Source organism: Arcobacter sp. L (assembly GCF_000284235.1).
Classification (GTDB): Bacteria; Campylobacterota; Campylobacteria; order Campylobacterales; family Arcobacteraceae; genus Aliarcobacter; species Aliarcobacter defluvii.
In genome coordinates this window covers 1903161-2133846 of record NC_017192.1, presented here as the reverse complement: position 1 = coordinate 2133846, position 230686 = coordinate 1903161, and the positions used below count along the sequence as shown (strand labels likewise).

Annotated in this window: 224 protein-coding genes, 4 tRNA genes and 1 CRISPR repeat array (2 of these 229 only partly in view); of the genes, 145 read left to right on the top strand and 83 right to left on the bottom strand. The window is 26.6% G+C overall.

Going from position 1 to position 230686, the window contains the following annotated elements:
* The 5 genes from rplU to fmt all read left to right on the top strand — a co-directional run.
* On the top strand, positions 1-245 hold the 3' portion of the coding sequence (gene rplU, locus ABLL_RS10560; protein ID WP_014474793.1) for a 50S ribosomal protein L21. 73 nt of this gene lie to the left of the window's left edge; only the last 245 of its 318 coding nucleotides appear in the window; its start codon lies beyond the left edge, outside the window; it ends in the stop codon at positions 243-245.
* Positions 246-272: 27 nt separating this feature from the next.
* Positions 273-530, top strand: a complete 258-nt coding sequence (gene rpmA / locus ABLL_RS10555; RefSeq protein WP_014474792.1) for a 50S ribosomal protein L27 — start codon at positions 273-275, stop codon at positions 528-530.
* A 147-nt stretch (positions 531-677) separates the two neighbouring features.
* Positions 678-1769, top strand: coding sequence for a GTPase ObgE (obgE, locus tag ABLL_RS10550; RefSeq protein ID WP_014474791.1), 1092 nt, complete (start codon positions 678-680; stop codon positions 1767-1769).
* The gene (gene proB, locus ABLL_RS10545) at positions 1766-2536 is read left to right on the top strand and encodes a glutamate 5-kinase (RefSeq protein WP_014474790.1); all 771 of its coding nucleotides are present in this window, start codon (positions 1766-1768) and stop codon (positions 2534-2536) included. The genes obgE and proB overlap by 4 nt, the downstream gene beginning before the upstream one ends.
* An 11-nt stretch (positions 2537-2547) precedes the next feature.
* Positions 2548-3468 (top strand): methionyl-tRNA formyltransferase, encoded by a 921-nt coding sequence (gene fmt, locus ABLL_RS10540; protein WP_014474789.1) that lies wholly within the window; start codon positions 2548-2550, stop codon positions 3466-3468.
* 14 nt (positions 3469-3482) lie between these two features.
* On the opposite strand, the gene ABLL_RS10535 is transcribed toward fmt, so the two are convergent.
* Complete coding sequence (locus ABLL_RS10535; protein ID WP_041654850.1) at positions 3483-4376, bottom strand: AEC family transporter; 894 nt, start codon at positions 4374-4376, stop codon at positions 3483-3485.
* A 65-nt stretch (positions 4377-4441) separates the two neighbouring features.
* Between ABLL_RS10535 and ABLL_RS10530 the strand changes: the two genes are divergently transcribed.
* The 14 genes from ABLL_RS10530 (at position 4442) to tolB (ending at position 15533) form a co-directional block, all read left to right on the top strand.
* Positions 4442-5077 carry a biotin--[acetyl-CoA-carboxylase] ligase gene (locus tag ABLL_RS10530; RefSeq protein ID WP_041655269.1) on the top strand — a complete coding sequence of 212 codons (636 nt, stop codon included), beginning with the start codon at positions 4442-4444 and terminating at the stop codon, positions 5075-5077.
* Entirely contained in the window at positions 5074-5850 is a 777-nt protein-coding gene (locus ABLL_RS10525) for a ParA family protein (protein ID WP_014474786.1), read from the top strand. The genes ABLL_RS10530 and ABLL_RS10525 overlap by 4 nt, the downstream gene beginning before the upstream one ends.
* 19 nt (positions 5851-5869) lie before the next feature.
* Complete coding sequence (locus ABLL_RS10520) at positions 5870-6727, top strand: ParB/RepB/Spo0J family partition protein (RefSeq protein ID WP_014474785.1); 858 nt, start codon at positions 5870-5872, stop codon at positions 6725-6727.
* Positions 6728-6840: 113 nt separating this feature from the next.
* Positions 6841-7263, top strand: a complete 423-nt coding sequence (locus tag ABLL_RS10515; protein ID WP_014474784.1) for an ATP synthase F0 subunit B' — start codon at positions 6841-6843, stop codon at positions 7261-7263.
* Positions 7264-7276: 13 nt separating this feature from the next.
* Positions 7277-7789 (top strand): F0F1 ATP synthase subunit B, encoded by a 513-nt coding sequence (locus tag ABLL_RS10510; protein WP_014474783.1) that lies wholly within the window; start codon positions 7277-7279, stop codon positions 7787-7789.
* Entirely contained in the window at positions 7789-8319 is a 531-nt protein-coding gene (locus tag ABLL_RS10505) for a F0F1 ATP synthase subunit delta (RefSeq protein ID WP_014474782.1), read from the top strand. Before ABLL_RS10510 ends, ABLL_RS10505 begins: the two co-directional genes overlap by 1 nt.
* A gap of 21 nt (positions 8320-8340) precedes the next feature.
* Entirely contained in the window at positions 8341-9858 is a 1518-nt protein-coding gene (gene atpA, locus ABLL_RS10500) for a F0F1 ATP synthase subunit alpha (RefSeq protein WP_014474781.1), read from the top strand.
* A gap of 10 nt (positions 9859-9868) precedes the next feature.
* Entirely contained in the window at positions 9869-10753 is an 885-nt protein-coding gene (atpG, locus tag ABLL_RS10495; protein ID WP_014474780.1) for an ATP synthase F1 subunit gamma, read from the top strand.
* 18 nt (positions 10754-10771) lie between these two features.
* Positions 10772-12166 carry a F0F1 ATP synthase subunit beta gene (atpD, locus tag ABLL_RS10490; RefSeq protein ID WP_014474779.1) on the top strand — a complete coding sequence of 465 codons (1395 nt, stop codon included), beginning with the start codon at positions 10772-10774 and terminating at the stop codon, positions 12164-12166.
* A gap of 22 nt (positions 12167-12188) precedes the next feature.
* Entirely contained in the window at positions 12189-12566 is a 378-nt protein-coding gene (gene atpC / locus ABLL_RS10485) for an ATP synthase F1 subunit epsilon (RefSeq protein ID WP_014474778.1), read from the top strand.
* Between the two features lie 6 nt (positions 12567-12572).
* Positions 12573-13133 (top strand): MotA/TolQ/ExbB proton channel family protein, encoded by a 561-nt coding sequence (locus ABLL_RS10480; RefSeq protein ID WP_014474777.1) that lies wholly within the window; start codon positions 12573-12575, stop codon positions 13131-13133.
* Between the two features lie 4 nt (positions 13134-13137).
* Complete coding sequence (locus tag ABLL_RS10475) at positions 13138-13527, top strand: biopolymer transporter ExbD (RefSeq protein WP_014474776.1); 390 nt, start codon at positions 13138-13140, stop codon at positions 13525-13527.
* A 3-nt stretch (positions 13528-13530) separates the two neighbouring features.
* Positions 13531-14256 carry a TonB C-terminal domain-containing protein gene (locus ABLL_RS10470; RefSeq protein WP_014474775.1) on the top strand — a complete coding sequence of 242 codons (726 nt, stop codon included), beginning with the start codon at positions 13531-13533 and terminating at the stop codon, positions 14254-14256.
* Between the two features lie 5 nt (positions 14257-14261).
* Positions 14262-15533, top strand: coding sequence for a Tol-Pal system protein TolB (tolB, locus tag ABLL_RS10465; RefSeq protein ID WP_014474774.1), 1272 nt, complete (start codon positions 14262-14264; stop codon positions 15531-15533).
* A gap of 37 nt (positions 15534-15570) precedes the next feature.
* On the opposite strand, the gene ABLL_RS10460 is transcribed toward tolB, so the two are convergent.
* Entirely contained in the window at positions 15571-16086 is a 516-nt protein-coding gene (locus tag ABLL_RS10460) for a ferritin-like domain-containing protein (protein ID WP_014474773.1), read from the bottom strand.
* 150 nt (positions 16087-16236) lie between these two features.
* On the opposite strand from ABLL_RS10460, the gene ABLL_RS10455 reads away from it, so the two are divergent.
* From ABLL_RS10455 to ABLL_RS10385, 15 genes are all read left to right on the top strand, one after another.
* On the top strand, positions 16237-16776 hold the full coding sequence (locus ABLL_RS10455; protein WP_014474772.1) for an OmpA family protein: 540 nt from the start codon (positions 16237-16239) through the stop codon (positions 16774-16776).
* 5 nt (positions 16777-16781) lie between these two features.
* Complete coding sequence (locus tag ABLL_RS10450; RefSeq protein WP_014474771.1) at positions 16782-17744, top strand: tol-pal system YbgF family protein; 963 nt, start codon at positions 16782-16784, stop codon at positions 17742-17744.
* Between the two features lie 28 nt (positions 17745-17772).
* Positions 17773-18342: a peptidylprolyl isomerase gene (locus ABLL_RS10445; RefSeq protein WP_014474770.1), complete on the top strand. Its 570-nt coding sequence runs from the start codon at positions 17773-17775 to the stop codon at positions 18340-18342.
* Positions 18343-18484: 142 nt separating this feature from the next.
* Positions 18485-19414 (top strand): ACP S-malonyltransferase, encoded by a 930-nt coding sequence (fabD, locus tag ABLL_RS10440; RefSeq protein ID WP_014474769.1) that lies wholly within the window; start codon positions 18485-18487, stop codon positions 19412-19414.
* A complete protein-coding gene (locus ABLL_RS10435) occupies positions 19407-20102 on the top strand; it encodes a 5'-methylthioadenosine/adenosylhomocysteine nucleosidase (RefSeq protein ID WP_014474768.1) in 696 nt (231 codons plus the stop codon). The genes fabD and ABLL_RS10435 overlap by 8 nt, the downstream gene beginning before the upstream one ends.
* Before the next feature lie 127 nt (positions 20103-20229).
* Positions 20230-21666 (top strand): sodium:alanine symporter family protein, encoded by a 1437-nt coding sequence (locus ABLL_RS10430; protein ID WP_014474767.1) that lies wholly within the window; start codon positions 20230-20232, stop codon positions 21664-21666.
* Between the two features lie 71 nt (positions 21667-21737).
* Positions 21738-22862 carry a sensor histidine kinase gene (locus ABLL_RS10425; protein ID WP_014474766.1) on the top strand — a complete coding sequence of 375 codons (1125 nt, stop codon included), beginning with the start codon at positions 21738-21740 and terminating at the stop codon, positions 22860-22862.
* 2 nt (positions 22863-22864) lie between these two features.
* The gene (locus ABLL_RS10420) at positions 22865-23545 is read left to right on the top strand and encodes a response regulator transcription factor (protein WP_014474765.1); all 681 of its coding nucleotides are present in this window, start codon (positions 22865-22867) and stop codon (positions 23543-23545) included.
* A 65-nt stretch (positions 23546-23610) separates the two neighbouring features.
* Positions 23611-25041 carry an aspartate ammonia-lyase gene (gene aspA / locus ABLL_RS10415; protein ID WP_014474764.1) on the top strand — a complete coding sequence of 477 codons (1431 nt, stop codon included), beginning with the start codon at positions 23611-23613 and terminating at the stop codon, positions 25039-25041.
* On the top strand, positions 25022-25510 hold the full coding sequence (locus ABLL_RS10410) for an asparaginase domain-containing protein (protein ID WP_014474763.1): 489 nt from the start codon (positions 25022-25024) through the stop codon (positions 25508-25510). Before aspA ends, ABLL_RS10410 begins: the two co-directional genes overlap by 20 nt.
* A gap of 9 nt (positions 25511-25519) precedes the next feature.
* Entirely contained in the window at positions 25520-26119 is a 600-nt protein-coding gene (locus ABLL_RS10405; RefSeq protein ID WP_014474762.1) for a lactate utilization protein, read from the top strand.
* A 79-nt stretch (positions 26120-26198) separates the two neighbouring features.
* On the top strand, positions 26199-27119 hold the full coding sequence (locus tag ABLL_RS10400; protein ID WP_014474761.1) for a manganese-dependent inorganic pyrophosphatase: 921 nt from the start codon (positions 26199-26201) through the stop codon (positions 27117-27119).
* A gap of 155 nt (positions 27120-27274) precedes the next feature.
* Positions 27275-27850, top strand: coding sequence for a superoxide dismutase (locus ABLL_RS10395; RefSeq protein WP_014474760.1), 576 nt, complete (start codon positions 27275-27277; stop codon positions 27848-27850).
* Positions 27851-27884: 34 nt separating this feature from the next.
* A complete protein-coding gene (locus ABLL_RS10390; protein WP_014474759.1) occupies positions 27885-28670 on the top strand; it encodes an AraC family transcriptional regulator in 786 nt (261 codons plus the stop codon).
* A 180-nt stretch (positions 28671-28850) separates the two neighbouring features.
* On the top strand, positions 28851-30152 hold the full coding sequence (locus tag ABLL_RS10385) for a 2-isopropylmalate synthase (RefSeq protein WP_014474758.1): 1302 nt from the start codon (positions 28851-28853) through the stop codon (positions 30150-30152).
* Between the two features lie 22 nt (positions 30153-30174).
* Here ABLL_RS10385 and ABLL_RS10380 read toward each other — a convergent pair whose 3' ends face one another.
* A complete protein-coding gene (locus tag ABLL_RS10380; protein WP_014474757.1) occupies positions 30175-31236 on the bottom strand; it encodes an agmatinase family protein in 1062 nt (353 codons plus the stop codon).
* 163 nt (positions 31237-31399) lie between these two features.
* On the opposite strand from ABLL_RS10380, the gene ABLL_RS10375 reads away from it, so the two are divergent.
* The 3 genes from ABLL_RS10375 (at position 31400) to ABLL_RS10365 (ending at position 35291) form a co-directional block, all read left to right on the top strand.
* Positions 31400-31873 carry an RNA polymerase sigma factor gene (locus tag ABLL_RS10375; protein ID WP_014474756.1) on the top strand — a complete coding sequence of 158 codons (474 nt, stop codon included), beginning with the start codon at positions 31400-31402 and terminating at the stop codon, positions 31871-31873.
* The gene (locus ABLL_RS10370; protein ID WP_014474755.1) at positions 31874-32851 is read left to right on the top strand and encodes a FecR family protein; all 978 of its coding nucleotides are present in this window, start codon (positions 31874-31876) and stop codon (positions 32849-32851) included.
* A 103-nt stretch (positions 32852-32954) separates the two neighbouring features.
* Entirely contained in the window at positions 32955-35291 is a 2337-nt protein-coding gene (locus ABLL_RS10365; protein ID WP_014474754.1) for a TonB-dependent siderophore receptor, read from the top strand.
* A 250-nt stretch (positions 35292-35541) separates the two neighbouring features.
* On the opposite strand, the gene ABLL_RS10360 is transcribed toward ABLL_RS10365, so the two are convergent.
* Positions 35542-36195 (bottom strand): methyltransferase, encoded by a 654-nt coding sequence (locus ABLL_RS10360; protein ID WP_014474753.1) that lies wholly within the window; start codon positions 36193-36195, stop codon positions 35542-35544.
* A 327-nt stretch (positions 36196-36522) separates the two neighbouring features.
* Here ABLL_RS10360 and ABLL_RS10355 point away from each other — a divergent pair, with 327 nt between their 5' ends.
* The 8 genes from ABLL_RS10355 to ABLL_RS10320 all read left to right on the top strand — a co-directional run bounded on the left by ABLL_RS10355 (position 36523) and on the right by ABLL_RS10320 (position 45214).
* A complete protein-coding gene (locus tag ABLL_RS10355) occupies positions 36523-37788 on the top strand; it encodes a hypothetical protein (protein WP_014474752.1) in 1266 nt (421 codons plus the stop codon).
* An 87-nt stretch (positions 37789-37875) separates the two neighbouring features.
* Positions 37876-38199 carry an antibiotic biosynthesis monooxygenase gene (locus ABLL_RS10350; RefSeq protein WP_014474751.1) on the top strand — a complete coding sequence of 108 codons (324 nt, stop codon included), beginning with the start codon at positions 37876-37878 and terminating at the stop codon, positions 38197-38199.
* A gap of 9 nt (positions 38200-38208) precedes the next feature.
* Positions 38209-39294 carry a DNA alkylation repair protein gene (locus ABLL_RS10345; protein ID WP_014474750.1) on the top strand — a complete coding sequence of 362 codons (1086 nt, stop codon included), beginning with the start codon at positions 38209-38211 and terminating at the stop codon, positions 39292-39294.
* The gene (gene ybaK / locus ABLL_RS10340; RefSeq protein ID WP_014474749.1) at positions 39278-39745 is read left to right on the top strand and encodes a Cys-tRNA(Pro) deacylase; all 468 of its coding nucleotides are present in this window, start codon (positions 39278-39280) and stop codon (positions 39743-39745) included. The genes ABLL_RS10345 and ybaK overlap by 17 nt, the downstream gene beginning before the upstream one ends.
* An 89-nt stretch (positions 39746-39834) precedes the next feature.
* Positions 39835-43020, top strand: a complete 3186-nt coding sequence (locus tag ABLL_RS10335) for an NAD-glutamate dehydrogenase domain-containing protein (protein WP_014474748.1) — start codon at positions 39835-39837, stop codon at positions 43018-43020.
* 70 nt (positions 43021-43090) lie between these two features.
* Positions 43091-43297: a hypothetical protein gene (locus ABLL_RS10330; RefSeq protein ID WP_014474747.1), complete on the top strand. Its 207-nt coding sequence runs from the start codon at positions 43091-43093 to the stop codon at positions 43295-43297.
* Between the two features lie 116 nt (positions 43298-43413).
* On the top strand, positions 43414-43896 hold the full coding sequence (locus ABLL_RS10325) for an outer membrane beta-barrel protein (protein WP_014474746.1): 483 nt from the start codon (positions 43414-43416) through the stop codon (positions 43894-43896).
* A 16-nt stretch (positions 43897-43912) separates the two neighbouring features.
* The gene (locus ABLL_RS10320; protein ID WP_014474745.1) at positions 43913-45214 is read left to right on the top strand and encodes a SagB family peptide dehydrogenase; all 1302 of its coding nucleotides are present in this window, start codon (positions 43913-43915) and stop codon (positions 45212-45214) included.
* 6 nt (positions 45215-45220) lie between these two features.
* On the opposite strand, the gene ABLL_RS10315 is transcribed toward ABLL_RS10320, so the two are convergent.
* Together ABLL_RS10315 and ABLL_RS10310 are read right to left on the bottom strand one after the other, a co-directional pair.
* On the bottom strand, positions 45221-47776 hold the full coding sequence (locus tag ABLL_RS10315) for a bifunctional diguanylate cyclase/phosphodiesterase (protein WP_014474744.1): 2556 nt from the start codon (positions 47774-47776) through the stop codon (positions 45221-45223).
* A gap of 153 nt (positions 47777-47929) precedes the next feature.
* The gene (locus ABLL_RS10310) at positions 47930-48367 is read right to left on the bottom strand and encodes a hypothetical protein (protein ID WP_014474743.1); all 438 of its coding nucleotides are present in this window, start codon (positions 48365-48367) and stop codon (positions 47930-47932) included.
* A 136-nt stretch (positions 48368-48503) separates the two neighbouring features.
* Here ABLL_RS10310 and ABLL_RS10305 point away from each other — a divergent pair, with 136 nt between their 5' ends.
* The 5 genes from ABLL_RS10305 to ABLL_RS10285 all read left to right on the top strand — a co-directional run bounded on the left by ABLL_RS10305 (position 48504) and on the right by ABLL_RS10285 (position 54344).
* Positions 48504-49100, top strand: coding sequence for a paraquat-inducible protein A (locus ABLL_RS10305; RefSeq protein WP_014474742.1), 597 nt, complete (start codon positions 48504-48506; stop codon positions 49098-49100).
* The gene (locus tag ABLL_RS10300; protein WP_014474741.1) at positions 49101-49682 is read left to right on the top strand and encodes a paraquat-inducible protein A; all 582 of its coding nucleotides are present in this window, start codon (positions 49101-49103) and stop codon (positions 49680-49682) included.
* The gene (locus ABLL_RS10295) at positions 49675-52341 is read left to right on the top strand and encodes an MlaD family protein (RefSeq protein ID WP_014474740.1); all 2667 of its coding nucleotides are present in this window, start codon (positions 49675-49677) and stop codon (positions 52339-52341) included. Before ABLL_RS10300 ends, ABLL_RS10295 begins: the two co-directional genes overlap by 8 nt.
* 97 nt (positions 52342-52438) lie before the next feature.
* Positions 52439-53866: a catalase gene (locus ABLL_RS10290; protein ID WP_014474739.1), complete on the top strand. Its 1428-nt coding sequence runs from the start codon at positions 52439-52441 to the stop codon at positions 53864-53866.
* Between the two features lies 1 nt (position 53867).
* Positions 53868-54344: an ankyrin repeat domain-containing protein gene (locus tag ABLL_RS10285; protein WP_014474738.1), complete on the top strand. Its 477-nt coding sequence runs from the start codon at positions 53868-53870 to the stop codon at positions 54342-54344.
* A gap of 4 nt (positions 54345-54348) precedes the next feature.
* Here the strand turns inward: ABLL_RS10285 and ABLL_RS10280 are convergent, their stop codons facing one another.
* The 4 genes from ABLL_RS10280 to aqpZ form a co-directional block, all read right to left on the bottom strand.
* On the bottom strand, positions 54349-54699 hold the full coding sequence (locus ABLL_RS10280; protein ID WP_014474737.1) for a hypothetical protein: 351 nt from the start codon (positions 54697-54699) through the stop codon (positions 54349-54351).
* Positions 54700-54759: 60 nt separating this feature from the next.
* Positions 54760-54984 (bottom strand): cysteine-rich CWC family protein, encoded by a 225-nt coding sequence (locus ABLL_RS10275; protein ID WP_014474736.1) that lies wholly within the window; start codon positions 54982-54984, stop codon positions 54760-54762.
* Complete coding sequence (ciaB, locus tag ABLL_RS10270) at positions 54981-56864, bottom strand: invasion protein CiaB (RefSeq protein ID WP_014474735.1); 1884 nt, start codon at positions 56862-56864, stop codon at positions 54981-54983. Before ciaB ends, ABLL_RS10275 begins: the two co-directional genes overlap by 4 nt.
* Positions 56865-56977: 113 nt before the next feature.
* A complete protein-coding gene (aqpZ, locus tag ABLL_RS10265; protein ID WP_014474734.1) occupies positions 56978-57676 on the bottom strand; it encodes an aquaporin Z in 699 nt (232 codons plus the stop codon).
* 174 nt (positions 57677-57850) lie between these two features.
* Between aqpZ and htpG the strand changes: the two genes are divergently transcribed.
* The 3 genes from htpG to ABLL_RS15090 all read left to right on the top strand — a co-directional run bounded on the left by htpG (position 57851) and on the right by ABLL_RS15090 (position 60812).
* On the top strand, positions 57851-59761 hold the full coding sequence (gene htpG / locus ABLL_RS10260) for a molecular chaperone HtpG (protein ID WP_014474733.1): 1911 nt from the start codon (positions 57851-57853) through the stop codon (positions 59759-59761).
* Positions 59762-59932: 171 nt separating this feature from the next.
* A complete protein-coding gene (locus ABLL_RS10255) occupies positions 59933-60550 on the top strand; it encodes a hypothetical protein (protein WP_014474732.1) in 618 nt (205 codons plus the stop codon).
* A 115-nt stretch (positions 60551-60665) separates the two neighbouring features.
* Positions 60666-60812: a hypothetical protein gene (locus tag ABLL_RS15090; RefSeq protein ID WP_014474731.1), complete on the top strand. Its 147-nt coding sequence runs from the start codon at positions 60666-60668 to the stop codon at positions 60810-60812.
* A 31-nt stretch (positions 60813-60843) separates the two neighbouring features.
* On the opposite strand, the gene ABLL_RS10250 is transcribed toward ABLL_RS15090, so the two are convergent.
* Positions 60844-62430, bottom strand: a complete 1587-nt coding sequence (locus ABLL_RS10250; RefSeq protein WP_014474730.1) for an inorganic phosphate transporter — start codon at positions 62428-62430, stop codon at positions 60844-60846.
* Between the two features lie 191 nt (positions 62431-62621).
* On the opposite strand from ABLL_RS10250, the gene ABLL_RS10245 reads away from it, so the two are divergent.
* From ABLL_RS10245 to ABLL_RS10225, 5 genes are all read left to right on the top strand, one after another.
* Entirely contained in the window at positions 62622-63221 is a 600-nt protein-coding gene (locus ABLL_RS10245) for a TetR/AcrR family transcriptional regulator (RefSeq protein ID WP_014474729.1), read from the top strand.
* Between the two features lie 9 nt (positions 63222-63230).
* Positions 63231-64217 carry an HlyD family secretion protein gene (locus tag ABLL_RS10240; RefSeq protein WP_014474728.1) on the top strand — a complete coding sequence of 329 codons (987 nt, stop codon included), beginning with the start codon at positions 63231-63233 and terminating at the stop codon, positions 64215-64217.
* A 1-nt stretch (position 64218) separates the two neighbouring features.
* Positions 64219-66939, top strand: a complete 2721-nt coding sequence (rbbA, locus tag ABLL_RS10235) for a ribosome-associated ATPase/putative transporter RbbA (RefSeq protein ID WP_014474727.1) — start codon at positions 64219-64221, stop codon at positions 66937-66939.
* Positions 66939-68063, top strand: coding sequence for an ABC transporter permease (locus ABLL_RS10230; RefSeq protein WP_014474726.1), 1125 nt, complete (start codon positions 66939-66941; stop codon positions 68061-68063). The genes rbbA and ABLL_RS10230 overlap by 1 nt, the downstream gene beginning before the upstream one ends.
* Before the next feature lie 105 nt (positions 68064-68168).
* The gene (locus ABLL_RS10225) at positions 68169-68744 is read left to right on the top strand and encodes a hypothetical protein (protein ID WP_014474725.1); all 576 of its coding nucleotides are present in this window, start codon (positions 68169-68171) and stop codon (positions 68742-68744) included.
* Positions 68745-68755: 11 nt separating this feature from the next.
* Here the strand turns inward: ABLL_RS10225 and ABLL_RS10220 are convergent, their stop codons facing one another.
* Positions 68756-69595 (bottom strand): DUF4197 domain-containing protein, encoded by an 840-nt coding sequence (locus ABLL_RS10220; RefSeq protein WP_014474724.1) that lies wholly within the window; start codon positions 69593-69595, stop codon positions 68756-68758.
* A gap of 335 nt (positions 69596-69930) precedes the next feature.
* On the opposite strand from ABLL_RS10220, the gene ABLL_RS10215 reads away from it, so the two are divergent.
* The 9 genes from ABLL_RS10215 (at position 69931) to ABLL_RS10175 (ending at position 77567) form a co-directional block, all read left to right on the top strand.
* Entirely contained in the window at positions 69931-70116 is a 186-nt protein-coding gene (locus ABLL_RS10215) for a hypothetical protein (RefSeq protein ID WP_014474723.1), read from the top strand.
* Positions 70117-70178: 62 nt separating this feature from the next.
* Entirely contained in the window at positions 70179-71699 is a 1521-nt protein-coding gene (locus tag ABLL_RS10210; protein WP_014474722.1) for a cache domain-containing protein, read from the top strand.
* Position 71700: 1 nt separating this feature from the next.
* Positions 71701-72378 carry a response regulator transcription factor gene (locus ABLL_RS10205; RefSeq protein ID WP_014474721.1) on the top strand — a complete coding sequence of 226 codons (678 nt, stop codon included), beginning with the start codon at positions 71701-71703 and terminating at the stop codon, positions 72376-72378.
* Positions 72379-72455: 77 nt separating this feature from the next.
* Positions 72456-73412 carry a TRAP transporter substrate-binding protein gene (locus tag ABLL_RS10200; RefSeq protein ID WP_014474720.1) on the top strand — a complete coding sequence of 319 codons (957 nt, stop codon included), beginning with the start codon at positions 72456-72458 and terminating at the stop codon, positions 73410-73412.
* A 3-nt stretch (positions 73413-73415) separates the two neighbouring features.
* On the top strand, positions 73416-73901 hold the full coding sequence (locus ABLL_RS10195; RefSeq protein ID WP_014474719.1) for a TRAP transporter small permease subunit: 486 nt from the start codon (positions 73416-73418) through the stop codon (positions 73899-73901).
* Entirely contained in the window at positions 73891-75225 is a 1335-nt protein-coding gene (locus ABLL_RS10190) for a TRAP transporter large permease (RefSeq protein WP_014474718.1), read from the top strand. Before ABLL_RS10195 ends, ABLL_RS10190 begins: the two co-directional genes overlap by 11 nt.
* Positions 75226-75235: 10 nt before the next feature.
* Positions 75236-75985, top strand: coding sequence for a 5-oxoprolinase subunit PxpA (locus ABLL_RS10185; RefSeq protein WP_014474717.1), 750 nt, complete (start codon positions 75236-75238; stop codon positions 75983-75985).
* Positions 75985-76659: a 5-oxoprolinase subunit PxpB gene (gene pxpB, locus ABLL_RS10180; protein WP_014474716.1), complete on the top strand. Its 675-nt coding sequence runs from the start codon at positions 75985-75987 to the stop codon at positions 76657-76659. The genes ABLL_RS10185 and pxpB overlap by 1 nt, the downstream gene beginning before the upstream one ends.
* On the top strand, positions 76656-77567 hold the full coding sequence (locus ABLL_RS10175; protein WP_014474715.1) for a biotin-dependent carboxyltransferase family protein: 912 nt from the start codon (positions 76656-76658) through the stop codon (positions 77565-77567). Before pxpB ends, ABLL_RS10175 begins: the two co-directional genes overlap by 4 nt.
* Here ABLL_RS10175 and ABLL_RS10170 read toward each other — a convergent pair.
* Together ABLL_RS10170 and ABLL_RS10165 are read right to left on the bottom strand one after the other, a co-directional pair.
* Entirely contained in the window at positions 77560-78345 is a 786-nt protein-coding gene (locus ABLL_RS10170; protein ID WP_014474714.1) for a diguanylate cyclase domain-containing protein, read from the bottom strand. The two genes, ABLL_RS10175 and ABLL_RS10170, sit on opposite strands and share 8 nt — an antisense overlap.
* Complete coding sequence (locus ABLL_RS10165; RefSeq protein WP_041654844.1) at positions 78329-79564, bottom strand: EAL domain-containing protein; 1236 nt, start codon at positions 79562-79564, stop codon at positions 78329-78331. Before ABLL_RS10165 ends, ABLL_RS10170 begins: the two co-directional genes overlap by 17 nt.
* Before the next feature lie 168 nt (positions 79565-79732).
* Between ABLL_RS10165 and ABLL_RS10160 the strand changes: the two genes are divergently transcribed.
* From ABLL_RS10160 to ABLL_RS10140, 5 genes are all read left to right on the top strand, one after another.
* Positions 79733-80365, top strand: coding sequence for a hypothetical protein (locus ABLL_RS10160; RefSeq protein WP_014474712.1), 633 nt, complete (start codon positions 79733-79735; stop codon positions 80363-80365).
* Positions 80366-80368: 3 nt separating this feature from the next.
* Positions 80369-80905 carry a DedA family protein gene (locus ABLL_RS10155; RefSeq protein ID WP_014474711.1) on the top strand — a complete coding sequence of 179 codons (537 nt, stop codon included), beginning with the start codon at positions 80369-80371 and terminating at the stop codon, positions 80903-80905.
* Between the two features lie 2 nt (positions 80906-80907).
* A complete protein-coding gene (gene dbpA, locus ABLL_RS10150; protein ID WP_014474710.1) occupies positions 80908-82275 on the top strand; it encodes an ATP-dependent RNA helicase DbpA in 1368 nt (455 codons plus the stop codon).
* 86 nt (positions 82276-82361) lie between these two features.
* Positions 82362-84764, top strand: a complete 2403-nt coding sequence (locus ABLL_RS10145; RefSeq protein ID WP_014474709.1) for a diguanylate cyclase domain-containing protein — start codon at positions 82362-82364, stop codon at positions 84762-84764.
* A 64-nt stretch (positions 84765-84828) separates the two neighbouring features.
* Positions 84829-85110: a peptidylprolyl isomerase gene (locus ABLL_RS10140; RefSeq protein ID WP_014474708.1), complete on the top strand. Its 282-nt coding sequence runs from the start codon at positions 84829-84831 to the stop codon at positions 85108-85110.
* Here the strand turns inward: ABLL_RS10140 and ABLL_RS10135 are convergent.
* From ABLL_RS10135 to ABLL_RS10125, 3 genes are all read right to left on the bottom strand, one after another.
* Positions 85096-85479 (bottom strand): hypothetical protein, encoded by a 384-nt coding sequence (locus ABLL_RS10135; RefSeq protein ID WP_014474707.1) that lies wholly within the window; start codon positions 85477-85479, stop codon positions 85096-85098. The two genes, ABLL_RS10140 and ABLL_RS10135, sit on opposite strands and share 15 nt — an antisense overlap.
* A 77-nt stretch (positions 85480-85556) precedes the next feature.
* Positions 85557-86195 (bottom strand): pyridoxamine 5'-phosphate oxidase, encoded by a 639-nt coding sequence (gene pdxH, locus ABLL_RS10130; protein WP_014474706.1) that lies wholly within the window; start codon positions 86193-86195, stop codon positions 85557-85559.
* A gap of 51 nt (positions 86196-86246) precedes the next feature.
* On the bottom strand, positions 86247-87836 hold the full coding sequence (locus ABLL_RS10125; protein WP_014474705.1) for a hypothetical protein: 1590 nt from the start codon (positions 87834-87836) through the stop codon (positions 86247-86249).
* A 190-nt stretch (positions 87837-88026) separates the two neighbouring features.
* Between ABLL_RS10125 and ABLL_RS15000 the strand changes: the two genes are divergently transcribed.
* A complete protein-coding gene (locus ABLL_RS15000) occupies positions 88027-88146 on the top strand; it encodes a FeoB-associated Cys-rich membrane protein (protein WP_102043410.1) in 120 nt (39 codons plus the stop codon).
* A 6-nt stretch (positions 88147-88152) separates the two neighbouring features.
* Here ABLL_RS15000 and ABLL_RS10120 read toward each other — a convergent pair whose 3' ends face one another.
* Positions 88153-89532 carry a PhoH family protein gene (locus ABLL_RS10120; protein WP_014474704.1) on the bottom strand — a complete coding sequence of 460 codons (1380 nt, stop codon included), beginning with the start codon at positions 89530-89532 and terminating at the stop codon, positions 88153-88155.
* 136 nt (positions 89533-89668) lie between these two features.
* Between ABLL_RS10120 and ABLL_RS10115 the strand changes: the two genes are divergently transcribed.
* Positions 89669-91345, top strand: a complete 1677-nt coding sequence (locus ABLL_RS10115; protein WP_014474703.1) for a GGDEF domain-containing phosphodiesterase — start codon at positions 89669-89671, stop codon at positions 91343-91345.
* An 18-nt stretch (positions 91346-91363) separates the two neighbouring features.
* Here the strand turns inward: ABLL_RS10115 and ABLL_RS10110 are convergent, their stop codons facing one another.
* Positions 91364-91873, bottom strand: coding sequence for an NADPH-dependent FMN reductase (locus tag ABLL_RS10110; protein WP_014474702.1), 510 nt, complete (start codon positions 91871-91873; stop codon positions 91364-91366).
* Positions 91874-92021: 148 nt separating this feature from the next.
* On the opposite strand from ABLL_RS10110, the gene ABLL_RS10105 reads away from it, so the two are divergent.
* Positions 92022-93929, top strand: a complete 1908-nt coding sequence (locus tag ABLL_RS10105) for a cache domain-containing protein (protein ID WP_014474701.1) — start codon at positions 92022-92024, stop codon at positions 93927-93929.
* 63 nt (positions 93930-93992) lie between these two features.
* Positions 93993-94322 carry a hypothetical protein gene (locus tag ABLL_RS10100; protein WP_014474700.1) on the top strand — a complete coding sequence of 110 codons (330 nt, stop codon included), beginning with the start codon at positions 93993-93995 and terminating at the stop codon, positions 94320-94322.
* A 273-nt stretch (positions 94323-94595) separates the two neighbouring features.
* On the opposite strand, the gene ABLL_RS10095 is transcribed toward ABLL_RS10100, so the two are convergent.
* From ABLL_RS10095 to ABLL_RS10065, 8 genes are all read right to left on the bottom strand, one after another.
* Positions 94596-95003, bottom strand: coding sequence for a hypothetical protein (locus ABLL_RS10095; RefSeq protein WP_014474699.1), 408 nt, complete (start codon positions 95001-95003; stop codon positions 94596-94598).
* A 511-nt stretch (positions 95004-95514) separates the two neighbouring features.
* Positions 95515-95655: a hypothetical protein gene (locus tag ABLL_RS15085; protein ID WP_158310011.1), complete on the bottom strand. Its 141-nt coding sequence runs from the start codon at positions 95653-95655 to the stop codon at positions 95515-95517.
* Entirely contained in the window at positions 95642-96373 is a 732-nt protein-coding gene (locus tag ABLL_RS10090) for a replication/maintenance protein RepL (RefSeq protein WP_014474698.1), read from the bottom strand. The genes ABLL_RS15085 and ABLL_RS10090 overlap by 14 nt, the downstream gene beginning before the upstream one ends.
* Before the next feature lie 436 nt (positions 96374-96809).
* Positions 96810-98417: a site-specific integrase gene (locus tag ABLL_RS14760; protein ID WP_014474697.1), complete on the bottom strand. Its 1608-nt coding sequence runs from the start codon at positions 98415-98417 to the stop codon at positions 96810-96812.
* Positions 98418-98697: 280 nt separating this feature from the next.
* A tRNA-Leu gene (locus tag ABLL_RS10080) sits at positions 98698-98784 on the bottom strand.
* A gap of 24 nt (positions 98785-98808) precedes the next feature.
* Positions 98809-98884, bottom strand: a tRNA-Phe gene (locus tag ABLL_RS10075).
* Positions 98885-98904: 20 nt separating this feature from the next.
* Positions 98905-98989, bottom strand: a tRNA-Tyr gene (locus tag ABLL_RS10070).
* Between the two features lie 22 nt (positions 98990-99011).
* A tRNA-Gln gene (locus ABLL_RS10065) sits at positions 99012-99086 on the bottom strand.
* Positions 99087-99258: 172 nt separating this feature from the next.
* Here ABLL_RS10065 and ABLL_RS10060 point away from each other — a divergent pair.
* Positions 99259-100872 carry a HAMP domain-containing sensor histidine kinase gene (locus ABLL_RS10060; protein WP_041654841.1) on the top strand — a complete coding sequence of 538 codons (1614 nt, stop codon included), beginning with the start codon at positions 99259-99261 and terminating at the stop codon, positions 100870-100872.
* Between the two features lies 1 nt (position 100873).
* Positions 100874-101989 carry a hybrid sensor histidine kinase/response regulator gene (locus tag ABLL_RS10055; RefSeq protein ID WP_014474695.1) on the top strand — a complete coding sequence of 372 codons (1116 nt, stop codon included), beginning with the start codon at positions 100874-100876 and terminating at the stop codon, positions 101987-101989.
* A gap of 5 nt (positions 101990-101994) precedes the next feature.
* On the opposite strand, the gene ABLL_RS14755 is transcribed toward ABLL_RS10055, so the two are convergent.
* From ABLL_RS14755 to ABLL_RS10030, 5 genes are read right to left on the bottom strand one after another with little or no spacing between them, the layout of a single operon-like run.
* A complete protein-coding gene (locus tag ABLL_RS14755) occupies positions 101995-103248 on the bottom strand; it encodes a response regulator (protein ID WP_014474694.1) in 1254 nt (417 codons plus the stop codon).
* A gap of 19 nt (positions 103249-103267) precedes the next feature.
* The gene (locus ABLL_RS10045) at positions 103268-104014 is read right to left on the bottom strand and encodes a hypothetical protein (RefSeq protein ID WP_014474693.1); all 747 of its coding nucleotides are present in this window, start codon (positions 104012-104014) and stop codon (positions 103268-103270) included.
* Between the two features lie 40 nt (positions 104015-104054).
* Positions 104055-106226, bottom strand: coding sequence for a hypothetical protein (locus tag ABLL_RS10040; protein ID WP_014474692.1), 2172 nt, complete (start codon positions 106224-106226; stop codon positions 104055-104057).
* A complete protein-coding gene (locus ABLL_RS10035) occupies positions 106223-107158 on the bottom strand; it encodes a hypothetical protein (protein WP_014474691.1) in 936 nt (311 codons plus the stop codon). The genes ABLL_RS10040 and ABLL_RS10035 overlap by 4 nt, the downstream gene beginning before the upstream one ends.
* 8 nt (positions 107159-107166) lie before the next feature.
* Positions 107167-108792, bottom strand: a complete 1626-nt coding sequence (locus ABLL_RS10030; protein WP_014474690.1) for a UvrD-helicase domain-containing protein — start codon at positions 108790-108792, stop codon at positions 107167-107169.
* 168 nt (positions 108793-108960) lie between these two features.
* On the opposite strand from ABLL_RS10030, the gene ABLL_RS10025 reads away from it, so the two are divergent.
* Entirely contained in the window at positions 108961-109383 is a 423-nt protein-coding gene (locus tag ABLL_RS10025) for a hypothetical protein (protein WP_014474689.1), read from the top strand.
* A gap of 30 nt (positions 109384-109413) precedes the next feature.
* Here ABLL_RS10025 and ABLL_RS10020 read toward each other — a convergent pair whose 3' ends face one another.
* Positions 109414-110691: an NAD(P)/FAD-dependent oxidoreductase gene (locus ABLL_RS10020; protein ID WP_014474688.1), complete on the bottom strand. Its 1278-nt coding sequence runs from the start codon at positions 110689-110691 to the stop codon at positions 109414-109416.
* A gap of 12 nt (positions 110692-110703) precedes the next feature.
* Positions 110704-111000: a c-type cytochrome gene (locus ABLL_RS10015; protein WP_014474687.1), complete on the bottom strand. Its 297-nt coding sequence runs from the start codon at positions 110998-111000 to the stop codon at positions 110704-110706.
* A gap of 141 nt (positions 111001-111141) precedes the next feature.
* Between ABLL_RS10015 and ABLL_RS10010 the strand changes: the two genes are divergently transcribed.
* The 3 genes from ABLL_RS10010 to ABLL_RS10000 all read left to right on the top strand — a co-directional run bounded on the left by ABLL_RS10010 (position 111142) and on the right by ABLL_RS10000 (position 113289).
* Positions 111142-112413 (top strand): DNA polymerase IV, encoded by a 1272-nt coding sequence (locus ABLL_RS10010; protein WP_014474686.1) that lies wholly within the window; start codon positions 111142-111144, stop codon positions 112411-112413.
* A 112-nt stretch (positions 112414-112525) separates the two neighbouring features.
* Positions 112526-112936: a DoxX family membrane protein gene (locus ABLL_RS10005; protein WP_014474685.1), complete on the top strand. Its 411-nt coding sequence runs from the start codon at positions 112526-112528 to the stop codon at positions 112934-112936.
* A 47-nt stretch (positions 112937-112983) separates the two neighbouring features.
* Entirely contained in the window at positions 112984-113289 is a 306-nt protein-coding gene (locus ABLL_RS10000) for a monooxygenase (RefSeq protein ID WP_014474684.1), read from the top strand.
* Positions 113290-113311: 22 nt separating this feature from the next.
* Here ABLL_RS10000 and ABLL_RS09995 read toward each other — a convergent pair whose 3' ends face one another.
* Together ABLL_RS09995 and ABLL_RS09990 are read right to left on the bottom strand one after the other, a co-directional pair.
* Positions 113312-114280 carry an aldolase catalytic domain-containing protein gene (locus tag ABLL_RS09995; RefSeq protein ID WP_014474683.1) on the bottom strand — a complete coding sequence of 323 codons (969 nt, stop codon included), beginning with the start codon at positions 114278-114280 and terminating at the stop codon, positions 113312-113314.
* A gap of 59 nt (positions 114281-114339) precedes the next feature.
* Positions 114340-115161, bottom strand: coding sequence for a ribonuclease HI (locus ABLL_RS09990; RefSeq protein WP_014474682.1), 822 nt, complete (start codon positions 115159-115161; stop codon positions 114340-114342).
* Between the two features lie 185 nt (positions 115162-115346).
* Here ABLL_RS09990 and ABLL_RS09985 point away from each other — a divergent pair, with 185 nt between their 5' ends.
* A complete protein-coding gene (locus ABLL_RS09985; RefSeq protein WP_014474681.1) occupies positions 115347-117584 on the top strand; it encodes a methyl-accepting chemotaxis protein in 2238 nt (745 codons plus the stop codon).
* Between the two features lie 186 nt (positions 117585-117770).
* A complete protein-coding gene (locus ABLL_RS15130; RefSeq protein WP_014474680.1) occupies positions 117771-117917 on the top strand; it encodes a hypothetical protein in 147 nt (48 codons plus the stop codon).
* Positions 117918-117958: 41 nt separating this feature from the next.
* Here ABLL_RS15130 and ABLL_RS09980 read toward each other — a convergent pair whose 3' ends face one another.
* The 3 genes from ABLL_RS09980 to ABLL_RS09970 form a co-directional block, all read right to left on the bottom strand.
* A complete protein-coding gene (locus tag ABLL_RS09980) occupies positions 117959-118435 on the bottom strand; it encodes a DUF2721 domain-containing protein (RefSeq protein WP_014474679.1) in 477 nt (158 codons plus the stop codon).
* 124 nt (positions 118436-118559) lie between these two features.
* On the bottom strand, positions 118560-118937 hold the full coding sequence (locus ABLL_RS09975; RefSeq protein WP_014474678.1) for a DUF302 domain-containing protein: 378 nt from the start codon (positions 118935-118937) through the stop codon (positions 118560-118562).
* A 42-nt stretch (positions 118938-118979) separates the two neighbouring features.
* Positions 118980-120605: a YcaO-like family protein gene (locus ABLL_RS09970; RefSeq protein WP_014474677.1), complete on the bottom strand. Its 1626-nt coding sequence runs from the start codon at positions 120603-120605 to the stop codon at positions 118980-118982.
* 139 nt (positions 120606-120744) lie between these two features.
* On the opposite strand from ABLL_RS09970, the gene ABLL_RS09965 reads away from it, so the two are divergent.
* From ABLL_RS09965 to ABLL_RS09955, 3 genes are all read left to right on the top strand, one after another.
* A complete protein-coding gene (locus tag ABLL_RS09965; protein WP_014474676.1) occupies positions 120745-121173 on the top strand; it encodes a hypothetical protein in 429 nt (142 codons plus the stop codon).
* 74 nt (positions 121174-121247) lie between these two features.
* Entirely contained in the window at positions 121248-121556 is a 309-nt protein-coding gene (locus ABLL_RS09960; protein WP_014474675.1) for a helix-turn-helix domain-containing protein, read from the top strand.
* Positions 121553-122776, top strand: a complete 1224-nt coding sequence (locus tag ABLL_RS09955) for a type II toxin-antitoxin system HipA family toxin (protein WP_014474674.1) — start codon at positions 121553-121555, stop codon at positions 122774-122776. The genes ABLL_RS09960 and ABLL_RS09955 overlap by 4 nt, the downstream gene beginning before the upstream one ends.
* Positions 122777-122790: 14 nt before the next feature.
* Here ABLL_RS09955 and ABLL_RS14750 read toward each other — a convergent pair whose 3' ends face one another.
* Together ABLL_RS14750 and ABLL_RS09945 are read right to left on the bottom strand one after the other, a co-directional pair.
* Positions 122791-123750 (bottom strand): HNH endonuclease, encoded by a 960-nt coding sequence (locus ABLL_RS14750; protein ID WP_014474673.1) that lies wholly within the window; start codon positions 123748-123750, stop codon positions 122791-122793.
* Positions 123747-125417: an AAA family ATPase gene (locus ABLL_RS09945; protein ID WP_014474672.1), complete on the bottom strand. Its 1671-nt coding sequence runs from the start codon at positions 125415-125417 to the stop codon at positions 123747-123749. Before ABLL_RS09945 ends, ABLL_RS14750 begins: the two co-directional genes overlap by 4 nt.
* 261 nt (positions 125418-125678) lie before the next feature.
* Here ABLL_RS09945 and ABLL_RS09940 point away from each other — a divergent pair, with 261 nt between their 5' ends.
* The 8 genes from ABLL_RS09940 (at position 125679) to ABLL_RS09905 (ending at position 133109) form a co-directional block, all read left to right on the top strand.
* Positions 125679-127025: a DEAD/DEAH box helicase gene (locus ABLL_RS09940; protein ID WP_014474671.1), complete on the top strand. Its 1347-nt coding sequence runs from the start codon at positions 125679-125681 to the stop codon at positions 127023-127025.
* Between the two features lie 83 nt (positions 127026-127108).
* The gene (gene blaOXA / locus ABLL_RS09935; protein WP_014474670.1) at positions 127109-127870 is read left to right on the top strand and encodes a class D beta-lactamase; all 762 of its coding nucleotides are present in this window, start codon (positions 127109-127111) and stop codon (positions 127868-127870) included.
* A complete protein-coding gene (locus ABLL_RS09930; protein ID WP_014474669.1) occupies positions 127867-128733 on the top strand; it encodes an aldose 1-epimerase family protein in 867 nt (288 codons plus the stop codon). The genes blaOXA and ABLL_RS09930 overlap by 4 nt, the downstream gene beginning before the upstream one ends.
* The gene (locus ABLL_RS09925; protein WP_014474668.1) at positions 128734-129372 is read left to right on the top strand and encodes a Crp/Fnr family transcriptional regulator; all 639 of its coding nucleotides are present in this window, start codon (positions 128734-128736) and stop codon (positions 129370-129372) included.
* A 117-nt stretch (positions 129373-129489) separates the two neighbouring features.
* Complete coding sequence (locus tag ABLL_RS09920; RefSeq protein WP_014474667.1) at positions 129490-130191, top strand: MOSC domain-containing protein; 702 nt, start codon at positions 129490-129492, stop codon at positions 130189-130191.
* Positions 130192-130200: 9 nt separating this feature from the next.
* The gene (locus ABLL_RS09915) at positions 130201-131391 is read left to right on the top strand and encodes an aspartate aminotransferase family protein (protein WP_014474666.1); all 1191 of its coding nucleotides are present in this window, start codon (positions 130201-130203) and stop codon (positions 131389-131391) included.
* Positions 131388-132623: a serine hydroxymethyltransferase gene (locus ABLL_RS09910; RefSeq protein WP_014474665.1), complete on the top strand. Its 1236-nt coding sequence runs from the start codon at positions 131388-131390 to the stop codon at positions 132621-132623. Before ABLL_RS09915 ends, ABLL_RS09910 begins: the two co-directional genes overlap by 4 nt.
* A 12-nt stretch (positions 132624-132635) precedes the next feature.
* The gene (locus ABLL_RS09905) at positions 132636-133109 is read left to right on the top strand and encodes a pyridoxamine 5'-phosphate oxidase family protein (RefSeq protein WP_014474664.1); all 474 of its coding nucleotides are present in this window, start codon (positions 132636-132638) and stop codon (positions 133107-133109) included.
* Between the two features lie 228 nt (positions 133110-133337).
* On the opposite strand, the gene ABLL_RS09900 is transcribed toward ABLL_RS09905, so the two are convergent.
* The 7 genes from ABLL_RS09900 to ABLL_RS09870 form a co-directional block, all read right to left on the bottom strand.
* Positions 133338-134165: a tetratricopeptide repeat protein gene (locus ABLL_RS09900; protein ID WP_014474663.1), complete on the bottom strand. Its 828-nt coding sequence runs from the start codon at positions 134163-134165 to the stop codon at positions 133338-133340.
* A complete protein-coding gene (locus tag ABLL_RS09895) occupies positions 134162-134821 on the bottom strand; it encodes a hypothetical protein (protein ID WP_014474662.1) in 660 nt (219 codons plus the stop codon). Before ABLL_RS09895 ends, ABLL_RS09900 begins: the two co-directional genes overlap by 4 nt.
* A gap of 6 nt (positions 134822-134827) precedes the next feature.
* Positions 134828-135658, bottom strand: a complete 831-nt coding sequence (locus ABLL_RS09890) for a tetratricopeptide repeat protein (protein ID WP_014474661.1) — start codon at positions 135656-135658, stop codon at positions 134828-134830.
* Positions 135639-139385, bottom strand: coding sequence for a hypothetical protein (locus ABLL_RS09885; RefSeq protein WP_014474660.1), 3747 nt, complete (start codon positions 139383-139385; stop codon positions 135639-135641). Before ABLL_RS09885 ends, ABLL_RS09890 begins: the two co-directional genes overlap by 20 nt.
* Before the next feature lie 305 nt (positions 139386-139690).
* On the bottom strand, positions 139691-140518 hold the full coding sequence (locus ABLL_RS09880; protein WP_014474659.1) for a methylated-DNA--[protein]-cysteine S-methyltransferase: 828 nt from the start codon (positions 140516-140518) through the stop codon (positions 139691-139693).
* A gap of 22 nt (positions 140519-140540) precedes the next feature.
* Positions 140541-141803 (bottom strand): serine hydroxymethyltransferase, encoded by a 1263-nt coding sequence (locus ABLL_RS09875; RefSeq protein WP_014473509.1) that lies wholly within the window; start codon positions 141801-141803, stop codon positions 140541-140543.
* A gap of 151 nt (positions 141804-141954) precedes the next feature.
* Positions 141955-142284 (bottom strand): DUF6172 family protein, encoded by a 330-nt coding sequence (locus ABLL_RS09870; protein ID WP_014474658.1) that lies wholly within the window; start codon positions 142282-142284, stop codon positions 141955-141957.
* A 129-nt stretch (positions 142285-142413) separates the two neighbouring features.
* Between ABLL_RS09870 and ABLL_RS09865 the strand changes: the two genes are divergently transcribed.
* Positions 142414-144024, top strand: a complete 1611-nt coding sequence (locus ABLL_RS09865) for a cation:proton antiporter (protein WP_014474657.1) — start codon at positions 142414-142416, stop codon at positions 144022-144024.
* A 4-nt stretch (positions 144025-144028) separates the two neighbouring features.
* Here ABLL_RS09865 and ABLL_RS09860 read toward each other — a convergent pair whose 3' ends face one another.
* Positions 144029-144316 carry a hypothetical protein gene (locus tag ABLL_RS09860; RefSeq protein WP_014474656.1) on the bottom strand — a complete coding sequence of 96 codons (288 nt, stop codon included), beginning with the start codon at positions 144314-144316 and terminating at the stop codon, positions 144029-144031.
* A 79-nt stretch (positions 144317-144395) separates the two neighbouring features.
* Between ABLL_RS09860 and ABLL_RS09855 the strand changes: the two genes are divergently transcribed.
* Positions 144396-145028 (top strand): peptidoglycan recognition family protein, encoded by a 633-nt coding sequence (locus tag ABLL_RS09855; protein WP_041654836.1) that lies wholly within the window; start codon positions 144396-144398, stop codon positions 145026-145028.
* A gap of 1 nt (position 145029) precedes the next feature.
* On the opposite strand, the gene ABLL_RS09850 is transcribed toward ABLL_RS09855, so the two are convergent.
* Complete coding sequence (locus ABLL_RS09850; RefSeq protein ID WP_014474654.1) at positions 145030-145806, bottom strand: RMD1 family protein; 777 nt, start codon at positions 145804-145806, stop codon at positions 145030-145032.
* A gap of 111 nt (positions 145807-145917) precedes the next feature.
* Between ABLL_RS09850 and ABLL_RS09845 the strand changes: the two genes are divergently transcribed.
* Positions 145918-147195 carry an MFS transporter gene (locus ABLL_RS09845; protein ID WP_014474653.1) on the top strand — a complete coding sequence of 426 codons (1278 nt, stop codon included), beginning with the start codon at positions 145918-145920 and terminating at the stop codon, positions 147193-147195.
* Positions 147185-149185 carry a BCCT family transporter gene (locus ABLL_RS09840; RefSeq protein ID WP_014474652.1) on the top strand — a complete coding sequence of 667 codons (2001 nt, stop codon included), beginning with the start codon at positions 147185-147187 and terminating at the stop codon, positions 149183-149185. The genes ABLL_RS09845 and ABLL_RS09840 overlap by 11 nt, the downstream gene beginning before the upstream one ends.
* 15 nt (positions 149186-149200) lie before the next feature.
* Here ABLL_RS09840 and ABLL_RS09835 read toward each other — a convergent pair whose 3' ends face one another.
* Together ABLL_RS09835 and rraA are read right to left on the bottom strand one after the other, a co-directional pair.
* A complete protein-coding gene (locus ABLL_RS09835; protein WP_014474651.1) occupies positions 149201-151729 on the bottom strand; it encodes a glycosyltransferase family 2 protein in 2529 nt (842 codons plus the stop codon).
* A gap of 110 nt (positions 151730-151839) precedes the next feature.
* On the bottom strand, positions 151840-152322 hold the full coding sequence (rraA, locus tag ABLL_RS09830) for a ribonuclease E activity regulator RraA (protein ID WP_014474650.1): 483 nt from the start codon (positions 152320-152322) through the stop codon (positions 151840-151842).
* Positions 152323-152500: 178 nt separating this feature from the next.
* On the opposite strand from rraA, the gene ABLL_RS09825 reads away from it, so the two are divergent.
* The 7 genes from ABLL_RS09825 to ABLL_RS09795 all read left to right on the top strand — a co-directional run bounded on the left by ABLL_RS09825 (position 152501) and on the right by ABLL_RS09795 (position 156936).
* Complete coding sequence (locus ABLL_RS09825; RefSeq protein ID WP_258239355.1) at positions 152501-153430, top strand: class I SAM-dependent methyltransferase; 930 nt, start codon at positions 152501-152503, stop codon at positions 153428-153430.
* A gap of 67 nt (positions 153431-153497) precedes the next feature.
* The gene (locus tag ABLL_RS09820) at positions 153498-153782 is read left to right on the top strand and encodes a hypothetical protein (protein ID WP_014474648.1); all 285 of its coding nucleotides are present in this window, start codon (positions 153498-153500) and stop codon (positions 153780-153782) included.
* A 5-nt stretch (positions 153783-153787) separates the two neighbouring features.
* Positions 153788-154237, top strand: coding sequence for a disulfide oxidoreductase (locus tag ABLL_RS09815; RefSeq protein WP_014474647.1), 450 nt, complete (start codon positions 153788-153790; stop codon positions 154235-154237).
* Positions 154227-154874 (top strand): thioredoxin domain-containing protein, encoded by a 648-nt coding sequence (locus ABLL_RS09810; RefSeq protein WP_014474646.1) that lies wholly within the window; start codon positions 154227-154229, stop codon positions 154872-154874. Before ABLL_RS09815 ends, ABLL_RS09810 begins: the two co-directional genes overlap by 11 nt.
* A 9-nt stretch (positions 154875-154883) precedes the next feature.
* Entirely contained in the window at positions 154884-156065 is a 1182-nt protein-coding gene (locus tag ABLL_RS09805; protein WP_014474645.1) for a hypothetical protein, read from the top strand.
* A 2-nt stretch (positions 156066-156067) separates the two neighbouring features.
* Positions 156068-156364, top strand: a complete 297-nt coding sequence (locus ABLL_RS09800) for a hypothetical protein (protein WP_014474644.1) — start codon at positions 156068-156070, stop codon at positions 156362-156364.
* Entirely contained in the window at positions 156364-156936 is a 573-nt protein-coding gene (locus ABLL_RS09795) for a TlpA disulfide reductase family protein (RefSeq protein WP_014474643.1), read from the top strand. Before ABLL_RS09800 ends, ABLL_RS09795 begins: the two co-directional genes overlap by 1 nt.
* Here ABLL_RS09795 and ABLL_RS09790 read toward each other — a convergent pair.
* The 5 genes from ABLL_RS09790 to ABLL_RS09770 all read right to left on the bottom strand — a co-directional run bounded on the left by ABLL_RS09790 (position 156933) and on the right by ABLL_RS09770 (position 162175).
* Positions 156933-157568, bottom strand: coding sequence for an HAD family phosphatase (locus ABLL_RS09790; RefSeq protein ID WP_014474642.1), 636 nt, complete (start codon positions 157566-157568; stop codon positions 156933-156935). The two genes, ABLL_RS09795 and ABLL_RS09790, sit on opposite strands and share 4 nt — an antisense overlap.
* Before the next feature lie 219 nt (positions 157569-157787).
* On the bottom strand, positions 157788-158351 hold the full coding sequence (locus ABLL_RS09785) for a TIGR00730 family Rossman fold protein (protein ID WP_014474641.1): 564 nt from the start codon (positions 158349-158351) through the stop codon (positions 157788-157790).
* Positions 158348-160837, bottom strand: a complete 2490-nt coding sequence (locus ABLL_RS09780) for an RND family transporter (protein WP_014474640.1) — start codon at positions 160835-160837, stop codon at positions 158348-158350. Before ABLL_RS09780 ends, ABLL_RS09785 begins: the two co-directional genes overlap by 4 nt.
* 1 nt (position 160838) lies before the next feature.
* Complete coding sequence (locus ABLL_RS09775) at positions 160839-161426, bottom strand: ABC transporter substrate-binding protein (RefSeq protein ID WP_014474639.1); 588 nt, start codon at positions 161424-161426, stop codon at positions 160839-160841.
* A gap of 5 nt (positions 161427-161431) precedes the next feature.
* Positions 161432-162175 carry a VacJ family lipoprotein gene (locus ABLL_RS09770; RefSeq protein WP_014474638.1) on the bottom strand — a complete coding sequence of 248 codons (744 nt, stop codon included), beginning with the start codon at positions 162173-162175 and terminating at the stop codon, positions 161432-161434.
* A gap of 165 nt (positions 162176-162340) precedes the next feature.
* Between ABLL_RS09770 and ABLL_RS09765 the strand changes: the two genes are divergently transcribed.
* Genes ABLL_RS09765 through ABLL_RS09745 form a run of 5 tightly spaced genes read left to right on the top strand, consistent with a single transcriptional unit; the run spans position 162341 to position 167210 of the window.
* Positions 162341-163051 (top strand): YebC/PmpR family DNA-binding transcriptional regulator, encoded by a 711-nt coding sequence (locus ABLL_RS09765; RefSeq protein ID WP_014474637.1) that lies wholly within the window; start codon positions 162341-162343, stop codon positions 163049-163051.
* A 45-nt stretch (positions 163052-163096) separates the two neighbouring features.
* Complete coding sequence (locus tag ABLL_RS09760) at positions 163097-163666, top strand: hypothetical protein (protein WP_014474636.1); 570 nt, start codon at positions 163097-163099, stop codon at positions 163664-163666.
* 20 nt (positions 163667-163686) lie between these two features.
* A complete protein-coding gene (locus ABLL_RS09755) occupies positions 163687-165450 on the top strand; it encodes an OmpA family protein (protein WP_014474635.1) in 1764 nt (587 codons plus the stop codon).
* A gap of 9 nt (positions 165451-165459) precedes the next feature.
* Positions 165460-165975: a Rab family GTPase gene (locus tag ABLL_RS09750; protein ID WP_014474634.1), complete on the top strand. Its 516-nt coding sequence runs from the start codon at positions 165460-165462 to the stop codon at positions 165973-165975.
* Positions 165972-167210, top strand: a complete 1239-nt coding sequence (locus ABLL_RS09745) for a sensor domain-containing diguanylate cyclase (RefSeq protein WP_014474633.1) — start codon at positions 165972-165974, stop codon at positions 167208-167210. The genes ABLL_RS09750 and ABLL_RS09745 overlap by 4 nt, the downstream gene beginning before the upstream one ends.
* A gap of 12 nt (positions 167211-167222) precedes the next feature.
* Here the strand turns inward: ABLL_RS09745 and ABLL_RS09740 are convergent, their stop codons facing one another.
* From ABLL_RS09740 to ABLL_RS09720, 5 genes are read right to left on the bottom strand one after another with little or no spacing between them, the layout of a single operon-like run.
* Positions 167223-169358, bottom strand: coding sequence for an alpha/beta fold hydrolase (locus ABLL_RS09740; protein WP_014474632.1), 2136 nt, complete (start codon positions 169356-169358; stop codon positions 167223-167225).
* Complete coding sequence (locus ABLL_RS09735; RefSeq protein ID WP_014474631.1) at positions 169355-171715, bottom strand: acyl-CoA dehydrogenase; 2361 nt, start codon at positions 171713-171715, stop codon at positions 169355-169357. The genes ABLL_RS09740 and ABLL_RS09735 overlap by 4 nt, the downstream gene beginning before the upstream one ends.
* Entirely contained in the window at positions 171703-173808 is a 2106-nt protein-coding gene (locus ABLL_RS09730) for a 3-hydroxyacyl-CoA dehydrogenase NAD-binding domain-containing protein (protein WP_014474630.1), read from the bottom strand. The genes ABLL_RS09735 and ABLL_RS09730 overlap by 13 nt, the downstream gene beginning before the upstream one ends.
* Position 173809: 1 nt before the next feature.
* Positions 173810-175084, bottom strand: a complete 1275-nt coding sequence (locus tag ABLL_RS09725) for a thiolase family protein (protein WP_014474629.1) — start codon at positions 175082-175084, stop codon at positions 173810-173812.
* The gene (locus tag ABLL_RS09720) at positions 175081-176823 is read right to left on the bottom strand and encodes a long-chain fatty acid--CoA ligase (RefSeq protein ID WP_014474628.1); all 1743 of its coding nucleotides are present in this window, start codon (positions 176821-176823) and stop codon (positions 175081-175083) included. Before ABLL_RS09720 ends, ABLL_RS09725 begins: the two co-directional genes overlap by 4 nt.
* A gap of 151 nt (positions 176824-176974) precedes the next feature.
* Between ABLL_RS09720 and ABLL_RS09715 the strand changes: the two genes are divergently transcribed.
* Complete coding sequence (locus tag ABLL_RS09715) at positions 176975-179530, top strand: NACHT domain-containing NTPase (RefSeq protein WP_014474627.1); 2556 nt, start codon at positions 176975-176977, stop codon at positions 179528-179530.
* A 57-nt stretch (positions 179531-179587) separates the two neighbouring features.
* Here the strand turns inward: ABLL_RS09715 and ABLL_RS09710 are convergent, their stop codons facing one another.
* On the bottom strand, positions 179588-179767 hold the full coding sequence (locus tag ABLL_RS09710; RefSeq protein WP_014474626.1) for a hypothetical protein: 180 nt from the start codon (positions 179765-179767) through the stop codon (positions 179588-179590).
* Between the two features lie 117 nt (positions 179768-179884).
* A complete protein-coding gene (gene def / locus ABLL_RS09705) occupies positions 179885-180418 on the bottom strand; it encodes a peptide deformylase (RefSeq protein ID WP_014474625.1) in 534 nt (177 codons plus the stop codon).
* 112 nt (positions 180419-180530) lie between these two features.
* Here def and ABLL_RS09700 point away from each other — a divergent pair, with 112 nt between their 5' ends.
* Complete coding sequence (locus ABLL_RS09700) at positions 180531-181022, top strand: PAS domain-containing protein (RefSeq protein WP_014474624.1); 492 nt, start codon at positions 180531-180533, stop codon at positions 181020-181022.
* A 35-nt stretch (positions 181023-181057) separates the two neighbouring features.
* Here the strand turns inward: ABLL_RS09700 and ABLL_RS09695 are convergent, their stop codons facing one another.
* Positions 181058-181498: a YiiD C-terminal domain-containing protein gene (locus ABLL_RS09695; RefSeq protein WP_014474623.1), complete on the bottom strand. Its 441-nt coding sequence runs from the start codon at positions 181496-181498 to the stop codon at positions 181058-181060.
* A 307-nt stretch (positions 181499-181805) separates the two neighbouring features.
* Here ABLL_RS09695 and ABLL_RS09690 point away from each other — a divergent pair, with 307 nt between their 5' ends.
* The 23 genes from ABLL_RS09690 (at position 181806) to cas2 (ending at position 208346) form a co-directional block, all read left to right on the top strand.
* Positions 181806-184382 carry a bifunctional aconitate hydratase 2/2-methylisocitrate dehydratase gene (locus ABLL_RS09690; protein WP_014474622.1) on the top strand — a complete coding sequence of 859 codons (2577 nt, stop codon included), beginning with the start codon at positions 181806-181808 and terminating at the stop codon, positions 184380-184382.
* Positions 184383-184467: 85 nt separating this feature from the next.
* Complete coding sequence (locus ABLL_RS09685) at positions 184468-185196, top strand: hypothetical protein (protein ID WP_014474621.1); 729 nt, start codon at positions 184468-184470, stop codon at positions 185194-185196.
* Positions 185197-185293: 97 nt separating this feature from the next.
* Entirely contained in the window at positions 185294-185884 is a 591-nt protein-coding gene (locus ABLL_RS09680; RefSeq protein ID WP_173363189.1) for a TetR/AcrR family transcriptional regulator, read from the top strand.
* Entirely contained in the window at positions 185874-186767 is an 894-nt protein-coding gene (locus tag ABLL_RS09675) for a Ni/Fe hydrogenase (protein WP_041654830.1), read from the top strand. The genes ABLL_RS09680 and ABLL_RS09675 overlap by 11 nt, the downstream gene beginning before the upstream one ends.
* Positions 186768-186769: 2 nt before the next feature.
* Positions 186770-188125 carry a nickel-dependent hydrogenase large subunit gene (locus ABLL_RS09670; protein WP_014474618.1) on the top strand — a complete coding sequence of 452 codons (1356 nt, stop codon included), beginning with the start codon at positions 186770-186772 and terminating at the stop codon, positions 188123-188125.
* Positions 188126-188382: 257 nt separating this feature from the next.
* Positions 188383-189618 carry a hydrogenase small subunit gene (locus tag ABLL_RS09665; RefSeq protein ID WP_014474617.1) on the top strand — a complete coding sequence of 412 codons (1236 nt, stop codon included), beginning with the start codon at positions 188383-188385 and terminating at the stop codon, positions 189616-189618.
* A complete protein-coding gene (locus ABLL_RS09660) occupies positions 189618-191360 on the top strand; it encodes a nickel-dependent hydrogenase large subunit (protein WP_014474616.1) in 1743 nt (580 codons plus the stop codon). Before ABLL_RS09665 ends, ABLL_RS09660 begins: the two co-directional genes overlap by 1 nt.
* Positions 191361-191379: 19 nt before the next feature.
* Complete coding sequence (locus ABLL_RS09655; RefSeq protein ID WP_041655243.1) at positions 191380-192057, top strand: cytochrome b/b6 domain-containing protein; 678 nt, start codon at positions 191380-191382, stop codon at positions 192055-192057.
* Positions 192058-192142: 85 nt separating this feature from the next.
* Positions 192143-192733: a hydrogenase maturation protease gene (locus ABLL_RS09650; protein WP_014474614.1), complete on the top strand. Its 591-nt coding sequence runs from the start codon at positions 192143-192145 to the stop codon at positions 192731-192733.
* Positions 192717-194249, top strand: a complete 1533-nt coding sequence (locus ABLL_RS09645) for a hypothetical protein (protein WP_014474613.1) — start codon at positions 192717-192719, stop codon at positions 194247-194249. The genes ABLL_RS09650 and ABLL_RS09645 overlap by 17 nt, the downstream gene beginning before the upstream one ends.
* 79 nt (positions 194250-194328) lie before the next feature.
* Entirely contained in the window at positions 194329-194805 is a 477-nt protein-coding gene (locus tag ABLL_RS09640; RefSeq protein WP_014474612.1) for an RNA polymerase sigma factor, read from the top strand.
* A 1-nt stretch (position 194806) separates the two neighbouring features.
* Positions 194807-195772, top strand: coding sequence for a FecR family protein (locus ABLL_RS09635; protein WP_014474611.1), 966 nt, complete (start codon positions 194807-194809; stop codon positions 195770-195772).
* 99 nt (positions 195773-195871) lie between these two features.
* Positions 195872-198244 carry a TonB-dependent receptor gene (locus tag ABLL_RS09630; RefSeq protein WP_014474610.1) on the top strand — a complete coding sequence of 791 codons (2373 nt, stop codon included), beginning with the start codon at positions 195872-195874 and terminating at the stop codon, positions 198242-198244.
* A gap of 149 nt (positions 198245-198393) precedes the next feature.
* Positions 198394-199275, top strand: coding sequence for a ferritin family protein (locus tag ABLL_RS09625; RefSeq protein WP_014474609.1), 882 nt, complete (start codon positions 198394-198396; stop codon positions 199273-199275).
* Positions 199276-199378: 103 nt separating this feature from the next.
* A complete protein-coding gene (locus tag ABLL_RS09620) occupies positions 199379-200125 on the top strand; it encodes a CRISPR-associated endoribonuclease Cas6 (protein ID WP_014474608.1) in 747 nt (248 codons plus the stop codon).
* 97 nt (positions 200126-200222) lie between these two features.
* A complete protein-coding gene (locus tag ABLL_RS09615; protein ID WP_014474607.1) occupies positions 200223-200741 on the top strand; it encodes a hypothetical protein in 519 nt (172 codons plus the stop codon).
* On the top strand, positions 200738-202168 hold the full coding sequence (gene cas8a1, locus ABLL_RS09610) for a type I-B CRISPR-associated protein Cas8b1/Cst1 (protein WP_014474606.1): 1431 nt from the start codon (positions 200738-200740) through the stop codon (positions 202166-202168). The genes ABLL_RS09615 and cas8a1 overlap by 4 nt, the downstream gene beginning before the upstream one ends.
* On the top strand, positions 202161-203474 hold the full coding sequence (gene cas7i, locus ABLL_RS09605) for a type I-B CRISPR-associated protein Cas7/Cst2/DevR (RefSeq protein WP_014474605.1): 1314 nt from the start codon (positions 202161-202163) through the stop codon (positions 203472-203474). Before cas8a1 ends, cas7i begins: the two co-directional genes overlap by 8 nt.
* A gap of 1 nt (position 203475) precedes the next feature.
* The gene (cas5b, locus tag ABLL_RS09600) at positions 203476-204198 is read left to right on the top strand and encodes a type I-B CRISPR-associated protein Cas5b (RefSeq protein ID WP_014474604.1); all 723 of its coding nucleotides are present in this window, start codon (positions 203476-203478) and stop codon (positions 204196-204198) included.
* Positions 204192-206372, top strand: coding sequence for a CRISPR-associated helicase/endonuclease Cas3 (locus tag ABLL_RS09595; protein WP_014474603.1), 2181 nt, complete (start codon positions 204192-204194; stop codon positions 206370-206372). The genes cas5b and ABLL_RS09595 overlap by 7 nt, the downstream gene beginning before the upstream one ends.
* A 163-nt stretch (positions 206373-206535) precedes the next feature.
* Positions 206536-207024, top strand: coding sequence for a CRISPR-associated protein Cas4 (cas4, locus tag ABLL_RS09590; RefSeq protein WP_014474602.1), 489 nt, complete (start codon positions 206536-206538; stop codon positions 207022-207024).
* A 9-nt stretch (positions 207025-207033) separates the two neighbouring features.
* Positions 207034-208038: a type I-B CRISPR-associated endonuclease Cas1b gene (gene cas1b / locus ABLL_RS09585; protein ID WP_014474601.1), complete on the top strand. Its 1005-nt coding sequence runs from the start codon at positions 207034-207036 to the stop codon at positions 208036-208038.
* Positions 208035-208346, top strand: a complete 312-nt coding sequence (gene cas2 / locus ABLL_RS09580; protein ID WP_014474600.1) for a CRISPR-associated endonuclease Cas2 — start codon at positions 208035-208037, stop codon at positions 208344-208346. Before cas1b ends, cas2 begins: the two co-directional genes overlap by 4 nt.
* 165 nt (positions 208347-208511) lie before the next feature.
* Positions 208512-210562: a CRISPR direct-repeat array (repeat unit 30 nt; unit sequence CTTGAACTTAAACATATAATGTATTGAAAC).
* Between the two features lie 111 nt (positions 210563-210673).
* Here cas2 and ABLL_RS09575 read toward each other — a convergent pair.
* A complete protein-coding gene (locus ABLL_RS09575; protein ID WP_014474599.1) occupies positions 210674-211204 on the bottom strand; it encodes a hypothetical protein in 531 nt (176 codons plus the stop codon).
* A complete protein-coding gene (locus tag ABLL_RS09570) occupies positions 211205-211852 on the bottom strand; it encodes a S24 family peptidase (protein WP_014474598.1) in 648 nt (215 codons plus the stop codon).
* A gap of 28 nt (positions 211853-211880) precedes the next feature.
* Here ABLL_RS09570 and ABLL_RS15215 point away from each other — a divergent pair, with 28 nt between their 5' ends.
* Positions 211881-212012, top strand: coding sequence for a hypothetical protein (locus ABLL_RS15215; RefSeq protein WP_258239354.1), 132 nt, complete (start codon positions 211881-211883; stop codon positions 212010-212012).
* Between the two features lie 21 nt (positions 212013-212033).
* On the opposite strand, the gene ABLL_RS09565 is transcribed toward ABLL_RS15215, so the two are convergent.
* From ABLL_RS09565 to ABLL_RS09490, 16 genes are all read right to left on the bottom strand, one after another.
* Positions 212034-212816, bottom strand: coding sequence for a DNA adenine methylase (locus ABLL_RS09565; protein WP_014474597.1), 783 nt, complete (start codon positions 212814-212816; stop codon positions 212034-212036).
* 109 nt (positions 212817-212925) lie between these two features.
* Complete coding sequence (locus tag ABLL_RS09560) at positions 212926-213870, bottom strand: phage late control D family protein (protein ID WP_014474596.1); 945 nt, start codon at positions 213868-213870, stop codon at positions 212926-212928.
* Positions 213864-214061 carry a hypothetical protein gene (locus tag ABLL_RS09555; protein ID WP_014474595.1) on the bottom strand — a complete coding sequence of 66 codons (198 nt, stop codon included), beginning with the start codon at positions 214059-214061 and terminating at the stop codon, positions 213864-213866. Before ABLL_RS09555 ends, ABLL_RS09560 begins: the two co-directional genes overlap by 7 nt.
* Complete coding sequence (locus ABLL_RS09550; RefSeq protein ID WP_014474594.1) at positions 214058-214426, bottom strand: phage tail protein; 369 nt, start codon at positions 214424-214426, stop codon at positions 214058-214060. Before ABLL_RS09550 ends, ABLL_RS09555 begins: the two co-directional genes overlap by 4 nt.
* Entirely contained in the window at positions 214426-216540 is a 2115-nt protein-coding gene (locus tag ABLL_RS09545; protein WP_014474593.1) for a phage tail tape measure protein, read from the bottom strand. The genes ABLL_RS09550 and ABLL_RS09545 overlap by 1 nt, the downstream gene beginning before the upstream one ends.
* A gap of 140 nt (positions 216541-216680) precedes the next feature.
* A complete protein-coding gene (locus tag ABLL_RS09540) occupies positions 216681-216893 on the bottom strand; it encodes a phage tail assembly protein (RefSeq protein ID WP_014474592.1) in 213 nt (70 codons plus the stop codon).
* Positions 216894-216903: 10 nt separating this feature from the next.
* The gene (locus ABLL_RS09535) at positions 216904-217401 is read right to left on the bottom strand and encodes a phage major tail tube protein (protein ID WP_014474591.1); all 498 of its coding nucleotides are present in this window, start codon (positions 217399-217401) and stop codon (positions 216904-216906) included.
* A 3-nt stretch (positions 217402-217404) separates the two neighbouring features.
* The gene (locus tag ABLL_RS09530; protein ID WP_014474590.1) at positions 217405-218529 is read right to left on the bottom strand and encodes a tail sheath protein; all 1125 of its coding nucleotides are present in this window, start codon (positions 218527-218529) and stop codon (positions 217405-217407) included.
* Positions 218530-218544: 15 nt separating this feature from the next.
* Positions 218545-218877, bottom strand: a complete 333-nt coding sequence (locus tag ABLL_RS09525; protein WP_014474589.1) for a hypothetical protein — start codon at positions 218875-218877, stop codon at positions 218545-218547.
* Positions 218878-218888: 11 nt separating this feature from the next.
* Complete coding sequence (locus ABLL_RS09520; RefSeq protein WP_014474588.1) at positions 218889-220424, bottom strand: phage tail protein; 1536 nt, start codon at positions 220422-220424, stop codon at positions 218889-218891.
* Positions 220421-220969: a phage tail protein I gene (locus tag ABLL_RS09515; RefSeq protein ID WP_014474587.1), complete on the bottom strand. Its 549-nt coding sequence runs from the start codon at positions 220967-220969 to the stop codon at positions 220421-220423. The genes ABLL_RS09520 and ABLL_RS09515 overlap by 4 nt, the downstream gene beginning before the upstream one ends.
* Positions 220938-222044 (bottom strand): baseplate J/gp47 family protein, encoded by a 1107-nt coding sequence (locus ABLL_RS09510; RefSeq protein ID WP_014474586.1) that lies wholly within the window; start codon positions 222042-222044, stop codon positions 220938-220940. The genes ABLL_RS09515 and ABLL_RS09510 overlap by 32 nt, the downstream gene beginning before the upstream one ends.
* Positions 222041-222325: a GPW/gp25 family protein gene (locus ABLL_RS09505; protein WP_041654826.1), complete on the bottom strand. Its 285-nt coding sequence runs from the start codon at positions 222323-222325 to the stop codon at positions 222041-222043. Before ABLL_RS09505 ends, ABLL_RS09510 begins: the two co-directional genes overlap by 4 nt.
* Position 222326: 1 nt before the next feature.
* Entirely contained in the window at positions 222327-222977 is a 651-nt protein-coding gene (locus ABLL_RS09500; protein WP_014474584.1) for a phage baseplate assembly protein V, read from the bottom strand.
* Positions 222977-223525 (bottom strand): hypothetical protein, encoded by a 549-nt coding sequence (locus ABLL_RS09495; protein ID WP_014474583.1) that lies wholly within the window; start codon positions 223523-223525, stop codon positions 222977-222979. Before ABLL_RS09495 ends, ABLL_RS09500 begins: the two co-directional genes overlap by 1 nt.
* Positions 223518-223859 carry a hypothetical protein gene (locus tag ABLL_RS09490; RefSeq protein ID WP_014474582.1) on the bottom strand — a complete coding sequence of 114 codons (342 nt, stop codon included), beginning with the start codon at positions 223857-223859 and terminating at the stop codon, positions 223518-223520. Before ABLL_RS09490 ends, ABLL_RS09495 begins: the two co-directional genes overlap by 8 nt.
* 153 nt (positions 223860-224012) lie before the next feature.
* Between ABLL_RS09490 and ABLL_RS09485 the strand changes: the two genes are divergently transcribed.
* The 8 genes from ABLL_RS09485 to ABLL_RS09450 form a co-directional block, all read left to right on the top strand.
* Positions 224013-224450 carry a hypothetical protein gene (locus ABLL_RS09485; protein WP_014474581.1) on the top strand — a complete coding sequence of 146 codons (438 nt, stop codon included), beginning with the start codon at positions 224013-224015 and terminating at the stop codon, positions 224448-224450.
* Positions 224443-225249, top strand: a complete 807-nt coding sequence (locus tag ABLL_RS09480; RefSeq protein WP_258239353.1) for a phage protease — start codon at positions 224443-224445, stop codon at positions 225247-225249. The genes ABLL_RS09485 and ABLL_RS09480 overlap by 8 nt, the downstream gene beginning before the upstream one ends.
* A complete protein-coding gene (locus ABLL_RS09475) occupies positions 225242-225712 on the top strand; it encodes a hypothetical protein (protein ID WP_014474579.1) in 471 nt (156 codons plus the stop codon). Before ABLL_RS09480 ends, ABLL_RS09475 begins: the two co-directional genes overlap by 8 nt.
* A 9-nt stretch (positions 225713-225721) precedes the next feature.
* Entirely contained in the window at positions 225722-226696 is a 975-nt protein-coding gene (locus tag ABLL_RS09470; RefSeq protein WP_014474578.1) for a major capsid protein, read from the top strand.
* A gap of 122 nt (positions 226697-226818) precedes the next feature.
* The gene (locus tag ABLL_RS09465) at positions 226819-227226 is read left to right on the top strand and encodes a phage protein Gp36 family protein (RefSeq protein ID WP_014474577.1); all 408 of its coding nucleotides are present in this window, start codon (positions 226819-226821) and stop codon (positions 227224-227226) included.
* Positions 227226-227732 carry a DUF1804 family protein gene (locus ABLL_RS09460; RefSeq protein WP_014474576.1) on the top strand — a complete coding sequence of 169 codons (507 nt, stop codon included), beginning with the start codon at positions 227226-227228 and terminating at the stop codon, positions 227730-227732. The genes ABLL_RS09465 and ABLL_RS09460 overlap by 1 nt, the downstream gene beginning before the upstream one ends.
* Positions 227719-229455: a hypothetical protein gene (locus ABLL_RS09455; protein WP_014474575.1), complete on the top strand. Its 1737-nt coding sequence runs from the start codon at positions 227719-227721 to the stop codon at positions 229453-229455. Before ABLL_RS09460 ends, ABLL_RS09455 begins: the two co-directional genes overlap by 14 nt.
* Positions 229455-230686, top strand: partial view of a DUF935 family protein gene (locus ABLL_RS09450; protein ID WP_014474574.1) — the 5' portion only. It continues 220 nt past the right edge of the window; 1232 of the gene's 1452 nt are visible here — the first part of the coding sequence; it begins with the start codon at positions 229455-229457; its stop codon lies beyond the right edge, outside the window. The genes ABLL_RS09455 and ABLL_RS09450 overlap by 1 nt, the downstream gene beginning before the upstream one ends.

Here is a 230686-nt window from a genome sequence, read left to right as displayed (position 1 = left end):
CTGGTAAAGCTGCAAAAGAAACTTTAGAAATTACTGATGTTTTAGCTGTAAACAACGGTGAATTAAAAACTGGTGAAGCAGTTGCAAATGCAAAAGTAGAAGCAGTTGTAGTATTAGATGGTACTGGTGTAAATAGAGCTAGAAAAGTAATCATTTACAAAAAAAGAAGAAGAAAAGATTCAAAATTAAAAAGAGGTTTTAGAAAAAGCTTCACAAAAATTAGAATTACAAAAATTGCTGCATAAGCATAATAAAAGTTAAGGAGAACAATCATGGCTCACAAAAAAGGTCAGGGAAGTACACAGAATAATAGAGATTCAGCTGGTAGAAGACTTGGTGTTAAAAAATTTGGTGGTGAAGTTGTAAGAGCTGGAAATATCATTATTAGACAAAGAGGTACTAAAGTACATTTAGGTCAAAATGTTGGTATGGGTAAAGATCATACTATTTATTCTTTAATTGACGGTGTTGTTAAATTTGAAATTAAAGATAAAAAAAGAAAAAAAGTTTCAGTTTACGCAGCATCGTAATTCTGAATCAAATTATTTTCTTTAAAGGGTGTATGGCTTTGCCTACACCCTTTTTTTATTTAAAAATTAACATAACTAATTAAAAGTTAACAGTGAAAATCACAATTTTACTTTTAGTTTTTAATTATTTATTAAAAGGAAAGTTATATGTTTATAGATAGCGCTAGATTTGCCGTTACATCTGGAAAAGGTGGACAAGGGTGCGCTTCGTTTAGAAGAGAAAAATTTGTTGTTAAAGGTGGACCAGATGGTGGAGATGGAGGAAAAGGTGGTGATGTTTACTTTTTAGTTGACAATAATACTGATACTCTATCAAGTTATAAAGGAAAAAAATTCTTTAAAGCTGATAATGGAAAGCAAGGTATGGGTGGAAATATGACAGGAAAATCTGGAGAAACACTTGTATTGGTTGTTCCTCCAGGAACTCAAATTATTGATGATGAAACAAATGAAATTATATTTGATTTATTAATTCCTGGAGAAAAAGTTTTATTTCTTGAAGGTGGAAAAGGTGGATTAGGAAATGTTCACTTTAAAAATTCAAGAAATCAAAGACCTACATATTTCCAACCAGGATTACCAGGAGTTACAAAAAACATTAGATTAGAGTTAAAACTAATTGCAGATGTTGGATTAGTAGGTTATCCAAATGTAGGGAAATCAACTCTAATTTCTGTTACATCAAATGCAACTCCTGAAATAGCAAATTATGAATTTACAACAATAACACCAAAACTTGGAGTTGTTAATGTTGGAGATTTTAACTCTTTTGTGATGGCTGATATTCCAGGAATTATAGATGGAGCTAGTGAAGGAAGAGGTTTAGGACTTGAATTTTTAAAACATATTGAAAGAACAAAAACTTTATTATTTGTAATTGATGTTGCAAATTATAGAACAATGATTGAACAATATAAAGTTTTAAAAGAAGAAGTTACAAAGTTCTCTACAGAATTATCAAAAAGAAATTTTGCAATTGTACTAAGTAAAGTTGATGGATATTTTGGTGAAGATTTAGAAAACGATATTAAAAATTTTATAAAAGAAATTGGTTTAGAACAGAGTAATTCAAATGAATTTAAATTTGAAGGTGATTACCCATATTTTATTCAAGATTTAATTTATTCAAGATTTGATAATAGTAAGCCATACTTTGTTTTACCAATTTCATCTTTAACAAAATTAAATATTAAACCATTAAGTTTTGCCTTATATAATTTATTGGAACAAGATAAATGAAAAGATTAGTTATAAAAGTTGGAACTGCAGTTTTAACTGAAGATAATAAAAAACTTGCATTAGAAAGAATTCAAAATTTAGTTAATTTAATAGCTAAATTAAAAAATGAAAAAAAATTAGAAGTTATTTTAGTTTCATCGGGTGCTGTTGGTGCTGGATATACAGTACTAAAACTTGATAAGAAAATTTTAGCTAATAAACAAACACTAGCAGCAATTGGTCAGCCAAAATTGATGAAAACATATCAAAATATGTTTGAAAAATATGAGATATCGTGTTCTCAACTTCTTTTTACAGCTGATGATTTTGATTCAAGAAAAAGATTACAAAATGCTAGAAATGTAATGGAAATTTTATTAGAAAACAAAGTACTTCCTATTATCAATGAAAATGATATTATCTCAACAGATGAATTAATTGGAGATAATGATCAATTAGCAGCTTTTGTAACTTATTATTTTAAAGCAGATATGTTGGCAATTTTAACAGATATTGATGGATATTATGACAAAAATCCAAGAGAATATGAAGATGCAAAATTACAAAAAAACATTTCTTTTATATCTTGCGAGGAACTTGAAAAAAAACCTAGTGCAAATTCACAATTTGCAACAGGTGGAATAGTAACAAAACTTAAAGCAGCAGATTTTTTAATGCAAAATAACATTCCTATGTATTTATCTTCTGGATTTGATCTAACAAATGCTTATGATTTTTTAGTTGAAGGAAATCATAAAAATGGAACAATTTTTCAATCAAAAAAATAAAAGGATAAATATTGAGTAAAAAAATTCTATTTATGGGAACTCCTGATTATGCAACAACAATTTTTAAAGAGTTGATAAATAGTAAATATGAAGTAGTAGGATTATTTACTCAACCTGATAAACCAGTTGGGCGAAAACAGATTTTAACTCCTCCTCATATAAAACAATATTGTTTAGATGAAAATTTAGATATTTCAATTTTTCAACCTATTAAATTGAGAGGGAATGAAGAAGCTAAAAAACAAATAGAAGAATTAAAACCAGATTTTATAATAGTTGCTGCTTATGGACAGATTCTACCAAAAGAGATTTTAGATATTGCTCCTTGCATAAATCTTCATGCTTCACTTTTACCAAAATATAGAGGTGCAAGTCCTATTCAAGAATCATTATTAAATGATGATTATTTTACAGGTGTTACATCTATGCTTATGGAAGAAGGTCTTGATAGTGGAGATATTTTAGGTTTACAATATCTAAAAATCAATTCAACTATGGAAGTATCTGAAGCCTTTGAAAAATTGTCAATTATTGCAGCAAATTTAACAATAACTACTTTAGATAATTTTGAAAATATTAAACCCCTTAAACAAAATGAATCAGAAGTTAGTTTTTGCAAAAAAATTAAAAAAGATGATGGTTTAGTAAATTTCTTAAATGCAAAAAAATTGTATTTGAAATATAAAGCTTACTCTTATTGGCCAGGAGTTTTTTTAGAGTCAGAGCTAAAATTAAAAGATATTGAATTATATGAAGAAGAATCAATAAATAAAGAGGGAGAAATTTTAGAAATCTCTAAAGATTTTATCGTTATTGGATGTAAAAAAGGAAGTCTAAAAGTAAAAACTTTACAAGCTCCTTCAAAAAAAGCTATTAGTTCAGTTGATTTTATAAGAGGTCAAAGACTTGAAGTAGGAGATATTTTAGTATAAATTTAGCGTAAACATTACGCTAAATATGTGGTATACATTGTTATTGTAAATAGACTCAATAAAACTCCTAATACAAGAGAATTGATTGCGATTTTTTCATCTAAACCACCTTTTATAGCTAAAACTGTTGCCATAGTCATTGGCGGCATTGCAACTTCGATAATAGTTACTTTTACCCAAGTTTGATCTATTCCATAGAAGTATTTAAATCCAATTAATATTATTATTGGTACAACAATCATTTTTAGAATCATTGCAACAGAAACAATATGTAATCTTGCAAAAATATTTTTCAATTCTAACTTCATACCAATAGCAATCATAGCAAGTGGCACTAATGTTGAACCAAGTGTTTGTGTAGTTAACAATATGAAGTTTGGTATTTCAAAATTCTTTGCAATTAATGTAACAAAAAACATAATTTGAGGTGGGAATAAAAAAATAGATTTTGAAATAGATTTTACACTATTTTTTTTACCATTTCCCCAAGTAATTATAAACATACCAACTGAAACTAAAAGTAAAAATGAACCAAAAATATCATATATCAAACCATACACAATGAAATCTTGCCCATAAAAAGCATCTATATATGAAAACCCTATAAATGAAGTATTTCCAAATGTTGCCATAATCATAAATGTAGCAAAGTATGTTCTATTTAATCTCATTAATTTTCCTACTAGATATGCTAGAGTAAGATTAAATAAAATGAAACATATAAACATTAAAATTAATCCAATGATTCTTTGATCAATAATCAAAGGATAAATTTTTGAAAAAACAATGGACGGAAGAGAAAAGTAGATGATAAATTCAATTAATTGCTTTGAATTATCATGAAAAAATACTTTAAATAAGTATCCCAAAGCTAAATAAATTGCAATCGGTAAAACAGGGTCTAACATACTAACCTTTTTTGCAAAGATTATAATTAATAATATCTTCTATTTTAATTATGTATAATCCAAAAATGAAAATTATAAGATTAGATGAAGTTGATTCAACTCATACGTATTTAAAAAAATATATAAGTTTAAATGGATTTAGTGAACCTTTATGTATAGTATCAGATTTTCAAACAAATGGAATTGGAAGTAGAGGAAATTCTTGGACAGGTAGAAAAGGAAATTTGTTTTTTTCTTTTGTTTTAAATATAAAAGATTTACCAAAAGATTTGCCTTTGCAAAGTATTTCAATCTATGTTTCATATATTTTGAAAAATATTTTGAAAAACTTAAAATCAAAAGTTTGGATAAAATGGCCAAATGATTTTTATATAGAAAATAAAAAAATTGGTGGAACTATTACAACTATGTCAAAAGATATAATCTATTGTGGGATAGGATTAAATCTTTTAGAAGTAGATGAAGAATTTGGTAAATTAGATATAAAAGTCGATATAAATAGTATATTAAAAGATTATTTTTCTGAAATAGAAAAAAAGATTTTATGGAAGCAAATATTTAGTGATTTTAAGATAGAATTTCAACTTAGCAAAAAGTTCCAAACGACCATAGATAATCAAAAAGTTTCACTCGAAAATGCGATATTAAACGAAGATGGTTCAATTCAAGTAAACAACAAAAAGGTATTTAGTTTAAGATGACAGAAATTATTTCAATAGCTAATCAAAAGGGTGGAGTAGGTAAAACTACTACAGCTGTAAATTTAAGTGCAGCACTTGCCTTAGAGGGAAAAAAAGTCTTATTAATAGATGCTGACCCTCAAGCAAATGCAACCACATCATTAGGTTTTCATAGAGATACTTATGAATATAACATTTATCATGTAATGTTAGGAACAAAAGAATTAAATGAAATTATTTTAGATTCAGAAATAGAGAATTTAAAAGTTGCACCTTCAAATATTGGACTTGTAGGAATAGAAAAAGAATTTTATAAAAATACAAAAGAAAGAGAATTGGTATTAAAAAGAAAAATTGATCCAGTTAAAAAAGATTTTGATTATATTATAATTGACTCGCCTCCTGCATTAGGACCAATAACTATTAATACACTAAGTGCTTCAACATCTGTATTAATACCAATTCAATGTGAATTTTTTGCATTGGAAGGTTTAGCACAATTACTAAATACTATAAAATTAGTTAAACAAACAATTAATCAATCTTTACAAATTAGAGGTTTTTTACCTACAATGTATAGTTCTCAAAATAATTTATCAAAACAAGTATTTGCAGATTTAGCACAACATTTTGAAAATAAGTTATTTAAAATAGATGATAACTCATATGTTGTTATACCAAGAAATATAAAATTAGCTGAGAGTCCAAGTTTTGGTAAACCAATCATGCTTTATGATACAAATTCAAGTGGAACAAAAGCATATACAAACTTAGCAAGAGCAATTGCAGGATAATTTATTTATAGGAAATAATATGGCACTAGGAAGAGGATTAGGAGAATTATTAGGTGAAGTTGAATCTGCTTATGTAAATTCAACAGGAAATAATACATCAGGTGTAAAAAAAATAGATGTTTCAATAATAAAAGCTAATCCAAATCAGCCAAGAAAAATTTTTGATGAAGATAAATTATTTGAACTAAGTGAATCAATAAAAGAGCATGGTTTATTACAACCAATAGTTGTTGTAGAAAATGATGATAATACATATACATTAATTGCAGGTGAGAGAAGATTAAGAGCTCATAAACTTGCAAAAATTGATAAAATAAAAGCTATTATTGTTGATGCTGATGTATTAAAATTAAGAGAATTAGCATTAATTGAAAATATTCAAAGAGATGATTTAAATATTATCGAATTGGCATATTGTTACGCACAGTTACTAAATGAACATAATATCACTCATGAAGAATTATCAAAAAAAGTATTTAAAAGTAGAACTTCTATTACAAATACATTAAGATTGTTACAATTAAACTCATATGTACAACAATTTTTAGCAACAGACAAAATTAGTGCAGGGCATGCAAAAGTTATGCTTGGATTATCTAATGATGAACAAAGAATGGTTTGTGATTCAATTATAGGACAAAAACTTTCAGTTAGAGAAACTGAAAAACTTGTAAAAGAATTAAAAGAAAGAAATACTGAAAAACCTAAAAAAGAAATAATTTCTACAAATTATAATATAGACCCATTGAAAAATTTAATGGCAAAACTTCAAGAAAATGATTTAAAAGTTAAAGTAGAAAAAAACTATTTTAAAATTGAATTTAATTCGCAAGAAGAGATAGACAAAATATCTAGTTACTTTAATTTACAATTGTAACAAAATCTAAAAATTTCCAAGCTAATTTTTTCTTTTAATATATTTTTATACTTTGTTTTGCTAAAATATTAGAGTTTTAGTTAAACTAAACTGTAAAAAATATGGAGGAATGAATGTTAGACATAAGTCCTGTATTATTGCTTAGCTCTGGTATCATCTTTCTTTTAGTTGTTGCTAGACTAAACAGTTGTCTTTTCAAACCATTATTAAAGCACATGGATGATAGAGCAGCTTCTATAAAAAAAGATTTAGAAGATGCAAAGTCAAATGGTGCAGATGTAGATGGTTTGTTAGCTGAAGCAAATGAAATTATTTCTAAAGCTAAAAAAGAAGCAGCTGCAATTAGAGAACAAGCTTATAAGGAAGCAAAGGATAGTGCTGATGCAAAACTTGCAAGTGCTAAATCTAATTTAGAAGCAAAATCTGTTGAATTTGCTAAAAACTTACAAGACGAGACTAAAGCTTTAAAAGATTCTTTAGTATCTTCTATGCCTCAATTTAATGAGAGCCTAAAAGCTAAGCTTAGCTCAATTTAAAAGGGAAGAGAATATGAAAAGAATGTTATTACTTGGGTTAGCTTTAGCTCCTGTTGCATTATTTGCAAACGAAGGCGCGGTTGAAACTGATATAGTACAAAGAACCGTTAACTTTATAATATTTGCTGGAATTTTATGGTATTTACTTGCTGATAAAATTAAAGCATTTTTTGCCAATAGAACTTTATCTATTCAAGCGGAACTTGACAAAGTTCAAGAGACTTTAAAAGCTTCTCAAGATAAAGTTTCAGATGCACAAAAAAAATTAGAAGAAGCAAAAAAAATTGCTGCTGATATTATTGAAGGTGCAAAAGCTGATATTGATTCAGTTAAACAAAAAGTCGCAACTGCTGTTGATGCGGATATCGCAAATCTAAATAAAAATTTAGATGAAATGATGAAAGTTGAAACATCAAAAGCTAAAAAACAAGTTGTTACAGAAGTTCTTGAAGAGCTATTAAATTCAGAAAATATTAAATTAACTCAAAATGAGTTAGCGAATATTGTTCTTAAAAAGGTAGCATAATGAAAGATTTAGTAGCAAAAAGATACGTAAAAGCTTTAATTGATGGTAGAGATAGTAACACTATAAATACTATTAGTAGTAAGTTAAATGAAATTTCTTCGGCATTTGCTGATGAAAAATTTAATTTTATTATATCTTCACCAGAAGTTGCAGATAATGCAAAAATTGATTTAATAATCTCTTTAGTTGATGGTATAGATTATACATTAAATAATTTTATTAAATTACTTGGTGAGAAAAGAAGATTAGCTTTATTACCATTTATTGCAGAAGAGTTAAATACACAAATTGCAAAAATGAATAATAGTTATGTAGGTGTTGTTTATACAAATCTTGAATTATCAAGTGATTATGTATCTTCAATTGAAGAACAATTTAGTAAAAAATTTGATGTTAAATTATCATTATCACAAAATGTTTGTGATTATGATGGTATTAAAGTAGATATTGACGGACTTGGGGTAGAAATCTCTTTTTCTAAAGAGAGATTAAGATCACAGTTAATTGATCATATTTTAAAAGCAGTTTAGAACTTATAAAGGAGAAATTGAATGGGTGCAAAAATTCAAGCTGATGAAATCAGTTCTATAATAAAAGAAAGAATTGATAACTTTGAATTAAATGTAGATGTAAATGAAACAGGTAAAATTATCTCTTATGCAGATGGTATTGCACAAGTTTACGGTCTAAAAAATGTTATGGCTGGGGAACTAGTTGAGTTTGAAAATGGTGAGAGAGGTCTTGCTTCAAATTTAGAAGAATCTTCTGTTGGTATCGTTGTTCTTGGAAAAGGAGAAGGTCTTAGAGAAGGTACTTCTTGTAGAAGACTTGGAAAACTTTTAGAAACACCAGTTGGTGATGCAATGGTTGGTAGAGTTGTAAATGCTCTTGGTGAAGCTATTGATGGTAAAGGTTCAATTGCAGCAGCTGAATATAGATTTGTAGAAGAAAAAGCTCCTGGAATTATGGCAAGAAAATCTGTACATGAACCATTACAAACTGGTATTAAAGCTATTGATGCATTAGTTCCAATTGGAAGAGGGCAAAGAGAGCTTATTATTGGTGATAGACAAACTGGTAAAACAACAGTTGCAATTGATACAATTCTTAACCAAAAAGGTGAAAATGTAATTTGTATTTATGTTGCAATTGGACAAAAATCATCTTCTGTTGCTTCTGTAGTTAGAACATTAGAAGAATCAGGTGCAATGGAATATACAATCGTTGTTAATGCATCTGCTGCTGATTCATCAGCTTTACAATTCTTAGCTCCATATACAGGTGTAACTATTGGTGAATATTTCAGAGATAATGGTAAGCATGCACTAATTATTTATGATGATTTATCTAAACATGCTGTTGCATATAGAGAAATGTCATTAATTTTAAGAAGACCTCCAGGAAGAGAAGCATATCCAGGGGATGTATTTTATCTACACTCAAGATTATTAGAAAGAGCTGCAAAAATGTCAGATGAAAAAGGTGCTGGTTCTATGACTGCGTTACCAATCATCGAAACACAAGCTGGAGATGTTGCTGCTTATATTCCAACAAACGTAATTTCTATTACTGATGGACAAATTTTCTTAGAAACTAACTTATTTAACTCAGGTATAAGACCTGCAATTAATGTAGGTTTATCTGTTTCTAGGGTTGGGGGAGCTGCTCAAATTAAAGCTACTAAACAAGTTGCAGGAACTTTAAAATTATCACTTGCTCAATATAGAGAACTTGAAGCATTTGCTCAATTTGCATCAGATTTAGATGAAGCTACTAGAAGAGAATTAGAACTTGGTCAAAGAATGGTTGAAGTTTTAAAACAAGGTGTTAATAAACCTCTAGTGATTGAAAAACAAATTGTAATTATTTATGCAGGTACTAAAGGGTACTTAAATGATATTGCAGTTAAAGATGTTGTTAGATTTGAAGCTGAATTACATTCATTCTTTGAACAAAAATATTCAAATATTTTAGAAGCAATTAAATCTAAACAAAAAATAGATGATGATACAGAAGCAGAATTAAAAGCTGCATTAGAAGAGTTTAAAACTGTATTTAGTGCAAACTAAGGATTAGTCAATGGCTAACTTAAAAGAAATAAAATTAAAAATAGGTAGTGTTAAAAATACTCAGAAAACAACGAAAGCTATGAAGCTTGTATCTTCTGCAAAACTAACTAGAACAAGACAATTGTCTGAACAAGCTAGAAGTTATGCTAGAAAGATAAATGATGTGCTTTCTGATATTGCTGCTAGAGTTAGCAAAGTTCAAGACGAAGGAAATATTGGTAGAGCATTTGTACAAAATGATACTCCAAAAACAGTTGATATTGTTTTTGTAACTGCTGATAAAGGACTTTGCGGTGGTTTTAATATGGCAACAATTAAAACTGTTAGTAAATTGATTTCAGAATATGAAGCAAAAGGTTCAAAAGTTAGATTAAGAGCTGCTGGAAGAAAAGGAGTAGATTTCTTCTCTTTCCAAGGTGTTGCGTTAGAGCAAAAAGCAAGCGATTTATCATCTGCACCTGAATATGATAGAGCTGCTGAGTTTATTCATAGTGTTGTTGAAGATTTTAAAAATGAAGTTACTGATAAAGTAATAGTTGTTTACAATGGTTTCTTAAATATGCTATCTCAAGAAATTAGAGTTAGAGAGTTATTACCAATTAGTTTAGATGCTGTTGAAATAGAAGATAACTCATCTATGTTAAATATTGAGCCAGATGATGATGAAGAAGTTTTAAACGAATTAACTGATAAATATATTGATTTCAATATGTATTATGCTTTGATTGATTCTTTAGCTGCTGAACACAGTGCAAGAATGCAAGCAATGGAAGCTGCAACTAAAAATGCAAAAGAAAAAGTTAATAGTTTAACAGTTGAATATAATAAAGCTAGACAAGCTGCAATTACAACAGAGCTGATAGAAATTATCAGTGGTGTTGAAGCATTAAAATAATTTAAAGGAGCTGCCCGTATGAAAGGTAAAATTATTCAGGTAATGGGTCCGGTTGTTGACGTAGAATTCGACGGATACTTACCAGAAATTAATGAAGCTATTGATGTAGTATTAGCAGATGCTAATAAAGACAGATTAGTATTAGAAGTTGCTGCGCATATTGGTGATGGTAGAGTTAGAACTATCGCTATGGATATGACAGAAGGTTTAACTAGAGGTCAAGAGTGTAATGCTACTGGTGGACCAATTAAAGTTCCAGTTGGTGAAGCAGTACTAGGAAGAATTTTTAATGTTATTGGTGATCCAGTTGATGAAGGTGCTGCAATTCCTGCAGAAACTGAAAGATGGTCAATTCATAGATCAGCACCAACTTTTGAAGAGCAATCAACAAAAACTGAAATGTTTGAAACAGGTATTAAAGTTGTTGACCTTTTAGCTCCCTATTCAAAAGGGGGAAAAGTTGGATTATTTGGTGGTGCTGGAGTTGGAAAAACAGTTATTATTATGGAATTAATCCATAACGTTGCTTTTAAACACTCTGGATACTCTGTATTTGCTGGTGTTGGTGAAAGAACAAGAGAAGGAAACGATCTTTATCATGAGATGAAAGACTCAAACGTTCTTGATAAAGTTGCATTATGCTATGGTCAAATGAGTGAGCCTCCAGGTGCAAGAAATAGAATTGCATTAACTGGTCTTACAATGGCTGAATACTTTAGAGATGAAAAAGGTCTAGATGTACTTATGTTTATTGATAATATCTTTAGATTTGCACAATCAGGATCTGAAATGTCAGCATTATTAGGAAGAATTCCTTCAGCTGTTGGATACCAACCAACACTTGCTTCAGAAATGGGTAAATTACAAGAAAGAATTACTTCTACTTCTAAAGGTTCTATTACTTCTGTTCAAGCAGTTTACGTTCCAGCGGATGACTTAACTGACCCAGCTCCAGCTTCTGTATTTGCTCACTTAGATGCAACTACAGTTTTAAATAGAAAAATTGCTGAAAAAGGTATTTATCCTGCAGTTGATCCACTTGATTCAACTTCAAGAATTTTAAATGCAGATATTATCGGATTAGAACACTATAATACAGCAAGAGGTGTTCAATCAGTATTACAAAAATATAAAGATTTACAAGATATTATTGCAATTCTTGGTATGGATGAGTTATCAGAAGCAGACAAACTTGTTGTTTCTAGAGCAAGAAAAATTGAAAGATTTTTATCTCAACCATTCTTCGTTGCAGAGGTATTTACAGGAAGCCCAGGTAAATATGTTGAATTAAAAGATACTATTGCTGGATTCCAAGGAATTTTAGATGGTAAATATGATAACATTCCTGAAATGGCATTCTATATGGTTGGTGGAATCGACGAGGTTCTAGCAAAAGCTGAGAAAATGAAATAACAAAAAACCATTAAGGCATAACATGGATACAATTAGATTATCAATCGTTACACCTAATGGAGAAATATTTAATGATGATGTGAAAACTGTTACTCTTCCTGGAAAAGAGGGAGAGTTCGGTGTTCTACCAGGACATTCATCTTTAATTTCTTCATTAACTGTTGGTGTTATCGTTATTGAAAAAGCAAATTCTACAGAAGCTGTTGCTATTAACTGGGGACATGTGAAAGTAGATGAAAAATCAGTTGATGTGCTAGCAGATGGAGCTATTGCATTAACAGCTGGAAAAGATTCAGAAATCGCTAAAAATATTGAAGCAGCAAAAGCATTAGTTAATTCTGTAAAAGATTCTAATATTTCTGTTGCTTCAGTTGAAGCAAAAATTAATTCATTTGCATAAAAGCACATGATTACTACATTACTAAATTATTTGGCAAATAGTAGTGCTATAACTTATATAGTTTTAGCACTATTGTCAACTTATCTAATCATTACATTCTGGGTTTTCTTTTACAGAAATAGCATTTTAAATTCACTTCTTAGTAATGAGAAGAAATCTTTAGAAGCTTTAACTTCAAGAGAAGCTAGATTTTCGCCGTTGTCAGCACTTAACAAGTGTTCAAATAATTCAACTTCAAAAGAGTTATTGCATGCATGTGAAATTAATATAGTTAAAGATGCAAGTAATGGTCTTTCTTGGTTAGCTATAATATCGTCAACTTCACCATTTATTGGTCTTTTTGGTACAGTTGTTGGTATACTAGAATCATTTGCAAAATTTGCAAATCAGTCAAAAGTTGCATTTTCAATAATTGCTCCTGCAATTAGTGAAGCATTAGTTGCGACAGCAGCAGGTATATTAGTGGCGATTTTTGCTTATACATTCCATCAAATACTTACAAGAAAAGTTTATGAACTTAATATTTTTCTTAAGGCACAATCGCAAATTTTAATTGCTAAAGGGTAAAATAGTGTATGATTTTAATCAAAAACCAGATTTAAATATTACTCCTTTAGTTGATATTATGCTAGTTTTATTAGCAATATTAATGGTAACAGCTCCTGTTATCGAATTTGAAGAACCAATTACACTTCCAACAGGAAGTAGATCACAACAAACACAAGATGTTCAAAAAATTGATATTATTATTACAAAAGATAGAATTGTAACATTAAATAAAAATAAGGTTGAAATATCAAACTTTGCAGATAGTTTTTTACAGTTCTCAAATGGAAAAGATCAAAATACACCAATTTATATCCGTGCAGATAAAAGTTTAAAATATGATGATATTATTTATGTTTTAAAATCAGTTAAAGAAGCTGGTTTTTTTAAAGTGGCATTAGTGACAGATGGATAATAAATGCAAAATAATCTTTCATTTACAGTTTCAGGTATAATTGCGATTTCTCTATATCTTCTTTTAGCTTTTTCGGTACTTTTTTATATAATGAGTCCAGTACCAAATACTATTAATATTACGCCAACTTCTACTTCAATAGAACTTGATATGATAGTTGAAAAAGCTGAAAAAAAGATGGTTGAAAGAAAAGTAGATAAAATAATTGAAAAAGAAGAGGTAAAAGAAAAATCAGCTTCTGCTTCAAATGAAAAGAGACCTGACTTAAAATCTTTATTTGCTAATGTTAAAGAAAAAGCACCTAAAGTTACAAAAGAAGAAGTTAATAATGTTCAAAAATCGATTGATCCTAAAAGATTTAAATCAAAATTTGAAAAAGAAAAGAAATCTTCAAATATTAAAATTGATAAATTATTAGAAGATGAAAAAACAGCAACTAATACAAAAAGTACAAATGCTGCAAAAGGTGTTGAAACAGATGAATATTTTGCTCAAATAAGTGATATGTTATCTGCTTGGGTACCTGTTGGTTCTGGACTTAAAGCTGTTGTATTAATTATGATTGATTTAGATGGTAAGTTTGATTATAGTTTTGTAAAAAAATCAGGTGATGAAACTTTTGATACTTCTTTAAAAGTTTTTTTAGAAGAACAAAAGAATATTGCTTATCCTAAGCCAACAAAAGGAAAGGCAGTTAAAATTAATGTTGATTTCAAATCAGAAGGATGAGAATTATGTTTAAAATATTTTTGTTAATATCATTGATATTTAGTTCAGTTTTTGCAGAAGTTGATGCAAATTTAGAAATAATTAAAAAAGCAAACTCTGTACCAAAAGTTTTAGTTTCAGTTGCTACAGATGCAATGGAAGTTGAAACTCTTAATAAAATAAAAAAGAGTTTATCTGATGACCTAAATGTAAGTGGTCATTTTGAAATAGCAAGTGTAAATAGCCAAACTGCTTATGATAGTTTACCTGATATTTTAGCTTTATCAAACCAAGGTATTGGATTATATTTAAATTTATCAGCTAAAAAAGAAGCATCAGGGGATTATACTTTGATGACAAAATTGTATGATATTAATGCAAGAGCTTTAATTTTAGAAAAAAACTTTACAACTTCACAAGAAGATAGATACGTTTTTTTAGCTCATAAAGCAGCAATATCAATAAATGATTTTTTTAAAGCTCCGAGTATTGCTTGGATGGATAAATTTGTTGTATTCTCAACATATCGTGGAGCTGGTAAAGCAGATATTATGATTGGTGATTATACTCTAACTTATAAAAAAACTGTTGTAACTGGTGGATTAAATATTTTCCCAAAATGGGCAGATAAAGAACAAAAAACTATATATTATACTACTTATAATTATAAAAAACCTACATTAGTTAAATTAAATATTTATAATAGAGGTAAAGAAATAATCATGGATTCTGATGGTATGATAGCTTGTTCTGATGTAAATAAAGATGGAACTAAACTTTTAATTACTGCATCACCTACAGGGCAACCTGATATTTTCTTATATGAAACTAGAACGAAAAAGAAAACTCAAATTAGCAGATTTAGTGGAATTGATGTAGGTGGACAATTTATTGAAAATGATTCAAGAATTGTTTTTGTATCAGATAGATTAGGAAATCCTAATATTTTTGCTCAAGGAATTAACTCAACTGCAGTTGAAAGATTAGTTTATCATAGCAATAATAATTCTTCAGCTACTGCACATGAAAATAATATTGTTTATAGTAGTAAAGATTCAGATAATGAATTAGGTGGAAAAAGTTTTAACTTATATTTAATTTCTACTAAAACTGATAGTTTAAAGAGACTTACATCTAGTGGAGTTAACCAATTTCCAAAATTTTCTAATGATGGTGAAACTTTACTTTTTATAAAAACTTTTGAAGGAGTGAGTTCTGTTGGTATAATTAGACTAGATTATAGTAAATCTTTTTTATTCCCTTTATCTACAGGACGAATTCAATCTATTGATTGGTAGGGTTTAATTAAAGTATGGATTTCCATACTTTAATTTTTTAATTTAGATTTTTCTTTAAATCGGCAATAAATTCTGTAATATCATCATGAAGTGTTTGCAAATCTTCTTCATGTTCTACTTCATCTGCTAATATTTGGCTTACAATATCATAAGTTACTATGTCTTTATTTCTTGTTATATCAACAATTTTAGAATAAGTATTTATGGCACATTGTTCACCTTTTATAGCATCTTTTAAAATAGCTACTACATCAAAGTTTCTTGGTGCATCATATCCACAATTTGTGTGTTTTATCCATTCATTAGGATCTAGAAGAGGAGTTCCTCCTAGTTGAAGAATTCTATCTGCAATCATATTTGCATGTCTTAATTCATCAGTTGCGTGTTGATTAAGTTCAACAATTGCAGCATCTTTCATAATACCTTTTACAACTTTACTTTCAATAAAGTATTGATAATATGCTAACCATTCATCTGCATAAGCTCTATTTAACAGATGAATAATTTCACTTATTTCAATATCTTTTATTATTGAATTTCCTACTCTTGCCATCTTTTTCTCCTTAAAATAGAATGTTATTTGATATTACATAAGTAATTCTTAATAAGCAATAAGAATCAATTAATTATTATTTAAAATCTAAACAATAATTAAGGTTCAATTTAATATCATTTCAGGAAATTTTATTTCAAGGAAAAAATTATGAAAAAGTTAGGTATTTACTCTGTATTAGTTGCAGCATTATTATTTACTACAGGTTGTAGTGAAAAAAATGTTGATATGAATGTTGATAATGGTGCTTCTCAACCAGAAGTTGTTAGTACACCAGATACAAATATTGCTGATGGAAGTTTCTCAGCTTTAGAAAAAGTTGGTAATGGAAATTACTATATGATTAATGGACAAAAAGTGTTAATTGAACATGTTTATTTTGGATTTGATAAATATGATTTAACTGCTGAAAATAAAGAAAAAGCAGTTTCTAATGCTTCTAAATTATCTCCATTAACTGCTGATACAACAGTTAAAGTTTTCGGTAACACTGACGAATGGGGAACTGATGAGTATAACTACGCATTAGGTTTAAAAAGAGCTAACTCTGTAAAAGATGTTTTAGTTTCAAATGGTGTAACAGCTAATATTTCTTTAGTATCTTTAGGTGAAAGTAATCCAGTTTGTACTGAAAAAACTAAAGATTGTTGGGCAAAAAACAGAAGAGTTGAACACGAATTAAGTAAATAATTCTGATGAATAAGTATCTTCTACCTTTATTAGTAGTAACTTCATTAACCGTAGCCGAAGAGGTTTCGGTTTATGGAGCTGGGAGTTTAAATGCTGATAGTCCTTACGGACTTAGTTCATCAGAAAAGCATATTTTAAAAAACCAGACAAACATAAGTAATATATCTTCTAAATTAGGAGATATAAATACTTTAGTTGAATCAATTAATAGAAGGTTAGAAGGCTTAGAATCTACATATGAAGGTGATTCTGCAAAATTAAATTCAACTGTACTTAAAGTAAATGAATTATCGCAGAAACTAAATTTATCTTCAGATCTAGCTTCTAATACAACACCTACAACTCAGTCAACAAATAATGATTTGACTGATACCGTGAATAATTTAAAAGCTGCTCTTAGCAAATTGACAGCTCTTGTTAACAAAATCAATTCTGAATATGTGTCTTCAACTGAACTTGAGAAAAATATGCAGCAATTTATAACAAGAGAAGAATTTGAGGCCTTGAAAAAAGCAGTTGGTGTTAAAACATCACAAGTAAATCCTACAAAAACTAACGAAAAAAAATCAGCTGAAGTAGATGAAATCAAAAAAAATCTTACTTCAGATGATAAAGCAAAATTATTATCTGATGCAAAAAAAGATTTTAGTGCAAAAAAATATGATAATGCTATTCCTAAATATGAAAAACTTGTTGAAGTTAACTATAAACCTGCTGAAAGTAATTATTATTTAGGTGAAATGTGGTATATAAGAAAAAAATTTGACGTTGCAATAAGTCATTTTAAAAAATCTGCAATACTAAATGATAAAGCAGCTTATATGCCTACATTATTATTGCATAGTGCTATTTCATTTGAAAATACAAAAGATAAAGATAATGCTAAAAGTTTTTATTCTACTTTAATTGATCTTTATCCTGATTCAAGTGAAGCAAAAGTAGCAAAAAAAAATTTAGCTAAATTATAATAATTATAAAATTAAATAAGGAAAAAATATGTCACATAAAGTTATAGGTATAGAATATACATTAAAAGATGCAAAAACAGGTGAACATTTAGATACAAATGTTGGTCAAGCTCCATTAGAATTTATTTCTGGAAAAGGACAAATCATTCCTGGTTTAGAAGTTAAATTAGTTGAAATGTCAGCAAATGAAGAAGCGGATGTAATGGTTGAAGCAAAAGATGCTTATGGTGAGTATAATGAAGAAGCAGTTCAAACATTACCAAAAGAACAATTCGCTGGTATTGAATTAGTTGAAGGTATGTCATTATATGGAACAGGTGAACATGGTGAAACTGTACAAGTTGTAGTTAAATCTTTTTCTGATTCAGATGTAACAATTGATTATAATCATCCAATGGCTGGAAGAACTTTAATGTTCTCAGTAGCAATTTTAAGTTTAAGAGATGCAACTGAAGAAGAAGTTCAAACAGGTGTTGTTGGTGGTATGGCTGCTATGGGTGGTGGTTGTTGTGGTGGCGGAGGTCACTCACATGGTGAAGGTTCTTGTGGAACTGGACATGATCACGGACACTCTCATGGTGGTTGTGGTTGTCACTAATCTTTTTTATATAAAGAAAAATTTGAAAATTTGCCCAAGTGTATTTATACATTTGGGCAAAATTATTTTTTAGGGTTATGAAATTTAACTTTAAAAAATGATTTTGAATAAATTTGAAATTTATATATAAGAGGTATTTATAATGAAAAAAGTTGCTTTTATATTTCCTGGGCAAGGAAGTCAAACAGTTGGGATGGGAAAAGATTTTTTTGAGAATAGTGAAATTGCAAAAAATATGATTTCAAAAGCAAGTGATAGATTGGGTATTGATTTTGAAAAACTTTTATTTGAAGAAAATGAAAATTTAGGAAAAACAGAATTTACACAACCTGCTATTTTATTAGTAAGCTCAATTGCAAATGCAATTTTTAAAGAAAAATGTGATATTAAACCAGAATTTGTTTTAGGGCACTCTTTAGGTGAATTTTCAGCTTTAGTTGCTGCTGGTGCTATTGATTATTTAGATGCTGTTGAATTAGTTCATAAAAGAGGTTTATTTATGAGTGAAGCTTGCGCTGGTGGAAATGCTGGTATGATGGCTTTAGTTGGAATTGATGATACTACAGTTGAAAAAGTATGTGTTGAGCAAAGAGAACTTGGTAAAAAAGTTTGGCCAGCAAACTATAATATGGATGGACAACTTGTACTTGCAGGTATTAAATCAGATTTAGAATCTTTAGTTGATGTATTTAAAGGTGCAGGTGCAAAAAGAGCTATTGTTTTAGATATGTCAGTTGCATCACATTGTGAATTATTAAAAAGTGCAGTTGAAAATTTAAAACCATATTTACAAGAGTTTTTAAAAGATGAATTTGCTCCTGTTATTTCAAATGTAAGTACTCAAGCTTATACAACAAAAGATGAAGCTATAGAATTATTAGCTTCACAACTTACAAGCCCAGTTAAATATAAACAATCAATTAAAGCTCATGAAGATAAAGTTGATTTATTTATTGAATTTGGAAATGGAATTGTTTTAAAAGGTTTAAATAAAAAAATCACAGATAAACCAACAGTTAATGTTTCAGATATGAAAACATTAGAAGCTGTAATAGGTGAATTAAATGACTAAATTAGCAATTATGGGAGCAATGGAAGAGGAAATTGAACCTCTTTTAGCTCACTTTGAAAATGTAAATATTGTTGAGTTTGCAAATAATAAATATTATGAAGTAAATTATAATGGTTTAGATATTGTGATTGCTTATTCAAAAATTGGAAAAGTATTTGCAAGTTTGACAGCTGCAACAATGATAGAAAAATTTGGTTGTGATACACTTTTATTTTCTGGTGTTGCAGGAGGAATTAATCCTAAACTTAAAATTGGTGATTTGATTATTGCAGATAAATTATGCCAACATGATTTAGATATTACTGCTTTTGGTCATGCTCATGGATATGTTCCAGGTGGAAAGGTTTTTGTTGAAACTACAAAAAGTTTAAGAGAAATCGCGATTAAAGTTGCAAATGAAAATAATCTTAAAGTTATTGTTGGAACAATTGCAACTGGAGATCAGTTTGTCCATTCAACACAAAGAAAAGATTTTATTCAATCTACTTTTAATGCAGATGCTTTAGAGATGGAAGGTGCGAGTGTTGCAGTTGTTTGTGATGCTTTAAATGTTCCATTCTTTATACTAAGAGCTATCTCTGATACTGCTGATATGGATGCTGGATTTGATTTTGATGAATTTTTAAAATCAAGTGCTAAAAATTCTGCTGATTATTTAATCAAAATAGTAAAAGAATTAATTAAATAATACTTCTTAATTAAAATAAAGTTGAAATTATAATTATTTCAACTTTATTGTATATTTTTTCTAATTTAAAACCCTCTTTTAACACTCTTTTCAATGATAAAGTTTTCTATTATAAAAAGGAGACAAGATGTTAGCTGAAATAAATACATTTTTAAGTGATATTATTTGGGGTTCTATTTTAATATATTTATTACCTATATTAGGATTATTTTTTACAGTAAGTTCTAGATTTGTACAATTTAGATATTTTTTTAAAATGTTTCATATTTTAAGAGAAACAGTTAGAGATAAAGAGGGACATATTTCTTCTTTTCAAGCTTTAATGCTTAGCGTTGCTGGACGTGTTGGTGGTGGAAATATTGCTGGTGTTGCTGTTGCTATAACACTAGGTGGTCCTGGTGCTGTTTTTTGGATGTGGCTTATTGCACTTGTTGGAATGGCAACAAGTTTTTTTGAATGTTCCTTAGCTCAATTATATAAAGAAAAAGATGGATTAGATTCATGTCTTTATAGAGGAGGCCCAGCTTATTATGCGACAAAAGCTTTAAAACAAAAATGGCTTGGTATTGTTATTTCTATTTTACTTTTAATCACTTTTGGTTTTGCATTTAATGCAACTCAATCATTTATTATCTCAACTTCTTTTCAAGCTTCTTTTAATCTTCCTACTTGGATAACAGGATTAGTATTAACTTTAGTTTTTGGTATTACTATTTTTGGTGGAGTAAAAAGAATAGCTAGAATGTCTGAGGTTATTGTTCCTGTTATGGCTTTAGGATATTTGTTAATTGCTTTAGTTGTTATTGTTTTAAATCTTGACAAAATTCCTTCTTTAATTGTTATGATTATAACTGAAGCATTTAATCCAAGTTCTGCAATTGGTGGAGGAATTGGTGCTGTTATTATTCAAGGTGCAAAAAGAGGTATGTTCTCAAATGAAGCAGGACTTGGAAGTGCGCCAAATGTTGCAGCCGTTGCTTATGTGGCACATCCTGTACAACAAGGAATAGTTCAATCTTTTTCAGTGTTTATTGATACAATAATTTTATGTTCTTGTACAGCATTTATTATTCTTTTATCTGGTGTTTATACTCCAGGAATTAGTGGTGTTCAAGGGGTTTTATTAACTCAAAATGCTTTAATTGAACATATTGGACCATTTGGTGGATACTTTGTAACTATTGCACTATTTTTATTTGGTTTTTCATCAATGATTTATAACTATTATTTAGCTGAAAATAGTTTAAATTTCTTCAGTAAAGGAAATGTAACAGTATTTAATATTTTTAGAATATTATGTATTTTACTTGTTATTTGGGGTTCATTTCAAGATTTAAGTTCTATTTTTGCTTTCTCTGATTTATCTATGGGATTATTAGCAATTATAAATATGATTGTTATTGCAATATTATATAAACCAGTACTTCAATTAATCAAAGGTTATGAAAGACAATTAAAAGAAGGGAAAGTTCCAGTTCTTAGATACAATGATTATAATGAATTTAACATCGATAAAAATACTTGGAAAGAGATTGTTGATAATATCAACGATAAAAAAGATTAAGAGTTAACTCTTAATCTTTTAAGCAATTTTTAGACATCATATAAACTAAAAGATATAAACAAAGGTTTTTTATGTTTAATAAAGAAGGAATACCATTTTTTATTATAGTTATACCTTTTTTATCAATATTATTTGTATCTTTTCTTTCAATCTCATACTATTTAAAACTATCAAATGAAACTTATCAAACTGAAATAAATGAATATAAAAGACTTCATTTAAATAAATTAAGTGATACACAAATTGTTAATACATTTTTAGAAATAAAAATCAAAGAGCATGAAAAAGAAGAAGAAAAATTTAAAAAATTTTTACTTACTGCAACAGCTGTAATTTTAACTTTTATGGTACTTTTTACTTTTTTAATGTTATCAATTATAAAAGATGTTATAAAAAAATATAAATTACAAGTTCAAAATAGAGAAAATGCACTTGAAAGTTTGAATGAAAATTTATCTTTAAAAGTAAAACAAGGGATTGAAGAGGCTAAACAAAAAGATAGAAAAATCTTAGAACAAGCTAAGTTAGCAAGAATTGGTTCTATGATTAGTATGATTGCTCATCAATGGAGACAACCTTTAAGTCAATTATCTGGAATTTTAATGGAATTAGAAACCACAACAAGATTTAAAAAAGTAGATAATGATTATATTTTAAATGCTATTGATAAAAGTGATAAGATGATTGAATTTATGTCAAATACAATAGATGATTTTAGAAATTTCTATAAACCAGATAAGAAAAAAGAGGATTTCTATGTTTCTGATGCTTGTAAAAAAGCGATAAATATTATAGATGCAACTTTAGAAAATCTTGGAATAAATCTTATTTTAGATATAAAAGATGATAAAAAAATTTTTGGATATCCAACAGAATTTTCTCAAGTTATTTTAAATATTATAAGTAACGCTAAAGATGTTTTAATTGAAAAAAATATAAAAAATCCAAAAATTGAGATAAATATAGAATCAAAAGGTATTTTATCAATTATTACAATAAAAGATAATGCAGGTGGAATTGAAGAAAAAAATTTAGAACAAATCTTTGACCCATATTATAGTACAAAAGATTCATCAAAAGGAACTGGACTTGGTCTTTATATTTCAAAACTAATAATTGAGCGAAATATGGGTGGAGATTTAAGTGTATCTAACGACAGTGATGGTGCTGTTTTTAAAATAGTTGTAGCAGGATAAAAATGAAACCAGAATTAATTGAAGAGTTAAAAAATATCTCTATTTTATGTGTTGAAGACGAAGATGGAATAAGAGAAACAATTGTAAATACTTTAAATTACTATTTTAAAGATGTATATGAAGCAACAAGTGGAAATGAAGGATTTGAACTTTATGAATATTATAAACCAAAAATTGTAATAACAGATATTCAAATGAGAGATGGAAATGGTGTTGAATTAGTTAAAAGAATTAGAGAAAATGATTTTGAAACAATGATTATTATGTTAACAGCTCACTCAAATGAAGAATATTTGATGGAATTAATAAATTCTAATGTAAATCATTATATTTTAAAACCTTTAAATCTAAAAAAATTGTCACAAGCTTTGGAAAAATATCTTGTAAAATCTTCAAAACCAGTGATGTTAAGTGAAGATTTACTTTTTGATTTGCAAAAAAGAGAATTAGTTTATAAAAATAGCGAAATAATTCCATTGAGAAAAAGAGAAAAAGATTTTTTATATTTATTATATGAAAGAAAAGATTCAATTTTGAAATATGAAGAGATAGAGTTTGAGCTGTGGAATGATAAAGAGATGACAACCCATGCCCTAAAATCATTTATAAAAGAATTACGAAGCAAATTACCAATAAACGTAATCAAAAATGTACCTCAAGAAGGGTATACTTTACAAAAATAATAAAAGACACTTTTTGCATACTTTTATTTTATAATATTTTAAAATTATTAATCAAGAGGATAATTATGGAAAAGCAATATAGAATTGAAAAAGATTTTTTAGGTGAAAAAGAGATAGAAACAACTAAATATTATGGTATTCAAACTTTAAGAGCAAAAGAGAATTTTGATATTACAAAAACAAGTCTTTCTTTGTTTCCAAATTTTATAAAGTCTCTAGCAAAAGTTAAAAAAGCTTGTGCTTTAACTAATTATGAATTAGGTGATTTAACAGATATTCAAAAAGATGCCATCATCCAAGCTTGTAATGAGATAATTGATGGAAAATTTAGAGATCAATTTATAGTTGACCCTATTCAAGGTGGAGCTGGAACTTCTACAAATATGAATGTAAATGAAGTTATAGCTAATCGTGCTTTAGAAATTCTTGGAAAACCAAAAAGTTCTTATGACATCATTCATCCAAATAATCATATAAATATGAGTCAATCAACAAATGATGTTTATCCAACAGCTATAAAATTAACTTTACATGAGTTGATTTACAGATTAAAAGATAGTTTAAGATTTTTAAGAGATTGTTTTGAAAATAAATCTGTAGAGTTTAAAGATGTGCTTAAAATGGGAAGAACTCAGCTTCAAGATGCTGTTCCTATGACTTTAGGACAAGAGTTTAAAACTTTTGCAGTTATGATTGATGAAGATATTTTTAGATTAAGAGAGTGTCAAGCACTTTTAAAAGAAGTAAATCTTGGAGCAACTGCAATTGGTACAGGAATTAATACAAAACCAGCTTATCAAAGAAAAGTAATCTCTAATTTAAGAGAAGTTACTGGAGTTGATTATGTAAGTGCTGGAGATTTGATTGAAGCTACTCAAGATACAGGAGCATTTGTACATATTTCTGGAGTTTTAAAAAGAGTTGCTATAAAAATCTCAAAAATTTGTAATGATTTAAGACTTTTAAGTTCTGGTCCACGAGCTGGATTAAATGAGATTAATTTGCCACCATTACAACCAGGAAGTTCAATCATGCCAGGAAAAGTAAATCCTGTTATTCCTGAAGTTGTAAATCAAGTGGCTTTTGAAGTAATTGGAGCAGATACAACTATCTCAATAGCAAGTGAACATGGGCAATTACAACTAAATGTATTTGAGCCTTTAATTGCATATAAATTATTTAATTCTATAAATATGATGAGAAGAGCTTTTTACTCTTTAGGTGAAAAATGTGTAAAAGGTATAACAGCAAACGAAGAAGTTTGTATGAATAATATCTTAAATTCAGTTACTTTAGTAACTTGTTTAAATCCAATTTTAGGATATGAAAAAAGCTCAAGTATCGCAAAAGAAGCTTTAAAAACAAACAAAAGAGTTTATGATTTGATTTTAGAACAAGGTTTATTTACTAAAGAAGAGTTGGATGAATTACTTCAACCAAAAAATATGGTACATAATTATGAGAAGGACGAAAAAAATGAAGATTACGCTGATTAATACAGGTGGAACTTTTAATAAAAGATATAATCCCTTAAAAGGTGAACTTGAAGTTCCAAAAGACAATATTGCACTTGATGAGATAATTGAAAGTTGTTTTAATATTGAATTTGAAATTAAAAATGTAATTTCAAAAGATAGTTTAGAAATAGACAATGATGATAGAGATTATCTTGTAAAAATTATAAATGAAAGTAGTGAAAATATTATCATAGTTCATGGAACAGATACTATAGATATAACTTCTAAATATATTGATGAAAGAGTTAAAGATAAAAAGATAGTTTTAACAGGAGCTATGGTTCCTATGAGTATAAAAAAAGTTGAAGCAACTCTAAATTTCGCACAAGCAATTGGATTTTTAAATGCACCAATATCAAATGGAGTTTATATTTCTATGCACGGATGTGTGACAAATTATGCTAAACTTTTGAAAAATAGACAACTAGGACAATTTTTAATTTCATAAAGGATTTAAATGAAAGAGTTTTTAGAAGTTTTAAAATCTTGTGGTTATGATGCACATTTTGTAAAAGATAAAGCTTCAGCTTTATCTTTGGCTAAAACATATATAAAATCAGATATGAGTGTTGGTCTTGGTGGAAGTGAAAGTGTAAAAGAGATAGGTTTACTTGATTATTTACTAAATAATAAAGAAATCACTTTATATAATCAATATGAAGCTGGTATTTCAATGGAAGAAAATATCAAAAGAAGAAGACAAGGTTTAGTTTCTGATATTTTTGTTTCAAGTACAAATGCAATCACAAAAGACGGAAAACTTGTAAATGCAGACGGAAGTGGAAATAGAGTAGCTGCACTTTGTTATGGACCAACAAATGTATTATTAATAGTTGGAATTAATAAAATAGTTGATACTTTAGAAAATGGTTTTAAAAGAGTTATGGAAGTTGCAGCTGTTAAAAATATAAACCGAATAAACAACAAAGCAATAGAAATGGGCAAAGAACCAAAATATAATCTTGAAAATATTGCAAATAAATTTTCTTGGATTAAAGGTGATGATATAAAAGGAAGAATAATTATAATCCTAGTTGATGAAGAGTTGGGATATTAAGAGTAATTTTTTTATTTAAAAGTAACATAACTTCTTTTTAGATAAAATGCCCAAAAATAAAAATATAGGACTTTATAAAATGGCATTATATACATGTGGACACATTATTCCTGATTCTGACTCAATTTGTTCAGCAATCTCTTTAGCATATTTATTAAATAAAATTGGACGTCCTGCAACTCCTGCACGTCAAGGTGAACCAAATCCTGAAACTAAATATATTTTAGAAAGATTTGGATTTGAAGCACCAGTTTTAAAAACATCTTTTGCTGGTGATGAACTGTTTATCACTGATTATTCAGATGTTGCACAAGCTCCTCAAGAACTTGATAAAACAACAATCGTTGGAATTGTTGACCACCACAAATTAGGTGATATTACAACTTCAGCACCACTTGAATGTTGGATTAGACCAGTTGGTTGTACAAATACAATCGTAAAAGAGATGTATGATTTCCATAAAGTTGAAATTCCTGCAAACATCGCTGGAATTATGATGTGTGCGATTTTATCTGATACAGTTATTTTTAAATCACCAACTTGTACAGAAACAGATATTAAAGCTGTTAGAGAATTAGCAGCTATTTGTGGTATTGAAGATTTTGGTGCTGTTGGTATGGAAATGTTTAGAGTAAAATCAGCAGTTGCAGGAACTCCAATAAGAGAGCTTGTAATGAGAGATTATAAAAACTTTGATATGCATGGGTCTAAAGTTGGTGTTGGGCAACTTGAAGTTGTTGATGGGAGCGTTTTTGATGCAATTAAAGATGAATTAATGGCTGATATTAAAAAAGTAAAAGAAGAGCAAGGATTACATACTGTTGCTTTACTTTTAACTGATATTATGAAAGAGGGAAGTGAAGTATTAGTAACTTCTGATGATGCAACAATCTTTGAAAAAGCATTTAACTGTAAACTTGAAGATGGAAAAGTTTGGTTAGATGGTTGTTTATCAAGAAAAAAACAAATTATTCCTTTCTTAGAACCTGCATTTGCTTAAATTTTAGATACAAAGCTAATTTTGGCTTTGTATCTAAAAGTAACTAAATAATAAAAAATATCCATAGAAAATTTTTAAATACTATCTTAAGTAAAAAAAAATAAAAAAAGTAGTATCCTAGAATTGATGAAAAAATTTTAATAAAGGATATAAAAATGAAACACGAATTAATGACTTTACCTTATTCTATGGACGCTTTAGAGCCATGTATGTCAAAAGAGACTTTAGAGTTTCATTATGGAAAACATCACCAAACTTATGTAAATAACTTAAATAATTTAATTGCTGGTACAAAATTTGAAGATTCTTCTTTAGTAAACATTATTTTAGAATCAGATGGTGGTATTTTTAATAATGCAGCACAAGTTTATAATCACGACTTTTTTTGGAATGGTTTAACTCCAACTCAAGGTGCAATTCCAACTTCTGTAGAAGAAGCTTTAACAAAAGCTTTTGGAAGTGTAGATAAATTTAAAGAAGAGTTTACAGCAAAAGCTGTTAGTCATTTTGGTTCTGGTTGGGCTTGGTTAGTTCAAGATGAAAATCAAAATTTAAAAGTTATATCAACTTCTAATGCTCAAAATCCTCTATCAGACAATCTAAAACCTATTTTAGTATGTGATGTTTGGGAACATGCATATTATATAGATGTAAGAAATGCAAGACCTAAATTCTTAGAAAACTTCTGGAAACTTGTAAACTGGGATTTTGTAGCACAAAATCTAGGATAAAAGGAAGTATGGATTTTTCCATACTTTTTTATAAATGAAATCAGATATTTTTAAAAACTCAAAATTAGACTTTATAGAGTTACGATATGTAGAAGATATCGAAGATTGTGTAAAGATGCATTTACATGAAGAACTTACAATCACTGCAATAAAAAAAGGTTCATTAAAGCTTATTTTCAATGATACTTTTATTGAACTAAAACCAAATGAAATAGCTATCATAAATAGTCAAATTCCTCATAGTGCAACAACAAATGAAAAATCAAAAGATGGATATGTTTTGTACTTGAAAAAAGATTATTTAAAGAATTTAGATTTTAATTTTTCATCAGCTTTTGAGTTAATCAAAAATAAAAATATCTATAAAAGTTTTATAAAATTATGTGATTGTTTACTTGATATTAAAGTTTCTTTGATAGAAAAAGAAGAGAATCTTTATCTATTTTGTCTTGCATTTTTCTCTTTTGAACAAACAGAACAAAACTATAAAGAAGAATCAACTTTAGCAATGAATATAAAAAAATATTTAGATGAAAATTATCTTGAAGAGTTTATCTTAGATGAGTTAGCTTTGAAGTTTGATTTAACAGTTGTTCATCTAATACGAGTATTTAAAAAAGAGTTTGGACTTCCAATTCACTCATATATTTTAAATAAAAAAGTTCATCTTGCAAAAGAGTTATTGTCTTCAAATATCTCTATATCTCAAATAGCACAAAATAGTGGTTTTTTTGACCAAAGTCACTTAAATAGAAGTTTTAAAAGAATCTTTCAAATTACACCAAAAGAGTATCAAAAAAATATATTTTCAAAATGTTAATTTTGTACAAGATTTTATTTTTTGTAAAAGTTATAATTTGCAAAATTTAAAAAGGAGTTTATCATGGATGTAAATATTATAAAACAAATTATCTCTTTTTCTCTCCTCTGCCTCAAAACTTTCTAATACTAAAAACATAAAAAAACAAATCAAAAAACAAAAATTATAACGGAGTAAACCATGAGTTTCAAAAAATATCAACAATATCCAATTGTCAAAAATTTCAAAAGAGAGTGGGCAGATAAAACTATAACCAAAGCACCAATTTATTGTAGTGTAGATTTAAGAGATGGAAATCAAGCTTTGATAAATCCTTTAACGGTTGAGCAAAAATTGGAGTATTTTAAAGCTTTAGTAAAAATGGGCTTTAAACAAATAGAGGTTAGTTATCCAAGTGCTAGTGATACGGATTTTAACTTTACTAGAAAATTAATAGAAGAGAATTTAGTGCCTGATGATGTAGCTATTCAGATTTTAATTCCTGCAAAAAAAGAGTGGATTAAAAAAAGTGTAGAAGCTATGAAAGATGTAAAAAATGGAATCTTTCATTTATACAATCCAACAAATGAGTTTCAAAGAAGAGTTGTTTTTCAAAAAAGCGATGATGAGATAATTCAAATGGCTATTGAAGCTATGCAATATTTAGTTGAACTTACAAAAGATTTTAAAGGAAAAGTAACTTATCAATATTCACCAGAAAGCTTTTCTCAAACAGATTTAGAGTTTGCAGTAAAAATTTGTAATGAAGTTATAAATGTGGTAAAACCAACAAAAGAAAATAAGATGATAATAAACTTACCAAATACTCTAGAAGCTTGTACAGCAAATGTTTATGCAGATAGAATAGAGTGGATGTGTAAGAATTTACACAATCGTGAAGCTTTGATTATTAGTGTTCATCCTCATAACGATAGAGGAACTTCTGTGGCAAGTGCAGAGTTAGCCGTACTTGCAGGAGCAGATAAGGTTGAAGGAACTTTATTTGGAAATGGGGAGCGAGCAGGGAACTTGGACATAATAAATTTTGCTTTTAATATCTATTCACAAGGAATTGACCCAAAACTTGATTTATCAATAATTGATGAGGTAAAAGCCATGTACGAAGAAAAAACGCAACTTTTTGTACATCCAAGACATCCATATGTAGGTGATATGATATTTACTGCTTTTAGTGGTGGACATCAAGATGCTATAAAAAAAGGAATAGATTTTTATAGACAAACAAATAGTCAAAAGTGGAATGTACCATATTTACCAATTGACCCAAAAGATATAAAAAGAGGATATGAAAAAGTAATACGTGTAAACTCTCAATCAGGAAAAGGTGGAGCAAGTTTTATAATAAGTGAATTTTTAGGAATAAATATGAATAAAGATGAAGCTATAAAATTTGGTTTTGTTATAAAAGAAGAATCTGATAGATTGAAAAGAGAGTTAGAAAAAGAAGAAATAATCGAATTATATAAAAAGTTAAATAGTTAAAAGTAAGTTTTAAAACTTACTTTTATTTGTATTCGATTTTTCCTTGACTTGCAAGTAATGCACCACATAATTGGTATAAAACACGTGAACCAACATTTGCATCCCAACCATCAAGACTATCTCCAACTTCACAAAGGTCAAATCCTATGATGTTTTTCCCAGATTTTACAATCATAAATATAAGATGTTCTAACTCTCCATATCTTAATCCACCTGGAACTGGAGTTCCAGTATTTGGACAGTTTAATGGCTCTAACCCATCAATATCAATTGATAAATAAACATTTTGAGGAAGTTGATTTATATATGGTGCAAAAACTTCTTCAAGTGATTTTCCGCTAGCAAGTTGGGCTTGCATTAAAGTATCATATAAACAAGCACCTTTTACTCCATATTCAATCATTCTAGTTGCTTCTTCTTTACTATAATCACGAATACCAACTTGAACAAGATTTGAAACTTTTTTGCACTCTTTCATAACGTTATAAAAGATTGAAGCATGAGAGTAAGTAAAACCTTCATAAGCTTCTCTTAGGTCATGATGAGCATCAACATGTAAAATTCCAAAATTTTCAGTTTGTGTGTCACTTAAAGCTTTGATAAGTCCAAGTGGGCAAGAGTGGTCACCACCAACAACAGCTACAAACTTACCATCTTTTAATTGTTCAAGAGATTTTTCATAAACTGAAGAGTTTAGTGTAGCTGAAGCTTCATTTACATATTTTAGTGCTTTTTTATTTGTTTTTCCATCTTCAAGAGCTTCGATTACTTTTAAAGCTTTTTTTCTAGCTTTGTTACTTAGTTTATGTAAACTTTTATCAGTTTCAAGCATAGCAATACCAGCAGTATATGGTTTGATATAGTGGTAGTTTTCAACGTCAAGTTGATGGCTTGAAGTTCTCATCGCATCAGGTGCATTTGCAGTTCCCTCTCCAAATGAAACAGTAGCTTCCCAAGGGACTGGAACTAAAACTAAACTAGCTTCTTTTGGGTCTAATCTTCCACCGATAAATCCATCACCTTCAACTGGAGGTAATCCTAACTCTAATACTTTTATCTCTTCTTCTAAAGTTCTGTATGACATAAATTTTCCTAATACAATATATGATATTTTTTGATTTTGAATTATAGAATAATTAAGGAAATAGTTAAGTTAATTAGAAAGTTATTTGTCTTGATTCAAATTTTTTAAAAATATTTTTAAGAAGTATTATGATAATGTCTATCAAAAAACTTTAGGTGTGTAGATGCTCAAATACTATAATGAACTTTTGTATTTTGCCCAGAAACAAGTAGGTGATAGGGAAAAAGCAAAAGATATAATACAAGAAACTTATATCAAACTTCTTGAAATTAAAGATAAATATAATATAAATAATGAACGTGCATATCTATATAAAATAGCAAAAAATATAGTAATCAACGAAGTTTTACAAAATCAAAAAATGCCAAGAACAGAATATGAGGAGAATTTTCACATCTCACCAATCTATGAACAACCAGAAGAAGTATTAATAAAAGAAGATCAAGAGAAGATTTTTATGCAAATATTAGAAGATCTTTCGCCTCGAGTTAAACAAGCTTTTATTTTATATACTATTGATGGTTATAGTAGAAAAGAAATAGCTAAAATTTTAGATATAACATCAAATGCAGTTGAAAAACTCATAAAAAGAGCAACAATAAAAATAGAAGAAGAACTAGCAAAGAGAGGATTTTAAGTGAATATAGAAACTAAAATCAAAGAAGAAGCAATTTATTGGCTTGCCTGTGAGAAAGAGGGATTGGAAAAAAATCAAAAAGTAGAGTTTGAAAATTGGATAAAAGAGGAGATTAATAAAAAAATATATAATCGGATGAAATTTGTTCATCAAATGGCTAAATCAATATCAAAAGAAAATGCACAAAATTTAAGTGATAAAGTTCATTTAGAAATAAGAAAAGAAAAATTTTTAATTAAAATAAAATACTTTTCAAGTGTAGCTGCAATTTTACTAATAGTTTGTTTTTCAGCTTTTAAAATCTATGATAATAATTTTGCTGTTCAATATTCAAATTCATTTATGACAGATAAAAATAGCTTAAAAAAACAACTTCCTGATGGTTCAAGTATCTTTATTGATGCAAAAACAAATCTAAATATAGAGTTTTTTAATGGAAAAAGAGAAGTAACTTTAAAAGATGGAAGAGTTATGTTTGAAGTTGCAAAAGATAAAAATAGAGTATTTATCATAAAAAGTGGGGAGATAAATATAGAAGTAGTTGGAACAAAGTTTGAAGTAATACACAAAAAAGATACTACAACTATAAACGTGGAAGAGGGTATCGTGAAAACATACTATTCTAAATATTTTTTTGATAAACAAAATGAAAAATTGCTTACTAAAAGCAATAGTATAACTTATTCAAATTTCCAAGGGGATATAAATAATCAAGAAAAAATCAATCCAGAAAAAATAGCTCTTTGGAGAGAAAATCTTATAGTTTTACATAAAACAATTCTAAAAGAAGCATTGGAAGAATTTTCAAAATATAGTGATATAAATATCTATTTTTTGTCAAAAGAACTTGAAAACTACTCAATAACAGGAGAATTTTATTCAACTCAACTTGATATATTTTTGAAAACAATAACAAAAATATATCCTATCAAAATAGACAAAAGTGATAAAGAAATAAAAATTTCAAAGAAATTTTAAATTTTCTTTGAAATTTATGTCCGTTTTTCTTTTAAATTTTACTCTTATGTAATTAAGAATGATTATTAAAATTGTTTTATAATACACAAGGAGAAAATTTAGAATGAATTTATTCAAAAAAAGCTTATTAAGCCCTGCGGTCGCTTTGCTTTTATATTCAAGTGCAATGGCGGATGACTTGACTTATTCAATAGAAAAACAATCTTTAAAAGATGCTATAGAAACTATTTCAAAAAAATCAAACACTCCATATATCGCAAATAGTTCATTTTTAGATGGTAAAACTTCTAATGCTATAAAAAATATAAAAGGAACAAAAAATGCCTTAGATGAGGTATTAAAAAATAGTGGTTTAGAAGCTGTAATGGAAGATGGTGCGATTATTATAAAGAAAAAAGTAGTTGTTGGAAGTGGAACTGTACTTGAAGAAGTAAATATAAGTGAGGGGATTTATCTTCCAAGTGGAACAACAGAAGGAAGTGGTTCTTATACTACAGGAAGTACAAACACCGCTACAAAACTTGACTTATCTCTTAGAGATACTCCACAAACAGTATTAGTTTATACAAGACAAAAGCTTGATGACCAAAATATTAAATCTATAGATGAATTATTGTCAAAAATTTCAGGAGTTTCCATGAATAGAGTAGATGAAAGATTAAATGTATCAGCACGAGGATTTGATGTTGATTATTATTTGTATGATGGAATACCAACTTCTTTAATTGATTCAAATGACCCTGATTTAATTGTGTATGATAGAGTTGAAATTGTAAAAGGTGCAAATGGTCTTATGACAGGTGCAGGAAATCCTGCCATGGGAATGAACATCATACGAAAACATGCCAATGCTAAAGAGTTTACAGGAAACATAGATTTAAGGGCAGGTTCTTGGGATGATTATAGTGCTTCTTTAGATATTCAAACCCCATTAAATAGTGATAAAACCATACGAGGAAGATTTGTAGCAAAACATGAAGATACTAAATCATTTTTAGACTTTTATGAAAAAACAAATGACATTTTCTATGGTGTAGTTGATATAGATTTAACAGATATTACTTATCTATCTTTGGGTGTAAGTTATGAAAATATTCAAAGAGATGGAACAAGATGGGGTGGATTACCAGCTTTTTATAGCGATGGTTCAAAAACGAATTTTAGTCGTTCTAAGAATGTTGGATCAGATTGGACATATTGGGATGATAGAACAACAACTTATTTTGTAGATTTTAAGCAATATTTTTATAATGATATATCTTTAAATTTGGGATATTCAAGTAGACACATGAATAAAGATATGCTAGGTACATATTTCTCTGGATTAGTCGATAAGGAAACAGGAGTAGGAATTGGAGATATTACTACAGGTCTTTGGAAAAAAAAAGATGAAGAGAATAATTTAGATTTATATACTTCAATTCCATTTGAACTAAAAAAATTAGATCATGAAATAATCACAGGAATTTCATATAATAAATCTGATACGAAAGAATATGATTTTGTAACAGATAATGTTTCTTCAAGTATTATAAATCCTACAATAAACTTTAACCATATTAATATATTAAATCCATATTTACAACTAAATACTTCACCAGCTGATAAAATAGTACAAAAAGCTTACTATATAGCAAGTAGATTTTCATTAATGGAATATTTAAAACTAATTGCTGGAGTTAGAGTTTCATCATGGGAGTATGAAAGTGATAACGGGAATTCTAATAGAAAATTTGATAATGAACTTGTACCTTATGTAGGATTAATTTATGATATAGATAATAATCATTCAATTTATGCTAGTTATACAACTATTTTCAAACCTCAATCATCAAGAGATGCAGATGATAAATTTTTAGACCCAATTAACGGAAAAAATTATGAGAGTGGAATCAAAGGAGAGTATCTCGATGGGCATTTAAATACTTATTTATCAGTTTTTAGAATCGAACAAGATGGAGTTGGAGAAAGTACAGGACAAATAAATTCAAATGGAAATGATATTTCAGTTGCAAAAAAAGGTGTTACAAGTAAAGGATTTGAAATTGGTGCATCTGGAAAAATTACTGATGATTTTAGTTTAGATTTTGGACTTGTAAATTTTGAAGCTAAAGATGCAAATGGTGAGAAATTTACTACTACAAACTCAAGAACAACTGCAAATGTATGGGCTAAATATGTGATTGATAATTACAGAGCTGGGGCAGGATTGAACTATAAAAGCAAATTTTATTCAGGAAGCGGTGCAACACAAATCACTCAAGATGCTTTTATAACTATTGATTTAATGGCAGGATATAAAGCAAGTAAAAGCTTGAATTTTCAACTTAATATCAATAATATTTTTGATGAAGAATATTATGAAGGACTTTCAGATGCAAATAATTTACTTTATGGAACACCTAGAAATTTCACGGTTGGGATGAAATATAGCTTTTAAAATATAAAGGAAGATTTCTTCCTTTATAGATTTAATTATGGGTTTTAATATATTAAGTTTTCCTAAAAACTGATTATTCAACAACAAAACAAAACATCAAATTTTCAGATATTTTGGAATCCATACTTAAGTTTATAAACACTTATAAGCTTAACTTCATAGCGCTGTGGATATATATTTATGTGTTCGTTTCCTTGTCACACAAATAATTATGAAAATTAGTCTTTTTCTTCAAATCCACAGGCTATTATTATCTTGTATATTTAAAAATTTTTCCTTTATATGGTTCATCTAAATAGTCTGTATTTATTGGCTCAAAAGAGAGACAAGAAAAACCATATTCTTCCATTTTATTTGTAAATTTTCTTTGATGTCCTCTATTTGGATTAACTAAGATAACTTTACATTTTTGATTTGCATGAGCATTTATAAAAGCTGATAATAGTTCAGCATGATTTCTTTCATATAGTAAATCACTACCTATTATAAGGTCAAACTTTCCTAATTTTTCTGTAAATTTATCACTCCAACTAGTTCTTACAAAGGGTATTTCATCATCTTGATTTAATTGAGTATTTATATCTAAAAAGTTTTCTGCTTCAGGATGATAATCTGTTGCAGTTATATCAGCATTAAGTCGATTTAGAACCAAACTTGAAAGTCCTATTCCACAACCAACTTCTAAAATTTTTTTATTTTTGAAATCATAGTCATAAATAAAATTAGCTAAAACTTCACTTGACGGCCAAAGAACGCCAAAAAGTGACCAAGATGCACTTGAAATACCTAGCTTTTCAGCTATTTTATCTTCATCTTTGTATTGTTGCCTATCTTTCAATGTCCTTAGATGAATATCATCTTCCCCAAACTCTATAGTTTGATATTTAAATCTAATATTTTTCATGGCGCTGGTAAGGCTCTAATATTTTTTCTAAATTTAACCATTTTATAGGTTTTATATTTTGTTTTTTCATCGCAATTCCTTAAATTTTTTTGGCTTAATAAAAAGTTTTATTTGTATAAAGTAGAGTTTATTTTTAGTTATAAATAAAAGAAAACAATATATTTACAAACTTATATATTGCCTTTGAATTGATTCTATCCTAAAATTTTTTTTAAAGCAAATTTATTTAAGTTTTTAATGACAAAAGATGTATTTTCAACAAAATTAATTTTAATTATAAAAATAAAATTGTGATAATATTAAAAGATTAAAATAGAAAGTAGAAATATGAGTAAATGTAGTTGTAAAGATTGTGATTTAGAAGTTTTTGAAAATAGTGATAAATGTATTTTACATTGTGAAAAAGATGATTGGTATAAACATAATAATTTTAATGTGAAAGATGAAAAGATTTTTATTAATATTTTTGGTTGTGTAAATAATTGGAAATTTTCATCTGAAAAAATTGATTTATTTTGGAATACTTTTAATAAAAAATTGAAAGAAAATATTGAAAAAAACTCTTTAAAATTTACTTTAGAAAATATAAACTTTCCTGCAATGGGTGTAAATAAAAGTTATATTGAAGTTGAACTATATAAAATAAAATATTTAGAGCTTAAAAATTGTACTTTTCTTGATATTGTTGATATAAGTAATCTTCTTACTGTTCAAAATTTTGAAGTTAATCATTGTAAGTTCAAAGAAAATGTATTTTTTAAAGAAAAAATTTTTAAAGGGCAATTCTTCTTTCAAAGTAATGAAGTATTTAAAAATATTGATTTTTTTAATATTGAGTTTAATGGAACTTGTTCCCTCTCAAATAATAAATTTAAAAATGAATTAACATTTAACTATGTAAGATTTAATGATTTAGTAATATTTAATAATAGTGAGATTGAAGATTTGTTTTTCAAAAATACTTTTTTTAGAAAAGAGACAAATTTTTTAGATATGACACTTTCAAAAGTTGGAAGTAGGGAAACAGCAAGAATAATAAAAGATTCATTTGAAAAGCAAAATAATATTATAGAAGCAAATAAATTTTATGCTTTAGAAATGAAAGAAAGAGAAAAAGAGTTAAGTCCTAAAAAAGATTTTTTTGAATGGTTAGTTTTTAAAATTCATGGAATTTCTTCAAATCATTCTCAAGATTGGACTTTGGCTTTATTTTGGATATTTATTGTTGGTTTTATAGCTTCATATTATGATTTTAATTTGATTCAAAATAGTAAAGCTGAATATATTCATTATAATTTGTCATCAATTTTTAAAACAATAGGTTTAATATTTATTATTTTATTTATAGATAGATTGTGTAAGATAAAAGATAAATTTATAAACATAAGCTATTTTATAATTAGTTCTTATTTGATTTATATTTATGCAACAGAAGATTATTTACTTAGTTTATTTTCACAAACAATAAATCCCTTTTCTGTAATGAAAACAAATGACCCAATTAATGGTATTCAACTATTCTTTAAAGTAATAATAACTTATCTAATCTATCAATTTATTATCTCTATTCGTCAAAATACAAGAAGAAAATAGATGATAATAAAATCTTTCAAAATGAAATATATTTTATTTGAAATACTATTTTACACTACAATAAAATAAATTTTAAAAGGAAAAAAGATGTTTGGAGTAATATTTGAAGTTGAAATTAAAGAAGATAAAAAAAATGAATATCTAAATATAGCAGCTATTTTAAAAGAACAGTTAATAAAAGAAGAGGGATTTATATCTATTGAAAGATTTCAATCATTAGTAAATGAAAATAAACTTTTATCTTTATCTTTTTGGGAAGATGAAAAATCTATTTTAAATTGGAAGAAAAATCTTGACCATTTTTCTGCACAAAAAAAAGGTAGAGAGTCAATTTTTAAAGATTATAGAATAAGAGTTGTTGAGGTAAAAAGAGATTACACTTTAGAATCTAGTGATTTTAAATTAAATTAGAAGAAGAAAATGGCAGAACAATTAAAAAATTTATATTCAAAAGAGTTTATTGATAAATTAGCAAATAAACTATTTTTAACCTACGCAAAATTTGAAAAAGAAAAGTTTATAAACTCTATCTTTGATAATACTTGGCAAGATTTAGAACTAAAAGCAAGGATGAGACATATAGCTTTTACTTTGCATAAATTTTTACCTTTATCTTATAAAGAACAATTAGAAATACTAAAAAAAGTAAAAGAGGATTTTGGTGGACTTGAAGCTATGGTTTTTCAAGATTTTGTTGAGGTTTTTGGTCTTGATAATTTAATAGAATCATTAAAAGCTTTAGAAATTTTTACTATAAATTCAAGTAGTGAGTTTGCAATAAGACAGTTTATTTTGAAATATGAAGATAAAACGATGGAGCAAATGAAACTTTGGGCAAAGTCACAAAATGAACATCTAAGAAGATTAGCTAGTGAAGGGTGTCGTCCAAGACTTCCTTGGGCAGTTGCTTTGCCAAAATTCAAAAAAAATCCTACAAAAGTTTTGGAAATAATAGAACTTCTAAAAAATGATTCTTCTAAATATGTTCAAAAATCTGTAGCAAATAATCTAAATGATATTTCAAAAGATAATCCAGATTTGGTGATAGATTTTGTGAAAAATAATCTAGGAGTTTCAAAAGAACTTGATTGGATTTGTAAACATGCAAGTAGAACTTTACTTAAAATTGGTGATGAAAAAATTTTGAAATTATTTGGCTTAGAAAAAGTAAATCATATTAATATCACAAATTTTTGTTATGATAAAAAGGTGAAATTAGGAGAAGATTTGACTTTTTCTTTTGAATTAAATTCAAATAAAAATATTGGAAATATTAGAGTTGAATATGCAATTGATTATTTAAAATCAAATAAAACTCATAATAGAAAAATTTTTATGATAAGTCAAAATGAGATAAAATCATTTTCTAAAATCTTTATAAAAAAACAGAATTTTAAAAATATGACAACAAGAAAACACTATGAAGGAAAACATTTTATTTCTTTATTGATAAATGGTGAAGAGTTTGTAAAAGAGGAGTTTTTTGTTTATGACGCCAGCTATTAATTTACTTAAAAAAAACAAATGTGATTTTAAAATACACAAATATGACCATGACCCAGAATGTACAAATTTTGGAGAAGAAGCTGTAGAAAAATTAGGATTAAATGCCTTACAAGTTTATAAAACTTTACTTGTTGAATTAACACCAAAAGAGTTAGTAGTTTGTGTATTACCTGTAGCAAATCAATTGAGTTTAAAAGAAGTAGCAACTGCTTTTGATGTTAAAAAAGCCGTAATGGCAAATAAAGATGAAGCACAAAAAATTACAGGTTATTTACTTGGAGGAATTTCCCCTCTAGGGCAAAAAAAACAACTAAGAACAGTTTTAGATGATAGTGTAAATAGTTTTGATACAGTTTTTGTAAGTGGTGGAAAAAGAGGACTTGATATAGAAGTTAAACCCAAAGATTTACAAATATTATTAAAAGCAAAAGTTACAAAAATCACAGCATAATCATATGAATTTAATAATTATTTTTTAATAGATATTTAAGATATAAAAGGTAGTATCATATATAAAATCTTCTTTAAGGACTTGAATATATGACTACACACGATATAAATGCAATTTGTTCACAAATTTTAACATCTGATGATTTGATAGTAGAAGAAGAACTTTTTCAAAAAGTTTTAAAAGATAAAATAGTAACTAAAATTTTAGATAACAAAGGTTTGAAATATATAAAGATTTTCTCTAAAGAGCAACTTTTTTTATCTCATATAACACCTCTTTTACATAATATTGGTTTTGAAATAATCGATGAAGTGACTTATAATGTTATGAATAAAAAAGAGATGATTTATATTTCAAGATTTAATCTTTTTAATCCAGATTTACAAAAAATTGAAATTGCAAAAAATAATATTGAAGATATTATAACTTATACCTTACAAGATTCGACAGTAAAACACTCAAAAGCTTTTTCTTTAGTATATGAAGAAAATCTAAATTTGAAAAAAATAAATATTTTAAGAGCATTTATAGAGTATATAGGGCAAGCAGTTTTGACTATAAATACAGCTGCAATTTTAAATACTCTTACACTTCATCATGAAATTACAGCACTTTTTGTGGAGTATTTTTTGAATAAATTTGATCCAAAAATAAAAAGTAAAGAAAAACTTCTTGAAGAAATTGAAACTAAAATTAAAGATAAAATAAAACTTGTACCACAAATTTTAGATGATAGAATTTTAAATATCATGGTTTCATTTTTAAAAGCACTTTTAAGAACAAACTATTTTTTAGATAAAGAGACATTAGCTTTTAAAATTGATACAAAAACTTTTGCAAAAGATTTAAAAGGATTACAACCAAATATAGAAAATTTTATATATCATAGAGATTTTTATGGAATACATCTACGAATGACGAAGGTTTCAAGAGGAGGACTTCGATGGTCAGATAGACATGATGACTATCGACAAGAGATAAAATCTCTTATGATTACTCAAGAAGGAAAAAACTCTATTATTATTCCTGATGGAGCTAAGGGTGGATTTGTAATAAATAAAGATTCAAGTGAAATTTCAAAAGAGTATTTTACTCAAATTTATTCACTGTTTATAAATGCAAATCTTGATTTAGTTGATAATATGATAGACGGAAAAATTGTAAAGAATCCAAATGTTGTTTGTTATGATGAAGATGACGCTTATTTTGTAGTTGCAGCTGATAAAGGAACTGCTGCTATGAGTGATGTTGCAAATGAAATAGCAAAACAAAGAAAATTTTGGTTAGGTGATGCCTTTGCAAGTGGTGGAAGTAATGGTTTTGGACATAAAGATTTAGGAATTACTGCACGAGGTGCAATGGTTTCAACGAATAGATTTTTTATAGAAGAGGGCATTGATATTCATAAAGATGAAATAAGTGTTGTTGGGATTGGTTCTATGAGTGGTGATGTTTTTGGAAATGGAATGATGGAATCAGAAAACTTCAAACTTGTTGGAGCAATTTCACAAAAAGAAATTTTTATTGATCCAAATCCAAATATTGAACTTGCATATAAAGAGAGAAAAAGACTTTTTGAATCTCGTGATGGTGGTTGGGCAAATTATGATTTATCTTTGATTTCAAAAGGTGGTGGAGTATTCAAAAGAAGTGATAAACAAATTGAATTAACATCAGAAATACAAAAACTTATAAAATGTACAAGAAAAACAATCTCTGGGGAAGAGTTGTGTAAAAAACTTTTAACATTAGATGTTGATTTACTTTTTAATGGAGGAGTTGGAACTTATGTAAAAGCAAGTGATGAAAATAATCTTGATTTGGGTGATAAACAAAATGAAGCTGTAAGAGTAGATGCCTGTGATTTAAAAGCAAAAATTGTATGTGAAGGTGGAAATTTAGGATTTACCCAAAAAGCAAGAATTGAATATGCTTTAAATGGTGGAAGAATTAATCAAGATGCAATTGATAATGCAGGTGGTGTTAATACATCTGACCATGAAGTAAATTTAAAAATTTTATTAAATATCATAAAGAATCAAGGGATATTAAATGAAAAACAAGCAAATGAAACACTTCATTCTTTAACAGAACAAGTAGTTCAACTTGTTTTAAAAAGTAATTATGACCAAGCTTGTGTAATCTCAATAGATGAACAATTTTCAAGAAAATATCCAAATGATTATATAAAATCTATAGAAGTTTTAGAAAATAATGTAGAAGCCTTTAATAGAAGAGATTTTTACATACCTAAAAATGAAAATTTAAGTGATATTATAGATATAAATGGTTCTATTGTAAGACCTGTTTTAGGTTCTCTTCTATCATATAGTAAAATTTTTATCAAAAAAATCATACTTGATTCAACTTTAGTTGATGAACAGTTTTCTTTACAATATTTATTTAGATATTTCCCTCAATCATTTGTAGGAGCTTATGAACAACAAATAGCAAATCATCCTTTAAAAAGAGAAATTATTGCAACTATGATGGCTGATATTGTGATAAATCATCAAGGTATTACTTTTCTTTCAGATTATGCAAAACTTGGAAATGAGAAATTTTTATTAAAAATAAAATCATATTTAGTTGTAAAATTACTTTTTGGTTCAAAAGAAATAAGAGAAAAAATTTATGCTCAAGATACAAAAATGAGTGTAGAACAACAATATAAACTGATAAATAAATTAGAATATATTTTGTATGCAAGTACAAAATGGATGGTTAAATATCTTCAAAAAAATCAGTTAGATTCAGTTCATATTTTAGACCATAAAGCAGAACTTTTTGCACTATTATCTGAGGTTCACAAACAAAAAGTAGAAATTCTAATACAAAATGATGATGAATTTAATAAATTTTATAGTGTGATTGATTATCTAAGATTTGCTATTGCTGCAATTATTATAAAAGAAAATACTCCCCATTCATTTAAAGATGTTATTGTTTTATTTTATTCATTAATCCATGAATTTAATATTTTAGAAATAATAGTAGAATTAAATAGAGTTAAAATTATAAATTCAACTGATATGGCTTTAAGAAATCAGATATTACAATTTATTGAATATATTGTTGTGCATTACACAAAAAAAATATTGGAATTTCAAAGAGTAAATGAAGCACCAGATATAGCTTTTACGAATTTTATAACTAATGAAAAAGATAAGTTTTATAAAATTAGAGATCATTTAGATATTTTTATGACTAAAGAAAATAAAGATATAAAAGATATTGCAATAACTGTTAATCAACTAATGGTCTCTTTAATATAAGTCTTACTTATGATTAGTATATAAAGTTTTTATTAGGTATACTTATTGAAAATTTAATAAAGGAGTTATTATGAGTAAATTAAATAATGGTGAACCAAGTTTAAATAAAATTGATGATTATAATGGGAATGAATCAAAACAAAAAAGAAATACAGTTAGATTAGTGATTATTCTTTGTTTAGTTGTTGGGGGATTAATAGCTTATTTCAAAGCGACTTCTGCACCAAGTGATTATGTTGGTACAAATGAACAACCAGGTATTTCTACTACAAAATAATAAATCTCAATATTTAAGAGCTAGAAATTCTAGCTCTTTTTTTTAGCTTTTAAATCTTTAAGTTATGATGATATATACTGCTGAAATTTTCATAAAAAATAAAAAAGGAAAAAAGAATGAAAAAAAGGTATGTAGCTATTTCATTATTAGCTAGTTTTATTACTTTATTAAATGCAAATGATTTTGATACAAAAATATCAGTAGGTGCAACATCTGCAAAACTTGATGGAGAAACTTATACTCAATATGGTTTAGGATATACAGCAAATACAACTTTAAATAATGGAATAATTTTAGGATTTGGAAATAGTGCTTATTATGGAAATGTAACAAGTGGAAAAGAAGTTACAACAGTTGATTTAGATTTACGAGCTGGATATGAAATATTTAATAATTTAACAGCTTTTGCAATAGGAACAGGTGTTTATCAATATTATGATGATAGTTCAGCAACTGGTCTTGGTTATGGTGGTTCTTTAGAGTATAAAATAACAGAACATATAGCAATAGAAGGTAGTTATAAAACTACAAATATGAGATATTCAACAAATGATTATGATTATGACACTTCAAATCTTGCTATAAAGTTCAACTATTAATGGTTGAACTTTTGATATGTTAGTCTCTTTAAATCAATACCACCAAAATACAAAGCACTCTTATTTATCAGTTAGAACTAATTCAAATCAAGTTGATTGGAATAATCCTCCCAATAGATTCAAAAACTATGCAGATAGTTATAAACGCATTCATTTAGATTCTAAAAATTCAAATTATAATTTTTTATATTTGATTTCTGGAATTACTGCAAAAAAAACATATCCGGGAATTGAATATTATCTAAGAGTAAATCCAAGTGCAGGAGCACTTTATCCTAATGAAGTATATTTTCAAGTAAGAAATATAGAAGGTTTTGAAGATGGAATTTATCATCTTGAAGTATCTAGTTCAAGTGTTGTTTTATTACAAACAATTAAAACAAATGAAGGAATAGAAAATCTTTTAGGTTTGGATTTTAGTATAGATGGTTTTGTATTTTTTATCTCTTCTTTATATTTTAGGTCTTCTTGGAAATATAAAAATAGAGCATTTAGATATTGTTTACTTGATGCAGGACATTTAATAGGAAGTATTGAAGCTAGTTCTTATTTGTTTGATAAAGAGTTTGAGATTTTATATGATTTTCCAAAACAAAAATTAAATGAATTTTTTTCTTTTGATGAAAAAGAGTTTTTTACATCTATTTGTTTGGTTGGAACAAAAAAAAATGATAAAAAAGATGAATTTTCTTTGATTCTTCCAACTCTTGATGGAAGTTCATATGATGAAGGGAAACTCTCATTTTTTGTAAAAAATGAATTAATTGAAAAAACTTATGATGATACTTTGAAAGTAAGAAATAGAAGAAGCCAAGAAAATAGAGCAATTTTCAATTTTCAAAAACAAAGATTTCAAGATACGATTTTTAATAGAAGATCAATAAGAGAGTTTACAAAACAAAGTATTTCAAAAATTCAATTTGAATCAATAATGAATGTTGTAAATCAAGCAATTACAAGTGATTGTGATGAGCAAGTTGATATTTTTTATACTATAAATAGAGTTGAAAGTTTAGAAATAGGGCTTTATAAAAATGGAAAACTTATAAAAAATGGAGATTTTTCACTAAAAGCTGGTTATTTATGTTTGGAGCAAGATTTAGGAAAATCAAGTGCAGTTACATTTTTTTTAGCTTCAAAAAGCCAAAATTATCAAGAAGCCTATCAAAAAGCTGGAGTAATCGGACATAGATTATATCTTGCATCAAACTATTTAGAGATAGGATGTAGTGGAATAGGGGCTTATTATGATGATGAAGTTTGTGAATTTTTAGAAGAACAAACAATGATTTTTTATGCACTTGCTATTGGTAACTAAGTCTCTTTATTGTAAAGAGACAAAGTTTGAAGATGGTTTTCCTATATGATAACCCTGATAATAATCTATTTCTAATTCATTTAAAACTATAACAATTTCTTCATTTTCTACAAACTCAGCAATAACTTGAATTTTTAGTTCTTTTGCAAGTGTAACTATACTATTTACAAATGCTTTATCTTTTATATCTTTATCTATATTTACTATAAAATCACCGTCAATTTTTACATAATCAATAGGGAATTTTTTGATATAGTGAAATGAAGAAAATCCTGAACCAAAATCATCAATAGCAAACTTATAACCTTCAGATTTTAGATTATGAACAAATTTCTCAAGTAATGAGAAGTTTTTTACAGTTTCACGTTCAGTTATTTCAAATACAATTTTCTCTTTTTTTATATTATATTTTTTTACAAAACCATTTATTTTATTTATAAAATCACCCATAATTAAAGATTTTGGAGATAGATTTATAAATAAAATTCCTTCATACCCTATCTCTTGAATTTTTCTAAAGGCTTTTTCTATTACCATTAAATCCATTGTATTGATTAAACCTCTCGCTTCTGCAATTTCAATAAATTCAAAAGCAGATACGACTTTTCCATCTTGATGTATTCTCATTAAAAGTTCATGTATTACTAAATCATTATTTGATGAAGATGGTTTTATTGGTTGGAAATAGGCTTCTATTTGGTCATTTTCTATGGCTTTGATTAGAAGTGATGATTTCTCTTGTTTTTGTTTTAAGATATTTGATATATCATTTTGACTTGGTATTTTTATAGAATTTTTACCTTCTTCTTTTGCTTGATACATCATAGAATCAGCAATTACAAACATATCTTTTTGCGATAAACTATGTGTTGGATATACTGAAATTCCAATAGAAATAGTTATTCCTACTTTTGTACCATCAGGAGCTAGAAGTTTTTCTTCTTCAATTTTTTTAGAGATTCTATTTGCAACAGTTAATGCACCATTTTCATCACATTCAGGAAGAATAATAGTAAATTCATCTCCTCCATATCTAGCAACTATATCTTCAGGTCTTTTTTCTTCTTCTAAAATATCGGCAATAGTTTGTAAAAATTTATCTCCAAATGCATGACCAAAGTTATCATTTATTGGTTTAAAATTATCACAATCAATAACCATTAAAGCAAATGGATAATCGTGTTTCTCAGCACGTTTAATTTCATATGCCATCATATCATTGAATACTCTTTGATTAAATAAATCTGTAAGTGGATCACGTGCAGCATAATATTCTAAATCTTGTGTATATTTATGAATAGCTTTAACTGAACCTACTAAGTTTGCCATAGTTGTTAAAATAGAGTCAATTACTATATATCTTACGGGGTCATTTGAAAATACAGATTGTAAACCTATACCTACAATTCCTCCAATTTTTGGAGTATCTAAAAATAGAGATTTTGTTCTATATTCAACACTATCTTCTTTTAATTCACTTAAACATCTATTATTATCTGCTACTATATGTTTTATAGTAAAATCAGTCATTTCTTTGAAATATTCAGCTTCTTTTACAGTTTTGTTGATATATTTATCAAACATTTCTTTTTGATAATTATCAGGAATTCCTAGCCAGAAAATATCTACTTCAAATTGATCTTCACCAACTCTAAAAATAGTCATTAAAGTATATGTTTCCATGATTTTATTAATCTCAATTAATAAATCACAAATATATTCTCGCCAATCTTTTACCACATCAGAAGTGATAATAAATTTATCTAGAAGTTTTATTTCAAATTCAAGCAATTCTTTATCAACAGCTATTATTTTTAATCTTTCTGCCATAAAATCAATATTATTGATAATTTGATTAAACTCTTTAAAATATAAATCAATATTTTTTGAATCAAATTCTTTAAAATCTTGAATAGAGTTTATATTTTCAACTTTTTCATTGAATAAATCTAAATTATCTGTGATTTTTTTAGTTGTATATCTTGAAGAGATAAATGCAAGTATATAGAATATTGGGATTATTATTAAGAAAAATGCTATAAATTGGTATTTTGATTCTAAAAATATTGAATTAAGATTTTGTTTTACTTCTAAAACTCCTAAAACATCGCCAACTTGACTATTTACATGACATGATTTACAATCTTGAGTTGCTTTTAAAGGTAAAATATTTCTAACTATGTTATTGTTAAAACTATCTAATTTATCAATTTTTCCATTTAGAACATCTACTAATGTTGCATCTTTTGCTTTTTCTTCAATTTCTCCAAAAAGTTGTTTTACTTTATCCCCTCTGTAAATATTTATCTCATAATTACTACTTTGAAAATTATCTTCTAAAGATTTTGTAAACATCATCACATCATCTCTACTCCATCCTTTTCTCATTACTTGGTACATAGAAGAAAAAATTTGATTTGATATAGCTTTTGAGTGATTTAAAGCTTCATCTTTTGTAAGACTTGTATGTAAATAAGTACTGAAGATAAAACATAGTAAAAATATAGCTGATACTAAAATAATTTGTCGAGAGAAAATATAGTTTTTGAAAGTTTTATTCATTATGAGTCCTGAAAAGTATATTTATTATGGTACCACAAAATTTGACTATTTTATACAAAATTAGAGATAAAAAATATTATTAATTTATAAAAATAGTATATAAAATAGGACAAAAATAGTTATTAATTAAGAAAATGGTAAGTAACCATTTTCTTAATTTTCAGAAGGTGTATTTATCATCCAAATTGAAAAAATATCTAGATAATTCCAAAAAGATTGTTTTAAATTTTCTGGCATATCAAGTTTATTTAGAATTATGATATAAGATTCAAGCCAAATTTTTCTAGCTTCAGGAGTTATTTTAAAAGGTTGGTGACGTCCAACCATCATAGGTGCTCCTCTATTTTGATTGAAATAATCAACTCCTCCACAAATTTGAATAAAAAAATCAGCAGAATGTTGTTTTGCTAACGCAAATCCTTCATCTGTTGGAGGAAATAATCCTTTTATATCACTAACTCTTAGCAAATCATAATGATCTGATATTAATTTTCTCATTCCATCTTCACCTAAAAATTCTAAAACTTTAGGGTCAGGTTTTACAACAGGTGGTCGAGAGCCAATCTGTGCTTGAGTTATAGTAAATTGCATTTTATTAACCTTTAAAAAAATAATAATATTCGCTTAAAGCGATTAATATAATACAATATATTTGATTTTAAATAGTTTTACAATTAAAAAAAGTTTACTAATGATAAAATATCAAGATTAAAAATTTAGGATTTTGATGCGTAAAGATTTGAACTCTATAATAGAGTGTTATAGTTGTGGGCTATTTGTAAAAAAAGAAGCAAAATCAGGTATAAATCAACGATGTCCAAGATGTAATAGTAAATTAGAAATCCATAAAAAACACTCAAATGATTCTTTGTATTATGCAATTTCATCTTTGTTATTATTTGGAATTTTAAATATCTATCCAATAATAACTTTGAATATTAATGAAAATGAATTAAAAGCAACTTTAATTGGGACAGTTTCTATTTTACTTGAACAAAACTTCTTTTTTGTGGCACTGATAGTTTTTTTTACTATTATTTTAGCACCAATCTTGAACTCATTAATAATAATATTTGCTTTTATTCAAGCTAAGACAAAAATAAAACTTTTTACTAAAACATTATTACATGATAGTTTTCATTTTTTTAAACATTGGGGTTTTATAGAGGTTTTTATAGTAAGTATTATAGTTACATATATAAAATTAATAGGAATGGTAAGTTCAACAAAATTTGATATAGGATTTTATGTAATGTTAGCTTATGTTTTTTGTTTTTATATGTCAAATAAAAAATTTGAAGGTAAAAGTGTATTTGGAGAATAGATGGTTTTAATCTCTTGTAAAAATTGTCATAAAGTCTATGAAAAAGAAAATTATGATGAATTTGTTTGTACTAGATGTAAACATAAAGTTACAAGAAGAATTAAAAACTCTTTACAAGTATCTTTAGCTTTAATTATATGCGCAATTTTATTATATATTCCAGCAATGCTTTATCCTATTATGGAAGTTACAAAGCTTGGTGTAAATATGGAAAGTACCATACTTGAAGGTGTTATTAGTTTTTTAGATATGGAGAGTTATTTTATCGCAATAGTTATATTTACAGCTAGTGTTGCTATTCCTATGATAAAACTTGTAGGTTTGCTTTTTATATTTATATCTTTAAAAATAAATGTAAAAATGGAAAATAAAACAAAAAATTTAATATACAAATTTATAGAAGCAATTGGAAAATGGTCTATGATTGATATTTATGTTGTGGCAATTTTAGCTTCAATTGTACAACTTGATGAGATTTTTAATATAAAAGGTGGAATTGCTGCTACATCTTTTGCTTTAATGGTGATTTTAACAATGATTGCAGCAAATAGATTTGATACAAGGATTATTTGGGATGAGTAATGATTTGATAAAAGAAGAACAAAAAGAACCAGTTGTTTATAAAGCTAAAATTGAAGAGAAAAAATCTATCTCTTTTGTTTGGATTTTACCTTTAATAGTTCTTGGAATTTTAGGTTGGATTGCTTATGAATCTTATATGAAAAAAGGTACAAATATAACTGTTGTTTTTAAAAGTGCAGAAGGTTTAAAAGAAAATGTTACACCTTTGGAATACAAAGGTTTGCAACTTGGAAAAGTTACAAAAATTTCTATGCATGAAGATTTAAAAAGCGTAAAAGTTAATATTTTAGTAAATAATGATGTTGCAAGATATGTAGCAAGTGAAGGTTCAGACTTTTGGATAAAAAAACCTACCGTTTCTTTAACAAAAGTATCAGGATTAAATACACTTATTAGTGGATATAAAATCGAACTTTCTCCCAAATTTAAAACTCAAGAAGAGTATGCAAAAGGTGCATATAAAAGCTATTTTGAGGGATTGGATTCTCAACCAAATGATGAATTTGATGATAATGGATATTATATTTCTTTAATTGCAAATGATAAAAGTAACATAGAAGTTGGAACTCCAATATTTTATAATAAATTCCAAATTGGTGAAATAACGGCAAAAGAGTTTGTTTTTGAAAAAGTATATTTCACAGCTTATATCTATGATAAATTTAATTATTTAGTAAATAAAAGTTCAAAATTTGTAATAAATGAAGCTTTAAAAGTAAAATATGGAGCAAGTGGATTAAATATCGAATTAGGTTCATTATATTCTGCTCTTGTAGGTGGTGTTACTGTAGTTACTCCAAATAAAGATGAACAAAAAATCTCAAAAGATGAGGTTTGTCTTTTATATGGAAAAGAAGATGATTTGAAAAATAAAGAGTATTTTAATATAAGCTTTTCTGATGTAAATGGAATTGAAGAGAATACGCCAATTATTTTTAAAGGTATTGAAATAGGAAAAATTTTAGAAGTTAATCTTAATAAAAATATTTTAAATACAAAAGCTTTTGTATATGAAGAGTATAAATATTTATTAACAAATAAAACTAAATTTTTTGTAGAAGAACCAACTATTTCTTTTGATGGAGTGAAAAATTTAGGAAATATTGTAAAAGGAAATTTTATCTCTTTAGAGTATAAAAAAGGAGATTTCTCAAATAATTTTATTGCAATAAATAAAAAAGATTTAAACAAGATTAGTAGTAGTGTAAAAGTAGAACTTTTAAGTGAAAGTTTGAATTCTATATCGGAAAAATCAAAGGTTTATTATAAAAATATAGAAATAGGAAGAGTTGATAGTTATGTTTTAACACCTGATTTGAAAAATGTAAAAATTACTATTTTTATTGATGATAAGTACAAAGATTTGATAAATGATCATAATCTTTTTTATGATATGAGTTCAAAACTTGTAGAGATGAAAAGCTTAAATTTGAATGTAAATTATAGTGGAATAGAGCCGTTGTTAAATGGAGCTATTGGGTTAATTGCTGAAAAAAGAAGTGATGAAAAACTTACAAAAAAAGAGTTTAAACTTTATAGCTCTTTTAAAGATCTGGAAAGACTTAAAAGATTTTATAATAGTGGATTTACTATTGAAGCAGATTTTGATAATAGCTTTGAAATAAAACAAGATATGGCAATAGTTTATAAAAATCAAGAAATAGGTTTTGTTAAAGATATAAAATTTGATGATAAAAAATCAAAAGTTAATCTATTTATTTATTCTCCATATAAAAAATACATAACAGATAAAAGTAGATTTTTCAAACAAGGAATTGTTAATTTTAAAGCTAGTTTATCAGGTGTTATTTTTGAAGTTGATAATTTTTCATCTTTGATTGATGGTTCTATTCATTTAGATAACTCTTCAACTACAACTTTGAGTAAATACCAAATCTTTGCTTCTGAAGATGAAATGAATAAAGCTATAAATAGTGTAACTATAGTTTTTGATGATGTAGAAGGTCTTCAAGAAAACTTTTCACAACTAACTTATAAAGGTGTAAATGTAGGGAAAGTTAAAAAAATTTCACTAAATGAAAAACAAAAAGTTGAAGTTCAAGCTTTGATTTATGATGATTATTCATCTTTTGCAAAAGAGGGAACAGTTTATTATCTAAAAAAACCTAGAATATCTTTACAAGAGATTGCAAATGCAGGTTCAACTGTAATGGCTGTAAATATTGGAGTTATTAAAAGTGAAAGTTTAAATAAACAAACAAAATTTGTTGGACTAGAAACTCAACCTTCAGTTGAAAAATCACAATTTGGAACAGTATTTAAAGTGGAAGATTTAACAGCATCAAGCGTGAATGTTGATGCACCAGTTTATTATAAAAATGTACAAATAGGAAAAGTAAGTAAAATTGACTTAAGTGAAGATGGTTCTAAAGTTGTAGTTGATTGTTTGATTTATGATAAATATACAAAACTTATTAGAAAAAATTCAGAATTTTATGACATAAGTGGTTTTGAGATGAAATTCTCTATTTTTAGTGGTTCTAAAATTGAATCAAATACTTTTACAAGTCTGTTAAAAGGTGGTTTAGTTGTAGTAACTCCTTATGAATATGGTGAAATAGCAAATCCAAAAGATAAGTTTACTTTAGTAAAAACATTAAGAGAAGATTGGAAAAGTATAAGTCCAAGTATTAAATAAAGTTGTATATTTTTTAAACTAAAATTAAGTTCTCTCAATATAGAATTAAAATTATCAAAGGAAAAAAAATTTCCTTTTAAAAATTAAGGAGAGAACTATGAAAAAGATAATGACAACAACTGCTGGAAATCCAATTTCGGATAATCAAAATTCAATGACAGCTGGAAGTAGAGGACCAGTTTTACTACAAGACTATCAATTAATAGAAAAATTAGCTCACCAAAATAGAGAAAGAATCCCTGAAAGAGTAGTTCATGCAAAAGGAAGTGGAGCTTTTGGAGTTTTAGAAATAACAGAAGATATTTCAAAATATACAAAAGCAAAAGTTTTGCAAAAAGGTGAAAAAACTAAGATGTTACTTAGATTTTCAACTGTTGCAGGTGAAAGAGGCGCAGCTGATGCTGAAAGAGATGTAAGAGGATTTGCTCTTAAATTCTATACAAGAGAAGGAAATTGGGATTTAGTAGGAAATAATACTCCTGTATTTTTTATTAGAGATGCATACAAGTTTCCTGATTTTATACATACACAAAAAAGACATCCTCATTCAAATTTAAGAAGTAATACAGCAATGTGGGATTTTTGGAGCTTAAGTCCAGAAAGTTTGCATCAAGTAACTATTTTGATGTCAGATAGGGGAATCCCAAAATCATATAGACATGTAAATGGTTATGGTTCTCATACATATAGTTTGATAAATGCAAGTGGTGAGAGATTTTGGGTGAAATTCCACTTTAAAACGCTTCAAGGAATAGAAACACTTACAAATAAAGAAGCTGAAGCCATCATTGCAAAAGATAGAGAATCAAATCAAAGAGATTTATTTGAAAATATTCAAGCAGGAAATTTCCCAAAATGGAGTTTTGAAATTCAAATAATGACAGATGAACAAGCAAAAAATTGTAGTTTCAATCCATTTGATTTAACAAAAGTTTGGCCACATGGTGATTATCCTATGATAAAAGTTGGAGTTATGACATTAAATGAAAATCCAAAAAACTATTTCAATGAAATAGAACAAGCTTCATTTAGTCCATCAAATATAGTTCCAGGAATTAGTTTTTCTCCTGATAAAATGCTACAAGCAAGAATTTTTTCATATCCTGATGCACATAGATATCGAGTAGGGACACATTATGAAATGTTGCCTGTAAATAGACCAATAGGTGAGGTTAATACTTATCATCTTGATGGAAGTATGAATTATGAAATAAAAGAGCCAACGGATGCTTATTATGAACCAAATAGTTTTAATGGAGCTGTTGAAGATAAAAGTTTTGCGGAACCTGCACTTGAAGTTGGAAATATGGCTAATAGATATAATCATCAAGAAGGTAATGATAACTTTTCTCAAGTAACAGCGTTGTTTAATCTAATGAATAATAATCAAAAAGAACAATTATTTAGCAATATTGCAGCAGCAATGAGTGGAGTTCCAAGAGATATTGTAGATAGACAAATAACACTTTTTGAAAAAGTTCATAGTGATTATGCTACTGGAGTTAAAAAAGCTTTAGGAATCTAATATGGAAGCAACAATAAATGAACTAAACAGATATGAAGAACTTCAATTAATAGCACTTGATTATGCAAGACATGGACAAACAGAAGATTTAAAGTTGATGTTAAATGCAGGAATGCCAGTAAATTTGTCTGATCATAAAGGAAATACTCTTTTGATGTTGGCTTCATATAATGGAAATGAAGAAACTACTAAACTTTTAGTAGATTTTGGTGCTGAGATTGATAAAAAAAATGATAGAGGACAAACGCCACTTGCTGGTGTTTGTTTTAAAGGATATTTTGAAATTACGAAGATTTTGGTAAATGCAGGAGCAAATATCCATGAAAATAATGGTTTAGGAACAACTCCACTGATATTTGCAAGTATGTTTGGAAATACAAAAATTGTTGAATATTTAAACGAACAAAATAAAAATAGAAGTTTTAAATCTAAAATATATTTAGGTTTTTCAAGATTTATAAGGTTATTTAAAAAGTAATGAGTTAATCATTACTTTTTCTTTGATAAAGATATATAAATAATAGTCCAATTGGTGCTATAAATATAGCAAATGACCAACATAAAATCATAGTAAATATTTTCCAAATCAAAAACAATATTGCATTAAAGAAGAAAACATTATTACCCATAATAAAGTCTATAACACTTTCATAAGCAAATCTTGCATAAGGGTATAAAAGTGTATTAATAACTATTAAAAATAACAAACCTGATTTTGGAGAATTACTAGTATAATCTATATAAAATAATAATGCTCCCATTAAAATACCGAAAAATAACTGCCTAAAATAATATGCTTTTGTTAGACCTTTAAATAAATTTAAAAATTTCAACTAATTCTCCTCAAAAATTTGGGGAATTGTATCTAATAAATAATAATATAATATTAAATTTTATCTATAAGGATTTAGATTCTTTATGAAATTATTTTTATCTTTTTTAAATTCTAAAATACAATTTTTACAAATACAAGCTTTCATTTGTAACTCTTTTGGGATTAAAGTTCTTAACTCTTTTGGAACTTCTATTGTGTTGCACCAGCAGTTATTGTTTACTATATGTGCTTCACAAAGGTTTTCTTTTTTACAAAATGGGCAAATCTTTGGATTAACCTTCATTTTATATAGTTCTCTTTTTTATCTTCTGTATCTAATTCTTGACCAATTTCTTGGTATCTTTTGAAATAATATTTTACAAATGAATTTATAGTTTCATTATTTGGCATAAAATATTTCTCTTTTTTTGTTGCATAGTTATTTAAAAACTGCGTTGCATCTTTTTTGTCTAAATAGTGTTTTGCTAAAGCAGTATAGTTTGTAATATACCAAGCTTTTAAAGTTTCAAATTTTGCCTCACTTATATCAATATTTAATTTTTTATTTTCATTATCCCAAGCTAAAACACCACTATCAAAAAGTCCACTTAAGTGAATCAATCCTTCACAATAATAAGGTTGAACTTCATCAACTTCCATCCAACCAATAAGTCCAACACTTCTTTTTACAAGGTCTATTAAAACTTGTTCTTTTAGGTGTAACTCATCAGTATCAACATCAAGTAAATAAGAGATTAATCCACCTGTTGTTGCTTTAAACTCTTCAATGTTTTTAAAGTTTCCAGTTTTATTCATCACTGATTCAGTTTCATCATCGCACCATAAAATATGTCCATATTCATGTCCAACTGTACTTATATCATAAACTTGATGCCAAGATGTTGTTTCATTAAATAAGAACATTCTATCACGAGTAAGAAGTTCTTGTCCAAATATCTCTCGACTTAATTTTAAAAATGGTTTTGCACGGCTTGTTTGTAAAATCTCATCAGAAAATGCAAAGATTTTTTTACCTTCTTCTAAAGATACAACTTCATCATTTGGTACAACTTGAGCTGAAAATAGTCCATTGAATTCTGCTCCAAAAAATAGGGCTGGTCGTCCCACATAAAGTTGAACTTTATCAAGTGATTTGAAAGAAAAATCATAAATCTTTTTATAACTTTCATTTGGTTCAAAACTTGAATATATTTTTGAAAAAGCTGATTTTATTTTATTTACTCTATGGTCATTTTGTGCAAATTTTGGATTTGTAAGTCTAATATCCCATTCAAGTGCAACAGCTTTTCTAAAGTGATCTTCGTAGTATTCAAGTGGATGTCCGATTTGAATTGGAGTTTTTATTTTCATCCAAGCTCTATCTACATCTGCCCATTTTGAAACTAATTCATTTGTTCTATCTTCACTAAATGCTTTTATAAGCGCTTGAATATATAAAATATAATCCCATTTTTGATTATAAATTTCATCTTCAAGTTCGATTAGTTTATCTGCAAATTCTTCTAAAGCATCTACAACTTCAGTTGTCTCTTTTTTGAAAGCTTTGATATATGCTTGAGATTTGTATTTGTCACCATCTTTTACTAAAGCTGAGTAACATCTATCAGCAGTAATTCCTCCATGTCCTAAATCAAAAAGTTTTTCATCTTCAAGATATTTCATAATCTTTGCTTCATCACCTTCAAATTTGGCAACTAACTCTTTGTTTATTCCATTTATAATATGCGCTGTCCAAGAAGTTTGCCATGCGCTCATTTGGAGGCCTACGTTATAAACTCCAATAAATACTTCCCTATAAAAAGGAGTTAAAAGTTTGTTCTCAACTATAAAATCAATAAATTTTGTATGTTTGTCATGCCAATACTCTTTCACAAATTGATAAGCTTTTTCTTGTAAAGAGATGATTTCTTTCTCATTTTTTTCAAGTTTTTTTAGAACTTGAACTAAACTATCATCCCTTAAATTTACAAGTCTTGTAACAAGTGCAAATCTTAAATCATCTTTCATTTCAAGATTTAAAGATTTTGCAAAATCATCAATAAGTGTTAGTTTATCAAACTCTTTATTTTCTAAAAATTTTATTAGTTCATTTGTTTTTGTTTTTTGGTCATTTAAAAAATCATATATTTTTTGTAAGTCGTTTAAAAATTGTTCTTTTGTCATAATAAATCTTTCTTGTAATAAATTTAAGTGAGTATTATAACTTATAAAGTGAAGAGAAAAGTTTAAGAAGTGGATAAAAAAATAAAATTCATCCCCATTTTAGGGATGAATTTTTAGTTTTCTTTTGTTTCGAAGAATTTATATATAATACCTGCAATAATAGCACCAATAATAGGAGCTACCCAAAATAACCATAATTGCTCGATTGCCCAACTTCCTTGAAATAGTGCAACAGCTGTACTTCTTGCAGGATTTACAGAAGTATTTGTAACTGGAATTGAAATAAGATGAATTAAAGTAAGTCCAAGTCCAATAGCAATTGGTGCAAAACCAGCTGGAGCTCTTTTATCTGTAGAACCTAAAATTATTATTAAAAACATAAATGTCATCACAATTTCACAAATCAATGCAGCAGTTAAACTATATCCATTTGGTGAATGTTCTTCATAACCATTTGAAGCAAAACCAGCTGTTACATCAAAACCAACTTTTCCTGAAGCAATAAGATATAAAATAAATGCTCCAGCAATTCCTCCTAAAACTTGTGCAATAATATAAGGAATAAGTTCAGCTGTTGGAAACCTTCCTCCTGTCCACAATCCAAATGAAACAGCAGGATTTAAATGACAACCTGAAATATGTCCTATTGCATAAGCCATAGTTAAAACTGTAAGTCCAAATGCCAATGCAACCCCTGTAAATCCAATACCAAGTTCTGGAAAAGCTGCTGCTAAAACAGCACTTCCACAACCACCAAGTACTAACCAAAAAGTACCTATAAATTCTGCAACTAATTTCTTTGATAAACTCATAATAGTTTGTCTCCTTTAAAAATTTAGCGAATAATATAATAAAAAAACTAAAAATATTATTATTTGGCACTCAGATATAAAAAGTGCTAAATTTAAGAAAAACTTTAGCTAACTTTTATAAAGTTGCGATAAAATTATCTTTTAAAAATTAAAAATTTTATAGGAGAAATTAGTATGGCAAAACATCAATTTCAAACAGAAGTAGGACAATTATTACATTTAATGACACACTCTTTATACTCAAATAAAGAGATTTTTATAAGAGAACTTGTATCAAATGCAAGTGATGCTATTGATAAATTAAACTATTTAAGATTAACAGATGAAAATTTAAAAGACAAATATGCGCAGTGGAAAGGTGAGATTAATATCTCTTTTGATGAAAAAGATAAATCTTTAACTATTTCAGACAATGGTATTGGTATGAACGATGAAGATTTAATCGCTTCAATTGGTACTATTGCTAAATCTGGAACAAAATCATTTATTGATAATTTAACAGGTGATGCTAAAAAAGATTCAAACTTAATTGGTCAATTTGGAGTTGGATTCTATTCAGTATTTATGGTTGCATCAAATGTTGATGTAATTACTAAAAAAGCTGGAGAAGATAAAGCTTATAAATGGTCATCAAACGGTAGTGGTGAATTTGATTTAGGTGAATGTGTAAAAGGTGATAGTGGAACTGTTATTTACATCAAATTAAAAGATGAAGAAGCTGAAGAGTTTGCAAGTAAATATAGAATCAAAAATATTGTTGAAAAATACTCAAATCATATTGCTTATCCAATTTTCTTAAACTACAATGAAGAAGTGACTGTTGAGCAAAGTGAAGAAGATAAAAAAGCTGGAAAAGAAGCAGAGAAAAAAACTGAAAGAAAACATGAACAAATCAATGCTGCAACTGCTCTTTGGATGCAACCAAAAGCAAAATTAACAGAACAAGATTATAATGATTTTTATAAATCAATTTCTCATGATAGTTCAGATCCAATGCTTACAATTCACACAAAAACTGAAGGTGTAAACGAATATACAACACTATTTTATATTCCAAAAACTGCACCAATGGATATGTATAGAGCAGATTTCCAAAGTGGAGTTAAACTATATGTTAAAAGAGTATTTATCACAGATGATGAAAAAGAACTTTTACCAACATATTTAAGATTTGTAAGAGGTATTATTGATAGTGAAGATTTACCACTAAACGTAAGTAGAGAAATTTTACAAGAAAATAGAATCTTAGCAAACATCAAACAAGGAAGTGTTAAAAAAATCCTTGGTGAAATCAAAAAATTATCTAAAGATGAAGAAAAATATGCAGAATTTGTAGCTCAATATATCAGACCTTTAAAAGAGGGTGTATATCAAGACTATACAAATAAAGAAGCGATTTTAGAACTATTAAGATACAAATCAACAAAAACAGAAGCTGGAAAAATGACTTCATTAGAAGATTATAAGCAAAGAGCTAATACTGAGCAAAAAGCTATTTATTACATCATTGGAGAAAATGAAAAAGTATTAAAAAATTCTCCACTTTTAGAGTCATATAAGAAAAATGATATTGAAGTTTTAATTCTAGATGATAAAGAAATAGATGAGATTATAACTCCTGCAATTGGTGCATATAAAGAGTGGGAATTTAAAGATATTACAGCTTGTGAGCCTCCTAAAGTTGAACAAACTGAAGAAGAGAAAAAAGAAGTTGAAGAGAAATTTCAAGATATTCTTGCAAAAATCAAAGATAAATTAGGAAGTGCAGTAAAAGATGTAAAAGTTACTTCAAGACTTTCTGAGTCACCATCTTGTGTAACAAAAGATGCAGCAGATGCTCAAATGGCAGCGATGGCTCATATGTTTAGACAAATGGGACAAGCTATGCCAGAATCAGCTCCAATTTTAGAAATCAATCCAGACCATGAAATCGTAAAAAAATTAAATGGTTGTACAGATGAATCAACAATCGAAGATGTTTCTTGGATTTTATTAGACCAAGCAAAACTAAGTGAAGGCATGGAAATCACTGATACTGTAGCTTTTGCTCAAAGATTATCAAGAATTACTGCAAAAGCTCTTTAAAAACTATTCTACAACGCCATTTTTTCATAATCTTGGCGTTGTCAGAATTTTTTAGCTCAATCACGTACTTAATGTACGCTCAATCACTAAAAAATCCCTCCGCCTTGATATTATAAAAAACTGTCATTGGATAATAGTTTTTTACTTTTGTTAAAATTAAAAGGAGTACATATGAATGAAGAAGTTTGGAAATGGAATGTTAACTTAGCTTGGGAGTTATTTACTTCAGGAATTTATTTTTATAGAAAAGCTTTAAATTCTAAATTTGAACACCAAAAACATATGTATTATAAAAATGGATTATTATCTATTGTCACATCAGTTGAAGTTTACATAAATCAATTATTAATTTCAGAAGAAAAGTGGTCTAAAAGTAAAATAAAAGATACAAAAATAGAAAATAAATTTGAATATTTTAATGTAAATGATAATTTGTATAAAACATCTAAAAATTTGAGGAATATTTATATTGTTCATTTTAAAGAAAAAGACCATAGATATTTTGATGAAATTAATGAAAATACTTTTTTGGAAGCAATAGAATCAGCACAAGAAATTATAGCTAAGATTAATTTTAATAAAAAACGATTATTCCCATATTGGATTACGGGTGTAAATTTTATTAATCCATCTCATAATTATGATTTAGTTTTATTAAATGAATTAGAATTTTGGAGACATATGAAATATTCAGGATATTTAAAAATTGAGATTTTTGATATGTCAGGAAACTTAATTTATAATATTGATAAATACAATAAATACAAAGAATTATACTTTGAATTATGAAATAGAATTAGAGAAAAAGAATTTATGTTTGAATTTTATAAAGACAAAAGATTCCCTCAAATGCCAATTTTATCGTGTGTTTTTTGGGATTAAATAATATAATAGGAAAACAAAAATGTCAACAATAACAATTAGAAACGCAACAAAAGACTCCCAAACAATCTTCAATTTTATAATGGAACTAGCCATTTATGAAAAAGCATCAAATGAAGTAAAAACAACGGTAAGTGAAATGGAAAAATCACTTTTTTTTTATTTCTAATTTAGACTATATTTTATAACTAATTAAAACTTTAAATAGAAGCCATAAATCCTTTAATCATAAAAAAGATAGCCACAGAAAGAATAGCCGCAGCAGGTACAGTTATAATCCAAGCTGCTATTATCTTCTTAATAGCATCCCTTTTTACATATTTTGTACTTTTTGCATCTTTTACATCTTTTCTCTCTTGTTTTACCAAGTTCTCTTTATCATCTATCTTTTTATACAACTCTACTATTTTTACATAATGTGTTTTTGATTTATCTTTTATTATCTCTAATCTATTCAACTCTTCTTGCATCAAGTCCAATTCTCGTTTATGTCTTTTAAACCTTTTTCTTGTCTCTTGCAAAAATCTCTTCTCATTATTATCCAAAAACTCTCTTAAAAATCCTACTCCAAACACTCCACCTACTGCTATATGTGTTGAAGACACTGGAAGTCCCAATTGGCTTGCTACTATTACTGTGAATGCTGCTGCCATTGCTATTGAGTATGCTCTCATTTGATCAAGTTCTGTTATCTCTGAGCCTACTGTTTTTATCAGTTTTGGTCCATATAGAGTCAATCCTATTACTATACCAAATGCTCCTACTGCCATTACCCAAAAAGGAATACTTACTTTTGATGCTATTTCTACATTTACTATTGCATCATTTATTGCTGCAAGTGGTCCAATTGCATTTGCCACATCATTTGCTCCATGTGCAAAAGAAAGCAAGGCTGCTGCAAACACCAAAGGAATATTAAACAAGCTATTTACAGAAGCTCTTGTATTTGCCAATTTATTTGAAGATTTAGCTATTAATGGTTTAACAAGAAGATAAACACCAACAGTTATAAAAAATGCAATTACAGAAGCTACAAAGAAATTCAAATCAACAAGGTGTTTCAAGCCTTTCAAGATGATATAAGTACTAAAAGTCCAAGTCATTACTGAAATCAAAATTGGAACAAATTTTTTTGAGGCTTCTATCATATTTTCTTTATAGATTATTTGTTTTTTTATAAAGTAAAGAAATCCTGCTGCTATTATTCCACCAAGCAAAGGAGAAACAACCCAAGAGGCTACAATTTTACCAACAGTATCCCAAGAAACTATTGCAAAACCAGCTGCTGCTATTCCTGAACCCATTACACCACCTACAATAGAATGTGTTGTCGAAACAGGTGCTCCAATAGAAGTTGCAAAATTCAACCAAAGTGCAGCAGAAAGCAAGGCAGCTGTCATTGCCCAGATAAATATTTCAGGATTTTTTATCAAATCAGGATTAATAATACCATCTTTAATTGTTTTTACTACATCCCCACCAGCTATGAAAGCTCCAAGTGATTCAAAGATAGCAGCGATAAAAATAGCACCTGTAAGAGTCAAAGCTTTAGAGCCAACTGCTGGTCCTACATTATTTGCTACATCATTCGCTCCAATATTCATTGCCATATAAGCACCAAACACTGCTCCTATTATTAGAAACGTATTATTTGGCAAGTTCCCATGTGAGGCATACGACCACAAAAACACTACTACTATAAATAGCAATGCTAGCGACAACTTCGCAAAATCTGGCAGGGTCTTTTTCTCAATTTTTTCAATAGAGTTTAATATTTTAGTTTCCACTTTTATTTCCTAATGTAATAAAATTTTTTATAATTGCTTGATTTATTTTGATAAGATTATTTATATATTGATTTGACCTAATTTTAACTATCAATTAATTCAAAGATTAATTATTTTATTATGATTTTAATCTTTTTTATATTATACTTTGATTAACCGAACGGTTAGTTAATATATTATAGGATTAATCAATGACAAAAAAACATATCTTAGATGTAGCAACGGAGGAATTTGCAACCTTGGGCTATTCAGGCTTAAGTATGAATAAGCTAGCTGAAAAATTAAAAATAAACAAAGCTATGATTTATTATTACTTTAAAGATAAAAGAAATTTATATGATGAAGTTATTTCTTCAATAATTGAATTAAATGAAGAAGAAAAAAAAGAGATTTTAAATAGTTCTTTAGAAGCAAAAGAAAAATTTAAAAGATACATAAAACTATGTACAAAAACAATAAGCAATAATCCAAATATTATACCCCTTACATTAAGAGAAATGGCAAATTTTGATTTAGGAATAGAAAATAATATCCCAAATTCTATTGAGCAAGAACTTGTTTTGATGAAACAAATTATTTTACAATTAAACTTAAAAGAAAAATACAAAGATATAGATTTTTATGAATTAAAAGCTATGATAATAGGTACAATTTCTTCATATTATTCAATGCAAAAAACACCTCTAAAATTGAGTAATATTAAGGATTTTGATAAAAATGATACAAAAATATTAAATTATGTAGAAGAGTTTATAACTAATATTTTATTAGATGCTTTATGTGAAAATTAGGAGAAAAAGATGTTAAAAAAATTAATAATTATTTTATTGTTATTAGTGGTTCTTGCTGCAATTTATTTTTATTCATTTATGAATAAACAGTCAAATTTACCAGAAGGATTTGCAACTGGAAATGGAAGAATTGAAACTACTCAAGTTGATATTTCTTCAAAACTATCAGGAAGATTGATAAATATAGATTCCCAAGAGGGCGATTTAGTTGAAAAAAATCAAGTTTTAGCAAGACTTGATATAAAAGAGTTAAATGCAAAATTACAAGAAGCAATGGCTTATGAACAACAAGCAATTGAAAATAAAAATTATGCTTTAGCAATAGTTGAAGAAAAACAAAGTCAATTATCCCTTGCAAAAAAAGATTATGATAGAGCAAATTCCTTATATAAAACAAAAAGTATTCCTCTTGCAGAATTTCAAAAATATGAAACAGCTTTTCAAACACAACAAGCTGCTTTAACTGCTGCAAAAAGTCAAGTTATAAGTTCTCAATCAACTATAAATGCAACATCAGCACAAATTGAAACTATAAAAGTAAATATTGAAGATTCAAAACTTTATTCACCTGTAAAAGGAAGAGTTTTATATAAAATTGCTGAAAATGGTGAAATAGTTGCAAATGGTGGAAAAGTTTTAGTTGTCCTTGATTTGTTGAATACATATATGACAATTTTCCTTCCAACTTCACAAGCAGGGCTTGTTGATATTGGATCAGAGGCTAGAATTGTACTTGATGCAATACCAAATATTGCAATACCAGCTCATGTAACATTTGTTTCGCCTTTGGCTCAGTTTACTCCAAAAGAGATAGAAACTCAAGCTGAAAGAGAAAAACTTATGTTTAGAATTAAAGTAAAAATTGATTCAAATGTTTTAGAAAAATATTTTGACAGAATAAAAACAGGATTACCAGGAGTTGCTTATATTAAACTTGATAAAAATGTTTCTTGGCCAGATTATTTAAACAATTTACCTAAAAAAGTAAGTGAATAAAATGAATGAATTTATTGCTAAAGTAAAAAATCTTTCTCATAAATATGCAGATGTAACTGCACTTGATGATGTTACTTTAGATATTGAAGCTGGAAAAATGATAGGCTTTATTGGACCTGATGGAGTTGGAAAATCAACACTTTTATCTATCTTATCAGGTGTAAAAATAATTCAAACAGGTGAAGTTGAAGTTTTAAATGGAGATATAAAAAACGAAAAATATAGAAAAGAAATTTGTCCTAAAATTGCTTATATGCCACAAGGTTTAGGAAAAAATTTATATATGACTTTATCTGTTTATGAAAATATAGAGTTTTTTGCAAGACTTTTTGGACAAGATAAAAAAGAAAGAAATCAAAGAATTTTACAATTACTAAAAAGCACAGGTTTACTTCAATTTAAAGATAGACCAGCTGGAAAACTTTCAGGTGGAATGAAGCAAAAACTTGGACTTTGTTGTGCTTTGATTCATGACCCTGAACTTTTGATTTTGGATGAACCAACAACAGGAGTTGACCCACTTTCAAGAAGAGAGTTTTGGAAATTAATATCAAATATCAAAGAAAAAAATCAAAAAATGAGTGTTTTAATCGCAACTGCTTATATGCAAGAAGCAGCTAGTTTTGACACGATTATTGCTATGGATGATGGAAAAGTTTTGATGCAAGGAACACTAAAAGAGTTATTAGAAAAAACACAATGTGATAATATAGATGAAGCATTTATTGAACTTTTACCAAGTGAAAAAAGAGCAGGTCATAAAAAATTAATAGTTCCGCCAAAAGAAGATAAAGAAGAAATATATGCTATTGAAGCTCAAAATTTAACTATGCAATTTGGAGATTTTATAGCTGTAAATAATGTAAATCTAAATATAAAACAAGGAGAGATTTTTGGTTTTTTAGGCTCAAATGGTTGTGGAAAAACCACAACTATGAAGATGCTTACAGGATTACTTTCTCCCACAAGTGGTAATGCAAAACTTTTTGGAGAAGAGGTAAAAGATAACTCTTTGGAAATGAGAGAAAAAGTTGGATATATGACTCAAGCTTTCTCTTTATATAATGAATTATCAGTTTTTGAAAATTTAGAATTACATGCAAAGCTTTTTCATATAAAAGAAGATAAAGAAAAAAGAATAGATGCTCTTTTGGAAAAATTTGATTTAAAAGAGTATAAAAATCATTTAGCAAATGAACTACCTTTGGGAATAAAACAAAGACTTTCTCTCGCAGCAGCAGTTATTCATAGACCAAAAATGCTTATTTTAGATGAGCCAACTTCAGGAGTTGATCCAGTTTCTAGAGATAATTTTTGGCAGTTATTGATAGATTTATCAAGAAATGATAATGTTACTATTTTTATCTCAACGCACTTTATGAATGAAGGTGAAAGATGCGATAGAATTTCCTTGATGCACCAAGGAAAGGTTTTAATAACAAATAGTCCAAGTGAACTTGTAAGATTAAAAAATAAAAATAGTTTGGAAGAGGCATTTATATCTTATTTAGAAGATGCTTTAGAAAAAAATTCAACTGAAGAAAAAATAGAAGAGTTAGTTTTTAATGAAAATTCAAAAAAAGCTCAAAATAGTAGTTCTTTTAGTCTTTTAAGAGTTTTTGGCTATAGCTATAGGGAATCATTGGAGTTATTAAGAGATAAGGTTAGACTTACATTTGCACTTTTAGGAACTGTAATTTTGATGTTTGTTATTGGATATGGAATAACAATGGATGTTGAAGATTTAAAATTTGCAGTTTTAGACCAAGATGAATCACCATTAAGTAGGCATTATATAGAAAATGTTTCAGGTTCAAGATATTTTTTAGAAGAGAAAGCTTTAAATTCTTTTGATGAATTAGATGACAGAATGAAAAGAGGGGAGATTAGTGTTGCTTTTGTAATACCTCCAAATTTTGGTAAAAATCTTACAAAAGGTTATACAGAAGAGATAGCTGTTTGGATAGATGGTTCTTTTCCTTTTAGAGCTGAAACAATACATGGTTATGTACAAGGTTTGCATATTAGTTATTTACAGAGTTTTTATAAAGAAAATTTTGGAATAGATATTACATCTGATACAAATATTATTTTAAGATATCGATATAACCAAGATTTTAAAAGTATTTATTCTATAGTTCCAGCTGTAATCCCGATGTTATTGATTTTTATACCAGCAATTTTAATGGCATTGAGTGTTGTAAGAGAAAAAGAGTTAGGTTCTATTACTAATTTTTATGCAACACCAGTTACTAAATTGGAGTTTTTATTTGGAAAACAATTGCCTTATGTGGTTGTTAGTATGATTAGTTTTATTATACTTGTTGGCTTTGCTATAGTTGCATTTGGTGTACCTTTAAAAGGTAGTTTTATTACTTTGAGTTTAGCGGCTTTATTATATATTATTTGTACAACTGGAATTGGACTTTTGATGTCTTCTTTTGCTCAAACTCAAATAGCTGCACTTGCAGGAACAGCAATTTTTACACTTTTACCAACAGTTCAATTTGCTGGATTGAAAGATCCTGTTAGTTCACTTGAAGGAATTGGAAGATTTATAGGAGATTTTTTCCCTGTTACTTATTTTATAAATATAAGTAGGGGAGTTTTTAGTAAAAATGTCTCTTTTTCTGAATTACATCTTGAATTTTTTGCTTTATTTGCAGCAGCTATAGTTATTACAATGCTAAGTTTATTAGTTCTAAAAAAACAGGAAAAATAATGATAAGAACTATATTAAATATTTTTAATTTAAGTATAAAAGAGCTAAAAACACTTTTTTATGATAAAGTGATGGTTTTATTGGTTATTTATTCTTTTTCATTTGCAATTTATATAGGTGGAACTCAAACATCAACTGAACTGCATAATGCTTCAATAGCTTTTGTAGATAGTGATAAAACTGAACTTTCACATAGAATAATAGATGCTTTTTACAAACCACGATTTAATACACCTGAAGTGATTTCTTATGATGAAGTTGATAAAAGAATGGATTCAGGATATTACACTTTTATTATAATGATTCCAACTGATTTTGAAAAGGATGTGTTATCTGGAATATCTCCTGATATTTTAGTAAATATTGATGCAACAAGAATGACTCAAGCAGGTATTGGTTCAGGATATATTCAAAATATTATAACTCAAGAGGTTCAAACTTTTTTAAAAGGAAGTTATGAAAGTAGTACTAATCCAAAAGTTGTAAGTAGATATAAATATAATCCAAATCTAACAAGTATGTGGTTTGGAAGTATAAATGAAATTATAAATAATATTGTAATGATTTCTATTTTATTATCTGGTGCTGCTTTGGTTAGAGAAAGAGAACATGGAACAATTGAACATCTTTTAGTTATGCCTTTAAGAGCATTTGAAATAATGCTTTCTAAAATATTTTCTGCTTGTTTAGTGATTTTAGTTTGTGTGACTTTTAGTTTATTGGTTGTTGTTGAAGGTGTTTTACAAATACCTTTAAGTGGTTCGGTTCCTCTTTTTTTATTATGTACTTTTTTGGTTTTATTTGCAACTACTTCTATGGGAGTATTTATGGGAACTATTGCTCAAAATATGCCTCAACTTGGAATGATTTTTATTTTGACAATTTTACCTTTGATGTTACTTTCAGGAAGTATTACACCATTTGAAAGTATGCCAATGATTTTACAAGATCTTATGCAACTAATGCCAACAAGTCACTTTGTAGATTTATCTCAATCAATATTATTTAAAGGTGCTGGAATTAGTATTATTTGGAAAAAGATGTTAATAATTTTTGTAATTGGAGCTGTATTTTTTAGTTTAACTCTAATTTTATTTAAAAGAAGTTTGGGAATGGAAAATTAATTTTTATAATTAATTATTTTTGCACAATTTTTAACTAATATCCTTGAATAAATGAAATTATTATGTTAAAGTACATTTCTTAAAATTAAATAAAAGGTTAGATAGATGGGTATGGTAAAAGATGCTTTAAAATCAGTTTTTAAAACAATTACAATATTATCTCGTCCTTATTTTAGCCTTGAAGAAAATGAATTAAAATTCAAAGTGGATACCGATAGTTTTTATAAATATCCAGTTATAAATGTTGAGACAAAAACAAGATATGACTCTTATATTTTAGAAGCATATACTTTGAGTGCAGATAGTATATATTTAGAGTACATTCACACTGATAGTGATGTCTGTTGGAATGGTCAAGCTTTAGGTTTTTTTATTAGTTTACTAAAAGAGAAAATCAGGGCTAAAAAGATGGATTTATTAGAAAAGTTTGAATTTAGTCATTATGAATTTTTGACATATAAAATAGATGATAGCTATATTTTAAATATTATCTATATTTATGAAGTAAATAAAGAAATATTTGTTATAGATAAAAAATCTGAACTTTATGAAAATTTATTAAGAAATTTTAAAAAAGATTATAAGTATGAATATGAAAAAAATAAAGATGTTTCTTTGGATATAAATATAAGTTTAGTAAAAAATAATGCTATGAATAGTTATTTTGCTATTTCAAACTAAGAGGTAACCTCTTAGTTTCCAAATACTTGTTTTAAGATTGAAGAAGTTTGTTCAACAGGATTTGATCTAATTGCAGCTTCTTTTTGAGCTATCATTGTAAATAAACCTTCAATTGCTTTGTTTGTAACAAATTCATCTAGACTTTCATCTGAGCTAGCTGGAAGATATGAATCAACACCAAAACTTTTTGCCATTCCCATAACAGAACTGTTTTCAACTAATCCTTTTGCATTTGTTTTATATAAATTATTTGCCATATCATAATAACTTGCAACATTGTTTTCTTTCATTGTTTCTTGAATAATTGGAGTAATTGCTTTCTTTAAAGAGTCACTTGTATTCTTCTTGAAATATTGTGTCGCTGCATCATTGCTACCTGATAAAATATTTTGTGCATCAGTTAAACTCATCTTATCGATTGCATCTACAAAAATTTCTGCTGTTTTTGGTGCTGCTTTTGAAGCGGCTGTATTCATAGAGTTTATTAAATCATCTGCTATTTTATTTCCACCTGCACTTCTTATAAGAGTTTCAGCTTTTGCAAGATTATCAGGAAGTGGTATTTTAACCGCACTATTATTTAAGTAACCATTATCTTTACCTAATTGAGTAGTTGCATAAGTAACACCTGTTTTTAATGCCTCTTTTAAGCCACTTGAAACAGTTGAATCATTTAAATTTGATTTTGTTGTATTTGTAGTTGCCGGAGCTTTTGAAGTTTCTTCAGTAGTAGTTGTTTGTTTTTCAGTTGCCACTGTATCTAAAACACCTTTTGCAATAGAACCAAAATCTAAAGCAAATGAAAGTGAAGCACTAAGAATTAGAGTTGAAGCTATAATTGATTTTTTCATGATTTTTCCTAATTTTTTTGTATTTTATATATTTCATTATATAATAGAGTAGATGTAATAATTGTGAAAAAGGATATAAAATAGAACTAATAGAAGAGATTTGTAACTTTATTTATTATTTTAAAAATAGAGTTGTTGAAGCAGATGAAATAGCAAATAAATATGGTGAAAAAATATCTTTTTTTTCAAACGAATTAAAAACTTTAAATTTTGATAAAGAGTTTGAAGAGAACTTTTATACAATTTTAGGTTATTCCTATAGACTTGAAGATGTAAAACAAAGACTATTTTTCACTTTTAGTGAAGCTGTTTATGCTATTGATTTGGATAAATTGATGAAAAATGAAGACTCTTTAAAATTAAATTGTATAGTTTATATCTTAGTTTTAGATAGTATTGTAAAAGAGTATTTGTCAAAAGAAGTGAACGAAGATGAAAAAGAAAAAGCTTTAAATATTTATAAAAAAATAGAAGAAAGAAAAGCAGCTGAAAATAAAAAATATCATATGTATCAGTATTAAAAAAACTCACTTTTATCTCACTAAAATTTGTTAGATTAATTTAATAAAATCTGGAGTGTTTTTTGTTTTCAGAAAGAAATATACCTAAATTAATTATCTTAACACCTATAATAACAGTTTTTTTAGTAGCTTTTTTTACTATTTATTTTTTTATACAAAATCAGAATAATTACTTTGAAGAAGAGAGTATAAGAGTAGAAAAAGAGTATTTACAAAGACAAAAAGATATTTTAAAAAAAGAGATTGATTATGTAATAAATTATGTTGAATATCATGTAAATCATAATAATAAATTAACTCAAAAAGAGTTACAAAATGAAATTCTACGATATGTTGAGACAATCAGATATGGTAAACATGGATATATTTGGATACATGATGCAAAATATTATTTAAGAGCGCATCCTTTTAGAGAAAATAGTGTTAATAGTTATGATGTTGGCTTAAAAGATGCAATGGGAACTTTAATTACTAAAGAGTTTATTGATGAAACTTTAAAAAAACCGGATGGTGTTTTTATTGAATATTATTGGCAAAAGCCAGGAGAATTACACTTTTCAAAAAAATTAGGTTTTTTTAAACTATATAAAAAATATAATTGGGTTATTGGAGCTGGGCTTTATATTGATGATATTCAAGAATCAATTGCTGAAAATAAAAAATTATTAGAAGAAAAAATCAATAAATATATAAAGTTAATAGTTTTTATTTCTATATTAGTGATTTTATTTATAGGAATAATATCTTTTTTTATGTCAAAAAAAATTACAGAAGTTTTTCAAAGGTATCAAGAAAATGTAAAAAAGAAAGAACTTTTACTTGAAGATATAAATAAAAATTTAGAGTTAAAAGTTCAAAAAGCAATTGAAGAAGTAAAGAAAAAAGATAGAGCTATGCTTCATCAATCAAGACTTGCAAGAATGGGTACTATGTTATCTATGATAGCTCATCAATGGAGACAACCTTTAAGTGAGGTTGCTGGAATTTTGATGGAATTAGAAACTGCTTCAAAATTTAAAAAAGTTGATGATGAGATGATTCAAACTTCAGTTAAAGAATCAAATAAATTAATTCAATTTATGTCTTATACGATAGATGATTTTAAGAATTTTTTTAAACCGGATAAGAAAAAAGTCTATTTTTATATAGAAGATTCTTGTTATGAAGCTATATCTTTAATTAGTGCATCAATTAAAAATTATAATATCACCTTGAATAAAAAAATCAAATGTAATTGTGAAATTTATGGATATAAAAGAGAGTTTGCTCAAGTTTTATTGAACTTAATGTCAAATTCAAAAGATGCTTTGATTCAACGAAATATTGAGAATCCCACAATTGATTTAGAAATAGATTATAAAGATGGATATTCTATTTTTATTATTAAAGATAATGCAGGTGGAGTTGAAAAAGAGTATATGGATTTGATTTTTGAACCATATTTTACAACAAAAGAGAGTTTAAAAGGAACAGGACTTGGTCTTTATATGTCTAAAATGATTATAGAAAAAAATATGGGAGGAGAATTAAGTTTTGAAAATGGTAAAGATGGAGCAATTTTTAAAGTGAAAATAAAGGCATAAAATGGATATTTTAGAACAATTAAAAAATTATACTCTTTTATGTGTTGAAGATGAAGATGGAATTAGAAAAAGATTAGTGAATACTCTAAAATACTATTTTAAAGAGGTTTATGAAGCTTCAAATGCTGATGATGGTTTTGCTTTATATTATGAATATAAACCAACGATTATAATTTCTGATATTGAAATGCCAAAAAAAAATGGTATTCAAATGATTCAAGATATAAGAGAAGAAGATCTATCAACTATTATAGTTATGCTTACAGCATATTCTAGTGAAGAGTATCTTTTGAGTTTAATAAATTTAAATATAAATCATTATATTTTGAAACCTGTAACTTCTGAAAGTTTATTAAATGGAATAGTAAAGGCATTTGGAAATAGATTGGAAAGTAATATAAAATTTTGCGAAGATATTTATTTTAATATAAAAAAAAGAGAACTTTATCATGAAAATAAAATCATAAATTTAAGAAAACGAGAAAAAGACTTTTTATTATTGCTATATGAAAATAGAAATAGAATCCTAACATATGAGATGATTGAAGAGTATATTTGGAAAGATAAAATTATGACAATGAGTGCTTTAAAAACTTTTATAAAAGAGTTAAGACAACGTTTACCAAAAGATTTGATTGCAAATGTACCATTAGAAGGTTATAAATTGATAATTTATTAATCTTACATTTTAAAACTCACTTATACCTCACTTAATATTATTAGAATAATTATTATAAACAAGCGTGAGGAGAAATAATGTTTAAAAAATGTTTATTACTAACATCACTTGCAAGTATATTATTTGCAGGAAATGTCAAAATGAATTTAAATGCAAAGTATGGAGCTACAAATTTTCATACAATTGGCGCACAAAAATATGCCGATTTAGTAAAAAAATATACAAATGGAAGTGTTGATATTACCGTTCATTCAGGTTCTTCTTTAGTAAAAGGCAATCCTTTAAAAGCTGTAAAAGATGGTACAGTTGCTATGACGGATATGTTTATTCCATTTACTGCTGGTGGAGGTAAAGTTTTTGGAATTTCTGCTTTACCTTTTATTGCAACATCTTATGAAGATGCTTATAAACTTTATCAAATTTCAAAACCAGCTTATAAAAAAACTGCAAAAAAATGGAATCAAAAGCTTTTATATAGTGTAACTTGGCCAGCTTCAGGATTTTATTCAAATAAAAAAATGGAATCTATAGAAGATTTTAAAGGTGTAAAAACAAGAACTTATGATAAAAACTCTGCTGATTTTGTAAATAATGCAGGTGGAAACGCTGTTGCTCTTCCTTGGGGAGAAGTATATTCAGCTTTAAGAACAGATATGGTTGATTCGGTTATTACTTCATCTTCATCAGGAAAAGATGGAAAGTTTTGGGAAGTATTAACTGACTATACAAAAATAAATTATGCTTATCCTTTACAAGCTGTTACAATCAATCTTGATTATTGGAATTCTTTAACAAAAGTTCAACAAGAAGCAATGTTAAAAGCAGCATCAGAGATTGAAAAAATACAATGGGAAGCTGTAAAACTTGAAGATGAAGAATCTATTAAAATGATGGCTGAAAATGGTATGAAAATTTCTGAAACAAGTGAAAAATTAAAAAAGCAATTAGATGAAATAGCTTTAAAAATGTTAGATGAATATTTATCAGATGCAAATAAAGAAATAAAAAATATTTTTGAAGAATATAGAAAGTAAGAAATGAAAATAGTATTTAATTTTATAAATAAATTCTCCTTTTTAGGAGCTTATTTATCTGCGTTATTATTGATTTTTCTCACATTATTGATTTTAACTGAAATTTTTCTTAGATATTTCTTTGATATTTCAACAATGATTGCAGATGAATATAGTGGATATTTATTTTTGGCTTTAATTTTTTTAGGATTGGCATATACATTTAATGAAGGTGCTCATATAAGAATTAATATTTTAACTTCAAAAATGAATAAAAAATCTAATAAAATTGTTGATGTAATAGCAGGGATAATAAGTATAATTATTCTTTCTTTTGCACTTTATAGAACAATTTTATTTACTTATGATTCGTATTCAATGGAAATGCTTTCTGAATCTGTTTCAGAAACACCTTTATATTTGACTCAATTTGTTATGCCTTTAGGAATATTAATATTTATTTTAAATATAGTAGTTTTTGTATTAAAAAGGTTAAAAAATGATAAGTGATCCATTAATTTTATCTATTGCGATTATATTTATAATGTTTGTGTTTTTATTATCATCTATTTGGATTGGTATTTCATTGATTTTAACAGGATTTGTTGGAATGTTAATTTTTGATTCAAATCTTCCTGACTCAATTTCAATATTTGATAAAATTGGAGATTTATTAGCTTCTTCTATGTATGATTCTTTGAATTCATGGTCTTTAGCAGCATTACCTATGTTTATTTTAATGGGAGAAATTTTATATAAATCTTCTATATCAACAAAATTATTAAATGGATTAATGCCTTGGCTAAACTTTGTACCAGGGAAACTTTTACATATAAATGTTGCAGCCTGTTCTTTATTTGCAGCTGTTTCAGGTTCGAGTGCAGCAACAACAGCAACAGTTGGAAAAATTACACTAGAAGAACTTAAAAAGAGAGGTTATTCAAAGGCTCTTGCCCTTGGTTCCTTAGCTGGAAGTGGAACTTTAGGATTTTTAATTCCTCCTTCTTTAATAATGATTATTTATGGTGTTTTATCTGATGTTTCAATTGGTAAGTTATTTATGGCAGGAATTATTCCCGGAATACTTTTAGCTACTTTATATTCTATATATATAATTGTTGTTTCAAAAATTAATAAAGAAGTTGTTCCAAATGATGAGAAAAAATACAAATTTAAAGATTATATTAATTCAATAAAAGAATTATTCCCTATTCTAGCTCTTATAGTTATCGTTTTAGGTTCAATTTATGGAGGAATAGCTACTCCAACTGAAGCTGCTTCTTTAGGTGTTTTAGGTTCAATATTTCTAGCAGTTTATTTTAAAAGTTTTTCTTTAGAGATTTTTAGAATAGCATTATTGAATACGATCAAAACATCAACAATGATTAGTTTTATTATAGTTGGTGCAGGATTTTTATCTCAAGTTATTGGTTTTTTAGGAATAGCTCGAGCAATTAGTGAATATATTGGTTCTTTAGGATTAACACCAATGATGCTAATTTTAATTATAGGAATTATGTATATTTTACTTGGAATGATTTTAGATGGAATTTCTATAGTTGTTATGACATTACCTATTGTTTTACCAATTATTGTTATGGCTGGATTTGATCCATTATGGTTTGGAATTTTTTTGGTATTTATGGTTGAATTATCTCAAATAACACCACCTGTTGGTTTCTCATTATTTGTAATTCAAGGTATTAGTGGAGAAAAAATAGAATATATATTAAAAGCAACTTTACCATTTTTTATATTGACTATTTTAGCTGTTATTATAATTACTTATTTCCCACAAATAGTGCAATTCTTACCTAATTATATGATAAAATAGGAGCAAATTAATGCAAGGTAATGGTATGAACATAAAATTAAATTGTGATATGGGTGAGAGTTTTGGTATTTGGAAAATGGGAAATGATGAGGAAATTATGCCATTTATTGATATGGCAAATTTAGCTTGTGGTTTTCATGCAAGTGACTCAGTTACTATGAACAGATCAGTGCAATTGGCAAAAAAACATAATGTTACAATAGGTGCACATCCTTCATATCAAGATTTAGTTGGTTTTGGAAGAAGAAGTATACTTTGTTCACTTGAAGAGATAAAATCAATAATTTTGTATCAATTAGGAGCTTTAAGTGCTTTTTGTAAAGCTCAAGGAACAGCTGTTTCTTATGTAAAACCTCATGGTGCACTTTATAATGATATGATGAGAGATGAAAATATTTTTAAAGCAGTTTTAAATGCAATTTCATCTTTTGATAAAAATATAAAATTGATGATTTTATCAGGAGCAAAAAATGAAGCTTATGAACATATATCAAAATTATATTCTATAAATTTAATTTATGAAGTATTTGCAGATAGAAATTATAATGATGATGGAAGTTTAGTATCAAGAATGAATGAAAATGCAGTAATTCATGATGAATTAGAAGTTGTAAATAGAATAAAAAATCTAAAGGATAAAGGTTTTTTATATAGTTTAAGTGGGCAAAAACTATTTTTAAAAACTGATTCAGTTTGTGTTCATGGTGATAATGAAAAGGCTCTTGAATTTATAAAACTACTTAGAAAAGCGATTTATTGATGATTTTTAAAGTAGTAAATTGTGATTCATTTATCATCTATTTTGGAGATTTAATAGATGAAAAAATTGCACTTGATATAAAAAAAGCCTATTTAGGTATAAAAAAATTAAATTTAGAAGGGGTTATTGAAATCATTCCTTCTTATACTTCTATTTTTATAAGCTTTGATATTTTTAAATATGATTTTGAAACTCTAAAAACTTTAATAGAACAAAATATAAATTTAGAATTAGATGAGATTTTTGAAGAAAAAATTGTGACAATAGATGTTTATTATGGAACAGAAGTTGGATTTGATTTAGAATATTTAAGCTCAAAAACAACTTTAACTATAGAAGAGATTATAGAAATTCATTCAAATAAACTTTATGATGTTTATGCAATTGGATTTTTGCCAGGTTTTGCATATTTAGCAAAAGTTGATGAAAAAATAGTATTTCCAAGACTTTCAACTCCTAGAAAAATAGTTCCAAAAGGAAGTGTTGCAATAGCTGATTTTCAAACAGCAATTTATCCACAACAAAGTCCTGGTGGTTGGAATATCATAGGAAAAACAGCTTTTGAACTTTTTGATAAAAATTTAGAAACATTATCTCCACTTAGGGTAGGTGATAAAGTAAAATTTAATCCTATTTCAAAAGAGGAGTTTTTGTCTCAAGGAGGAGTTTTATGAGTTTAGAAGTCATAAATAATCCTCTTTTTGTAACTATTCAAGATAGGGGAAGATTTGGCTATGCACATATTGGAGTTACAAATTCTGGTGTGATGGATGAGTATGCTTATTTTTGGGCAAACAGACTTTTGAAAAACTCTTTAGATACAAATATTTTAGAAATAGCTTTTTCAAATGTGATATTTAAAGCAAATGAAAATACTCAAATTTCTATCACTGGTGCTAGTTGTGAATTTTTTATAAATGATGAAAAAAAAGAGCTTTGGCAAAGTTATAATATCAAAAAAAATGACATCATAAAAATAGGAAAAATCCTAAGTGGAAATAGGGTTTATTTAGCAGTTTCTGGTGGTTTTAATATAAAAAAAGAGTTTGGAAGCAATAGTGTAACAATAAAAGAAAATCTTGGTGGACTTGATGGAAATAAGCTAAAAAAAGGTGATATTTTGCCTTTTAATAGTTCTAATTTTAACTATACAATGAAAGTAAAAGAAGAGTTTATTCCAAAATATGAAGATAATTTGACTTTAAGAGTGTTATTTTCTTATCAAGAAAACTACTTTTTAGATGAAGAAAAAAAGAAGTTTTTAACTTCAACTTATTTAGTAACAAATGATTTTAATAGAATGGCAGCAAAGCTAAGTGGTGAAGCTATAAAATGTGAAATAAATGGAATTATCTCAGAAGCAATTGCTTTTGGAAGTATTCAAATACCAAGTGATGGGCAACCAATAGTTTTATTAAAGGATAGACAAACAATTGGTGGTTATCCAAAAATTGGGGTTGTTTTAGGAATAGATTGTTTTAAACTTTCTCAAGCAAAAGCAAATACGAAAATTAGATTTGAAGAGATTTCTTATAAAGAAGCTGTTGAAAAAGAAAAAAGGTTTTATACTTTTTTCAGTTAAGTAGCTTTTCAAAAACTGATTTTGATTCATCTTTTGTTGAAAAACTTTCTACTTTAAATTTATAATTTGCTTTTATATATAATCCTGAGTGACTTTTCAGAGTTGTATTTAAAAGCATTTGCTCTAAATTTAATAGATAATTTACGATTGAACTTTGGTTTTCATTTAGAATAAAGATAAAAAATTTATCATCAAAATATCTAGTTATATAAAAATCATAATTTTCATCTTTTAATTTCTGAGAAATAAAATTTATTACAAAAATTAGAAAATTTTTGGCTAATAATTCTCCATACTCTTTTTGGATATATTCATAATCAATTATATCAACTAATGTACAAATTCCATTATCTTTAAAATAGAGATTTTCATTTAAAAATTTGCTATATAACCATTTTCTATTATAAGTTTTTGTTGTTTCATCAATAAATAATTCATTATTTAAAAGTTCTATTTCTTTTTCAAGAGTTATCATTTTTTTATAAATATCTGACAAAGTATTACTATCTTTATTTAAAATAGCAGTGCTTGCATTTTTTGTTTCATTTTTTAGTTCATTTACACTTGAAGTGATTAAATTTATATATTTCTCAATATTTTTATAGTCTTGAATCAAAAGTTCATTTATCTCTTTTTGGAAGTTTTCATCATCTAAATTTACTTCTACTTCTTTTGCGTGATAATTAAATCTTTCAAAATACAAAGATGGTAAAATTATCTCATTATTTAACAATTCATTGATTGTTGAATTAGTTATTTTTTCAAGTTTTCTTTTCATTTTTAACTCCTAAAAGTTCTTCTATGCACATTGGTTTTCCTATATGATAACCTTGTGAAAAATCAATTCCTATATTTTTTACATAACGCAATGTTTTTAAATCACTAACAAACTCTGCAACAATTTTTATATTTTGTTGTTTTGAAAATAAAACAATACTTTTTATCAAGTTTAAATATATCGCTTCATCAATTTTTTTTATTAAAGAACCATCAATTTTTATATAATCAATATCTAAATTTAAAATATTTTCATAGTTTGAAAAACCTGTACCAAAATCATCTATTGCAATTCTTACTCCATAAATTCTTGCTTCTTTTATAAAATCATTTACTAGATTGAAGTTAGATACTTTTTCACTTTCTAATACTTCAAAAGTTATATATGAACCAACATTTTTTGTTTTAATTTTAGAAAGAAGAGTTCTTTTTATTTGGGGATTTAAAATATCTGTATAATCTAAATTTACACTAATATGAATTTTATATTTTTCTATATAAACGATGATTTTATCAAATAAAATTTCCATTAGTTTCTGATAAAGTCTTGATTTTTTTGCTTTGTGAATGAAAACATTTGGCATCAACATATTTCCATCTTTATCAAAAATCCTCATTAAAGCTTCATATTTAACAATATTATTTGACTGATTATCCATAATTGCTTGAAAGTAAGGTTCAACTAAATTATTGTTTATATTATGATTTAAAATATCTAATAAATCTTTATTAACAAACTCATTTTTATATAAGAAAGAATCAAAATACATATAGTGTAGATAGTTTAATTTTGCTTCATGTAAAGCTTTTTCGGCATATGATTTTATCTGTTTTTCTGCACTTTTTGAGCAACCAATAGTTACATCAATATTAATTGATAAATTTTTATCTAAAAGTTTAAAATCATTAGATACAACATTTTCATAAATTAGATTCTTTATTATAATAATTTCTTCAATTGTTAAATCATCATACAGCAGTATTTCAAAAACATCTGCATGAGTATTTTTTATTTTTACTGAAATCTTTCTATTAAGAGTTCTTGGAATAGAATTTTTTGTTTTAGTGATTAAAATTTCATTTAGTTGTTTGATAATAAAATCGCCATTATCAAAATTATAAATGGCATTTAGATCTTTCATATAAAGAATATCTACTAAAAATAGAGTTTTGATTTTTTTATCTTTGAATAAAGAAGATATAATGTTTCTAATTATCAATAAATCCCCCATTTTAGGTAGATAAAAGTGCTTCATTATATATAAACTAACTTTAAGAAATATAAAAAATGATTAAACTTTTATACAATTTGAATAAATATTATTAAACTCAATATTTAATTAACTTTACGATAGAATCCTATAAATTTAATTATTGGAAGATTAAAAATGAGAAAAATTAATATAAAAGATTTAGAGCTAAATATTGATATAACACAAATTTTAAATTTATATGCTTCAAAATCTAAAATTATTATTGATGTTGATGGAAATATTTATACAAATTTAGAGGATACAAAGAAAAAAGCAGTTATTTATAAAAATACAAATCTTCAACAATTGTCATCTATTTTAGATGCAAAAACAATGGCAACTACACTTCTATCAGATTATAAACCAACTATTGTTGGAACAGTTTGTAAAATAAAACCTGTTATGAATTGGCAGAATGTTATTGATATGAATAAAGAAAATATGCTTTATTTCGATCATCAAAGTGATGGTGTAGAGATATTTGAAGATAAAGTTTTGGAAAATTATGGTTGGCATGCAAGTGATTTAGAAATTAATTACAGAGAACTTAGTGAATTTATCGAAGAATCATGTGATGGAACTTTACTTTGTTATGACAATGAGATTCAATTTAGTGGTTTTGTAATAGTTGATGATTTAGAAGATGTAAAAATAAAAGTGAAAAATTTTATTATCGATAAGGCAAGAGAAAATATAAAAAATAATCTAATAGATATTGAAGATGATTCAGTGATTGAATCTTTAGAATTTTTTGGAATTAGGATTTAATTTATGGAACAATTTATTCAAGATTGGGGTTATTTAGCTCTTTTTTTATACTCTTTTGGTGGAGGATTTGTTGGACTTATATTTGCAGGTGTTTTATCTTATGCTGGAGATTTAAATATTTATATTTCTATTTTAGTTGCAGGTATTTCTAACTTTTTAGGTGATCAATTTTTATTTTTAATAGCTAGAAAAAATAAAAATTATGCAAAAGATATGATGAAAAAATATGGAAGAAAAATTGCATTAGCACATTTAATGATGAGAAAATATGGCTCTTTTGTAGTATTTATTCAAAAATATATTTATGGAATTAAAACTTTAATACCTCTTGCAATGGGACTTACAAAATATTCAGCTACAAAATTTGCAATATTAAATATTTTTGCAACTATTTTATGGGCTTGTATAATTGGATATTTAAGTTTTACAGCAGGAGAATATATATTAAGTTTAAGTGATGATTTTAAATATGTAGGTTTAGGAATTGTGTTAGTAGTTTTCTTACTAATTTCTTATCTTTTCAAAAGAATTGAGAAATAATAATGAAAAAATTTTCACAATTAAATTTATCAAAAGAGTTTTTATCAAATTTAGATTCTTTGTCATATACTGAAATGACCACAATTCAGCAAAAAAGTTTACCTTTTAGTTTAGAAAATAAAGATTTAATAGCTCAAGCAAAAACTGGTTCAGGTAAAACAGTTGCTTTTTGTATACCAATAATAAATAAATTAAAAGTAAAAGAGTTTAAAGTACAATCTTTGATTTTAGCTCCGACAAGAGAGCTTGCAAATCAAATAGCTCAAGAATTAAGAAAACTTTCTCGGCATATTCATAATATAAAAGTTCTAACACTTTGTGGTGGAATGCCTTTTAAACCACAAGCTTTATCTTTATTTCATGGAGCACACATAGTAGTGGCAACTCCTGGACGTGTTTTAAAACATATAAAAGAAAATAATATTTCTTTAGAAAATATAAATACTTTAGTTTTAGATGAAGCTGATAAAATGCTAGATATGGGATTTTATGATGATATTATTGAGATAATAAATACTTTACCTAAAAAAAGACAAACACTACTTTTTTCTGCAACTTTTGAAAAAAATATTGAAAATCTAGCTTCTAATATTTTAGTAGAACCAACTTTAGTAAAAGTAGAAGATGAAATAAAAACTACAATAAATCAAAAATTTTATGAAATTTTTGATGAGAATAAAACATCTATAATTCCTGCTTTAATTTCTTCAAATAAAGCAAAATCAATTCTAATCTTTTGTAATATGAAAATAACTTGTGATAAATTGGCAGATGATTTATATGATATGGGTTTAGATGTTTTAACACTTCATTCAGATTTAGAACAAAAACAAAGAGATGAAACAATAATATTATTTTCTAACAAATCTTATCCAATTTTGATAGCTACAGATGTTGCTTCACGAGGGCTTCATATTGATGATGTGGATTTGGTAATTAATTATGATTTATCATTGGATGAAAAAATACATACTCATAGAATCGGAAGAACAGCACGTGCTGGAAAAGGTGGATTATCAATTTCTTTATACACAAAAGATGAATTAGACAAAGTTGAAATCATAAAAGATAAATTTTCTGATATTAAAGAAGAAGATATCTCTACTATTGAAGATGATATATCATATAAAATAGATTCTAATTTGAGAACAATTTTTATAAATGGTGGGAAAAAACAGAAATTAAGAGCAGGTGATATTTTAGGTGCATTAACTGCTGGAATTGGTTTGCAAAAAGATGATATAGGAAAAATTGATATTTTAGATTTTTCTTCATATGTTGCAATCAATAAAGAAAAAATTATTTATGTTTTAGAAAAATTATTAAAGACAAAAATCAAAGGAAAATATTATCGTATTTATGAAAAATAGGTATTTCTAAGTTAAATTATTCAATTTTTTCATTTATATTAATTTAAATAAGATATAATCAAAATTAAAGAATAAAAGGAAATATATTGTTAAAGAATACATTATTTCTTAAAATAATTATTATTTTTACACTTCCTGCTCTAGGAATTTTGTATTTTAGTTCAGTTTTAGTTCTTGAAAAAGTTGAACTTACAAAAGAAATTGATGATACTTATGATAATTTAACTTACCTTAAATCTGTGGAAAAATTGATTTCAAATTTTGAAGAAGAAAGAGATTTGTCAGTTAAATATTTTTTATTAAGAAATGAATTTCTCCAACTTGAAAAGCAACAAAATGAAACAACAAAATCTTATAATAATCTAATAAATATTGTTAAAAATCTAAATTTAGAAAGTAAATTCAATCAATTTAAAATTGATATAAAAAAAATAGATGATTTTAGAAATAAAATAGATAATTTTTCGATATCTATTGATGAAGTTTTTGAAGGTTATAACGCAATAAATAGAGTTTTATTAAACTCTTTATCTCTAATGAAACCGATTAAATTTGCAATAGAGTTTAATACAGATTTATCAAATGTTGTAGATTTTCTAAATTTTAAAGAAGCAAGTTATATTGAAAAAAGTATTATAAAAATTTATTTAGAAGAAAAAAAATTAGATGATAAACTATATGATATTTTTTTAAGAAATTACTCAATTCAGGAGATAAATAAAGATTCTTTTTATAATGTTCATAGTTTAAGCTCTTTACAAAACTTTAATATAAAGTTTAATGAAGATTATTTAAACAAAATTTTTATTTTGAGAAATAATATTAAAAATAAAATTGAAAAAAATAGTGACTTCAAATTTGAAGATTGGGAATATATCTCAAATGAAAATATAGATTATTTATCAAATATTTATAACAATTTAATCTATTCAATAGAAAAAACAGCAATGAAATATGAAGATGATATTATAGTGGAAAGAAATAAGAGTTTAATCTTTTTATTTGTTTGTTTTTCTACATTGATTTCATTACTTTTTGTTTTAAGAAATATAATTTTTAATGAACAAAAAAGTTTTTATAAAGTTCAAAAACATAAAGAAATTTATGAATTATTAAACCAAGCCAATAAATTTTTATTAAAAACTTTTGATAAAAAAAGGCTATATTCAAATATTTGTGAATTATTATTGGAAAATGAAAATTTGCAGTTTTGTTTTATATATGATTTAAGTGATAAAGAAATAATTGCAAATGAAGGAAAGTTAAAAGATAAAATTATTACTCAAATGGATAAATATCACGATAAAACTAAAGATAATATAATTTCAAAGACTATAAAATGGGAAACAAATATCATAATAAATAATTTTAAAGAAAAAAATATTTCTGTTTTTTATGAAAATGCTGATGAATTAAATATCAATTCAATGGCAACATTCCCTATAAAAAAATTTAATCAAATAGTTGGAACATTAGTTATTTATTCAAATGAATTAAACTTTTTTGATCAAGAAGTTGAAATTTTATTTGACAAATTAGTAAATGATGTAACACATTGTTTAGAAAAAATTGAATATGAAGAAATAAGAGTAAAACAAGAAGATGAGTTAAGATTATCTTCATATGCTTTTGAATCAAGTGAACCAATGATTATTACAAATAATGCTGGAGAAATTATAAAAGTAAATCAAGCATTTTGTACAACAATGGGTTATGCAAGAGAAGAAATTTTAGGTAAAAATCCAAGAATATTTAAATCAGGTCATCAAAATAGTAAATTTGGTGATGAATTATGGAATAGTTTGCGTATTCAAGGTTTTTGGAGTGGTGAAGTTTATAATAGAAAAGCAAATGATGAAATTATCCCTTTACGAAGTACAATTACAGCTATTAAAGATAAAGATGGGAAAATAACTCATTTTCTAGGACAATATATAGATATTGGTGAGCAAAAAGATAAAGAAAAAGTTCTTGAGTACCAAGCAACACATGATAATTTAACAGGTTTACCAAATAGATTATTGTTACTAGATAGAATAGAACACGCAATTACAAAAGTTGTAAGACACAAAATAGTAGGTGGTTTGATTTTTATTGATTTAGATAATTTCAAAGAAGTAAACGATACTTTAGGTCATGATATTGGAGATGCATTACTTATCATGGTTGCAAAAAAAATAGCAGAAGTTATCAGAGATGAAGATACAATAGCAAGAATTGGTGGAGATGAATTTATTGTTCTTATTGATAATATTGGTAATAATAAAATTGATGCAAAAACAAATATAACGAATCTTGCAGAAAAAATAAAAAATGTTTTAAATGGAATTACTCATATTGAAGGTCATATCAATGTTTCAACTCCAAGTATTGGAATTACACTATTTAGTGATTCAAGTGTTAGTGTAAAAGATATTATTAAACAAGCAGATACAGCTATGTATGTAGCAAAAAAACAAGGTAAAAATGCAATAGAATTTTTTGATTAATAATTAGTCAAAAGAAAGCTTATGTTAAAATCTTTTTTTATTTAAAATTACAAAAGGAAATATTATGAAAAGTGCAACGGCTAGACATTTGTTAGTTGATAGTGAAGAGTTATGTTTACAATTAAAAGAAAGAATTGCAAAAGGTGAAAAATTTGAAGATTTAGCAAAAGAGTATTCATCTTGTCCATCAGGTTCAAGAGGTGGAGATTTAGGTAACTTTTTTGAAGGACAAATGGTTCCTGAATTTGATAAAGTTGTATTTAATGAAGCAATAAATGTAGTTCATGGACCAGTTAAAACTGACTTTGGTTACCACTTATTAGAAACAACTTCAAGAAGAGATTAAAAACTCTTCTTCCTCTTTTTTTGAAACTTCTTCATCCCATAAAATAGAAATTCCATACTCTTTATCTGTTATTACATATTTGAAATATTCACTTGTTCCTCGTCTTCCATGAAGTCTTACAATAACTTGATCTTCTTCTAATAATTTTTTCATTTCATATTTAGAAAAACTTCTTTTATTCCATTTTAAAAAGACATTTGAATAGACTCTAAAAGTACATGTTGAATCAGAAGAAAACACAAATTGTGAACTATCATCATGTTCTTTTTTTGCATTCTCACAAGTGTAAAGATTTACTTTTTTTCCAAGTGCTACAGTTTTTATTGCTATTACATTTCCCGAACAATATGGACATTTTCCAAGTACCAATTTTAAACTCCTAATTTTTCTAAAAGAATTTTACAAAAATTTTCAAAAGAGTTTAAAAAATATAACAATTTGAAAGATTAAGGTGCAAGTCTAGAGATAGTCCAAGTACCATCTTGTTGTAATTCATATAAAAATCTATCATGAAGTCTATCTTGTCCACCTTGCCAAAACTCTATTTTTGTAGGTTTGATGATATATCCACCCCAAAAATCAGGAAAAGGGACTTCACCTTTTACAAACTTTCTTTTAATTTCATCAAACTTTTGTTCAAGCAGACTTCTTGAACTAATAACTTGACTTTGGTGAGATACCCAAGCTCCAATTTGACTACCTTTTGGGCGTGAGAGAAAATATTTTAAAGATTCAGTTGTTGATATTTTTTCAATATTCCCTTCAATTTTTACTTGACGTTCTAAATCAAGCCAAGGGAAAAGTGCAGCTGCTTTGGGATTTTGTTCTATTTGTTTCGCTTTTGTACTTGTGTAATTTGTAAAGAAAACAAAACCTTTTTCATCAAATATTTTTAATAAAACTGTTCTAATACTTGGCATCATATCAGCTCCAACAGTTGCTAGGGAAAAAGCATTTGGTTCAGTAAGTTCTGCTTGCATCGCTTGATTGAACCAAATCTCAAATTGAAAAAAAGGATTTGGGTTTAAATCTTTTATATCTAAACCTCTTGTTGTGTATTTTGCTCTAAGGCTTGTTAAATCCAAAATTTATCCTTCGAATTAGTATTTGTAATTTTAGCAAAATATTTATCTATTTCATTCCTCAAAAATATTGAATAATATAGATTTTAGCTCTGTTTTCATCTCTGTTGTTAAAGTTTTTTTATTTGAGTAAAGATAAAAAGGAACAGTATTTCTCATAGAATATTTTAATCTTTTTCTTAAAGTTGAAATTTCATCAATATTTATAAGTTCATCACCATCATATAAATAAAAATCTTTTGCAATTCCAAGTTTAAAAGATACTATTTGGTATGCAAAATATAGTTCTTCATTTTCATATTTTTTAACAAAATCATCTAATGCTATTTGTAATTTATTTAATCTATTTATTGTTATAAATCCAAAGCTTTCTCTAAATTTATATCTTTCCACAGTTGTAAAATCTAAAACTTTATAAAATTCATTTAGGTTTTTCCAAGGACTTCTAAATCTTCGTTTTCCAAATAAAACTTCTTCAAAACAGTATAGATATTTTTTATCTTCTTTTGTTTGAATTTCTTTATCTTTTATATCAAAATATCTATTTTTAAATAATGAAATTAGCCAATTTTCATCAAGCATTGAAATAATATCAAGTTCTTTTTGTCTATTTTGATTTTTAAAATTCCACAACATTGAAATCGAGTTTGAAAGTTTTTCTTCTTTTTCATCTTCAAAATATTTGCTAGCTAAATATTGAACTACACTTTCAAGTAGTGTATCTGTTTTTGCAATACCATGATTGAAGATTACTTTTTTATAAAGATTAAATCTCATTTCAAGCATATGTTCAATATCAATCAAACTCATATCGTAAAAACTTAGATAAAACTTTTCATCTTTTTGTACCAAAACAGCTTGTTTCGTGATTCTTATATGGTCATTTGGACCTGTTATATAACCACTTGCTAACATATCACGATTTATATAATCAAGCCTATCTGCATCAACTGTGCTATCTATAAAATTATGTAAAACTTTAAAATGAAAACCTTCATAAAACTCTTCTTCAAGGATTAAAATAGCAAGTCTTTTGATAAGTTTTAAATACTCTTTTTCATAAGATTTTGAGATTAATTCTTCTAATTCATAATCAAAAAGTAGTTTTAAAAGATTTTCACCTATTGCTTCGTGTAAAACTTCTTTTGAATTTTTTGTAATCTCTTCATAATTTTCTTTAAAAACTACCTCTTTTTCTAGTAAAGCTTCTTGATTCTGCTCTTTTAGTTTGATTTTGTCATAAACTTTTTTTAAAGCATATTCAACTTGATGTGAAAAAGGAAGATGTCCTACATCGTGAAGTAGGGCAACTATTCTTAGTGTTTGTAAAAATATTGTATAAGTTGCTCTTTGAGATTTTGATTTTGTTGGAATTGTAAATTGGTATAAAGCTTTGTTATCAAAATAATCCATATCATCAAAACTAAGTTTTAGATTTTCTTCAATTATTATAGAAACAATTGTATTTTTTAGGCTTGATAAAAAATCATTTTTTGTTTTTTTATCCGCATTAAGTAACGCATTTTTGAACATAAAAGAAGCTAAATGCATAGTTCCTAAACTATGAATAAATCTTTTTGTAGTAATTGATGGATATGAAAAATACGCCAAAGCATTTTGTGTGATGAATTGTAATCTATTCACTATTTTTGTTTGAAGAATTTTATCTTCAAGTTTTGTATATTCTATATGATTGTAAATAGTATCATTTATTAATCTATTTTGTATGTTGTATCCTTTTATTTTTGTGGTTATATTTTATTGTTTTAAACCTAAAAATTATGCAAAAATATTAAATAATGATATAATAATCATTATCAAAATAAGGTTTAAAATGGAAGACATTATCATCTATATCATAGTTGGAATTGCTGCAATTTATTTTATAAATAAACTATTTGGAAAAAATGGCAATTGTGGTTGTGGAAACAAAGGTAATTGTTCTAAAAAATAGAGAAGTTTAATTCTCTACTTTTTTCTCAAAAATTCTTTCTGTAAATTGTGCAAATTTACCACGAACTGCTTTTTCTAACTCTATTGCAAACATTTTAAGTTCAGGATGTGCTTGATTTGTTTGTTTTAAAAGAGTTGTTAAACCATTGTTGTATTTGTTTAAATACAAATTATCAATTTGTCTATTTGAACCAATAACTATTGCCATACAACTTTCATCAAGTCTTGAAAGTATTAATTGAGTTGTTTTTTCACTACTATTTTGCCATTCATCCATGATAACAATTGCACCACTTAAAGTTCTTCCTCTTGCTTCTCCTGGCCAAAGAGTTTCTATACAATATCTTGATTTTAATTCATCAATTTTAGAGTCAATTGATTCTTGATTTTCTCTATTTTCACTCTTTTTAAGATGTTTTTTTGCAATAAATTCTAAAGTATCACTTAATGCCATATTATAGATTCTAAATTTTTCATCATTTCCTGCTAAATATCCAACATCAGCACCTTTATCTAAAGATTCTATGGAGTTTCTAACATATACAATTTTATCATATAAACCTAAATCAATTAATCTCATAGAACTAACTATTGACATCAAAGTTTTACCACTTCCTGCTTTTGCATCAATTACAAGTAAATCATACATATTTGTTAAAATTGCTTTTGTAAAAAGTTTTTGTTTTATATTTACTGGTTTTACATTTAAAGATTTAAAATCATTTTCTTTTAAAACATCAATTTTTCCATTTGTAATAATTGCATATTCGATATTTCCATCATTGCTTTCAAAACTATAAGCAAAATTTTCCATTTCATAATCTTTATCAACAGAAGTAATATCTTTATTCTCTAAACTATTAAATAAAGAAGAATCAAGTTCTATTGATTTTACAAAATTAAAATTTGGAACGGTTGATTTATCATCATGTAGAGTTTCTGTTTTTATACCTTTAAATAGTGCAAAAGTTCTAGCATATACATCTAAAGATAGAAAAATCGTCTGGCAACCTTTATAATATTCTTGGGCAATTGAAGCTACTTCAATAATTCTTTTATCATTAGATTCTGAAATATGAATTTGTTCAATTTGTGTATCATATTTATCTTTTGAGATTATATCAATATTTATTTCTTCATTAAAAAGTTTTACAACTTTAAAGCCAGTTCTATAATCAACCTCTTTGATTTTCATCTTTGCAAGTAATCTAGCAAATTCTCTTGAGTAATACCCTAATTCATTTGTCAGTTTCTTTTTGTCCTCTAATTCAAGAAGTACTGTTTCAGGTATTACCATATGGTTAGTTTTATTGTCTGATATTTTATAGAGATTTTGAAGATTTTGTAAGATGATATTTGTATCTAATACATATACTTTTTCTTTCATAAGAAATTGTAACATAGATTGATAACAAAAAAGTTACATTGCTGATAATTTTGTATAAAAATATAAAATAACTAATTTTGAAAATTGAAAAAAATCTTGTATAATGATTTACAAACAATCTAAATAAGGATTATAATTGAACCTTTCATATGAAGAATATTTATTAATCTTAACTTTTTTTATAATCATTTATCTTTTATCAAAACAGAAAAAAAATCGAGATTTAAAAAAAGAAAATCATATATTAAAACAATATAAAGAGGCAGTTGAAGAGAGTAATATTATTTCAAAAGCTGATTTGAAAGGGAATATAACTTATGTTAATGATAAATTTTGTGAGGTTACTTTATATTCAAGAGAAGAGATACTTGGTAAACCACATAGTCTTTTAAAAGGAGAAAGTTCAAAAGAAATTTTTAAAAATTTATGGGAAACTATATCTAGTAAAAATACTTGGCATGGTGTTTTAAAAAATAGAAGAAAAGATGGTGAATTTTATTATGTAAACATTATTATTAAACCTATTTTAGATGAAAATAATGAAATTATAGAGTATATTGCTATAAGACATGAAATAACAGATTTGATTCATAAATCAGAAGAATTAGAAAAAAGTTTAAGAGAAGATTTTTTAACAAAAGAGGGAAATAGATTTAAATTATTAGAAGATATAAAAAAATCAAAAAGACCTTCTTTAGCACTTTTAGATATAAATAGATTTGGCGAAATAAATGATTTTTATGGATATGATATTGGAGATGAAGTTTTAAGAATAGTTGCAAAAACTTTTAGAAAATTTATAGGAAATAAATATTCATTATATCGAATATATTCAGATGAATTTGCGATTTTAGCTGATAATGAAGATAAAGAACATTTTATTAGATTTATAAAACAAATTTCTGATTCATTGAGTTTAAATCCTTTAAAAATAAAAGGTAAAGAGATCTATATTCAGATAAGCTATAGTATATCTTTTGAAGAAAAAAATACTTTGAAAAAAACTGCAAATATGATTAAAAAATATGCAAAAACAAATAAAGATGTAGTTATCTATGATAAAAATTTAGAGATTGAAAAAATCTATGAAAAAAATATTATGTGGACAACTAAACTAAAAAAAGCATTTGAAAATGATAATATAGTTCCCTATTATCAAGCAATATTCAATATAAAAACAAATAAAATTGAAAAATATGAGGCATTAGTAAGATTGATTGATGAAGATGGAATAGCAATTTCTCCTTATTATTTTTTAGATATAGCAAAAAAATCAAAACAGTATTTAAAACTTACAAAACGGGTAATTAAAAAATCGTTTGAATATTTTAAAGATAAAAATTTTGAGTTTTCTATAAATTTAACTTTAGAAGATATAAAAAGTAAATCAATATCTACTTATATTTTAGATATGTTGGTGGAATATAATATTGCATCTAAAGTTGTATTCGAAATAGTTGAATCAGAGGGGATCGAAGATTTTGTTGAGGTAAATAGTTTTATTGATAAAGTACGAGAGCTTGGTTGTCAAATTGCAATTGATGATTTTGGTTCAGGATATTCAAATTTTGAATATCTAATAAAACTAAATGCAGATTATATAAAAATTGATGGTTCTTTAATAAAAGATATTTTAATAAATAAAAATAGTGAAGAAATAGTAATCACTTTAGTAGATTTTGCAAGAAGACAAGGTCTAAAAACTATAGCTGAGTTTGTATCAAATAAAGATATTTTTGAAAAAGTAAAAGATTTAGGTATTGATTATGCTCAAGGTTATTATATAAGTGAACCAAAGATTAAAATAGATTAAAAAGCTTAAGAAATAATCTTAAGCTTTTGATAGTTTGATTAAAGAATTAATCATTGAAATTGCGCTTTCTTCATTTAGAGGTTTTTCATAAGTAGTTAAAATTTCTCTTGCTATTATTGTTGATCCTAAGTGTTGGAACATTATTCTCATAGCTTGAAGTCCTTTTGCTCCACCTCCACCACTGTGAGTTGCTAGTCCTACTATTTTTTCATTAAAAGCATCTCTCCAGTTTTTTGTAGCACGTGAAGTCCATGCCATTGCATTATTTAATACAGGAGGCATTACTCCATTATATTCTGGGGCAACAATAATAAAAGCTTTTAAATCTAAGATTTTTGAAGCTAAATCTAAAGCAGATTCAGGGACACCATTTTCTTCCTCTTCAACTGTACTATAAAGAGGTAATCTTAAGTCTACTAAATTTATTAATTCAACTTCACAATTTTGACTTAGAGCTAACTCTTTTAATTTTAATCCTAATTTTTGGTTATTATTAGAACTTGATACTAATATTCCTATTTTTGGCATAATAATCCTTATATAAATTTTTAAAAGATTGATTATATCAAAGGATTACTTTTATCCCATATAATAAAAAAGTAATTTAAAAATAGGCAATTAAAATAAAAATTGTTATAATGACTGATTAAATAATCTTATAAAAAAGTAATAAAAAATGGAAATTTCAAGAGAAAAACAATTTTTAAAAATAATAAAATTTATGCCTTCTATTTTTGTGACTATATTTTCTATTTTTGTAATTTTATTTTTATATTTTGAGAATAAAAAAACGTTTGATGAAGAAAAAAAAGATATAGAAGAAAAATATATTTCAAAAAATAAAGATATTATAAAAGAAGAGGTAAATAGAGTTTATTTATTTATTAAACATCTTCAAACAAATACTGAAGAAGAATTGAAAAATAGCGTAAAAAGTAGGGTTTATGAAGCTCATGCAATTGCTTCTAGTATTTATGAAAATTATAAAGATACAAAAAGTAAAAAAGAGATTTTTGAACTTATAAAAGTTGCTTTAGATAAGATTAGATTCAATGATGGAAGAGGTTACTTTTTTATGGATGATATTAATGGAAATAAGTTATCTCATCCTGTTGATAAAAGTATCGAAGGTAAAAATTTTATAAACTATACCGATGCGAGAGGTTATAAACTTTTTCAAACAATTGTAAATACAATAAAAGATAAAACAGAAAGATTTGATGAATATTATTGGTATAAGCCTAATACAAAGGGAGAAGTAGGACGAAAGATATCTTTTTACAAATATTTTGAACCTTTAAATATAGCTATTGGTACAGGTGAATATTTTGATGATTTTGAACGAATGATTCAAAAAAAGGCTTTAGAATATATAAGTATGATTAAATTTGGTAAAGTAGGATATATTTTTGTTATTAATTATGATGGAGTATATTTAAGTCATATTAGAAAAGAGTATATAGGTAAAAACTACAATGAAACATTGAGTTTAAAAGATAATAAAGAAATTGTATTAGAGATGATGAATATAGCTCAAGAAGGTGGAGGGTTTTGTACATATATTCAAAATCAAAAACCTGGAACAAATCTAGCAACAAAAAAAATAAGTTATGTTCAAGGATTAAATGATTGGAAATGGTTAATTGGGACTGGATTTTATGAAGATGATGTAAATTCAGAAATTGTAGAAGTAAAAAGAAAACTAGATGAAAAATATGAAACTTATGTAAAAAATATTTTATTAGTAGGTTTTATATTGATTATTGTATTGTTGATTATTTCAAGATATGTTTCAATATTTTTAGAGAATAAATTTAATCAATATAAAAAAGAATTGGATAAAAAACAAACGATATTACATCAACAATCAAAAATGGCCGCTATGGGTGAAATGATAGGGAATATTGCCCATCAATGGCGACAACCTTTATCTACAATTACAACAGCTTCTAGTGGAATGGTTTTACAAAAAGAGATGGGAATATTAACTGATGAGTTCTTTTTTGAAGCTTCAAAAAAAATAAACACATCTGCTCAACATTTATCTAAAACGATTGATGATTTTAGGAACTTTTTTAGTCCAAATAGATTAAAATCTAAATTCTTTTTAAAAAATACATTCTCTACAACACTTGATTTAATCTCTGCACAATTTAATGCAAAAGAAATTACTATAATTAAAAATATAGAAGATGTGGAACTTTATAGTTATGAAAATGAATTAATCCAAGCATTGATAAATATATTTAATAATTCAAGAGATGAATTATTAAAAAAAGAAGATGAAAGATATATTTTTATTGATGTATATAAAAATAATAAAAATGAAGTAAATATTATTTTAAAAGATAATGCAGGTGGAATAAAAGAAGAGTTTTTAGATAAGATTTTTGAGCCATATTTTACAACAAAACATCAATCACAAGGTACTGGAATAGGACTTTATATGACTGAAGAGATTATAACAAAACATCTAAATGGAACAATTGTTGTACGAAATAAAGAATTTATTTATAATGATAAAAAATATATTGGAGCAGAATTTAAAATAAAATTAAAATTATTTGACGAAGAAGCAAATTAATAAATAAAGCCAAAATATATGGCACACTTTTTGTATATTAGAAAATAAACACAAAGGAATCATATGGTTTGTAAATTTGAGGAGATAAACGATTTCTTTCATAAGTATTCACAACTTTTAGAAACTATGGAAGAACAAGAATTCAAAGAGTTATTTGAAACATTTCCACATGCATGTAAATTTGTAAAAACTCTTGATGAGGATATTGTTAATTGTGATGATTTAGAGTTAGTATCACAAAAGACTTTAGAGTTACTTAATAATGCATACGATCATGAATATACAAAAGATGATATTTTAAAGTTTGCGGGTATAACATGTAAAATATTTGATATTATTGGTGCTCCTAAATATCATGTTCCATTTATTTTAGTTATGTTGTCAAAACTTTGATACTTTTGTTTTGTTATATATGGCTCAAAATGGTATTTGGAAAGTTTTAAGATTTTTTGATTGAAAATAGTATAAAACAAGATTGTTTTACAGTGGTGCGAATGGTGAGAAATTTTAGAAATTTCAACTCGCAAAATCTACAAAGCCCAAAATATGGCATACTTTAAAAATTGTTCAACCTATAGAATAACCCTTAGTTCAACCGTTTTTTAATTTGTAGGCTGGAATTATAATGAGTTATAACTTAGAAAAAGCTTAAAGTATTTATAATTTTTATTCTTCATTTTCTCCTAATTTTCTTAAAGCTTTTTTAATTGCAATTTCTTCAATTTTGTTTAAATATTCTTTAAATTCTTCATCACTTTTTGGAAAACTTTTTCTATTAAATGTTGCAATAAAATCTTTGCCAACAAAAGAAGTTTTAAAGATTAACATTAAAATTTTCATAATTTTTTTGTCAAATTCCTTTTGATTTCTGTCTAGTTTTGCGATTTGAAAATTAACAGAATCTTTAAGATTGTCTGCAATTTCTAAGTTTTCTAAACCTCTTAAAATTAAAATTCTTGCAGTTTGAGAAACACTTTCTCCATTAATTTTTGCTTGTTCATTTATTAAATTTATTTCGTTTTGAAGTAAACCAACCCTTACCATTTGTTTGTTATTTTTTGTTATTTCTTTCATAATTATTTCTCCTTTTTCTTGTGTTTTATTTGAGCCATTTTTTGGCTCTCTTAAGTATATCTTAAGTTTAGATATTTATGTGATTTTTGGCAAAAAAAACATATATTGATTCTCTAAAACTTCGATATGATGGGGGTTTGTTGTTAAAAAGTGGCACAATTTGGCTCAATTTTTTCAAATTGGCTCAACATTGGCTCTTTAAGAATACCGATTTTATCGGGTTGGCACTGCCAGTAGAGAGCCATTTTTGGCTCTTGCTATCCTGCCATACTATTATTTAAAAAATTCAATCTCTATCATTTTCAAGCCCCTTTTTATGTCTTTTTAGCTAGTTTTTTCAGCTTTTTTAAATACAATCATACTTACCAGTTTTTTAATATATTATACAACTGTCCAAACATAAGTAATTTTATTATTTTTCTCAATTATTCCAAAAGCCGCTGCTGTTTTACAGTAGCGGAACAAAAAAGAGTTAGAATTTACAGAAAAGTTAGTTATACATTACAATTTATTACAATATTTTTTTGTATTCATCTTTACTTAGAATATCTTTTAATTTATATTCATTTGTTTTAAAATTTATTGTAATCTTTTTTACATTTTCTATGTATTCATCTTTACTTAGAACATCTTTTAATTTATATTTCTTCATCTTCATTTTCTCCTTTTTCTTTATATATATTTTCTCTCTCTTCTTCTTTTTTATTTTTTTTAATTTGAGCTTCAACTCTAGCCATTCTCTCTTTTAAAATATTTAGCTCTTCCGTTAATTCTCTCTCTTTTTTTTCATGCTTAAAATCTGGAAGATAAAATTCATGTAGTTGAGCTATCTCTTCTGTGTTATTCCCTTTGTTTGAAATAACATACGGATTGAAGATGTACTTACCTTTTATTTTTTTTAATACATTTAATTCTTTTAAATTTTTAAAAGTATCTACGACACTATTTTTTCCTACTCCTAAAATTTCTATAATTTCTGCTTGTGTTATTACTATCTCATTTTTTGTATTCATTTTTTCTAAAATATACTTCAAGATTTTTATGTTAACTAGATTGAAATTAGCTTTAATTAAAACACTTAAAAATATATTAGGATTAACTCTTCTCCACCCAGCTTTATCTAAATCATCATGGATTTTTTGAATTTTAGTTTGTTTGAATACTTCTTTATTTCCATTCTCATCTTCATAAATTTTAATGTTCTCCATTTTGTTTTTCGTAGTAGTTCCAAAATCATTTTGGACAATTTTTTTAATTTTGAAGCTATCGTTCATCTTAGCCATTTTTTTATTAGCTAACTCATCTATCTTTTTATTTGTACTATTTAGTTTATTAGTTTCTGTAAAACTTCCATATTGTGTTTTTCTCATATTTTTATATTCTCCTATTTGTATATTTAAAAAACTATACCATAAAATTAAGAAAAAATTAAGAAAAGTTTAAATATTGAATACAAAAAGGTTTAGTATAGTAAACTTTTTAATGTCTATAAAAACTATCACAAATAACGATTACAACATATCTAACTACATTTATTCTTTTTTTTTACTTCTCTATCTATAAATATTACGCGTACATGAGGGAGCTATTTTTAAATTAAGTTAAAAGCTATTAAAAATTAGAAACATTAAAAAAACATAAAAATAGTAAAAAATAAACAAATATTCAAAAACGAACAAAAATAGCCCTAAAAACGATTTAAACTAATTTAAGCTATCTTTACCTTATTTTTGATTTATTTTGCTTATTTGATAGCTTAAAATGCTTTTAAATACTATTTAAAACTTAAAAATAGCTTAAGAGTATTTATATCTTTGCTTTTGTTGATTTATAATATTTTTTCATTCTCTCAACAAGTGGCATAAAATCAACTTGTGGATAATCGCATAAATCTATTGCATTTTTTAATACTTCTGTTCGATAGCTTCCATATCGGCTTTGGCTTAGGCTTCCGTTTCTATGCCCCATGAAGCTATCCAAAACCCCGTCTTCTATTTTACCTTTCAAAGACCCTACAAAACTGTGTCTGAAGCTATGTATATCTAATTTAAACTCTTTTGCTTTTAGTTGCATTTTAATTTGCTCTGATATAAAAGTGGGCTTAAAATCCCCAAAAATTTTTGAAAATGCTTGTCCATACCCTTTACTTTTTGTATAGTAAAGCCGTGGAAATAATCTTTCTTCCTTATCTTTTTTAAGTTGTTCTATATAATCCATAAAGCCCATTTCTAGCAAATAAGAGTGGATTGGGATTTTTCTCTTGCTACTAAGATTTTTAAGTTTTTGTTCTTTTTTATCTTTTGAAATTTTTATGAATGGAATATGTTCTATAATTTCGATTTGGTCTATATAAAGTTGGGCTGCTTCGTTAAGCCTTGTTCCTGAAAACAGCATTAACAAAGGAAGCCATATTTTATGAGGGGCTTCTTTTAAGTTTTTTTCTAACTCTTCTTTATACCATATTGAGTTATAGAATAGATTATTAAGTTCTGTTTGTGGATATTCTATTCTCTCGATTGTCTCGTGCTTTTTGGTATTTTTTGAAAATTTACCTACTATCCTGTTTTTATCTACTATCTCGTAATTTTCAGCTAAATCAAACAAAGCTGAAATATTTATCAATTTTAATTCAACTGTTTGGGGTTTTATACACTCTATATTTTCATTTTTTTTTGCTTCTTCTACTAATAATTTATAATTACTATTCTTTTCTTTAAATAAGGCTCGGTTTTTGTTAAAATCGGGAATAAAATTCATATTCTCTATAAACTCATCAAAATCTTTATGGTCTAAATCTATTAGATATTTTTTATTATCTATTAAATCTGTAAAGATTTTAAAATCTGCTCTATATCTTCTGATTGTGTCTTTATTTACTGTATCTTGCTCTTTTTTAGTTATAAATAACTCGATAACCTCCTGGATAGTTTTTTCTTTGTAGTTTCTAGTTTGTATTTGCTCTGTGGGTCTTGTTTCTTCTTTTACTTCTTCTATTGTTTTGTTTTGAAATTGTATATATTCACTTGGATTTTCTAATCTCTCGCTATTATTTCGTTTATCTAAATATAGTAACTCAATTTCGGCTTTGATTATTTCATCTTTTAATCTCTCTTTCCCATCGTTACTTAGTTTTTCTAAAGCTTCGTTATAATCGCTTTTTATAGTGCTATAAATAGTTAAATCTTCAATAGCTTTATCTTTTTCAGGTTCTGGGCTGTGAATAGCATAGCCTAAATCTTTTATAGCTTTTTTAATAGCTTTCGGGTGGCTTCCTAATATTGTTCTTCTGCTTTCTGTTTTGAATGTGTATCTACTAGCCCTAACTTTAGCAAACTTTTCATAATCTTCTTTTGCTTCATCTATATATTGCTGTATAAGGCTTTTTATATAAGCTATTTCTTCTTCAAAATTCATGTTAGTTCCTGTTATTAGATTTAAAAATTTAGGGTTAATTATACTAATGAGAAACTTAGCTTCTGTTTTGCTATCAGTTTTTAAAGATATAACGAAATTATGCTTAGTTTTTGGGAATTTTCGCTTATAGTAATAAGTTTCTCTATGCTTTATTAGATACATTTTTTGCCTTTTTTGGTGCAACCAAAGGGGCAAGTATTAGGGCAATTATTAAAGTTTAAACCTATTTAAGCTTTTTATAAGTTTGTAAATGTCGATAAATTGGGGATTGTAATGTTAATGGTGCGAATGGTGAGAATCGAACTCACACTCCGAAACCGGAACGGGATTTTAAGTCCCGCGCGTCTACCTATTCCGCCACACTCGCACATGTGTATATAAAATTCAAAAGTGGTGGTTCGAGACAGAATCGAACTGTCGACACAAGGATTTTCAATCCTTTGCTCTACCGACTGAGCTATCGAACCAGATTACTTTTGAAAAAAAGTGGTGGTGAGAGAAGGATTCGAACCTTCGAAGCCGTAGGCGGCGGATTTACAGTCCGCAGGATTTGACCACTCTCCAACCTCACCATCAATAAAACTCAAACTAATTTGGATGGGGTAGAAGGATTCGAACCTTCGAGTGACGGTACCAAAAACCGTTGCCTTACCGCTTGGCGATACCCCATTAATTTAAGTGGACGGAATTATATAATTTAAATAATTAAAGTTAGCTAAAATATAACTACATTTTTTTAGATTTATTTTTTAATTATCTTTTAAATGAACTTTACTAAAAGAGAGTTTTATGGTATTATTTTTTTTGGTTAAATATTATTTTAATCAAAAAAGGTGTGGATATGTTTATGGAGCACTTAGCTTTGACTTACAAATGTCATAGCTCTATAGGTAACAGTTTAGATTTGAATAATATGATAAAAGAAGTTCTTACAACATTTGTTGAAGAAACAAATGCAATAAATGGATTTTTTTATTTAATCGATGAAAATAATAATTTGTATAAATATATGTCTTATAATAACTCTTTTGAATATGACAAAGAGTTATTAAAAGAGCATATTAATGATTTTAAATATGTAAAAGATTTTGATTTTGATGATAAAAGATTTTTAGTTTTACCTTTAGATAAGGGATTTATTTTTATTGTTTATGAAAATAATGAAATAAATTTTGAATATATTACTTCTATGTTTCAAGATTTAATTGTGAAATTAAATATAAGTATTGATGCTTGTTTAAATGTTCAAAGAATGAAAAATAAAAATAAAATATTGAAGCATTTAACAAATGAGTTAAAAGAACAACAAAAACAGTTAATTGAATCAGATAAATACAAAAGTGATTTTTTAGCAAATATGTCTCATGAATTAAAAACTCCACTAAATTCTATCATTGTTATTTCATCAATTATGTCAAAAAACAAAAATAAAAAACTTGATGATGAACAAGTTAAAAATATGAAAATTATCAATAACTGTGGAAATGATTTATTAGTTCTCATAAACGATATTTTAGATATCTCAAAAATTGAAGCAGGTGAAATTACAATTAATTTGACAAAAACAAATATCAATCAATTAATTGAAGATTTAATAACAGAGATGCAGCCTTTAGCTGTTGAAAAAGAGTTATTGTTGATTTCAAATTGTTTATTAAATCAGATATTTTTATTAACTGATTCAAGCAGAATAAAACAAATTCTAAAAAATCTTATAAGTAATGCAATAAAATTTACAAAAGATGGAAAAATAGAAGTAATTTTAGAAGAAAATGCTAATGATTTAACCATAAAAGTTACTGATGAAGGCATAGGAATACCAAAAGAAAAGTTACAACATATTTTTGAAAGATTCAAACAAGCTGATGGAAGTACAACAAGAAAATATGGCGGAACAGGTTTGGGACTTGCTATATCAAAAGAACTAGCACTTTTATTAGGAGCGGATATAAAAGCTTTTAGTGAAATAGATAAAGGTAGTACTTTTGAACTTATTTTGCCTAAAAAAACAACTATTAAAAATATTTCGGATGATAAAGTAACTATATTTTCAAAAGATAAGGATGAGGTTATAGAAGATATAGTTTTTTTTGATATGGATGAAAATATTTTGGAAGAAACGAAATTAAAACAAGAAGATAGAATTTTAGTAATAAATAGTGATCATAGTAGCTTTTTTCAAGTTGCTGTTGCTTTGAAAAAGCAAGGTGTATTTATTGATTATTTTAATTCATTTGAAGAAAGTTTGAACTCTTTAGATAAAAATTATAAACTTATTTTAATTTATGAAGAAAATCTATCTTCAAATTTAGATGAGATTTTAGAGTATTTAAAAAATGAAAAATTGAATTATTTAGTAATTGCGACAAATGATGATTCTAAAGAAAACTTTTTTAATAAAGAGTTGGTAAAAACAGAATTATTTAACAAAATTTTAACTTATTTGGAAAAATAACATGGATAAATTTAATATTTTAATTGTAGATGATGTTCCTGAAAACATATATTCTTTAAAAATGATGATAGAAGATAGTTTTGATGTAAGAATTTATTCTGCATTAAATGCTCAAGAAGGAATTGAGATTCTTATGAAAGAGAATATAGATTTAATTTTAACTGATGTTCAAATGCCTGATATTGATGGATTTGAATTTGTTGATTATATTAAAAATATAGAAAGAACAAAAGATATTCCAGTTATTTTTATAACAGGAATTTATGATAAAGATGAGTATAAAACAAAAGGTTATAATCTCGGAGCTGTTGAATATATCACAAAACCAATTCATGATGTTTTATTAAATTCTAAATTAAAAGTTTATATTGATATTTTTGAAAGAAGAAAAGAAGATGAAAAGCAAATAGCTGAAAAAGAAAAAGTTTTAATTCATCAATCAAAAATGGCAACAATGGGAGAGATGATAGGAGTAATTGCTCATCAACTAAAACAACCTTTAAATATTTTGTCTTTGTATTGTAACGATGTAAAAACTTCTTATGAATATAATGAAATAGATGATAAATTTATTGATGATTTTTCAAAAAATACAAAAGAGCAAATAAAATTTTTAAGTGAAACTATTGATGATTTTAGAAATTTTTTCAATCCTGAAAAAAATAAAGTTCAATTTGAGATAAAAGATGCAATAAATACTTCTATAAAATTACTTGGAAATCAGTTTGAAGTTAATGAAATCAAGTTAAATATTGAAGTATCAGATGAAAAAGTTTATGGTAGTGAAACAGAATTAGAGCAAGTTATTTTAAATATTATTAATAATTCAATTGATGCTTTCAAAGAAAAGGGTATAAAAAATAGAGAAATAAATATTAAAGTGTTATCTAAACAATCTTATACTATTTTAATTATGGAAGATAATGCAGGTGGGGTAAAAATAGAGACTTTAGAAAAACTTTTTGATCCTTACTATACAACAAAAGCAAATGGGACAGGAACAGGGCTTTATATGGTAAAACTTGTAATAAAAAATAGTTTTCAAGGAGATTTAAAATTAAGTAATAGCGAACTAGGACTAAGGTATATAATTGCACTTCCTCAAAATAAATTTTAAGTTATTTATTGAGGTTGTGATATTTCTTTGATTTTATCTTCTAAAGATTTAATAACATCTGTTAAATTTGTAATTCTTCTGTTTTTTTGTTCATTAGTTTCAGTTAATAGTGCTAATTCTTTTTTTATAGCTATAATCTCTTCTTGAGAAGATTTAACTTTTTCTTGTAAAACAGCTTTTTCTTGTTTTAATAAAGAGACATTTTTTGCATACTCTTCTGCTTCTTTACTTTTTACGGTCATATGTCCATAATATTTTTCATCAACATTATGCATTTGTAATTCATAATGGTCAAGTTGTCTTTGTCTAGCAGCAGTTTTTAACCTTTGTTCTTCTAATTCTTCTTGTAATTTTGGGATAAAAGATTCTAATTGTTTGATTCTTTCTGATGATTCTTCTAAGAGTTTTTTATATGAATACTCTTTTTTATTAAATTCTTGAAGAGTTTTTATAACTTTTTTTTGAAATTCTCTTTTTTCTATATTTTCTTTTGTTGTTGAAAATCCAATAGTTATATATTCTATTTTATGTTCAATATCAAGTTTAAATATAGTATTTTTTAAATAAAAAGTTTCATGCTCTTTTGACAAAAATTTTGTATTCCCTGTCCAATTTTCACCTTTTTTTAAACTTGTCCATGTATTTTCAATATATTCTTTTGGAATATCTGGATGGATTAAACCATTAAATCCTATCTCTTTTAACTCTTCAATTGTATATTTTGAAGTTTCTAGTAAACTTTTATTTGCAAAAGAGATATTTCCATCTCCATCCATTTTATAAATTAAAGCTACATTATCAACTGCTTCAAGATATTTTTTTAGTTCATTTTGTTTTTCATCTAATTTAGATTGAATATATTTTTTTTCACAAGCTTCAGATATTCTTTTTACTAAAAGAGTTGTGTCAATTGGTTTTATTATATAACTACTAACATTTAAATCAATAGCTTTTATAATATTATCAGTTTCATTTCTAGCAGTTGTATAAATAATAGGAATATCTAAATCTATTTCTCTTATTTTTTCAAGCATTTCAAGACCATTCATAATAGGCATGTTTATATCTGAAATAATTAAATCAATCTTTTCATTTGAATTATATGATTCTTTGAATTTTTTTAAACCATCATCTCCATTTATTGCAAGAATTACAGTTTTAAATAATTTACTTAAAAGCTTAGCAAGTTTTTCTCTTGCTAACTCTTCATCTTCAACAAAAAGTACAGTTTGGTTTTTTAAAAATTCTGAATCAAGCATAAAATTTTCCTTTCAAATTTTATTCATAAGGAGTTGGTTTTGGTGGAAACTCTTCAAATGCTTTTTTTATTGCACTTGAAATAGAGTTTCTATATTTATAATTTTGTAAAGGGTTAGAAAATTGTAAAAATTCTATTGAACCTTGTTCTGTTTTCTCTTTTTTATAAACATAAGCTACTTTTTTCCCAAGTTTTAAAGTATTTTCATAAATTAATTTTGCATAATCATTTATATATGGAAACTCTTTTTCTTTGATTTTATCTCCCCAACAAAAGAATACAAATTTTCCTGAAGGAATAAAATTGGCTGCATCAATATACATAATATCTCTATCAAATTCTGTATTTTGAGCCGAGTTATATTTTTCTAAATCTTCATTAAATTTAGTCAATAAAGAAGGAACATCAATATGAGATTCTATTAGATTAAATAGATTTTTAATCTCTACTATTTTTCCTTTACAGCTTTCTCTCATTGCTTGTTTGAAAACAGTTATATATGTTTCAGCTTTTAATTCAATCATTTTATCAAAGTCATCAAACTCTTGTTCTAATAAATATTTATTTGAATCAAATCCAATAGGAGTTACAAGTGGATTGTATAAAAATACAGTTCCTATTATATTTTTTTTTCTATCTTTTGCTGTTTTAATTTTATCTTTTAAATCTTTAGGTGTTATTTCTTCACCTTCTTCATTAAAGTACATATAACTTTGTGTTAAAAAAATCTCTTCATATTTAGTTTCAATTACTCCAAAATATTGCATTAAACTCCCTTAATTATTTCTTTTAAAATATTATCAAACATTAATGAATAGCTGGCTTAGGTTTTTCTTTCATTCTTTTTTGATAAACTCTTAAATTTGCACATTCACGAATTAATTCATTGTAATAATTTGTATCGCTATATTCATTTTTTAGTTTATCAAAATATTTCCCATAATTATTTTTGATATATTCATCATAAACTTTTTCATTTCCATAGTACCAAAATCTCTCCAAATCATATCTATCTAAATCTTTATTGAAATAATCTTTAGTTTTATTTGAATAGTTTATATCATATGAAGAAAGTTCAGATTTTGCTAACATATAAGTGATTTTTGCTTTAAACTCTTTTTCTTTTGCTTCTTCAAGAGCAATAGTAAAGTGTTTAATAGATAAATCAATTTTTTCTTTTTGTAAATCATAATCATTAAAAGAGTAAACACTTCTATAAACTGTTGTCAAAATATTTGAGTTTCCAAAGTAACTAAGATTATATAAGGCATTTGCATAAAGGTAATTATCCATTACACTTTTTGGATTTTTTACTAATTCATTTTGAATTACAATAACTTTTTCAAGAAACTCTTTGATACTCATCGTATCTTGTTTTCCACTTCGATTGTTTCCTCTAATTAGACCATTAAAGGGATTGAATTGCACTTTTTCATTTAAAATTGAAGCATTTAACTCAAGTGCTTCTTTAAATTTTAAATTGTTGATTAAAAGTTTTGTTTTTGTATTTAATAGATTTTTACTTAATACAAATTTATCATTTTCTTTAGTTAATAGTTTTTGTGCTTCATATTTAGAAGCAAAATGTTCTTTGATTTTAGAATCTTTTGGATTTTCCATAAATATTCTAAATTTTTCCAATAAAGCTAAATCAAAAACGCTATCATCTAAATAGTTGATATGATTTGCTAAAAATGCGTTAAATTTATCATTTTGTTTTAAATATAATTTTTCTAAAACTACAAAAGTATAGTCATGAATTGAAGTAGAATTTGTCTCGTTTTTTGTTAATTTTGACATTTTTTCATATATATCATTTTCTATTTTTATATCTATAGAGTTTAATTTTTCAAGATATAAAACATATGATAAAGTTTGAACTTCATGTGAGTTTGGATAGTTTTTCAGTAATTCTTCTGTGATTTTTGTACTTTCATCAAAGTTTTTTTCATAAAGATTAAAATATGCAAGACTTAAATTTACTAAATACATATCGTTTTTTTTTACAGTTTTTAAAAACTCTATATATTTTTTATAAGGGAAATTTCTTTCATATTCGCTGTGTTGGTCAAAAAAGTGTTGAGTATTTAAAAGTTCTCTATAAAGTGTAAAATCAAACCATTTTGAGTTTTTATCTAAAGTGTAAATATTTTGTAACTCTTCGATTACATTGCTATTTTCATTTAAAGCTCTTAGTGCATAAAATTTTGTTTTTTCTTCGTTTGATTTTGCTAAGTTTAATAACTCATTCCATTGTTCATTTGTTTTTATATGGAAAAAATTATAGTAACTTAAATGTGAGTTGATTTTATCTTCACTAAAAAGTTTTGAAAATTCATAAACACCTTCGACTACTTTTCCACTTTTTACTAAAGCTCCAGCATAAAGTCCTTGAATCCAATCTTTTACAATTGTTTTATCATTTGAATCTAATAAATATTTATATTTTTCATAGATTTTTAAAGGTTCTTGTTTTTTATAGTGAGCTAATCTTAGTGCTAAATAAAAATATCTAAGTTTTAACCACGAAGAGTTTACTGTATCTATTTTATTTAAAGCTTCATCTAAAAGTTTGTTATAACTAATCAAAGCTCTTTTTTCTACATCACTCATATAATAGTTGTAAGTTACATGTTTTTCTTGTTTTCTTACAAGATTTATATAATTAAGAATTTCTTTATCTTTTAACTTATCAAGATTTTCTCTTTTATAAACAAAATCTTCTATCTCTTTTAACGAATAAGCATCTTTTAGCTCTTTTTTCCACTCTTTTAGATTTTCTTCTTTATTTTTTTCTTCATAAGCCCAAATGATAGTATTGTAAACATTTGCAGAATTTACCTCTTCTGAAACATTTGAAAAAGGCATATTTCTATTTTCTAAAAAGATAAACTCTTTTTGATTGTAATCCCAACCATCAGCACAAGCTAGAAGATAAAGTTTTACAAAAAGTGTTAAAATCAAAATTCTAAAAATCATATTTTTCCTTTTATTAAATTGTCTAAATCAAATTTGTTTTTGTATTTTAGTGTATAAAAAATTATTTCATCAAATCTATTTTTTGTTAAATTTATAAAGTCATCTAAAGCTATTTTTAAATCCTCTTTTTTTACATCTTCAAATTTAAAAATATCATCTTTATAAATATATCTTCCTTTAAAATAAGTACTATTTAAGACTTTATATAGATTTGGTGAAATTTCTATAAAGTTTGAGTCAAAATCACTTTTTTCAACTCCTTCAAAAATACTCAAAGCTTTATTTTCACGAAATTGAATCGCTTGAGAATAAAGTGGAAGTGCAAGTTTTAATTTTAGTTTATAATTATCAAAGTTATAGTGATATTTTTTTGCAATGTCATTATCTAAAATAGAATTTTTTGTATCTATATTTGTAATATCAGACATATTGTAGTACATCAAAACTCCATAATCCACAGGTGGAATACCTGTTTTTACGTAATATTTTATTTGATGAAGTCTAATAGTTGCACTTAGAGGTTTGTTTAGTTTTGTTTTTAAATCTTCAAGCAGTTTAAAGTAGTTTGATTGACTTGAATCTGACCAATCACAATCTATTTGTACTTCATTAAAATTTAGATTTTTTAGAGTTTTTAAAATAGCATTTGAAACCAAAGAATAATCTACATTTTTCATAGTTTCATTTGTGATATAAATAACGGGAATGAAATCTTTTGGAGTAGTTTTTAGATTTGTTGTAACAATTTCTAACTTTGTAGAATAAGCAATATCTAAAACTTTTATATAAAGTTTTTCATTTATATCTTTTTTATCAAAATTATTTTCCCAAGAGTAAAAAGAGATAGTTAATGGTTCATTTTTTTTGGTTTGTACAAAAATAAAAGATACAAATAAAAATATAAGAATAAGAGGTATAAAAATTTTTTTCATAAATTATCCTAAAAAGCTTTTACTTTTGTAGCTCTATTTTTTTTCAGCCACTCTTCTTGTAACTCTTTGCTTTTTTTATTATCTGCACGTTTACTAACGAATCTTGATTTTACATAAGATGTAGTTTCATCATTTTCATTGTATGTATAAGTTAGGTTTAAATCTGCAAGTTGAATTACATTCTTTGCCCTTGTTGCTGCAACATAATAGATATTTAACTCTTCATTTGCCTTTTGATATGAGAGTCTATTTTTTGTATTTACAATCTCTTTTTTTGAGATAAAGTCATCTGCCATCACAACTTGTTCATACTCTAAACCTTTTGATTTATGAGTTGTTGTAAAAATAATATCTGCATCTTTTTTATCACTAACAAGAAACTCTTTTATTTTTTTATTTATCTCAAAAATATTATCTCCATAAGTATTTATAAATTTGATAATATTTAGATAATCTTGATTTTTTGTATCTTTTGCAAATTGTTCAAGCTCATTTATCGTTTCAAAATCTTTGATTTCATCTATTGTGATTTTGTCGTTTTTTTTCTGTTTTAGATAAAAAATAGAATAAACAGTTTGGTTCATAAATGAATATGAGTTATATCCACCTTCAAAATAGATTTTTTTCTTGTCATGTATAAAGTAGACTAATTGTTGTATTAATCCAAAAGTACTTCTTGCAATCACGCAAAAAGGTTTAGAAAAATCTATATGATTTTTTCCAATCAAAGTAGTCTTTTCTAAGCCTGAAATTTTAAGAAGTTTTGAGGAGTTTATCTCATATAAACTATTTAGATTATTTTGTAAAACCTTTGCGAAGTTATCTCCAAATCTGAAACTTTTTGTTAAATCATAAGAAGGCAAATTTATTTTATTTAAGGCATTAGTTGCAAATCTAAAAGTATAAATTTGTTGAAATGAATCTCCCACATAAATTCTTCTACAACTTTGATTTTCAACTATCCCAATCATCACATCACTAATATCCTGAGCTTCATCTACTAAAATCAAATCATAAGGAAGATTTGTCGATATTTTTTTATTTAGATAAAACATTTTTAGATAAAAATCATGGGTTGCATCAATAATTTTATTTTTCATAGCACTTAAAATAGTTTTTAGGTGTTCTATTACTCTTTTTTCATTTTTATTCAAAAGTTCTAGGATTTTTGCACCTAAATCAGATTGTTTTTTATAAGATTCAAGAAGTTTAGAATCTAAAGGAATCAAAGATGAATTACAATAAAAGTTTACAAGATCTTTCATCAACGCGATATATTCAGGAATTGGATAATAGGCTTTTTGATTTACTGTGAGTTCATGTTTGATTAAAAGATTTTCAATAATTTGATTTTTCAAATCATGAGCAAGATTATAGTTATAAGCTTCAATTCTGTTATAAGCCAAAGAGTGAATCGTGCTTATGTGCATATAAGGAAGATTATAATCTTTTAGTTTTTCTTGTAGTGAAATTTGTAAAGATTTATTATATGCAAGATATAAAATTTTTAAATTTGAATTTCTTTTTGCATATTCAAGAAGAGTTGTGGTTTTCCCACTTCCTGCTACAGCATTTATTTTAAATGATAGTTCTTTACTATTTATTATCTCTTCTTGTTCTTTTGTTAATTTCATCTTGGAATTGTATCATTACAGACTAAATAATCAATAAAAAATTATTTAAATAGAATTTTTTATTAAGCTTTTTGCAAAATAAGCTATGAGTTATATGTTTTAATAAATTCTCGATATAATTTACAAAAAATTTGAAAATGAATATTCATACACTTTCAGGAAGAATAAATGTCTAGTATTGATGATAACGTCGTTGTAGAACTTGATAATATCCAAAAAGAGTTATTACTTACAAATTTGGATGAAGATGGAAAGTTATCTTGTTTAAAAGCTTTTAAAGTAGCAAGATTAATAGGTAGAAAGCCAATAGAAATGAGTGCTATTACAAAAAGTTTAGGAATTCAAATCACAAATTGTGAACTTGGTGTTTTTGGAAAATTAAAATTTAAAAATCCAAATGAAGATATTTATAATAGATTAAAACAAAATTATATGGGACATGAAACTTTAGAGTGTAAAGTTTTGTGGGATGAAGCAAAACGATCGAATCTTAAAACAGTTGGTTCAACAGTAAAAAATAGTGATATTCAAGTAAGCCATTGTCAATTAGGATGTTTTAGAACAAGAAATGGAAAAAAAGAACTGATTTAAATCAGTTCTTTTTTTATTAATTTAGATTTTTTACATAAATATATCAGACATTTGATTTTTATACCAACCAACAGCATATTCAGCTTCTTGGGCTCTAAAATTATCATCTGCGTGTTCTGGGCTTAAACCTCCTGCACCTTTTACAGCTTCTATATTATTTGTATGAGCCTCATATACTGCTGCAATAGAAATTCCATAAGTTGGAGATACTAAACTATAACAAGTATTTGCAAGTTTTGGAGGATTTACAACAGCTTTATTTTCTAATATTTTAGATATTTGTAAAGCTACAATTTTAGCTTGTGAGTTTGCAGAAAATCCTGATTTTGGCATTGGGCTTGCCATACAAGCATCACCAATTACATGGATATTTTTTACAAGTTTTGATTCAAAAGTTTTAGTATTAACAGGACACCAATCTCCTAGTGCAAGTCTTGAATCAAATGCAAGTTTTCCAGCTTTTTGTTCAGGAATATAATTTAAAACATCTGCTTTTACTTTTTCATCTTCAGTTGTTACAACTTTATTTATTGGGTCAACTGATATTACTTTACCACCAAATTCAGCACTTCTCCATTCAATCATATCTGGATAAAGTTTTTCCCAACCTTCTTGAAATAAAGCTTGTTTTGAAAATTTATTTTTTTGGTCAAGAATTATAATCTTTGAATTTGGTTTATTGTTTTTTAAATAATGTGCAACAAGAGAAACTCTTTCATAAGGTCCAGGAGGACATCTAAAAGGATCTTTTGGTACGACCATTACAAATATTCCACCATCTTTCATCTCTTCTAATTGTTTTCTTAAAAGTTCAGTTTGTGTTCCTGCCTTATAAGCATGAGGTGCATATTCTTCTGAACCTTCAACATAACCTTTTTCATATTTAAAATCAATTCCAGGTGCAACTATTGCTTTTGTATAAGTTATAGTTTTTCCACTTTCTAAAATTACACTATTTTTAATTCCATCAAGTTTTTTTACTTTTTCATGAATTATTGTTATATTATATTTTTTTTCTAAAGTATTATAGTCATGTTTGATATATTCAATAGGATTTATTCCTGCAATTACAGTATTACTAAATGGACAAGTATAGTATTCTTTATTTTGTTCAATTAAAATAATTTCTGTATCAGGAGAAAATTTTCTTAAATATTTAGCTGCAGTTGCCCCACCAAATCCACCACCAATAACAACAACTCTTTTTTTATTTGTTGGTGTTGAAACGTTATCTATTTTACTACAAGCTGCAAAAGATAAAGCAGTTGTTCCTAAAAGTATTTTGTGAAAATTTCTTCTATTCATCATAATATTTTCCTTTTATCTTTCTATACTTGAAAAGTAGTAAGCAATTTGTTCAAGTTCTTCATCAGTGAAACCTTTTACATGTTTTTGCATCATAGTCTCTGTTCTTTTACCATTTTTATAATCTAATAGAGTTTGATATAGATTAGTTTTTCCCATACCTGCAATATATGGAGTTATTGCTTCAGATTTACCATCTGTTCCATGACAAGAAGCACAAGAAAGTGCTAACATTTCACCTCTGATTGGGTCATATTCTGCAGCTATTGAAAGACTATAGACACAGATAAATAAAAGTGCAATTTTTTTCATTTTCTCTCCTTAAGATATAACAAAATATAAATATAATTATAATAAGTTATTAATCTTAAAATGAAATAAATTATTAAGTTAAAAATATATCAAATTGTAATATTTTTATAATTAATTAAAAAAATATAATAAAATTAGTTTATGTTTTTACATTTAGATATAGATTGTTTTTTTGTTTCTGCTCATAGAACTATTGATGATAGTTTATTTCATATTCCAGTTGCGGTTGGAGGACGAAGCAATATAAATATTTTTTCATCAAAAAAAGAGATTAGGGAAGTTTCATCAAATAGTGGAGCATTTGTAAGTTCAATTCTTACAAATGAAGGGCAGAAGAGTTTTAAAGAATATTTTGTAGATGAAAATGGAAAAATAAGAGGAATAATAACAACAGCATCATATGAAGCTCGAGCTTTTGGTGTAAAAACAGCAATGAGTGTAAATGAAGCTTTGAGTTTATGTCCACAACTCAAAATGATTCCGCCAAATTATCCGCTTTATCATGAATTATCTACAAAATTAAAAGATATTTTAACTAAAGAGATACCTTTAGTCGAACAGTTTTCAATAGATGAATTTTTTGGAGATGTAACAGGTTATATAAATGAAGATGAAATAATTGATTTTGCATATAGATTAAAAAAGAAAATTTATGATGAGTTGAAATTGCCTATTTCAATTGGAATTGCGAATACAAAATATCTTTCAAAATTAATAACTGAATATGCAAAACCAGATGGCATAAAATACGTAAGTGTTGATAATATAGCAAATTTTATAAGAAATATTCCTATTGGAGAATTTCCAGGCATTGGAAAAAGTTTTCAAGAAAGACTCAAAGGTTATGGAATAAAAACTTTAGGAGATATCAGAAAAAATCAAAAGCTTTTTTATTCTTGGAAAAAACCAGGAATTGATTTGTATAACAGAGTTTGTGGAATTAGAGATAATAAATTAACAATTGAAAGAGAAAAAAAATCAATTGGAATAGGGCGAACTTTTGATGTGATTTTTGATAGGGATGAACTAAAAAGAAGAGTAATGATACTTTGTCGTTATTTATGTTTTTTAGTAAAAAAAGAGGGTGTAAATCCATTAACGTATGCTATAAAAATAAGATATGAATATAGAATAAAATCTAAAAACTATATAAATGTAAATAGAATTTTTAATGAAATTGATTTTAAAACTGAAATGGTAAAGTTATTTGAACAAACAGATAATCATAAAACACATGGGGTAATTCAACTTTATATTACAGTTTTTAATTTTGCAAAACAAAATGATTATACATATAATCTTTTTGAATATGAAAAGGATTTGAAAAAACAATCATTGACAAATCAAATGCAAAAATTAAGAACTAAATATGGAATAGATATTGTAAAAACTGCATTTGAAATACGTGAATAGTAGATTATTAAAATTATCCAAAGATAAAATATCTTATTTAATGATAATCATTATTAATATTGTTTAAAGAATAAATGTTTTAAACTTCTTTTTTATAAAAAGGGGAAATAGAATGAAAAACACTATTAAGTTAATGAGAATATCTCTAGGGATTATTTTTTTATGGTATGGAATATTGAAATTTTTTCCATCATTAAGTCCAGCTGAAGAATTGGCTATAAAAACAATTGATATTATGTTTTTTGGTTTAATAAATGAAACAATCTCAATTAAGCTTTTAGCACTTTTAGAAGTAGGAATAGGTCTTGGATTTTTAAGTGGTTATTATACAAAAATTGTAACAATAATTTTTTTAGGTCATATGATTTGTACTTTTGCACCGTTATTTATACTTCCAGAATTGTCTTTTACTCACGCACCTTATGCTTTTACACTTGTTGGTCAATATATAGTAAAAAATATTGTATTTATATTAGTAGGAATTATTATTTATCAAAATGAGTTGACTAAAGAAATAAGATAATTATTTTGTTTTGAGTATACTTTGAAAAAATATTTTTGGAGTTAAAAATGAATTATCTTTTACAAGTAGATTTTCCACATGATGGAATTTTTGGTGAAGAGTTTTCAAAAGCTTTTGTTGATTTAGCAAATGATATATCAAAAGAAGAAGGTTTACTTTGGAAAATCTGGACTGAAAATGAAAATACAAAAGAAGCAGGTGGAATTTATCTCTTTTCAAATGAAGCTGATGCAAAAAGATATTTAGAAAAACATACAAAAAGACTTGAATCTTTTGGATATAAAAATATAAGAGCAAAAATTTTTGAAGTAAATAAAGCTTTAAGTGAAATCACAAAAGCAAGTTTTTTATAAATAAAAAGGGCAAAAGCCCTTTTTAGTCAACTAATAAATTTCTATAAAATTCTCTATAGTTTGTATCTTTTTCATCTCTAGCTTTCATAGCAGCTCTTGGATGTTCATTTAATTGACCAGTTAACATATATGGAATACTATATCCCCAGTCAAGTTGTTTTTCAAGTGGAACAATATACTCTTCAATAAATTTTAATACAGGCATTAGTTTGTATTTTGGATTTTTTAAAAAACCAATTAAAAGTTCAAGTGGACAGTTTCCAGCTCCTCTTCCTAATCCTGATATTGTTACATCAAGGAAACTTGCACCATAAATCATAGATTCTAAAGTATTTGCATAAGCTAATTGAAGATTATTATGTGCATGAATTCCAATTTGTTTTCCTGATTCTTGAGCAACCTTTAAATATTTTTCTGTTAATTTCTTAATTTGTTCAGGATAAAAAGAACCAAAACTATCAGCTATATAAATAACATCAACAGGAGTTTTTGATAATTGTGATAAAACTTCATCAAGTTCATCATCAAATGATTTTGAAATAGCCATAATATTTACAGTCGTTTCATAACCTTTTGCATGTGCATCTTCAATTAATTCGATTGCTGCAGGAATTTGATGAATATATGTTGCAATTCTTACCATATCAACAACACTTTCAGATTTTGGTCTTAATTCTTCTTTTAAACTTCTACCAATATCACTCATAACTGCAATTTTCATATTTGTGTTATTTTCACCAACAATTCTTCTAATATCTTCTTCTTTACAGAAATTCCAAGGACCATATTCATCTTCGCTCATAATAGTTGGAGATACATTTTTCCCAATTTCCATATAATCAACACCAGCAGCTACACAAGTTTCGTAATGTGCTTTTACAAAAGCGTCACTAAAATGATAATTATTTACTAATCCACCATCTCTAATAGTACAATCAAAAACTTTTATATCTTCTCTAACTGTCAATATTGAACCTTTTTTTTCAATCATCATTGTTCCTTGAATTTAATAATTAAATATATAATATCTAAAAGCCACTCAAAATTATATTAATAAGATTTCAGTGATAAAACATCTTCAATTTTATCATAAGAGTAGAAGGCAAAGTTTTTATTTTTTGCTTTTATTGTATAAACAGCCATTCTATCAGCAAGTTCATTTCCTTCGATTCCTTTGTGTCCTCTTACGTGAATGATTTCTATTTTATTTTTTAGTTTTTCATATAAATGATGAGCTTCTTGGATTAGTTCAAGATTTTTTATTTCTCCACCTTTTTTACTCCAGCCATTTTTTTTCCAACCATAAGCCCAAGTAGTAATACAATCTATACTATATTTTGAATCAGAATAAATAGAAATGATATTTTCACTATGAGTTTGTGAAGCTATTGTTAATGCTTGGAATAATGCATTTAATTCGGCTATATTGTTTGTACCTTCTTCTTCATAAGCACCATATAGTAAAACTGGATTTTTTTTATTTGAATAAATTGCAAGTCCACTTCCTGCATTTCCAGGATTTCCAGAACATGCTCCATCACAATAGATTCTTATATGTTCTTCTTCATTTTCTTCTTTTATAGTTGTAGCTTCTACTTTTTCTTCGATTTTAGGAGTATAAACTTTGGCTTTTATGTTATTAAAATTCAAAACCATATGATAGTTTTTTATTATTTGTTCTTGAGATTTTAGAGATAAATCACCTTTTAAAAGCATAAGTAAATTCATATCATTTTTAGAAATATCTTTATTTAAAGCTGAATTTTTCCAATGTTCGTCACAGGGAAATGGTAAATCTAAAATTCTTAATTGTTCTTTATTTAAAGTGTTATTATGTGATATTAAATCTAAAAAATTTTCTTCTATTTTCATTTTATAATTTTTCTTTTTAAGTTTTTTGGAAGTATACAAAAAAAATATATAGTGCTTGCTTTTTAGAAAAATAAGAATTTAAAAATAAATTATTTAAGAGATAAAATTATAATCATTGACATTATAAAATGAATAAATAATCTTTTTTTTTGTTATAATGAATTTAAATATCAAAAGGAGTTCAAATGCTTTCAAGACTATCAATAAAACAAAAACTTATCTTAATAATGCTAATTCCTTTAGTTGTTGTTATATTATTAGCAGCAAAATTAGCAGTAGATTCTTTTAGTGCTTCAAGAAATTTAAGTTCATTGGATAATGTAGTAATTCTTTCTACAAAAATAGGTGCTTTAGTTCATGAAACACAAAAAGAAAGAGGTATGACATCAGGCTTTTTAGGAAGCAAAGCAGAAAAATTTAAAGATGAATTATCAGCACAAAGAGTAATGGTTGATAAAGAGTTGACAGATTTAAATGAATATTTAATCTCTTTTGATAAAAACTCATATAGTTCAGAATTTTTAGAAAACCTAAATAGCGCTTTAACAAAGCTTGAAAAATTGCCAGATATTAGAAAAGAAGTAAGTGCTTTAAATATTGATACTTCCACTGCAATTGCATTTTATACAGATATAAATAGATTATTGTTAAATATGATTGGAACAATCATAAATGTATCACATAATGCTAATGTATCACATGAACTTGTATCTTATATGAACTTTTTATTATCAAAAGAAAGAGCTGGTATTGAACGAGCAGTTGGTACAAATGTATTTGCAAAAAATGCATTTGATAAAGGAATGAAGGCAAAATTTTATATTTTGATTGCTGAACAAAATGCTTATATGGATGTATTTTTAAAAGTTAGTGATAAAAAGATAATAGAATTTTATAAAACAACTATGCAGGATAAATCAATAGAAGAAGTTGAAAAAATGAGAAAAATAGCTTTATATGATGGCTTAGAAACAAATTTTAATATTGATGCAAATTATTGGTTTAAAACAATTACAGAAAAAATAAATCTATTAAAAAAAGTAGAAAATTATTTATCTGATACTTTACTTAAAACTATTAGAAGCGAAATAGATGAAGCAAATAAAAATATGATTATTTTTGGACTTTTAAGTGCTTTTGGTATAGCTTTAACTATGATTTTAGCAAGAACTATTGCTTTTACAATCCTAATTGATGTTGATTCTGTTAGAAAAGGAGTTGAAAACTTTTTTGCTTTTATAAATTTTGAAAAAGATGATATAGAGTTGATAAAAATTGATTCAGAAGATGAATTAGGAAAAATGTCAAGAATTATAAATAAAAATATAGAAGAAACTAAGATAAATATTCAAAAAGATAGAAAGTTAATATCGGATGCAATTAGAGTTACAAATGCAATTAATAAAGGACATTTAGATATAAAAATTGAAGTTGGTTCAAATAATCCGACGCTAAATGATTTAAAAAATATTATCAATGAAATGCTTTTTACTTTAAATAGTAATATATCAAATATTTTAAATATTTTAACTTCATATTCAAAATTAGATTTTAGACCAAAATTAGCTCAAAATAATTTGGAAGGAATAATAAAAGAATTAGAAGAAAATATAAATATTTTGGGAAAAGTTATTACAGACACTTTAGTAGAAAATAAAAAATCAGGAATTTTATTAGGTAAAAATGCACATAGTTTAAGTGAAAATATGAATAAAATTGCAAGTGCAGCAAATTCACAAGCAGCTTCTTTGGAAGAAACAGCAGCATCACTTGAAGAGATAACTTCTAATATTACAAATAATAATGAAACAACTATAAAAATGGCAAATTTTGGGAATAAAGTTAAAGAATCAATTTCATTAGGACAAAAATTAGCAGATAAAACAGTAATTTCTATGGAAGAGATAAATTCTCAAACATCTGCAATCACAGAAGCAATAACAGTTATCGATCAAATTGCTTTTCAAACAAATATTCTTTCACTTAATGCAGCAGTTGAAGCTGCAACTGCTGGAGAAGCTGGAAAAGGTTTTGCGGTTGTTGCAGGAGAAGTAAGAACACTTGCAAGTAGGAGTGCAGAAGCTGCAAAACAGATAAAAGATTTAGTAGAAAATGCTCAAAGAAAAACAGAAGAAGGCAAAAAAATAGCATCTGATATGATTGTTGGATATACTGAATTGAATAAAAATATTTCGACAACATTAGAGTTAATTGAAAATGTTACAACAGCAAGTAAAGAACAAGCAACAGGAATGGTTCAAATAAATGATGCAGTTAATAATTTAGATCAAATAACTCAATTAAATGCACAAAGTGCTTCAGAAGCAAATACAATAGCTCAGCAAACTCTTGATATATCAAATAGTATTATAACGCAAGCTGATTCTAAAGAATTTGATGGAAAAGATTCGATTAGAGTTTAATTAAACTCTAATCCTTGCTTTTATTTTTTTATTCAGTTATACTGTGTCCACATAAGATGAATTCGAGTTTCATCTGTTATTTGCCTTTTATTGATTCTCACACTGTTAATATTACTCATTTAGACAACAAGCTCATTTTTATCTTTTAATAACTTCATTAAATTGAAGAAAAAAAGGAAAAATAATATGTCAATTACACATATAAAAACAAACAAAAAAATCAAAGTTTTATTGAGACTTTTAGAAAATAATGAAAGTTTAGAAGATGCAAGTTCTAAAGCTGGATTAAATATAGAAAAAACAAAATTGATAATGCAAAAATCAAATTTCTAAAAGTTAATCAAGATGAAGTCTAAAGCTATAGACTTCTTTTATTATGGAATATAGCTTTGTTTATTTTTTATAAAAGAAGTTGTATAGAAAATTTCTCTCAAAAATAAAAACAAAGATATAATCAAACAAACCATAGCTGAAATGAAAAGAATTGCAATAAGCAAAGAGTCTTGAAATTCAAATATAGCACTTAAAAACATTGTTACAATGACTAAAGCAATTAATAAACCAGTACTTGTACAAAATAAAATAGCTAAATTTGTATTTTTCATTCTCATAGTTAAAAACTTTCTTCTTTGTTCTATTTTAGAATGAATTTCATTACTATTTTTTAATAATTCTAAATTTTCATTTTCATATTTATCTAATTTATCAACTTTATCTATAATTCTCGATAATCTTCCTGTAAAAACATTTAAAAGTCCGGCAACTCCCGCAAGTAAAAAAACAGGAGCAACTGAAAGTTGTATTAGTTGTGAAACACTATTTATTGTATTTATTTCTAAAGGATTAATCATTTTCTTTCTTTATTTTAAATTACATTTTCCAAATTTACATCTAAAAATTTTTATAATCATATATATGAAAAATAAAACAATGCCAACTTCAAATATTTTATAAATTATTTCCATTAATTCCTACTTATATTGATTCATCAATAATTTTTAAGAGTTGCTCTTGAGTTTTTTGTGCAATTCCAACTAAATCTGGATTTATATCATCAACTAATTGAACTAAAGAATTCATTGCAATCATAGTTTCACCATCTAAAGTATAAATAGATATTTTACAAGGCATGATACAAGAAAGAGAGATATCTTCTTTTAAAAATCCTTCTGCAATAACTGGGTTACAAATATCAAGAACTTGGCATTCATTTTTGAAATCAATACCTTTTGATTTTAGTGTCTCTTTAATATTATGAATATGCATAACCCCAAATTTATATTTTGTTGCGGTCTCTTTGATACTATCAACTACTTCTTGTACACTTTTATTTGATACTTCTATGTATTGCATTTTTATTTTCCTTGACTTTGTATTTTAGGGGATTATATCAAATTAAATTTTATAAAAAGCTCTTTTTTTAACTTCAAGTTTATCAAACATACTTAACATATTTTTATAATCTTGATGTAAAGTTCTATTTATTAAATACTCTTTTCCTTCTAATATATTTACAGCTTTTTGAATTTTTTCTTCTCCATAAATATTAAAAAGTGATTCTTCATAATCATTCCATTCTAATTCATCATTTTGCATTCTAAGAAGTTGAGCTACTAAATGTCCTAGTTTATTATTTGAAAACTCCAAAATTTCTAAAGCATCATCATACTCTTCTAAAAGAAGTAACATTTGAGCTTTAAAATCTTGCATTGTAAAGTTTTCTTCAAAAATAACACCAATATAAAGTTGCATATTTAGTGAATCATCAAGACTGTCAATTACATCTAAAATGTCATTTGCATCATATTTTTCAAAGTTTAAAACCATATCTCGGATTAGTTTTCCATTGTTTTTATTGTTGTAAACCATGTCATCAAGTGGATAAACTTCTGAAAAATTTGGAACAATCATTTGACAAGAGTAAAAGTCTAAATATGTATATTCTCTTACATACATTTCTCTATTTTGAGATTTTAAAATATCAAGTAAAAATGCGTATTCATCATCACTTCCATTCCCCTCATATTTCCAAGGAGCATATTCAAAACTTTTTTTAGCACTTAAAAATGGAAAACCTAACTTTCCATTTGAGTCAATAAAATGAGCTTCCAAGTTAAAACTATCAGCTACTAAACTCATATCAAAAGTAGGAATTTCAAAGGCATCAAGATTTGTTAAATCTCTTCCTTGCATAAGTTCCGTCATTGTTCGCTCTAAACTCACTTCTAAAATAGGGTGAGCTCCAAAAGATACAAATAGAGTGTTGTTTTTAGTGTTTATTAGTGAAATTGCAGTTACAGGGAAAATTCCACCAAGACTCGCATCTAAAACTTCGATGATATAACCTAACTCTCTTAACGCTTCTACATCTTTATAAACTTTTGGAAATGATTTTACAACTTCATCTGGAAACTTTGGAAGTGCATAACCTTCTTTGATGATAGCAATTTTTGCATATCTTTCAAAGATTTCACTTAATGCTTGAACTTTTGCTTCATTTGCAGTGTTACCAGTCGCAAGTCCGTTACTCACAAATAGATTACTTAAGATATTTATTGGAATATATGTTTTTTCTTTTGTTGATTCTTTGATAAATGGCAATGCTACGATTTTATCCATATAATCGCTGTTAAAATCTACTAAATCTTTTGGTTCTAATTCACCATCTGCATCATAGATTTTTTTTAATTCAGGGTTTAAATAATCTCCATCAAAATCAAAGGCTACTTCATCTGGATAATATTTTCTATTTGGAAGGTGGAAATCTATAAAAAAGTTGTTAGTTTGTAATCTTTCGATATATTCTCCATAAGCACTTGCTATTGAAGCATCTGAAATAACACCTTTTCCATTTGAATAGATATGATTTGGAGCTTCATTTGAAGCTAAGTTTACTGAAAAACAGTTTTCTAAAGGATGTTTTTCTTGTGAAAATGAAGCTTCACAACCAACATCTTTTAATACTGCTTTCATTTTTAAAATTGATTGTTCAACGGGAGAGTTTTTTGATAGTAAATTCATTTAATTTTTTCTTCTCGATTCGTATTAATTTTTTCTATATAAAGGTTTACAGTATAGCCAAAAAAAATATATTCCAAGAATAGGGCATAAATATTGGCTACAATACGAAATCAATATAAAAATATGTAAAGGTTTATAAATGGCAAAAGGTAAAAAAACAATAATTAAAGAGATTAAAAAAATAGATGATGAAATATTATTAATAAATGGAAAAGAGTATGTGATAGTTGAAGACACAGAAAATATCGAAACAGCAACTACAATGAAAATCTCATCAAATGGAAACAGAATTTTAAGATTTGAAGATGAAAAGAAAAAAGCAACAATAGATGTAAAAAGAGATATTGATATTGTTAAGTATACATTTCAAGACCCAAGTATTGCTAAAAAATTTGCAAAAGGTTATGACAAAACTGTAATCACACCAGCTGATAAAAGAGAAGAGATAGGAAATGCAAGTTCATTTAAGAAAGCTAGAAAAATCATAAATACATATATCTCAAAAGATGGTGTAAATTACGACCCTAAAAATGGTAAAACTACTTTTTATGTGACGGAAGAAGCATAAAAATCTATCCAAATAAAAGTATTAATAGATAATATTTTAGCTATAATAACTAAAATATCTATTTTAGGACTAATATGTTAGCTATTAATATCTCAACGCCAAAATCTATAATGCAAGATTTAAAAGATAAGTTCAAACAAAAAAGATTATCTTTAAACCTAACACAAGAAGGACTTTCCAACAAAAGTGGAGTAAGTCTTGGAAGTATAAAAAGATTTGAATCAAGTGGAGAAATCTCTTTTGAATCTTTGCTAAAAGTTGCATTGGTATTAAATTGTTTAGATGATTTTAAAAATATTGCAAATAAAAAAGATGAACAATACGAATCTATGGATGATTTATTGAAAATAAAACCAATCAAAAAAAGAGGTGCTATAAAATGATAAAAACAGTAAATGTATTTTTAAATCATTTTGATAACAAAATCTTTGTTGGAAAATTAGCACTTAAAAATAGAAAAATATATTTTGAATATGATGAAAGTTTTATAAAAAAAGACATTGAAATTTCTCCTTATATTTTGCCACTAAAAAAAGAGTTACAAGTTTGTAATGATAATGTTTTTGATGGTTTATTTGGAGTTTTTGCAGATAGTTTGCCTGATGGTTGGGGAAAATTACTTTTAGACAGACATTTAATGTCAAAAGGAATAAATTTTCATGACATTACACCACTTGATAGATTATGTTATGTTGGTAAGTTTGGAATAGGAGCTTTAGGTTATGAACCAATATATGAAGAGATAGAGACGAAAAATCAAGAGATTATTTTAGATGATTTAGCAAACTCTTCAATTAATATTTTAAATGGCTCTAGTTATGAACTTCTTGATACTTTATTGGCAATTGGTGGAAGTAGTGCGGGAGCTAGACCAAAAATTATGACTCAATTAAACAATAACAATGAAATACTTCATGGAAGTCAAAAATTAATAGAGGATTTTGAACACTACATAATCAAATTTCCAAATTCAAATGATGGATTAAATATTGGAAAAATAGAATATATTTACTCTTTGATGGCAAAAAAAGCAAATATTGAAATACCTGAAACAAAATTACTAAAAGGTAAAAAAAATAGCTATTTTGCGATAAAAAGATTTGATAGAATAAAAGACAATAGATTGCATATTCATAGTGTTGCAGGACTTACACATAGTGATTTTAGAATTCCCTCACTTGATTACGATGATTTATTGACTTTATGTTTTCATCTAACAAAAGATATAAATGAGGTTAAAAAACTTTTTAGATTAGCAGTTTTTAATCTTTTTACACATAATCGTGATGATCATGCTAAAAACTTCTCTTTTATGTTGGATGAAAAAAACTCTTGGAAATTAACTCCTGCTTATGATTTGACTTTTTCTTATGGAGTAGGAACTGAACATAGCACTACATATCTAAATGAAGGAAAAAATCCAAATATAAATAATCTTGAAAAACTAGCATTAAAACACGGAATCAAAGAGTATAAACAAATAATTGAAGAAGTAAAAAATGCAATTTTAGAGTTCCCAAATCTTGCAAAAGATGTGGAACTTCCAAAAAATGAAACTGTAAATTTGGGCAAAATATTTGGTGAGTTAATGGGGAAAAGATAGATTTTGAAGAAAAACTATAAAATCCCTAACTCTTTACTCATATCAACTATTAGTTTGCTAAATGGTTGTTTTGATAAATCTTCATTTTCATCTATGAGATTAAAAATATCTTTTTTGATTTCTTGAAATGGAATACCTGTTAAATATTGTAACTCTTTGAGCCTACTTTCTGGGTAGAGTTCTGCTTTTTGTATCATGTCAAAAACTATATCTTTGTGAGCTTTATATCGTTCATTTAGTTTGAAAATTTTGATATATTTGTCGTACATATCTGAATAATTTTCTTTTAAAGTTATATCAATATCATCTTTTGATTTTATATGTAAATTTTTGCAAGAATCATCTAAAAGTAATTTGAATTTTACTTTTTGGTGGAAGTCAAATTTTTCGGAGTTTGGAGCAATACAATTATTTTCAAAAGTATTTGCACTTCCTTTTACTTTTGAAGAGTTACAAGTCGGACAAGATGGAATAAGATTATAAAAACTAAGTGCTAAATAGGGATAAGTGGCTTTATCATAAAAGTGGTCAAGTTGAAAAGTTGAAACTTTTTTATGTGCATCAAAATTAGTAATAAAATCTTTATTACAATAAAAACAAGTTCTAAAGTTAAAATTATCTGTGAAGAAAGGTGTTAGTACTTTAGATTGATATTTGTCTGAATAGTTAAATAATTTTTTTATCTTTTCATAAATTTCTTTTTTTTGATTTGCGGTTAATGTTTGAATTTTACTATCCACAGATTGAATCATTATTTTTATTTCTTTTATATCAGAAAAGAGAATATCTTTTAAAGTAAAATCTTTAAATACTTTTTTGAATGATATATCATTTTCCTTATATCTATTAAATCTTTCTTGAATATCTTCATTTGGTTTTTCAAATTTTGTTATAGTTTTTAAATCATCAAAATATTGTTTTAGAAAATCAAATTCTTTATTTATCAAAAAGCTATCGTAATCAAGTTTAATCATCTAAGCTCATTTCTTAATTCTTCTAATCTTTTGATTTCTTTGTCTAAAAACTCTTTTTTACCATTAAATAAAATTTCAAGTTCATCCAAATAATTTTTAATAATTGTTTGTAAAAATGGTTCTCCTATTATTTTTTGGATATTTCCAAATCTTGTTTTTCTTTTTTCATAAGACTTTTTCCAAAGCTCTTTTTTTATTTTTCCTTTGTTTTGTAATTTTTGTATTAATTCATAAAACTTTTTAATCTCATTGATTTTACTTTTTGCAAATTCACCCATAAGCCCATCACTCATAAAAAATCCATGAGAAAGTAAAGTATGAATATTCGCTCCAAAGGTTTGTTCATTTTTTTTAAAAGGTTTTACTTGTTTTCCTTTTTCTAAAAATATTACATTTTCTTTTGCTAAATCTGAAAGTATAAATGGAGAATGAGAGGTCAATATTAAATGAATTGTTTTATCTATATTTATTTGATACTTTTTTATAAGATTTAAAAAATCAGACACAATAAGTTTTTGCCAATTTGGATGAATATAAATATCAGGTTCATCATAGCCTTTTATTAGATAGTTATCTTGTTCTCTAAAAATTAAATCATAAGCTAATAATAAACAATAATTTATTCTTTGTTTTTCTCCACTTGATAACTTTGAAAAATGTAAATCACTTTCTGTTATAAAATCTATTTTAATAATTTCTGATTTAAAATTGTTATTAGAAAAAGTATGAAAAGTTTTATATAAACCACTCTCTATAAAATTAGTAATTTCAAAACTATTTATATTTTGTTTTGAATCAATTAGTTTTTCAATTTCGAAAACACTTTCATCAAATTTTTGTAGAGTTTCTAAGATTAAATCATAACTCCCAATATCTTTTAATCTTTCTAGTGTTATAGAATTAACTAAATTTAAATAATTTTCTTTTGTGAAATTTTCTGATAATTTTTTTAAAAGTTCGAAATATTTTGACTTTTCTAATGGTTCTCTTGCAAGAATATATAAAATAAATTTTATAGTAACAAAAACAAAAACTTCTAAATAAAGTTCTTCTTTATTCTTTTCTAAATTATTTAATATTCTATCTATTGAAGATGAATATCGTTTGTCTAATCTTTTTATATTTGTATTTAGAGAAGGTAATCCACTATTAAATTTTATATTCCAAAATTTAAATATTAATCTAGAATCTAAAAAATCAAAACAATTATCTTCTTTTTCAAATATTTTTGATAATTTTGAAATTATATGATTTTCAGTATCTCCTTTGCAATTCTCTTCCGAACTTAAAATATTTATCGATAAATTTAAATCATAATAATCATTTCCTTTGATAGATTCTATTTTATAGTTTGTATTTGTTTGTTTGATATTGAAATTCTGATAATAAAACTTTTTTTCTTTGTTATTAAAAAGAAGGATATTGATTTCTGGATTTATTAATCTTTCTTCTAAAATTTCAAATAAAGCACTTTTCCCACTCCCATTCTCACCAACAATAGCAGTAACATTTATATTATCAGGAAAAATACTTACATAATCGTTATTTTCAGTAATAGTTAATTCTTTCGTATCTTCATCAAACTCACACTCAAATCTAGGGCTAAAATTAAACCCCTGATTCTTAATATTTTTATACTCTTTTACCCATAAATAAACTAATTCCATAAAAAACCTTGATTATTATTTGGATAAATTATATCAATAAAAGATAAGAAAATAATTATTCTTTTGTTTAAACTTTTCTTTAAAATTCTTTTAACACTTTTAATCCAATAATTATGTTATAATCCCACAATTTCAGCATACATCGGTCTATGCCTGACTTCGTTTTTGTATTCAATTTACAACTCAACTAAACTCAAATTATTCAACCTAGACCGTAACTTAAGTTTATAACTTTTGTAGGTTTATAAAAACAAGGTACTTATGTCATTTTCAAAATTAGGTTTATGTTCAGAAATTCTTCGTGCAATTAAAGAAGAAGGATATACAACTCCAACTCCTATACAAGCGCAATCTATTCCTGTAATTTTATTAAAAAAAGATGTTTTAGCAGGTGCTCAAACAGGTACAGGAAAAACAGCTGGTTTTACACTTCCATTGCTTCAAAGATTAACAAAATCAACTTCAAAAGATTCAAAATATCCAAAAGCTTTGATTTTAACTCCAACAAGAGAACTTGCAGCTCAAGTTGCACAAAGTGTGGAAACTTATGGAAAATATCTTCCTTTTAAATCAGCAGTTATTTTTGGAGGAGTTGGAATAAATCCTCAAAAAGCTCTTTTAAAAAAAGGTGTTGATATTATTATTGCAACTCCTGGAAGACTGCTTGATTTGATTTCTCAAGATAGTTTAAATCTATCAAAAATTGAATTTTTGATTTTAGATGAAGCAGATAGAATGCTTGATATGGGATTTATAAATGATATTAAAAAGATTTTGGCAATTTTGCCTAAACAAAGACAAAATCTACTTTTTTCGGCAACTTTTTCAACTGAAATAAAAAAATTAGCCGATGGTTTACTTAAATCTCCTATTTTAATTGAAGTTGCAAAAGCAAATAGCACTTCACATAAAGTTCAACAAATAGTTCATCATGTAGATAGAGAAAGAAAAAAAGAGCTTTTAATTCATTTGATTAATAAAAATGATTGGAAACAAGTTTTAGTTTTCACAAGAACAAAACATGGAGCAAATAAGCTAAGTGAAGCTTTAATAAAAGAAAATATAACATCTGCTGCAATTCATGGAAATAAATCACAAGGTGCAAGAACAAAGGCATTGGATGATTTTAAAGAGGGAAAAGTAAGAATATTAGTTGCAACTGATATTGCTGCAAGAGGAATAGATATAGATAATCTTCCTCATGTAATAAATTTTGAATTACCAAATGTTGCAGAAGATTATGTTCATAGAATAGGAAGAACAGGGCGAGCTGGAAATGAAGGTGTGGCTATCTCTTTAGTTTGTATAGATGAGCATGAATATTTGTTTGGAATTGAAAGATTAATTAAACAAAAAATCAAAAAGATTGAAGTTGCAGGATTTAAAGTAAATCCAAATATTAAAGCTGAACCAATAGGAAATAAAGGAAATAGAGGTAAAGCTAATACAAATCAAAAAGAGAATCCAAAAAAACATTTTGGAAAGAAAAAAGATGAAAGTTCATCTATAAAATCAAAAAGTAAAAATAGATTTGATTCTAAAAAAAATGAACCTTCATCAAACACTTCAAAAAATAGAAGAACTAATTCTAGATTTAAAAATAATTAATTTAAGATTTTTAACTTTGTCAATATTAATAATAATCATCAATAAATTTTGTTAAAATCGAAAAAATTAAGAAAAGGTAAATTATGTTTAAAAAAATTAGTGTTTTATTTTTTTTAATAATCTCTGCAAATCTTTTTGCAGAAGATTTAGAACTAAAAAAAATATTTGATGAAAAAAAAGTTGAAGGTACGATTGTAATTGAATCTTTAAATAAAAAAAAGATTTATATTTATAATGATGAAAGAGCTGATAGCTTTTTTTCTCCTGCTTCAACGTTTAAAATTCCAAATACTTTAATCGCTTTAAAAGAAGGTGTTGTAAATAGAGATTCTATAATAGTTTGGGATAAAAAAGTAAGAGAATTTGATTCGTGGAATAAAAATCAAACTTTACTATCTGCTTTTAAAAACTCTTGTGTTTGGTGTTATCAAGAGTTTGCTTCAAAAATTGGAGTTGAAAAATATAAAAAATATTTAGAAGATATTGATTATGGAAATAAAACTTTAGGTGATGATGTAAAAAACTTTTGGTTAGATGAGAGTTTGAAAATCAGTGCTTTTGGTGAGATAAAATTTTTAAAAAGATTGTATTTAAATGATTTGCCTTTCAAAAAAGAAGATATGGAACTTTTAAAAGAAATTATGATTGATGAAAAAAATGACAATTATATCATAAGAGCAAAGACTGGATGGGAAGGTAAATATGGTTGGTATGTTGGTTATGTTGAAACAAAAGATGATGTTTGGTTTTTTGCTTTAAATATAGATACAAATAGCAAAGAAGATTTAGCAAAAAGAAAAGCAATCACTTTGGAAGCTTTAAAGACAGAAGGAATCATAAATTGATCTTTGAGTTAAAAAATGATTTTTTAAAAGTAAAAATCAACTCATTTGGTGCTGAATTAAATAGCTTACAAAAAATAGATAATAGTTGTGAATATATTTGGCAAGCAAATAGTAAATATTGGGCTAGATATTCTCCTATACTTTTTCCAATAGTTGGAAGACTAAAAGAGGATAGTTATTTTTATAAAGATAAAAAATATAGTATGTCACAACATGGAATTGCCAGAGATAAAGAATTTGAAGTTGTAAATAAAAAAGAAAACTTTATAGAGTTTAGACTTTGTAGTGACGAAAAGAGTTTTGAAATTTATCCTTTTTCTTTTGAGTTGTATTTATCGTATAAACTTGAAAAAAGTAGTTTGATTATCTCTTATAAAGTTGTAAATAAAAGTGATGAAAAAATACTTTTTTCAATTGGCGCTCATCCTGCTTTTAATTGGACTTTAGACGAAAATGAAAAAAAAGAAGATTATTTTTTAGAATTTGAAGTTGATAAAATAAAAAGATATTTTTTAGATGAAAAAGGACTTCTTTTTAAAAGTGATGATTTGAAGCTTGAAAATAATAAATTATTTTTAAATGAAGAACTTTTTAAAGATGATGCTTTGGTATTTGAAGATTCAAATATCAAACAAGTTGTTTTTAAAAGTGTTAAAAATGAAAAGTTTGTAAAAGTAAACTTCGATAATTTTCCATATTTAGGTATTTGGTCAAAACCAAGTGGTGCACCTTTTTTATGTATAGAACCTTGGTTTGGAGTTGCTGATGATAAAAATTCAAATCAAAAACTAGAAGAAAAAAAAGGAATTAATAGTTTAAAAAAAGATGAAGAATTTTCTTGTTTTTACAGTATCGAGATTTAGATGTTTTTTGAATTAACAAATGAAGAGATAGAACTTTTTAAAAAAATCGGACAAATAAAGAGTTATGATGAAGGTGCTATTTTATTTTATGAAAATGAAAAAGCAAATAACTTTTATATCATTCTTTCTGGATTTGTAAAAGGTGGAATATTTGAAAATAAAAGGGAAAAAATATTTCATTATTTTTTCCCTAGAATGTTTATAGGAGAAATATCTTTTTTAGAAGAAAAAAACTACGCTTTAAGTGCAAAGTTTGTGACAAATGGAAAAGCAGTAGTTATAAGTAGAACTTCGTTGAACAATTCAAATTTTTCAAAAGATGAATTAAATAAAATCTTTCAAAGAGCGATGATAAGTAAAGTAAGGTTTTTACAAAGAACTATTAGTACAATCACTTCTGTAAACACAAAAGTAAAATGTGCAATGTTTTTATTAGAACATAAAACTTATTTACAATATATTTCTATAACTGAAATGTCTAGCCTTTTAAATACCACACGTGAATCTGTTTCAAGAGCTATTAGTTTTTTTATTGAATATAAAGCTATTAAAAAAAATAAAAATGAAATAATAATTTTAAATGAAGAATTTTTGGAAACTTTTATAAAATTCCAAGAAAATGATTTAGATTTCATTTAAATTATTAGACTTCTTTCCTAAATAATCCTTTCCCTAACAAAAATAAAAAAGTGTGATAAAAGTCACATATTGATTTTTTTTAACTGATACAATTATTAAAAAAATTGGAGCATTTTCATGAGTAAAAAAATTGCAAATGTTTTATATGTAAAAGTTGGAATTGTAACTACTACAAAACTGGAAAATAGTAAACGTCAAGAGTTGATTTCAGGTATAAAAAAATATCCAATAGAAAAATCATATCTTACAAAAACAGGTTTTAAAGATGATTTTCAAGCTGATTTACTTCATCATGGTGGAGAAAATAAAGCTTTGTTTTTGTTTTCAGAACTCACATATGAAAAAATAAACTCTTTTTTTAGTGATAGTTTTGATATGACAGATATGGCTTATTTTGGAGAAAATATTATCTTATCTGATATTTGTGAAAAAGATATTTGTGTTGGAGATGTACTGCAAATTGGAGAAAGTTTAGTTCAAATAACACAACCAAGGCAACCTTGTTGGAAATTGAGTGCAAATACAAATAAAAAAATTATGACGAAGTTTATTTTTGATAGTGGTCTTACAGGCTGGTATGCAAAAGTTTTAGAAGAGGGATTTATTTGTAAAAATGATGAGGTTATTTTACAAACAAGGAAAAATCCCAATTTGACAATTGAAAAATTAAATCAATTGATGATAAATCCAATGTTAGATGAAAACTTAACTCAAGAAGCTTTAAATTGTGAAGATTTGGGAAAAGCATTTTTAACATCACTTGAAAAAAGATATAAATTAAAAGATAAAGATGAACAATTTTCTCATTATCACACATAAGGAATAAAAATGAAAGAAGATGAATATTTATTGCCTTTATACAAAAGATTAGATGTAAGTTTTGTAAAAGGGAAAAAATCTATTTTATATGATGAAAAAGGAAAAGATTATGTCGATTTTACATCAGGAATTGGTGTAAATAGTTTAGGATATGCAAATAAAGAAGTTGTAAAAACTATAAAAGAACAAGCAAAAAATATTTTACATACTTCAAATATTTATCGAATAAAATCACAAGAAAAATGTGCAAAAAAAATAGTTGAATTAAGCAATCTTGATATGCAATGTTTTTTTTGTAATAGTGGAGCAGAAGCAAATGAAAGTGCTATTAAACTAGCTAGAAAATATGGAAATACAGAATTTGCTAAACAAAAATATAAAATTATTACTATAAAAAACTCTTTTCATGGGCGAACAATTGCTACTTTAAAAGCAACAGCCCAAGAAGATAAACATAAATTTTTTGGACCATATCCCGAAGGATTTGTTTATGCAAAAGATATAAATGAAGCAATAACACTAATAGATGAAAGTACAGTTGCTGTGATGCTTGAATTAATTCAAGGTGAGGGCGGAATATTTATGCAAGATGTTCACAAAATAAAAGAGTTGGAAACTATCTTAAAAAGTAAAAAATTGCTTTTGATTATTGATGAGGTACAAACAGGAGTTTATAGAAGTGGTAACTTTTTGATTTCCCAATATTTTGGAATCAAACCAGATATTATAACTTTAGCAAAAGGCCTAGCAACTGGTATTCCAATAGGAGTTATGATGACAAGTTTAAAAAATATTTTTAAAGCTGGTGACCATGGTTCTACTTTTGGTGGAAATCATATGTCAACAACAGTTTGCACTAAAGTTTTAAATATTTTAGAAGAGTATTCAAATAGTGGAAAATTGGAAGTAAATATAAAATATTTTAATAACTATTTACACTATTTTGTAGATAAATATCCATCTTTATTTTTACAAAAAAATGGTTGGGGATTTATGCAAGGACTTGTTTTAAATGATGAAAATAAACTTGATGAAATAGTAAAAAAATCACTAAAAAAAGGTGTTTTAGTTTTAAAATCAGGGAAAAATATAATCAGATTTTTGCCTGCTTTAAATATCTCAAAAAAAGAGATAAAACAAGGTTTTGAAAGATTTGAGAGTTCATTAATAGAAATTTTAAAAGAGGAAAAAAGAAAATGAATAGTTTAAAAAATTTTGATAACGAAATTTATAATTTAGCCACGCAAGAGCTAAATAGGCAAAATGAATATTTAGAGATGATTGCTAGTGAAAATTTTACAATACCAGCTGTTATGGAAACATTAGGTACGGTTTTTACAAATAAATATGCAGAAGGTTACCCAAATAAGAGATATTATAGTGGTTGTGAATACGTTGATAGAGTTGAAGAATTGGCTATAAGTCGAGTTTGTGAATTATTTTCATGTAAATATGCAAATGTTCAGCCACATTCAGGAAGTCAAGCAAATGCAGCTGTTTATATGGCATTGTTAAATCATGGAGATACTATTTTAGGAATGGATTTATCTTGCGGTGGACATCTAACTCATGGTTCAAAAGTGAATTTTTCAGGGAAAAACTATCAAAGTTTTTTTTATGGTTTAGATGAAAATGGATATATTGATTATGAAAAAGTTTTAGAAATTGCAAAAGTAATCAAACCAAAAATGATAGTTTGCGGAGCTTCTGCATATGCAAGAGAGATAGATTTTAAAAGATTTAGAGAAATTGCAGATATTGTTGAGGCTTATTTTTTAGCTGATGTTGCTCATATAGCTGGACTTATTGTTGCTGGTGAACATATGAATCCATTTCCTTATGCTCATGTGGTTACAACTACAACGCATAAAACTTTAGCAGGACCAAGAGGTGGAGTTATTTTAAGTAATGATGAAGAGTTAATGTCAAAAATCAATAGTGCAATTTTCCCAGGAACGCAAGGTGGTCCTTTGATGAATACTATTGCAGCAAAAGCAGTTGGATTTAAATATAACTTATCAAAAGAGTGGAAAGAGTATGCGAAACAAGTAAAAGCAAATGCAAAAATAATTGCTGATGTATTATTAAAAAGAGGATATGAATTAATCTCAAATGGAACAGATAATCATCTAGTTTTAGTCTCTTTATTAAATAAAGATTTTAGTGGAAAAGATGCTCAGTTTGCTTTACATGATGCAGGAATTTCTATAAATAAAAATAGCGTTCCAAATGAAAAAAGAAGTCCTTTTATAACTTCAGGTATTAGAATAGGAAGTCCAGCTCTTACAACAAGAGGTATGAAAGAAAAAGAGTTTGAATTTATAGCAAATAAAATTTGTGATGTTTTAGATGATATAGAAAATAAAGAAAAACACCTACAAATAAAAAAAGATTTAGAATTTTTATCTAAACAATTTCCTATTTATATTTAAAGGAAGATTATTATGAGACATAGAACAAAAACACATCTTTTGACAAAAGAACAAATAGATGATTTATTTAAAAGAGCAGAAGTTGGAAGATTAGGTACTTTTTCTTCAAATGGTTTTCCATATGTTTTGCCTATGCATTTTGTTTATGTTGATAATAAAATATATATGCATGGATTACCAAAAGGAAAAAAAATAGATAATATTAAATTCAATTCAAATGTATGTTTTGAAGTAGATGAAATGCTTTCTCTTCTTTATGAAGGAGTTGAAAATCCTTGCGATGTAAATACAGAATTTAATAGTATTATTGTAGAAGGGAAAGCCTCTTTAGTCAGTGATTTTGATGAAAAAAAGATGGCTTTATCTTCTATTGTTGCAAAATTCACACCTCACTTAGTAGATAAAGAGTTACCTTCTAAAATGATAAATGGAACAGCTGTTATAAAAATAGATATTTTAGAGTGTGTAGGGAGATATTATAAATAAAACAAAAAAAGGATAAATCCTTTTTTTGTTTTTTAGTTTAAATTGATGCTAAATTACTTAGACTTCATTTGACATAAGACAATTTCTCCTAAAGATTATTGTCAATTATTTTATGACACCATTTTTTATGATTCTTTAGGAGTATAACTAATCATCTTGATTTTTACAAGATGTTTTGTTATTACAGATATACACTTTTATTGGGTTAAAAAAAATTGACATTTTTATTTACTCTAAATTTAGATTTTCTTTATATTTAATAGGAAACTCAGGAGAATTTAATTGTAATTCATATCCTTTTTTTATGATTTCATTTGGGATTTGCCAATCTTTTTTTAATAAATTCATAACCGATTGATAACTATATTTATTTCCTATTAAAGCTATAGCATAAGCAGAAGCTTTGATATCATCATGTAAATCTTCATGATAAAAAAGAGCTATATTATTAAAAGCTGTATAATTTCTTTTTTTTACTGCTTTTAAATACCATTGTTCTGCTAGGTTATAATCTTTTAATTTTTCATTATAAACAAACCCTAAGTTATTCATTGCATTTACATAACCTTTATTTGCAGATAATTTATAATATTCTATTGCCTTATCATATTTTTGTGTATCTTCATATATAGTCCCAAGCATAAACAATGCTTCTTTATTGCTTTCTTGAATGATTGAGTCATTACACCATTTGATAGCTTTATCATATTGTTTCATTTCTTGAAGTACATAACACGCATAAGCAGAATTATCTGCTGTTGGTTTCATAGAGTTTGAGTATTCAAACCACTCTAAAGCTTTTTCATAATCTTGTAATTTATTTGCATAAGCATAACCTATTTGGGTTGCTGGGATTGGGTCGTATTTGGCGTCGTGCCAATTTTTATATGCATCCCATATTTTCTTCCCACCTACTTCATCCCATTCTGGCATAGGTAAAGTTGCTATATAAACTATTTCTTGGGTTTTGCTTTCTTGTGAAGATTTCTCTTCGCAAGCAGAAAAGCTAAGAGTAATAAATATAAATAATAGTACTTTAGTTAATGTTTGTATCATTTCATTCTTCCTTCTAAAAATTGTTTATCTTCTGGAGTAAAGCTAATTTGCTCTATATTGCTTATTCTCATAATATAGTTTTCACTCACTCCTCTATCTATTTGTATCTCATATTTAGCATTGACTAATGAACTTAAAACTATCACATGCACTTTAAAATTTGCACTATGGGCAGATTGTCCAAATTGCCTATCTTGATAATAAGGTGCTTCATTGGGAAAAGGATTGAAAATATAATTGCCACTTTGTTGAATCAAATGTTGTAATCTAAACTCTAAATATTCTGCCTCAGTATAAGGTGCAAAAAATAGTTTAAAATCTTTATCTTTTGCTAAGTTAATTGGTATCGCCAAGGCATGATATACATTAAACCCTCTTTCAATCCCTGCAATAACTGTTCTTCTATTTGTTATTTTATAATCTACTTTTTGTAAAGTGATTCCATAAATAGCAGTTTTAAAGAAACTTATCTCATTTTCTAAAGCCGTATCGAAAAATATCTCATTTGTTTTATAGTTTTGACCTATAAAATTTACAAGAGCTTTTGGAGATTTAAAGCCTTGGGATTCTATAGCTTTTAATTTAGCATTGTGATTGGTTGCTTCTAAAAGATATTTTGCGGAAAATTCTTTTATTGGGTTAAAAAAAATTGACATTTTTATTTACTCTAGATTTAGATTTTCTTTATATTTAATAGGAAATTCATCTGATGTTAGTTGAAGTTCATATCCTTTCTGAATAATATCATTTGGGATTTGCCAATCTTTTTTTAATAAATTCATAACCGATTGATAACTATATTTATTTCCTATTAAAGCTATAGCATAAGCAGAAGCTTTGATATCATCATGTAAATCTTCATGATAAAAAAGAGCTATATTATTAAAAGCTGTATAATTTCTTTTTTTTACTGCTTTTAAATACCATTGTTCTGCTAGGTTATAATCTTTTAATTTTTCATTATAAACAAACCCTAAGTTATTCATTGCATTTACATAACCTTTATTTGCAGATAATTTATAATATTCTATTGCCTTATCATATTTTTGTGTATCTTCATATATAGTCCCAAGCATAAACAATGCTTCTTTATTGCTTTCTTGAATGATTGAGTCATTACACCATTTGATAGCTTTATCATATTGTTTCATTTCTTGAAGTACATAACACGCATAAGCAGAATTATCTGCTGTTGGTTTCATTGAGTTTGAGTATTCAAACCACTCTAAAGCTTTTTCATAATCTTGTAGTTTATTTGCATAAGCATAACCTATTTGGGTTGCTGGGATTGGGTCGGATTTTGCATTTATCACTGTTGATAGTTTAAAATATTGATTTATATGTTTTTCTTCAAGTTCAGGCATTGGTAAATTAGACTTATATTCTATTTGTTTATTTTTTTCATTCTTATTATTTTGTAATGAATCATTACACGCAGTGAAATATATTATTAGAAAGCTTATTAAAATTAATTTAGTTAGTTTTTGAATCATCTTTTTTTCCTTTTATAAATTCTTTATCTTCTGGTGTAAAACTTACTTGTTTTACTTTGCTTATTACTATATCAATATTAGGTGATTGTTTGTTACTATCGCTTAAAGTTATTTCATATTTAGCATTAAATATTGAACTTAAGATAATAATATATGCTTTATAATCTACTTTTTTAATATTAAATCCAAAATTATTTATATCATAATATGGATTATTATCAGGAAAAAGATTAAAAACTCCATTAGTGGCAATTAATCTAGTTTTAGTAATGTTCAAATATTCACTTCCTTTGTAAGATGTAAAAAAGAGTTTGAATTTAACATCATTAATTAAAGTATTTGAAATCTTTATTGCATGATGTACTCTAAAACTTCTCTCAATACCATTTATTGACATTCTTCTATCTATTTTATACTCAGTTTCTTTCACTTCTAAACCATATATGCTAGTTTTAAAAAAGCTTAGTTCATTTTCCAAGGCAGTTTCAAAATAGTTTTCATTGGTTTTATAGTTTTGACCTATGAAATTTACAAGAGCTTTTGGAGATTTAAAGCCTTGGGATTCTATAGCTTTTAATTTAGCATTGTGATTGGTTGCTTCTAAAAGATAGTATGCTTTATAATCTTTATGATCACTATAATGATCTCTTACCGAATGTACCAAAAAAGCTGCTGGAGAGGTATATTTATACCAGTCATTTGACATAGTCTTATAAAACAATGATTTATACAAATACTTTTCAATATCACTATTAATAACTATATGCCCAAAGAAATACCAAAGTAATTCTAAGATAATAAGTAATATAAAACCAATAATAGTTGCACTTAATAACAATGAAACACTTAGCATGGTTTTCATAGCAGATACAACACTCGCATCATAATCCTCATCACTAAAGTAAGATAATGTATCATAAGTACCCATAACTATTACCAATGGAATACCTACAGCATTAATCATTTTTGAGCTACTTTTTATTATAGATTGAAACTTTTGATGTTGGAGAATCTTTTGCATAATGGATTCTACAGCATTACCTTCTTTATTTTTAAATTGAGCTATAAGAGTATCTATTGAAATTTTGACAATATTTACTATATCTCCTACTGCACCCATACTATTACCAAAGTTTTTGTCTTTTCTATAAATAAAATACCCCAATCCTACCATAGACATTAGTACACTAGCACTTTGCATTTGTACTTTGGCTAAAGTGAGATTCTTAATCGTTTGATCTAGCTTGTCCAAATCAATATGTGGAATTTTTTGTAATCTAATTGATTCTTTATTTTTTTTAATTTCATCCAATATTTCAATGATATTGCCACTAATACCATTAGCCAAACTAATCACTCCCATAAACTCTTCCATCCTATCTTTACTTTTAAAAGTTGGGTCAAAGAGCATATCATTGATATTATCTAATTGGATTTTATATTTTGCGGGGACTTCCCTTTTATATCTATCTATAAAGCTTTGAGCTTTACTTTGCAAAGCTCCACCTTGCAAATAGGCATTCATAAGATGTTGTAATTGCATCTCTAGGTATGCAGTTGATATACCATATTGAGTGAAGATAACATCTTTTTTATCATCACTTAATCTTTTTCTTTTATTGGTTGTATGGATCATAAAGTCATATATATGAGCTAATTCACTATTAAAAGGGCTTATATTATTTCCTTCTTGTTCAATAAAAATTCTTGGAGCACTTAATAAATGCATGATATTCATATTGCTTACAGTGTATAATAAATCATCAGGATACTCTATGTTTTGATAGATTTTCAAAAGGGAAGCTAGTTTATCATCTTTGAGTTTACTAATAATCGTTGGCAAGATACTTTTTGGTGTAGCTACACCACTATCTTTATACAATGAAGTTGTTGGGGTATAAATAAACTTTGAAGAAAGATTTACTTTGCCACCATTAGATTCATAGGATTTTATTTTATGAATATTATTAAGATTTTCAAATTCTTCTAAAAATTTATCTTCTTTGGTTAAAATTGCGTTATAGCTTTGTTTTTGTTCTTCCACAATATTTTTTATATCTCTTATATTATCGCTTCCTATATTTGGTAAAGGTTGCATCAACTTTAGATGGATATAAAACTCTTCTCGTAAGCTATAAAGCGCATCATAGTTATCTGACGTTTCAAGTTGTTTTTCATATTTGTTACTAAAGAATATTGCAAACATCACATACCCAGCAACCAATCTCGCATCTTCTTGAATAGTAGTAAATTCTGAGTCTGATCCATAAAACTCTAAAGTTTTAAAACCTTGTTGACTCATTTTTGGTTTTTGAAACTTTTGGGCATATTTATTATAATAGGCATATCTATAATTATAATCAGGCATAGTACCATTAAAAGTAACGCCACTATTAGCAATCATAAGTTTATCCATCACAAAGTCTTGCTTTACTGCATTTGCAGATAATGTTTTATTAAAAATTGTTTTATTCAAATATGCAGTTTCTTGCATATATGCTTTGGCTATTTTCATAGTTTCTTTATCTAAAAATTCAGCTAAGTTTGGCTTACTAAACAATATATCCATAAAAGTTTTATCTGTATAAAGTAGTAAAATTAATCTTGCATACATATTGGAAAGTTTGGCTGCATCTGATTGTTGTTTTTCATCTATATGAAATAAATCCACCAAATTAGCCACAGTATAACCATATGTGTTCTTTTTCTTTATATCATCAAAGATTGCTTTATTATGGGTGAAAGCAAGTTTATAGTTTGTATAATATTTTTCATATAAATCTTCTATCTCTCCTATAATATCTTCTAAAAAACCTACTATGATATTTGAATTTTTTTCTCCATTTTGGGGGTTTTGTGCATCTATAAGTTTTTGTTCAATTTCATTTTTATCTATACTATCTATATCTTTTATATAGATTCCACTTTTTTTATCTAATGTTTTTGGATTTATTTTAAGCTCTGGAAGTTTTTGTATATCCGTTAAACTTTTTAATTGGAAGTTACTATAATAAACTTGATAGCTTGTATCCTCTTCTAAAGGAATAAATCTTCTTAAAACTTCATTTTTTGTATCATGATAATATATATCTTTTACTCTTTCAGCATTTATTCCTCCATTACTACAAATTTTGTACTCTAGATATTCATTATTTTTTACTAAATATACAAAAGCTAAAGTATGAGAATAAATATTATTAAATTTTGTTTCTTTTTTATTTATTTCATATGTCTCATTTGTTTTTCTGAAAGCTCTTGAAGGACGTATTGGTTTATATATTTTTTCAGATTTTCTTAAAAGATAAAGTTTATATTTTGTTTCTATTTCTTCTTCAATCCTATTTTTCTCTTCTTTTAAAACTTTTTGCACTTCAGTAACATCTAAATTTTCTTCAGTTGGAATAGATAATATTTTTGAAGTTTCTTGTCCAGGATCTTTCAAAATTACAGCTCTTCCTTTATCTGTTTTAAATCCATCTGTTCTTAGAAGATATGTTAAATCCGATGCCGATACATTTACTTCTGTTCCTGCTGTTGAGATACTCACTACTTTTGTACAAGGATTTTTACTTCTTGGACAAGAAACAGATGCTCCTAGCATATCTTTTAGGTATAAAGGTTTTTTACCTGCTATTTTTAAGTTTGATGCAGTTGAAATTAGAGTTACATTTCCTCCACAAGCACAAGTTATTACGCCTTCTTCTATTACATTATATTCATTTCCCATTCTTCTATCCCTTTTCATAGAAATGGGCTTATGGTACACAAAAATAATTTAAATACAGATTATTTTATATTCAACTTTATTATTTTATATTTAACTAATTTATCACTACCAGTGAATAAATATAAAAATGATGTATGAAGATGGTAAGTAACAAAATAACAAAAAGAAGAATTATGAAAAGGAATTACTGAATTTTTTTCAAAAATATTTAATTGAAGAGAAATCTCAACAGATAATTATGAAATAGGGTAAAACAATAACTCAAATTAGGAAAAATAGTTTAAATTAAAAAATAAGACAATTTTTTAACTATTTTCTTTTACAGATTCGTAAGCGATTAGGATTTTTTTTCGTTCAATTCCCCATCTATATCCACTCATAGCTCCACTTTTAGCGATAACTCTATGGCAAGGAATCAAATAACCAATATGATTTCTTCCAATAGCACTTGCAATTGCTCTTACAGCTTTTGGTTTATCTAAATAATTAGCAATATCTTGGTATGTTGCAACTATTCCATTTGGTAAATTTAGTAGGGCTTTCCAAACGTTTATTTGAAGATTTGTTCCTTTTACAAAAAGGTTATATTTTTTATTTTTTATGAAGATATTTTCTAAGTATTCATTTGCAGCAGTTTCATCGTGAACTAAATTTGCATTTTCCCAAAGTTCATTGAAACGATTAAAAATTTCAGTTTTATTTTCATCAATAAAACCTAAGTAGCAGATTCCTTTATCTGTAAATCCAATCAAAGCTTCACCAAAAGGAGTTTGTCCAAAACCATAAGTGATTTGTACATCTTTGCCTTTTTCTTTCCATTCTTTGGGAGTAACTCCAATCAAGTTTACAAAAAGTTCGTGAAGTCTGCTAGTACTTGATAGTCCAATATCCAAACTACTATCTAGTATGGATTTGGACTCTTTTATGTGCTCTTTTGCATAATTTAGCGTTACGCAATGTAAAAATTGTTTTGGAGTAACACCCACATACTCTTTGAAAACTCTTATAAAATGAAATTTACTCATACCTATATTTTTGGCAACTTCCTCAACACTTGGATGTTCCTTGAAGTTTTCATCAATATATTTTATTGCCTTTTCAATTTGTTTATATGTAGTATCTAAAGTAGGCATTAATACTCCAATTTATAAAATCCTAGAAAGTCGATTGATTGTAAATCACAAAGTTTGAAGCAAGTTCTTCTAACTCTTTGCTGATTTTAGCATGTAATGCTGAATCTTCAATGTTATCTAATACATCACAAATTTTGTTTGCAATAATTTCAAACTCTTTTTCTTTCATCCCACGTGCAGTTAATGCTGGACTTCCTATTCTAATTCCTGATGTTACAAATGGACTTCTTGTCTCTCCTGGTACTGTGTTTTTATTTACAGTAATTCCAGCATTTCCTAAAGCTGCATCTGCATCTTTTCCACTAAATGGTTTATTTAAAAAACTTACTAAAATTAAGTGATTATCTGTTCCACCTGAAACAATATCATATCCTCTTTTTGTAAGTACTTCTGCTAATACTTTTGCATTTGCTTTTACTTGTTTTGCATAATCTTTCCATGATGGATCTAAAATCTCTTTAAATGCAACAGCTTTTGCAGCAATTACATGAACTAATGGTCCACCTTGTAATCCTGGGAAAATAGCACTATTTATTTTTTTAGCAATATCTTCATCATTTGTCATAATCATACCACCTCTTGGACCTCTTAAAGTCTTATGAGTAGTAGTTGTAACAACATCAGCATAAGGAAATGGACTCATATGTTCACCAGCAGCAACAAGTCCTGCAATGTGAGCAATATCAGCAAATAAAATAGCACCAACAGCATCAGCTATTTCTCTGAATTTTTTAAAGTCAATTTCTCTTGCGTATGCAGAAGCACCACATACAATGATTTTTGGTTGACAAATTTTTGCAATTTCCATAACTTTGTCATAATTGATTCTACCATCTAATTCAACACCATAATAAAAAGCAGAATAGTTTTTACCAGAAAAAGAAGGTTTAGAACCATGAGTTAAATGTCCACCATGAGATAAATCCATACCTAAGATTTTATCACCAGCACTTAATAATGCAGCATAAACAGCACCATTAGCTTGGCTTCCTGAATGAGGTTGAACATTAGCATAAGTACAACCAAAGATTTTACAAGCTCTATCAATTGCTAATTGCTCAACAGCATCAGCAAACTCACAACCACCATAATATCTTTTATAAGGATAACCCTCAGCATATTTGTTAGTAAAAACAGAACCCATAGCTTGCATAACAGCAGGACTAGTGAAGTTTTCACTAGCAATCATTTCTAAATGATTTGTTTGTCTTTTTAATTCATTTTCTATTATTGAAAATACTTCATTATCTGCTTCTTTTAGATTTGCGCTTGATACAAAACTCATCTTCTCTCCTATTTCTTTTATTTTTAAAACAATAACTTAATTAAAAATATTTAACAATCCAAAAATTGCTATTTTCAATAATATTAAGTTTTTTCTGATTTTCATTTTATTTAGTAAGTAATTCTTCTTAATTAAAAAAGATAGAAGAATGTTAATCTTCTATTTCTTCCTCTTCTTCATTATTTGTTTCATTTTTTTCTTTTATTTTTTTTATATCTGCTCTTGCCACAAGTTCAATAAAAAAACTATCATAATTTTCATTAGCAGCAAAATCAATAGATTTTGTAACATCAACAAATTTTATCTCTTCAGCTTCTTGTTCTGTTTTTCCAAACTTACAATCAAAAGCCCAAAAATTAAAACCTTCTGGAGGTCTTTTACTTTTTTCTCTTTTTATATATTTTCTTACTTCATTTTTGATAGATTCAACTTGTCTATCTCTATTTTTGTTTGCCACATTTAGTTGGAACGTTTTTTTCATATAAAATCCTTTGGTGCAATTATATCAAAAAAAAATTGATTTAATTAATGAATAAATATTATACATACAAATATAAAATAAACAATTTAAATAAGATATAATTTTATACAAAAATATAGAAAGAGGAAGATGGAACAGACACTATTTACATTGTTTTTGACTATTTCAACAGCAACAATTTTAAATATAATTTTAAAAAGATTTGGAGTTTCTCATATAATAGGTTATATTTTAACTGGTACTTTAATAAGTTATGGATTTAATTTTAATGGCGTTGATATTGGTTCTTTAGAGTTAATTGCCGAGTTTGGTATAGTTTTTTTGATGTTCACAATTGGACTTGAAATGAGTGTTGATAAAATCAAAAAAATGAAAGAAATTCTTTTATTAAATGGTTTTTTACAAGTAAGTATTAGTGCAATATTGATTTATTTAGTTAGTTTTTATATTTTTAAATTAAGTGTCGAAGTTTCTTTGATAGTCTCTTTAGCTTTTTCTTTATCTTCAACTGCGATTGTTTTAACATATTTAAAACAGTCAAAAGATATTCATACACCTTATGGAGAAAAATCAACAGCAATTTTGATTTTTCAAGATTTAGCTGTAATTCCAATTTTATTACTTATTACATTTTTAACAAATGATACTTTATCAATTGGTGAAGTTTTAACAAAAACTTTTATATCAGCGGTAATTATTATTTTATTTATGTTTACAATAGGTAAAAAACTAATCTCTTGGCTTTTAAAATTTGCTTCAAATAGTAGAATTGAAGAGTTGTTTTTAGGAGCAGTTTTATCAATCGTTATTGGAACTTCTCTTTTAGCACATGAAATGGGATTTACATATTCTTTAGGAGCATTTATAGCTGGGATGATTATTTCTGATACAAACTTTAGTGTAAAAGTAGAATCAGATATAGCAAGTTATAAAGATTTACTTTTAGGTACATTTTTCTTTAGTGTTGGAACAAAAATAGATGCATTATATTTTTTATATAATGTTCATATAATTTTACTTATTTTTATTGCAGTAATGGTGATAAAAGCTTTAGTTGTTTATGTAATAATTAGAAGAAAATCAGATAAAAGTACAGCTGTTAAATCAGCATTAGCACTTTGTCAAGTTGGAGAATTTTCATTTGCAATATTTGCATTAGCTTCTAGTAATAATATTCTTTCTCATGAAACAGCAAGTTTTTTAATCTTAGTTTCAGTGTTATCTATGATTCTGACACCATTTATTATAAATAACATATATAAAATAGCTTCATATTTTGTAGTTGAGTTTTATGAATCAGATAAAATTACACCAATTAAAGTAAAAAATCATGTTGTTATTTGTGGTTTTTCTATTTTAGGACGAGTAATTGCAAGAGATTTAAGTGAAAGAAATATTCCTTTTGTAATTATTTCAGATGATTTAAGACATGTATTACTCGGAAGAAAACTTGGTTATATGGCTTATTTTGGACACTTAGATAAACTTCCTGTTTTGGAGTCTTTAAAAGTTGACGAAGCTTCAAGTGTGATTATAACTGTAAGTGATACACATAGAAAAAGATTAATTTGTGAAGCAGTTTTAAATTTTCATAAAGATGCAAATATTTTATTGAAAATTGAGTCTATTGATGAAAAAATTCAACTTAAAGATTTAAATATTAAAAAATTCGTACATGCTCATATTGAAGTAGGAAGATTATTAGTTGAAGAGGCTATTTTGAGTATAGAAAACAAGTAGATTTTTAATCTTCTTGTTCGTCATTATGTTCATGGGCATGTTCTTCTAAATTTTGTATAATATAATCATAAATTCTTTGATATTCACTATCTTCTGTTTTATTTTCTTCAATAACAGCTAAAATATTTTGAAGTTCAACTAAAAAAGATTCCATTTCTTCAATTGCTTCTTTATCATCATCAGTTTGTGAGTTTGTTTCTAAAAGTTTATGTAAATCATCAAGATATGCTTCAACTTCTGGAATCATCAGATTTTCAACTATATCTTTTAATTTTTCTTTTATGTTTTCCATTTATTTCCTTTTTATTAGTTCTTAATTATATTATCTTATTCATTTAATTTACAAATGAATTTTTTGCTAAAATATATATATGAAAAAATTCCTACTATTAACAATCTTATTATTAAATTTAAATGCAATAGAAATAAAGCAATTACCTTTGGACTTTGGAAAAACAAGGGTTGAATTGACAAAAGAGTATATAAAAAATTCTTACAATTTAGAAGTTGAAAATATACATATAATCCCTAAAATTATAGTAATTCATCATACAGCAATTGATGATTTAAAAGAGTCATACGAAAAGTTTAAACCTGAAATTTTAACAAGTGATAGAAAATATATAAAAAAAGCTGGGAGATTAAATGTTTCAGCACATTTTTTTGTAGATTTTGATGGAACGATTTATTCATTAATACCTGAAAATTATATGGCAAGACATGTAATTGGATTAAATCTTTCAAGTATTGGAATAGAAAATGTTGGAGGAAATAAAAAAAGTTTGACAGAAGCTCAACTTAAATCAAATATAGAACTTGTGAAATATTTAAAAGAAAAATATAAAACAATTGAGTATTTAATAGGGCATTATGAATATACAAATTTTGAAAATCATCATCTTTTTTTGGAAAAAGATGATAAATATAGAACTGTAAAACATGATCCTGATATAAATTTTATGGAAAATATAAAAGCAAATTTTCCTGATTTAAAATCTCTTTAAATCAAAGATGATCTTTTAGATTTATTACAATTTCAAAAGCAATAAGAATGATAATTATCCATTCTAAAAAAGATGAATATCTATGTTTTTGTTCATCACCTAAAACATGTAAAAGTTCTTGAATAATTTCTAATTTTTTATTTAAAACTTCAACTCTTGATTTTATATCAAGATATTTTATCAGCTTCTCATATTGATTTTCATACTCAGGATATTCCCAGAAAAATTCTGGAGTATCAAGTAAATCGTAGTGTAAATTCATTTTACTTTTTACTAAAAAAAGCTCTCCAATTTTTTTAGAAATCTCTTTTTTAGTAAGATTTATTTTTCCTGTATGTGCTAGTTGTAGAGGAATATTTGAGTTGTTTTCTATTGTTGTTATAAGTTCTTTTTCAAATTGGTCAAGTTTTACATTTTGTGCAAGAGCTTGAGAAATAGCAATTTTTGAAATAGAAGATAAATCATTTAGATAAATAGTATCAAAATTTATTTTGAACTCATTTTCAAAAGTATAATTTAATTCTTCAATAAAAGGAGTTTCAAAACTATTAATTTCATAATTCTTTATAAAATCTTTAAAAAATTTCATATTTTCAAATTCAACATTCCACGATATAAAAACACCATATTTAAATAAAATAATTTGTTGTTCTTCTTTGATATTTATAATAATTGCATCTTTTATGATAGTACATTTATATCTTTCTTCAACTTTTTCAAATATTTCATCTTGAAATTTTTCACAAGTTAAATATGAGATTAATTTTTTTGTTTGCATGATTTTTCCATTACAGTTTTTGCAATTATTATATAACAATTATGTTACTTTTGAGTGACAAAAAAATTATGTAAAAGAGAAATTTAAGAACAGATATGTTAGTTTGAAAAGATGAATGAAAATATAAACACAAACTCGTATATAGATAAATTCACATTAAGTCCAGTTTCTTCTTTATTTTTTGCGATAGCTTTTTTGGCTATTGGTTATGGAATGATACTTACTTTTGTAGGAGTTTATTTAAAAGATTTAGGTTTAAATGATGCAATCATTGGTTTGATTAATGCTTCATTTTTTTTAGGCGCCATTGGCTCCGCGATATTTAGTCAAAAAATCATATCCTCCGTCGGTCATATCAGAAGTTTTTCAACTTTTGCTTCTTTGATGGTTATATCTTTTTTGCTTCAAGCTCTCTTTTTTAATGAATATTTGTGGGCACTCTTACGTTTTATTTCAGGTTTTGCTTTTTATGCACTTCTTATAATTATAGAAAGTTGGTTAAATGAAAAAAGTAGCCAAACTCATAGAGGAAAAATACTTGCTATTTATACAATTATTTTTTATCTTGCAACTGCACTTGGACAAGTTTTTTTAAATATTAAAGGTGAAACTACTTATATTATTTTTATATTAGGTTCTATTTTAATTCTTTTTTCAGTTCTTTTTATTTCAATGACAAAAATAAAAGAACCTGTTTTAAAACCTTTTGAAAAATACAGCTTTCCAAAACTCTTTAGTGTGGTTCCTCTTGCGCTTACAGGAAGTTTTATTGGTGGATTTTTTGTAGGTGGTTTTTTTACAATGGTACCAATTTATTTAATGCAAAAATATTCATCTATTGAAACTGTATCTTTATTTATGGCTTGTTCTATTATTGGAGGTCTACTATCTCAATGGCCAATAGGGCTTTTATCCGATAAATATGGAAGAAGAAAAATGATAGCTTACAATGGCTTTTATATCTTTTTAGTATGTTTACTTTTTCTGGTTAATTATACATGGGAAAACTATATTTATTTTTTAGGAATTTTATTAGGATTAAGTATTTTTTCTATTTATCCTTTGTCTTTGGCAAGAGCAAATGATGTTGTAGATGAAAATAAAGATATAGTAGAAATAAGCCGATCTTTGCTTTTTGCTTATGGCTTAGGCTCTTTTATCTCTCCTGTTATTTTAGGTTTTGGGCTTTTTTATTATAAAGAATTTATTTTTATAATTTTTGCAATATTAGGAATATTTTTAGGTTTTTATTCATTATCAAAAAAACGAATTGCAGATGATGATATGAGTATTTTTGTAAATGTTCCTGTTGCTTCAGGAACAACAGTAGTAGAACTAGATCCTAGACAAGATTTGGAAGAAGAAAAGGAAAACAATAATGAAAAATAATTTTAAAACAACAATCTTAAAACCAGTATTTATACCTTCGGTTATTTTTATAGTAATATTAGTTACTTTTACGATTTTTATGCCTCAAATAGCAAATGAAGTTTTTAGTAGTATCAAAAATTTTGTTGCAGATAAATTTGGATGGCTTTATATGTTAAGTGTTGGTATTTTTACCTTTTTTGCACTTTTTTTAGCTGTTTCACCATTTGGAAAGTTTAAGTTAGGACCTGATCAATCAAAACCTGCTTATAGTAATTTATCTTGGTTTGCTATGCTTTTTTCAGCAGGAATGGGAATAGGGCTAATGTTTTGGGGAGTAGCTGAACCTGTGATGCATTATGTTTCACCTCCTGTTGGAGAAAAGCAAAGTATTGAATCAGCAAAATTTGCTATGAATACACTATTTTTTCACTGGGGATTACATGCTTGGGCAATTTATGCAATAGTTGGGCTTGTTTTAGCATATTTTTCTTTTAGACATGGATTACCTTTATCTATTCGTTCAGCTTTATATCCTTTAATTGGAGATAAAATCTATGGAAAAATAGGGCATAGTGTTGATACAATTGCAGTTTTAGGTACAGTTTTTGGAGTTGCTACTTCTTTGGGATTTGGAGTTTTACAAATAAATTCTGGATTAAACTATCTTTTTGATATTCCAGTAGGAATTACGACACAAATTATTTTAATAGCATTTATCAGTGCAATAGCTACAATTTCAGTTGTTTTAGGTTTAGATGGAGGTATTAAAAGATTATCTGAATTAAATCTTTACTTAGCACTTTTTTTACTTTTATTTATTTTTTTAGCTGGACCTACATTTTTTTTATTAAATACATTAATTCAAAATATTGGGTCTTATTTGTCAAACGTAGTATTTATGACTTTTAATCAATATGCTTATGATAAAACTTCTTCTTGGATGAGTTCATGGACACTATTTTATTGGGCTTGGTGGATAGCTTGGGCTCCATTTGTTGGGATGTTTATAGCAAGAGTTTCAAGAGGGCGAACTATAAGAGAGTTTGTTATGGGAGTTTTATTTGTACCTGTTGGGTTCACTTTTATTTGGATGACAGTATTTGGAAATAGTGCTTTAAATTCTATTATGAATGAAGGATTTATCTCTCTATCAACAGCAGTTTCAGCAGATGTATCAACAGCACTTTTTAAATTTTTAGAACATTTTCCCTTTTCAAATTTCGTATCAGTTATTGCAATACTTTTAGTTGTGACATTTTTTGTAACTTCTTCTGATTCAGGTTCTTTAGTCGTAGATACTATTTCATCAGGTGGAAGATTAAATAATCCTGTTTGGCAAAGAATATTCTGGGCTGTAACTCAAGGTATTGTAGCAATAGCACTTTTACTTGCAGGAGGACTTCAAGCTTTACAATCAGCTTCAATAATCATAGCGTTACCTTTCGTTTTTGTAATGTTAATTGCTTGTTGGGGAATGTATAAAGCTTTGAGTTTAGAAAGTATTAGAAATGAAAGTTTACAACACCATATGAATGCAGGTCGCCATGGAAAAATAAGTGGAACGTGGCAAGCAAGACTTAGTAGAATTATAGAATTTCCTCAAGTTGATGAAACAAAAAGATTTATAAATGAAGATGTAGTTAAGGCTATGAATTTAGTAAAAAATGAACTTACAAATTATTCATGGAATGTTGAAGTATCAAATGATAAGTTAAATGCAATTTCAATTATAAGAGTTGAACATTCTGATGATTTTGATTTTATTTATGAAGTACGTGCAAAAAATTATGATACTCCAAGTTATGCTTATCCTGAATCAGTTAATCCTACAAAAGCACAAAAAAAATATGCAAGAGCTGAAGTGTTTTTACAAGATGGAAATAAAGCTTATGATATTTATGGATATGATGAAGATGTGATAGCAACTGATATAATTGATCAGTTTGAAAAACATAGACATTTTTTAAATAATACTTCTAGTTTAAATCCAGTTGTACCAATTGATTAGTAATCAAAAGTCTTTTTAAGACTTTTGATTCTTTATTGAGTAAATTTCTAAAATTCTCATGATAATTGCAGAAATATAAGGAATACTTTGAATAAGTATAGTTACTGCAAATACATAAATTTCAGTAATTCTTGTATGATTTGTAAAAATTAAAGCAAAGAAAGAAATCAATAATAAAACTGCTAAAATAGTTTCATGTTTTATTGGATTTGCACTTTTCTTAGCTGCTTTTCCACCTTTTTGAGTTCTTTTAAATGGTAAACCATCTTTAACAAATCCATCATATACTGCTTTAAAAATAATAAGTTGTAAACTCATAGAAGCAATTGAACTTAAAATAGTATCTTTAATACTTGCTTTTACTCTCATTCTATATAAAATAAATGTATGTAAAATATTTACTAAAAATGCCGTAATGATTGGAATAGTTAATGGAATTGTTGGAATCGTAACTCCTACAAAAATAATAACTGGAACCCAAATAATATTCATTACTGCCATAACTGGACCCATTGCATCACTTAACCAAAAAAACCATCCAGCAATGAATTTTTTCTTTTGTCTAGGTGTAAGTTTTGTTGCAGATGGTTTTAATTCTCTCCAATGTTTTTTTAGAATTTGAATTGCTCCATAAGCCCATCTATGTCTTTGTGTTTTAAATGCTTCAACTGTATCAGGAAGTAAACCATAACCATATCTTCTATTTGTATAATGAGCTGTATATCCTGCTTCAAATAGTCTAAGTCCAAGTTCACTATCTTCAACAATAGTATCAGTTCCCCAACCACCAACTTCCATCATTGCACTAAGTCTTACTAAAACCATAGTTCCATGAACAACAATAGCGTTTTCTTCATTTCTATCAATCATACCAATGTCAAAGAAACCTGCATATTCTGCATTCATTGCTGTTTTGATAATAGACTCATTTCCATCTCTATGATCTTGTGGTGCTTGTACTATTGCAACTTTTGGATCATCAAATAAAGGAACTAAATCTGTTAACCAAGGCGATTCAACAACATAATCAGCATCAATAACTGCAATAATTTCAGCTCTTTTGTCTGTTCTTTCAAGTGCTGCATTAAGTGCTCCTGCTTTAAACCCAGTACAAGTGATATTCATAAATACAAATTTATCACCTAATTCTTGGCAAACTTTTTCTATTGGTTTCCAATAATACTCTTCAGGAGTATTATTAATAATTACTAAAACTTCATAGTTTGGATATTTTAGTTTTGCTAATGCTCTTAAAGTCTCTTCTAAAACATGAGGTTGTTCTTTATATGCTGGAACATGAATAGAAACAAAAGGTGCATTTTCTGATTTTAAATCAAGTGGAACTAATCTTGTTGGAGGAGTTCCAATAGAACATTTAAATAATTCATTTGCTTTTGCTAAAGTTATAACAACCAATGGAATCATCAAGAAAGTTCCCATTCCCCACATTACCCACATACCAAAATTCATATAGTTTGTAAATGGATAAATTACAGCCATAACTATACCAAATGCCATACCTTGTGCAGCAATTGCATAAGCTATTGAGTGACTTAAGTTTAATCTTTGATTTCTTAATCCATATAAAGTAATTAATGCACCAATAATAATTGCTGCAATCATTTGATATAACCAATATTGATTTAATTCAATATCTCCATTTAAAGAGAATTTTAATTCTCTATTTGAAGTAAATATTCCCCAATATTGTCCAACATTTCCTTCATCATAACCTTTCCATTGTTGATCAAATGCTTCAACAATATTATATGTCCATTTATTTTCTTTTGCAAGATTTATGAAACCTCTAATAGCCATTGCTTGATTTTTTAAACTAGGAACTGCACTTCTATTATTGTATCCATGGCTTGGCCAACCTGTTTCACCAATTACTATTTTTTTATATGGATGAATTTTTTTTACTAAATTATATTTTTCAATTATAAATGAGTTAAATTGTTCTATTGGAATTTTTTCCCAATAAGGTAAAATATGAATAGTTAAAAAATCCACATGTTTAGCTAAATCAGGTACTCTTTCCCATACATCCCAAGTTTCAGCACTTGTTATTGGTTTATTAGTAAATTCTCTCATAAAATCAATATATGCAAATAGTTCAGTTTCATTTAAATCAGCTCTTAACAGAACCTCATTACCCACTATTACATTTTCAATATTATCAGGATATTTTTTCAATAGTTTAATGGCTCTTTGAATTTCTAATTGATTTTCTTTATGATCACCACTTAACCAAAGTCCTAAATCTATTGGCATATCTGTTTGAGAAGTAACTTCCAAAATGGCTTTTGCATCCATTGTAGAATATGTACGCAGTTTATTTGTAAAATGTGATAACATATTTACATCATTTTCAATTTGTTGATATGATAAAACTTTTTTATCATATCCCTCATATGGAGAATACGAAAGAGACTCAATTTTATCAAATGAATCTTCTGTTAATGATACACGATTGTCTTGTGTTATCCAGAAAAACATTTGAAATAATCCAGCCATAATAAGACCTAAGATAATATATCTCAACTTAGTTTCCTTTTATAATAAATAATGGCGAATATTAACATTTTTTAGTTTATTTTTGTTAATAAAATGAAATAAATTGGGATATATAGTTTATAATTGTTTATTTTGTTCTATAATAGTTTAGTTTTTGTAACAATTACTCCATCATTATCAGCATAAATATAATCACCATTATTAAATGTAACTCCACCAAAATTTAGTTCAACATCCCTTGCAGAAGTAGTTTCTTCAAAATTTCTAAGTGGACAAGTTCCAATCGCTAATAATCCAACATTTATATTTTTAGTTTCATCTGTATCTCTTACATAACCATTTAAAATAATTGCTTTCCAATTGTTATTTTTTGCAAAAGTCATTAATTTATCACCTACAACTCCATAAAACTCTTCTGAGTTATCTACAACTGCAATTTTTCCTTCACCATTTTCATCTCTTAACATCTCTAATAATCGCCAATTACTTTTATCTAATTTTACAGTTACTATTTGTCCTGTGAATTTTTTTAATCCACCATAATTTTTGAATTTTGAAGATAATACTTGTATATTTCTATCTCTATTATCATCACATAAATCAGCTGTTTGTATATTCATAATTTTTCCTCTCTCCTTTAAAATTATAATTGTTATATTAATAGAAATAAATGTATAAAAAGTGTATAAAATTAAAAAAACATTAAAAAATTAAATTAATTTTTAAAAATAAGCAAAAAAGTAACAATGTGATAATTATATGAAATATATTATAATCTGTAAAAAATTGAGAGCAGTTGTGAAAAAATTTACTAATGAACCAATGTATGAAATAATTTCTTTTTTAGAAAAAGAATTAAAAAATAAAAATGAAATTTTATTTGAAGTTTTAAATCCTGATATAAAAGATGATATTTATGCAGGAGAAAAATATATTTTAGATAATGTAGAATTTATTTATAGATCTTATAAATCTTGGTGTGATTTAGCAGAAATACTTTTTTGTAAAATGCTAATAGAAACATTAAATACAAATACAGTTATTTTAAAATATAAAAAATTAGATAAAATCGATTCTTTCCATAATGATATAAATGATGAAAAAAATGAAAAATATGGAAAAGAATCAACTTTTTTTAGAATTAATAAAAATGAAGAACCAGCTTTTTTATATTCATATATAAATGCTTTGAAAAATGTAAATATAGAAGAAAAAAAGTCTATTTTAAATTTGGGAATAAATAAAGCAGATGAATTTGAAGTTATTAGAAAACTTTTGGATGAAGAGACTTTAAAAAATATCTCATTTACTGGAATAGATTATTCACTAAGTGCAATAGAATTTGCAAAAAAAAGATTTCCAAGTGATAATTTTAAATTTTTAGCACATGATATAAATAAATTAAATGAGTTAAATTTAAAAAAAGCAGATTTGATTATTTCAATTGGAACATTACAAAGTTCAGGTTTAAATTTTAAATTATTATTTATGGATTTAATTCAAAATTATTTAGAAGCAAAAGGTTCAATAATTTTGGGTTTTCCAAATTGTCGATGGATAAATGGTGAAATAATTTATGGGGCGAAAGCACCAAACTATTCATATAGTGAACAATCAATTTTGTATAAAGATGTTTATTTTTGCAAAAAATATTTGCAACAAAAAAAATATAGAGTTACTTTAACTGGAAAAAACTATCTATTTTTGACCGCAACTTCAATAAAATAATAAAAAAATATTTGGTTTATATTAAATTTTTTTGTTACAATAAGTAATCAAATTAAAGGAGTTTATTATGCCATCAAAACATATTGAAATTAAAACGTTTAAGTTAGCTCATTCGACAGATGATATTGTAAAAATTGAACATGTTGAGAAACCTTATGGTGAATATAGCAGTCCAGTTGTTAGTATCGCTGTTTATTCTCATGGTAAAACAAAAGTTTCAGAAGTTGAAATTCCTTATGAAAATATACAAGAATTTTTAAAAGCTTTAAATGAATCTATTGCATTATGTGATTCTATTCCACATAATCCAATTCATGGAGAATTAAATTCTGAAGTTGGTGGAGGAGCTTAAATTTTATGTTTTTTAATTCTTCTAAAAGGTCAAACTTTTCAAGTTTGACCTTTATTTTTTTATCCTTTTTAACATCTTTAATTGCGACATTAGGAAGTCTGTTTTTTTCTGAAATTATGAATTTTATACCTTGTTCATTATGTTGGTATCAAAGAATTTTTATGTATCCATTAGTTTTATTATTTTTAATTAATCTTTTGTATCCTGATGATAAAATTTTTAAATATAGTTTTCCTTTAGTAATCTTTGGCTTATTAATATCTGTTTATCATAATTTATTGATTTACAAAGTTATTCCAGAAAATTTGTCTCCATGTGTACAAGGAGTTCCTTGTTCTATTGATTATTTAAACTGGTTTGGGTTTATTACTATCCCTTTGTTATCTTTTTTTGCTTATACTATTATTTTTATTTTATTAATTTTATTTAAAAGGAAAAGTGTAGATGCAAAATAAGAAATTAGTATTAGGTTCATTAATTGGATTTATTATTTTATTTATTGGATTAGCTATTTTTTATAAAGATAGTGAAGCCAAAAAAGATGAAAAAACTGTTTTAGGAAAAAGTGATTTACTTCAAAGAGAACACTCTATCAAATTTGGAGAAAATAAAAAAAACATTTCAGTTGTAGAATTTGTTGATCCAGAGTGTGAATCTTGTGCATTATTTCATCCTATTTTACGTAAATTATATAAAGAATATCATGAAGATATTTTATTGGTTGTAAAATATATTCCAAATCATAAAAATTCAGAATTTGCTATAAAAATATTAGAAGCATCAAGAGAACAAAATAAATATGAAGAAGTTTTAGATATTATATTTGAAAAACAAGCTTTATGGGCTCAACATAACAATGAGAAACCAGAACTATTATGGGAATTTTTATCAATAATCCCTGATCTTGATATAAATAAATTAAAAGAGGATTTTAAAAATCCTAAAATAGATAAACTTATAGATATGGATAAAAAAGATTCACAACAGTTAGATGTAAGAGGAACTCCTACTATTTTTGTAAATGGCAAAAGATTAGTTAGTTTATCGCAAAAAGATTTATTTGATTTAGTAGAATCTGAAATTTATAAATAAAGGTAATTGATGTCATTTTTTGAAAATATAAAAGATTTTTTTTCTCTTTTAAAAGAATCAAATTATAATTTAGGTACGGTATATTCTCAAAATCCAGATAATATTCATGTGGTTATTTTAATTTTGATTATTATAGCTATACTTATAGCCTTTTTTATAGTTAATAGTTTTAAAAGAGTTCAACTTTTAAAACTTATTTCTGAGATTGAAAAGAGTTCTAATTTTTTAGTTTTTGAAGAAAAATTATCAAAAATAGCAAATGAACTTCCTAAAAGGGGAGTTGAAGTTGCGAGTAAATTGAATCTTTCAAAAAATGAAATTTATGAAAAAGGTTTATTTTTAATTAAAAATTTTAATATAAAAGAAAAGATAGAAGCTTATAAAAGTTTTTCGACAACTTGCTCTTTGATTGCAAAAAATTCGCAAAAATATAAAATAGATGAATTATCAAATTTTTTTGAAGAAAAATCTATTTTTTTATTGGAAAAAAATCTTTTTAAAGAAATTGAAAATTATTATAAAACAGCAAGATTTAATGAAGATGATGTTGAACTTGTAAATAGTATAGTAGCATATTCAAAAAATTTGTCTAATCCTTTTTCTGTTTTGATTCCATTACAACAAGAAATAAATAAGTTCAGTTTTACATTTAACTTAGATTTATTCAAGTTTGTAAAGAAATTGACAAAAGATTCTTCTGGAGAAATTTTTGTAAAATTAAATGAAAAGTTAAACAATATGTTTAATAATGAAAATGAGAAAATATCAAATGTGATTTTGTCATATGTTTTGAAAAATGATGAAAAAGAAAAAGTTTATAATTATATTTCAAATTTAAAAGATAAAGATTATTTACAAAGTTTGTATTTTAATTTTTTTGGGAAAAGTAATGATACAGATTTGGATTTGGCATTTATAAAAAATGAAACAAAAATTAAAAATGATTATAAAGAGTATATAAATTGTCAAATAACATATAATTGGAAAGATTTAGCATATATAAATTATATTTTAAATTCACCGAAAGTTTTACAAGTAATTGGTCATAATGATTATAGAGCAATTATAGAAAGAATTGAAAAATTAGAAAAAGATATTGATTTTAATGCAAAAGTATCAAGAGTTTTAGAAATTGCGAATGATGCCAAAAAAATTGCAAAAGAAGCAAAAGCAATAGCGAGAAGTAAATAATTATGGAATATATAATAGCTTTAATATTAAGTACTATTTTTACTCTTATTTTTATATTTTTTAAGAGAAAAAATAGTAGTGTTTTAAAACCAAAAGTAGTAAAAAAAGAAGAGATTGTTGAAGCTTATAAATTTGAACTTTTAAGTCTTTTAGCTGAGTTTGAAAATGATAAAGAAAAACAACTACAAGAGAAATTAAAGTTTTTAAAAAGAGTAAATTATGAGTTATCAATGAATATTTTTTTTGATGAAAATGAAGCAAAAGAGTTAATACAAGAATTAGTAAGATTAGGGAAATAATGAAGAAAAGTATAGTTTTTAGTTTAATATGTTTGAGTTTAGTATTTGGTGGTTGTGATTCAAAATCAACAATAGATGGCAATGTTCTTGCCAAACCTAAAAAAGAAGAAGTTAATACAAATTTTGAGCCTCAATCTTTCGCATTAATAACAACAGATGAAAAGTTTATTAGTTTTACAAGCACACCTCAGGGGTTAGATTTTGATGAATTTAAAAATAAAAAAGCAGTATTAATTGATGTTTTTGCAACTTGGTGTCCACCTTGTATTGATGAAATTCCAACTTTAGTTGAGTTAAAAGAGAAATATAAAGACCAATTTGAAATAGTTTCAGTTTTGTTTGAAAAAGATAAAACAAAAGAAGAAATAGAGGCTTTTATGAAAGAACATGGAATCAATTATCCAATTACAATGGGTGAAGAAAATTTCAGACTTGCAAAAGAGTTAGGTGATATAAAAAAAGTTCCTGAAATGTTTTTATTCTCAAAAGATGGAAGATTTGTAAATAAATTTATAGGAAAAACATCAAAAGAAGATTTAGAGCGATATATAAAAATGGCAATTGAAAACTAATTTAAAATAGTTTTCAATTCTTTTAAAGTCTCTATAAAATAATTTGCTTTTGAAAAATCTTGTGTAAGTGTAAATTCATTTTTTACAATCACACATTCTATTCCTGCTTTGTAAGCTGAGCTTAAACCTCTAGTTGAATCTTCAACTACAATAGCCTCTTTTTTATTTGCATTAAAGAGTTCAAGCCCTTTTAAATATGGTTCTGGATGTGGTTTTGCAAAATTATAATCCTCTTCACAAAGAACAAAATCCATAAAATCAACTATTCCTAGATTTTTGTGAATAATTTCAAAATCAACTCTTCTTGAAGTAGTTACTATTCCCATTTTATAATCTTTAGATAACTCTTTTAAAACATCTTTTACACCATCAATTAATATATTTTCTGTTCTTAAAAAAGTTTGATAATATTCATTTCTTTTATTTCTTGCAATTTCAACTTCAGCAAATGAAAAGCCATTGTTTAAAGCTTTTTGCCAAACCGTTGTTCCTTCACTCATAATTTTCATATATTCTTCTAATTCTAATTCAATATTAAAATACTCTTTTAAAGCTTGAATATTTGCTTTAAAATACAAAGGTTCTGTATGAACTAAAACACCATCATTATCAAAAAGTATATATTTTTTCATTTATTAAGATTATTCCTATTTTAAAAATTTAGTTAAAAAAAAAAGGAAGCTTATAAAAAGCTTCCTTTAACTTGTATATATTAGGAGGAGTAAAGTTAAAAAAAATCTTAACATCGCAAATTAAGGTTTGTCTATCAACTTATGAAGTAATTATAATAGCTATGTATTAACCTTTTTTAAATCAAAGGTTAACAAAATGTGAATAAGATAAAAGAACTCTTAATTTTGCCATTTATTTTTTGGTGCTTTGTAATTTATAATTCTTTCAATTATTTCATCTATATCATCTGAAACAATTAACATATCAACATAATCTTTTTTTATAAAACCTTCTTTTACACAATTATTTAAAAAATCGATTAACTTATCATAATATCCATTTATATTATAAAATGCGCAAGGTTTTTTATGATAGCCAATTTGAGTAGAAGACAATACTTCAAATATCTCTTCAAAAGTCCCATAACCTCCAGGAAGAGTTATAAAAGCATCACTTAATTCTTCCATTTTTTCTTTTCTTTGATTTATTGTGTTTACTTTGTAAATTTTTGTGATATTTTTATTTTCAATTTCTTTATCAACTAAATCATAAGTTATAACACCTATTACAACGTTTTTATATCTAATTGATTCATTTGAAACTATTCCCATAAGTCCTTGTAATGAGCCACCATAAACAATATTTAAATTTTTTAGTGCAAGTTTTTGAGCTAAAACTTTTGTTTGTTCTTCATAAATTTTATTATTTCCAAATGAAGAACCACAGTAAATAGCAATATTCATTGTTTCTTTTCCTTTAATTTTTCAAAAGGTTTAAATATTAGTAATAGCTTTGGAAGTAGTAATAAATCAGCAAGTAGTACGGTGAACATTGTAACTACTGTTAATAATCCAAAATAAATTGTTGGAATTAGATTTGATAAAACTAAAATTGAAAAACCAAGGATTATTACTAAAGATGTATAATACATAGCATATCCAATACTTTGATGAGATCTTCTCATTGCATTTATATAGTTATGGTCAACTTTAAATTCTTCCTTAAACCTATGAATAAAGTGAATAGTATCATCAACACCAATTCCTATAGCAATTGCTGCAATTGTAATAGTCATAATATCTAAAGGAATATTTAACCAACCCATAATTCCAAAAATAGTTGAAATAGGTATAATATTTGCAAGTATGGCAATAGTTGCAAGTTTAAAAGTTTTAAATAAAATTAAGAACATTATGAATAAGACAATAATTGTAAATCCTAAAGTTGCTATTTGAGATTCAAATAACGATTGAAGCATATTATTATATAAAACCATTAGATTTGAAAGTCTAAATGTTGTCTCTTTATTTTTAATAACATCTTTTAAATCATGATTTATTTTATTTATTAAATCATTTCTTCTTAAATCAGGATTTGAGTCCATAATTCTCATAGTGATTCTAGCTTCATTTTTATCAATATTAATAAAAGGTGAAAGAATTAGATTTTTATATCTTTCTGGTAATTGATTATATAATACAGCTAATGTTATACCATCAAGAGGTTTTCCATCATTTAAAGATTCTCCAATTTTTAATAGAGTTGCTAAAGATTGAACTTTTCCAATTTCAGGAATAGTTTCTAAATAGTTATGAACAGCTGTGATTGTATCCATTTTATCTTGACTAAACCAATATTGTTTATCATCTGCACTTTTAGCATATTCATTTTCAAAATCATCAAAATCATCAGTTGGATTTTTCTTTATTTGAGGTTTCGGTTCATCTTTAAATTTGATGATAATATCAAGTGGAGTAGTTCCACCTAAATTTTCATCAATAACTTTCATTCCTTTATAAATATCAGTTGATTGTTTAAAATAGCTAATAAAACTATTTTCAACTAAAAGTTTTAATGCTCCTGTTACTGAAAAAATAATTATTAAAATAGTTACAATTATTATTGTTTTACCTTGATGTTCAACAATATTTGATGATTTTGCTATAAATGAGAATTTTTTATTTTTTTGTTCATGTTCATCTTTTTTCTTCATTAAAATTAATAAAGCAGGAAAAGTAATAAATGCTAAAAATAACGAAATAGCAATTCCTGTACTCATCATCAAACCAAGATTAATTACAGGTTCTATATTTGAAAATACAAGAGAACCAAAACCAACTATGGTTGTAATAATTGCAAAAAAAGATGGGTTGAATTTTGATAAAATTGTATTTATTATCAATTTATACTGACTTGCATTTTTATATTTTACATTTAATTCTCTATATCTTACAATTAAGTGTAGAACAATTGAAATTGTTATGATTAATTGTAAAGCAATAAAATTTGAAGATATAACTGTCACTTCCCAACCAAATAGTCCTAAAATACCTGCTGTTGAAATAACTGAAATTAAACAAATAAATAAAGGTAAAATAATCCATCTAATATGTCTAAAAATATACCAAAGAACAAATATTAAAATTGCTAATAATCCAGAACCGTAGATAATTAAATCATTTTTTACATAGCCAACAATATCGCTAGCTATCATATTTACTCCACCAAGAAATATTTTAGCTTCACTTTGATATTTTTTGATAATATCTCTTATATTTTCAATTTCTTGTGCTTCTTGGATTCTCAAAAAATCCCTATATTTTTTAAATTCTAAAATAGTATCTTTTAATTCTATTTTTTCTTCATTTGAAATAGTTTTATCTTTCTCTTTTTTTAATAAAGCATTTCTTTTTTCTAAAAGTTCAAAATATTTAGTATCTGTTTTTAAATTTAAAATAATAGCTGTAGTTTTAAAATCACTACTTACTAAAGCATTTGAGTACAATGGTGAATGAAGTAATTCATTTTTTACAAGTTTATTATCAAACTTTTTTGTTTCAAGTGAATCAACTCCTTCAACTAAATCAGAAATAGGTCTTATTGGAGATTGAAGTAAAGGTACATTTAAAATAGAAGTAATACTTTCAACATTTTTTACTTTTAAAAAATCATTAGACATATTTTTTATAGTTTCTAAACTTTTTTGAGATAATAGTTCATCATTTTTAGGAGAAAAAGTAACTACTAAAAAATCTGAATTATTATAAGTTTTATTTACTTCTCTAAAAAATTGTAAATCTTTATCATCTTCTAAAAGTAAAGTTTCAGCAGATGCATCTATTTCAAGCTTTGTAGCATAATAACCCAAAACTGAAACAAATAACATCAAAAGAGTTAAAATAATTAAGGGATACTTTAAAATAAAAGTATCATAAATTTTTTTTATCATTTTATTGTTCTAATAAAGCTAACATTTCATCAAATGTTTTTTCTTTTAAAAGCCCTGCAAATTGTTGTCTATATGTTTGAATGATACTTACTCCAACTAAGTCAACATCATAAATAAGCCACTGTTCATTTTCTTTTGATTTATTATAAAAGTTATAATTTATTTTATAAGTTCCATCTTTACCTAATAATTCAGTTTCTAATTGTAATCTAGTATTATTATATGGTTTTAAACCAATAACTTTTACTTTTTGGTCATTATAAAGTTGAAGTTTTTCTATATAAGATTTTTTTAATTTATTTTCAAAAATTTTTGTAAATTCTTTTTGTTTTTCAGGTGTTAATGTGTTCCATGTTTCTTTTCCCAAAGCAATTTTTGCCATTAGTTCATAATCAAAAACATCATCAATAACTTTGATGATTTCATCACCTTTTTGAGCAAAAGTTTTATCTTTTTTTTCTAAAATTGATAAAACATTGTCTATTTTTTTTGTCATTTCTTGTTGAATTTCATCTTGTTTTAAAGCATTTGCATAAGAAAACGTAAATGCCATTAACAAAACAAATCTAACAAAATTCTTTTTAAGCATTATTATTACTCCTCAATTTGTCTTTTTCTTGCTTGTGTATAAATATCTCTTAAAAATGGATATAAGTCTAAAGCATCTTTTTTTATTGTTTCATATTGATCTGGATTTAATGAAGTATAATTTACTACATCAAATGTTTTGATACCATACTCTTCTAAAACTGTATTTGGAATTTTGTAATCAATTCCATCTTCTCCTAATCTACTTAATGGTGAAACTACATTATCAGCTGTTAATCCAACAATATCTCTTAAATTAGATGGTCCTAGTAATGGTAAAACAACATGAAAACCTTCACCTACACCATAAAAACCAAGTGTTTGTCCAAAATCTTCTTTATGTTCTTTCATGTGTAATTCCGTGGTTGCTAAATCCATAAATCCACCAAGTCCCCAGAGTGAATTTATCAAAAATCTGCCTAATTCTTCACTAGAATTTTTAAATTTTAATTGTAATAAATTATTTACAAATCTAACAGGAAACATAATATTATTGAAAAAGTTATTTACACCTGTTCTTGCAGTTTCAGGAACAACATAAGCGTAACCTTTTGAAACAGGTACTAAAACATTTAAGTAAACTTTGTCATTGAAAGTTGTCATAATTCTATTGTAGCCACTTAATGGGTCAAAAACTTCTTTTGTATTTGATGTAAATTCTGAGTCAAATTCTTCAGAAAAATTATCGTTATTAGTCTCGTTAGCAAAACTAAAAATGGCAAATATTAAAATAAAAATAATTTTTTTCAAATTTAATCCTTTTATAGTAAATTTGTATTATATTGAAAGTTTATGAAAAGAAGCATTAAGTCTTATTTTTAAATTATTTTACAAACAAGCTTTATATTTATATATATATTATTACAAACTTGCTATAATCAGCGAAAAATTTTGAAAAATAAATTGGGAGTGATTATGGGAAGAGCCTTTGAATATAGAAAAGCGGCTAAAATGAAAAGATGGGGAAATATGTCTAGAGTTTTCCCAAAACTTGCACGTGCTATTGAAGTAGCAGCAAAATCAGGAGTTCCAGATCCAGAAATGAATTCAGCATTAAGAACTGCTATTTTAAATGCAAAAGCTGAAAATATGCCAAAAGCAAATATTGATGCAGCTATAAAAAGAGCAACAGGAAAAGATTCTGCAAACTTTTCTGAAGTAAATTTTGAAGGAAAAGGACCTCATGGAGTTTTAATATTTGTTGAAACTGCAACGGATAATAATACAAGAACTGTTGCAAATATCAAAATGTATTTTAATAAAACAAATGGTCAAGTTGTTCCAACTGGATCTTTAGAATTTTTCTTTGATAGAAAAGCAATTTTCGAATTTAATAAACCAAGTAATTATGAACTTGAAGATTTAGAAATGGAATTAATAGATGCTGGACTTGAAGAACTTGAAGAAGAAGATGGTTTATGTTTAGCTTATGCAAATTATACAGATTTTGGAAATATGAATAATAAATTTGAAGAGTTAGGAATAGCTTTAACAAAAGCTGAGTTAAAAAGAATTCCAAATAATCCACAAGAATTTAGTGAAGCACAACAAGAAGATATTGGAAAATTAATTGAAAAACTTGAAGATGATGATGATGTTCAAGCTGTTTATACAAATATAGCTTAATTTAGAACATTTAAATTATCTATAATTTTTCTTAAAAGGACTTAGATGAAAGATAATACTCAAAATACAGGAAATGAAATAAGCCAGTTAGGAAATGTTGATCAAATCAGAGAAATATTATTTGGTTCTCAAACAAGAGAACTAAATAAAAGATTTGAAAAACTTGAAAGTGATTTTAAACGTTCTTTTGATGAAGTAAAAAATAAAATTGAACAAAATCAAAAAGATTTTAATTTAAGATTAGATAATGAAGTAGAATTAATATCTAAAAAAATCAAAAATTTAACGACTCAACAACAAGAAGAAATAGCAGATATAAGAGATAATGAACTTAAACAAGAAAAAAGAATACAAAATTCTATGGATATTTTAAATGATGAGTTGAGTGCGAAACACGAACAATTATATAAAGAACAACTTGAAAATAGAAATAATTTACAAGAAGAGATGAATAATTTAAAAAATGAACTTTTTGATATCATGGAAATAAAACTTCAAGAATTAAGTGATTTAAAATTATCAAGAGATGATGCTGCTGAAATCATGATGGAAACAGCAATGAGATTAAAAGGTAATCAGTTAGAAAAGCAGATTGTATCTGTACAAAATGATTAATTTTAGTTTGATTTTATAAAATGGATGATTTAGGAAAACTTCGTAATCTTCTTTTAAAAGAAGAACAAGAAAGTTTATTAGAACTCAAAATTCAACTTGAAAAGTTAACTGTAGAGTCTCACACTCCACAGATAATAATAGAGAAAATATCTCCTTTTATTTCTTCGATTTTAGAAAAAAGTTATAGTAGTGATAAAAAATTATTACTTGAAGCATTATCTCCAATTGTTTTAGAGTTAATTGATAGAAATTATGAAGAATCAAAAGATAAAGTTGTTAAACAATTAGCCCCACTTATTACAACTGCAATAAGAGAAAAAATAAAATCTCACAAAGACGAAGTTGTTGATGCCTTGTATCCTGTAATTGGAAATATGATTACTCGATATGTTTCTAAAACTTTTGAAGATATGTTATTTTCGATTAATGATCAAATAAAAAATGGACTTACATTTAAGACATTAAAAAGAAAAATTAACGCAAAAATTCATGGTATTAGTGAAACAGAACTTTTATTAAAAGAACATGCTTTAACAAATGTAAAAGCAGTTTTTTTTATACATAAAGAAACAGGAATAGTTTTATCTCATACTCAAAATATAAATAATCCAATCAATGAACCTGAAATGATTGCTTCAATGATGACAGCAATCCGTAGTTTTGTTAATGATTGGATTGATAAAAATGAAAAACATCAAGAAATTAATACAATTGAATATGGTGGAAGTAAAATAGTTTTAGAAGCTAGTGGGTATAGTTATTTAGCTGTTATTATTGATGGTGCTGTAACAAATATTACTATAAATAGTATAAGAGAAGTTCTTTCTCAGTTAGTTGCAAAATATTCAGATGAAATAAAAAACTTTGATGGAAATATGGAAAATCTTCCAAAAGAAGAATTTTTATCAATTATATCTCAACTAATTAATGAAGAAGAAGAGGTTAATAATAAATCTTTACATCCTTTAGTTTATATATTACCTTTAATTTTAGTTTCTTGGATAAGTTATACTATTTATAATAATATAATTGATAACAATTTAGCAAAAAAAGCAAATGAAATTTTATATAAAGATTCAGCTTTGACTATTTATAGATTAGAGGTTGAAGTAAAAAATAAAAATATGATTATAAATGGTATGGTTCCTTTTTCTTTTTATAAAGATTTAGCATATAAAGATTTACAAAAAATTGATAATATAAAATCAATTCAAAATAATATTCAGATTATCGATTCTTTTGATAATCCAAAAGATATTTATGATAAAATAACTTATTTGACTTTGGCATTAAACTTAAAAGAAGGAAATAGAATAGAATATTCTTATAATTATCCTAATGTTAAAGTTTTTGGTAATGTTTTTAGTAAAAAAGAAAAAAAATATGTAGAAGAACAATTTAAATTGATAAAAGGTTTAGAAAATATTGATTTCGAAGTTGGAATTGTTCCTCCTAATATAGAAGATATAATTTATTTTGAACAAAATTCTTCAGAAATTTTACCAAATCAAGAATATAAATTAATAAAAATTATAAATTTATTACATAACTTAGATGAAGATTTAGTTCTAGAAATACGAGGTTTTAGAGATTTTACAGGAACATTAGAAAGAAATGCTATTTTAGTAAAAGAAAGAGCAGAAAATATAATGAAATATTTAAAAGTTAAAGGTAATGTTTCTCAAAAATTAGTCAATATTGGAATCAATGATATTCCAACAAATATAGATAAAGAAAACTATCCTGAACAAGGAAGACGAGTAGTCTTTACATGGAAAAAATAAAGGTTTATGATGTTTAATTATAAAATTGTTTTAATAGGAGATTTTGGAACTGGTAAAACAAGTTTGATTAGAAGATATGTTGATAATAGTTTTAGTGAAGAGTACATAAGTAGTATTGGTGTATCTATTTCAAAAAAAAGTTTAATTGCAAATATAAATGAACAAAAATATGATTCAACTATGATGATTTGGGATATTGAGGGGCAAACGGATTTTAAACCAATTTTAACTCATTATCTAAATGGAGCAAAGGGATTTGTAATAGTTGCAGATTTAACAAGAGAAAAAACAATTGAATCAATTAAAGGACATATTGAATTATGTCAAAAAACGATACCAAATTTACCTATTTGTATTGCATTTAATAAAAGTGATTTAAATCATGATGAAATAGAAATAGAAAATTATAAAAATATAGATTCAAATATTGTAGGAATTTTTAGAACTTCAGCAAAAGATGATAATTGTGTAAAAGAATTGTTTGAACTTTTAAATAATGAAATAGTAAAGAGATTAGTACAATGATAACAGGATTGATTTTACCAATTATATGTAAGAAATATAATATCTCTTGTATTTTGTTTTCAAAAGATTATAAAATTGTCGAATTTACAGATAATTTAAAAGATTTTGTAAGTGATACAAAAAAACTTTTTGTTGATGGTGATATAAGAGATTCTTTATGGGAACTTGTAGGTTTTGAAGAAAAACTTCAAGAATTATATAATGGTAAAAAAAATTATTTACATATTCCGATGCTTTTAAAAAAAGATGTTTTTTATGATATAAATATAGAAACTTGTAAAACTGAAAAAAATGAAAAACTTTTTATTGCGATGTTTACAAGACAATCAAATCTTTCAATGAGTTATTTAAATATCATACAAAAAGTAAATCATGAAAATTTAAAATATGAATATGAAAAAGAAAATATTGAAAATAGTCAAAATTATTATAATTTAATAAATCAAAAATTGATTAGTTTTCATATAAATCAAAAGGGAATAATAACAGAAGTAAACAAAGCTTGTCTCTCATTTTTTGGTTTAGAAAAAAGTATAATGATAGGAAAACATTTTTCTAATTTCTTTTTTTCAAGAGAAGTTAAAGTATCTTCAACTGAAGTAAGTAATATTTTAAGAGCTACAAATTTAAATGGAATAGATGTTTTTTTCCATACAGATATTATTCCTGTTAAATCTGAAAAAAATAGTTCTCAAAATATCATTATTTGTCAAGATATAACTTATTTGAAAAAGATTGAATCAGAGTTAGAATATGCTGTAAATCATGATAGTTTGACAGGGCTTCCAAATAGGTTGATGTTAAGAAAAAGAATTGAAGAGTGTATTTTAAAAAGTAAAGATACAAAAGAATCATTTGCTTTATGTTTTATTGATTTAAATAAATTTAAAAGTGTAAATGATGAATATGGACATCATGTTGGAGATATGTTATTAAAACATATAGGAGAAGTTCTTTCAAGTATCATAAGAGAAGGTGATATTATTGCGAGAATTGGAGGAGATGAATTTGTAATACTTTTTGATCATATTGAATCAACACAGTATTTAGATTTAACTTTAAAAAGAATAGATTCAATATCAAAAAAGAATCCTTTATACTATTCAGAAGATTTGATAATACCTTTAACATTTAGTTTAGGTGTTAGTATTTATCCAAATGATGGTGAAGATATTGAATCTTTATTGAATCATGCAGATGAAAAAATGTATAAAGAAAAAAAAGAGAGAGTATAAAATTTTTATATCTCACTTATTTTCAAATTGAGTGAGAAAATCTAAGATATAACTGAATAATTGGTTATTATTTTTATCTGTAACAATTACATGATTTTTTGCATCAATTAGTTGCAAAGTTTTATATCTTGATTGAATACTTTCAAAAATTTCATGGGCAGAACTTGGATTTACAACGGGGTCATCTTTTCCTTGAATTATTAAAATAGGTTTTTTGATTTTAGGAAGAGTCTTTTTTGTTTTATTCATTAACAAATTTAATTGTTCTATTGAATCTACATAGTGCTTATGATAATTTATTTCTGGATTTTCAGGTGTATTATCAATATACTCTTTTGCATATTTATCTTCATGAAAAACTTTTACAATATCATTCCAAAATGAAATAGCAGGAAGCAGAGTTTTTATTCTCATATCATTTAAATGAAGTGCTGCATTTATACAAATAAGAGAAACAAACTCTTTATATTGTTTTTTTGTACTTAAAAGTGCAAGTAATCCACCTGTTGAAAAACCTACGATATAAACTTTTTTATATTGTAAAGTTGCAATTATGATTGATCTTGAAACAGATTTATACCAATCTTGCCAAACTTTTGTTTTTAAATCTTCTGGAACTATTCCATGACCTGCTAATCTTGGAACTTGAACATTAAAATGGTTTTTATTTAAAAAAAGTGCTAAATTTTCCATCTCTTTGGGTGCAGATGAAAAACCATGAATAGTTATCACACAATTATTCGAATTTTCTGCTTCAAAATATTTACTTTTACCTATATCAATTGGTTTTAAATCTTTATAATTTTTAAATTTTTCGTAGCTTTCTTCATACTCTTTATTTTCTTCATATTTTAAAATATCAACAAGTGTTTTGAGATTTTCTTCTTCTTTTTTTGAAACAAGATTTTTTACTATATTTACACTCTCTTCTTGAATCAAAATTTCATTTAAAATTACTCTTAAAATATTTTTTAAACGAATAGTATGATGAGTAAAAGTATCAAGTAGATTTTTTTTATTAATTAGATATTTATAACAGTTTATTTCATCCGTTTGTAAAATCTTATTTTTGATGGCAACTTCTAAAATATCATTAAAAGGTTTGAATTTTTCATAAGATATTAGATAAATCAAATCTTTATTTATATCTTCATCATAGAAAATATTTTTTTCTTTTATTTTAAAAATAGTTATGTAAATTAGTCTCTTAAAATATTCAATTTCTATCTCTTTTTTAGGAAATAAAAATAAAACTAAAACGAAAATATGATCAAAATTTATAGTTAGTGATTCATAAATTTTATCCATAAAATTATGAGTTACTTCATATCTTAAAGAGTTTATGATTTTTTCATAGGGCAAATCTTTTTTATAAAGTTTATCTAATAAATTTTTAGTTGAAATTGGCTCTAAAATTCTTATTGTAATTTTTGAGTTTAAAACAATATTACTCTCTATTTCAAGCTCTTCTTTAAAATTAACTCCCATATCATGAATAAGTTTACTAGCCATATCAACTAAAAAATTTTTCCCATTTCTTAGTTTTGAATAACTGATATTTATAGGAATAATCATAGTTTCATTTTTATTTATATCAGTGCATTTATTTATAAAATATTTATTACTAAATTCTTCATAGTTTTCCAATGTTTTATCAAAATATTTTTGTCTAAAAATCTGAGAAAGTAGGGCAAAAACAGCAGCTCCTGTATGAACTCTTTGACATGCTCCATCAACTTTTACACAAAAATTTTTATCTATTTTTGAAATATCTTTTCCTTTAATCATCATACCTTCAGGAAAAATCATCCAATCTTTACAAGAAGTTATTAAATCACCGATTATATGTTCATTTCTATTTGGAGCAGTTGTTTTTAAAGCACCAAGATTTTCTAAAAAATCTCCTAAAAAACTTTTAAATAAAGAATCAGCAGCAATAACTCCAACTTTTTTATTTGTTATGTTATATAAAGTATAAGGAACAAGCATCGCTTCTGTTCTTGTAAAATGATTTGCAACAAACATTTTTGGATTCTCTTTTGGAATATTTTCAACTCCAATTACTTCAATATTTGCATCAAGAATTTTTTGAAGTAGACTTAAAACATAACCATTTGTGTTTATTAGCAAATCATTTTTATCAATCATTTTTGAGCCTTATAATCCTTTGCATCAAATGAATCAACACTTATTACTTCTTGTTTTAGAGCATGAGCTTCAAGCATTTTTTCTATCTCTTCTTTAGATAAAAGATTTTTTTCTAAAAGCTCTTTAGTCATATTTTCTGGACTATCTTTTTTTATAGTTCCATTTTTAATAGCATCTTTTAAAATTTTAAATGAACTCTCACACTCTTTATTTAATTTGACAGCTAGTTGAAGTTTTGTTAATCTATCTTTTTCATTTTTTGAAATAAATAAAGATGATGTTAATTTTTGTAAATAATCTTGATTTGATAGATTTTTTACTATTTTTGCATTTAATTTATCTTTTGCTTTAACTGAAAAAGGATTGATTTTAAAAATCGGAAGTAAATAATCTAAATAACCAATATTTGTGATTATCTCTTCTCTTGCAATTTGAATTTCATTAAAACAATAGTTACAAATATAATCAACTAAAAGTTCATCTTCTTCATTTGGATTATTTTCAAATTCTCTTAAAGTTGCAGTTATTAAATAACAGTTTGATAAAATATCTCCAAATCTAGCACTTATATTTTCTCTTTTTTTTAGACTTGGTCCTAAAATTCCTAAAGCAACATTTGTTAAAAGAGTAAATTCAGCACTAACCCAAGTTAGTTTTTGTTTATATCTTTGGAAGTTTCCTTTTTGACAAGAGATATTTGCTCTTGTAATATAGAAAATAAAAGATTTACAAAAAGATGAAAATACTAAACCAATGTGAGAAAAAAATGCTTTATCAAAATTTTCTACATTGTTACTATTTAATGCTGTAATTTGTTTATAAATATAAGGATGAGATTTTATTAATCCTTGTCCAAATTGCATTAAATTTCTAGTTAAAATATTTGCACCTTCAACAGTTATTGAAATAGGTAAGGCAAAATAAGCATGAGCTAGAAGGTTGTTTTCTCCTCTAATAATCGCACTTCCTCCTAAAACATCCATAGAATCATTTATAACTGTTCTAAATTTTTCTGTTGCATGGTATTTCATAATAGAGTTTATAACTCCTGGTTTTACTCCATCATCAATTGCATCTAAAGTATAGTTTCTAGAAGCATTTAACATATATGTAAGTGCAGTAATTTTTGCAATTTTTTCTTCAATACCTTCAAAATGATTGATACTTAATCCAAATTGCTCTCTAAGTTGTGAATATGAAGCTACAACATTTAAAGCTAATTTACTTCCACCAAGACTAACGCTAGGAAGTGAAATTCCTCGTCCTATAGATAAAGATTCAACAAGCATTTGCCAACCTTTTCCAATACCTTCACTTTCACCTATAATATTTTCTAAACCAATAATTACATCTTTTCCATAAAGAGGAGAGTTTACAAAAGGAATTCCAAGTGGGTCATGTCGTTTTGAGTTATCAATACCTTTTGTATTTGAATCAATTACAGCAAAAGTAATACCTAAATCTTCATTTTCACCAAGTAAATGTTCTGGGTCTTTTAAAACAAAAGCAAGTCCAATTAAAGTTGCGATATTTCCTAATGTGATATATCTTTTTTCAAAATTTAATTTGATTTTTATTTCACCATTTTCATCTTTAAATAAAACACCATTTGAAGTTATTGATGTTGCATCACTTCCTGCATTTGGTTCTGTTAATCCAAAACAAGGAACAAGTTTTCCTGTTGCTAAATCGCTTAAATATTTATCTTTTTGAGCCTGACTTCCATGTTTTAAAATAAGTTCAGCAGGGCCTAGTGAGTTTGGAACCATTACAGTTATTGCTAAAACTTGAGATCTTGATACTAATTTTTCAATCACTTTTGAGTGAGCAGTTGCACTAAATCCAAGACCTCCATACTCTTTTGGAATAATCATCCCAAAAAACTTTTTGTCTTTTATAAACTGCCAAACTTCATCCGATAAATCTCTATTTTGGAAGATTTCCCAGTCAGTTGTTTTTTCACAAAGTTCATCAACAACATCATCTAAAAATGATTGTTCTTCCTCTGTAAGTGTTGTAACTTTTTGGGCATTTATCTCTTTGAAGTTAACTTGGGCTTTGAAAAAATCAGCTTCTACCCAGTTTGTTCCAGCTTGAAGTGCAGCTTCTTCTGTTTTTGATATTTTTGGTAATAGACCATTTTTATTTATAAAATTTACTATTTTTGAAGTAATAAATTTTATTCTAAAAGTAGGGATTAATAATATAGTAGCAAGTACTATAAAAATAGCCCAAAAAACTGTTCCAACATCAAAAAATATTGCACTATAAATTCCTATTAAGGCAAAATAGCTGTAAAGTGGAAATGAAAAAAATCCAAAAGCTAAAATAAGTAGTATTAAAATCAGTGTTTCCATAAAGCTTCTCCTGTTTCAAAATCTTCATACTCTTCAACCAATTTAACTAAAAGATTAGAAGGTTTAAATCTCTCTCCATACTCTTTTTCAAATTTTCTTAAAGATTCTAAGATGTTTTTTAGTCCAATTTCATTTGCATAACTTAATAATCCACCTTTGTAAGCTGGGAAACCAGTTCCTGCAATCATTGCAAAATCAATGATAGAAGCCTCTGTTACGATGTTTTCTTCTAAACATCTACTAGCTTCATTTATCATAATATATATACATCTTTGAACTATCTCTTCATCGTCAAAAATTCTACCATTGTTCTCTAGCATAGACGTAACATGTGAGTTTGGATATTTGTCCCGACCTGCATATTCATAAAATCCAGCTTTTGTTTTTGCTCCTAAAAGTTTTGCGTTATGCATTTTTTCTATTAAAGAAGCTATTGGCATTCTACTTCCATAAGACTCGTTTAAAATACTTGCAACTTTATATCCAATATCAATTCCAACTGTATCAGCAAGCGTAAATGGACCCATAGGCATTCCAAAATCTTTTATAATTGAATCAATTCTTTCAATTCTTGAGCCTTCTTCAAGTATAAATGCTGCTTCATTTAGGTATGGAAGTAAAATTCTATTTACTATAAATCCCGCACAATCTTTTACAACAATTGGTGTTTTCCCACTTGAAATAAGCATTTCACAAACTTTATTTATACTCTCTTTTGAAGTTTGTTTTGTTGGAATTATTTCAACAAGAGGCATAAAATTTACTGGATTGAAAAAGTGAACTCCTAAGAAATTCTCTTTATTTTTGATTTCACTTCCTAGTTTTTCTATAGAAATAGATGAAGTGTTTGTGGCGATTATTGTATTTTCACCTATAACATTTTCAAGTTCTTTATAAGTCTCTTTTTTTACTTTTTCATCTTCAATAATTGCTTCAATAACAAAATCAAAATTTTTAAATCCTAGAAATTTATCTGTATAAGAGATTTTATTTAGTTTAAAATCCACTTGATTTTTACTCATACTTCTTGATTTTATAGAGTGGTCATAGATTTTTGCTACATCTTTTAAAATCTCATGGGCTTGAGTTAAATCTCTTAGTTTTATTCTTACGTCTTTTAAATATTTTGAGAATAAATAAATAATTCCTTTTCCCATTACTCCGTTTCCAAGAACTACAGCATTTGAAATAGGATTAGATGTTTTTTCATAACTTTTATTTAATTTCTCAAATAAGAAAAATAGTTTTATCATATTTTTTGATTCTTTTGAAACAGCAAGTGCTGAGAACTCTTTTGCTTCAATTTTTATAGAATCTTCAAACTCTTTATTTATAGTCTTTTTTATCACTTCCAAAGCAACATAAGGAGCTTTAAAATCTTTATTTACTTTTGATTCTAAATTTTTATATGCTTTTTTAAATACAAGTTCATTTAAAGGAGCATAATTTAATAGATTGAAAGTAAATCTCTCTTTTAGTGTTCCATAAATAGCTTTTTTTACAAAATCATCTAACATAAACTCTTTTTGAGCATCATCAAAAATCATATCTGCAAGTTTGATTTTATATGCTTTTTTAGCATCTATTGTTTTTCCAGTTAAAATCAAATCTAAGGCATTTACTAAACCTATGATTTTTGGAGCTCTTATGGTTCCAGCAAAACCTGGGAAAATTCCTAGTTTTATTTCTGGAAATGCTATTTTTGTTTTTGGATTTGTACTCATTACTCTATATTTACAAGCAAGGGCAAGTTCAAGTCCTCCACCCATACAAGCACCATTTATGTACGCAATTGTTGGGATTGGTAAATTTTCTAGTTTATTAAATATATCATGAACTTCCATTAAAGCATCATAAACTTCTTTTTCATCTTTTAATTTTTCAATCTCTTTTATATCTGCACCAGCTATAAAAATATCTTTTTTTGCACTATCAATTACTAATGCTTTTATTGAAATATCATTTTTAATAAGATTTAGTTTTTCATCAAACTCTTTTAAAATTTCAAATGATAATTTATTTATTTTTTCATCTTTTAAATCAAAAGTTAGTGTTGCTATATTTTGTTTAATTTCTAAAATAATGTTACTCATGTTATATCTCCAATAAGAAAGATGCACCTTGTCCACCACCAATACAAAGTGTTGCAAGTGCCAATTTATCTTTTCTTCTTCTTAATTCTTTAAGGGCTGTTAAAACAATTCTAGCTCCACTCATTCCAACTGGATGACCAAGGGCAATTGCTCCACCATTTACATTTAAAATTGATTCGTCAATTTCACCAAGAGCATTTGAATTAAAAGTTTTTTTACAAAAATCATTTGAAGCAAAAGCTTTTTGATTTGCTATCATTTGAGCAGCAAAAGCTTCATTCATCTCAATTAAATCTATATCTTTTAAAGTAATATTAGTTTTATCAAAAAGTTTTTTTGTTGCATAGATTGGACCTAATCCCATTCTATTTGCATCAAGTCCTGCATAAGCATAATCTTTTATAAATCCAAGTGGTTCAAGATTTAATTCTTTTGCTTTTGATTCACTACAAACTATCAAACTACAAGCTCCATCTGAAACTTGCGAAGAATTACCAGCTGTTACAGTTCCACTTAATCTATCAAAAATAGGTTTTAGTTTATTTAAGGCTTCAATAGTTTGATTAAATCTTACTCCATCATCTTGTGTAATTGAAGCATTACTTGTCATAATTGGATGAATTTCATCTTTAAAAATTCCAGTTTCTATTGCTTTTTGAGCTTTTTGATGAGATTTTAAAGCATATTCATCTTGAGCATCTCTGCTTATTTTAAACTCATTTGCTAGATTTTCAGCTGTTAATCCCATGATTTTTCCTGAAATTGGGTCAGTAAGACCAGTTAGTAAACCAATAGTAGGTTTTAAAAAACTTGGTCTAAAAGAGCTTAAAAGTTGGATTTTTTCAATAAATGATTTTGAATATGTAAATTTTGTTATTAGATTTTTTAACTCATTACTATAATATAAAGGAAGATTACTCATAGATTCAATTCCTCCAACAAGGTATAAATCCCCTTGATTTGAATGAATTTTTTCAATAGCACTTGATATTGCTTGCATTCCTGAAGCACAATTTCTATGAACTGTATAAGCAGGAGTTTGTGAAGGAAAACCAGCACGGCTAGCCATAACTCTTGCGATATTTGTAGCATTTGCAGGATTTGCAACATTTCCCATAATTACTTCATCAAATTGTTCATATTCTAAATTATTTCTAAGAACTAACTCTTTTGTAATAATACTTCCTAAAATATCAGCACTTACATCATTTAACTTACCATTTGCTTTAGCTATTGGACTTCTTAATCCATCAATTATGGCAATTCTCTCTTTCATTTTTGCTCCTCATACATGCTATTTATAAAACTAGCATATTTTTGTTCAATTTTATTTCTAGCAATTTTCATTGATGGAGTTAATTCTCCACTTTCAATGGAAATATCGTTTGTTATAATTCTAAAATCAACAATTTTTTCCCATTGATTCAAGTCTTTATTGATATTTGATATGTGTTTAGAAATGTTATCTAAAATTTCTGGTTGCTTATAATACTCTTCTATTGTTAAGTTATTATTTATTTTTTTTGCTAATTGATATTTCTCTTTATCTATAAAAAGTAGGGCAGTAGTGAATTTTTTATTTTCTGAAATAACTACAGCAAACTCGATATATCTATCTTTTGATAGTTTTTGTTCAATTGCAACTGCATTTACATATTCACCAGTGGAAGTTTTAAATATCTCTTTTAATCTGCTTGTTATAAATAAATAACCTTCTTCATCAAGATAGGCAATATCTCCAGTGTGAAGCCAACCATCTTTATCTATTGTTTTTGCTGTTAATTCTTCTTGATTTAAATATCCTTTCATTAAAGATGGTCCAGATACTAGAAGTTCTTTGTTTTGGGCTATTTTTATTTTTGCACTTGGGATTACTTTTCCACAAGAACCTACTTTATTCGCAGATGGATAGTTTGTGGAAATAACTGGTGAAAATTCTGTTAAACCATAACCTTGATAAACAGGAACGCCAATATTTACAAAAAATTGTGCTATCTCTTTTGATAAAGGTGCACCTCCACTTACAAGTTTTTGAACTCTTGAACCAAATATTTCTCTAAATTTTGAGTAAACAAGTTTGTCATAAATCTTAAATAAAAAAGAACTTTTATCCAAGTTCTCTTTTAAAGCATAAGAAAAGGCTAATGAAGCAATTATTTTACTAAAAAATGGTTTTTCTAAAATTTGAGTTTTTATTTTGTTAAATATTTTTTCAAGAAGTCTTGGAACAACAGTCATAATTGTTGGTTTTACAATTTTCATAAGATTTGCTACATTTAAAATATCATCTACAAAATAAATACTAATTCCACGACTTAGATAATAACTCATAACAGTTCGCTCAAATATGTGTGCTAAAGGAAGAAGTGAAAGTGCAACTTCTTCTTTTGGTAAATCTATTAGTTTATTTATATCTCGAAGTTGTGAAACTATATTTTTATGTGTAAGCATCACTCCTTTTGGAGTTCCTGTATTTCCACTTGTATAGATAATAGAAAATATTTCATCTTCTTCTGCTTTATGAGGAATAAACCCTTTTGAATCGCAGATTTGTTGCCCAATAACTAATATCTCATCATAATTATAAAAATTTGGCTCTTTTATACAAAAATTATGAGTTATAAAAGTTAAATGTGAATTTTTTTCTTCAATATCTTTTAATCTTTCAAGTGAATCAATAAACATATATTTCATGGCTGAATCGTTTATTTCATAGTTTAAGTTTTCAGTTGAAATATTTGCAAAAATAGGCACACTTATAGCTCCTACTTCATGAATTGCAAAATCAAAAATAAGCCAAAAAGGAGAACTTGAGGCAAAAATACCAACTGTATCACCTTTTTGTATTCCCATATCTTTTAAAGCAAGAGATAAACAAATAACTTTATTTTTAAAAGTAGTAGTTGAGATGTTTTTATAAGTTCCATTTGAAAGATAGTTTAAAAAATATCCATTATCTAAATTACAAATATGAGTGAAAAGTTCATTGTAGGTTTTAAAGTTGTAATTTTCCACTGTATATCCTTTATTCAAATATACAGTTTATTCTATAATGTTTATTATAATAATAGCTTAAAAAATAATTTTTTATTGAAATATGTTATATAATCAAAAATAATTTTAAAAAGGATTTATCATAAAAAATATAATTACAATTACAGATTTTGTGTCTGATGGATTTAAGTTTATTGATAAAAAAGATTATTTAAAAGATTTTTTATCAAATAATGATGATTTGTTATCTACAACTTCTTGGGGAAAACTTATTAAATATTTAGGTGAAAAAACCATTGAAATTTCTGATTTAAATGAAGCTTATTATTTTACTATTTATACAGCTTATTTAAACACTTTTGAAAAAGCATTAGAGTATTTTGAGATTAATTCAAATAACTTTTCAATTCCATTTAATGAAGATTTAAAATATGATTATAAAGAATTTAATTTATCAAAAATTACTTCAAACTTTTTGAAAATATATTTTGATGGAATATTCAAAGATTTTGTTTTAGAAGAAAATAGAGCAAAAGTTCAAAGATATATAAATAACAATATCAAATTAAATTATTTTGAAATATTAGAACAAAATAGTTCAGTTTTAAATAAATATATAAGTCATATTAAAAGCAATTTAGGATTAGAAGAAAAAGAACTTTTCAAAAAAAATAAATATAAAAATACAATTGCAAATGAGTATTTTGAAGTTGTATTAGGTGATGAAAATGCCTTAACTCTAAATGATTTATATATCGAACCATATTTTAGAGTTCATAAAAATTGTTTTAAAGATAATGATAAAAGATTAAAAGAAGAATTTAGAGCAGATAAATATATAGACATAGAAGATGAAAGTATTCATAATTTCATAGATGATATTTTAAACAATAAAAATAAACATAAATTAGATTTAAAAGATGTGAATACAATCTTTATAGCAGGGCAACCAGGTCAAGGTAAAAGTTCTTTTACAAAAAGGTTTATTTATGATATGGTTGAAAACAGAACATCTTTATCTAAAGATGTAATTTTAATAAAACTTAAAAATATAAAAGAACCAAATGATTTAAAAAATAAAAGTTTTAAAGAGATAGTAAAAGAAAATACAAGATTAGAAATAGATAATTTAGATAACTATATCGTAGTTCTTGATGGGCTTGATGAACTTGCTATGAAAACAGGTTTATCAACAAGTGACATTGAACTTATATGTCAAAAATTTTCAAGAGAAAGTACAACAATAATCATCACAACAAGGCACGGGTATCTAAATTTTGATACATTAAATGAAGATAATATATCTGTTCTCGAATTAAAAGAATTAGATAAAACTCAACAACTATCTTGGCTTGAAAAATATAAAAAAATATATCCAAATATAAAACTATCAAATAAAATTATTGAAAAATTTCATAAAGATGAAGATAAACATATTTTAGAACTTATAAATCAACCAATCTTACTTCATATGATTGCAAAAATGGATATAGAAAATATTGAAGAATTAAATAAAACTAATTTATATAGTGAATTTTTTGAAATCTTAATCAAAAGAAAATGGGAAAAAGATGCTCATACTTTATCAAAATTAAAAGGAGTTGAGCAAGAAGAATATTCGAGAGTTTTAAAAAATATGTTAAAAGAGTTGGCTTTTCATATTTTTAATTCAGAGTTTGAATATATCCAAAAATATGAGTTTGAGAAATTAGAAAGTGTGCAAGAACTTCAAAAACTCTTATCAGAAAAAAATAATAATGAATCATTAAAATCAAATCTAAAAGGTGTGATGGTCTCTTTTTATTTTAAAGAGGTAAAAAAAGATGAAGAAGATATTAATCCTAAAGAAAAAAATGAACAATATGCAATAGAGTTTTTACATAAATCACTTATGGAATATATGGTTGCTTCATATATCTATGATTATTTAGATGAAAATTTTTTAGAAACAAAAAGAAGTTCAGGAAAATATATCATTGATGATGGAAAAGATGCTTTAAAAGAGTTGTGGTATTTATTTCATCAAAAGCATTTATCTGATGAAGTCACGAATAATTTAATAGAAATCATCAAAGAAAAAGAACAAAGTACAAATGATGAATTAGCAAAAAGATTTGATGTCTTTTTAGCATATTTGATAGAAAAAGATTTTTTATATGAATCAAATATAGGAAATAATAATCCAATAGGAAAGGCAAATAATACTTTCTATGGATTTTGGCAAGTAATGTGTAATCTTGATGATAAAAATCATATGCCAAGAGATAAAAATTTAAAAAATGAAATATTTAATCAATTTATCAAAAATTTTATTGCAAATTTTAATTTAATAAATATGGATTTATCTAATCTATTCATTTTTTATACAAATATATATTTTATTAAAGATATGAGTCTTTTTTTTGGAATAAATTTAAAAGATGTAGAATTAATTTATACAAATATTTTTTCTCAAGAAAAACAGTTTATTAATATAAATGAGGCAAAAATACTTAGTAGTGTACGAATTGGAAATATTTATTTTGAAGATATTACTTTTTCTTCAGAAATGATAAATAATTCAATTTTTAATGATTGTTATTTTATTAAAGTTAAATTTAAAAATTTAACTTTATATGGAAATATTTTTCAAGATTGTACTTTTGAAGATTGTGAAGAAATAGATTTTGATAAATTAAAAAAAAATAATCATTTTATAAATTGTACAAATGATGGTGAAGAAATCTAGTCAGTTAGAAATTGTTAAATTGTTTTTAAATAAATTTTTTACTAACAAAGAGTATTTTTACTCTTTGTCCAATCTCATATCTTCAAGAACTCTTAAAATATCTAAAGCATCCTCTTCTCTTAGATTATTGTTTGAAATATCAAGTTCTACTTCATCAAAATAGGTTTTCATTTCTTCAAGATATTTTAGTTCATCTTTATCATCTTTCGAAGCATCACCACTATCGATTATATCCATAATCTCTTCTAAATTTTTATTAAGTTCTGGAATTAATTCCTCTTTTAAAATTTTTGTAAGTTTTTCTATATTTGAGATCTATATTCCCTATTCAAATTTTGTGAAATTGTAGCAAAATTATTTTTGACTTATTATTGTTTTTAAATAAACTTCTTCACTTATGATATCTTTATTTGTTTCAACTCTATCAATATAAACATGTCCTATTAAATGGTCATATTCATGTTGAAAAATTCTTGCTATAAAGTCTTTGAAAACAATAGTTTTTTTCTCATTTTCTAAAGTTTTATACTTTACTACAATTTTATTATATCTTGGAACTTTTGCTCTAATTCCTGGAATACTTAAACATCCTTCCCAATCTTTATTTTTACCTTTTGAAGTTTTGATTATTTTTGGATTTATTAAAACTAAATCTTCCATAAGTGGAGCGTTTGGATATCTTTCATTTGGTTTTGATGAGATAATCATAATCTGTTTTGAAATAAATATTTGAGGAGCAGCAAGACCAACACCATTTGATTTTTTAAGAGTTTCAATCATAAGTGAAACGATATTTTTTATTTCTTCACTTTTTATATCTTTAACTTTTTTTGCTTTTTTTCTTAAAACTTTTTCACCAAGTTTTGCTATTTGTATTTCATTTGACATTATGAACCTTTAAATTTAATAAAATAATATTTTATTAATAAAAATTATAATATTATAAATACATTTTAAATTACATAAAATCGATATTCTCATAAATTATAAAAGGTAGAAAATGAAACAAAGATTGAGTTATGAAGAGTTAACTTTAAAAATTGCATTTTTAGAAAAAGAAGCAAAATTTAATAACTTTTTTTTAAAAAAACTATTTGATATTATTCCAAGTCCTATGTTTTATAAAGATAAAGACGGAGTTTATCAGCATTGTAATGATGCTTTTTCAAAAATCATATTAGGAATCCCAAAAGAGGAAATTATAGGAAAAACTCTTTATGATTTAGGTCATGTTATTCCAAAAGAAAATGCTGATTTATATTATGAAAAAGATAAAGAACTTTTTTTGACTTCAAAAGAACAATTTTATGAGGGAAAAGTGAAGTGTGCTGATGATATAACAAGAGATTATCATTTTTATAAATCATCATTTATCATGGATGGAGAAATTTTAGGTCTTGTTGGTATTATGCTTGATGTAAGTGATTATAAAAAAGCTTTAGAAGAACTTGATAAAAAAACAAAACAACTAGAAGACTTAGGCTATAATTAATTTTTAAATATTAGATAAACTTTTAATAGAGGGTATTATATTTTTATAACATAATATCCTACAAAAACCACGCAAATTTCATTATTTTCAACTATCTGAGATGTTATTTTTACTGAAGCACTTTGTTTTGATAAAAGTTTTTCTTTTAAAATATTTATTTCTTCATTGTTTGGTTTAAAAGTATGACAAATTATATCTTTTGTAACGGGTTTTTTATATGAATTTTCATTTTTTATAATTACAATATTATTACTATTGAAACCTAATTCTTTTGAAATCAACCAACATAAACTCCATCCAGAAATTATAGTTAATGTTGCTAAACTTCCTCCAAAAGCTGTTCCTTTATCATTTATATTTACATCTAATGGTATGGTTGTTATTAATTCTTTTTCATTATAATTTAAAATTTTTAAATTCATAAATTTAGTTAAAGGAATCTCATTGTGTAGTTTTTTTTCTAATTCTTTTATCATAATTTTCTCTTATTTTTCATTTTATTAATTATGAAAATATACAAAAAAATAATTGAACAAATAATAAAAACAATGTACAAAAGTTGTACATACAAAAAGCTATTTAACTTAAAGTAAATTTAATAAAAATCTTGAAAATATTGATTTCTTGTATGGCTAAAATTAATTTAAAATTAATACAAAGATTTAGTGTAACTTTTATTTACATAAATAAAAACTTGTACAATTCTTTACAAAAATTGTACATACTTATTTTTTTCTTTGTGATATAATAGTTGAACTTTCTAAAATCAAGAGGAGATTATATATGAGTTTATTAGCAAACTATAAAGCACATTCGCAAGAAAGACTTAATGAAGGTGGATTACCTGCATTACCTCTAACTGCTGAGCAAACTGTTGAGTTAGTAGAATTATTAAAAGCTAATCCAGTTGTTGAAGCTGAATATGTATTAGATTTATTTAAAAATAAAATTAACCCAGGTGTTGATGATGCTGCTTACGTAAAAGCTGCATTTTTAAATGATATTGTTCAAGGAAAAGTTTCTTGTTCAGTTATTTCAAAAGTTGAAGCTATTGAAATTTTAGGAACAATGATGGGTGGATATAATGTTTCTCCATTAGTTGAAGCATTAAAAATTGCAGAAGTAGCTGATGCTGCTGCAACTCAATTAAAAAACACTATTCTAGTTTATAATTCATTTAATGATGTAAAAGAGTTAATGGATGCTGGAAATGCAAAAGCAAAAGAAGTTATTGAGTCTTGGGCAAATGCTGAATGGTTTACAAATAAACCAGCTTTAGAAGAAGAAATTACATTAACTGTATATAAAATCCCAGGTGAAACAAATACAGATGATTTATCTCCTGCAACTGTTGCATTTACAAGATCTGATATTCCATTACATGCAACTGCAATGTTACAATCAAGAATGGAAAAACCATTAGAAAAAATGGCTGAATTAAAACAAAAAGGTTATCCTTTAGCATACGTTGGTGATGTTGTGGGAACTGGTTCATCAAGAAAATCAGGAATTAACTCTGTTCAATGGCATATGGGTAGAGATATTCCAGGTGTTCCAAATAAAAGAACAGGTGGAGTTGTAATTGGTTCTATTATTGCTCCAATTTTCTTTAATACAGCAGAAGATTCAGGATGTTTACCAATTCAAGCTCCAGTTGATGCTTTAGAAACTGGTGATGTTATTACAATTAAACCATATTCTGGTGTAATTGAAAAAGATGGTGCTGTAGTATCTAAATTTGAATTAGCTCCAAATACATTAACTGATGAAATGAGAGCAGGTGGAAGAATTCCATTAATTATTGGAAAAGGATTAACTGCAAAAGCTAGAGAAGCTTTAGGTTTAGGTGCTTCAACTGCATTTATCGCAGCTGCACAACCTGCTGATAATGGAAAAGGATTTACACAAGCACAAAAAATGGTAGGAAAAGCTTGTGGTGTTGAAGGTGTTAAACCTGGTATGTACGTTGAACCAATCGCTACAACTGTAGGTTCACAAGATACAACTGGACCTATGACAAGAGATGAGATTAAAGAACTTGCTGCATTATCTTTTGGTGCTGATATGGTTATGCAATCATTCTGTCATACAGCTGCTTATCCAAAACCAGCTGATATTAAATTAAGACACACTTTACCAGATTTCATCAACTCAAGAGGTGGAGTTACACTTAAGCCAGGTGACGGTGTTATTCACTCATGGTTAAATAGATTATGTTTACCAGATACAGTAGGAACTGGTGGAGATTCTCATACAAGATTCCCAATTGGTATTTCATTCCCAGCTGGATCAGGACTTATCGCATTCGCAGGTGTTACAGGTATGATGCCTTTAACTATGCCAGAATCTGTTTTAGTTAAATTCTCTGGAAAAATGCAACCAGGTATTACTTTAAGAGATTTAGTAAATGCTATTCCTTATTATGCGATTAAACAAGGATTATTAACAGTTCCTAAAAAAAATAAAAAGAATATTTTTGCTGGAACAATTATTGAAATTCAAGGTTTACCAGACTTAAAAGTTGAGCAAGCATTCGAATTATCTGATGCATCTGCTGAAAGATCAGCTGCTGCTTGTTCTGTTCAATTAAATAAAGAGCCAATTATTGAATATTTATCTTCAAACATTGCTTTAATTGAAAAAATGATTGAAGAAGGTTATGAAGATAAAAAAACTCTTCAAAGAAGAGCTGATAAAATGAAAGAATGGATTAAAAATCCACAATTATTAGAGCCAGATGCAGATGCTGAATATTTAGCTACAATCGAAATCAATTTAGATGATATCAAAGAACCAATCTTAGCTTGTCCTAATGATCCAGATGATGTTGCTACTTTATCTGAAATCTTAGCTGATGATAACAGACCTAAAAAAATTGAAGAAGTATTTGTTGGTTCTTGTATGACAAATATCGGATTATTCAGAGCTTTAGGAGAAGTATTAAAAGGTGAAGGTGTTGCTAAAGCAAAATTATGGGTTGCACCTCCAACTAAAATGGATGAAGCTCAATTAACTGAAGAAGGATACTATGCTGCATTTGCTGCTGCTGGTGCTAGAATAGAAATTCCAGGTTGTTCATTATGTATGGGTAATCAAGCACAAGTTGGTGAAGGTTCAATTGTATTCTCTACATCAACAAGAAACTTTGATAACAGACTTGGTAAAAACTCTAAAGTTTATTTAGGTTCTGCTGAAGTTGCTGCTGTTGCTGCACTTTTAGGAAGATTACCATCTGTTTCTGAATATATGGAAATTGTTTCTAAAAAAATTACTGAGAAAAATAAAGATGGTGTTTATAAATACTTAAACTTCCATAAAGTTTCACCTGAACAATTAACTACTCTTGTTTCTTCAAGATAATTAATTCTAAAAAACCAAGGATTTAATCCTTGGTTTTTTTATTTACTATATTTAATAATATAATAACTTATAAAAAAGGAATTTAATGTTTAAAAAAGAATCTTTAATACTTTCATGTAGTGTTTTATTATTTGTTGGTTGTGGTGGTGGAGGTGGTGGCTCTTCAACTCCAACTATACAAAAATATGATTTGTATAGTTATTCGCTTAATCCAAGTGTTTTAAGTGAAGATAAAATTTCAGTTGAAAATAATACATTTACAATATATGCAGATAATGTTCAAACTATTAAGTATGTTGATGCTACAGTTTATAATAAAAATAGTAGTAATAAAATAAATGAATATGAATTTCACAATAATACTATTTCAACAATTGATCAATATAACCAACTAATTGCTTCAAAAACAGTTTTTGCAGAGTTTGAAATATTAACTGACGTGATAAAGTACACATATTTTTATGATAATAGTGTAGAAGTAATTACCAGAAATGTGGCTATAGGAGAAAAGATTATTAGTGAAACAGATACAGATGGTAGCGTTTGGACTTGTAATTTAAATAAACATTATGACACTATTAATGTAAAAGATACAATAAATAGTTTTTTTGGAAAAGAATATTCTACTTCAACAAAAACTTACAATGATGTAATAGAAGAAATATGTGTAGACAGTGTTAGTGATGAAGTATTACATAGTTTTTTGGCAAAAGATATTGGATTAATATTTCAACTAAATACTGAAACTTTAACCACTGGTGTTAAAGAAGAACGTTTTTTAGTTGTAGATTCTCATGTACTCTTAACAAAATAAAAGGTTAAAACCTTTTATTTTATTTCTTACTTTTTTACTTCATATTTTATTAATAATAAATATAATATCATAGTCAAAATTCTTTAAAGGATATGTTATTAATAATAAAGAAAACAAAAAGAATTCAATTATAGAAAATGCTTTAAAACTTTTTTCTCAAAAAGGTTTTTATAATACTACAATTCCAGATATTGCAAAAGCTATGAAAATGAGTGTGGGTAATATGTATAATTACTTCTCTTCAAAAGAAGAATTAGCCAAATTTGCAATTAAATATTCTACAAATATTTTAGCAGAAGAGTTAAGAGAAGTTAACAATATGGATATAACTTCAAAAAAGAAGATTTATTTATTTGTTAAAAAATATTTAGAAAATGTTCAAAAATCTCCTGAAATTATTGAGTATTTTTTAAGAGTTTACTTATCAAATAGAGAAGTTTTTAAACAAGGTTGTGAAGGCTTTTTATGTGTAGGAGAGTTTGTAACAGAAGTTATGATTTTACTTGATGATGGTGCACAAAAAAAAGAGTTTAGAGAACAAGAATTTTTCCCTGCATTTGGAATGATTATGGGATGTTTAGGTGGATTCGCATTTTTAAGTGGAGAAAATGTTTTAGATAAAGATTTATTAAGTTATTCAGATGCAGTAGCAGAAAATATTTATCGAGCATTAAAGTATGATGCATGAGTTTAAACCGACTATAGTCTGGTTTCAAGCAATTACTTGTAATGGAAATACACACTCACTATTAAGTTCAAACTCAAATAGGTTTGAACTTTTTTTAAATAGTTTTAATCTCATATATCATCCTAGTTTAACTATAAATAATTCACTTGAATATATTTTAGAAAATCAAAAAGAGATAGATTTTTTATTAGTTGAAGGTTCAATATCTTCAAATGAATTTATTTTCTCAATTTCAAATGATTCATCAAAAAACTTATTAGAAAAATTAGCTTTAAGATCAAAGTACATTATTGCAGTAGGTTCATGTGCCTCATTTGGTGGAATTCATGCAAAATTTACTCAAAATGATGATATTTGTGGAATAAAAGAGGCTTTAGAAAATAATAATCTTCAAACTCTTATTCATCCAATAATAAATCTCTCAGGGTGTCCTGTTCATCCAGAATGGATTTTTCAAACACTTTTTAGTTTAAAAACTTTTGGCAAAATAGATTTAGATGAAGTTGGACGACCAAAAGAACTTTATAGTACTTTAGCTCATCATGGTTGTACCAGAAATGAATATTTTGAGTGGAAAGTAGAAGGAAATTTTGGACAAAAAGAAGGATGTTTATTTTATAATCAAGGATGTAGAGGTCCCATGACTCATAGTTCTTGTAATAAAATTTTATGGAATGAAATAAGTTCTAAAACAAGAGTTGGAATGCCTTGTATTGGTTGTACAGAAACAGATTTTCCAAGAAATAATATGTTAGAAACAAAAAAAAATATGGGAATACCTCAAGAAGTTCCTTTAGGAATTTCAAAACGAGCATATTTAAGTATAAGTGGTGTTGCTAAAACTTTTAAAATAGATAGATTACATAAAAAACTAATGGAATAAAAGTGAAGACAGTAGATATAGTAGAAAGAATTGAAGGTGAAGCTAAACTTAACTGTACGTGGAAAGATGGAATAATAAGTGATGCAAGAATAGATTTTCTGAATTTTAGAGGTTTTGAATATATCTTAGAAGGAAAATCACCTTTAGATGCATTGATATATACTCCCAGAATTTGTGGAATTTGTGGTCAAGCTCATCTTAAAGCTACTGTTGATGCTTTAGAAAATGTATATGAAAACATTGGTGAAAAACTTGAAGTTACACAAAAAGCAAAGCTTTTAAGACAAATTGGTTTAAATATTGAGATTATTGATTCTCATATAAAATGGTTTTATCTGTTTATTATGCCAGATATTATAAAACTTGATAGCAATGATTTAGGAATTTATGAACCTTTAAAAGGACAAAGATGGCTTGAAGCTTGTAAAACAGCAAGTGAAACAATAAAATCTTTAGCAATTATTGGTGGTCAATGGCCTCATAGTTCTTATATGCTTCCTGGTGGAGTTGTAAGTGATCCAACTTTAATGGATTTAGTAAATATGCAAAACTATCTTCATTCTGCACTTGTTTTTTTTGAAAAATCTATTGCTGGGATCTCTTTAGAAAATTATTTATCTTTTGATAGTGTAAATAATATAGAAAAATTAAACTCAGATATGAAATGTTTCAAAGATTTATGTTTTAAACATAATTTACAAAATTTTGGTAAATCATATAATAGATTTATAACTTTAGGAGAAACAAATCTTTTCAAGAATGGAAAAATAAAAATAAAGTTAGTAAATAAAATTGATTTGACAAAAGTTTCAGAAAATAGTGATTTTACTTTTTCAATGAATGAAAAAGAAAACAATGATAAAAAGCATACTTGGAGTAAATCGGTTTCTTATAATGACAATATTTATGAAACAGGTCCACTTGCAAGAGCAATAACTTCAAATAGAAAATTTATAAAAGATATTCATAAAAATTATGCAGATTCTGTTTTTACAAGAGTAATGTCAAGACTTGATGAACTTGCATATTTAATAGATGATACAAAATCATTAATCTCAAAAATAAATATAAAAGAAGATTCTTTTATTAAACCTAAAATAATTCTAAGTGAAATTGAAAAAGCTAGTGCAATTTCAGTAGTTGAAGCAACAAGAGGTTCTTTATATCATAAAATAAATATAGAAAAAGGCAAAATAAAATCTTATGATGTAATAACTCCAACTGTTTGGAATTTAGGTCCTGTTTATAAAAAACAAAAAGGAATAGCTCAAAATGCTATGATAGGATTGCCTTCTATTGAAATTGCAAAAATTGTTTTGAGAAGTTTTGACGTGTGTTCAGTTTGTACAACACATTAGTGAATAATCATTCAAAAAAAGTGTATATTAGTAACAAAGTTAAAAAAAACTGAAACTGATTAACTCTTATATAAAAATAGAACAAATAAGAAAAATAAACCCCACAAAATCATAATTATTAACTTCTTTTATACTAATAAATATTTTTTTGCTATTTTTAAGCTACTTTTTGTAAATTATTATTAAGAGAGACATAAGTTTCTTATTGTTATTTTACAATAAAGTAAATGAATATTCATTTTTTAAGGAGTGAGATTATGATTGATTCAACACAGATGGTAAAAAAAGTTTTTACCCAAAAATCAGGGCGAGTTGAAACAAATAAAGGTGAAGTATATTATAACACTTTATTTGCAAAAGCTAAACAAAGATTAAAAACTTTAAGAGCTCAAGAGCCACTTAAAGATATTGATATGATGGATATAATTGATAGTGAAGGAATAAATAGAAGAGATTTTATGAAGTGGGTTAGTGCAACAACCGCTACACTTATGCTTCCTCCTATGTTTGCTCCACTTGTTGCAGAGGCAACTGAACTTATGAATAGAGTGCCAGTTATTTGGATTGAGTTACAAGACTGTGCTGGAAATTCTGAAGCATTACTAAGAAGTAGTGCTCCTACTGTTGATGATTTATTATTTGATGTATTAAGTTTAGAATTTCATGAAACTTTACAAGCTTGCGCAGGATTTGATGCTGATAAACAACTTGAAGAAGCAGTTGAACATTTTAAAGGTAAATATTTATTATTTGTTGAAGGTGCAATTCCTATGGGAATGAATGGTCAATATGGAACAATAGGTGCTAGTGGTGAGACTTTTCATGAACATTTAATGAGAATGTCAAAAGATGCAGCAGCTGTTGTTGCAGTAGGAACTTGTGCTACATTTGGTGGAATCCCAGCAGCTGCACCAAATCCAACAGGTGCAGTTGGAGTTATGGATTTAGTAAAAGGAAAACCAGTTGTAAATATTCCAGCTTGTCCTGCAAATCCAGCAAATATGGTAGGAGTAATTTTACATTTTGTTTTAACAGGACAAATTCCAGAACTTGATTCATTATTAAGACCAAAATTTGCATTTGGTTATAGAATCCATGATAACTGTGAAAGAAGAGCTCACTTTGATGCTGGTGAATTTGTTGAAGAGTGGGGAGATGAAGGAGCTAAAAATAACTTCTGTTTATATAAAGTTGGTTGTAAAGGACCTATGACATTTAATAACTGTTCAATTGTTCGATATAACGAAGGTACAAACTGGCCAATTGGAGTAGGAAGAGGGTGTATTGGATGTTCTGAGCCAGATTTCTGGGATAAATATGCATATGAAAGACCAATGGCAAATGCAAAAATAAAAGCTCCTACTGGTGGAGTTGAAAAAACTGTTGATGAATTTGGACTTGGATTATTAACAGCAACTGCAGTTGGAATTGGAGTTCATGCCGTAGCATCTATTGTTGCTGGTAAAAAATCAAATGAAGGAGAAGAAAAATAATGGCACAAAAACATTTAGTAATTGACCCAATTACAAGAATAGAAGGACATCTTAGAATTGAGGCAATCATTGATGAAAACAATGTTGTAACAGATGCTTACTCTTCTTCAACTATGTTTAGAGGAATTGAAGAGATTTTAAAAGGAAGAGACCCAAGAGATTGTGGTCTTTTAGCTATGAGAATTTGTGGAGTTTGTACAGGAACTCACTATCAAAGAAGTATTGAAGCTGTTGAACATGCTTTTAATATTACTATTCCTAAAAATGCAAGATTAGTAAGAAACCTTATTCAAGGTGCTTTATATTTACATGACCATATTGTTCACTTCTATCATTTACATGCACTTGACTGGGTTGATATCACTGAAGCACTTAAAGCTGATCCAAAAGCAACAGTTGCAGAAGCTCAAAAATGGGCAAGTGTGTCAGGTCATAGACCATGGAATGCAAATGAAGATGTTTATGCAGCTGTTCAAGAAAGAGTTACAAAATATGTAAAACAAGGAAGACTTGGAATTTTTGGAAATGCATATTGGGGAAGTAAAGGATTTAAACTTACTCCTGAACAAAATTTGATAGGACTTTCTCACTATTTAGATGCACTTGAATTACAAAGAGATTTAGCAAAAATGATGGCTATTTTTGGTGGAAAAAATCCACATCCACAATCTTTTGTTGTTGGTGGAGTAACTTGTGTTCAAGATATTAAAAATCCTGCAAGAATTGCAGAATTTAAACAAATCTTAAAAAGAGGTCAAAAATTTACAAAAGAGGCATATTTACCAGATGTTTATATGGCTGGAACAATGTATGCTGATGAAGCTCTTGAAGGAATTGGAGGAGGTATAGGAAACTATATGTCGTATGGTGATTTTAGACTTGATGATACACCTTTTTATGAATCAGCTAAACTTTTCCCTTCAGGTATTGTAAAAAATAGAGATTTATCAAAAGTTTTTGATATTGACCAAACAAAAATTACAGAAGATGTAACTCACTCTTGGTATGAAGGTGCTACAAATTTACATCCATTTGATGGAGTAACAAAACCTAATTATACAGGGTTTGGTAAAAAAGAAGATAATGTTGCTTATTTAGATACAACAAAAAAATATTCTTGGATTAAATCACCATTATATAATGATGAAAGAATGGAAGTAGGTCCACTTGCAAGAATGATAGTTGGTGTTGCACGAGGTGATGAAAGAATTTCTAAGTATGTAACAACTTTCTTAAAAAATGGAAATTTACCAACAAAAGTTTTATTCTCAACAGTTGGTAGAACAGCAGCACGTGCAATCGAAACTGAACTTATGGCAGATGTTATGATGGAATGGGTTGATGAATTAGCTTCAAATGTTGCACATGGTGATTTATCAACTTGGACAGAATTTAACTTTGATAATGTTTCAAAAGAAGCACAAGGTTATGGAATGGCTGAAGCTCCAAGAGGTGGTTTAGGTCACTGGATAAAAATCAAAGATGGTAAAGTTGTAAATTATCAAGCTGTTGTTCCATCAACTTGGAATGCAGCTCCAAGAGACTATAAAGGAAGAATGGGAGCTTATGAATCATCTTTAGTTGGTACAAAAGTAGCAAATCCAGATCAACCGCTTGAGATTTTAAGAACAGTTCATAGTTTTGATCCATGTATTGCTTGTGCTGTACATATTATTGATACTAACGGTAAAGAGTTAGGAGTTTATAAAGTAGATCCAATTGGAGGAACAAGCCGTGCCTAAAATAAAAGAGGTTAAAAGAATGACAGCAACTATGAGAATCGTACATTGGGCAAATGCTATATGTATGGTTGTTGCTGTTATAACCGGTTTATATATAGGTCATCCATATTATCAAAGCTTTATTGCTGATCCAGCAGTGGATAAGTATGTAATGGCTTGGAATAGATGGGGACATTTTATTGTCGCAATTATATTTGATGTAACTGCTGTATTAATTGGTTATTTATATTTCTTTTCAAGATTTGAAAAACCATATAAAAAATTGATTCCAACAGGAAAAAATATAAAAGAGTTTTTTGAGGTATTTTTAAATTTAATAACATTTAATAGAAGAAAAAATTTTGATTCTTCTCATAGTGATAGTTATAATATTGTATTTTTTACGATATTTCACCTATTATTAATATTTATGTTATTTACTGGTCTTCAATTATATGTTCACGGATTAGCTTCAGGTGAAAGTTCTATTGGAGCTTGGTGGCCAGCAATGCTTCATATTGCAACAGATTGGACATTAAATGTATTTGGTGGAAATATGGGAGTAAGAATTGCTCATCATACATCAATGTATTTAATCTTAGTTTGGGTAATGTGTCATATTTATTACCAAATTTGGCGAACAATCTTCTGGAAAGAGGGAGATATTGCTATTGTTATTGGTGGAAGTAAATTCGTAAGAGAAAAAGAAGAAAAATAGGGTTAAGCATAAAGGCTTAACCTTATTAACTTTTTTATAAGTTTAATTACTAAATTTATAAAAGAGTTATAAAGGGTGTAATTTAATGAAAAAAAATATTGTTATTGGCGTTGGAAATATGCTTTTCAAAGATGAAGGTATAGGAATTTATGCAAGTGAATATATCAAACAAAATTATAAGTTTGATGATGAAGACTTAGAAATTATTGATGGTGGAACATTAGGTTTTAAACTAATGGCATATTTTCAAGAATATGACAATGTAATTATTTTAGATACAGTTTCTATTGAGGATGAAGTTGGAGGAATTTATAGACTTCCAAGTGATGTTCTTTTAGGACTTGGGAACTATAGGAAAACAGCTCACGAAGTTGAAATTGTTGAGATGTTAGAGATAGTTTCTGTTTTAGATTCTCATGCAAATGTAACAATTATAGGAATTATTCCAGAAGATATAATAAGTGTTGAAATTGGATTAACACAAAAAATGGAAGATAAGTTTGAAGAGTTTATTTTAAATGGTATAAAAGAGATAGAATCTTTAGGTATAAAAGCTACTAAAGTAGATAATATTGCAATAAGTGATGTCGTAAAAAGTATGATAGGAAGTTATAATGGCGAGCACTTAAATAGAATACCAAATGAGGAAGATTTTACACATGCAATTAATCTATAAAATAGAATTTAATACAACGAATTTATATTTTAAATATATTATAGAAAAACTTATAAAAGAAGCAAAAGTAAATGCTGTTTGCAAACAATATCAAGGATTTATTTTAATTATATTAGAGGAAGAAGCTTCAAATATTGAGAGTTTTTTTGCACTACTTGAAAAAAAATTGCCAATGTCAATATTTATAGGAAACTCTTATGTTATTGAAAGTTATGATGAAAATTTAGAAGAAATTGAAGATTTTGATATAAAACAAAATCTGACTCTTCTAACAAACGATGCAATAAAACAGATAATTGAAGAGAATAATATCGATTTTTTAAACGATATTGTAAAAATTTCAAAAGGTGAGATTTCAAGATTTGAAACACATAATGGTTTAAAAGATTACTTTTTACCAAATAAGAATATAAGAGAAGACTTTGAAAAAAGAGGTTATGAAGTAAAACTTCTTATTACAAATACTACTAAACTTGATGAAATTTTTGATTTAAATATGAAAGATTTTCAACTTTTATGTTCAATAGAACGACCACTTGTAAAGTTGAAATTTAAACTTTTAAAAAATGCAAATAAAGAGTTTAGTTCAACAAACTTTATTTATGCAAAAATTCCTGATGATAAAGAAGTTGTTTTATTTGCCAAATCTTTAAAAGAAAATGGAATAGATTATGTTTTATATGCAAATGATGAAGTTTATCAAGATGGCTTAAAAGTTACATATAATAAAGAACAAAATATCATAGTAAGTGGTGATAAAGGATTATTTCCTAAATATGATTTTATTGCAAGAAAAAAGTTTAATAGTTCAAAAGAGTATTTTGATGATAATGGTGGTGTTTATAAAGCTATTTTAGCTCAAGTAGCAAAAAGATTAGTTCCAAGTATTGGAGTTTATTTTTCTCAAAATAATCAAAAAAGTTCAATATCTATAAATCTTCCTACAAAAGGTATAAAACAAATTATAGTTATTCCAAACATTCATAATAATATAAAAAATTGTTTTGAAGAAATAGCTGATATTGATGAACATTGTGCAAGATTAATTACAAATTTTAGTAAAAAATTTCCATTTGTTTTAGAAAGTGATGTTCCAGCAAATGCAAATGGTTTTGAGTCTATTATTAATTTATGTGCAAAAGTTTTAGGAATAAACAGTGCTAAAGAGTTTGAAGATACTGCTTTGAGTGCAAATTTATCAAGTGGTATTCAGATTGATATGAAACTTATAAATTTTGATGGAATAAATTATTTAGATTATAGAAGAATAGTTCAATCAATAATGGCTTATAAAATGGCAGATGTTGATAATATTACATTGGTTTATTCATTTTATGAAAGCTTGAGTGAGTTTATAAGTAATTATGTAAATGAAATTGCAAAAGAGACAAAAGCAACAGATGTTGTTTTGTGTGGAAATATGTTTGCTAATTCTATTTTATTATCAAAAGTAATAAAAACTTTAAGTAAAAATTTTAATACAATCTTACCTAAAGAGTATCCTTTAGACTATTAAGAAATTCTAATTTTAGAATTTCTTACAGCAAAATCTAAAACTAATTTTGATAACATCTCTCAAAAACAAAAGTGGATAGATGTTAGAATATTACAAAGAGTTAGTTTATTTTGTCCAAAAAATGGTTGGTGATAGAGAACAAGCCATTGAAATCATACAAGAAACTTATGTAAAAACTATTGAAAAGTCAAAAGAAACAACCATAGAAAATGAAAGAGCTTTTTTATACAAAGTTGCAAGAAATATAGTAATTGACCAATCAAGAAAAGATAAAAATAAAGAGTTTATAGAATACGAGGAAGAAGAATATTTTTGCTCAAAAGATGAACAACCTGATGAAATAGTTCTTGAAAATGTAAAAGAAGAACTACTGTTAGAAGCCTTAGAAACTCTTCCAAAACACTTAAAACAAGTTTTTGTACTTCATGTTTTTGAAGGTTTTACTAAAAAACAAATTGCAACTATGATGAACTTAAATCTAAATAGCGTACAAAAATATGTTATAACTGCAACTACAAAACTTACTGAATATATCGAAAAAAAACAATGGAACTAAGATGAATAAAGAATATATACAAGAAAAAGCAGCATATTTTTTTACCTGTAAAAAAGATGGCTTTAGCAAAAGTCAAGAAATAGAATTTGATTCTTGGATAACTGAAAATATCGAACATAAAAAGGCTTTTGAGAAAATAAAAAAATTACAGTTTTTATACTCTTCACTTTCACAAAATTTAAAAGATGAGATTTCAAAAGAAGTTTATCAAGAGATAAAAAAAGAGAGAAGTTTAAGAAAATTAAGATTTTTATCATTGGCCGCAAGTGTGATTTTTGTTATTGGTCTTAGTATTTTTACAGCTTTTGAATATCAGAATTTTAAAATAACCCATACTTTCCAAACAGATAAATTTGTAGAAAATATAGCTTTACCTGATGGTTCTGTAGTTACTCTTGATGCAAAAGCAAAAGTAGATATAAAATACTATGAAGATAAAAGAGAAGTAAATTTGAGTTTTGGAAAGGCACTTTTTAATGTAACAAAAGATGATAAAAAACCCTTTATAGTAAATGCAGATAAAATAAAAGTTCAAGTTTTAGGTACAAATTTTGAAGTAAAAAACCAAAAAGATAAAATAGATATTGATGTTATAAATGGAAAAGTGAGTGTTCAAAAACTTGAAAATAATGCTTATAAAGAGATTGCAGTTTTAACACAAGGAAAACATATCTCTTTTGATAAAGAAAATACTAAATATCAATTAAAGAATATAGACATAGAAAATATTGCATCTTGGAAAAATGGAATTTTATATTTTCAAAATGAAAGCTTACAAGACGCTATAAATGAGTTTAAAAAATATAAAGATATAAATACAAACATAGAAAATAGCATACAAAAATACTCAGTTAGTGGTTCTTTTAAAATAGAGGAGTTTGATAAATTTTTATTTGCCCTGACAAAAATCTATGCTTTGAAAGTGGATAAAAAAGGTGAAATATTTTATATTTCTAAAAAATTTTAATAAATTTTAAAATTCTTTTCAAAAACATATCCACTTTTTATAAGTTAATTCGTCTTATTATTTAGAGAATGATTCTCATAATTAACAAGAAGAGGAAACATGAAAAGTAAATCATATTCAAAAATCGCTCTAAGTTTAGTTTTATCATTGAGTTTATATGCTCAAGATAATTTTAGCTTAGAAAAACAAAGCCTTGAAGACTCTATAAAAAAGATAGCAAAAAAATCAAATATGCCATATTTAGCTGATGGTAAACTTCTCAAAGGTAAAACTGCGCCAAAAATAGAAAATGTTGAAGGAGTAAAAACAGCTCTTGATAAAGTTTTAAGTGGAAGTGGACTTGAATCAAGCATTGAAAATGGAACGATTATTATAAAACAAAAATCTACAGAGGGAAGTGGAACTTTACTTGAAGAAGTTTCAGTAAATGAAAAATATACTAGTGCAACAGAAGGAACTGGCTCATATACAACAGAACGAATGAATACAGCAACAAAGTTAAACCTTTCACAAAGAGATACTCCTCAATCAGTTAGTGTTATGACTAGACAACAAATAGAAGATTTTGGATATACAACACTTGATGATGCTATGCAAAATATTACGGGTATTTCTATAGACAAAGGTTATTTAGTAGGTGATTCTGGAAATTTTAGTGCTAGAGGATTTGAAATATCAAATATTTTGTTAGATGGGGTACCTATAAGTACGGGAGCAAATGGAACTTATAATGCAGATAATGATTCTTTAGATATTTATGATAGAGTTGAAGTAGTACGGGGAGCAACAGGACTAACTACAGGTACAGGAACACCATCAGCAACAGTAAATTTAGTGAGAAAAAAACCAACAAAAGAGACTAAAGGAAATGCTAGTATAAGTTATGGTAGTTATGATAATTATCGTGGAACTTTTGATGTTGGTGGAGCTTTAAATGAAGATAAAACTATAAGGGCAAGAACGGTAATAACAACTCAAGATAGAGATATGTTTTATGACAATGCAGAACAAAAAAATTATCAATTTTATAGTGTTGTAGAAGCAGATATAAATGACAATCTTATGGCAACTTTAGGATTCCATTATAGAAAAGTTGACAATACAGGTGGATATAATAGATTACCAACAAATGCAGATGGAAGTTTTTTAGATGTAAGTAGAAAAACAAATCTATCAAATGACTTTGATTATTGGAAACAAACAGATAAAACAGTATTTTCAGAATTAGAATATAACTTTAGTAATGACTGGAAAGCAAAACTAGCGGGAAATTGGAAAAGACCAGAACAAGATATAATATTTTCAGCATTTAGTAGAATATCTGGAGATTTATATCAAAATACTCAAAGATACAAACTTGATAATAAACAAGATTCTTATGATGTGTCATTAAGTGGACCATACTCTTTATTTGGAAGAAATCATGAATTGATGCTTGGTGCAGATTATAGAAAATTTGAAAATAGAAACTGGGGAGGTTGGGCTGATTATAGTTGGACAACTAATGGACCTTTAGTTGATCCATATAATTGGAACTCTTCTATTGTATCTAAACCATATATTGATATGACAAAATGGCCATTACATAGAGAAGTTACACAAAAAGGTACATATTTAGCGACTAGGTTGAATTTAAGTGACTCTTTAAATTTTATTTTAGGTTCAAGATTGAGTTGGTATGAGAATGAGAATCTAAGAACAGATGCTACATATAAAGCAACTGCTGAAGTTGTGCCTTATGCTGGAATAGTTTATGATTTAGACGATAATCACTCTATTTATACAAGTTGGACAGAGATTTTCCAACCACAAAATAGTATAGATAAAAGTGGGAATTTATTAGACCCAATAACAGGAACGAATTATGAGGCTGGTATAAAAGGTGAATATTTTGATGGGGCATTAAATGCAAATATAGCAACATTTTTAATTAAACAAGAAAATAGAGCAACTGATGATTTAAATGGACCAAATCCTTGTTCTGGAACTACTGGTGGTTTTTGTAAAAGAGCTTCTGGAGAAGTTGAAAGTAAAGGTTTTGAAACAGAAATTAGTGGAGCAGTTACTGATAATTGGCAGTTAATTGCTGGATATACTTATGTAAAAGCAGAATATACAAAAGATGTAAATAGTAGTAATATTGGAAAAACTTTTGATGCTACTTTACCACAACATCAGTTTAAAGTATCTACTACTTATAAATTGCCAGTCGATTCAAATAAATGGACTATTGGAGCAAATATTTATGCTCAAAATGATATAAAATCAAATGATTTTGATAAGATAAAACAAAGTGGATATTACACTGTTGGGGTTAATACAAAATATCAATATAGTAAAAATCTTGATGTATTATTGAATGTATATAATTTATTTGATAAAGAATATTATCAATCATTAGGTTGGGATACGGGTGGAAATGTAGTAGGAACTCCTAGAACATTTTTATTATCTATGAATATGAAATTTTAAATTACAATTTATAAAGAGAGTTTTTTTCTCTTTATATAATTAAATTTTATTTTTATAAAAGAGTCCTAAATTTATAATAAAATATTCTATTTTTAAACTATTTGTAGTAATATCTATCATAAGGTTAAATTATACAAAAGGAAATTTTTATGGATACTTCATTTGATAAAAAAAATCTCAAAAAAGCTTTACTACAACAACAAAATGAAATAAATGATTATACTATTTATAAAGCTTTAGCACTTTTTCAAAAAGATGAAAATAATAAAAAAATATTTGAAAAAATTGCGAAAGAAGAAAAAAGTCATTATGATTTTTGGGTGAAAATAACAAAAAAACAACTTCATGCACAAAATCTAATCGTTTGGTGGTATGTTTTTCTTGTGAAAATTTTTGGAACATCTTTTACATTAAAATCTTTAGAAAAAAGAGAATCAGGAGCAGAAGAGTTTTATAAAGAACTTTTTGAAATTTATCCAGAATCAAAAAAAATATATGAACAAGAAACTCAACACGAACTAGAACTTATTGATATGTTAAATGATAAAAAACTTTTATACGCAGGTGCAATAGTTTTAGGAATGAATGATGCTTTAGTTGAATTAACAGGAACTTTAAGTGGTATAGCTTTTGCTTTTGATAAAAGTTTGGTTGTTGGACTTACTGGTCTTATTATGGGAATTGCAGCATCTTTATCAATGGCAGGGTCTGCATATTTTGAAGCAAAAGAGAATCCAAGTGAAGAGATAAATCCTTTGGTATATTCTTTGTATACGGGAGTTTCATATATCTTAACAACTGCAATTTTAGTTGTACCATTTTTTATATTTGATTCTATTATTGAAGCTTTGATTTTGATGTTTGTTTGTGCATTTTTGGCAATAGTTTCTTATAACTTTTATATAAGTGTTGCAAAAGATTTGAGCTTTATAAAAAGAGTTTTACAAATGTCAGCTATCACTTTTGGAGTTGCGATAATCTCTTTTTTGATTGGATATTTAGTAAAATATTATTTTGGGATAGAAATATAAATAACTAAAAATAATGATTAAATAATAAAAATAAGTTAAATATTAATAAAAAAATAATCTTTAGATAGATAAAATAAATTATCTTATCGTAAAGGTTATTTTTATGAAAATATTTGAACTAAAATGTATAACATACTTAAAACAAGATGTATCTTTTGAAGATAGTTTTGATTCTATCTCAAAATTTATCAACTACTCAATTTGTCAAAAAGATGAATATAAACAAAAACATAATCAAAATGTATTTAATAATTACTGTTTTGGAAGTTTCTTTCCTATCGAAAAAGATAAGCTTTATAAAAAAGGTAATACTTATTATTTTACTTTTAGAACAATTGATGAAAAGTTTGCAAAAGAGCTATCTAATTTGCTACGAGCAAATATAAATAATCCATATTTACAAATTGTACAAGTTGAAAAAAGAGATATAAAACAGTTTTTTATAAGTGAAATTTATAGTGCAACACCTGTTGTAGTGTCACTTAAAAAAGAAAATGAAAAAAGTCATCAACTATTTTGGACTTTGGAAAAAAGTGGCGATATAATAGAACTTCAAAAGCAACTACAAGAAAACCTAATCAAAAAATATGAAGAGTTTTTTGGTGAAAAACTAAAAGTAAGTCAAAATTTTATCCAACTATTTGAAATAAAAAATCATAAACCTCAATCTGTATGTTTCACAACAACAAAAAATGAAATGCAGAAAAAAATAAGGCTTATAGGAAATAAATTTAGAATCATTCCAAATGAAGATGAAATAAGTCAAAAGTTAGCATTTTTGAGTTTGGGTGTTGGTTTGGGTGAAAAAAGTTCGTATGGTGGTGGGTTTATGATTTGGAAGAGGCAATAAATTACCCCTAGGATCATCACTGTAAAAGTTTACAGGAGAGGAATTACCTAGGATCTGCATGGCTATTATATATAAAATGATTTGAAAGGTTGATGAAATGATAACAATTCAAGAAGTACATTGGAAATCAAAAGGGCTTTTTAGCAAAAATGATTTGCATAATATTATGACTTTAGTTCTTGAACAAAAAGGATTTTATTTTGACCCCAGTGATAATAGTTTTTTAGGAGCAATTTTTAAAGAGTATGTACGAAAGTTTTTAAAAGAAGAATATATCACGTTTGAATTATCTAAAAAAGAGCTGTTTTATTATGGTGAAAATGTAAATCTCTATATGCTTAACACTATTTATAACGACTTTTTTAAAGATAAAGAGCCAACTCCATTTAATGCAATCATAGAAGATAAAGAGGATGGTGCTATGAATTTGGGAATATTTAACTTACCGTTTGCATCTCAGCTTAAAAACTTAATAGAAATTTTGGAAAAGTTGGAAATTGATTTTAAAAAGTTAAGTGAAGACTATATGCTTTTAGGATTTTCAAATTCTATGGAGTGTAATAAAGCAAAAGATGTGATTGATTTAGATTATAAGCTGTGGGAGGAGAGGGGATGAAACAAGAGAGTTTATTGGACTTTATGACTATAGAAACACCAAACGAAAAAGAGCAAGTAGTTTTAGATTTTTCACAGTCTGTCGGTGACCCACTGGTGGAGATTGGAAGACTTGGATTGATTGAATTTTGTGCTAAAGATAAGTTTGAAAGTTTTGAGGAGATAGAAGAACAAATTAAAAAACTTTTTAATATTTATGTTTTCAAACCTGCAAAAACATTGAATCAAGTTTTTTCTTTTAACTCAAAGTTTACTCATAACTCAACAAGCAAAAATCTTGATGAACGATTTAGACAAGCATTTGAACAATATGCTGATTTGATAAAAGAATCAAAAAATGGCTATTGTTTATCTTGTGGGAAAAAAGATAATTTATGTAGTGTTAGTAAAACTATTTTACCTCTGACTACTGGAAATAGTAATGCAAACTTTACCTCAAATTTTTCAAATCAATTTTTAGTGTGTAAAGAGTGTATGACATCCTTATTCTTTGCTCCAATTAATATGAACAAAACAGCTGGTCGTATGGGGTTTATGATTAGCAATAATCACGAAATAAATAAGTTTTGGAGTGAAAAAAATATTGAAATTTTCAATGCTAATATTGTAAAAAAAGTTGATTCGCTTGTTGATTCAAAAATTAATATCTTTGAAAATTTTATTTATAAAACAATTGAAGAGTTACAAGAAGAGAATCTTTTTGGAGATATTACATTTTATTTGATTTCAAATACGGATAAAGGAAGTGAAGTAACTCTTATACATGTTACGAAAAATCAAATGAATTTCATTCATCATGTAGCACCAAAGTTTTTTAAAGATACTTTACCTACAAAAGATAAAGATGAATGGAATTATCTTATTTTTAAGTACTCATATAACGAACGAAAGGATGATGGTAAAAAAGTTGCATTTGAGGATGAAGTAATAAAAAATAAAGATTACAAATCAACAATGAAGTATTTTAATCCATTGATTAAAAACTTTATTCAAGGGAAATCAATACTTTATTTTTTAAAGAAAAATCATGCTAGTTGGCATTTAACACAAATTTATTTAAAGGAGATTCAAGGGATGAGAGAAGAAAGATTGATTGTGCTTAAAAAAGTTGCTGATAGGCTACAAGAGTTAAATAACGGAGATAAAGAGTTTATCAGAAAAATCGTATTTCCACTTGAGAGAACAAAATCACATAGTGAATTTAGAGAAAAATTGAGAGAACTTATGAGAAAGTTTTTGACAAAATCGAATGAGCCATTATTTACTTCTGATGAAATGGTATTTCAGATATTACCTAGCGGTGAGAGTTGGGCAGAAACAAAAGATATTTTGTTGATTGCTTTATATGAAAAGCTTACTTTAGATGATGATATAAAAGAAGAGTTTGAAAAACACATTACAAAAGAAGGAGATAGTGAAGATGAGTAATTTTCAAGAAAAAATAGGCAGTGACAAAATAAAAAATTATTTTGTACATAGTTCGGTATTGATAGATGTTGATGGTGCTAGTCTAAACAATTGGGGCAAGGATGGTACAAACTCTCAAGGTACCGATAATGCAACAGCAGTTAAAAAAGTCTATAAAAACGGTCGTTGGTATGCGGTTGTCGCAGGACAAGCATGGCGATATTGGTGGAGAGAAGCTTTAGGGTTAAATGGATGGAGTTTGAGTCCAATAACAAGAGATGAAAAAGTTGCATATACAGATGTAAATCCAATAGAATTTCCTGATGATGATATTTTTGGTTACATGAGAGCTTTGAATGAAAATATCAAGGATTTAGTTGAGGAAATTGAAAAAGAGTTAAAAGAGAACAAAAAAGCTGATATAGATAAGCTAAGTAAAGAAAAAAATAAAGTTAAAAAAGAAGAGTTAAGCAATAAACTTCTTAGTGATGTTCGAGAAGCAATATTACAAGAACGTAAAATTGTTGATGTTGCAAAAGATCAAAATATTGATATTGAAATCATTGCAATGATTGTTTCTAAGAACATATTAAAAAGTAGTACAAAAGCTGATGATTATAAGATTGATATGAGTGTTACGAGAGTTAGTCCACTTAAAAACTCTATATTGACATCAATTACACCAATAAAATTAATCAATGAGTTTTCTACAATGGCAAGACAAGAGGGTGATGCTGTTCCATATGAAAAGCAATCTTATTCAACAGTTTTAAAGGGGATGTTTTCTCTAGATTTAGACCAAGTAGGGACGTTTACCAAAACGAATCGTTCTGGATATAAAAATATCACAGATATTACTTTTAAGCAAATTATAGAAAATAGTGGCTCGGAAGTTGATGATCTGATTAATCCAAATATCAAACGAGCAAGACTTAATAATGAAATTAGATTACAAAGAGCAAAAGATACTATTATCGCTCTCAAAACAATAGCTGGTGGAGCTAAAAGAACAACAAATTATGCGAGTGTCAAACCTGATTTTATCATTTTAGCAGTTCTCAAAGGTGGTAACAATATTTTTGACAACATTGCTGTTGAAGAGGATGGGCGAGCAACATTGTCTTTAAAAGCATTGGAAGAAGCGATTAAAGACAATAGAGAGTATTTTAGAAGTGATATTTATATAGGGAAAGCCACTGGCTTTATGGATGAAGTTTCTAATGCTTCAATAGAGGCGATAAAAATTGATGGCATAGAAATCACAGTTGGTTCAATTAATACAATGATTGATGAATTTACAAAAGTGTTAGATACGGTAGTTATTTAAAATGAAACTTTATCGTGTACTTATTACAGCACAAACGGCTAGTTTTAGGTATCCAAATTTTATAAGTTCAAATCAATTAAGTATCAAAGCAATTCCCTATTCAACTATTGCAGGGCTTGTAGCTTCTGCAACGGGAAATGATAAATTGATTGATTTTAAATTTTCTTATGTATTTAGATACCAATCTTCTTATGTGGATTTAGAAACCATTTATAAATTTGAGAAAAAAAACAATTCAGTAAATAATAAAAATGTGGTACAAGATCCAACTTTTCAAAGAGAAATTCTTTATGATTGTTTTTTGACATTTTACTTTGAAGATGAAAACATTGCTAATGCTTTTAAATCACCTATTTTTCAACTTTTGCTTGGGCGAAGTGGGGATTTGGCTAGAGTTGTTGAAATAAAAGAAATTGAAGTTGTTCAATCCAATAAAGCTCTTTTAAATGGAATGATTGTGCCATTTAATGAATATAAAAGCTCTGGTGAAATTTATGCCATGCCGAAATATTTTGATTATAAAAATGTGGTTAGAGAACCAAGAAAAGTGCAACCATTTTTGATTAATGACGGACAAGGGAGTTTTTTAGAACAGCCACGAAATAAGATAGAACAGTTTGACCTAAAAAATTGGAAATTTAAAAAACTTCTAAATGAGATAACGACAGAGGCTTATTTTGATGGTGAGTTAAATAGCTCTATTATATTGAGAAGTTTATGTTAGCAAAATCTGATGGTTTGAGTTTAGAACAACATATACAAGATTTACTTGATGTTTCTTTAGACTTTAAGTTGGCATTCCCTTTATTGCAAATATATTTTGATGATGTAGATTTTTGGGATTATTTAAACTACTCTATTCTATTTCATGATTTGGGCAAAGCTACCAAAGGCTTCCAGTCTTTGATGCAAAATAATAAACCATATAGATTTAGACATGAGATTATTAGTGCTTTAGTGGCACAAAATTATACAAATGATGAGCTTATAATCAATGCAATACTAGCTCATCATAAAAATTTTGAAAAATTAAAAGAATTGCTAAATGAATATGAAAATAACAAAAAATATAATCAAGACAGATGGATAGATAAAGAGTTTGAAGAATTGGATTTAGAATGGGTTCAACAATTTTTATCTGAAAAAAAATTTGAAAAGAAAGATTCGCTAGTTAATAATATTGATGAAAATATTAAAAAATGGACTTCAAGAAGAGCAAGAAAAAAGATTTCAGAACTCGAAAAATTTCAAAACATCTTTTTGTCAGCTTCACTTTCAATTTGCGATCACAATGCATCAGCTGGAATAAAAAATATTCCTATTATAGAGCAAAATAATTTTAATTTTTTATATAACAAAAAACATAAACCGTATCATCATCAAGAAGTTTCTTGGCGTGAAGATGGGAATGCTCTCTTAATAGCTCCAACAGGTCAAGGTAAAACGGAAAGTAGCCTAGGATGGTTACAAAATCAACTCAAAAATAGGCAAGGAAGAGCTTTTTATATCTTGCCGTTTACTGCATCTATCAATGCTATGACTAAAAGAGTTTCAAGTGTTCAAGATGGATTTGGCAACGAGGAACTGGTTGGGCTTTTACATGGGAAAGCAAAATTTTTTATAGATGAATATTATGAGAAAAAAGATGGGCAAAGTCTTAAAGATTTACTCGATATAAACAAAAAGATTATTAAACCCTTTAAAGTAGTGACGCCATTTCAAATACTCAAATGGGCTTTTGGCGTTAAGGGATTTGAAAAAGGCTTTACGGAACTTGCAGGAAGTTATCTCATCTTTGATGAGATTCATATTTATGATAAAGAGCTTTTTAGACGAATACTCTTTTTTATAGAGTGGCTCATAGACAAATTGCATGTAAAAGTTTTTATCATGACGGCTACAATGCCTACTTTTATGCAAAATCATATCAAACAGATTTTAAATATCAAAAATGAAATTAGACCATCAAAAGAAGATATTGCAACAATTCAAAGGCATAAAATAAAACTTCTTAATTTTTCAATCGATGAGCAAAAAGATTTTATTCAAACTAAAATCAATGATGGCAAAACTGTTGTAGTAGTTTGTAATACTGTAGTAAAAGCACAAGAGATTTATGCTTCTATTTCATGTGATTATAAAACTTTACTTCATAGTGGATTTAATGCAAAAGATAGAACACAAAAAGAAAAAGAAGTCCAATCCAAGAATAAGCCTCAATTACTAGTTGGAACACAGGCTATCGAAGTAAGTTTAGATATTGATTATGATTTGATTGTTACTGAACCTGCTCCTCTTGATGCACTACTACAACGATTTGGACGAGTCTATAGATCTAAAAGCCGATTACTTCAAGAAAGTGATGAAGCTAATTGTTATGTGACAACTATGATTGAGGATGTGCATAAAATCATTTATGACAATACTTTGATAAAAAATACCTTGAAGGTTTTAGAAAAAATTCAAAATATTGTTATTAACGAAGATATGGTACAAGATTTACTAGATGAGATATATGAGCCTTTTGCACTAAATGAAGATAATTTAAGAGAGGATTTTAGAAGTCTTTTAGACAATCTTTATCCTTTTAATGTGTATGAAGAGAGTGAAGAAAAGTTTTTTGAACAGTTTGATGGTGTAGAAGTGCTTCCAATTGAACTTTTTGATGAATTTAATGAATATGTAAAAGATCAACAATATTTAGAAGCTGAAAAGTTATTTGTGTCGATAAGCAAAAATAAATATAAAAAATATAGATATAAAAAAGATTTAATTAAATTTGTTGAACCACACAACTATGGAAAAGCTTTTCCATTGATTGGATTGAAATATAGTTGTGAAACTGGATTATTAGATGAAGAAGTGACAGATATTTCAAATAAAAGTATGTTTATATAAAATGAACCTCATGCAAAAAATACAACTGTTTGAATTAAAAAAAATACGAAGTAGATTGGCTACAAATCGTAGTCAGTTGAAAATGAAAATAAATGTATTGTCCGAAAAAATCGAACAGTTTAATATAAATGATTTTACAATAATAAAATGAAAGATAAAAACTATGATTACAGGCACTCTAATAAACTACTACTTCCACTGTCAAACACAATGTTGGCTCCACGCAAACCGTATAAACTTAGAAGACAACAGTGAAGATGTTCGAATAGGAAAAGTTTTACATGAGATAAATGAAGAAAAAAGCAAACAAACTGAAATTAGCATTGACAATATCAAAATTGACAAAATCACACGAGATTATCTTATCGAAGTTAAAAAATCAGATAGTGATCCACAAGCGGTGAAATGGCAAGTTTTACTCTATCTTTACAAACTAAAACAAAAAGGTGTAGAGAAAAAAGGCAAAATTGAATACATAGAAAAAAGAGGTGATAAAAAGATAGAATTTATCGAACTTGATGAGGTAAATGAAAAAGAACTTTTAGAAGTTTTAACAAATATCGAAAATCTTATAAATCAACCAATTCCACCAAAACCAAAATTTGAGAATAAGTGTAAAAAATGTGCTTATTTTGAATACTGTTTTATATAGGAGTAAATAGTGGCAAAAAATCACACACGTTATATCTTCTCAATGGGTGAACTAAAACGCAAAGATAATTCAATAGCTTTTAGAAATGAAAAAGGCAATTTTTATATTCCTATACAAGATACAAGAGAAGTTTACTGTATCAATGAAGTTAGTTTCAATACTAAGTTTTTGGATTTTATTAGTCGTGCTGGAATTACTTTGCATTTGTTTAATTATCATGGAAATTATAGTGGAACTTTTTATCCAAAAGAGCAATTAATAAGTGGAGATTTATGTATAAAACAAGCTTTATGTTATGTTGAAAATAGATTGAAAATCGCAAAATCAATAGTTCAAGCAATTGCAGATAATATTCATGAAACTTTATATCATTATTATAGACACGATAAAAAAGATTTGAAACCAACTCTTGATTGGCTCAAAAGTGAACCAAAAAAGTTTTTGGATAAAGATATAACTATAGAGCAAATTATGTTTATAGAAGGGCAGATTTGGAATAAGTTTTATGATAGTTTTAAACACTTTTTAAGTGAAGATTTTTTGATGAACAAAAGAGTAAAGCGTCCACCAGATAATCCTATGAACGCACTTGTAAGTTTTGGAAATACACTGCTTTATACAAAAACAATAAGTGCTATATATACAACTCATCTAAATCAAGCCATAAGTTTTTTGCATAGTCCAAGAGAAGGAAGATTTAGCTTGTGTTTAGATATAAGTGAGGCTTTTAAACCTGTGATTGTGTTTAAAACTATTTTTGATTTAGTTGGTAGAAAACAGCTTCAAGTGGAAAAACATTTTGATAAAAGTTTAAACTATGCACTTTTAAATGAAGATGGTAAAAAAATATTTATAGATGCTTTTGAAACAAGGCTAAATGAAACTTTTATGCATCCAAAACTAAAAAGAAAAACTACATATAAACATTGTTTAAAACTTGAAGGATATAAACTTATCAAATATATCGTAGAAGGAAAAGAGTTTGTGCCTTTTAGACTAAAGGATAAAATGTGAGTAAAGATAAGTTTAATTACAACTACGCTTTTTTATTTTATGATATTGCTGATGAATTTAGTGAAGCTGGAAAATATAGAGTTGCAAAAGTTTTTAAAATCTGTAAAAAATATCTAAAACATCATCAAAAATCTATTTTCAGAGGAAATATCACTCCTTCAAATCAGCTCAAACTAGAAACCGAACTAAAAAAAGTGATAGATAAAGATTTGGATTTTATTTCTATAATAAAAGTGCAAAATAGTGGGAGTTTTGTAGAAAAGACTTTGGGAAATGATAAAAAAGAAGTAGAATCAATCTTTATCTAATTTTTCCAACTATTTATAAATGAAATTAATAATCAAACTGCTATAATATCGACAATTTGAAGAGTTCTTTTACAACTTATTGTTAATTGAACTTTTGATTGGAAAAATTAGTTTTAAAACCGATTTTTAGGGATAATTGATGTTTAGTATGTCGATTTTTTCTTACTTGAACTTAAACATATAATGTATTGAAACCACTCTTCTTTGTTTATTTCTTTATATCCATTTACTTGAACTTAAACATATAATGTATTGAAACCCATTTTGCAATACAACATTAAAATTACTTTGAGACTTGAACTTAAACATATAATGTATTGAAACAATAGAGAATTTTACGATAATGCTTATGAAATAGCTTGAACTTAAACATATAATGTATTGAAACATAAAGATGGTATGGTTGATATGAATAAATACGAAGCTTGAACTTAAACATATAATGTATTGAAACGTATAAATAAAAAATAAGTATCAGATTTGATACTCTTGAACTTAAACATATAATGTATTGAAACTGAACAAGACACCAATAACCACTTTCTTCTAAACCCTTGAACTTAAACATATAATGTATTGAAACAATATAACTGTTCCGTTCAATCCTTTTGCTTTATTCTTGAACTTAAACATATAATGTATTGAAACTTTAGATGGTGCTTTAAATGGTGGTTCAGGAACTGGCTTGAACTTAAACATATAATGTATTGAAACATTTCAATAGAGCCAAACTTAGGAAGAATCCATTTATCTTGAACTTAAACATATAATGTATTGAAACTTATTTAACTCTTATACTTTTCAGATTGCTTCAGGTCTTGAACTTAAACATATAATGTATTGAAACTACAAATAATTTTATTAGTACACCAAAAACTAAAACTTGAACTTAAACATATAATGTATTGAAACGAATTGATTGCTCCATCAAATAACGTAGTTAAATTCTTGAACTTAAACATATAATGTATTGAAACAATAAAGGTCATAGAAGCCATTGGAAGCAAAAAAAAGCTTGAACTTAAACATATAATGTATTGAAACTCCTCTTTGTATGGTTCATTTTTAACAATAGCATTACTTGAACTTAAACATATAATGTATTGAAACAAGACATAAGTATCCATTTCTTGAATTGTGTTCTCTTGAACTTAAACATATAATGTATTGAAACCATACAGTTATTATAATGTTAAGTATATTTACTATCCTTGAACTTAAACATATAATGTATTGAAACATGGGTTTAACTCTATATGCATATACAAAAATAATGCTTGAACTTAAACATATAATGTATTGAAACATGAGTTTAATATAAAAGATTCTGGCTCTTTTATTTCTTGAACTTAAACATATAATGTATTGAAACAAGGGAGTAAGTGAAAATTTTAGTAAAGCACTATCTTGAACTTAAACATATAATGTATTGAAACTATTCAACAGCTGCTTGTGATGCAGTAGTCATAACTTGAACTTAAACATATAATGTATTGAAACTTACTTATTACAAAGCCAAGTAATAAAAATAAAACTCTTGAACTTAAACATATAATGTATTGAAACTAAAATTTATTACAATACACAAATATTAAAGATATTCTTGAACTTAAACATATAATGTATTGAAACCGACAATTGTCAGAACAGTAATCTTTAGTCCTACCTTGAACTTAAACATATAATGTATTGAAACTATACATTATCGAGTTTTAACACACTATTATGAGAACTTGAACTTAAACATATAATGTATTGAAACTTCGATCGATTAGCCATCGCAACTGCACAAGATTTCTTGAACTTAAACATATAATGTATTGAAACTTTTTAAAATTAGAAATCAGTAAACATAAAATGTTACTTGAACTTAAACATATAATGTATTGAAACGTTAATATATAAATCGTATTGATTTCTTTTTCTAACTTGAACTTAAACATATAATGTATTGAAACGGCAAAGAAAAAACAGAAAAACAAAATAAAATAACTTGAACTTAAACATATAATGTATTGAAACCAGATTAATCCAGATCCAGATGAGTATGAGAACTCTTGAACTTAAACATATAATGTATTGAAACTTTATTCCGTAATGCTTTTCTATAAACTCTCTGTTCTTGAACTTAAACATATAATGTATTGAAACAGGAAGAAAAGAAAACTGTTACTATCGAAAAATGGCTTGAACTTAAACATATAATGTATTGAAACCTTGGTGTAAAACGGCTAGAGAAATGTGAGTATTTTGCTTATGAAATGTATGTACACTTAAAAATTATAGTTTTTTATACTTTCTTACCTACATTTTAAAAGCAAAATATTCTAATTATTTTCCATATCAGCTAATCGTTTTCTTTCTTGTTTTAATGCTTCGACTAAACTATTGTCTATATTACATTTGAAGTTTTCTATATTTGTTACTACAATTAATTTTAAATCTTTTATATCATACCCTTTCAAATGTTTAGCCATTGATTTTAACCAATCTCCATGTTTAAAATCTAAAGTTATACTTATATCTTCTCCTTCATTTAAAGTTAATGGTAATTTAGCACTAAGTGAACCATCAGTCTTTTGATAAAAGTTTTGTTTAATTTTTCCTCTTTTTATTTCCCATCCAATTGCATTAATTTTAACATTCCTAGTACAAATATTTACTATTTCAATATGACATACTTCTTGTTTTTCTTTAGTGAATGTATCAATTAAAATACTTGAATTTACTTTTATTTTTAACTTTATTTTATTGTTGTTATTTGCTAACCACAAAGATGTAATTACAGCTCCTATCGTTCCAAATCCTGATATCCAAGTTCCTACTGCATTCCATATATCTACAGTTGAAGTTTCCATTTATCTCCTTATTAATACTCCACAAACTTTACCTATTACATTCACATCAATAATATTATATATTACATCACTAAAGTTTGGATTGTTTGATTTTAAAATAACTTTATCATTATTTACTTTAATCGATTTAATATATAAACCATCTTTTGTATTAATCACATAAATACTTTTATTATCTATTTCTTTTTTACTTCTATCTACAAATATTAAACTTCCATCTTTTATCTCAGGTTCCATACTCTCACCAAATACTTGTAATACTTCTGTATATTTATAGCTACTATTTATATAATTTAAGAGTTGTTTATCTATTATAAGTGGCACACTATTTATTGAATAGTTAATTGCTCCAGCTCCTGCTGAACCAATAATATTCTTTTGATACTTTAATATGATGTAATTAGATGTGTTTTCAATTAAGCTCTCAGGAAGTTGATTAAAGAAAAACCAATTAATAGATATATTTCTTTTAGCTAGAAAGCTCATTATCTCATAGTATGGAATAGAGCCTCTTGCCTTTTGTTTTCTGAAGTTATCGTAGTTAATGTTAAGAGCTGTTGCAATATTTTTATCAAGTACTCTTTTATTTCCAACTTCTTGAGAGAGTATGTCTTTTATTTTTTCTAGTATTTCGCTAAAATTTATCATATGAGATATTATCTAAAAAAGGTTTATTATGAAAAAAAAAGAATTAGCAAAAAAAACAATTAAACACATAATTGCAAAAACTAAAAATGGACTTATAATTACATCTGAGAGACCTGATATTAGTTATATCGTATATGATTTTTTAAAACGAAAAAAATAGATAAGAGAATTTTCTCCTATCCTAATAATTAGTTATAAACACCTCCCTCACACTTTTATTCTTCCCATGCATATTTTTTCCTAGAGTATATTCAATCTCTTTTGTAGATCTAATATTAAAATCTTTATAAAGCTCTCTTACAACTACACTATCATTATAAGATAGTAAAAATCTACCTTTTACTTTTGACAACAGTTCTGCTAATTGTTCATGCTCTTTGATTCCAAATCCACCTGTATTTTTATAGTAAGATTCAGTACTTACATAAGGAGGGTCTATATAAAAGAATGCATCTTCTTTATCGTAAAGTGGGATAAGTTTTGAGAAAGACATATTCTCTATAGTTACACCTTTTAATCTATCACTTATCTTTTTAAAATCTCTATAAATATTTTTAGGCTTTCTTCCTGATTTTGCAGACATTGCAAAGTTATCACCTTTGCTGCCAAAACTTTGTGTTAATTGATAGAAATAAAAAGCAGCTGCTTCTATATTGTTTTTTGGTTTTAGTTTTCTAATCTTTATATCTTGAAAAATCTCTCTTGAGATAAATAAATCATTTAAGTACATTGATAAACTTTGGGGATTATTTCTAATTGCTCTATGAAGATTTATAAGCTCTGAGTTTATATCATTAAAAACTTCTAATTTTGATGGTTCTTTTTGATATAAAACACTTCCAGCTCCTCCAAATACTTCAATATAAATGTTATGGTCTTGAGGAATAAAATCTATAATATCTTTAGCTAATTTAGTTTTACCACCTACCCATCCAAATGGGGCTTTTAGTTTTGTTGAATGCATAATTATCCTTTGTGAAAAAATGTCACTTTTTTAGAGTTAAATTTTTTATTTTGTTAAAATTCTTATGCAGTCAGCTTGGGGAAGGTGGCTGTGCTTTTTTATTTATTTTTTAATTCTCAAACTCTAAACTTGTACTCCATCCACCACTTTTACTAAAACTATGTCTAACTTGTGTGATGTTATATTCATAATCATCTTCTCCTATATTTAAAAGCTTCAAAATCCCACCTGCATATATAACTTCACCTTCACAAGTAAGACTTCCTGATACTTTTCCTTGGTTTGCTTTTTCAAGTTTAGCTTTAGCCTTTGCTCTAGCTTCAGCTTCACTTGAGAAATTTCCTTTATAAATTAGTATTGGTTCTGCTGCATCTTTTGGAATAAATATCTCTTTTCTTTTATTCTCTTTTGTATCATGCCAGCTTACTTTCACACTATTATAAAAAGTCTTTTCACTATGAATTATTGGAACTTCATCTAAGCACTTATTTACATCTATTTCATATCTGGGTAAAAGTTCATTCTTCTTATCATTTTTTACTTTTTTCACAAAGTATAAAGTTTCATTTTTTAGATTAAAAATAGCGTTATATTCATCAGCTAAGCGATTTAAAAAGCTCATGTCCGATTCATTTGTTTGAGCTACACTTTTAATATATAGATCATCAAAATCACACTTAACTTTTAAATCATATTTAGCAGCTATTTGATTTACAATATCTACTATTTTTACATTCTCAAAAGTCCTATTTCTTTTTACTTTGAAGTTACTTTTAAAGTCCACACCTGTTGCTGTTATTTGAAGTTTCTTAAAGCTCTTTTTTGTTTCAGTTACTTTAAAAACTCCAATTAGTTGTAATGTTTCATAGCCTAAATAAACCTTTATTTCATCACTTGATTTTGGTCTTTTATATTTGCCAGATACTTCAATATCTAATTGGTCAGAGTTATTATTAGCATAATCTGTAACTGTTAAACTTGATAAGTCTTTTAATATATTTTGTGTTTTATCTGTACCATTAACAACAATTTTAAATAAAGGTACTCTTACCATAACTCATCCTCTACTTTGATTTTCTTTTCAATTATAGGAAGAATTACTACATCATTTTCATCTAAATATAGTTTATTTTTTAGGCTACTATTTAACTCTAATACTTCTTTAAAATTATCCAAAGTACCTAATTTTTCTTGAACAATTTTGTCCAATCTATCACCTTGTTTAGCTGTAACTTTTATTGTCATACTCCACCTACTTTTACAAGTTCAATTGAGTATGATTGTTTTAAGAAACTTCCATCTTTCAAAAATAGATTCTTTGTTTTTTTAATTGAAAAAATCAAAATCGTATAAGCTTCTCCAGTTGAAAAAGCAATTGTTAATGGTTCTTTTTTAGCTGCAAGTTTTTCAAAGTCATCTAAAGCTCTCATACTTTTTACAATTAAGACTCCGCTTATTTCATCTTTTTGTTCTGACTTACCAACACTTTGATAGGTATCATAATCACCTATTCTTGAAAACGTCACAAATGGATATTCAATAGTTGTTGCAAAAGTATCATAAGAAGTTTTAGAAATATCAAACTCAAAATCACCTATTAAACATAACATTAAAATTCCTTATCACTTAAAGATGTAGTATTAGTTTTTAATCCTGCAGCTACACCTTTTTCAACATCAGCTGTACTACTTGGATTATTTATCTCTATTTTTTGAATAGTTACATTTTGATTTTTACTTATATTTGTACCATTCAAATTATCTAGTTTAACTGGCTCAACAGGTTGTAAATTTGGGATTTCTTTTTTATATCCACCTTCTAAAGTAAAAAATGAACTTGCATCTTTAAAAAAACTTCCAACTTTATCTCCTGCACCTGAAAAAAACTCTTTTGTTGAATTAATCGCTCCTAATACTTTAGTCTCTAACCATTGAAATTTCTCAAAAAACCAATCAAATACTGCAACAAATGGTTCTTTAACTTTTAAAGCTAAAGTCTCAAATACAGGAGCTATTACAGAAACAATACTGTTAAAAATCGATGTTATTCCATTCCATAAATTTAAGAAAAAGTTAGTTATAGGTGTCCAATTATTAATTATCATCCCTAATGGAGTCCAACCCAAATACTCTTTCACAAAAGTTATTCCTGTTGAAAAAGCACTTTTAATTCCATCCCATAAACCTATGAAAAATCCTTTTATAGGTGTCCAATATGTATAAATTAGTGTTGCAGCAACTACAATACCAACAACTGCTAAACCTATTGGATTAGCTAAAAATAAAGAATTTAATACTAATAAAGCTTTTCCAATATTTAAAAAACCAGCTATCACAAAACTTGCCATATATCCAACTGCACTAAATCCAATTGATAAAGCAACAGCTCCAACTACAACCATACCTATTACTTGACTTAAAACAGGGAACTTTGTTACAAAATCACCTACTTTATTTCCTATTTCCCTAACTGGAGTAATAACAGAGTTTAATGCAGGTAAAAGCAATGATCCAAAATTTATAGCTATTGATTTAACTGAATTTCCTAGAAGAACTAAATTATTTTTTGTTGTTTTACTTCTTGTTTCAAACTCTCTTTGCATACTTCCTAAATATTTTGTTCTATCAGCTGTATTTTCCAAAGCTTTTGTATAGTTATCTAATCCACCAACAAGTAATGCTATATCATCACTGTATTCAGCACCAAATAGGTCTGATAATACTCCCATTTGTTTTGACTTTGGAAGTTTTTCTAATGTTTTTAGAAAACTAATCAACCCACCTTGTGCATCTTTTTCTATTGATTTTTTTACATCTTTTGCACTTAATCCAATAGCATCTAATCCCTCTTGAAAAGACTTATTTTGTTTATCTGCTGTTTTAAGTTTTAGTAAAAGAGCATTTATTGAAGTTGCTGCAACTTCAGGTGGTTTACCTAAAGCTAGAAATGCACTACTCAAAGCTGAAGTTTGAACCGTAGTTAATCCAAATACTTTGGCAGTTCCTCCTATTCTTCCTAAAACTTCTACTACTTCTCTTGCTTTTGAAGCTGAAGTATCTGATAGATGATTTATAGCATCTCCTAGTTCTACTACTTGATTTTGAGTTAAACCGTAAACATTCATAAGTTTTGCGATACTATCTCCAGCGGATTCAGCACTCATATCAAAAGCTGTACTCATTTTTGCAACAGTAGTTGTGAACTCAAGTAAATTTTCTTTTGCAATACCAAGCTGTCCCCCACTTGCAGCAATAGAAGCTAACTCATTTGCATTTAAGGGAATCTCTTTTTTTGTTGATAACTTTATTATTTCCTGTTCAAATCTTTTAGCTTCCTCATCGGTTGCAAAATTAACTACTTTTTTTACATCTGCCATTGCACTTTCAAAATCAATTGCAAATTTAAAAGGCATTGCAACAGTTCCACCAAGAGCAACTTTATCCATAACAGAGGATTTGAATTTATTTCTATATTCTTCAATACCGTTAAAACTTAGTTTTGTTTTTTCAAGTAGTGTCATATTATTTTTTAAAGCGATGATTTTTGTATTTAATTTAGTTACTTCAGTTGATGTAGCACCAAATTTATTAGCTAGTTGAAACTTTTGACTTTCAAGTTTTTTTAGTTTATTATCTAATAATGATGTACTATTTATAGCACTAGAAAAAGCACTTGCACCTTTAAATGCTGCACCTATAACTATTCCTAAACCTACTGTTTTCAACTATTTTTCCTTTAAGGTATTATTTGCTTCATTCGAGAAGTACAAAAAATCATCCAAATCCATCTCAAGCATATCTGCATAACTAAAGTTAAAGCAATGACCTATTAAAGTCATTGCTTTTAAACAAGAGTTATACTCAATTACAACAAAAGTGCTTTTTGTAACTTCCCATAATCATCAATATCCATTTCATCAATTTCTGCCTCAGTTTTTTGAGTTAAATTTACAATTAATGCTATTTCTTTTTCCATATCATCTTTGATATGATTAACTAATTTCATATCTTTTACTTTTGCTCGTCTTCCTTCAACAACTTCACCTGTACTTAATTTTACTTTTATTGCTCTACTCATCTTTTTCTCCTTATGCTATATTTGATCTAAGTTCTGCTAATAAATCTTTTCCAGCTATTTTTGCAATCATATTTTTTGTGTCCAATTGAACAAACTGTTTTCCATCTACTTCTAACTCAAAATATTTAACTTTTACTTCTATTGTTTTTTTAACTTGTTCTTTAGCTTTCCAGCTTCCTAAGTCCAAATCAAAATCACCTTTTATAGTTGCAACTGCTGGAACTGCTTTACCATCACTAAAAACAGAACCTTTTGCTACAAAGTAAGCATTTTCTGCATTTGCCATTGCTTCAATCACATATTTTGAATATTGTTTTAATACAAATTTAGCCTCTAATTTTTGAAATGTTCCGTTTTTTACATCAATCTCAAAACCTCCCGCATTAAGTGTTTCTCTATTAAATTGAATTTTTGGTAATTCAAATTCATCAGATACACCTAAATGACCAATACCATTTGCAAAGATATTTATCTCTTGTATAAATTGTGGTGTTTTAATTTCAGCCATCTATTACTCTCCTTGATTTAAATAATTAATTAACACTTCAGAATAATCATCCACATAAACAAGCTCTATGTTTAGCTCTTTAATAGATGGCATATCCTGGAACTCAACTGTTAAATAAAACTTACCAGCTGTTACTGTTGCTTTAGTATTTTTCTTTGGATCAAAATAAACATAAAATCCAATAGCAACACTATTTCCGACAAGTTCATTCATAAAATCTGTAACAGTTTTTTTAACCTCAAGCAGTTGATCTGCTTCTCTATCTCTTGCCCATTTATTTGCTTTAATAATTGCATCAAGTACTCTATAAAAAGTTCTTACTCTATCAAGAGCTTGCCAAATAGGATCAATATCTCTTGTCTCAAAACCATAAGTTCGCCAACCCTCATCTAAGAGAACTAAACAAGCACCCTCTTGTCTAAGTCGTCTTGCTTCACAATCACTACCCTCAAGGTACTCAATTTCTCTTGTAGTTCCAGCAGCTCCTAAAACTAATCTATTTGAATGAGACTTTGCCCAACCAAAAGACTCAGCATCAAATCTTGCAATTACTCCAGCAAGAATTGCAGAGTTTGGAATTTGTAAACCATCAGCTTTTGTATATGCTGTTGTATGAAGCATACAACGACTACCAAAATTTTCCATATAAGCTTTAAATCCAGCTTCATCTTCACTAAAATCATCTGTAATACCTGTTGCCCAAAGTTTTGTGGCAATTGCATCTATTTTTGCACCAATTTCAACGTCTGCACTAAAAATAGGAGCGATGATTAATCCTAATCTTAAATTTATTCCTGTTGGATAACTTGATTTTGTAAGTTCACCAATGGCAGCTAAAACATCAATTTTTAATTGTGCTGCATCTTCATTTTCAGGAACTAAATAACAAACAATAGGACAATTAACTCCTTGTAAATAAATACCTGTAAGAGCTGCTTTTAAAGTACCTGTTGCAATATTAGAAGTTTTAATATAAGTTAAACCTTCCTCTGCATTATTGAACTTTTTAAAACCAACATCACCTGAGCTAACTGTTGCAACAATTCCAATAGGTGTTGAACTTTCAACAGTTACTGGTCTAGCTGCACTTGCACTAATAGAACCATTTATACCAAACAATAACTCCACTTTATTCTCCTTTTATTAAATTAAATTCCAACTGATATCTTCTAAAGCAGTACCTTCTAATTCAGCTTTATTAGATATTTCTCTTATTTTATCAATCCACTCATACTCAGCTTTGTATGTTTCATCTGTTCTAGGGTGATTTAACTGCCAAATTATTGTGTACCTACTTGCAATTATCTCCCCAGCTTTAGTTTTAATAGAAAGTACTCTGTCTTCTTCATTAGTAACAGCATTCAATACTGTTACTAAGTCATTAAATTCTTTTTCTGTAATCTCAAGTAAGTTTTCATGATTTTCTATAATGGGATCAACATACAAATTACCCACGGCATCTTTAAAATATTTCATTTTTTTATCTCCTAGCGTAGTTCTACGGCAACTGAATGACCGCTTATAATATATCTTGCACCTGCTGGAATAACTGCACTAGCAAATAATCCAACGACACCCCCATTCCCATAATTTTGATAGTATGACTGCGCAACTAATACACCTGCAACAGTTATAGTTAAAGTACCACTAGAGGCTGGACTTTTCCATACATTTAACTGTATCGGGTTCCCTGTTGAATTAGTATACGTTACTCCACTAGTTTTAGTTACTGCTTGCCACGTCTGCGATATACCCAATCCTGTATTAGGCGGTAATGCTACATAATCATAAGCTCCAGACCCCTTATATAGATATAATGTATTACCACTAATTCTTAATGGGTCTGTAGCATGTAATGCTTGAGCTGAAGCCACTGTAACAGCTCCTAGAGCAGCAACTACTTGCGCTGGAGTACTAGGTCTGATATAGTTATTACTAGCTGTGTCGACTTGCGTCATTATAAAACCAATAGATGGATTAGTAGTGTCATACTCACTCTTAAATATTCTTGCATTAATATCGCCAGCTGAATCTCTTACAGCAACTGTATTTGGGGTTGAGGCAACAGTTGAATGGCATCCATCTATCGTATCGGCATCTAATCCACTTCCTGATCCATCTACAGATTTTATTTTTGCTAACACATCAGCTGCTGTATATGCAGAAGCATTTAGTTTTGTATTTAAAGCTGTTTGTAATCCAGCGATATTACTAATTCCAAGAGTGTCTAAAGTAGCTCTATTTAACTCTATAAAATCAACTATTTCTTGTAAAGTATCAAGATTTGAAGTATCACTTAAAAGTAAAGTATTTATTTGATCTATATAACCTTTTAGTATTTTACCTTGTGCTGCAGATAAAGGCTTATTTGTATCTGTTGCAGTTAAAGAGTTTTTTACATCTGTATAGTTTAATTTCAAAGCTAAAGAATTATTTACATCTATACTATTTGCTTTTAAAGCTAAGGCACTAATAGCTGCATCACTAAGAGGTAAATCCTTGGGTGCTAAGTTAGCAACATTTCCAAGTCCTATTTGAGCTTTTGTTACATTATGAGGATTACTTTTATCTTCTTTATGAGAGTTTACATAACTAACGGTTGCATAAACTAAGCTATTATCTGTATTAAATACAATATTTTCTGTATTTGTAGATGTTGTCGATACTTTTATATGAACTGCTTTAGATGAACCTTCATCTTGATTTACTTTATATGTAATAGGTACTGTTCCTATACAAATACAATCTCCATCTATATCAAATAGAGCAACTTCTTTTATCCAAAATCCACCAATCTCTGAAGGAATTATTAAGTCAAAAAATGTAGTTCCATTTTTAGTATCAACATTATTTATATCTGCTCTATATTCTTCGAATAAAAGTCCTGTCATATTAGGATTTAGATTTGTAATAACTCCACTTCCAACTGCAAATTTAGCTATTTGAATATAATTATTATTCAACTCTGCATTTTGTTTTTTTGTAAGTCCAATATTTGTAAATATTAATCTATATTGACTCATGCGATTAACTCCAATTCAATAAATTCAGAAGATGATGTAGAAGTACCTAAATAAATATTTGCTGTATCTATACTTGCTGTTACATTTATTGCATCTAATACACTTCTTACATTTTTATAAATAATTACATACTGTTCTAACACTTTTAAATCCTCAGCACTATAAGCTATACCAATACTTTCAATATCAATTTTAAAATGATATTTATCTCCTCCATAAGACCACCACTCTTGTATCTTTGCAGTAATATTAAATTGTTCAAGTACTTTCTCAACTGCATACAAAGTCCCTTTTTTTCTTTTTAGAATTTTTGAAAAAGAGATAAGATTCCTTTTTTCTTGCTCACTTAAATCATCACTCCAAAAATCAACTGAATTTTCATAAGCTAAAAAAGGTAAAAATTTCTTATCACAAGTTTTAGGATTTAACATATCTTTTAAAGGAGCAAGTTCACTTCTAATATTTTCAAATAAAATAAAAGCTAACTCATCAAGAGAGTGAAGCTCACTTTTTTCAAATTGTGGTAATAGTGATTGAAATATCATTACAGATTCCTATTTCATTTTCTAAAACTTCAACATTTGAAACTGGAGAGTTTACTACTACCTCTTTAATTCCTTCAACTTTTAAAAAGTCATTTATTTCTGATAAAGTAATTACTTCACCTATTTTTGTAATCTCTTTTAATCCAGTTTTCAATGAGTTAAGAGCTGCTATTTGAAGTGCAGCTGATTCTTGATTTTTATAAATCTTTAGATTTGCATCTATATTAAATAAAACTTTTGTTGCTTCAAAAACTTCAACTTTATCAGTAAGAGGTCTTTCTTGTTTATCATTACAAGCTTCTATAATCCTTTGATGCATAAGTTCATCTGCTTTTTCACTAAAATAATAGATTTTCACAACAGCGTCTTCATTACCTATTATTTTTACATCCTCTATTCTTCTATCTGATTTTAAAACTAAAGATTTATAAGTCTCTTCAGCTCCTGCTGTACTTTTATCTGCAAATGAAATTAAATATCTATTTAATAAACTCTCATCTGTTTCAGTTTCTGCACCATTTTTAAAAGCTTCAAGAGCTTTAGCTGTAATAACATAAGGTAAAGAAGTAGTAATATTTTCAGTTTTCACACTACTTTCAGAGATTTTTTCTTGTAGTTCAATTACTCCTTGTGTTTTTAAAGTTCCTGCTTTTATCGTTATGTCATTTAATAAAATTGCTTCAGAAGAATTTGTTTCATCTTTTAAAACTAGACCTGCTTGAATTGTATAATCGTTAGTTAATACAGCAGATATTGAAAATTCATAAACTGCATAAGGATTAGAACCAGCTAATCTTTCAATTCCATTTTCTGCAACTTTATGATCTAAGTTAGCTCCACTACAAAAAGCTAAAAGCAACTGCTTAACTATTTCATTTATCTCATTTCGTAAATATAATTCTCTGTATGAAAATGCTTGAACTACAAGTGAATACTGGTCTGAATCCAAAGGTTGCCAATCAATTCCATGTGTTGTAAAAATACCTTTTAAAATATCTATATTTGAAGCTAAAATCTCTTCATAAGTTTTTGTATTTAAAACTGTTGGAGTTGGTAATGCTTTAACATTTATCATTTTAGATTTACCTCTACTTCACCTATATTTAAAAGTATCTTTAAAACCAAAGAACCTTTTGTGGGTTCTATTAAAAAATTAACTCTATTTACACTTGCTCTTGGCTCATTTTTTGCTATTGCTTCAAAAGTATATTTAGTTGCAAGAACTCTAAAACTCTCATCAGCTTCCCTATCTCTTAAAGTATAAAGTAAACTTCCAAACTCAGGTCGCATGACTCTGCTACCCAAGGGAGTTTTTAAAATACGATTTATACTTTCAGAAATATCAGCTAGATACATATTAATCCCTTGAATAGCCATGATTAGAGTGATTAGTTAAATCACCTTTATTATCCGTTATAATTCCAGATGAATTAATATTTTTTGCAGAGATGTCACAATCAAAATTAGCTCCACCAATATCACTTCCACCACTTATTGCAATTCCATTTTGTCCAGTCATTCGTTTTTTTACTAATAAATTACCATCGATAGTTACATCACCTTTATGTAAAGAAGTACTTTCAATATAAGTTGTTTCAGCTTTTACCTTTGCCTCTTTACAAACTATATTTATAAGTCCAGCAGCATTAATATCTAAAGTTTTAGATTCACTATCGTAGAAAATTGTTGTACCATCTTCGTATGTGATAACTTCTCTTTTATTACTTAAACCATTTGGTTCTTTGTTATCCACATTATAAATAGATCCTAAAATAACTCCAACATTTCCAACACCACTAGGACTTAAAACTACAACTTGCTCACCAACTCTAATTGGACTTGCTTTTTTTGTAAAAGAGTTGTTTTTACTAAGCATTGGAAAAAAATCTGTCACTCTTTCATCATCAACTTTTACACGTGCAAGCATTTTCCCATCTGCTATTTTTGTATCAGTTACAGTTCCAAACTGAACTAAATTTGCAATTAATCTTTCTAGTTCTGCACTCATCATCTTTTCCAAATAGAAGTACCAGTTCTTTTTTCATAACTTCTAAGTACAAAATACCCTGATACAGTAGTAATACATAAAGTTGTAAATAGTTCAACCCAATGCTCTTTTATTGTAAAATTCCCAATATTCCCATCAAAAATTGCCAATAAAGTAACTATTGCAACTAGATATGCAGTTAATACTGGTCTTAAAAGTTTTGCAAATCTACTATCAGCACTATTATCACTTTTCCATCTTTCAGTAATATTCTCTTCTTGCTTTTGTTCATTCGCATAATCAAGCTTTTTATCTTCAAGTTTTAACTCTTCAATTCTAATTGCATATTGGGTTTCAAGCTCTTTTAGTTTTACTACAGTTTCAGGATTTTGTTCTACATATTTAACTACATCATCTTTTGATTCAAAATCTACACCAAACTCTTTACCTACATTTTGAATAACATTTTTTGTTAAATCTTTTACAGCTTCAGTTTTATCATCGCTTGTAAAAAGTTTATAAATATTTGGAGCTGCTGCTAATAATAATTGTAATCCTAAACTAAGCATCTTTTTTATCCTTTAAAGCTTGTAAAATTAAATCAATCTTGTCATCAATATTTTTCATAATAAGGTTATGCTCTTTTCTTGAGATGTATCTAACTTCAGCATCATCTTTTCTAAGAAGTTCTTTAATGTGCAAATCAAAATTCTTTAATTGATTTTCTATCTCTTTTAACTCTTTATGTACAAAATCTTTAAAGCTTTTTAGACCATCACTTATATCAGCTGCTTTATCTTTGTTTTTTTCATTCTTATACTTCAAAGCAAAATAAGCACCTACAACTGTAGTAAGAGTAGAACCTAATAAAAATAGATCTTTTATCTCAAGAGTTAAATCCACATAAAAACCTTTTTTTCTTCGCAGTTTACAAGAGTTAAGAACTCACTATAAAGTAAAGCATTTTTGAAAAGCATTTTTTTAAAAAATACGACTATATAGGCTATTCATAGATTTGTTATGATTGGGTCTCTTAAAATTTGGAAAAGGAAAGTCGTGCAAAAGTATGAAGATGAATTAAAAAATATACTTTCAGATATTGCAACTTGTGAGACTTATTTTGGAGAGTTCTACTCTTTAAATGAGATAAAAATAGATTCTAAAAAAATGCCTATTATTTATATAGATTTTTTAGGAGAAACTCCAGTTGATAATTATGAAGTATCTTTAGAATTCTCTTTATACATAGTTCATGCTGCTTTTTCAAAAAATGAAAATATTAGAGATTCAAAAAGATATGAAATTTATACTTTATTAAAACAGATAAATGAAGCTTTACAATCTAAACCTGTTTTAGATTCACAACTTATAAAGTCAAAAGGCTCAAAAAAAATACTTGATGCAAAAAGTGCAAGTGCCTACATAACAATTTTTAAAAAGAATATTGAATTTTCAATCAATACAAATCAAATACAAGGAAGTTTAATTGAATAAAGCATTTATTACCTGCAGTATCTTGTTTGCTTTAAATTTAGAAGCAAATAACGAATTTAAATTAGCTGTTGTTGGAAAATGGCAAGGTCACATAAATGGACCTTTTGAAATAACTCTTGATGATCTTAATCAGATGAAAAAAAACTTTGATGATGCCAAAGTTGATGGAGTAATAGATTTAGATCATGCAACAGTTTTTAATGGAACAGGAGAAGCTTATGGATGGATAAAAGAGTTAGAAGTAAGAGAAAATGAGTTATGGGCTAGTAAAGTCGAATGGTTAGATCATGGAAAAGAGCTAATCAAAGCTAAAAAATACAAATACATTAGTCCTGTTTTGTTACCAAATACAATAAATCAAGTTGATGGGGCAAATATCGGTTGGACAATTCATAGTACTGCATTAACTAACAGACCTTTTTTAGAAGAACTGGGAGAAATAGTAGTAAACAATAATCAAATTCAAGACAAAGGAGAAAATAGTATGACGCCAGAACAAAAAGAAAAGATGGAAAAACTTGAAAAACAAGTTGAAACATTAACAGCAGAAAAAGAAACAGCAGAAGCTGAAAAAATTACAGTTCAAGTTGATGCAGCAATTGCAGCAAACAAAGTTGCACCTGAACAAAAAGATTCACTAATCACATTAGGAAAAGCAAATCCAGAAGCTCTAAGTGATTTATTAGCAAAAGCAAAAGCTTTTGTTCAAGTACCAGGTAATGATTTATTTCAAAATAACAATAACAATCAAGGTAAAAAAATTGATGTACTTAAATTAGGAGGAATTATTAATGGCTGAGTATACAGGAGCAAGTATTAAAAATATTTCTATGGTTAAAGCTAGTGATGTTTTTATTAATGATTTAGTTTCAGTTGTTGGTACTGTTAATGTTACAGCATTAGCAATTACAAAAGATGGTGTTCTAAAAATCGGAACTATTTTAAGAACATTAGATGGTGGAGAAAATTGGGAAACTTTATCAACTCCAGCCTATATAGCTGGAGTGTATGATGATGAGGCAGAAGTATACTTTGAAGGTCATATCTACAAAAGTACTGTAGCCGCTAATGAAAGTGCTCCACAAACAGGTGATTGGGAAGATTTAGGCGAATGGGGTGCAAATGGTATTTTAAAAGAAACACTTACAGAAACAAAAAGAACTTCCGTATTAGTTCTAGGTAGTGCAAAAGGTAAATATCTAGTAGATTTAGATTCATACCTAAAAGTGCAATTGTTTAAAAATAAATTATTTATAAAATAAGGGGAAGAAATGACAATTTTAGAAATCATAAAATTATGGACTAGTACAAATATGCTTAAAGCTATCAACTCAATTAAGCTTGTTAGTACATATACATATGACAAATACTTTAAAGGTAAAGAAGAACCTGTATATGGAAATATTGCAAAACTTAAGATTAAAAAATCTGCAAGTGTTGTTTTAGAATCAATTGCACCAGGTGCTGACAGATTACTTGATGATTTAGATGATGTTTATCAACTAAACATTGATATTCCAAGATTCGGTAAAGATGCAGAACTTTTAGCAAATGAGATTAATCAATTTGATTCATTAGATGGAACAGATAAAGCTGAAGCTGTATCAAAATGGATTACTGGGAAAATGAAAGAACACCTTGGAGATTATTCAACTACTACTGAATTTATGGCAACAGGTGCTCTATTTGGAAAGATAGTTGATGGAAAAGGAAAAGTGTTGTTTGAATTTACAACAACTGCTGACCCTATCGAGTTTAAAGATAAAGATATTGATTCTGTTTTAGAAGAGATAGATGAAGCTTTAGTTGAAGAAGTTGGGATGGAAGTTCCTTATGAGATTTTATGTTCATCTATATTTATGCAAAGAATAAGAGCAAAAGCAAAAGCTGAAAAACTATTTGAAGACAAAACTGCACAAAATATTGATGAAGGTGGAAAAAGAATTTTACTAGTTCATGGAAAAAGATTTGTTCCATATAGAAATTCTTATCCTGATACAGAGGGAGATAGAAAACCATTTATTGAAGAAGGTAAAGCTGTTGTTGTTCCCGATTCACCTGAAGTTTATAGTGTAGCAGTTGGAAGAGCTGATCATATTGAAGCTTTAAAAAGTGTTCCAAAACAATTCTTTGCTTCACAGCCTGAACCTTTAGCAAAAGGTAAAGGATATGGATTCTCAACTGAGACAAAGATTTTACCTTATTGTGTAAGACCAGGGGCTTTAATTAAATTGAAATTCTCTTAAACAATAGCAATTTAAGATAAAAGCCTTTACGGGCTTTTATTTACTAATTCGATAAATCTATCGAATAAAAAAAGATTTTAATTTTTAAACGGGTTTTAAACGCCACTACGAGGATTTTTCAAATGATTACAAACCAAGATTTACTAAAAGAGATAAGTGAAAATGAACTTATCGAGCTATCTGATTTAAATGCAAAGAATGAATTAGATCAAACAGTAATTGAAGATGCAATAAATGATGCAATCTCTTTTATTGAATCTTTCATAGTACAACCAGAGAATCCAACACCATTATTAAAAAAGATTTTAGTTAATTTAACTATCTATGAACTAAGACGAAAAAATGGTTTAGTAAGTGATAGCGACAAAGAGTTAAAAAAAGAGAATGAAGCTTACTTAGTAAAAATGAGTACAGGAAGATTAAAAGTTGAAGTTACACATAACTCAACTGCATCAGTTCCCTTTGAAAATAAATCCTTTGCATTTAGACATAGACAAAATAAAAAAGTAAGAACAGAAGGTTTTAGATAATGGCAAAATTAAGTAATGCAGATAGAAACAGACTCCTTGCAAGAAGTCTATTTGTAGATGCGAATCAAAGCTATATTCAAATTGCTGAAACTTTAGAAGTAAGTGATAAAACTATTGCTAACTATCAAAGTAAAGATAAAGCTCTAGGTTTTGATTGGCTAACACTGCGAGCTTCTAAACACATTCAAACTACTCAAACTACAAAAGAGAATATGTACTCTATGTTTACAGGCTATATGATGGATAGCTTAAAAGAGATAAGAGAAAATGAAAAGATGACAGCTGAAATAAAAGCTCAAATGATAGTAAGTTTAGGAGATAGTTTCTCTAAAATGGGGAAAGTAGCACGTCAAGAAGATCCTGAAGCTTATAAATTTGGAATCATTAAAATCACTATTCAAAAGATATTAGAAGCTTTAAAAAAGGAACTAGATACTTCAAATATGGAAAAAGTTCTTGAAGTAATTTATGAAATACAAGATGAGATAGCCGATGTCACTATTTGAAAAGAGTGATTTATTAGAGTTTCTAAATGAAACTTATACTTCAGCTTTAGATGATGGAAAAAGTAAAATAGGAGCTTTAAAGCTTACAAGAAAAGAGTATAAATCTTGGGTTAGTGACTTTAGTTCATCTTTAAAAGAACAAATCAAAGTAAATACCTTATTAGATCCAAATAAAAAACTTGAGAGAATTGATGAGCAAAAAAGTGATTTTCATTTCTTTAGAAAAACATACTTTCCGCACTACTTTACACTAGATGGTAAATCAAAACTTCAAGAAGAGCTAGAAAGCAGATACTACAAAATAATTGATAGATATAAACCTTTTGGGCTTAGATTTGCAATTGCAGCTCCAAGGGGATTTGGTAAATCAACAGATGTTTCAATTGCTTTTCCTATTTGGTGTATTGTAAATAACTTTAAACACTTTATTACTATTTTCTCAGATGCCATAGAACTAGCAGAAACTTTAGTGGAAGCAATCAAAGCAGAACTAGAAGAAAATGAAAGACTAAAAGCTGATTTTCCAGAGGCTTGTGGAATTGGAAAAGTTTGGAAAATTGGTGAGTTAGTATCAAAGAATAATGTAAAAATCAAAGCTTATGGTTCAGGAAAAAGAGTAAGGGGTGTTAAGCACGGAACTTTCAGACCTGATCTTACAATCATAGATGATTTAGAAAATGATACAAATGTAAGAAGCAGAAAACAAAGAGATAAGCTAGAAGAGTGGCTTGATGAAGCTGTTGAAAACTTAGGTTCAGTAGATGATAGTATGGACATTCTTTATATAGGAACTATTTTACATAGGGATTCAGTTCTTGCTAGAAAACTAAAACTAAAGTTTTGGAATCCTATTGTTTTTAGAGCCTTAGTTTCATATCCTATAAATATGCCTATGTGGGAAGAGTACACAAAAACATATAAATATGAAGGTGATACTCAAGCTAGAAACTATTATCTTGAAAACAAAGAGCTTATGGACGAAGGAGCTATTTTACTTTGGGATGCAGTTAACTTAGAATCTATTATGAGAAAAAGGGCTAAGAATCCAAGAGCCTTTCAAAAAGAGCAACAAAATAATCCAAATAGTGAAAACCAAAAGTTTGACTCAAGTAAATTTGCAAAAATAAACCCTACCCAAACGCCAAAACTTGATTATATCTATATGGCAGTTGATGCAAAAGGAGATAGTGATCAAGGGGATTTTTGTGGAAGAGTTGCAGGTGGACTAAGTCTAGCTACTCAAAAGCTTTATATCTTTTATACAAAACAAGCAAGAATCAAAGGTAAACCCGTAGTTGATGCAGTTGTAAAAAACTTAAAAGAGATAAATGTTTATATGTTAGGTGGAGATAAAAATGGTGGTTTTTATATGCTTCGAGATTGGATAAAAAGTGCTTGTTTTACTGAAAATGTAAAAGTTCCACTTATGAAATTCACCCATCATACAGGAAATAAAGAAGACCGTATGGGTGAACTAGAGTTTCCTTTAGATGATGGAGATATTATTTTTGTGGGAGATCATCCTGAGCTATTTAATCAAATGGACGACTTTCCTGAATCAGAGTTTGATGATTTACATGATGCACTTCAACAAGTATATGATATGAGCAGATTAAGAAGAATCAAAAAAGATGCCCAAAATGGGAAAAGAACAAATACAAGAGCTGGTTCTAGACATCAAAGACCAAGTAGAAATACAAGAGAAAAAAGAGGTAGAAGATAATGGGGAAAAATAAAAAAATAAAAGGAACAAGAGCAAAAGGTTCATTAATTCTAAATAATAAATCTGAAAACAAAAGAACTGCTGTGAAAATATCAACTTCTCAAAAAGATATTTTAAAATCACTGTTTGAGCTACCTGTACAAAATAGTTGGTTAAGTGAAGATGAGATAGATAAGATCTTAAGAGATTCTACTGTAGCTGCTGCAATTGGAAGTAGAAAAGCTTCAACTCTAAAAAAAGAGATACTAATTTCATCTGAAAATAAAGATATAAAAGATGAAATGGAAAAAGTATTTTCTTTTGATGTAATTGATTCTATGCTTGATATTCCATATTATGGTTTTGGAGTGTTTGAGTTAAACTGGTATGCAAATAAATCTTTTTTATTCCCAAACATTGAAGAGAGATTTTACAAAAACTTCATCCTAGAAAATAAGGTTTTAAAATTTAATGCAATAGGAATAGCAGAAGATATTCCACCTTTTAAAGCTGTTTATTCAACTTATAAAGCAAAACCAAACAAGCCTTATGGTCAACCATTATTTCATACTTTATTTTGGTTAATAGAATTTAAAAATGCTTCTTTACAGTTTTGGGTAGAACTACTTGAGAGATTTGGGACTCCTTGGGTTATTGCAAAAACAGAGGGTGACAAAGATATTCTAGCAGATGAAATTTATAACATGTTAGGTGGTGATGGAGCTGTGATTGATAGTGAAGATGCAATAGATATAAAAACAGCTACAGATAAAGGAAACTTCAAAGAACTTATAGAATATATTGATGATCAAATAAGAGAGATTATCTTAGGTGGAAATCTAACAGGAAATGTAAAAGGTGGTTCACAAGCTGCTGCTAATGTTCACAATGAAATTAGAGAAGATTTAGCTCAAGCTGATGAAAATATTGTAAATAAACTCATCAAAGACATTATTCAAAATTTCAAAGAACTAAATAATTTATCTTTAGAAATAACAGGAAAATTAAAAGATAAAGACGACCCAAACAAAGAACTTGCAGATAGAGATAAGATTATCTACGATATGGGTTATCAACCAACAAAAGAGTATATAGAAGAGACTTATAGTATTAAAGTAACTGAAATACAAAAAGATACAACAAAACCTATTACCAATAATACTGACATTTCCAGTGCTTCAGCACTCTCTTTGAGAAAAGCAAATTTATTAGCAATGAATAACCCTATTGCGATTGATGAACTAGATAGAAA

Excerpts from the sequence above, each read along its gene's own strand:
- ABLL_RS10320 (WP_014474745.1), top strand. The coding sequence starts at position 43,913 with ATGTTAGTCTCTTTAAATCAATACCACCAAAATACAAAGCACTCTTAT.
- ABLL_RS10040 (WP_014474692.1), bottom strand. The coding sequence starts at position 106,226 with ATGATTTTTAGAATTTTGATTTTAACACTTTTTGTAAAACTTTATCTT.
- ABLL_RS10325 (WP_014474746.1), top strand. The coding sequence starts at position 43,414 with ATGAAAAAAAGGTATGTAGCTATTTCATTATTAGCTAGTTTTATTACT.
- ABLL_RS10430 (WP_014474767.1), top strand. The coding sequence starts at position 20,230 with ATGTTAGCTGAAATAAATACATTTTTAAGTGATATTATTTGGGGTTCT.
- ABLL_RS10445 (WP_014474770.1), top strand. The coding sequence starts at position 17,773 with ATGTCACATAAAGTTATAGGTATAGAATATACATTAAAAGATGCAAAA.
- ABLL_RS10295 (WP_014474740.1), top strand. The coding sequence starts at position 49,675 with ATGAGTAATGATTTGATAAAAGAAGAACAAAAAGAACCAGTTGTTTAT.
- ABLL_RS09965 (WP_014474676.1), top strand. The coding sequence starts at position 120,745 with ATGGCAAAAGGTAAAAAAACAATAATTAAAGAGATTAAAAAAATAGAT.
- ABLL_RS10275 (WP_014474736.1), bottom strand. The coding sequence starts at position 54,984 with ATGAAGGTTAATCCAAAGATTTGCCCATTTTGTAAAAAAGAAAACCTT.
- ABLL_RS09855 (WP_041654836.1), top strand. The coding sequence starts at position 144,396 with ATGAAAAAATTCCTACTATTAACAATCTTATTATTAAATTTAAATGCA.
- ABLL_RS09790 (WP_014474642.1), bottom strand. The coding sequence starts at position 157,568 with ATGAAAAAATATATACTTTTTGATAATGATGGTGTTTTAGTTCATACA.
- ABLL_RS09635 (WP_014474611.1), top strand. The coding sequence starts at position 194,807 with ATGAATAAAGAATATATACAAGAAAAAGCAGCATATTTTTTTACCTGT.
- ABLL_RS10030 (WP_014474690.1), bottom strand. The coding sequence starts at position 108,792 with ATGAAATTAACAAAAGAACAAGAAGAGATAATAAATAGTAAAGAACTA.
- ABLL_RS09555 (WP_014474595.1), bottom strand. The coding sequence starts at position 214,061 with ATGACAATAAAAGTTACAGCTAAACAAGGTGATAGATTGGACAAAATT.
- ABLL_RS15085 (WP_158310011.1), bottom strand. The coding sequence starts at position 95,655 with ATGAAGAAATATAAATTAAAAGATGTTCTAAGTAAAGATGAATACATA.
- ABLL_RS09745 (WP_014474633.1), top strand. The coding sequence starts at position 165,972 with ATGATAACAGGATTGATTTTACCAATTATATGTAAGAAATATAATATC.
- ABLL_RS09980 (WP_014474679.1), bottom strand. The coding sequence starts at position 118,435 with ATGATTAATCCTTTAGAAATAAATACAATAAATAGTGTTTCACAACTA.
- ABLL_RS09865 (WP_014474657.1), top strand. The coding sequence starts at position 142,414 with ATGGAACAGACACTATTTACATTGTTTTTGACTATTTCAACAGCAACA.
- ABLL_RS10045 (WP_014474693.1), bottom strand. The coding sequence starts at position 104,014 with ATGCAATATTTTGGAGTAATTGAAACTAAATATGAAGAGATTTTTTTA.
- ABLL_RS10010 (WP_014474686.1), top strand. The coding sequence starts at position 111,142 with ATGTTTTTACATTTAGATATAGATTGTTTTTTTGTTTCTGCTCATAGA.
- ABLL_RS10240 (WP_014474728.1), top strand. The coding sequence starts at position 63,231 with ATGTTAAAAAAATTAATAATTATTTTATTGTTATTAGTGGTTCTTGCT.
- ABLL_RS09625 (WP_014474609.1), top strand. The coding sequence starts at position 198,394 with ATGGATACTTCATTTGATAAAAAAAATCTCAAAAAAGCTTTACTACAA.
- ABLL_RS09800 (WP_014474644.1), top strand. The coding sequence starts at position 156,068 with ATGGAATATATAATAGCTTTAATATTAAGTACTATTTTTACTCTTATT.
- ABLL_RS09700 (WP_014474624.1), top strand. The coding sequence starts at position 180,531 with ATGAAACAAAGATTGAGTTATGAAGAGTTAACTTTAAAAATTGCATTT.
- ybaK (WP_014474749.1), top strand. The coding sequence starts at position 39,278 with ATGACGCCAGCTATTAATTTACTTAAAAAAAACAAATGTGATTTTAAA.
- ABLL_RS10520 (WP_014474785.1), top strand. The coding sequence starts at position 5,870 with ATGGCACTAGGAAGAGGATTAGGAGAATTATTAGGTGAAGTTGAATCT.
- ABLL_RS10160 (WP_014474712.1), top strand. The coding sequence starts at position 79,733 with ATGAGAAAAATTAATATAAAAGATTTAGAGCTAAATATTGATATAACA.
- ABLL_RS09765 (WP_014474637.1), top strand. The coding sequence starts at position 162,341 with ATGGGAAGAGCCTTTGAATATAGAAAAGCGGCTAAAATGAAAAGATGG.
- ABLL_RS09730 (WP_014474630.1), bottom strand. The coding sequence starts at position 173,808 with ATGAGTAACATTATTTTAGAAATTAAACAAAATATAGCAACACTAACT.
- ciaB (WP_014474735.1), bottom strand. The coding sequence starts at position 56,864 with ATGACAAAAGAACAATTTTTAAACGACTTACAAAAAATATATGATTTT.
- ABLL_RS09500 (WP_014474584.1), bottom strand. The coding sequence starts at position 222,977 with ATGAGTGCAGAACTAGAAAGATTAATTGCAAATTTAGTTCAGTTTGGA.
- ABLL_RS10330 (WP_014474747.1), top strand. The coding sequence starts at position 43,091 with ATGAGTAAATTAAATAATGGTGAACCAAGTTTAAATAAAATTGATGAT.
- ABLL_RS09510 (WP_014474586.1), bottom strand. The coding sequence starts at position 222,044 with ATGATAAATGTTAAAGCATTACCAACTCCAACAGTTTTAAATACAAAA.
- ABLL_RS14760 (WP_014474697.1), bottom strand. The coding sequence starts at position 98,417 with ATGAATTTTGAAGAAGAAATAGCTTATATAAAAAGCCTTATACAGCAA.
- ABLL_RS10385 (WP_014474758.1), top strand. The coding sequence starts at position 28,851 with ATGAGTTTCAAAAAATATCAACAATATCCAATTGTCAAAAATTTCAAA.
- ABLL_RS10365 (WP_014474754.1), top strand. The coding sequence starts at position 32,955 with ATGAATTTATTCAAAAAAAGCTTATTAAGCCCTGCGGTCGCTTTGCTT.
- ABLL_RS09870 (WP_014474658.1), bottom strand. The coding sequence starts at position 142,284 with ATGAAAAAAACGTTCCAACTAAATGTGGCAAACAAAAATAGAGATAGA.
- ABLL_RS09860 (WP_014474656.1), bottom strand. The coding sequence starts at position 144,316 with ATGGAAAACATAAAAGAAAAATTAAAAGATATAGTTGAAAATCTGATG.
- ABLL_RS10000 (WP_014474684.1), top strand. The coding sequence starts at position 112,984 with ATGAATTATCTTTTACAAGTAGATTTTCCACATGATGGAATTTTTGGT.
- ABLL_RS09630 (WP_014474610.1), top strand. The coding sequence starts at position 195,872 with ATGAAAAGTAAATCATATTCAAAAATCGCTCTAAGTTTAGTTTTATCA.
- ABLL_RS09785 (WP_014474641.1), bottom strand. The coding sequence starts at position 158,351 with ATGAATATTGCTATTTACTGTGGTTCTTCATTTGGAAATAATAAAATT.
- ABLL_RS09945 (WP_014474672.1), bottom strand. The coding sequence starts at position 125,417 with ATGGAATTAGTTTATTTATGGGTAAAAGAGTATAAAAATATTAAGAAT.
- cas7i (WP_014474605.1), top strand. The coding sequence starts at position 202,161 with ATGAGTAATTTTCAAGAAAAAATAGGCAGTGACAAAATAAAAAATTAT.
- ABLL_RS10310 (WP_014474743.1), bottom strand. The coding sequence starts at position 48,367 with ATGCAATTTACTATAACTCAAGCACAGATTGGCTCTCGACCACCTGTT.
- ABLL_RS09550 (WP_014474594.1), bottom strand. The coding sequence starts at position 214,426 with ATGTTATGTTTAATAGGTGATTTTGAGTTTGATATTTCTAAAACTTCT.
- ABLL_RS10025 (WP_014474689.1), top strand. The coding sequence starts at position 108,961 with ATGTCTAGTATTGATGATAACGTCGTTGTAGAACTTGATAATATCCAA.
- ABLL_RS09460 (WP_014474576.1), top strand. The coding sequence starts at position 227,226 with ATGGCAAAATTAAGTAATGCAGATAGAAACAGACTCCTTGCAAGAAGT.
- ABLL_RS09675 (WP_041654830.1), top strand. The coding sequence starts at position 185,874 with ATGATGCATGAGTTTAAACCGACTATAGTCTGGTTTCAAGCAATTACT.
- ABLL_RS09465 (WP_014474577.1), top strand. The coding sequence starts at position 226,819 with ATGATTACAAACCAAGATTTACTAAAAGAGATAAGTGAAAATGAACTT.
- ABLL_RS09805 (WP_014474645.1), top strand. The coding sequence starts at position 154,884 with ATGTCATTTTTTGAAAATATAAAAGATTTTTTTTCTCTTTTAAAAGAA.
- ABLL_RS09750 (WP_014474634.1), top strand. The coding sequence starts at position 165,460 with ATGTTTAATTATAAAATTGTTTTAATAGGAGATTTTGGAACTGGTAAA.
- ABLL_RS10170 (WP_014474714.1), bottom strand. The coding sequence starts at position 78,345 with ATGAAAAGAAAACTTGAAAAAATAACTAATTCAACAATCAATGAATTG.
- ABLL_RS09850 (WP_014474654.1), bottom strand. The coding sequence starts at position 145,806 with ATGCAAACAAAAAAATTAATCTCATATTTAACTTGTGAAAAATTTCAA.
- rpmA (WP_014474792.1), top strand. The coding sequence starts at position 273 with ATGGCTCACAAAAAAGGTCAGGGAAGTACACAGAATAATAGAGATTCA.
- ABLL_RS09725 (WP_014474629.1), bottom strand. The coding sequence starts at position 175,084 with ATGAAAGAGAGAATTGCCATAATTGATGGATTAAGAAGTCCAATAGCT.
- ABLL_RS09955 (WP_014474674.1), top strand. The coding sequence starts at position 121,553 with ATGATAAAAACAGTAAATGTATTTTTAAATCATTTTGATAACAAAATC.
- ABLL_RS09615 (WP_014474607.1), top strand. The coding sequence starts at position 200,223 with ATGATAACAATTCAAGAAGTACATTGGAAATCAAAAGGGCTTTTTAGC.
- ABLL_RS09560 (WP_014474596.1), bottom strand. The coding sequence starts at position 213,870 with ATGGTAAGAGTACCTTTATTTAAAATTGTTGTTAATGGTACAGATAAA.
- fabD (WP_014474769.1), top strand. The coding sequence starts at position 18,485 with ATGAAAAAAGTTGCTTTTATATTTCCTGGGCAAGGAAGTCAAACAGTT.
- ABLL_RS10425 (WP_014474766.1), top strand. The coding sequence starts at position 21,738 with ATGTTTAATAAAGAAGGAATACCATTTTTTATTATAGTTATACCTTTT.
- ABLL_RS09900 (WP_014474663.1), bottom strand. The coding sequence starts at position 134,165 with ATGATACAAACATTAACTAAAGTACTATTATTTATATTTATTACTCTT.
- cas4 (WP_014474602.1), top strand. The coding sequence starts at position 206,536 with ATGATTACAGGCACTCTAATAAACTACTACTTCCACTGTCAAACACAA.
- ABLL_RS09515 (WP_014474587.1), bottom strand. The coding sequence starts at position 220,969 with ATGATATTTCAATCACTATTACCACAATTTGAAAAAAGTGAGCTTCAC.
- ABLL_RS10020 (WP_014474688.1), bottom strand. The coding sequence starts at position 110,691 with ATGATGAATAGAAGAAATTTTCACAAAATACTTTTAGGAACAACTGCT.
- tolB (WP_014474774.1), top strand. The coding sequence starts at position 14,262 with ATGTTTAAAATATTTTTGTTAATATCATTGATATTTAGTTCAGTTTTT.
- ABLL_RS10290 (WP_014474739.1), top strand. The coding sequence starts at position 52,439 with ATGAAAAAGATAATGACAACAACTGCTGGAAATCCAATTTCGGATAAT.
- ABLL_RS10535 (WP_041654850.1), bottom strand. The coding sequence starts at position 4,376 with ATGTTAGACCCTGTTTTACCGATTGCAATTTATTTAGCTTTGGGATAC.
- ABLL_RS10400 (WP_014474761.1), top strand. The coding sequence starts at position 26,199 with ATGGCATTATATACATGTGGACACATTATTCCTGATTCTGACTCAATT.
- ABLL_RS09695 (WP_014474623.1), bottom strand. The coding sequence starts at position 181,498 with ATGATAAAAGAATTAGAAAAAAAACTACACAATGAGATTCCTTTAACT.
- ABLL_RS09875 (WP_014473509.1), bottom strand. The coding sequence starts at position 141,803 with ATGAGTTTTGTATCAAGCGCAAATCTAAAAGAAGCAGATAATGAAGTA.
- ABLL_RS09690 (WP_014474622.1), top strand. The coding sequence starts at position 181,806 with ATGAGTTTATTAGCAAACTATAAAGCACATTCGCAAGAAAGACTTAAT.
- ABLL_RS09505 (WP_041654826.1), bottom strand. The coding sequence starts at position 222,325 with ATGTATCTAGCTGATATTTCTGAAAGTATAAATCGTATTTTAAAAACT.
- ABLL_RS10185 (WP_014474717.1), top strand. The coding sequence starts at position 75,236 with ATGCAAGGTAATGGTATGAACATAAAATTAAATTGTGATATGGGTGAG.
- ABLL_RS09810 (WP_014474646.1), top strand. The coding sequence starts at position 154,227 with ATGCAAAATAAGAAATTAGTATTAGGTTCATTAATTGGATTTATTATT.
- ABLL_RS09775 (WP_014474639.1), bottom strand. The coding sequence starts at position 161,426 with ATGCTTAAAAAGAATTTTGTTAGATTTGTTTTGTTAATGGCATTTACG.
- ABLL_RS10505 (WP_014474782.1), top strand. The coding sequence starts at position 7,789 with ATGAAAGATTTAGTAGCAAAAAGATACGTAAAAGCTTTAATTGATGGT.
- ABLL_RS10225 (WP_014474725.1), top strand. The coding sequence starts at position 68,169 with ATGGGTATGGTAAAAGATGCTTTAAAATCAGTTTTTAAAACAATTACA.
- ABLL_RS10315 (WP_014474744.1), bottom strand. The coding sequence starts at position 47,776 with ATGAATAAAACTTTCAAAAACTATATTTTCTCTCGACAAATTATTTTA.
- aqpZ (WP_014474734.1), bottom strand. The coding sequence starts at position 57,676 with ATGAGTTTATCAAAGAAATTAGTTGCAGAATTTATAGGTACTTTTTGG.
- ABLL_RS10120 (WP_014474704.1), bottom strand. The coding sequence starts at position 89,532 with ATGAAAGAAAAAGTATATGTATTAGATACAAATATCATCTTACAAAAT.
- ABLL_RS10035 (WP_014474691.1), bottom strand. The coding sequence starts at position 107,158 with ATGAAAAAAATTTTTATACCTCTTATTCTTATATTTTTATTTGTATCT.
- ABLL_RS09780 (WP_014474640.1), bottom strand. The coding sequence starts at position 160,837 with ATGATAAAAAAAATTTATGATACTTTTATTTTAAAGTATCCCTTAATT.
- ABLL_RS10360 (WP_014474753.1), bottom strand. The coding sequence starts at position 36,195 with ATGAAAAATATTAGATTTAAATATCAAACTATAGAGTTTGGGGAAGAT.
- ABLL_RS09885 (WP_014474660.1), bottom strand. The coding sequence starts at position 139,385 with ATGGGAAATGAATATAATGTAATAGAAGAAGGCGTAATAACTTGTGCT.
- ABLL_RS10255 (WP_014474732.1), top strand. The coding sequence starts at position 59,933 with ATGAATGAAGAAGTTTGGAAATGGAATGTTAACTTAGCTTGGGAGTTA.
- ABLL_RS10100 (WP_014474700.1), top strand. The coding sequence starts at position 93,993 with ATGGTTTGTAAATTTGAGGAGATAAACGATTTCTTTCATAAGTATTCA.
- rbbA (WP_014474727.1), top strand. The coding sequence starts at position 64,219 with ATGAATGAATTTATTGCTAAAGTAAAAAATCTTTCTCATAAATATGCA.
- blaOXA (WP_014474670.1), top strand. The coding sequence starts at position 127,109 with ATGTTTAAAAAAATTAGTGTTTTATTTTTTTTAATAATCTCTGCAAAT.
- ABLL_RS09710 (WP_014474626.1), bottom strand. The coding sequence starts at position 179,767 with ATGGATATAATCGATAGTGGTGATGCTTCGAAAGATGATAAAGATGAA.
- ABLL_RS09920 (WP_014474667.1), top strand. The coding sequence starts at position 129,490 with ATGAGTAAAAAAATTGCAAATGTTTTATATGTAAAAGTTGGAATTGTA.
- ABLL_RS10530 (WP_041655269.1), top strand. The coding sequence starts at position 4,442 with ATGAAAATTATAAGATTAGATGAAGTTGATTCAACTCATACGTATTTA.
- ABLL_RS09470 (WP_014474578.1), top strand. The coding sequence starts at position 225,722 with ATGACAATTTTAGAAATCATAAAATTATGGACTAGTACAAATATGCTT.
- cas5b (WP_014474604.1), top strand. The coding sequence starts at position 203,476 with ATGAAACTTTATCGTGTACTTATTACAGCACAAACGGCTAGTTTTAGG.
- ABLL_RS09880 (WP_014474659.1), bottom strand. The coding sequence starts at position 140,518 with ATGCCTACTTTAGATACTACATATAAACAAATTGAAAAGGCAATAAAA.
- ABLL_RS09760 (WP_014474636.1), top strand. The coding sequence starts at position 163,097 with ATGAAAGATAATACTCAAAATACAGGAAATGAAATAAGCCAGTTAGGA.
- ABLL_RS09740 (WP_014474632.1), bottom strand. The coding sequence starts at position 169,358 with ATGATTGATAAAAATGATTTGCTAATAAACACAAATGGTTATGTTTTA.
- pxpB (WP_014474716.1), top strand. The coding sequence starts at position 75,985 with ATGATTTTTAAAGTAGTAAATTGTGATTCATTTATCATCTATTTTGGA.
- aspA (WP_014474764.1), top strand. The coding sequence starts at position 23,611 with ATGGAAAAGCAATATAGAATTGAAAAAGATTTTTTAGGTGAAAAAGAG.
- ABLL_RS09735 (WP_014474631.1), bottom strand. The coding sequence starts at position 171,715 with ATGGAAACACTGATTTTAATACTACTTATTTTAGCTTTTGGATTTTTT.
- ABLL_RS10470 (WP_014474775.1), top strand. The coding sequence starts at position 13,531 with ATGCAAAATAATCTTTCATTTACAGTTTCAGGTATAATTGCGATTTCT.
- ABLL_RS10055 (WP_014474695.1), top strand. The coding sequence starts at position 100,874 with ATGGATAAATTTAATATTTTAATTGTAGATGATGTTCCTGAAAACATA.
- ABLL_RS09815 (WP_014474647.1), top strand. The coding sequence starts at position 153,788 with ATGTTTTTTAATTCTTCTAAAAGGTCAAACTTTTCAAGTTTGACCTTT.
- ABLL_RS10215 (WP_014474723.1), top strand. The coding sequence starts at position 69,931 with ATGAAAAATGAAGACTCTTTAAAATTAAATTGTATAGTTTATATCTTA.
- ABLL_RS15000 (WP_102043410.1), top strand. The coding sequence starts at position 88,027 with ATGGAAGACATTATCATCTATATCATAGTTGGAATTGCTGCAATTTAT.
- ABLL_RS10375 (WP_014474756.1), top strand. The coding sequence starts at position 31,400 with ATGCTCAAATACTATAATGAACTTTTGTATTTTGCCCAGAAACAAGTA.
- ABLL_RS09940 (WP_014474671.1), top strand. The coding sequence starts at position 125,679 with ATGTCATTTTCAAAATTAGGTTTATGTTCAGAAATTCTTCGTGCAATT.
- ABLL_RS10510 (WP_014474783.1), top strand. The coding sequence starts at position 7,277 with ATGAAAAGAATGTTATTACTTGGGTTAGCTTTAGCTCCTGTTGCATTA.
- ABLL_RS09755 (WP_014474635.1), top strand. The coding sequence starts at position 163,687 with ATGGATGATTTAGGAAAACTTCGTAATCTTCTTTTAAAAGAAGAACAA.
- ABLL_RS09620 (WP_014474608.1), top strand. The coding sequence starts at position 199,379 with ATGAAAATATTTGAACTAAAATGTATAACATACTTAAAACAAGATGTA.
- ABLL_RS10190 (WP_014474718.1), top strand. The coding sequence starts at position 73,891 with ATGATAAGTGATCCATTAATTTTATCTATTGCGATTATATTTATAATG.
- ABLL_RS09565 (WP_014474597.1), bottom strand. The coding sequence starts at position 212,816 with ATGCATTCAACAAAACTAAAAGCCCCATTTGGATGGGTAGGTGGTAAA.
- ABLL_RS10095 (WP_014474699.1), bottom strand. The coding sequence starts at position 95,003 with ATGAAAGAAATAACAAAAAATAACAAACAAATGGTAAGGGTTGGTTTA.
- ABLL_RS10060 (WP_041654841.1), top strand. The coding sequence starts at position 99,259 with ATGTTTATGGAGCACTTAGCTTTGACTTACAAATGTCATAGCTCTATA.
- ABLL_RS09660 (WP_014474616.1), top strand. The coding sequence starts at position 189,618 with ATGGCACAAAAACATTTAGTAATTGACCCAATTACAAGAATAGAAGGA.
- ABLL_RS09570 (WP_014474598.1), bottom strand. The coding sequence starts at position 211,852 with ATGATAAATTTTAGCGAAATACTAGAAAAAATAAAAGACATACTCTCT.
- ABLL_RS09640 (WP_014474612.1), top strand. The coding sequence starts at position 194,329 with ATGTTAGAATATTACAAAGAGTTAGTTTATTTTGTCCAAAAAATGGTT.
- cas8a1 (WP_014474606.1), top strand. The coding sequence starts at position 200,738 with ATGAAACAAGAGAGTTTATTGGACTTTATGACTATAGAAACACCAAAC.
- ABLL_RS09995 (WP_014474683.1), bottom strand. The coding sequence starts at position 114,280 with ATGATTGAAAAAAAAGGTTCAATATTGACAGTTAGAGAAGATATAAAA.
- ABLL_RS09665 (WP_014474617.1), top strand. The coding sequence starts at position 188,383 with ATGATTGATTCAACACAGATGGTAAAAAAAGTTTTTACCCAAAAATCA.
- ABLL_RS09845 (WP_014474653.1), top strand. The coding sequence starts at position 145,918 with ATGAATGAAAATATAAACACAAACTCGTATATAGATAAATTCACATTA.
- ABLL_RS09915 (WP_014474666.1), top strand. The coding sequence starts at position 130,201 with ATGAAAGAAGATGAATATTTATTGCCTTTATACAAAAGATTAGATGTA.
- ABLL_RS10195 (WP_014474719.1), top strand. The coding sequence starts at position 73,416 with ATGAAAATAGTATTTAATTTTATAAATAAATTCTCCTTTTTAGGAGCT.
- ABLL_RS09540 (WP_014474592.1), bottom strand. The coding sequence starts at position 216,893 with ATGAGTAGAGCAATAAAAGTAAAATTAAGTACAGGTGAAGTTGTTGAA.
- ABLL_RS10140 (WP_014474708.1), top strand. The coding sequence starts at position 84,829 with ATGAAAAGTGCAACGGCTAGACATTTGTTAGTTGATAGTGAAGAGTTA.
- def (WP_014474625.1), bottom strand. The coding sequence starts at position 180,418 with ATGTCAAATGAAATACAAATAGCAAAACTTGGTGAAAAAGTTTTAAGA.
- ABLL_RS10525 (WP_014474786.1), top strand. The coding sequence starts at position 5,074 with ATGACAGAAATTATTTCAATAGCTAATCAAAAGGGTGGAGTAGGTAAA.
- ABLL_RS09685 (WP_014474621.1), top strand. The coding sequence starts at position 184,468 with ATGTTTAAAAAAGAATCTTTAATACTTTCATGTAGTGTTTTATTATTT.
- atpA (WP_014474781.1), top strand. The coding sequence starts at position 8,341 with ATGGGTGCAAAAATTCAAGCTGATGAAATCAGTTCTATAATAAAAGAA.
- ABLL_RS10300 (WP_014474741.1), top strand. The coding sequence starts at position 49,101 with ATGGTTTTAATCTCTTGTAAAAATTGTCATAAAGTCTATGAAAAAGAA.
- ABLL_RS09595 (WP_014474603.1), top strand. The coding sequence starts at position 204,192 with ATGTTAGCAAAATCTGATGGTTTGAGTTTAGAACAACATATACAAGAT.
- rraA (WP_014474650.1), bottom strand. The coding sequence starts at position 152,322 with ATGAATATACAAACAGCTGATTTATGTGATGATAATAGAGATAGAAAT.
- ABLL_RS09890 (WP_014474661.1), bottom strand. The coding sequence starts at position 135,658 with ATGATTCAAAAACTAACTAAATTAATTTTAATAAGCTTTCTAATAATA.
- ABLL_RS10450 (WP_014474771.1), top strand. The coding sequence starts at position 16,782 with ATGAATAAGTATCTTCTACCTTTATTAGTAGTAACTTCATTAACCGTA.
- htpG (WP_014474733.1), top strand. The coding sequence starts at position 57,851 with ATGGCAAAACATCAATTTCAAACAGAAGTAGGACAATTATTACATTTA.
- proB (WP_014474790.1), top strand. The coding sequence starts at position 1,766 with ATGAAAAGATTAGTTATAAAAGTTGGAACTGCAGTTTTAACTGAAGAT.
- ABLL_RS10455 (WP_014474772.1), top strand. The coding sequence starts at position 16,237 with ATGAAAAAGTTAGGTATTTACTCTGTATTAGTTGCAGCATTATTATTT.
- ABLL_RS10220 (WP_014474724.1), bottom strand. The coding sequence starts at position 69,595 with ATGAAAAAATCAATTATAGCTTCAACTCTAATTCTTAGTGCTTCACTT.
- ABLL_RS10155 (WP_014474711.1), top strand. The coding sequence starts at position 80,369 with ATGGAACAATTTATTCAAGATTGGGGTTATTTAGCTCTTTTTTTATAC.
- ABLL_RS09535 (WP_014474591.1), bottom strand. The coding sequence starts at position 217,401 with ATGGCTGAAATTAAAACACCACAATTTATACAAGAGATAAATATCTTT.
- ABLL_RS15215 (WP_258239354.1), top strand. The coding sequence starts at position 211,881 with ATGAAAAAAAAAGAATTAGCAAAAAAAACAATTAAACACATAATTGCA.
- obgE (WP_014474791.1), top strand. The coding sequence starts at position 678 with ATGTTTATAGATAGCGCTAGATTTGCCGTTACATCTGGAAAAGGTGGA.
- dbpA (WP_014474710.1), top strand. The coding sequence starts at position 80,908 with ATGAAAAAATTTTCACAATTAAATTTATCAAAAGAGTTTTTATCAAAT.
- ABLL_RS14755 (WP_014474694.1), bottom strand. The coding sequence starts at position 103,248 with ATGCTTGATTCAGAATTTTTAAAAAACCAAACTGTACTTTTTGTTGAA.
- atpG (WP_014474780.1), top strand. The coding sequence starts at position 9,869 with ATGGCTAACTTAAAAGAAATAAAATTAAAAATAGGTAGTGTTAAAAAT.
- ABLL_RS09910 (WP_014474665.1), top strand. The coding sequence starts at position 131,388 with ATGAATAGTTTAAAAAATTTTGATAACGAAATTTATAATTTAGCCACG.
- ABLL_RS10420 (WP_014474765.1), top strand. The coding sequence starts at position 22,865 with ATGAAACCAGAATTAATTGAAGAGTTAAAAAATATCTCTATTTTATGT.
- ABLL_RS09520 (WP_014474588.1), bottom strand. The coding sequence starts at position 220,424 with ATGAGTCAATATAGATTAATATTTACAAATATTGGACTTACAAAAAAA.
- ABLL_RS09975 (WP_014474678.1), bottom strand. The coding sequence starts at position 118,937 with ATGCAATACATAGAAGTATCAAATAAAAGTGTACAAGAAGTAGTTGAT.
- ABLL_RS15130 (WP_014474680.1), top strand. The coding sequence starts at position 117,771 with ATGTCAATTACACATATAAAAACAAACAAAAAAATCAAAGTTTTATTG.
- ABLL_RS09905 (WP_014474664.1), top strand. The coding sequence starts at position 132,636 with ATGAGACATAGAACAAAAACACATCTTTTGACAAAAGAACAAATAGAT.
- ABLL_RS10345 (WP_014474750.1), top strand. The coding sequence starts at position 38,209 with ATGGCAGAACAATTAAAAAATTTATATTCAAAAGAGTTTATTGATAAA.
- ABLL_RS10230 (WP_014474726.1), top strand. The coding sequence starts at position 66,939 with ATGATAAGAACTATATTAAATATTTTTAATTTAAGTATAAAAGAGCTA.
- ABLL_RS10105 (WP_014474701.1), top strand. The coding sequence starts at position 92,022 with ATGGAAATTTCAAGAGAAAAACAATTTTTAAAAATAATAAAATTTATG.
- ABLL_RS10515 (WP_014474784.1), top strand. The coding sequence starts at position 6,841 with ATGTTAGACATAAGTCCTGTATTATTGCTTAGCTCTGGTATCATCTTT.
- ABLL_RS09985 (WP_014474681.1), top strand. The coding sequence starts at position 115,347 with ATGCTTTCAAGACTATCAATAAAACAAAAACTTATCTTAATAATGCTA.
- ABLL_RS10015 (WP_014474687.1), bottom strand. The coding sequence starts at position 111,000 with ATGAAAAAAATTGCACTTTTATTTATCTGTGTCTATAGTCTTTCAATA.
- ABLL_RS10480 (WP_014474777.1), top strand. The coding sequence starts at position 12,573 with ATGATTACTACATTACTAAATTATTTGGCAAATAGTAGTGCTATAACT.
- atpD (WP_014474779.1), top strand. The coding sequence starts at position 10,772 with ATGAAAGGTAAAATTATTCAGGTAATGGGTCCGGTTGTTGACGTAGAA.
- ABLL_RS09645 (WP_014474613.1), top strand. The coding sequence starts at position 192,717 with ATGCAATTAATCTATAAAATAGAATTTAATACAACGAATTTATATTTT.
- ABLL_RS14750 (WP_014474673.1), bottom strand. The coding sequence starts at position 123,750 with ATGATTAAACTTGATTACGATAGCTTTTTGATAAATAAAGAATTTGAT.
- ABLL_RS10285 (WP_014474738.1), top strand. The coding sequence starts at position 53,868 with ATGGAAGCAACAATAAATGAACTAAACAGATATGAAGAACTTCAATTA.
- ABLL_RS09495 (WP_014474583.1), bottom strand. The coding sequence starts at position 223,525 with ATGCTTAGTTTAGGATTACAATTATTATTAGCAGCAGCTCCAAATATT.
- ABLL_RS09990 (WP_014474682.1), bottom strand. The coding sequence starts at position 115,161 with ATGAAAATAGAAGAAAATTTTTTAGATTTAATATCACATAATAACACT.
- ABLL_RS09895 (WP_014474662.1), bottom strand. The coding sequence starts at position 134,821 with ATGTCAATTTTTTTTAACCCAATAAAAGAATTTTCCGCAAAATATCTT.
- ABLL_RS10005 (WP_014474685.1), top strand. The coding sequence starts at position 112,526 with ATGAAAAACACTATTAAGTTAATGAGAATATCTCTAGGGATTATTTTT.
- ABLL_RS10245 (WP_014474729.1), top strand. The coding sequence starts at position 62,622 with ATGACAAAAAAACATATCTTAGATGTAGCAACGGAGGAATTTGCAACC.
- ABLL_RS10200 (WP_014474720.1), top strand. The coding sequence starts at position 72,456 with ATGTTTAAAAAATGTTTATTACTAACATCACTTGCAAGTATATTATTT.
- ABLL_RS09840 (WP_014474652.1), top strand. The coding sequence starts at position 147,185 with ATGAAAAATAATTTTAAAACAACAATCTTAAAACCAGTATTTATACCT.
- ABLL_RS09820 (WP_014474648.1), top strand. The coding sequence starts at position 153,498 with ATGCCATCAAAACATATTGAAATTAAAACGTTTAAGTTAGCTCATTCG.
- ABLL_RS09655 (WP_041655243.1), top strand. The coding sequence starts at position 191,380 with ATGACAGCAACTATGAGAATCGTACATTGGGCAAATGCTATATGTATG.
- ABLL_RS10175 (WP_014474715.1), top strand. The coding sequence starts at position 76,656 with ATGAGTTTAGAAGTCATAAATAATCCTCTTTTTGTAACTATTCAAGAT.
- ABLL_RS09650 (WP_014474614.1), top strand. The coding sequence starts at position 192,143 with ATGAAAAAAAATATTGTTATTGGCGTTGGAAATATGCTTTTCAAAGAT.
- ABLL_RS10110 (WP_014474702.1), bottom strand. The coding sequence starts at position 91,873 with ATGCCAAAAATAGGAATATTAGTATCAAGTTCTAATAATAACCAAAAA.
- ABLL_RS09575 (WP_014474599.1), bottom strand. The coding sequence starts at position 211,204 with ATGGAAACTTCAACTGTAGATATATGGAATGCAGTAGGAACTTGGATA.
- ABLL_RS10390 (WP_014474759.1), top strand. The coding sequence starts at position 27,885 with ATGAAATCAGATATTTTTAAAAACTCAAAATTAGACTTTATAGAGTTA.
- ABLL_RS09925 (WP_014474668.1), top strand. The coding sequence starts at position 128,734 with ATGTTTTTTGAATTAACAAATGAAGAGATAGAACTTTTTAAAAAAATC.
- ABLL_RS10355 (WP_014474752.1), top strand. The coding sequence starts at position 36,523 with ATGAGTAAATGTAGTTGTAAAGATTGTGATTTAGAAGTTTTTGAAAAT.
- ABLL_RS09960 (WP_014474675.1), top strand. The coding sequence starts at position 121,248 with ATGTTAGCTATTAATATCTCAACGCCAAAATCTATAATGCAAGATTTA.
- ABLL_RS10460 (WP_014474773.1), bottom strand. The coding sequence starts at position 16,086 with ATGGCAAGAGTAGGAAATTCAATAATAAAAGATATTGAAATAAGTGAA.
- atpC (WP_014474778.1), top strand. The coding sequence starts at position 12,189 with ATGGATACAATTAGATTATCAATCGTTACACCTAATGGAGAAATATTT.
- ABLL_RS10380 (WP_014474757.1), bottom strand. The coding sequence starts at position 31,236 with ATGTCATACAGAACTTTAGAAGAAGAGATAAAAGTATTAGAGTTAGGA.
- ABLL_RS10205 (WP_014474721.1), top strand. The coding sequence starts at position 71,701 with ATGGATATTTTAGAACAATTAAAAAATTATACTCTTTTATGTGTTGAA.
- ABLL_RS10410 (WP_014474763.1), top strand. The coding sequence starts at position 25,022 with ATGAAGATTACGCTGATTAATACAGGTGGAACTTTTAATAAAAGATAT.
- ABLL_RS10405 (WP_014474762.1), top strand. The coding sequence starts at position 25,520 with ATGAAAGAGTTTTTAGAAGTTTTAAAATCTTGTGGTTATGATGCACAT.
- ABLL_RS09795 (WP_014474643.1), top strand. The coding sequence starts at position 156,364 with ATGAAGAAAAGTATAGTTTTTAGTTTAATATGTTTGAGTTTAGTATTT.
- ABLL_RS09455 (WP_014474575.1), top strand. The coding sequence starts at position 227,719 with ATGTCACTATTTGAAAAGAGTGATTTATTAGAGTTTCTAAATGAAACT.
- ABLL_RS10335 (WP_014474748.1), top strand. The coding sequence starts at position 39,835 with ATGACTACACACGATATAAATGCAATTTGTTCACAAATTTTAACATCT.
- ABLL_RS10090 (WP_014474698.1), bottom strand. The coding sequence starts at position 96,373 with ATGAGAAAAACACAATATGGAAGTTTTACAGAAACTAATAAACTAAAT.
- ABLL_RS10435 (WP_014474768.1), top strand. The coding sequence starts at position 19,407 with ATGACTAAATTAGCAATTATGGGAGCAATGGAAGAGGAAATTGAACCT.
- ABLL_RS09475 (WP_014474579.1), top strand. The coding sequence starts at position 225,242 with ATGGCTGAGTATACAGGAGCAAGTATTAAAAATATTTCTATGGTTAAA.
- ABLL_RS10305 (WP_014474742.1), top strand. The coding sequence starts at position 48,504 with ATGCGTAAAGATTTGAACTCTATAATAGAGTGTTATAGTTGTGGGCTA.
- ABLL_RS10350 (WP_014474751.1), top strand. The coding sequence starts at position 37,876 with ATGTTTGGAGTAATATTTGAAGTTGAAATTAAAGAAGATAAAAAAAAT.
- ABLL_RS09525 (WP_014474589.1), bottom strand. The coding sequence starts at position 218,877 with ATGAAATATTTTAAAGATGCCGTGGGTAATTTGTATGTTGATCCCATT.
- ABLL_RS09970 (WP_014474677.1), bottom strand. The coding sequence starts at position 120,605 with ATGAATTTACTATCAAAAAACTCTCCCGTTGAACAATCAATTTTAAAA.
- ABLL_RS10395 (WP_014474760.1), top strand. The coding sequence starts at position 27,275 with ATGAAACACGAATTAATGACTTTACCTTATTCTATGGACGCTTTAGAG.
- ABLL_RS15090 (WP_014474731.1), top strand. The coding sequence starts at position 60,666 with ATGTCAACAATAACAATTAGAAACGCAACAAAAGACTCCCAAACAATC.